Here is a 230,686-nt window from a genome sequence, read left to right as displayed (position 1 = left end):
ATCAGCGTCATCGGGATATTTTACAGCAGGCGCTGGATGTGCCGGTTTTACTCTCTAACGTTTTGATTGCGCGGTTAGCTTCAGAACTGCTTGTCTAATTTTACGTGACAGGCCGAACGTCAGGACTCTATATTGTGTGTTAATTTAATAATGAGACGGGGCCTGATTATGCTACAAAGCAATGAATACTTTTCCGGGAAAGTGAAGTCTATTGGATTTACCAGCAGTAGCACCGGCCGGGCCAGCGTTGGTGTGATGGCGGAAGGGGAGTATACATTTGGCACCGCCGAACCCGAAGAGATGACGGTTGTGAGCGGCGCGTTGAAGGTACTGTTGCCGGGAACTGTCGAATGGAAAGTGTATACAGCCGGTGAGGTGTTTAACGTGCCTGGCCACAGCGAGTTTCATCTCCAGGTTGCTGAGCCCACCTCGTATCTGTGCCGCTATTTATAACGGAGCGGTGAGTCCCCTCTCCGGCGGAGAGGGACCCTCTGGTTAGCGCTGCGCTTCGCCGCCTAATCCTTCCACCAGGCTTTGAATCAGCGCCGCCAGCTCGCCGGTCATCAGGATAAAGTCCGCGTCAAAACGTTGGGCAAAATCTTCCCGGTCGATATCTTCGTTCTGATCGCGCAGCTCATCGCAGAATTTCAGACGCTTAATGGAGCCGTCGTCGCACATGACGAATTGAATACGCTGCTGCCAGTCGAGCGCCAGCTTCGTGACAACTTTACCCGCTTCAATATGAACGGCGATCTCGTCGCTGACCAGATCCTGCTTTTTCGCGCGGATCACGCCGCCATCTTCCAGCATCGCTTTCAATTCGGCTTCGTCCAGCAACTGGAAACCCTGAGCGACCGTACCGGAGCGCACCCACTCTGTGAGCGTCAGCTCAATCGGATTTTCCAGCGCCAGCGGGACGACCGGCAGCGAGCCAAGACTTTTACGCAGTAGCGCCAAAGTATCTTCCGCTTTTTTCGCGCTGGCGCAGTCAACCATAATCAGGCCGTTAACGGTATCAATCCACATCATTGTCTGACTGAAGCGGCTAAACGCGCGCGGCAGCAACGAATGCAACACTTCATCCTTCAGGGAATCTTTTTCCGTCTTCTTCAGCTTGCGTCCCTGATCGGCTTCCAGTTTCTGGATTTTCGCCTCCAGAGCCTGTTTGATCACTGGCGATGGCAGGATTTTCTCTTCTTTGCGCGCGCAAATAATAATTTGGCCATTGGCGGTGTGCGTTAACGCATCGCTGTGAGAGCCCATCGGCGGAACCCAGCCCATTTTGGCCATATCCTGGCTACCGCATGGGGTAAACGTCATTGAGGCGAGCTGTTTCTCCATCTCTTCGGCGCGTAATGTAATATCGCGGCTAAGACGGTAAACCATTAAATTTTTGAACCACAGCATGATAATTTCCACGGCCTTGTCGTTAAATCCAGGCGGTATAGTAACGAATTGTCGGCAGGCTTGCATTGCCAATCAGAACGGTGAATTCTACCCTGTTGATATTCCCAAAAAATGAGGAGCGGTATGTGCGTATTGGTATCGATTTAGGCGGCACAAAAACGGAAGTCATTGCGCTTGATGATGCAGGAGAGCAGCGGTTTCGCCATCGTCTGCCTACGCCGCGGGAGGATTATCAGCAAACGATAGAAACCATCGCTACGCTGGTCGACATGGCGGAACAGGCGACCGGCCAGACCGGTAGCGTTGGCATTGGCATTCCCGGTTCTCTCTCGCCTTACACCGGCGTGGTGAAAAACGCTAACTCTACGTGGCTTAACGGCCAGCCGTTCGATAGCGATGTGAGCCGTCGTCTGAAGCGTGAAGTGCGGTTAGCCAACGATGCCAATTGCCTGGCGGTATCAGAGGCGGTAGATGGCGCGGCGGCGGGGGCGCAAACGGTATTTGCGGTGATTATCGGTACCGGGTGCGGCGCGGGCGTAGCGCTAAATGGCCGGGTGCACATCGGCGGCAACGGTACGGCAGGTGAATGGGGCCACAATCCGTTGCCGTGGATGGATGACGATGAGTTGCGTTACTGCGAAGAAATTCCCTGTTATTGCGGTAAACAAGGCTGTATCGAAACCTTTATTTCCGGTACGGGATTTGCCACGGATTACCAGCGTTTGAGCGGTAACGCGCTAAAAGGCGATGAGATTATTCGTCTGGTCGACGCGCAGGACGCCGTGGCGGAACTGGCGTTAAGCCGTTATGAGCTACGGCTGGCGAAAGCATTATCTCATGTCGTGAATATTCTGGATCCGGATGTCATTGTGCTGGGCGGCGGTATGAGCAATGTTGAGCGCCTGTACAAGACGGTTCCGTCGCTGATGAAATCGTTTGTTTTTGGCGGCGAGTGCGAGACGCCGGTACGTAAGGCGCGGCATGGCGATTCGAGCGGCGTGCGCGGCGCGGCCTGGCTGTGGCCGCTGGCGTAACGTTTTTAGCCGGATGGCGTCATCCGGCAACCGGCGTGACCGATGGCTGCTTGTGTTTTAGACGTCCGTATACCAGCAACGACGACATGGCGGAAAACGAGAGCAGGGCGGCGGGAAGCGCCACGTAGTGGTACGCAAAACCTAGCGTCAGCATCAGCCCGCCGCACCAGGCGCCAATCGCGCTACCGAGATTAAAGGCGATTTGCCCTCCCGCCGCGCCCAGCAGTTCGCCGCCTTTGGCGTTTTGCAGCAGCAGGATTTGCAGCGGCGCAGAGAGCGCAAACAGACCAGCGCAGCAGATAAACGCGAAAGTCAGCGATGCCGTTTTGTATCCGCTGAAGAAAAAGAGCGCCATGAGAGAGAGCACGATAACGAGGTCAGTCACTACCGCGATGCGCAGCGGAGTATATCTGCCGGAGAGTTTGCCGCTTAACAGATTGCCTAACACCATCCCCAGCCCGACCAGCATCATAATAAACGTCATGCTCGTCTCCGAAAAACCGGAGATGTACATCATAAATGGCTTGATATAGCTGAACCAGGCAAAAACGCCCGCATTGCCGAACATCGTGGCGGCGAAAATGAGCCACGGCGCAGGACTACGCAAGAAGTGGAACTGCTCGCGCAGACTGCCTTGGGCTTTGTCACGGATATCCGGCACCCAGAAGAAAATTGCGGTGAGCACAGCGATGTTGAAAACCGCGATCAATAAAAAGGTGTAGCGCCAGCTAAATTCCTGGCTCAGGTAAGTGCCGACCGGAATGCCCACCAGATTCGCCACCGTCATTCCTGAAACCATACCCGCGACGGCGGCGGTGACTTTCCCGGGGCGGATAATCTTTGACAGGACAATGGCGCCGACGCCAAAAAAGGCGCCGTGCGGAAAGCCGGAAACCAGTCTGCCGACGGCGAGCATCAGATATGACGAGGAAAAGGTAAATATGGCATTGCCCATCACGCACAGCGTGACCAGAAACAGCAGTATATGTTTAAGCGAAAAGCGGCTGGAAAAGAGCGCCATAACAGGCGCGCCCAGCACGACGCCGAAGGCGTAAAACGAGATCATATGCCCGGCGGCGGGAATCGTTATCCCGACATCGCGTGCCAGCTCCGTCAGCACGCCCATAATGCCAAACTCGGCCATCCCCAGTCCGAACGTACCCAGCGCCAAAGAAAAAATAACTTTTTTCATACCACCTGCCGAAAATAAAGGCGCATGTTGCGCGCTGTGGCTGTGAATTGTCACAGCCAATCAACGTATAGCTTGCGGATAAGCGCGAGGTAATACCATTCCTTATCCGTCTTTGTGTATTCATTATTATGCTATGTCATGACGGTATGCTGTGCGCAGGATGACACTCGTGTTACTCCACGGCAAACGCTTTGTCCAGTTTGCTATAACCAAGCCCATTGATTTTTTTCACTTTTATCTGCACAGGGATACGTTCTTTCATGGCTTCCACGTGGCTAATCACACCGATGGTCTTCCCGCTGGCATTCAGCGCGTCGAGCGCATCCAGCGCGGCGTCCAGCGTTTCGCTATCAAGCGTGCCGAAGCCTTCGTCGAGGAACAAAGAATCAATGCGCGTTTTATGGCTGACCAAATCTGATAACGCCAGCGCCAGCGCCAGGCTGACCAGGAAACTTTCGCCGCCTGATAACGTTCGCGTATCGCGCACGGCGTCGGCCTGCCAGGTATCGACAACCTCCAGTTCCAGCGCGTCGCTGGCTTTGCGCTGCAATAAATAGCGGCCATGCAGGCGGGTGAGCTGATGATTCGCCAGCCAGACCAGATTATCCAGCGTCAGTCCCTGGGCGAATTTGCGGAACTTATCACCTTCTTTAGAGCCGATCAGCGCATTGAGATAGCCCCAGTCTTCCACTTGCTGAGAGGCTTGTTTCATTTCCGCCATCAGCGCCCGTTGGCGCTGCCGATTATCTGCATCCTGTTTAATTTGCTGGCGGATTTCCCCCTGGCGTGTCGTGTTTTCACGCAGTTGTTGCGCCAACTGCGCCAGCCGCTGCGCGAGCTGCTCCGCCGTACACGTTGGGTCCAGACCGGCGGGCGGCTGTTGCTGATGGTCAGCCAGCGCCTGCGTGGACTGCGCGCTTAACGCCTTCGCTTGTTGTAGCTGACTTTCCAGCGTTTGTTGTTGTTTTTCCAGACGGGTCACGGTCTCTTCATCCAGCAACGCCGCCAGGAACGTTGCCTGGCTGTCAAACGGGCTATTTTTTAACGCCGCATCAAAGTGCGCTATCGCCTCGGCGGCGCGCTGCTGTTCCTGCGTCGTCTGTTCCTGCAGGGTTTGCAACTGGCTTTGTAATGACACGCACTCATCATGCGCCTGCCGCCAGTTATCCAGCGGCACGTCGTCGTCGGAATCCGCGGTATCCGTTTGCGGTAGCGTCTCCAGCAACGGGGCAAGCCTGTCGATCTGCGTTTGCAAATCCGCGAACTCGGTCTGACGCTGTTGCCATATTTTCGCTTCGTCGGCGCGCTCATTCAGCCACGAAGCCTCGTCTTCTGGCGCTGGAAGGGAAAGCGTATACTGCGCCAAATCAGCCGTCAGCGACGCCTGACGCTGCGCAATCTGCGCGGTAAAGCGCGCTACCTGTTCAGTATGCGCCGCGATTTGCGTTTGTAGAGCATGACGCTGGCTGAGCTGATCCAACTGTTGCTCATGCTCTTCCGCGGCGGTCAGCCAGCCCGCGAGGTCTTCTTGCGGCTGGAGCTGAACGCCCAGCGTAGCGCACAGCGTTTGCCATTCCTCAGTAAGCGCTTGCTCCTCCTGCAACAACGACTGCGCCTCGCTTTCATCCCGCTGTAATTGTTGCGTTAAGGCATCTAACTGTCCTCGCAGCGCCGCGCCTTCTTCCGCCAGCGTTTTGACCTCTTTTTCCAGCGCGTCGCGGCGGGTTTGATTCGCGCTCAGTTCCAGCGCCTGATAGGCGGCGATGGCGGGGTGTGTCGTCGAGCCGCAAAGCGGACACGGCTGGCCGGACTGTAAGTGCGCCCGCTGGCTTTCCAGATCTTTGATGCGCGCCTCCTGCTCGCAAATAGTGCGAACGTCCGCAAGCTCCTGCGCTTTAGTCTTATAACTCAGACGCTTATCCGCCAGACGTTGGGTGTATTGCATCTGCTCCTGATGATGACGCGCGATAGCTGCCTGTAGCTGCGCCTGACGCTTTTGTTTCGGGATAATTTGCCCCTGAAGCGCGGCGAGACGATGGCGTAGCGGACGCTGTCGGGTATGCAATGCTCTGGCTTCCGCCAGCGCCTGTGGCGTGAGGTCGAGCGTGAGCGGCGGTAGCGCATCACGCTGACGCGTATCGCTCAGCAACTGCTGTTGCCATTGGCTCAGTTGCGCCCGATCGTGGGATTGTTGTGTTAATAATGCTCGCCACCCCGCCAGTTCGCTGCGCCAGACGCGGATGCCGTCGTGTTCCGCCAGCCATGTCTTCAATCGCTGCCCTGTGGCGTTCAGTTGCGTGAATTGTCGATGCGCGCAGGCGCGGATACGCTGGCGCAGGCGATACGCGCTTTGTAAGCGAGCATTCACTTCATCACTGTGCTGGCGAACACGCTCAACGGCGCGGGTTTGTTCCTGAATGCGCTCCCAATGCGGACGCAACTGGCGAGCAGGTTGCGCCAGAGTCAGCGCCGCGAGCTGCGGCTGCGCTTTTTCTCGCGCCTCTTGCGCCGCGTACAGCGCCTGCTGTCGGGCGTGTAATTCAGTGTGGAGCTCGTTTTTTCGGGTCAGCCAGTGAAGGTGCTGCTGCTGTCCCTGCTGGTCGGCCAGCAGGCGTTTCTCTTCGTCAGTAAGCGCCTGCAAACTAGCTTCCAGTTGCTGTAACTGTTCGTCCGCCAATAGGGCGACGCCGCTGGCCTGCGCTTGTAACTTTTCCAGTTCGAGACGGGCTGATTTATGTTTTTCAAATACCTGTGCGGAGATCTGCCCGTAAATCTCAGTGCCGGTGAGCTCCTCCAGAAGCTCTGCGCGCTCTTTCGCTTTGGCGTTAAGAAAGGCGGCGAACTGCCCCTGTGATAACAACATCGAACGGGTGAAGCGCTCGTAGTCCAGCCCGGTCAACGTGGCGATCATCTCCAGTTTATCCTTTACCTTATCGGCAAAGATCTTTCCGTCTGAACACCGCGCCAGCTCTACGCGTGGGGCCTGGAGATTGCCGTCAGGCTGATTTCGGGCTCGGTTCTGGCTCCAGAACGCGCGCCAGGCTTCGCCTTTTACCTCGAACTCCACTTCGGCCAGACATTCCGCCGTATCGCGCGTCATCAAATCGTTTTGCGACTGCGATACCGTATTCAGGCGCGGCGTTTCGTGGTACAGCGCCAGGCAGATGGCGTCAAGCAAGGTGGTTTTTCCCGCGCCGGTCGGGCCGGTAATGGCGAATAACCCGTTACTGGCAAACGGTTCGGCGGTAAAATCGACCTTCCATTCTCCTTTCAGCGAGTTCAGGTTTTTCAGACGCAAACTGAGAATTTTCATGCCTCATGCTCCTCATTCAACGCGTAGAGCGTGCTGGAAAAGAGCTGATTCAGGCGCTCGCGCTGCGGGGGATCTAACGCTTCCAGCGCCAGACGCCGCGCAAAAACCTCCTCCACGCTAAGCTCGCTTAATGTTTCCCGCCGTTCGTTCGCCAGCGAGCGCTCGCGCTGTTCGCGGCTACGGCGCACCAGTAATACCTCTACGGGTAGCGACTCCGTTAGCGTCTGTATTCTGCGTTGGATATTGTGCAGATAGTCATCGGTGGTGATTTCAATATCCAGCCAGACGGGGGGCGATTGCTCAACGCCGCGCCACTGCTCAAGCTGTTCGGTAATTGATGCCAGGTCGCCTTTTAAAACCGCCAACGGTTGAGTCACGGGGACAGCCAGACTTTCGGTGCTTTGCCATTTCCCCTGGTCGAAGGTCACCAGATGCACGCATTTGCTTTTGCCGCACTCATCAAAGCTGAGGGCGATGGGCGAGCCGCAATAGCGGATATGCTCCGTGCCGCCGACACATTGCGCGCGGTGAATGTGTCCTAATGCGATATAATCCGCTGGGGGGAAATGCTGCGCCGGAAAGGCATCCAGCGTACCGATATAAATGTCGCGAACCGCATCGCTTTTGCTGGCGCCGACGGTGGTTAAATGTCCCGTCGCGATAACCGGCAGCTTTCGTTCGCCGCGTAGCAGGCACGCTTCCTGATACTGCTGTTGATAATAATCGGCAATCGCATGAAGAAGTTGCTGCTGTTTCTCGCTGCCGGATAACCCCGCCTGACTGGTAATAATGTCGCGCGGGCGCAAAAAGGGAATGGGGCACAGTACGGCGCCCGGAGAACCGTCGCGACGATGAAGTAGCCGCGGCGCATAGCCCGCGCTGGCGATCACGGTTGTATTGAGAAACGCCAGTATGTCGCGTGACTCGTTTAGCGTGGCGACGGAATCATGATTACCGGCCAGCACCACCAGATGACAGCCCGTTTGCTGTAAATTAACGACGAAACGGTTATAAAGTTCTCGGGCATAGCTGGGCGGCGAACCGGTATCAAAAATATCGCCAGCGACAATAATGGCATCCACCTGATGGGCCTGCGCGGTCTCCAGCAGCCAGTCCAGAAAAGCCTGATGTTCCGCGGCGCGGCTTTTACTGTAGAAGTTTTGTCCCAGATGCCAGTCAGAGGTGTGGAGGATGCGCATAATTGTTCCATGCAAAAAAAAGCGTGAACGGGATTATACACGTCATCCCCTCCATTTTTGGGCGCAATTTACCGCCGGTACACGGTAATGCACGGTTTCACCGGTGTCATAAATCATCAACATGCTGTCAATGCCGCCTTTTTTTTTCATAAATCTGTCATAAATCTGACGCATAATGGCGCGGCATTGATAACTAACGACTAACAGGGCAAATTATGGCGAGACGTATTCTGGTCGTAGAAGATGAGGCGCCGATCCGTGAAATGGTGTGCTTCGTGCTCGAACAAAATGGCTTTCAGCCCGTAGAAGCCGAAGATTATGACAGTGCGGTGAATAAACTTAATGAACCCTGGCCGGATCTCATCCTTCTTGACTGGATGTTGCCCGGCGGGTCAGGGTTACAGTTTATTAAACATCTCAAACGTGAAGCCCTGACCCGGGATATTCCGGTGGTTATGCTGACCGCGAGAGGTGAGGAAGAAGATCGCGTGCGCGGGCTGGAAACCGGCGCTGACGATTACATTACCAAGCCGTTTTCCCCCAAGGAGTTGGTGGCGCGCATTAAAGCCGTTATGCGGCGCATCTCGCCGATGGCGGTCGAAGAGGTGATCGAGATGCAGGGACTGAGCCTTGATCCTGGCTCTCACCGCGTGATGACCGGCGGCAGCCCGCTGGATATGGGGCCGACCGAATTTAAATTACTCCATTTCTTTATGACGCACCCGGAACGGGTTTACAGCCGCGAACAGCTGCTCAATCATGTCTGGGGCACCAATGTGTACGTTGAAGACCGGACGGTCGACGTGCATATTCGCCGTTTGCGTAAGGCGCTGGAGCACAGCGGCCACGACCGGATGGTGCAAACGGTACGCGGGACAGGGTATCGTTTTTCGACCCGCTTTTAATGCCTTTTCCGCCAGTTGATCACAGGTTTCTGGCGGAGAAGGCTTTCCATTCTTGAGGGAGTATGACGCGTGCTGGAACGGCTGTCATGGAAAAGGCTGGTGCTGGAGCTGGTGCTCTGTTGCATCCCCGCGCTTATCCTTAGCGCTTTTTTTGGTTATCTGCCGTGGTTTTTACTGGCGGCGGTGACGGGACTGCTTGTCTGGCATTTCTGGAATTTATTACGCCTCTCCTGGTGGCTTTGGGTCGACAGAAGTATGACGCCGCCGCCGGGACGGGGAAGTTGGGAACCGCTGTTATACGGTTTACACCAGATGCAGTTGCGAAATAAGAAGCGTCGCCGCGAGCTGGGGAACCTGATTAAACGTTTTCGCAGCGGCGCGGAGTCGCTGCCTGATGCCGTGGTACTGACCACAGAAGAGGGCGGCATTTTTTGGTGTAACGGTTTGGCGCAACAGATACTGGGGCTACGCTGGCCGGATGACAACGGGCAGAATATTCTCAATCTACTGCGTTATCCGGAGTTTACCCAGTATTTAAAAACGCGTGATTTCACCCGTCCGCTTCATTTGGTGCTCAATACCGGGCGGCATCTGGAGATCCGCGTCATGCCTTATACCGATAAACAACTCCTGATGGTGGCGCGCGATGTGACGCAAATGCATCAGCTTGAAGGCGCCAGACGTAACTTTTTCGCCAACGTTAGCCATGAGTTGCGTACGCCATTGACGGTATTGCAAGGCTATCTGGAAATGATGCAGGAACAGGCGCTGGAAGGGGCGACGCGAGAGAAAGCGCTGCATACGATGCGCGAGCAAACGTATCGTATGGAAGGGCTGGTAAAACAACTGCTTACGCTGTCTAAAATTGAGGCGGCCCCGGCGCTGTTATTAAATGAAAAAGTGGATGTACCGATGATGCTGCGGGTCGTGGAGCGTGAAGCGCAGACGCTCAGCCAGCAGAAACATACCTTTACGTTTGAGGTCGACGATAGTCTTAGCGTTCTGGGCAATGAAGAGCAGCTACGTAGCGCGATCTCAAACCTGGTATATAACGCGGTAAACCATACGCCGGCGGGAACGCATATTACGGTGAGCTGGCGACGTGCCGCGCATGGCGCTGAATTTTGCATTCAAGATAACGGTCCGGGGATTGCTGCCGAGCATATTCCTCGTCTGACCGAACGCTTCTACCGTGTCGATAAAGCGCGTTCGCGGCAAACGGGCGGCAGCGGCCTGGGATTGGCGATTGTGAAACATGCGTTGAATCACCATGAAAGCCGCCTTGAAATCGACAGTTCGCCTGGCAAAGGAACGCGATTTAGCTTTGTGCTGCCGGAACGTTTAATTGCCAAAAATAGCGATTAATTGCCTTTCGTAAGTATAACTTTCCATAAGCCAGCGGATGCTGGCTTATTTTCTTTGCAGTTAAGACGGGCTCGTTGAAACATTCAACGTTTGGTGATTTTTTGTTCGCATGATTAGCCATAACTTTTTCATGAGAATGGTGTTTTATTCTGGTTGTAAATTTCATATCGCTATATTCATCTGGTTTTTAGATCCCACCTTGCTTTAAAACGTTATAAGCGTTTAAATTGCGCTTCAGGTGCTGTCATTACGACTGCATTTGCGCGGTAAATCGAAAAACAATTCTTCGCCGCATCGGTCCGGGAGCTTTTCCCGCTGAAATTGATAAAAAACGCCGCTTTATAATCCTCCGGGAAAGGCAAAAATTTTAATGTTTACAACATCACCATCCACAGGCAGTAAGACTTTATGACCCATCAGTTAAAATCGCGCGATATCATCGCCCTGGGCTTTATGACATTTGCGCTGTTCGTTGGCGCAGGCAATATTATCTTTCCTCCTATGGTCGGTTTGCAGGCGGGTGAACACGTCTGGACAGCCGCTATTGGCTTTCTGATTACCGCCGTGGGGCTACCGGTTCTTACTGTTGTGGCGCTGGCGAAAGTCGGCGGCGGGGTAGACAGCCTCAGTACGCCGATTGGTAAAGTGGCGGGACTCCTGCTGGCGACCGTTTGCTATCTGGCCGTCGGGCCGTTATTTGCGACGCCGCGTACCGCGACGGTGTCGTTTGAGGTCGGTATCGCTCCGTTGACCGGCGATTCTGCAATGCCGTTGCTGATTTACAGCGTGGTCTATTTCGCTATTGTTATTCTGGTTTCCCTCTATCCGGGTAAGCTGCTGGATACGGTAGGGAATTTCCTGGCGCCGTTGAAAATTATTGCGCTGGTCATCCTTTCCGTCGCGGCTATCATTTGGCCTGCCGGTCCAATCAGCAACGCCCTGGACGCTTATCAGAATGCGGCCTTTTCTAACGGATTTGTGAACGGCTATCTGACGATGGATACGCTGGGCGCGATGGTGTTTGGTATCGTTATTGTGAACGCGGCGCGTTCTCGCGGCGTGACCGAAGCGCGCCTGTTGACGCGTTACACGGTCTGGGCCGGCCTGATGGCGGGCGTGGGGCTGACGCTGCTTTACCTTGCCTTGTTCCGCTTAGGTTCTGACAGCGCGACGCTGGTCGATCAGTCAGCGAACGGCGCGGCGATTCTTCATGCCTACGTTCAGCATACCTTTGGCGGCGCGGGAAGCTTCCTGCTGGCGGCGCTGATCTTTATCGCGTGTCTGGTGACGGCGGTGGGGCTAACCTGCGCCTGCGCTGAGTTTTTCGCGCAGTATATTCCGCTGTCTTACCGCACGCTGGTCTTTATTCTCGGCGGCTTCTCTATGGTGGTGTCAAACCTCGGACTGAGCCATCTGATTCAAATTTCCATTCCGGTGCTGACGGCTATCTATCCGCCGTGTATCGCACTGGTTGTATTAAGTTTTACCCGCTCATGGTGGCATAATTCCACCCGTATCATCGCGCCGGCCATGTTTATCAGTCTGCTTTTTGGTATCCTTGACGGCATCAAAGCATCTGCCTTTGGCGATATGCTGCCAGCCTGGAGTCAGCGTTTGCCGCTGGCGGAACAGGGACTGGCGTGGTTGATGCCAACGGTGGTGATGGTGATCCTGGCGATTATCTGGGATCGCGCGGCGGGTCGGCAGGTTACCTCCAGCGCTCACTAAAATCGCTGACATATGTGTACACCACGGGGCTTAACGCCCCGTGGTTTTTTATTGTGTTGATAGGTCAGAAATTGATGGAAAGCAATAATAAGCTAAAGCGTGGGCTGAGCACCCGGCACATTCGCTTTATGGCATTAGGTTCGGCAATCGGCACCGGCCTGTTTTACGGCTCGGCGGACGCCATCAAAATGGCGGGGCCGAGCGTGCTGTTGGCCTATATTATTGGCGGGGTCGCGGCATATATCATTATGCGCGCATTGGGGGAAATGTCCGTTCACAACCCTGCCGCCAGCTCATTTTCGCGCTATGCGCAGGAAAACCTCGGCCCGCTTGCGGGCTACATTACCGGCTGGACCTACTGTTTTGAGATCCTGATCGTCGCCATTGCCGACGTGACCGCATTCGGCATTTACATGGGAGTCTGGTTCCCCGCCGTGCCGCACTGGATTTGGGTACTTAGCGTGGTGCTGATCATTTGCGCCATCAACCTGATGAGCGTCAAGGTGTTCGGCGAGCTGGAGTTTTGGTTCTCCTTCTTCAAAGTCGCCACCATTATTATCATGATTGTCGCGGGTATCGGCATCATTGTGTGGGGAATTGGCAACGGCGGGCAGCCGACCGGCATTCATAACCTTTGGAGTAACGGCGGCTTCTTCAGCAATGGCTGGCTGGGAATGATCATGTCGCTGCAAATGGTGATGTTCGCTTACGGCGGGATTGAGATTATCGGTATCACCGCCGGGGAAGCGAAAGACCCGGAGAAATCCATTCCGCGCGCCATTAACTCAGTACCGATGCGTATCCTGGTATTTTATGTCGGCACGCTGTTCGTCATTATGTCTATCTATCCGTGGAATCAGGTCGGCACAAACGGCAGTCCATTTGTACTGACGTTCCAGCATATGGGGATTACCTTTGCCGCCAGCATTCTGAACTTTGTGGTATTGACCGCCTCGCTTTCCGCTATCAACTCTGATGTGTTTGGCGTAGGCCGTATGCTGCATGGTATGGCGGAGCAGGGGAGCGCGCCGAAAGTCTTTGCCAAAACGTCACGCCGTGGTATTCCGTGGGTTACTGTGCTGGTGATGACGATTGCGCTGCTGTTTGCGGTTTACCTGAACTACATCATGCCGGAAAACGTCTTCCTGGTGATTGCTTCGCTGGCGACGTTTGCGACGGTATGGGTATGGATTATGATCCTGCTGTCGCAAATCGCCTTCCGTCGTCGTTTACCGCCGGAAGAGGTAAAAGCGCTGAAGTTTAAGGTGCCGGGCGGTGTCGTAACGACGATAGCGGGGTTGATTTTCCTGGTCTTCATTATTGCGCTTATCGGCTACCATCCGGATACCCGCATCTCACTGTATGTGGGCTTCGCCTGGATAGTTCTGCTGTTGATTGGCTGGATATTTAAACGCCGTCGCGACCGTCAATTGGCGCAGGCGTAGTCGTTTTTCTCTGCCTTATCCGGTCTGCAGGCAACGGTAGACCGGATAAGCGGAGCCGCTTCTCCTCCTGGAGCCTCCTCCCCTAATAAACCCCTGGATGATGAGTTATCCTTTAAATCTCTATGGCAAGGTGGCCCCATTTTCAGTAGAGGGGATACGAGATGTTGAATGCCTGGCACTTACCGGTTGCCCCATTTGTGAAGCAACATAACGATAAATTAACCATTACGCTGTGGCTGAGCGGAGAAAATCCGCCGTCTCGCGTGACGTTGCGCTCAGAATTCGATAATGAAGAAATCTCACTGGCGATGCGCAAACAGCGCCGCCAGCCGCAGCCGGGCGTGACGGCGTGGCGAGCGACGCTCAATATCGCGTTAGGGCAACCCCGTCGCCGTTACAGCTTTAAATTGCTTTGGCACGACCGCCAGCTTTGGTTTACGCCGCAGGGATTTAACCGCTTCCCACCGGCGCGTCTGGAACAATTTGCCGTTGATGTTCCGGACAGCGGCCCGCAGTGGGTCGCCGATCAAATTTTTTATCAGATCTTCCCGGATCGTTTTGCCCGCAGCGCGACGCGTGAAGCCGATCAGGACCGGGTGTATTACCATCATGCCGCAGGTCAGGAGATTGTGCTGCGCGACTGGGACGATCCTTTAACCCCCCTGGCGGGCGGTTCCACCTTTTACGGCGGCTGTCTGAATGGCATTTGTGAGAAGCTGCCGTACCTGAAAAAACTGGGCGTCACAGCGCTATATCTGAATCCGGTATTTACCGCGCCGAGCGTCCATAAGTACGACACGGAAGATTATCGCCATGTCGATCCGCAATTTGGCGGCGATCGGGCGCTGCTACGCCTGCGGCGTGAAACTCAGGCGCAGGGCATGAGGCTGGTGCTTGATGGCGTGTTTAACCATAGCGGCGACTCGCATGCGTGGTTTGACAGGCATAACCGCAGCACTGGCGGCGCGTGTCATCACCCGGACTCGCCGTGGCGCGACTGGTACTCCTTTTCACCACAAGGCGTGGCGCTGGACTGGCTGGGTTATCCGAGCCTGCCGAAACTCGATTATCAATCAGAAACGCTGGTGGATGAGATCTATCGCGGTGAGGACAGTATCGTTCGTCACTGGCTAAAGGCTCCGTGGAATATGGACGGCTGGCGGCTGGATGTCGTACATATGCTGGGCGAGGCGGGCGGGGCGCGCCATAATTTGCAGCACGTCGCCGGTATTACCCGGGCGGCAAAAGAGGCGCAGCCCGAAGCCTATATTGTGGGGGAACATTTCGGCGATGCGCGGCAGTGGCTACAGGCCGATGCGGAAGATGCCGCCATGAATTATCGCGGCTTCACCTTCCCGCTATGGGGATTTCTCGCCAATACTGATATCGCTTACGAACCACAGCATATTGATGCCCGGACCTGTATCGCGTGGATGGATAACTACCGCGCCGGGCTGTCACATCAGCAACAACTACGCATGTTTAATCAACTCGACAGTCATGATACTGCGCGCTTTAAAACCCTGCTGGGTAAAGACGCGGCGCGCCTGCCGCTGGCGGTGGTCTGGCTGTTTACCTGGCCCGGCGTGCCATGTATTTATTACGGCGATGAAGTCGGCGTGGACGGTGCAAATGACCCCATGTGCCGCAAACCGTTCCCGTGGGATGAACGCAAGCAGGACGGCAACTTGCTGGCGCTGTACCAGCGTATGGCGAAACTGCGTCAGCGCAGTCTGGCGCTGCGTCGTGGCGGATGCCAGGCGCTGTATGCCGAAGGTGACGTAGTGGTATTCGTGCGAGTTTATCAGCAGCAGCGGGCGCTGGTGGCGATTAACCGGGGCGAGGCCTGTGAAGTGGCGCTGGAAGCGTTGCCGTTGCTGAACGTGGCCGGATGGCAATGTAAAACGGGAAGCGGTGACATCCGCGAGGGAAGACTTAGTTTACCCGCGATTTCCGCGACCGTATGGATGAATCGTTGAGGCGAGGTGGTTCGTAACACCTTACGCATAAAAAAGGCTCGCATTCGCGAGCCTTTTATCAATGCACTGACTTACAGGCTGGAAATGTTCTCAGCCAGGTATTTAGCCACGCCGTCCGGAGAGGCGTTCATGCCTTCTTTGCCTTTTTCCCACTGCGCCGGGCAGACATCGCCGTGCTCTTCGTGGAACTGCAGCGCGTCGACCATACGCAGCATTTCGTCGATGTTACGACCCAGCGGCAGATCGTTTACGACCTGGTGGCGAACAATACCGTTAGCGTCAATCAGGAAAGAGCCGCGCAGCGCAACGCCTTCGTCCGGATGTTCGATACCGTAAGCTTTCTGAATTTCACGCTTCACGTCAGCAACCATTGCGTATTTCACCGGGCCAATGCCGCCTTTATCGACAGGGGTGTTACGCCATGCGTTGTGGACGAACTCAGAGTCGAAAGAAACGCCAACCACTTCAACGCCGCGCTTCTGGAATTCTTCATAACGTTTATCGAAGGCGATCAGCTCAGACGGGCAAACAAAAGTGAAGTCCATCGGCCAGAAGAACAGAACGGTTGTTTTACCATTGGTGTGCTGTTTGAAGTTGAATTTATCAACAATCTCACCGCTACCCAGTACCGCCGCAGCGGTGAAATCCGGGGCCTGACGAGTAACCAGTACCATAATAATTCTCCTGCAATATTAAGGGTTTTAGAACGCAACGCGGGCAGTATAGGGAGGGCGAAGCGACAAAACAATGCGGTCTTGACAATCAATGAGACAGCTTTTGCCTATCGATCGGGTCATTATAAATCGTAATGATGACCCCTTTATGACAGCGAACCATCTTTCTGCCAACGGCGGATCTGACGCACGCCCTCGCTATCAGGCCGTCACAGCGCTTTGCGGGCGGCCTGTGCCATCATACGCGGATAAAAATGCCAGAAGCGCTCTTCTAACGCGTCGTAGTGCGCGTCCAGATCGTACCAGGAATCACGCAAGGCATCCAGCCGGGGACGGCGATTCGCCATGCCATTCAGCACGTTTTGAATGAAATCCATATCGCGATACCGCTCTAACCATTTTTCTGACCAAAGATAATCATTCAGGTTGACAAAGCGCGGCGGGGAGTCGGGCAGAATCGTCGCGACCTGCGCATGGGCGTAGCCGACAAACGCCTGAAGTGGAAAATCAGGAGAGATTTGCGTCCAGTGACGCGATAAAAAATGATCCCACATGACGTCCAGCGTAATGGACGCCACGCGCCGAGTTTCATGGCGGAACCACTCTCGCGCCTCACGAACTTCCGGCAGGTTGTCGGTCATGACGTCAATACGCCGATGCATATAAATACCCTCTACCACGTCAGGAGGATAATGCGTTGCCGGGTTACCGCGGACAAAATCGGCCAGAAGATTACCGGAAAGCGAGCTGTCGGCAAGGTGCGCCAGATGCAGGTGAGCAAGAAAATTCATTATTGATTCTCTGTCCAAAAAGCGGGTAACGGTTGCAGCGGGAACGCCCCGGCACTAGACTACCCGCCTCTTATTTTAGTCTGAGTCAGAGTCATGCGCGTTACCGATTTTTCCTTTGAACTACCCGAATCCCTGATTGCCCACTACCCACAGCCGGAACGCAGTCGCTGCCGTTTGCTGTCATTAGAGGGGCCGACGGGCGCGCTGACGCACGGTACTTTCACCGATCTGCTCGATAAGCTCAACCCTGGCGATTTGCTGGTTTTCAATAATACCCGCGTGATCCCGGCGCGGCTCTTTGGCCGTAAAGCCAGCGGCGGCAAGATAGAAGTGCTGGTCGAACGTATGCTCGATGATAAACGCATCCTGGCGCATATTCGCGCTTCTAAAGCGCCAAAACCGGGTACGGAACTGCTGCTGGGCGACGACGAAAGTATTCACGCGACCATGACCGCGCGTCACGGCGCTCTGTTTGAAGTTGAGTTTAATGACCCGCGTCCGGTGCTGGATATTCTTAACGCCATCGGCCATATGCCGTTGCCGCCGTATATCGACCGTCCGGACGAGGACGCCGACCGCGAACTGTACCAGACGGTCTACAGTGAAAAACCGGGCGCCGTCGCCGCGCCGACCGCGGGGCTGCACTTTGATGAGCCGCTGCTGGCGGCGCTTCGTGAGAAAGGTGTCGAAATGGCGTTTGTTACGCTACACGTCGGCGCGGGCACTTTCCAGCCAGTGCGTGTCGATACCATTGAAGATCACATCATGCACTCCGAATATGCTGAGGTGCCGCAAGAGGTGGTCGACGCGGTGCTGGCGGCGAAAGCGCGCGGCAACCGCGTGATTGCGGTCGGCACGACCTCGGTACGCTCGCTGGAAAGCGCGGCGCAGGCGGCAAAAAGAGATTTGATAGAGCCGTTCTTCGGCGATACGCAAATCTTTATTTATCCAGGTTATCAATACAAAGTGATTGATGCGCTGATCACCAACTTCCATCTGCCGGAATCGACGTTGATTATGCTGGTTTCCGCATTTGCCGGTTATCAACACACCATGAATGCCTATAAGACTGCGGTAGAACAAAAATATCGCTTTTTTAGCTACGGGGACGCGATGTTTATCACGTACAATCCGCAGGCTATTTCTGAGCGTCCGTAAGAAGGCTATCTCACTTGCCATTTTGACGCCGGGCAGTGCTCGCCATCCTCACGTACTGCGTGTACGCTCCGGTGGTTGTGCGCTGGTCGACCCCAAACTGGCTGCGCCGATGACGCCTTCGGGAATTTATTAGCTATGGAATCATTCCGTAGCGAGTCGTTAAACGTCGGACTGTTTTTCTGACGCAGGAGTGATAATGAAATTTGAGTTAGATACCACCGATGGTCGCGCGCGTCGCGGTCGTCTGGTGTTTGATCGTGGCGTAGTGGAAACGCCTGCTTTTATGCCTGTGGGTACTTACGGTACGGTAAAAGGCATGACGCCGGAAGAAGTGGAAGCGACCGGCGCGCAGATTATTCTCGGCAACACTTTCCACCTGTGGCTGCGCCCGGGTCAGGAGATCATGAAGCTGCATGGCGACCTGCACGATTTTATGCAGTGGAAAGGGCCGATTCTCACCGATTCCGGCGGCTTCCAGGTCTTCAGCCTCGGCGATATTCGTAAGATTACCGAGCAAGGCGTGCACTTCCGTAACCCGATCAACGGCGATCCGATTTTCCTCGATCCGGAAAAGTCGATGGAGATCCAGTACGATCTCGGTTCCGATATCGTGATGATCTTTGATGAATGTACGCCGTATCCGGCAGACTGGGACTATGCTAAACGCTCGATGGAGATGTCGTTGCGTTGGGCGAAGCGTAGCCGCGACCGTTTTGATAGCCTTGGCAATAAGAATGCGCTTTTTGGCATCATTCAGGGCAGCGTTTACGAAGATTTACGCGATATCTCGGTGAAAGGTCTGGTAGAGATTGGCTTTGATGGCTACGCTGTCGGCGGTTTGGCTGTCGGTGAGCCGAAAGCAGATATGCACCGCATTCTGGAGCACGTTTGCCCGCAGATCCCGGCTGACAAACCGCGTTACCTGATGGGCGTGGGTAAACCGGAAGATCTGGTGGAAGGGGTGCGTCGCGGTATTGATATGTTTGACTGTGTCATGCCAACGCGAAATGCCCGTAATGGTCATCTGTTTGTGACCGACGGCGTGGTGAAGATTCGTAATGCAAAGCATAAAAGCGACACCAGCCCGCTTGACGCCGAGTGCGATTGCTACACCTGTCGCAATTATTCACGCGCTTACTTGCATCATCTCGACCGTTGCAACGAAATATTAGGTGCGCGTCTCAATACCATTCATAACTTGCGTTACTACCAGCGTTTGATGGCGGGTTTACGCAAGGCTATTGAAGAGGGTAAATTAGAGAGCTTCGTAACCGAGTTTTACCAACGTCAGGGGCGACCCGTTCCACCTTTGAACGTTGATTAATTTTAATAATGAGGGAATTTGAATGAGCTTTTTTATTTCTGATGCGGTAGCGGCAACAGGTGCTCCGGCGCAGGGCAGCCCGATGTCTCTGATTTTAATGCTGGTGGTGTTTGGTCTGATTTTCTATTTCATGATCCTGCGCCCGCAGCAGAAGCGCACCAAAGAGCACAAAAAGCTGATGGACTCCATTGCGAAAGGTGATGAAGTTCTGACGAATGGCGGTCTGGTCGGTCGAGTGACCAAAGTAGCGGAAGCCGGCTACATTGCCATCGCGCTGAATGACACCACGGAAGTGGTTATCAAACGTGACTTCGTAGCTGCCGTTCTGCCGAAAGGCACCATGAAGGCGCTGTAATATTTCGTTTTCCCAAAGGGAACTGCCGTGTTAAACCGTTATCCTTTGTGGAAGTACATCATGCTGGTCGTCGTAATTATCGTCGGCCTGCTTTACGCACTTCCCAACCTGTATGGTGAGGATCCGGCTGTTCAAATCACTGGCGTGCGCGGCGTCGCCGCCAGTGAGCAAACGCTGATCCAGGTCCAGAAAACGTTACAAGAAGAAAAAATTCCCGCTAAGTCTGTGGCACTGGAAGAGGGCGCTATTCTTGCGCGCTTCGACACCACCGATACCCAGCTACGCGCCCGTGAAGCGCTGATGAGCGTGCTGGGGGATAAATATGTCGTGGCGCTTAACCTTGCGCCGGCTACGCCGCGCTGGTTGGCGGCTATTCACGCCGATCCGATGAAGCTCGGTCTTGATCTGCGCGGCGGCGTTCACTTCCTGATGGAAGTGGATATGGATACCGCGTTAGGTAAACTCCAGGAACAAAATATCGATAGTCTGCGCAGCGATCTGCGTGAAAAAGGCATTCCTTATACCACCGTTCGTAAAGAAAATAATTATGGGCTGAGCATCACGTTCCGTGACAGCAAAGCGCGTGATGAGGCGATCGCCTATCTGACGCCGCGTCATCGTGACCTGGTGATTTCCAGCCAGGGCGGTAATCAACTTCGCGCGGTAATGACCGATGCGCGCCTGAGCGAAGCGCGCGAATACGCCGTTCAGCAGAACATTAATATTCTGCGTAACCGTGTTAACCAACTGGGCGTCGCGGAGCCTGTCGTACAACGCCAGGGCGCAGACCGTATTGTGGTTGAGCTGCCGGGTATCCAGGATACCGCTCGCGCGAAAGAAATTCTCGGCGCGACCGCGACGCTGGAATTCCGTCTGGTGAATACCAACGTTGACCAGGCCGCCGCTGCTGCCGGGCGCGTACCGGGTGATTCCGAAGTGAAACAGACCCGCGAAGGCCAGCCGGTGGTATTGTACAAACGCGTGATCCTCACGGGCGACCATATCACCGACTCGACGTCCAGCCAGGATGAATATAACCAACCGCAGGTTAACATCTCGCTGGATAGCGCAGGCGGCAATATCATGTCTAACTTCACTAAGGACAATATCGGCAAACCGATGGCGACCCTGTTTGTGGAGTATAAAGACAGTGGTAAGAAAGACGCTAACGGTCGCGCCGTACTGGTGAAACAGGAAGAGGTGATTAACATTGCCAACATCCAGTCTCGGCTGGGTAACAGCTTCCGTATTACTGGTATCAGCAACCCGAACGAAGCGCGTCAGCTCTCGTTGCTGCTGCGTGCGGGCGCCCTGATTGCGCCGATTCAGATCGTTGAAGAGCGCACCATTGGCCCGACTCTGGGTATGCAGAACATCAAGCAGGGCCTGGAAGCCTGTCTGGCCGGTCTGGTGGTCTCCATCCTGTTCATGATCTTCTTCTATAAGAAGTTTGGTCTGATTGCGACCAGCGCGTTAGTGGCTAACCTGGTGTTGATTGTCGGTATCATGTCGCTGTTGCCGGGGGCAACGCTCAGTATGCCGGGGATTGCGGGTATCGTGTTAACCCTTGCGGTGGCGGTCGACGCCAACGTTCTGATTAACGAACGTATCAAAGAAGAGTTGAGTAATGGCCGCACGGTACAGCAGGCGATAAACGAAGGCTATGCTGGCGCGTTCAGTTCCATCTTCGATGCGAACATCACGACGCTGATTAAAGTCATCATTCTGTATGCTGTCGGTACCGGGGCAATTAAAGGGTTCGCGATTACGACCGGTATCGGTGTGGCGACGTCGATGTTTACCGCGATTATCGGTACGCGTGCTATCGTAAACCTGCTATATGGCGGCAAGCGCGTCACTAAGCTGTCAATCTGAGGAGTGCGATGTGGCACAGGAATACACTGTTGAACAACTAAACCACGGCCGTAAAGTCTATGACTTTATGCGCTGGGACTTCTGGGCATTCGGCATCTCCGGGCTGTTGCTGATCGCGGCCATTGTCATTATGGGCGTACGCGGGTTTAACTGGGGGCTGGATTTCACCGGTGGCACGGTAATTGAAATCACGCTGGAAAAACCGGCTGAAATGGACGTGATGCGCGAAGCGCTGCAAAAAGCGGGCTATGAAGAGCCGCAGTTGCAGAACTTTGGCAGCAGTCACGACATTATGGTGCGTATGCCGCCAACCGAAGGTGAAACCGGCGGTCAGGTACTGGGTAGCAAAGTGGTGACGATCATTAATGAAGCCACCAACCAGAACGCGGCCGTGAAGCGTATTGAATTCGTGGGGCCAAGCGTGGGCGCCGATCTGGCGCAAACCGGCGCTATGGCGCTGCTGGTGGCGTTGATCTCTATCCTCGTTTATGTCGGTTTCCGCTTTGAGTGGCGACTGGCGGCAGGGGTGGTCATCGCGCTGGCGCACGACGTGATCATTACGCTGGGGATACTGTCGCTTTTCCATATCGAGATTGACCTGACCATTGTGGCATCGTTGATGTCGGTGATCGGTTACTCGCTGAACGACAGTATCGTGGTCTCCGACCGTATTCGTGAAAACTTCCGCAAAATCCGTCGCGGGACGCCTTACGAAATCTTTAACGTGTCGCTGACCCAGACGCTACACCGTACGTTGATTACCTCCGGTACGACGTTAGTGGTAATTCTGATGCTGTACCTCTTCGGCGGTCCGGTACTGGAAGGCTTCTCGCTGACGATGCTGATCGGTGTCTCTATTGGTACGGCATCTTCTATCTATGTCGCATCGGCGCTGGCGCTGAAACTCGGTATGAAGCGCGAGCATATGCTGCAGCAGAAAGTCGAAAAAGAAGGGGCGGATCAGCCGTCCATTCTGCCGTAAGCTGGCGTTAACATGACTGAAAAAAGCCGCAACATCGCAGGGTGCTGCGGCTTTTTATTATCCAGAATAAACTCGATTGCATGAGGAACTATCATGGCTATCATCCCAAAAAACTACGCGCGCCTGGAAAGCGGCTATCGTGAAAAAGCGCTGAAGCTGTTTCCGTGGGTGTGCGGACGTTGTTCCCGTGAGTTTGTGTATTCAAATCTGCGTGAGCTGACGGTGCATCATATCGATCATGACCACACCAATAACCCGGAAGACGGCAGCAACTGGGAGCTATTGTGCCTCTACTGCCACGATCATGAGCATTCCAAATATACCGAAGCCGATCAGTACGGTTCGACGGTCATTGCCGGGGAAGATGCGCAAAAAGATGTCGGCGAGGCGACTTATAACCCGTTTGCCGATCTGAAAGCGATGATGAACAAAAAGAAATAAGCAGACTGCTGACAAAGCTGTTGGTGCTGTTGAATGTTAGGTTACGCTTCGCTCCACCCAACGGAATCCGCAATATAAATGAACTATTGGTTTTCGTAGATCGGATGCAATCCGACATTTTTTCAGCCCCGGAGTTTGTCGTCAGCCCCCAAACGTCCTGTAACGCATACATTGTCACTGGAATCCCGATCGCAAGGTTGGGATTTTTTTGTTTTTAAGTCCTGCCGATACTGGCGAGCAGAGTAGAATCAGCGGTAAGCCGGGGCAACCCGGTGAGGCGCAATGTTGCGGGGGCTTGATCCCCGGTGGCCTTGTCGCTGGAAAGAGAAAACCCCCGCACATTGTTCGGTATTCACCGGCAACATTACGGGGGCTAACTTGACCCTAGACAAGTTGAGGATAGCCGCGAACCGTTGCCATTGCAACAAAGGCGGCAATATGACGCTCACAGAGTTGAGCATTACTATCTGGCACGATCTGGCGGCACCAACGCTGGTCGGGATTGCGACAGGTCTGTTTTTAGGCTGGTGGCATCGCCGGAAGTAATGTGAAGTGGGCGCGACTCGCCGCCGCATGGCAGCATGCGCCCGAAACGGGCCAGAGGGCGACCTCTGGCCTTTTTTGCAGGTTTAGAAGTTATAACCCACGACCAGGTAGCCGCCCCAGCCGGTAGATTTCGCGCTGAAATCGCCGTCGCCCCAGTTCAGTTTTGCGCCATTCTGCCACTGTCCGCCGTTATGGAAGTAACGCGCAACGACCGAGTAGTGCCAGTGATCGTAGTTCAGCGCCAGGATATGGCTGGAAGCGATGGAATTGCTGGTACGGTTCGGATCGTCGCCTAAATCAGATCCCCAGTCAAAGTTGGTAAAGCCGATATAGCTCAGTTTACCGCCCCACAGATCGGTGATGGGGACGAAGTATTTCACTTTGAAACGGTAGCCGTCCCATTCGTTTTCATTGGACGCGCCGTAGTTTTGCCACTGATATTTCGCATACACGTTCAGCGACAGGCCCATCGGCAGGCCGGTGTCGATATCGGTCCCCAGACCCATATACCACGTGCTCTGGCGGCTGGCTTTGTTATCGCCCATATCGTAGATGTAGTTGTTGGCGAAATACCACTCTTTAAACGGGCCGAAGCTCAGGTCTGCGCCGGTCAGCTTATCAATCGAGAAACGCGGTTCGATTTCCATGAACAGCGGAGAACCGTCGGACCAGATACCTTTATCGTTGCCGTTACCCCAATCAAAGGTTTTGGGAATATCGATATAGCCGTAGAAATCAAACCAGTCTTTTTTGGCAAATGCTTCATATTCCAGATAGACGTCGTTGTTCAATTTCGGCGAGAAACGGGTATGGTAGCTGCCTACCACGTTTACGCTCTGGTGCCACCAGTCGGACAAATACTGCGGCTGATCATTTTCTGCTGCGTTAGCAGTAAAAGATGAGGTGAGCGCCAGCGCTGCGCTGACTGCGAGTAAAGTTTTTTTCATATGTATGCCACTGTTTGAAATCCCTTGCGGGAGTGAAAAGAACGCAATTTGCGTTTCTAAATATTTCGTGTTTCTGCGGAGCCTATTATAAAAATCATTGCTCACAAAAATATGTCTTGTTTCACATATCTATCATTTACGTAATCGATTGCGTTCACGTTTGCGCACTTTAGGCGCGGCGACAGTACTATCTTTCATGAATATTACCAATCCATGTCATAAATGACGGAAATGTCAGTAGGGCAACAAAAGTCGCGCGGGGGATGTTGCGGAACGCACAAAACGCTCCGCCAGAACGTTTATTGATTAACAGGCTGAATATCATGGATGCGAATGAAGCCTAACTGCGCCGGTGTGATCCCCTTCAACGGTAACGAAATATTGACATCACTGGGCGCCAGCAAGCTGGCAGGGGCATTTACCAGAAGGCTCTGTGCATTCACCTCCTGATAGTTCTCCGTAGTGCCCTGAAGTTGCCCGTACTCTACGGTAGCGCTGAATGCCGGCAGCGGATCGCGGGACTCGCCCTGAATGCGTAACGTTGCGTGAGCGCCGTCTGCGACAGGCGTAATCTCCAGCAATGTCATACGTAGCGTACCGATCTGACTCTCCAGCCGGGCAGGCGTATTGGCGCCAGGCAACAAATAGACGCCGCGGGTTGACTCCGCATTCAGCTTATTTTGTTGGGTAATTTTTACCGTTTCCTGATTCAGTTGGGTCATCTCTTTATTCAGGGTGCTAATGCTTTGATGCATCTGGCGAACTTCGCTCTGCGGCGCGCAGGCGGTCAGGCTCAAGAGACTTCCCACCAGGAGAATTCTTAGGTAACGTCTTGTCATGTCGATCATTTCCTTCGTGGTTCGATAGCGTAATGGTAGTGCGCTATACGCACAAAGGCACCGATCCTTTATCTCAAAAGCGCTCTGCCTTTGTTGTCGCGCCAGTTCAGGGTAAAATAGTGTTTTCTAAATCATCTGGTCAGGACGCCGTATGCATTGCCCATTTTGTTTCGCCGTAGATACCAAAGTCATTGACTCTCGTCTTGTAGGCGAGGGCTCGTCCGTGCGCCGCCGTCGGCAGTGCCTGGTGTGTAATGAACGCTTTACGACCTTTGAAGTGGCTGAACTGGTCATGCCGCGCGTGATAAAAAGCAACGATGTGCGCGAACCCTTTAATGAGGATAAGCTGCGTAGCGGCATGTTGAGAGCGCTGGAAAAAAGGCCCGTCAGCGCAGATGATGTTGAAATGGCATTGAACCATATTAAGTCACAATTACGTGCCACTGGGGAGCGTGAAGTTCCCAGCAAGATGATTGGCAACCTGGTCATGGAGCAGCTGAAAAAACTCGATAAAGTCGCGTATATTCGCTTTGCCTCCGTCTATCGCAGTTTCGAAGATATCAAAGACTTTGGCGAAGAAATCGCTCGCCTACAGGACTAAGCCATGCAGGATGAGTTTTACATGGCGCGAGCGCTAAAACTGGCGCAGCGTGGACGTTTCACCACTCACCCGAACCCTAATGTCGGCTGTGTCATTGTTAACAATGGCGACATCGTCGGCGAAGGTTATCACCAGCGCGCCGGAGACCCGCACGCCGAGGTTCATGCGCTGCGGATGGCGGGCGCAAAAGCCAAAGGCGCAACCGCCTATGTCACGCTTGAACCCTGTAGCCATCATGGGCGAACGCCGCCATGTTGCGATGCGCTGATTGCGGCCGGCGTCGCGCGCGTGGTCGCCGCGATGCAGGACCCGAACCCACAGGTCGCCGGGCGCGGGCTGTATCGCCTGCAACAGGCGGGTATTGCGGTCAGCCACGGGTTAATGATGAGTGAAGCGGAGGCGCTCAATAAAGGCTTCCTCAAGCGGATGCGTACCGGATTCCCTTATCTTCAGCTTAAACTGGGCACCTCCGTGGATGGACGGACGGCGATGGCCAGCGGCGAAAGCCAGTGGATCACCTCGCCGCAGGCCCGGCGCGACGTTCAGCGCTTGCGTGCGCAAAGTCACGCTATCTTAACCAGTAGCGCGACGGTATTGGCTGACGATCCGGCCTTGACGGTGCGTTGGGCGGAGTTAGATGCCTCTACGCAGGCGTCTTACCCGCAGGAAAATCTGCGCCAGCCGGTGCGAATTGTTATCGACAGCCAAAACCGGGTAACGCCTGCGCATCGTATTGTGCAGCAGCCTGGCGAAACGTGGATTGCGCGTACCCAGGAAGATAGCCGCGCGTGGCCCGATGCGGTTCGTACTATCAGCGTGCCGGCGCACAACGGACATTTGGATCTGGTTGTACTAATGATGCAGTTAGGCAGGCAGCAGATTAATAGCATATGGGTTGAAGCCGGACCGGGACTGGCAGGCGCGTTGTTGCAAGCCGGGCTGGTGGATGAACTGATTGTCTATGTCGCGCCTAAATTGTTGGGAACCCAGGCGCGGGGATTATGCGAATTGCCGGGGCTTGAGAAGCTCGCCGACGCGCCGCAATTTACCTTCAGCGAAATACGTCATGTCGGCCCGGATGTTTGCCTGCATATGGTGAGCGCATGAGTTCTCCCGTCGAAAGGGGAGCAGCGCTCAAATTATTATGATAAAATCCGCCCCCCTGCGGGGCCAAATGAACCCTGGAAGAGAGAATATGAACATTATTAAAGCTAACGTTGCAGCCCCTGACGCTCGTGTCGCCATCACTATTGCGCGTTTCAATCAGTTTATCAACGACAGCCTGCTGGATGGCGCGGTTGATGCCCTGACGCGTATTGGTCAGGTAAAAGATGATAATATTACCGTAGTGTGGGTGCCTGGCGCCTATGAACTGCCGCTGGCGACCGAAGCGCTGGCGAAAAGCGGTAAATACGACGCCGTGGTTGCGCTGGGAACCGTGATTCGCGGGGGGACTGCGCACTTTGAATATGTGGCAGGCGGCGCCAGCAATGGCCTGGCAAGCGTTGCCCAGGACAGCGGCGTGCCGGTAGCCTTTGGTGTTCTGACCACCGAGAGTATTGAACAAGCCATCGAACGTGCTGGTACAAAAGCCGGTAATAAAGGCGCAGAAGCTGCGCTGACCGCGCTTGAAATGATTAATGTATTGAAAGCCATTAAGGCCTGATTTTTTGTAAGGGGAATTCCGTGAAACCTGCTGCTCGTCGCCGCGCCCGTGAGTGTGCCGTCCAGGCGCTTTACTCCTGGCAGTTGTCCCAGAACGACATCGCTGATGTTGAATACCAGTTCCTGGCGGAACAGGACGTAAAAGACGTCGACGTTCTCTATTTCCGTGAACTGCTATCCGGGGTGGCGACTAACAGCGCGTACCTGGATGGTTTAATGAAACCGTATCTGTCCCGCCTGCTTGAAGAGCTGGGACAGGTTGAAAAAGCCGTGCTGCGTATTGCGTTGTTTGAGCTGTCAAAACGCAGCGATGTGCCTTATAAAGTGGCCATCAACGAAGCGATTGAACTGGCGAAAACCTTTGGCGCTGAAGACAGCCACAAATTCGTCAACGGCGTACTGGATAAAGCAGCTCCGGTGATTCGTCCCAACAAAAAGTGATTCACAGGCCGGAAAGATAGCGGGCGATGGATGATACCCGCCGTCTCCGGCCTTTTCTTTTTTTCTGCTGAGGCATAACGTATGGCATGTGGCGAGTTTTCCCTGATTGCCCGTTATTTTGACCGTGTAAGAAGCTCTCGTCTTGATGTTGAAACCGGTATTGGCGACGATTGCGCGCTCCTGAATATTCCTGAAAAGCAGACCCTGGCGATCAGTACCGATACGCTGGTGGCGGGCATCCATTTCTTACCCGATATCGATCCTGCCGATCTGGCGTATAAAGCGCTGGCGGTGAATTTAAGCGATCTGGCGGCGATGGGCGCCGATCCGGCATGGTTAACGCTGGCGCTCACGCTTCCTGACGTCGATGAGGCGTGGCTTGCCGCGTTCAGCGACAGCCTGTTTGAACAACTGGATTACTACGACATGCAGCTCATTGGCGGCGATACCACGCGCGGCCCGCTGTCGATGACGCTCGGTATTCATGGCCTTGTGCCAGTCGGCCGGGCGCTGAAACGTTCTGGCGCAAAACCGGGCGACTGGATTTATGTTACTGGCACGTTGGGCGATAGCGCTGCCGGGCTGGCGATTCTACGGGGCGATTTTCGCGTGGGAAGCTGGGGGGATGCCGACTATCTGGTCAAACGCCATCTGCGCCCGACGCCGCGTATTTTACAAGGACAGGCGCTACGCGATCTCGCCAGTTCGGCGATCGATCTTTCCGACGGTTTGATCTCCGATCTTGGTCACATTCTGCAAGCCAGCAACTGCGGCGCGCGAATCGATTTGGAGGCGCTGCCTGACTCCGAAGAACTGTGGGGACATGCCAATGATCCCGAACAAAAGCTTCGCTGGATGCTATCCGGCGGCGAAGATTATGAACTGTGCTTTACCGTCCCGGAGCTGAACCGTGGCGCGCTGGATGTCGCGCTTGGTCATCTGGGCGTGCCGTTTACCTGTATCGGGCAAATGACGGCGGATATCGAAGGGATCGCCTTTGTGCGTGACGGAGAACCTGTCACTTTTGACTGGAAAGGATATGACCATTTTGCCACGCCATAAAGATGTTGCGAAAAGCCGCCTGAATTTGCGCAATCCGTGGCATCTGCTCGCTACCGGCTTTGGCAGCGGGCTGAGCCCCGTGGTGCCGGGCACGATGGGCTCGCTGGCGGCGATCCCCTTCTGGTATCTGATGACGTTTCTGCCGTGGCAGCTTTATTCGCTGGTCGTGATGTTTGGGATCTGCATTGGCGTTTATCTTTGCCATCAGACGGCGAAAGATATGGGCGTACACGACCACGGCAGTATTGTCTGGGATGAATTTATCGGTATGTGGATAACGCTAATGGCGTTGCCGACGACGGACTGGCAGTGGGTGGCTGCCGGGTTCGTTATTTTCCGCATTCTGGATATGTGGAAACCCTGGCCGATCCGTTGGTTTGATCGCAACGTGCACGGCGGAATGGGGATTATGATCGATGATATCGTCGCCGGCGTGATATCCGCCGGCATACTGTATTTTATCGGTCATCACTGGCCGCTCGGTATTATTTAAAGGGTTTGCCGGATGGCGGCGTAAACGCCTTATCCGGCCTACCCCCGAACAATATATCGATTTCGCAGGCCCGATAAGCGCCGCGCCATCGGGCAATGGCGGATTATTTAAATCCCACCACCGGATGCTGTTTGTACGGTGTTTCGAGTTCGGCAATCTGCTCCGGTTTGAGCGTTAAATCAACGGCATTCAGCAACTCATCTAACTGCTCTTCACGCGAAGCGCCGATAATCGGCGCGGCGACGCCTCGTTTACTGAGTAGCCAGGCCAGCGCGACCTGCGCTCGCGTTGCGCCAAGCGCCTCGCTGACGCCAGCCAGCCGTTCCGCTATTTGCGCATCATTTTTATCGCTTTCAGCGTATAAATTTTTACCCACGTCATCCGAGACCAGCCGGGCCGTGGTTTCTCCCCAGGGGCGAGTTAAGCGCCCGCGCGCCAGCGGACTCCACGGAATCACGGCGACGCCTTCCTGCCAGCACAGCGGTAGCATCTCACGCTCTTCCTCGCGGTAGATCAGGTTATAGTGATCCTGCATGGTGACAAACGGCGCCCAGCCGTGTTGTTTTTGTAGCGCCAGCGCCTGGGCAAATTGTGAGGCGTGCATTGAGGAAGCGCCGATATAGCGGGCTTTACCCGCCTTCACCACGTCGTTTAGCGCTTCCAGAGTTTCTTCTATCGGCGTGGTGTAATCCCAGCGGTGGATTTGCAGGATATCGACATACTCCATTCCCAGACGGTTGAGGCTATCGTCAATAGAGCGCAGGATTTGCGCGCGGGACAATCCTTCCGGCAGATCGCCGACGCGATGGAAGACTTTCGTCGCTACCACCACCTCGTCGCGCCGGGCGAAATCACGCAGCGCGCGACCGACAATCTCTTCGCTGCTGCCGTCGGAGTAGCTGTTGGCGGTATCAAAAAAGTTAATGCCGCCCTCCAGGGCGCGCTTGATGATGGGACGGCTGCTCTCTTCGGGAAGCGTCCAGGCGTGATTGCCGCGACTCGGCTCGCCGAATGTCATGCAGCCCAGACAAAGGCGGGACACCCGAAGATCTGTATTTCCTAACGTGTTGTATTGCATGACTCCGCTCCTGTTATACCCGTCACTCTTCAAGCATAGCAGGAGCAAAGAGGGGATTATGCCTGCCAGGCCTTGATTTTGGCTTCAATGCCTGCGGCGTCGAGCCCCAGTTCCGCGCGGGCTTCTTCCTGCGTTCCTTGCGGGATAAAGAAATCCGGAAGACCGATATTCAGCACAGGTACAGGTTTACGATGGGCCATTAGCACTTCGTTTACGCCGCTGCCAGCGCCGCCCATAATGGCGTTTTCTTCCAGCGTCACCAGCGCGTCATGCTGCGCGGCCATCTCCAGAATTAACGTGTCGTCCAGCGGCTTAACAAAGCGCATGTCGACCAGCGTGGCGTTCAGCGCTTCGGCGACTTTCGCCGCCTCAGGCATTAAGGTGCCAAAGTTCAGAATCGCCAGTTTTTCGCCATGACGCTTCACAAGGCCTTTACCAATAGGCAGTTTTTCCAGCGGGGTTAGCGCCACGCCCTGCGCATTACCGCGTGGATAACGTACTGCCGTCGGGCCGTCGTTATAGTGATACCCGGTAAATAACATCTGGCGACATTCGTTTTCGTCGCTTGGCGTCATGATCACCATATCCGGGATGCAGCGCAGATAGGAGAGATCGAACGCGCCCTGGTGTGTTTGTCCATCCGCGCCAACGATACCGGCGCGATCGATGGCGAACATGACCGGCAGTTTCTGGATAGCGACGTCATGGATGACCTGATCGTAGGCGCGTTGCAGGAAAGTAGAGTAGATCGCCACGACGGGCTTATAGCCGCCAATCGCCAGACCTGCGGCGAAGGTGACGGCATGCTGCTCGGCGATGGCGACGTCAAAATAGCGATCCGGGAATTTACGTGAAAATTCCACCATGCCGGAACCTTCGCGCATTGCCGGGGTGATCGCCATCAGCTTGCTGTCTTTGGCGGCGGTTTCACACAGCCAGTCACCGAAGATTTTTGAATAACCGGGCAGACCGCCGCTGCTTTTCGGCAAACATCCGCTGGAAGGATCAAATTTAGGCACCGCATGGAAAGTGATCGGATCTTTTTCCGCGGGCTCATAGCCGCGGCCTTTCTTGGTCATGATATGCAGGAACTGCGGGCCTTTCAGGTCGCGCATGTTCTTCAATGTGCTGATAAGCCCCATGACATCGTGACCATCGACCGGCCCGATGTAGTTAAAGCCCAGCTCTTCGAACAGTGTTCCCGGCACAACCATGCCTTTAATATGTTCTTCGGTACGCTTGAGCAGTTCTTTAATTGGCGGTACGCCGGAGAAGACCTTTTTTCCGCCTTCGCGCAGAGAAGAGTAAAGCTTACCGGAAAGTAGCTGCGCCAGATGGTTGTTGAGCGCGCCGACGTTTTCCGAAATCGACATTTCATTGTCGTTCAGAATGACCAGCATGTCGGGCCGGATATCGCCTGCGTGATTCATTGCTTCAAACGCCATACCGGCGGTGATGGCGCCGTCGCCAATCACACAGACGGTGCGGCGATCTTTGCCTTCTTTCTCCGCCGCTACGGCAATACCGATACCGGCGCTGATGGAGGTGGAGGAATGCCCAACGCTCAGCACATCGTATTCGCTTTCTCCGCGCCACGGGAACGGGTGCAGACCGCCTTTCTGGCGAATGGTGCCGATTTTGTCGCGACGACCGGTAAGGATTTTATGTGGATAAGCCTGGTGTCCAACATCCCAGATTAGCTGGTCAAACGGGGTGTTGTAGACATAATGCAGCGCCACGGTAAGTTCTACCGTGCCCAGCCCGGAAGCGAAGTGCCCGCTGGAACGGCTTACGCTGTCGAGTAAGTAGCGGCGTAGCTCGTCGCAGAGTTTCGGCAGACTCTCTTTCGGTAACAGTCGTAACTCCTGGGTGGAGTCGACCAATGCCAGGGTAGGGTATTTGGCTATATCAAAACTCATCGCAAGCTCATTGGATATGGGGTTTATTTATCACGCTGGATTATGTAGTTCGCTAGCGCTTCCAGTGCCGAGGTGTCCAGTGATTGCGCGGCCAGCTGATGTAACGACTGACGGGCGTCCTCTATCAGGTCCCGGGCTTTATTCCGGGCTTGCTCAAGACCCAGAAGTGCAGGGTAGGTACTTTTGCCAAGCTGCTGGTCTGCGCCCTGACGTTTACCTAACGTTGCAGTATCGCCCACCACATCCAGAATGTCATCCTGAACCTGGAAGGCAAGGCCGATACTCTCTGCATAGCGGTCAAGTATCGGCAGAGTATTCCGTCCTTTATCGCCCGCGCTCAACGCGCCAAGTCTAACGGCGGCGCGAATGAGCGCGCCGGTCTTATGGCGATGAATGCGTTCCAGCGCGTCCAGAGTGATCCGCTGGCCTTCTGCCGCCAGATCCAATGCCTGACCGCCGCACATACCGGCGATACCGCTGGCGTTTGCCAGTTCGGCGATCATCGCGATACGATCGCGATCGGCGACTTCCGGCATCGGCGCGTCGCTGATAATGGCAAACGCCAGTGTTTGCAACGCGTCTCCCGCCAGGATTGCGTTGGCTTCGCCAAATTTAATATGGCAAGTCGGCAGGCCGCGACGCAAATCGTCATCGTCCATTGCTGGCAGGTCGTCATGGATCAGCGAATAGGCATGAATGCATTCGACCGCCGCAGCTGGCGCATCCAGCGTTGCCGTACTGACGCCAAACATTTGACCGGTGGCGTAAACCAGAAATGGCCGCAGGCGTTTACCGCCTAATAATGCGCCATACTGCATGGCTTCGACCACGGGAGTGTTCTGAAAGGGCAGTGGCGCGATAAAACGGCTCAGCGCCTGATTCGCTTGCGTTACGCAAGCCTGTAGCTGCTGCGTAAAGTCCATTTACTCATTATCCGCGATAAAAGGCTCAGGTGAAGCCTCTTCATTATCAGACAGCAAAATTTGCACGCGCTGTTCCGCCTGCTGCAGTTTTGCCTGCCCCTGACGCGCCAGTTGTACGCCGCGCTCGAATTCATTCAGCGCGTCTTCCAGCGGCAAATCGCCGCTTTCCAGGCGGGTAACAATATGTTCCAGCTCGCTCAGCGCAGTTTCAAAGCTGGCGGGCGCCTCATTTTTCTTCGGCATGATGACTGTTTGACTCTCTGTAATGGCAGCACAAGTCTATGGTAACGGACTCACACTGATAAGCAAATAACGCGCAATGGTAAGGGGAAATGCGCAAGATGTCCGTGATAGTGATATACTTCCGCGCCTGGATGCAGCCGTAGGTATGGGCTGCTGTACTATTTCTCCACGACAAGCCTTAGATTGCTTGCTAAAGAACCATTGCCGCCATGAAGTTTATCATTAAATTGTTCCCGGAAATCACTATCAAAAGCCAATCTGTGCGTTTGCGCTTTATAAAAATTTTAACCGGGAACATCCGTAACGTTTTAAAGCACTACGATGAGACCCTCGCGGTTGTCCGTCACTGGGATAACATTGAAGTTCGCGCCAAAGATGAAAACCAGCGTCTGGCGATTCGCGACGCGCTGACCCGCATTCCGGGGATTCACCATATTCTTGAAGTCGAAGATGTGCCGTTCACCGATATGCACGACATTTTCGAGAAAGCGTTGGCGCAGTATCGCGAGCAGCTTGAAGGTAAAACCTTCTGCGTGCGCGTAAAACGTCGCGGTAAGCATGAGTTTAGTTCCATTGAGGTGGAGCGCTATGTTGGCGGCGGATTAAATCAGCATATTGAATCGGCGCGCGTGAAGCTCACTAACCCGGATGTGACGGTGCATCTGGAAGTGGAAGATGATCGCCTGCTGCTGATCAAAGGGCGTTATGAAGGTATTGGCGGTTTCCCGATTGGCACCCAGGAAGATGTGCTATCGCTGATCTCCGGCGGTTTTGACTCCGGCGTCTCCAGCTATATGCTGATGCGTCGCGGCTGCCGCGTACACTACTGCTTCTTTAACCTTGGCGGCGCGGCGCATGAAATCGGTGTTCGCCAGGTGGCGCATTACCTGTGGAACCGCTTTGGCAGCTCCCATCGCGTGCGTTTTGTGGCGATTAACTTCGAACCGGTGGTCGGCGAGATTCTGGAGAAAGTTGACGACGGCCAGATGGGCGTGGTGCTCAAACGTATGATGGTACGCGCGGCGTCGAAAGTGGCGGAACGTTACGGCGTACAGGCGCTGGTGACCGGCGAAGCGCTGGGCCAGGTGTCCAGCCAGACGCTAACCAATTTGCGCTTGATCGATAACGTGTCTGACACGCTGATCCTGCGCCCGCTGATCTCTTACGATAAAGAGCACATTATCAACCTGGCGCGCCAGATTGGTACGGAAGATTTTGCCCGTACGATGCCGGAATACTGTGGCGTGATTTCAAAAAGTCCGACGGTGAAAGCCATTAAAGCGAAAATTGAAGCCGAAGAAGAAAATTTCGACTTCAGTATTCTCGATAAGGTGGTAGAAGAAGCGAACAACGTCGATATTCGTGAAATCGCCCAGCAGACCCAGCAGGAGGTGGTGGAAGTTGAAACCGTGAGCGGTTTTGGCGCCAACGATGTGATTCTGGATATCCGTTCTGTCGATGAGCAGGATGACAAGCCGCTGAAAGTGGAAGGCGTCGACGTCGTTTCGCTGCCTTTCTACAAGCTGAGCACTAAATTTGGCGACCTCGATCAGAGCAAAACCTGGCTGCTATGGTGCGAACGCGGCGTAATGAGTCGCCTGCAGGCGCTCTATCTGCGCGAGCAGGGGTTTGCCAATGTGAAGGTGTATCGCCCGTAATTCCTTTGCCGGGTGGCGGCTATGTCCTGCCCGGCCTACCGTTTTATTTCTGCCCCAACCGTTTTGCAATGCGCTCCAGCTTCATCATCAGCAGCAGCGTAATGGCCACCAGCACAATGGTCAGCGCCGCGCCGTCGGCGATATTTCCACGGTCGGTCAGGCTAAAGATCGCCACCGGCAGCGTCGTCCAGCCCGGCGGATAAATCATCATCGTCGCGCCCAACTCCCCCATGGAGAGCGATAAACTCAGCGCCAGCGCTGACACCATCCACGGCATCAATAACGGCAACGTCACGTGACGCAGACGATACCAGGGCGATGCCCCCAGACTCGACGCGACGTTTTCAATATCGGCGGAAATTCGCGCCAGTCCGGTCGACACGTTACTGAAGGTAAAGGCGGAAATCAGCACAAAGTGCGCTGTCAGCACAATCCATAGGGTGCCGTTCATTTGCAATGGCCCCTGGCTGAAAGCAACCAGAATGCCCAGGCCCACGGACACTGACGGAATCGCACTCGGCAGATAGAACACCATACTTAACCATTTCTGCGTTTTCACCCCATATTGACGCAGCGCCAGCGCCGCCCAAACGCCGCAAAGCAGCGCAAACAGGCTGGCGCAAAAGCCAATCGTGAGGCTGGCAAGTAGGGCATCCCATGCCGCACCGTGCAGAGCGTTAACAAAGTGGTTCAGCGTGAAGCCACTCGGCAGAATACCGTTCCACTGCTGGCTAAGGCTGGACATCAGAATCACCGCCAGCGGCAGGAAAAAGAACACGATAAACAGTACGCTAGCCACAACGCCCGCCGCTGCGCGTCCTTTAGGTGACCAAATTAGCATGGCTAGCTCCTTACGCCGGTACGCGATGCCGCCAGGCGATAGAGGGAGAACAGCCCCAGCGACAAGACAATGTTAATCAACGCAATCATGCAGGCGACCGTATAGTCGGACTCCAGAATCGCTTTGCTGTAAACCATCATCGGCAGGGTGTTAACCCCTTTCGCGCCAATAAACAGTACGATGCCAAACTCGTTAGTGGTCAACAGCAGGCACAGGCTGCCACCAGCCATCAGCGCCGGTAGCGCCGCCGGGAAAATCACCTGCCCAATCACCCGTAACGGGTGCGCCCCCAGAATGCTGGCTGCTTCTAGCTGGCTTTTATCAATTTGCCGCAGCGCGGCCATCAGTGGCCGCATCACCAGCGGAGTGAACACCGTGATCTCCGCCAGAATGACGCCCTGCATCGAGTAGAGAAAATCCACCGGCGGTAGCTCAAAGGCAAACAGGCTCATCAGCGTACCGTTGAGCAGACCCGCTGACCCATAAATAAAGGTGAACGCCAGCGTAATCAGGAAGGTCGGCAGCGCAATAAAAGTATCGACGACCCGACCAATCAACTCGCTGCCGGGGAAAGGAATAAACACCAGAATCAGCGACATCACGCTGCCCAGCAGCAGGCAACCGGCGGTGGCGAAAAAGGCGATTTGCAACGTGTTCAGTAACGCGCCGACAAAGCGTTTCGAGTCGACCACCTGGCGGAAGGTCTCGAGCCCGATCTCGCCATTGGCACCGCGTAGCGCCTGTTCAACGATGAGCGACAGAGGCCAGAAAAACAGCGTCGCCAGCACCAGCAACGGGAGCAGCAGCCACAGCAGCGGGCGTAGGTTAAGCGCCGGTTTTTCCAGAGGTAAAATGAGTGACATGGTTATACCTCAATCAGGACCGCATCATCCGGTTCGAACCACAGCGCCAGCTTGTCGCCCACGCGCGGCAGCGGATTGACATGCGTCAACACCATCCGCACCGTTTCGCCAGCAACGTCACACAACAGATGGGTTAAATCGCCCTGCCAGTGCACCGATTGCAGTGTGGCGTTGAAGCGGTTGCTGTAGTCCGAACGCGGCGTCAGGCTGAGGTGCTGAGGACGAATGCACAGCAGTTTGTTGTAACCGTGGTGGCTGCCCCGGCTGAACGCGCGAATCACCGCACCGCCGCAGCTGACGTCCACCAGCCCCGGAGCCTCCGTTATCCCCAGCGCGATAGCGGAGAGAATATTGGCGCGACCTAAGAATTCGGCGGCAAAACGATTGGGCGGATGCTGATATAGCGCGCGGGTTTCGCCGTGAGCAATCAGCGAGCCATCCTTCATAATGCCGATTTTATCGGCCAGAGTGAGCGCTTCCGTTTGATCGTGGGTGACGTAGAGAATAGTGAGTTCCGGCAGCTCACGGTGAAGACGGGCGATTTCTTCCACCATATTATGACGAATCTGTGCGTCCAGCGCTGACAGTGGTTCATCCAGCAACAGCACGCGCGGTCGCACGGCAATCGCGCGGGCGATGGCCACGCGTTGCTGCTGGCCGCCGGAAAGTTGATGCGGATAACGGGCGGCGTAATCACTCATGCCAACCGTTTTCAGCGCCTGCGTTACACGCTCATTAATTAGCGCCTTTGGCTGCTTCTGCGCACGCAGGCCAAAAGCGACGTTGTCTTCCACTTTCAGATGCGGGAACAAGGCGTAGTTCTGCACCACCATCGCCAACCCGCGTTTATAGGGTGGCAGATGGGTGACGTCCGTATCGCCAATCAGAATACGACCGCCTGCAGGTTGCACAAAGCCCGCAACCGCACGCAGCACCGTCGTTTTTCCAGATCCTGATGGGCCAATCAGCGCCAGCACTTCGCCAGGTTCAATCGTCAAAGAGAGCGGTTTAAGCACCACGTTGCCGTGATACGCAACGCGCAGCGAGTCGAGGACTATCCCCGATGTCCCCTGCGATGCAGGGGCGTGAACGGCGGTCGTTTTCATCAGCATCAGGCTTACTCGCTTTCGGTCACTTTGTGCCAACGGCTAATATCTGCCGACAGCGAAACGGCTACGTCATCCCAATTTGGCTGCCAGCTCTGCACGCCTTCTAACGCGGCAGTGGCGGCCTTGTAATGTTCGTCGCTCGGCGTCACGTCGCTGCGTACCGGCATTCCCCAGGAGAGTTCGCTGACGCGAGTCTGCGCTTCTTTACTCAGCAGGAAGTTAATCAGCTTTTTACCATTTTCACTCTGCGGTGCCCCCTGGACCAGGCCAATGACATAAGGGATGGCCAGCGCGCTGCGCTCGCCTTTGTCGTTAGCCGGCCAGAAGATTTTCACGTTCGGGTTACGTTCCATCTGCGCGAGGTTCATTTGCAGGTCGCCGTTAGCGACGTAGATTTCACCTTTATTAACCAGCGCGGTTAGCTTGCCGGTAGAGGCAGATGGCCCGACGTTATTGGCCTGCAGCTTGCCGAGATACGCAAAACCGGCATCTTTACTGCCGAAGCTGTGGAAAGCCTGCAGCATCACCGCCGTGCCGTCAGCGGCCTGACCTGGCGTGGAATACTGGAGTTTATTTTTGAATTTACCGTCAAGCAGATCCTGCCAGCTCGCCGGGGCAGTTTTCAGCAGCTTGCTGTTGTAGATAAAGCTCAGATAGTTCTTTACCAGCGGCGAATAAAGGTTGTTGGCATCGGGGATAGCCGATGCGGCGTCGGTGTTAAAGTTCGCCAGCAGCTTTTCGGCGGCGGCGCGCTGAATGAATGGCGGCGCGGTTACCAGCACGTCGGCCTGCGGATTCGTACGCTCTTTTGCCAGACGTTCCACTACCACGCCACCACCGCCTTCAACATAGCGTACGGTAATGCCGGTCGCTTTGGTGAACGCGTCAAACTGCACCTGGTACCAGCTGTTATCGCCATCGTGCAGCCCGTCGATGGAGTACACCGTGACCACCGATTCCGCCCATGACGGGGCGCTGGCGAGAGCGAAGACAGACAGCAGAGCAAGTCGGGAAAGTTTCATCGTAATAGCCTCATAGCGTACGTTGCATTTTCTGGCCTATACCAGGTTTGCTTTTTACGCTAAACGGCTTATATGACAAAACGATGAAAGAGAAATAAATCAGTCCACGCCGGATGATGCTGCGCTTATCCGGATAGCCGTGAGACGATACGATTGGTAGGCCGGATAAGTCCCGCAGCCAACATCCGGCGCATCCGCTAGTGGGTATCTACCTCAATGCGCAGGCTGTCGTGACGCCAGTATTCGATATCCAGATCCAGCACTCGCCCGTGTTGATCGTAGTTCAGACGGCGCAGCAACAGCGCCGGGCGTCCTTCCATAACTCCCAGCGCCTGTGCGGCCTGCGCAGGCATGGCGGTGGGGTAGAACGACAGATGCATGCTGGTATAGACGAGGTTGTAGTGCGACTCGTATACCTCGGTCAGGCTGCCGTTGAGATCGTACTGCAGCAGCTCAGGCACGCGGGCGGGCAAACAATGGTTTTCGCAGTAGCACACGGCGCGGCCATCGGCGTAACGCAGACGGGTCAGCAGATAGATTTGATCAAACGGCTGGAGCTGGAGGGGTTCCATGACCTCGACAGGCACGGTGGTTAACACGCCGCTCAGTAGCGCGGTTTTTGGCTCCCGCCCCTGCTCGCGGCAAAGCTTATGGAAGTTGGTATTCTGGGTCGGATCCAGCCACAGGCGTTCCGGCGTAACGAACCAACCGCGACGATCGGCGCGCCAGATAAGCCCACTGGACTCCAGCTGCGCCAGGCTTTCGCGAATAGTAATGCGCGTGGTGTTGAAGATCGCGCACAGTTCGCGTTCAGACGGCAGTTTATCACCGCTTTTCAACGCACCGCTCTGAATACGCGCCTGAAGCTGCGCCTTGATCAACAGGTACTGCGGGATATCGCCCGGGATAGATTTCATGCTTACTCGTTTCCGTTTTGCCTGCCGCCATTATACAAGCAGAGATGAATTTTTTGTTGCAGCGCGATTTTCTCTTTGACCCGTCGCGGCAAAGATCGTCATGATAAATGCAATCTGGTATAGACCAAAGGTAAATAACATGACTTCGCGTAACTATCTGCTGCTGACTCCTGGCCCGCTCACCACCTCTCGTACCGTGAAAGAAGCGATGTTGTTCGATAGCTGTACCTGGGATGATGATTACAATATCGGCGTGGTGGAACAGATTCGCCAGCAGCTAACCGCACTGGCAACGGCCTCCGAAGGCTACACCTCCGTACTGCTGCAAGGCAGCGGCAGCTATGCTGTGGAAGCCGTACTGGGCAGCGCATTGGGGCCGCAGGATAAGGTGCTGATCGTCAGCAACGGTGCATACGGCGCACGAATGGTCGAGATGTCCGGCCTTATGGGTATCGCCCATCACGCTTACGACTGCGGCGAAGTTGCGCGCCCGGACGTGCAGGCGATCGACGCGATCCTCAACGCCGACCCGACGATCAGCCATATCGCCATGGTGCATAGCGAAACGACCACCGGGATGCTCAACCCCATTGATGAGGTGGGCGCTCTGGCGCATCGCTATGGCAAAACCTACATCGTTGACGCCATGAGCAGCTTCGGCGGCATCCCCATGGATATTGCAACATTACACATCGACTATCTGATCAGCTCCGCCAATAAATGCATTCAGGGCGTGCCGGGTTTTGCCTTCGTGATTGCCCGCGAGCAAAAACTGGCCGCGTGCAAAGGGCGTTCCCGCTCGCTGTCGTTAGATCTCTACGCCCAGTGGCGTTGCATGGAGGATAACCACGGCAAATGGCGTTTTACTTCGCCCACACATACCGTCCTGGCGTTTGCACAGGCGCTGAAAGAGCTGGCGAAAGAAGGTGGCGTGGCGGCACGTCATCAACGCTATCAGCAAAATCAGCGCAGCCTGGTGGCCGGAATGAGGGCGCTGGGCTTTAACACGCTGCTGGATGACGAACTTCACTCGCCCATTATCACCGCCTTTTATTCACCGGAAGACCCGCAGTATCGCTTTAGCGAATTTTATCGCCGCCTCAAAGAGCAGGGCTTTGTTATCTATCCAGGCAAAGTGTCGCAAAGCGACTGCTTCCGCATCGGCAACATTGGCGAAGTATATGCCGCCGATATCACGGCCCTGCTGACCGCCATTCGTACCGCCATGTACTGGATGAAATAAGGAACCATGATGAACCGTATTCACGCTGTTATTCTCGACTGGGCGGGCACCACCGTCGATTTTGGCTCCTTTGCGCCGACGCAAATTTTCGTCGAGGCGTTCCGTCAGGCATTTGATGTGGAGATCACCCTCGCCGAAGCACGCGTGCCAATGGGGCTGGGTAAATGGCAACACATTGAAGCGCTGGGAAAATTACCTGCTGTTGACGCGCGCTGGCAGGCAAAGTTTGGTCGCTCCATGAGCGCAGCAGATATTGATGCCATCTACGCCGCTTTCATGCCGTTACAGATTGCTAAAGTTATCGATTTTTCTTCTCCTATTGCCGGAGTTATCGACACGATCGCGGCGCTACGAGCCGAGGGTATCAAGATAGGCTCCTGCTCCGGTTACCCACGAGCGGTGATGGAGCGCCTGGTTCCCGCCGCCGCTGAGCATGGTTATCGTCCGGATCATTGGGTGGCAACGGACGACCTGGTCGCGGGTGGTCGCCCGGGGCCGTGGATGGCGCTGCAAAACGTGATTGCGCTGGGCATTGATGCGGTCGCGCACTGCGTGAAGGTAGATGATGCCGCGCCGGGCATTAGCGAGGGGCTTAACGCGGGGATGTGGACGGTGGGGCTGGCGGTATCGGGTAACGAATTCGGCGCAACATGGGACGCCTATCAGACAATGTCGAAAGAGGACGTTGCGGTCCGCCGCGAGCACGCGGCCAGCAAGCTGTACGCCGCCGGGGCGCATTACGTGGTGGATTCACTGGCGGATTTACCTGAGGTGATTGCGCATATTAATGCGCGTCTGGCGCAGGGCGAACGCCCGTAAAATAACTGCCGGATGGCGCTGTCGCTTATTCGGCCTACAGACTGTACCGTTTTGTAGGCCGGATAAGGTGTTTACGCCGCCATCCGGCAATCATTCTTATTCGTAGTAGTTATAAATCCCCGCCGCCATCACCAGTTGCGAAGCCACTTCATGCGCTTTTTCACGACCAGCCAACAGGTCGATGATTTTCAAACCAAAATCGATAGCGGTACCCGGTCCCTGGCTGGTTAATAATTTTACCCGCGCATCCCACACCACACGCTTATCCAGCCACTGTTCGGCGGGGATCTTATCTTTCAGCGCCGGAAAACCGGTCATATTGCCGATAGGGAAGATATCGTGCGGCACGAGCACTGTGGCGGCTGCGGCGCAAATGGCTGCGACAATGCGCCCGGAGCGGTGAAACTGTTTTACGGTTTCGACCAGCAGCGGGCTGTCGCGAAAGCACTCGGCGCCTTTAATTCCGCCGGGCAACACGATGATGTCATAATCGCCGTCGGCAACTTCAACCAGCGGCGCATCCGCCAGTAGCTTTACACCGCGCGAGCAGACAATCGTCAGGTTGCCATCGCTGGCGACGCTGGCGGTAGTGACGTGGATTCCGCCGCGAACCAGCAGATCGATAGTGGTGACCGCTTCGGTCTCTTCACTACCAGGGGCGAGGCATACCAGTGCCTGAGCGCTCATACTCACTCTCCTTTCGCTTTACCATTTCAAACAGGCGGCTATTTTCCGGAACGGCGAGACCGTGCACGCGGGCGCGCTTGAGTAAATAACCGGTGATGTAGTCAATTTCGGTATGGCGCATGGCGCGCACGTCCTGCAACATGGATGAGATGTTTTCTGCCGTACTGTCAATCACTTGCTCAACATAATAGCGTAAATCGTCTGCCGATGTGTGGTAGCCTTCACGTTCAATCACGGCGGCGACCTCTTCGCAAATCGCGTTGATTTCATCAGGATGATGGCGCAGCTCGCCGTTCGGGCAGTTCCAAAGCGCGGTGAGCGGGTTGATAACACAGTTGACCGCCAGTTTGCGCCACATCTCTGCGCGGATATTGTTATGCCAGGCGACATCGGGCAGTACCCCCTGCAGGATATCGGCGAGATAACTGTAATCGCCGTCTTGCTCGCGCGCCGGGCCAATATGCGTAGTACCGTTAGCGACATGAATAATGATATTACCGTCGCGGCGCGCAGCATGGGTGATAGTCCCCATCAACATCGGCTGTTGGATATTTTGCAGTTCTTCTATGGTTCCCATTCCATTATGAATGAGCAGGATAGGCGACGTCACCGGTAGGGTTGACGCCAGAGTTCGTACTGCGTCGGAAACCTGCCACGCTTTCAGCGTGACTAATAACAGTTCGCTCTTCGCCAAAAAATCCGGATCGTTTGCCGTCAGTGATTCGTTGAAAAAGGAACCATCGGTATCGATCAGATTTACGCTGCAATAAGGTTGTGGCACCCGTAGCCAGCCCTGTACGTCATGTCCGTGTTTGCACAGTGCCGAAAGCCAAAGTTGTCCTAAGGCTCCGCATCCCAGTACAGTAATTTTCATTGTTCCTCCTCACCTGCAACAGCGCCAGGTGTTATGGCGCTAATTATAGCGTCATCAGCTAAGCTTCTCGTTAAGCCTCGTTGCAGGTATTATGCAACGCAACGAAAATGAAGGGAGAAGAAAAGATGCCATCTTTCGATATTGTTTCTGAAGTTGATCTGCAGGAAGCGCGTAACGGCGTGGATAACGCGGTTCGCGAGGTTGAGTCTCGTTTTGACTTCCGTGGCGTAGAGGCGACTATTGAACTGAACGATGCCAATAAAACCATCAAGGTGCTGAGCGAGTCCGATTTCCAGGTCAATCAGTTGCTCGATATTCTGCGCGCCAAGCTGCTTAAACGCGGTATTGAAGGCGCTTCGCTGGATGTACCGGACGAGTTCGTGCATAGCGGTAAAACCTGGTATGTGGAAGCGAAGCTGAAGCAGGGCATTGAAAGCGCCGTGCAGAAGAAAATCGTCAAGCTGATTAAAGACAGCAAACTGAAGGTGCAGGCGCAAATTCAGGGGGAAGAGATTCGCGTGACGGGCAAATCACGTGACGATCTGCAATCGGTAATGGCGCTGGTTCGCGGCGGCGATTTGGGCCAGCCGTTCCAGTTCAAAAACTTCCGCGATTAAGTTGTTATGCCGGATAGAGCCTTGCCGCCATCCGGCAATACAGCATTCATCCTTTGCTGATAAGCTGTTCAACTTCAAAGCGATTGGTCACTTTGCTGTCGATTTTGACGTAAGCGGAATGCTCTTCCGCCACGATCAGCGCTTCGCTTACGCCTTTCATTGCCAACAGTCGCTGTTTTAGCCTGTCGTCAGCAACAATATCCGCTGGAATTTCCACGCGCAGGCTGCTGACATAGGGCGGCTCTTTCATGGTACTTGCCACCGCCAGCCATACCATCGCCAGTACGGCCCCGGCAAGGAAAACGGTTTGCCCATCAAACGTGCCGTCTATCCAGCCGCCCAGCGAGCCGCCAAGCGCCACGCCAAGAAACTGACTGGTAGAATAGACGCCCATCGCCGTTCCTTTATACCCCGCGGGCGACTCTTTGCTAATAAGCGAAGGCAGCAGCGCCTCCATCAGATTAAAGGCGAGGAAAAAGAGTTGTACGCCAATCACCAGCTCCCAGAAATGCTGGCCCGCTCCCCACAACACGATTTCTGCGACGATAATGAGCCCCACGCAGAACAGGAATACCTGCTTCATCCGCCGTTTGACTTCAGCATAGATAATAAAAGGCACGACGGCGGCAAAGGCGATCACCATGGTTGCCAGATACACCTTCCAGTGTTCGGCGGCAGGAAAACCGGCATCGGCAAGCTGGCCGGGCAGGGCGACAAAGGTGGACATCAATAAAATATGCAGACACATAATGCCGAAATTGAGCTTGAGCAGCCTCGGCTCCGCCAGCACTTTACTGAAGCTGCCTTTGACCATCCCGGATTCGCGATTCAGCACATGGTTGGTACTGTTGGGAACCACCCAGATCGTCAGAAGAATGCCCAGGGTGGCGAGGGCGGCGATCATCCAGAATAACGCGTTCAATCCCAGACTATGGGTAACGATCGGCCCTAATACCATCGCAATCGCGAAGGTGATACCAAAGCTGACGCCGATAAACGCCATCGCTTTGGTGCGGTTTTGTTCTCGGGTTAGGTCAGACAGAAGCGCCATGACGGCGGCGGCAATAGCGCCGGACCCCTGTAGCGCTCGCCCCAGAATAATGCCCCAGATTGAGTGGGAGAGCGCGGCAATGACGCTGCCCGCGACAAATACCGCCAGTCCGCCGACAATCAGCGGTTTGCGGCCAATGCGGTCGGACAGCAGCCCAAAGGGAATTTGAAAGATAGCCTGCGCCAGCCCGTAAATGCCGATCGCAATGCCGATTAATGCTTCGCTGGCGCCCTGTAGCGCCATACCGTATGTGGTCAGTACTGGTAGAACCATAAACATGCCCAGCATACGCAACGAAAAGACGGTCCCTAAACCCCATGTGGCGCGCAGCTCCCCTGGCGTCATTTTATAATCGTTCATTGCCACCTCTGTATAAAAGCTGGGAGTAGTGTAGTGCGGGGAGTGTGTCGGGTAAATAGAGGGTTAATTAGCAAATATTATGTTTTTGAAACAGTTGAGCTAAAAAAGAGATAAATTGTTAACACGATAGGGACGATCGGGAGAGTCAGCATAGCCTTGTGCTCCTTCATATTCCGATCTCCTTGGGCTGATGGGCTGTAAGTGGCTATCTGAGCCATATCAGTATAGTGTAGTGGTCGGCCACGGCCTTTAAGCTGTGTGCGCTGTTGCTCCATGTAGCAATAGCAGAACTCGTCAAGCCAGACTGTCAGCGAACCGCGCTGCCTGAGAGTGGCTGGCCGGTGGGTGACTTTAAACTTTTGCTTTGCCATAGGGACCCGATTCTGAAACGACTGCAATGATCAGATTCGTCCATCTTCTGAAAATTTGATTTATTCAACAACGCCGAGACTGATAGCAAACTTTCTGCGTGATGGCGCGCGTTTATCAGGCAGAAGGTTCGTCAGCAGTCGCATTTATTATATTATTCAAGGAGTGAATTCGTTATGGAAATTAAATATTTATCATTATGTATTTTGGCGGGTATTTTATTTGTTAGCCAGGTAAATGCATCAGAGAACAACGGTAAAGATGATGTAAAATATGCTGCGCTTACCCAGAAGGATCTTGATGCTTTGCCTGTGGAAAAAAGAGCTTCGGTTCTGGATGAACTGGGGTTTATCCATGAATACGGTATTGGTGTGCCGATGAATCGCGAGCGGGCGTTGCAGTATTACAAGCAGGCCTGTGAACTTGGCGGTAACTACGGCTGTTATAATGTGAAGTATGCTTATCAGTATGGCGACGGAGTGGCGAAAGATAGCGCTCAGGCCAATATGTATGCTAAGAAAATGAATCTGGATAATTTATTGATTGAGCAAGAGTATATCGATAAGTTTTCGCAAGAAATTTACGCGGCAAAAGCATTGGCCGATACGGATAAATCGCAGCGGCCAGAATTTATTAATGCACTATTTAATCTTCTAAATAATAGGCCAGAGAGCGATGCGCTTTTTTTTAGTCGTATCGGATTTAATCAGGAAAAAACGTTCCGCCTTGCTACGCTATGGGGGCAGGACGGCGATCCACAAATGGATTATCAACTGGGGTTACTCGCCCTTAATGATTTCTCCGGTCATTATGTGGATGAGCCTTATAAGGCCAGGCCAGCCTCGTTGAAATGGTTTCGCGCCGCCGCGGAAAAAGGCGTCGTTGAGGCCCAATCTCTCTTGGGGGGTATTTATTCGGGGGGAGAGGGCGATGAGTGGGGGATTAAGCCAGACATTCAGGAAGCACAAAAATGGTATGGGCAGGCGGCTGAGCAGGGTGACAGCGATGCACAGATTGCGCTAGGTAAAATCTATTATTCTGGCGCAACAGGGCGCACTGATTACGCTAAAGCGCTGGCATTATTTACGCAGGTTGAAAATGATGGTACTAATTCGCGCTCAACGATGCCGTTGAGTTGGATGTATTATAACGGTTTAGGTACTGCACCTGATTGTGATAAAGCCTGGTCGTATTACAAGAAAGCATCTCGATATGTAGGTAAGAAGGTTGAGGAAAAAATATTTTTAAGTAAATGCGCAGCGGATATTCAGAGTCGAAAAAACAACGCGGATGCTTTACCCAAAGTAACCCTAAAAAAAGAGAGTATTTTCTCTCGCGGGATAACGGCTAAGCCGAAAGAATGCGCACTAATTTTTCAGATTGGCACAGATAAAATCCGTAACATGGCGAATTTGCATATTACGCTTGAGCTGAAAAATGATGATGGAGTGGCAACTGAGGAAACGTTAATGATTCCGCCATTCGGTTTGAATACTCTGGGGATAGATATGCAAAATCATGCTGTTGATCCTCTCGTTACCTCATACGATCTCCCGCTGTATACGCAAGATTTTTGTCACGGGATCGGCGATATCCATTTTACGCTGAAATCCGCTACGGCAACGATTAACGATAAGAATGTCGATTTACTGAAAGCTGACAGTGTGCGCTTTTTAGATAAAGAATAAGGGAATGAAAAATGATAAAACAGAAATGGAATCTTTTGCTTCTGCTTGGGCTTTCTTTCGCATCGGTATGCCAGGCAGGTGATGATATTGACGCGTTGTATAGCCGTATTGCGCAGAAAGATATTCAGGCGCTAAATGAGCTAAAAGCGTTAGCCAAAGATAATAACGCCCAAGCGCTGGCGGAGTTGGGGTTTATTTATGAGTACGGTGTTTCAGTATCTGTGGATATTCCGCAAGCAATAAAGTACTACGAGCAGGCTTGTGATTTGGACGGTGATTATGGTTGCTTTAATGCGGCTTATTTCTATGAATATGGCATCGGTACCCAAAAGGATATTACGCAAGCGAAAATATTAGCAAAACAGCTTAGAGAAAAAACTAATTTATCCAATATCAATCTCGATAAAAAGGTGAGTGAACGTATAATTGGGAGTGTTTATAGTAATAAACTTGAGGCATATAGAGACCTTTCATTTCGTCCTCATTTTATTCAAGGCTTAAGTTTCTATTTTTATGCCCCGCAATCAGATGAGCGAAAACTGCTGAGTCGAATAGGTTTTGACTCATCACATCTTGCGCGGATCGCGATACTCTGGGCGAGAGAGGGTGATCCTGAGGTCGCGTATCAGACGGCAAAACTGGTCTCTACTTTGTATTTTAATAATGAAACGAAAACGATAGATATTGCTGAAGCGCTGAAATGGCTCCGAATTTCGGCCGAGAAGGGGGATGCCGACTCACAGACGCTGTTAGGTTTTCTTTATGAACACGCCGGATTGGGATTACAACCAGATGGAGAGAAAGCCCGGAAATGGTATGAAATGGCGGCGCAGCAAGGTAATGGAGAAGCATTGTATACGTTAGGTCGTATGTACTATTCTGGCGTAATGGTTAACGTTGATTACGATAAAGCGCTGTATTTTTTTAAAAAAGCTTATGAGAAAGAATTACAGGCGGCCGCTGATTATTTAGCACAGATGTATTTTAATGGCCAGAGTGTAGATGTCGATTGCCAACAATCCTGGCACTATTACGATAACAGCTATATAAAAAAGATGACACAACGCGATTATCTTGATTATTGTGAAAAAGATCGAAAGCGCCGTAATGATTTTAGTCAGCAACTTCCTGAGTTAACATTAGAAAAATATGCGGGATTATTTGGCAGGATTGATAATATTCCTCTGTGTCAGATTGGATTTGTTGTCAATACGAATAAGTTAATTCATGTTGCGAACTTACGTGTGGAATTGATATTAAAAAATGATGTTGGAGTTAGCGACGAAAGAATGGTCGCTTTTCCTCCTTTGGGTCTCAATACTCTGGGTGCTGAACAGGGTATGGGGGATTCTTTTAAGTCGATGGGATATATCTTGATGAAAAACGGTGACTTGTGTGATTACCATAAACTTACTTTCACCGTGAAGTCAGCGACGGCAACAATCAATGGTAAAAAAGTTGATTTACTGAAAACGGATAATTTACATATTATTCAGAATTGATAAGTCGTGGGGCGTTACTGCCTGATGAAATGAATAAAAAAACCGCCGTTTGTGACACGGCGGTTTTTTCAATAGCAACGCTTGTTACCAGACGTAAGTCAGCAGATTCTGCGAATTCGGCACCATAAAATCAACGGACATCATGATACTCAGCGCAGTAATCGCAATGATAGAGAAGCCGAACAGCTTGCGCGCCCAGACCTTATCATCTTCCACTTTGTAACCGCGTAGCGCCATGCCGAGCCACCAAACGCTGACCGCCGCGGCGACCACCAGGTATTTGTAACCGGCATAACCGCCCAACGTGAGCATTAGCGTTGCAACGGCAAACGCAATGATGTACAGCGTGATGTGGTTTTTAGCGACTGAGATTCCTTTTACCACCGGCAGAACCGGGATATTGGCCGCCTGATAGTCCTTAAAGCGGAAAATGGCGATGGCGTAAGAGTGCGGCATCTGCCAGAGGCTGAAAATAGCCAACAGAATCGCCGCGCCGCTGTCAAAGTCGCCCGTTACGGCGCAGTAGCCAATCACCGGCGGCGCTGCGCCGGAGAGAGAACCAATCAGCGTGCCGTAAACGGAGTGACGCTTCATGTACAAGCTGTACACGCCAACGTAGACCACGAAGCCCATCACCCCCAGCCAGCAGGCCAGAGGATTGGCGCCAAACCACAACAGCATAAAGCCAGCAATACCCAGCAGGGTGGCGTATACCAGCGAGACGCCAGGAGAAATCAGGCCTTTGACCAGCACCCGATTCTTGGTCCTTTCCATCTTCCTGTCGATATCCCTGTCGATGTAGTTGTTAAATACACAACCCGACGCCACAACCAGTGACACCCCGACCAGCGTATAGATGAACAGGGGATAGTCAATGCTGCCCTTTGAAGCCAGCAGAAATCCCCCGATCACCGAGATCAGGTTGCCAAAGATGATGCCTGGTTTCGTTACTTGCAGGTATTGCTTAAACATCATACTCGCCGCTCTTAGTGCATCATCATGTTGTAGTTGAGGTTCCACATAATCCAGATGGAGCCCACAACCAGGATGGCGATGATCAGCACGGTAAAGATGAAGGCCGTCATGTTCCAGCCTTCATCAGATTTGGTGTTCATGTGCAGGAAACACACCAGATGCACCAAAATCTGCACCACTGCCATTGCCAGGATAGATCCCAGAATAACGGCCGGAGAGGCAGCGCCGGTCATCACCATCCAGAATGGAATAACCGTCAGGATGACCGACAGGATAAAGCCGGTCATGTACGTTTTTACGCTGCCGTGGGATGCGCCGCCGCTCTCGGTAGAATGACTCATTACATCGCCCCCATCAGATAAACAACAGTGAATACGCAAATCCAAATCACATCCAGGAAGTGCCAGAACAGGCTCAGGCACATGATGCGGGTACGGTTAGTGCTGGTCAGACCGCGACGGGCAACTTGCACCATCAGCACCGCCATCCAGATCAAACCGGAAGTGACGTGCAGACCGTGCGTGCCGACCAGCGCGAAGAACGCAGACAGGAAGCCGCTGCGATCCGGGCCCATACCGTTAACAATCAGGTGATGGAATTCATAGAGTTCCATCCCGATAAATCCGGCACCGAACAAGAAGGTCAACGCCAGCCAGGAGATAACCTGGCTCTTGTTGTTCTTGTGCATGGCGATCGCCGCCATGCCGTAGGTAATGGAGCTAAATAACAGCAGGAAGGTTTCAACCAGAACGAACGGCAGTTCAAAAATGTCCTTACCTGTCGGGCCGCCAGCGGTGCCGTTCACCAGAACGGCATAGGTAGCAAACAGAATAGAGAACAGAATGCAGTCGCTCATCAGGTAGACCCAAAATCCGAAGATTTTGTTCTGGCCTGCGTCATGGTGCCCGTGTTCGTGCGCGTGGGCAGTCGCGTGCGTTAAAGTATCAGTTGCCATTTTTCAGCCCTGCCTTAGTAATCTCATCGAAATGCTGGTTTTCCAGTTTTTCGACTTCCGGGACCGGCACGTAGTAATCCACATCTTCATCAAAGCTTTTTACAATCCAGCTGATGATCATGCCTGCGAAACCCACTATCGCCAGCCACCAGATATGCCAGATCATGGCGAAGCCAAATACCGTCGCGAAGGCGGCGATAACAATACCGGCACCGCTATTTTTCGGCATATGAATCTCTTCATACTGTCCAGGCTGTTGGTACGCTTCGCCTTTTTCTTTCATTTCCCAGAAGGCGTCACGTTCGTGAACGTGCGGCACAACGGCAAAGTTATAGAACGGCGGCGGAGACGAGGTTGACCACTCCAGCGTACGGCCACCCCATGGGTCGCCGGTCAGATCGCGGTTCTGATCGCGGTCGCGAATAGAAACGAAGATCTGAATCAGTTGGCACAGGATACCCAGCGCAATCAGCGCGGCGCCGGCGGCGGCAACCATCAGCATCGTATGGAACTGCGGATCAATTTGCTGGCTGAGGCGACGGGTCATGCCCATGAAGCCCAGTACGTACAGCGGCATAAAGGCTACAAAGAAACCGATAATCCAGAACCAGAAGGCGCGTTTACCCCAGGTTTCGTTCAGCTTGAAGCCAAACGCCTTCGGCCACCAGTAGGTCATACCCGCGAAGCAGCCAAACACTACGCCGCCGATGATCACGTTATGGAAGTGCGCAATCAGGAACAGACTGTTGTGTAGGACGAAGTCCGCGCCCGGTACCGCCAGCAGCACGCCGGTCATACCGCCGACCGAGAAGGTCACGATAAAGCCGATGGTCCACATCATTGCGGAATGGAAGACGATACGGCCCTGATACATGGTGAACAACCAGTTGAAGATCTTCACCCCGGTCGGGATGGCGATAATCATGGTGGTGATACCGAAGAAGGCGTTAACGTTCGCGCCTGCGCCCATCGTGAAGAAGTGGTGCAGCCAAACGATAAACGACAGTACGGTAATACAGACGGTCGCCCAAACCAGCGAGGTATAGCCGAACAGACGTTTACGCGAGAAGGTCGCTGCGATTTCGGAGAATACCCCGAAGACCGGCAGAATCAGAATGTACACTTCCGGATGGCCCCAGGCCCAAATCAGGTTGATGTACATCATCATGTTGCCGCCCATATCGTTGGTAAAGAAATGGGTGCCCAGATAGCGATCCAGGGTCAGCAACGCGACGGTAACCGTCAGAATCGGGAAAGAGGCGATGATCAGTACGTTGGCGCACAAAGAGGCCCAGGTAAAGACCGGCATCTTGAACATTGTCATACCCGGCGCACGCATCTTCAGGATCGTCACGAAGAAGTTGATACCGGTTAACGTCGTACCAATACCCGAGAGTTGCAACGCCCATATCCAGTAATCGACCCCGACGCTGGGACTGTACTCTATTCCCGATAGCGGCGGATAAGCCAGCCACCCTGTCTGCGCGAATTCACCCACGCCCAGCGAGAGGTTAACCAGGATAACGCCGACAACGGTGAACCAGAAGCTCAGGTTGTTCAGGAAAGGGAACGCAACGTCGCGCGCGCCGATCTGCAGCGGAACCACCAGGTTCATCAGACCGATAACGAAGGGCATCGCCACGAAGAAGATCATGATTACGCCGTGAGCGGTAAAGATCTGATCGTAGTGGTGCGGCGGTAGAAAACCCGCTTCGCCGGCGGAGGCAAGCGCCTGCTGGCTACGCATCATGATGGCATCGGCGAAACCACGTAACAGCATCACAATCGCGACGATGATATACATGATGCCGAGGCGTTTATGGTCAACCGACGTTAACCACTCTTTCCATAGGTAGGTCCACTTACCGAAGTAAGTAATCGCTGCCAGTATCGCCAGTCCCCCGACGATAATTGCAGCGATCGTTACCATGACGATAGGTTCATGGAACGGTACTGCATCCAGTGATAATTTTCCGAACATCTTATCTTCCTCAACCCTTGGAGTTGGCGGATTCCGCGTGGCTCATGTCCATACCTTCCATTCCTTCATGCGAGCTGTGCTCACCTTCAGGTTGGGTCATGTCCATGCTCTTACCGTGGCCCATGAATTTGTTAATAACGTCCTTGAACAAATCTGGTTTCACGCTGGAGAAATATTCCACCTTGTTGTACTCGCTTGGCATAGCCACTTTCTCGAACGCCGCCATATCATTCATGGTGTTCGGAGACTGCTTCGCTTTTGCGACCCATTGGTCGAATTCTGCGCGGTCTTTGGTGGCGATAGCTTTAAACTTCATACCAGAGAAGCCCGGGCCGCTATAGCTGGCGGAGATGCCATCGTAGGTTCCGGGTTCGTTGGCGATCAGATGCAAACGTGTTTGCATACCAGCCATGGCATAAATCTGGCTACCCAGACGCGGGATAAAGAAGGAGTTCATCACGGAGTTGGAGGTCACTTTGAAATAAACCGGCGTGTTCGCCGGGAAGGCGATCTCGTTGACGGTGGCGATACCCTGCTCCGGATAGATGAAGAACCATTTCCAGTCCATGGAAACCACTTCGATGGTGATCGGTTTTTCGTCATGCGCCAGCGGCTTGCTTGGTTCAAGCGCGTGCGTGGTTTTCCAGGTCAGTACGGCAAGGAAAATGATGATTAAGATAGGCACCGTCCAGACCACGGCTTCCACTTTATTGGAGTGTGACCAGTTCGGGCTATACTTCGCATCCTTATTACTCGCACGATACTTCCAGGCGAAACCAACAGCCATCAAGATGGCGGGAATAACGACGATCAACATCAGGCCAAATGCCGTCAGTATCAGCGAACGTTGCTCCAGTCCAATCTGTCCTTTGGGATCCAGCAGCGCAGAATTACAGCCACTGAGTAATGCAGTGCCTGCAATTAATGACAACCATCCCAAACTTTTATTGTATTTCCTGAGTCTCATTTAACGACCTCAATTCCACGGGACCTGGTGGCGTTTAAAGTGTAGGGGCATTTTACGGTAAGGTTACATTACTGTAAACATGATTGGTTCTGTGTTACCAAGTTCTGCCGCGCATGTCACATATGTTGCCAAGTATGTCGAAATAACTTTAAGACACTGTTGAAACTTTGCGTTATAACGGATGAGGTCTGTAAGTGGGATGTTGAGGGATAATTGGTATAACCAATGTAAAAATAAAACAATTACTTAACAATTTATTATCAATAAAAGGACAATCAACGGCAGAAATTTAAATTTAATCGGCTGAATCGTGTAAAGAAAATAGGTAGCGTAGAAATTACCAATAATTTCCAAAATTCTGTTGCGCACAAAAAGACAAATATATTTTTTATCAATTGATGGTTATTTAGCCGTTATAATTCCGGGTCGTTATTACAACGGCAAATAATGTTTTACAGCAGGCGTGTTTTTCGTAGCGCCAGGTAGTCCAGCAACCCGCCAAAGACAATGCCGCACACGGCAATCGCTACCGCAGTCTCAAGCAATCCGGACAGGAATGAGAAGTTAGTGTAATCCAACGCGTTCATGGTCAGCAGGAGTACCCAGACCGCCAGCAAAGCGACGCCCGCGAGCAGGATTGAAAGCGCGAAATTGTAGGCGCCACGGTATTGCGTGCGGGGAATAAAACGCTCGTTCTGCCAGCTATATTCCAGCGTTTGCCGACAGACCAGCAACAGTAACAGCCCGGGAACGGCGGCAACAACCGAGAAGAGGTAGAATGTCGGCCAGCCGTGCGCTTCAACGAACCAGCCCGCTACAGGACCAACATAAACGCGGCCTACTGCGGAGAGGGCCGACAGTAGGGCAAACTGTGTTGCGGAAAACGACTTATTACATAGCGTCATTAATAAGGCGACAAAGGCGGCAGTACCCATCCCGCCGCACAGGTTTTCGAAAAAGACCGCCGCGCCCATGCTGAACATGTTTTTATCGGTAATGGAGAGCAACCAGTAACCGGCGTTGGACGCGCCTTGCAAAATGCCGAAAATCAGCAGCGCGCGAAACAGCGAAAGACGCTGCATTAATATGCCGCCGTATAACGCGCCGACGATCGTCGCCAGCAGGCCCAGCGTTTTATTGACCACGCCGACTTCGCCGGCGTCAAAGCCGACGCCGCGAATCAAAAAGGTGGTGGTCAGGCTCATGGCGAAGGCGTCACCCAGTTTATAAAGCACAATGAGCAGTAAAATCAGCCAGGCGTTATTACGGCCAAAGAAATCGCGTAGCGGCGCGACGACGGCCTGTTCCAGCGATTTCGGGGACGGGATAGTATCGGTCGGTTCCGGCGCCAGTAAGGTGGCGATAATGCAGGGGATCAGCAATGCCGCCATCAGCCAGTACATGCCCTGCCAGCCGAGCCAGCGATCGGCCAGCCATAGCGCCAGTCCGCCGGAAACCAGCATACCCAACCGGTAGCCAAGCACGCTGATTGCCGCGCCAGCGCCGCGTTCTTCTGCGGGTAAAACATCGGTTTTCCAGGCGTCGAACACGATATCCTGCGAGGCGGAGCAAAAAGCAATCACCACCGCCAGTGCCGCCATCCAGCGTAGTTGCGTGCCGGGTTCAAGAAAGCCCATCGCCGCAATCGCCGCCAGTAACAACAGTTGGGTGGCGAGTAACCAACCGCGACGACGACCTAAAAAAGGCGGCGTGTAGCGGTCCATCAGCGGGGACCAGAGAAACTTAAACACATAGGCCTGACCAACCAGCGAGAAGAAGCCAATCGTTTTAAGATCGATATTCTCGACGGTCATCCACGCCTGTAGCGTACCGGAGGTGAGCGCCAGCGGGAGACCGGAGGCAAAACCCAATATCAGCAGAATGGCTGAACGCGGTTGCTGGAAAATACGTAAATATTGACTTGACATAGGCATCTACAGACCCGGCTTCTGCCGGGTCTTGTTGTTGCTATTAACGGGCGTTTTGCTTGATAAAATCGTGAATACTGGTGTCCTGAGACATATCAGCGATAGTATCGGTCAGAACACTGTTCACCGCGTCGGCAATATTCTGGTTAGAGGCCTGGAACGCCCCTTCAATAGAGTAGTTGGCGCGATAGTTTTTGGTCATCTTGCTGCCATTTGCCGCGGTCGCAATAATCGCGATATCCGCTTTGGTCGCGATGTTGTAGCGCACGCTGCCCTGGGAAACATCAGCATACAGTTGGTTAACAATAATCTGCAGATTAACCGCGCCGTTAGGCCCGATCATATAGCCCCGCGCCGTCATCTGTTTTTCCAGGACTTCTTGTAACAGGAAGCGTAAATCGCGGGAGGCGGTTAACGTTACCAGTTGGTTGTTACGCGTGACTTTCGCTAACGCCTGATCCTGGCGCTGGTCCGCGCCGGTAATGCTAACGGTGACGCCCATCAGGCTCGGGTCCTGCTGTGGCAAGGTGATCTTCGGCGCGACGTCAATGGTCGTCGGCGGTGTGGCGCATCCTGCCAGCATAAACAGAGCGACTAACGGAAAGAGAAGTTTTTTTAACATATTCAGGCTCTCAATGACGCTTAAAACGTGATAGGTAAAAATTCCCGCCATCATAACACCGCTAACGGCGAGGGGAAGTGGTCAACGCAGGTAAATTCGTCGTAATGTCCGATTTGGTATTGATAACGGCGCGAGCGGGGATTTTGAGCGCTAAAAGAATGATTAAGGCAGTAAACTTCATACGTTTGGCTGAAATAATCAGACGAAAGCTAAATTTTTGTTGTCATGCTGTAATGGAAACGGTAAAAGCGGCTAGTATTTAAAGGGATGGGTGACATCACAGCGTTGTCGGAGGAGATTTTCATGATGATACGTGAGCAAATAGAAGAAAAATTAAGGACAGCGTTCGACCCCGTGTTTCTCGAAGTTGTGGATGAAAGCTATCGTCACAATGTTCCTGCAGGATCGGAAAGCCATTTTAAGGTCGTGCTGGTGAGCGATCGCTTTACAGGCGAACGTTTTCTTAATCGTCATCGGATGATTTACGGTACGTTAACGGCGGAACTCTCCACAACCGTACATGCGCTGGCACTGCATACTTATACCCTCAAAGAGTGGGAAGGGTTGCAGGATACTATCTTCGCGTCGCCTCCTTGTCGCGGCGCGGGAAGCATCGCGTAGCAAAACGGATTTGCAACTACCTCCGCTTTTCCAGTATGTTGCTACAGAATTATGTGAAAACGGCCTGCGGGCCGTTTTGTTTTGTCTGAATTTTGAGCGTGTCGTACAGTATTCAGACAAAAATTAGCCGAGAATTGTGAAAACCGCCGCAGCATCGCACAATCACCGTTCTCGACTCACAAAAGTGATGCCGCTATAATGCGCCGTCTTATATATGAACGTCTTCGGGATGATTCTGACGACAGGGAATGTGATTGATTATGAGAACATCCCGGTTCCGCGAAGCAAATAGCACGTGCTTGCGGAGTAGAGTTGACCGAGCACTGTGATTTTTTGAGGTAACAAGATGCAAGTTTCAGTTGAAACCACTCAGGGCCTTGGCCGCCGTGTAACGATTACAATCGCTGCTGACAGCATCGAGACCGCTGTAAAAAGCGAGCTGGTCAACGTAGCGAAAAAAGTACGTATTGACGGCTTCCGTAAAGGCAAAGTACCGATGAATATCGTCGCTCAGCGTTATGGCGCTTCTGTTCGCCAGGACGTGCTGGGCGATCTGATGAGCCGCAACTTCGTTGACGCGATCATCAAAGAAAAAATTAACCCGGCAGGCGCGCCGAACTATGTTCCGGGCGAATACAAAGTGGGTGAAGACTTCACTTACTCCGTCGAGTTTGAAGTCTATCCGGAAGTTGAGCTGACTGGCCTCGAGTCCATCGAAGTTGAAAAGCCGGTTGTTGAAGTCACCGACGCTGACGTTGATGTGATGCTGGACACCCTGCGTAAGCAGCAGGCGACCTGGAAAGAAAAAGACGGCGCTGCGGATGCGGAAGACCGCGTGACCATCGACTTCACCGGCTCTGTAGACGGCGAAGAGTTCGAAGGCGGCAAAGCGACCGATTTCGTTCTGGCGATGGGCCAGGGTCGTATGATTCCGGGCTTTGAAGACGGCGTTAAAGGCCACAAAGCTGGCGAAGAGTTCACTATCGATGTGACCTTCCCGGAAGAGTACCACGCTGAAAACCTGAAAGGTAAAGCGGCTAAGTTCGTTATCAACCTGAAGAAAGTTGAAGAACGCGAACTGCCGGAACTGACCGAAGAATTCATCAAACGTTTCGGCGTTGAAGATGGTTCCGTAGCCGGTCTGCGCGCTGAAGTACGTAAAAACATGGAACGCGAGCTGAAAGGCGCGGTGCGTAACCGCGTTAAGTCTCAGGCGATCGAAGGTCTGGTAAAAGCTAACGACATCGACGTACCGGCTGCGCTGATCGACAGCGAAATCGACGTTCTGCGTCGTCAGGCTGCGCAGCGTTTTGGTGGTAACGAGAAACAGGCTCTGGAGCTGCCGCGCGAACTGTTCGAAGAACAGGCTAAGCGTCGTGTAGTTGTCGGTCTGCTGCTCGGCGAAGTCATTCGTACCAACGAGCTGAAAGCGGACGAAGAACGCGTTAAAGGCCTGATCGAAGAGATGGCGTCTGCTTACGAAGATCCGAAAGAAGTGATTGAGTTCTACAGCAAAAATAAAGAGCTGATGGACAATATGCGTAACGTCGCTCTGGAAGAACAGGCTGTTGAAGCGGTTCTGGCAAAAGCGAAAGTGTCTGAAAAAGCCACTTCCTTCAATGAGCTGATGAACCAGCAGGCGTAATTTTTCGCGTTAAAAGCACGAAATTTGCACAAAAACCCGTCACCTTTCAGTGACGGGTTTTTTTTGTCACGCATTTTGCATGGTAAGGGTGCGAAAACCGCGTTTCAGTGTTAGCGTTAGAGCAAAAGATTGTTATGCTTGAATTATGGCGATGCCGTACCCATTACAGAGGGACTGGCTGATAATCCGTCCATCAGGTTACAATCAGTACAGCAGATTTTTTCAATTTTTATCCAGGAGACGGAAATGTCATACAGCGGAGAACGAGATAATTTGGCCCCTCATATGGCGCTGGTGCCGATGGTCATTGAACAGACCTCACGCGGTGAGCGCTCTTTTGATATCTATTCTCGTCTACTTAAGGAACGCGTCATATTTCTGACCGGCCAGGTCGAAGACCATATGGCTAACCTGATCGTGGCGCAGATGCTGTTCCTGGAAGCGGAAAACCCGGAAAAAGATATCTATCTGTACATTAATTCTCCTGGCGGCGTAATTACTGCGGGGATGTCCATCTATGACACCATGCAGTTTATTAAGCCAGACGTCAGCACCATTTGTATGGGACAGGCGGCCTCTATGGGGGCGTTTCTGCTGACTGCCGGGGCGAAAGGCAAACGTTTCTGCTTGCCGAACTCTCGCGTCATGATCCACCAGCCGCTGGGCGGCTATCAGGGCCAGGCGACGGATATTGAAATTCACGCCCGCGAAATTTTGAAAGTAAAAGGGCGCATGAATGAACTTATGGCGCATCATACGGGGCAATCTCTTGAGCAGATTGAACGTGATACTGAGCGCGATCGCTTCCTCTCCGCGCCTGAAGCGGTAGAGTACGGTTTGGTTGACTCAATTTTGACCCATCGTAATTGATGCCCTGGACGCAAGTGTGCCGCTATACACTTCATCCTTTACGCTACCTCGGTGTTGGCTGCCAGCGCGCCTCCCAGTGACTTACTTATGTAAGCGCCTGCGGAGTCGCTGAGTTGCCGCCTTGATGTAGCTCGAATGATTTTGTGTATATACTAATGAAGGGCGGCACAACGCTGATTAGCGGCTTGCGCCTGAGAATGGCATTTGCGTCGTCGTGTGCGGCACAAAGAACAAAGAAGAGGTTTTGACTCATGACAGATAAACGCAAAGATGGCTCGGGCAAATTGTTGTACTGCTCTTTTTGCGGCAAAAGCCAGCATGAAGTGCGCAAGCTGATTGCCGGTCCATCCGTGTATATCTGCGACGAATGCGTCGATTTATGTAACGACATTATTCGCGAAGAAATTAAAGAAGTTGCTCCGCACCGTGAACGTAGTGCGCTGCCGACGCCGCATGAAATTCGTACTCACCTGGACGATTACGTTATCGGCCAGGAGCAGGCGAAAAAAGTGCTGGCGGTGGCGGTCTATAACCACTACAAGCGTCTGCGTAACGGCGATACCAGCAATGGCGTCGAGTTAGGCAAAAGCAACATTCTGCTGATTGGACCGACCGGTTCCGGTAAAACGCTGCTGGCGGAAACGCTGGCGCGCTTGCTGGATGTGCCGTTCACTATGGCGGATGCAACCACGCTGACCGAAGCGGGTTACGTGGGGGAAGACGTCGAGAATATCATTCAGAAACTGTTGCAGAAATGCGACTACGACGTGCAAAAAGCGCAGCGTGGGATTGTCTACATTGATGAAATCGATAAGATTTCGCGTAAATCAGACAATCCGTCCATTACCCGCGATGTTTCCGGCGAAGGCGTACAGCAGGCGTTGCTGAAACTGATCGAAGGCACTGTCGCCGCGGTTCCACCGCAGGGCGGTCGCAAACATCCGCAGCAGGAGTTCTTACAGGTAGATACCTCTAAGATTCTGTTTATCTGCGGCGGCGCGTTTGCCGGTCTGGATAAAGTGATCGCTAACCGTGTTGAAACCGGCTCCGGCATTGGTTTTGGCGCGACGGTGAAAGCGAAGTCCGACAAAGCCAGCGAAGGCGAGCTGTTGTCGCAGGTTGAACCGGAAGATTTGATCAAATTTGGTCTGATTCCTGAGTTTATCGGTCGTTTGCCAGTGGTAGCGACGCTGAACGAACTCAGCGAAGAAGCGCTGATTCAAATCCTGAAAGAGCCGAAAAATGCGCTGACCAAGCAGTATCAGGCGCTGTTTAACCTGGAAGGCGTCGATCTGGAATTCCGTGACGAAGCGCTGGACGCTATCGCCAGGAAAGCAATGGCGCGTAAAACCGGTGCCCGTGGTCTGCGTTCTATCGTCGAAGCAGCGCTGCTGGATACCATGTACGATTTGCCATCTATGGAAGACGTCGAAAAAGTGGTGATCGACGAGTCCGTTATTGCCGGTCAGAGTAAGCCGTTGCTGATTTACGGCAAACCGGAAGCGCAGGCTTCTGGCGAATAATTAAACATTCATACAATCAGTTAGCCAAAAAAGGGGGGATTTTATCTCCCCTTTCGTTTTTCCTGTAAACACGCCGTTGAATGTGTGGGAAACATCCCCATATACTGACGTACATGTTATAGGTGGTATGGAGCACAGCTATACTATCTGATTACCTGGCGGACACTAAACTAAGAGAGAGCTCTATGAATCCTGAGCGTTCTGAACGCATTGAAATCCCCGTATTGCCCTTGCGCGATGTGGTGGTTTATCCGCACATGGTCATACCCTTATTTGTAGGGCGGGAAAAATCTATCCGTTGTCTGGAAGCGGCTATGGACCATGATAAAAAAATCATGCTGGTCGCCCAGAAGGAAGCATCAACGGATGAGCCGGGTGTAAACGATCTTTTCACCGTCGGGACCGTGGCCTCTATTTTGCAGATGTTGAAACTGCCTGACGGCACCGTAAAAGTGCTGGTCGAGGGGTTACAGCGCGCGCGTATTTCCGCGCTGTCTGACAACGGCGAACATTTCTCCGCGAAGGCGGAGTACCTTGATTCGCCAGCCATTGATGAGCGAGAACAAGAAGTGCTGGTGCGTACCGCTATCAGCCAGTTCGAAGGCTACATCAAGCTGAACAAAAAAATTCCGCCGGAAGTGCTGACGTCACTCAATAGCATTGACGACCCTGCACGTCTGGCTGACACCATCGCCGCGCATATGCCGCTGAAACTGGCGGATAAACAGTCCGTACTGGAGATGTCCGACGTTAACGAACGTCTGGAATATCTGATGGCGATGATGGAATCTGAAATTGATCTGCTGCAGGTTGAGAAACGCATTCGCAACCGCGTGAAAAAGCAGATGGAGAAATCCCAGCGCGAGTACTATCTGAACGAGCAAATGAAAGCGATTCAGAAAGAGCTTGGCGAGATGGACGACGCGCCGGACGAAAACGAAGCGCTGAAGCGTAAGATCGACGCGGCGAAAATGCCGAAAGAGGCGAAAGAGAAAGCGGAAGCGGAACTGCAGAAGCTGAAAATGATGTCTCCGATGTCGGCGGAAGCGACCGTGGTGCGCGGCTACATCGACTGGATGGTGCAGGTGCCGTGGAATGCGCGTAGCAAGGTCAAAAAAGACCTGCGTCAGGCGCAGGAAATCCTCGATACTGACCATTATGGTCTGGAGCGCGTGAAAGACCGCATCCTTGAGTATCTCGCGGTTCAAAGCCGTGTAAATAAAATCAAGGGGCCGATCCTGTGTCTGGTGGGGCCGCCGGGGGTAGGTAAAACCTCGTTGGGCCAGTCCATCGCTAAAGCAACAGGGCGTAAATACATCCGTATGGCGCTGGGCGGCGTGCGTGATGAAGCGGAAATCCGCGGTCATCGCCGGACTTACATTGGCTCTATGCCGGGTAAACTGATCCAAAAAATGGCCAAAGTGGGGGTTAAAAACCCACTGTTCCTGCTCGATGAGATCGACAAAATGTCTTCTGACATGCGCGGCGATCCGGCTTCCGCACTGCTGGAAGTGCTGGATCCAGAGCAGAACGTGGCGTTCAGCGATCATTACCTGGAAGTGGATTACGATCTCAGCGATGTGATGTTTGTCGCCACCTCCAACTCCATGAACATTCCGGCGCCGCTGCTGGATCGTATGGAGGTGATCCGTCTGTCCGGTTATACCGAAGATGAGAAGCTGAATATTGCTAAACGTCACCTGCTGCCGAAGCAGATCGAGCGTAACGCGCTGAAGAAAGGCGAACTGACGGTCGACGATAGCGCGATTATCGGTATTATCCGCTATTACACGCGTGAAGCGGGCGTGCGTAGTCTGGAGCGTGAAATCTCCAAACTGTGCCGCAAAGCGGTTAAACAACTGTTGCTCGATAAGTCGTTAAAACATATCGAAATTAACGGTGATAATCTGCACGACTACCTCGGTGTCCAGCGCTTTGATTATGGCCGCGCGGATAGCGAAAACCGCGTAGGTCAGGTGACGGGGCTGGCGTGGACGGAAGTGGGCGGAGATCTGTTGACCATCGAAACCGCCTGCGTCCCGGGCAAAGGCAAGTTGACCTACACCGGCTCGCTCGGTGAAGTGATGCAGGAATCCATTCAGGCGGCGCTGACCGTGGTGCGTGCGCGCGCGGAAAAACTGGGTATTAATCCGGACTTTTACGAAAAACGCGATATCCACGTTCACGTGCCGGAAGGCGCAACGCCGAAAGACGGTCCAAGCGCCGGTATCGCGATGTGTACCGCGCTGGTTTCCTGCCTGACCGGTAATCCGGTGCGCGCAGATGTGGCAATGACCGGCGAGATCACGCTGCGTGGTCAGGTGTTGCCGATCGGCGGCCTGAAAGAAAAACTGTTGGCGGCGCATCGCGGCGGGATTAAAACGGTCTTAATTCCATTCGAAAATAAACGTGACCTGGAGGAAATTCCGGACAACGTGATTGCCGATCTGGATATTCACCCGGTTAAGCGCATTGAGGAAGTTCTGACGCTTGCTCTGCAAAACGAACCGTCTGGAATGCAGGTTGTAACCGCAAAATAGTGACCTCGCGCAAATAGCGCTAATAAAAACAGGGCTGGCAGGCTATTTCGGACTTGCCAGCCTTTTTTTGTATAGCTAATTTAGATGGTTGATTGGGTCTGCCACCATTAACGGGTGTTGTAAGGGCGTGGCAGGCCTGATATAACTGCTGCGCGGTCGTACTTCGAAGGATTCAGGTGCGATATAAATTATAAAGAGGAAGAGAAGAGTGAATAAATCTCAACTGATCGAAAAAATTGCTGCAGGGGCTGATATCTCTAAGGCTGCGGCTGGACGTGCGTTAGATGCGATTATTGCTTCTGTTACCGAATCTCTGAAAGAAGGGGATGACGTTGCACTGGTAGGCTTTGGTACTTTTGCTGTTAAAGAGCGTGCTGCCCGTACTGGTCGCAACCCGCAAACAGGTAAAGAGATCACCATCGCCGCTGCCAAAGTGCCGAGTTTCCGTGCAGGTAAAGCGCTGAAAGACGCGGTAAACTAAGCGTGATCCCCTCGGGGGATGTGACAAAGTACAAGGGCGCATCAACTGATGTGCCTTTTTTATTGGCGATTCGGGACTTTCTGTGCGTTGCGGGCTGACAATTGCCCTCGTTTCTTGTCACAATAGGCTTTTGTGCGCCGCGTTCAGAAAATGCGATGCGCGTGAAGTCTCTATACGCAAATCATTCAGGTTGCGTCGACGCGGCGACTGAGCGAATCACTCGGTAGCCAGCGGAGAAGCCGCCTGAAAGATAAAGTGTAAAGTCACCTACAGCGGAGTGTGGTTACACCATGATGGACAGCTTACGCACGGCTGCAAACAGTCTCGTGCTCAAGATTATTTTCGTTATCATTATCGTGTCGTTCATTTTGACCGGCGTTAGTGGTTACCTGATTGGCGGAAGCAATAACTACGCCGCAAAAGTGAATGGCCAGGAAATCAGCCGGGCACAGTTTGAGAATGCGTTTAATAACGAACGTAACCGTATGCAGCAGCAGTTGGGCGACAGGTATTCTGAACTGGCGGCCAACGAAGGTTATATGAAAAGCCTGCGCCAGCAGGTGCTGAATCGTCTGATAGATGAAGCGCTGTTGGATCAATATTCCCGCGAACTGAAACTGGGCATCAGCGATGAGCAGGTAAAGCAGGCGATTTTCGCCACTCCCGCTTTTCAGGTGGACGGTAAGTTTGACAACAACCGCTATAACGCGATTGTGAATCAGATGGGAATGACCGCCGATCAGTACGCTCAGGCGCTGCGTAACCAGCTTACCACTCAGCAACTGATCAACGGCGTGGCCGGTACTGATTTTATGCTGAAAGGGGAAACCGACGAACTGGCGGCATTAGTCTCTCAACAGCGCGTGGTGCGTGAAGCCGTTATTGATGTCAACGCGCTGGCGGCGAAGCAGCAGGTGACCGATCAGGAAGTGTCCAGCTACTACGATCAGAATAAAGTCCGCTTTATGACGCCGGAACAGTTCCGCGTAAGCTATATCAAGCTGGATGCCGCGACGATGCAGGCGCCGGTCAGCGATGCGGATATTCAGGCCTATTATGACCAGCATGTAGATCAGTTTACTCAGCCGGAGCGCATTCGTTACAGCATTATTCAGACCAAAACGGAAGATGATGCGAAAGCGGTACTGGATGCGCTGAACAAGGGCGAAGATTTCGCCACGCTGGCGAAAGAGAAATCTACCGATATCATCTCTGCGCGTAATGGCGGCGACATGGGCTGGCTGGAAGAGTCTGCCACGGTGCCGGAACTGAAAAACGCCGGATTAAAAGAAAAAGGTCAGATATCTGGCGTGATTAAGTCGTCTGTCGGTTTTCTGGTGGCGCGTCTGGATGATATTCAGCCTGCCAAAGTGAAACCGTTAAGCGAGGTTCGCGACGACATTGCCGCGAAAGTGAAACAAGAAAAAGCGCTGGATGCTTACTATGCGTTGCAGCAGAAGGTGAGCGATGCGGCAAGCAACGACAATGAGTCGTTAGCAGGCGCTGAACAGGTCGCTGGCGTAAAAGCCGTTGAAACCGGCTGGTTTAGTCATGACACCTTACCGGAAGAGCTGAACTTCAAACCGGTAGCCGATGCTATCTTTAATGGCGGCCTGGTAGGCGAAAACGGTACGCCGGGGCCGAATTCAGACATTATCACCGTAGATGGCGACCGGGCTTTTGTTGTGCGCGTGAGCGAACATAAACCTGAAGCCGTGAAGCCGTTGGCAGAAGTGAAAGAACAGGTCACTGCCCTGGTGAAGCATAACAAAGCGGAACAACAGGCGAAGCTGGATGCGGAAAAACTGCTGGTCGAGCTGAAAGCGGGCAAAGGCGCGGAAGCGATGAAAGCGGCGGGTCTGAGTTTTGGCGAGCCTAAAACGTTAAGTCGTACCAGTCAGGATCCGGTGAGTCAGGCGGCCTTTGCGTTAAGCCTTCCGACGAAAGATAAGCCAGTTTATGGCGTGGCGAACGATATGCAGGGTAACGTCGTTCTGCTGGCGTTTGACGAGGTGAAAGCGGGCGCCATGCCGGAAGCGCAGAAAAAAGCGATGGTGCAGGGCATCACGCAGAACAATGCGCAAATTGTCTTTGAGGCGCTGATGAGCAATCTGCGTAAAGAGGCGAAAATCAAAATCGGCGACGCTCTGGAACAGCAGTAATCGTCGAGGCGCTTCGCAAAAAATTGCAAAACGTTGTATCCCACAAAGGCCGCTTTCGCGGCCTTTTCCATTTCTGAGAATTGCCGTTTGTTCGTTTTTCTCCGCCCCGCTATCGTGGCTGCACTGTTAACAAACAAGGAGAAAACAGTATGAAACACGGAATTAAAGCACTGCTTATTACACTTTCTTTAACCTGCGCGGGCATGGCCCATAGCGCGCTGGCGGCGACGCCTGTCGCAAAAAATGCAGCGGTGGAAACAAAAGCGGATACGCCTTCTTCATCCTCCGCCAAAGCGGCATTACCTGCTAAAGCCAGCGATGATGAAGGTACCAGGGTGAGCATTAATACCGCGTCTGCGGAGGATCTGGCGCGGGTGATGAACGGCGTTGGGCTGAAAAAAGCGCAGGCTATTGTGAGCTATCGGGAGGAGTATGGTCCTTTTAAAACGGTGGATGATTTAAAGCAGGTGCCGGGAATGGGAAGCGCGCTGGTGGAGCGTAATCTGGCAGTTTTAACATTGTAATCACTTGCACAGTGGCCAAAATTTGCCAGACTGTAGAGGTCATACCAGTTATGACCTCTGTACTTGTCGTTTACTTATAACAACAACGTAAGGTTATTGCGCTATGCAAACACAAATCAAAGTTCGTGGATATCATCTTGATGTTTATCAACATGTTAATAATGCCCGCTATCTGGAGTTTCTGGAAGAGGCCCGTTGGGATGGGCTGGAAAACAGCGACAGCTTTAAGTGGATGACGGCCCGCAATATTGCCTTTGTGGTGGTAAACATCAATATAAATTACCGTCGTCCGGCGGTATTGAGCGATCTACTGACCGTGACCAGCCAGGTACAACAGCTTAACGGTAAAAGCGGCGTATTAAGCCAGACGATTACGCTGGAGCCAGAAGGGCAGGTGGTGGCTGATGCGCTCATCACGTTTGTTTGTATTGATTTAAAAACGCAAAAAGCGCTGCCGCTGGAAGGCGAATTGCGTGAAAAGCTGGAACAGATGGTGCAATAACGCTTCGCAGTCTGATGGCGTTGAACTTGTCCGGCCTGGCGATATTGACCATGGTCAATATCGCCAGGCCGGATAAGGTGCATGCGCCGCCATCCGGCAAAACAATCACCTTAACCCGGTTTTTTGCTTCATTGCCGCCATCACCGCCGCTTTATTCGACAGATAATGATTCAGGCCGTTAGCGCGCAGATTACAGGCTGCGCAATGACCACAGCCATCGCCTTTAATGCCGTTATAGCAGGTCAGCGTCTCTTCGCGAACCAAATCCAGTTGGCCCCAATAATCGGCCAGCGCCCAGGTTTCAGCTTTATCAATCCACATTAAGGGCGTTTCGAAACGGATATCTTTCGCCATGCCCAGATTCACCGCGTGATTCAGCGCTTTGACGAACTCATCGCGACAGTCTGGATAGCCGGAAAAATCGGTCTCGCAAACGCCAGTGATCACCGCCTCGGCTTTGACCTGATAAGCGTAAATCGCCGCCAGCGTCAGAAAGAGAATATTGCGTCCCGGTACGAAAGTATTGGGGATACCGTCAGCGTTCGGTTCATAGTCCGGCACCGGAATGCTATCCCGCGTCAGGCTGCTGACCGCCAGTTCGTTCAGCAAAGTGACATCCAGCACTTTATGCGCGCGTGCGCCAAGTTTTAACGCCAGTGCGCGCGCGACATCAATCTCTGCGCGGTGGCGCTGACCATAATCAAACGTGACACAATGCACTTCATCATACTGATGCCGCGCTTGCGCCAGACAAGTGGTGGAGTCCTGACCTCCACTAAATACAACAACGGCGCGTTTCATAGTTATCCTGATCAATGACGAAAGCCAATATGGTAACGCGTACGGATAATCCCGACCAGCTTCTTCACGGCGAAGGCGGCGGAAGCCAGGCTTCGCTAAATTCAAACCAGCCGCGAGGGGTGAGCCGAACGCCGTTAACGCCCGGAGGGGCGCTGATGCGATAGTGATAATTAAACAGCGGCGTAAGTGTGGCATCATCCATCAGGTTGGCAAAAACTTGTTGTAGCGCGGCGCGGCGATCTTTTTCATTGGGCTGAATTTGCAGAGCGTCAAGCGTAGCCTGCAGATGGGAAAACGCAGGCGCGTCCAGGACATGCGGCCAGATCTGATCGCAACGTAGCCACTGCTCCAGCGTATATTCCGGCGCTTCGCCGATCAGCCTGTCGCCCATCATCAGATCCGCTTGCGTCAACGCAGGGCAGTTATCCCAGTTTTTGGCATTATGAAAAATCAACGTTAACTCACAGCCGAGCGTCGCCAGGTAATGTCGAAGCTGTTCCGCCATCGTATGCAGCTCTACAGGAAGGTGATACGCCAGGGTAAGTTTTTTCGGCAATGGGGTTTCATCAACGTCCTGCCATTGCGGGATTGTCCAGCCGGGTAGCAGCCCCTGACTTGGCATAATCAAGTTCTCATCTACCGGTAAGGTTTTCAGCAGCGAAGTATGATGGATAATATGTATCAGACGCCGCGCCTGCTGTACGTTGAGCCGTGAGCCCTTTTTGAGGGTTAAATAACAAAAGCCCAGGCTGATACCACTACTTACCTGACTCAGCGTCGCCAGCTCTTCCGGTTTGCCGATGGCAATCTGCACCGGATGGCGGCAACTGGTGCCCAGATCCTGGGCAAACAGTTGCGGGGTGATCCAGAATTCAATCGCTTTCAGCAGCGGATGGCTGAGGTGATAATGGTCATGACTTTCCAGACGCACCAGTTCCGGCGTGAACAACGCCAGGCGAAAAGGACCGGTGCCGATAAGCGGCAGGTCAGGATGCGCCAGACCGCTACAATAGCTCGCCAGACGATGCGCCAGCCAGTAATCAGGTCGGTGAAGGAGAAAGGTCAGGCACTGAGGATGCGTTACTTCGATCCGTGCGACGCTAATAAACAATTTGCTTAGCGCGGGTAGGGTAAGCAGCCTTTCCAGGCGTTTGTGTAGCTGCGCGGTATCCACCGCATCGCCATTATGCCAGTGCAGCGTGGAGCGAATATAAAAATCCCAGCGTAAACCGTCGGCGGAAACCTCCCAGTGATGCGCCAAATCCCCGCAAGGATATTGACTGTCGCGGTCGAAGCGCGTTAACCCGGAAAAAACTTGCCCTGCGAGATGCTGTTCCGCGCGTCCTGGCAGAAAACCCGGCTGCAGCGGATCAAGCGGACGATAGTAGGGAATACGCAATGTCGGCGTATCGTTTTGCCATTGGCCGCCCATAAAAGGCTGGAGCATCGCCCGTAACTCGCCAGGCGCCAGCTGCGCCAGTTCCAGTACGTTGAGCTGCTGCCCTTTTTCCAGAGCCTGCTCCATCATGGCGGTGCGGAGCGATTCCGGCGTGACCAGAAACTGGAGCTGTCCACGTTTCCCGCGCCCGGACTGCGCCTCCCATCTTAGCCAACCTGCCTGCTGGGCCTGACGCAGCAGCGTTCGCAGATGGCGTTCGCTACAAAAACAGCGCTCGGCCAGTTCGCTAACGGTGACATGTTGCGTTTCCCCGGCGGAAGGCTGCCAGAGGCGTTGATATTGATTAAGCCGATTCAGTAGCCTCATAGAAACCCGGAACACTTCCTTTTATCTGTTCACTATTACTTCCGTATATCTCAGGTAATACTGAACAACAAGTTAACCGCGTCACAGTGTGGAGAAAGAGATGGCCCGTCTGGCAGCATTTGATATGGATGGCACGTTATTAATGCCCGAGCACCATTTGGGTAGAGAAACGATCGCCACGCTGGCGCGTCTGCGCGAACGCGATATCACCCTGACATTCGCTACGGGTCGTCATGTGCTGGAGATGCGGCATATTCTGGGGACGCTTTCACTGGATGCTTATCTTATTACCGGTAACGGGACGCGAATTCACTCGCTGGAAGGCGACGTGCTGCATCGTCAGGATCTCGATCCTCAGGTTGCCGATACGGTGATGCACCATGCCTGGGATACCCGAGCCAGTATGCATGTGTTTAATGACAACGGCTGGTTTACAGGCCAGGAGATCCCCGCGCTACTCCAGGCGCACGTCTACAGCGGCTTTCGTTATCAGGTTATCGATATAAAAAGTATTCCGGCCCATCAGGTGACGAAGATCTGTTTTTGCGGCGATCATGACGATCTGATCCGTTTGCGCATTCAGCTCAATGAGGCGCTGGAAGAACGCGCGCACCTCTGTTTCTCTGCCGTCGACTGCCTGGAAGTGCTACCGCTGGGGTGCAATAAAGGATCGGCGCTGGCGGTATTGAGCAACCATTTAGGGCTTTCACTGGCAGATTGCATGGCGTTTGGCGACGCGATGAACGATCGGGAAATGCTGGGCAGCGTCGGGCGGGGGCTCATTATGGGCAATGCCATGCCGCAGCTTATCGCCGCGCTGCCACACCTTTCGGTTATCGGACATTGTGGTAATCAAGCGGTATCACACTTTTTGACGCATTGGCTGGACAATCCGCATCTACCTTATTCCCCCGAATGAGAGATCTCTTCCAGCAAGCCAGACATTCAGTCTGGCTTTTTTTTGTTTCTAGTCGCCGGTAAGTAATTTTGCGATGGCCGCTGACCACGGCGTCAAATCGCCGATATGGTCGCTAACCCAGGACGGATGGTAATAGGTATCCAGATAGCGATCGCCGCTATCGCACAATAACGTCACGATAGCGCCGGTTTCTCCAGCCTCGCGCATCCGGGCCGCAAGCTGCAGCGCTCCCCACATATTCGTGCCGGTAGAGGCGCCGACTTTACGGCCTAGCTGCGTTTCCAGCCAGTGTGCGGTGGCAACGCTGGCGGCGTCCGGCACGCGCAGCATCTCATCCACGACATCCGGAATAAAAGAAGGCTCTACTCGCGGACGACCAATTCCTTCAATTTTACTGCCCACCGGGCTGCGTAATGAAGCGTCGCGATCCTGCCAGTAAGGTAAAAAGACGGAATTTTCCGGATCCACCACCATGAGCTGAGTATCATAGCCCTGGCAGCGAATATAGCGCCCAATCGTCGCAGAGGTTCCGCCCGTTCCGGCGCTCATGACGATAAATCGCGGTACTGGATGGGGTTCGTTGCGCATCTGGCGGAAAATACTGTCGGCAATATTATTGTTGCCCCGCCAGTCGGTAGCTCGTTCTGCGTAGGTAAACTGGTCCATATAGTGACCGTTCAGTTCATGTGCCAGCCGCTCGGAGGCGGCATAAATTTCGCAGGCGCTCTCCACAAAATGACAGTGGCCGCCGTAAAATTGAATCTGTTCGATTTTACGTTTTGCGGTACAGGCGGGCATGACGGCGATGAACGGCAGTCCCAGTAAACGCGCGAACCAGGCTTCGGAAATCGCTGTTGAGCCTGATGACGCTTCAATAATCGGAGTGCCTTCTTTAATCCAGCCATTGCACAGCCCATAAAGGAACAGCGAGCGCGCCAGGCGATGCTTGAGGCTACCGGTGGGATGCGTGCTTTCATCTTTCAGGTAAAGCTGGATACCTGGAAATGCCGACAGGGGCAAACGAATAAGATGCGTATCCGCCGAGCGCTGGTGGTCAGCGTTAATTTCATTAATGGCATTTTTAACCCAATTGCTACTCATCATTAATATCCATTTATCATTTTGTGCCAAGAGTAGCGAAAAGTACGGAAAAAATTGTTGCTATTTGACCTTTAAATTACAATGTAAGGAGAAAAATATTCTCTATGGAGTGGGTATGTTAGATAAAATTGACCGTAAACTGCTTTGCTTATTGCAGCAGGACTGTACCCTCTCTTTGCAGGCGCTGGCGGATGCCGTTAATCTGACGACAACGCCTTGCTGGAAGCGGCTTAAACGCCTGGAAGATGACGGTATCCTGCTTGGCAGGGTCGCGCTGCTGGACCCGGAAAAACTGGGGCTGGGGTTAACCGCTTTTGTGTTGATAAAAACGCAGCACCACAGCAGTGAATGGTACTGTCGGTTCGTGACCGTCGTCTCTGAGATGCCGGAAGTGCTTGGCTTCTGGCGGATGGCGGGGGAATACGACTATCTGATGCGAGTTCAGGTGGCCGACATGAAGCGGTATGACGACTTCTATAAACGTCTGGTCAATAGCGTCCCAGGACTGTCAGACGTCACCTCCAGTTTTGCGATGGAACAGATTAAGTACACCACCTCTCTGCCCATTGAATAATTCTCCCGGTATTGCCGGAAATCATATCAGGAAATAACGCGTGCGATTATTTGCTCAATTAAGCTGGTACTTTCGCCGGGAATGGCGTCGCTATCTTGGCGCGGTGGCCCTGCTTATGCTTATTGCGATGCTTCAGCTGATCCCGCCCAAAGTGGTGGGGATTGTCGTGGATGGCGTAACCGCACAGCATTTTACTCCAGGCCGAATAGCGATGTGGATTGGCACCATTGCCCTGATCGCCGTAGTGGTCTATTTGTTGCGCTATGTCTGGCGCGTGCTGCTGTTTGGCGCTTCTTATCAATTAGCCGTCGAACTGCGTGAAGATTATTATCGCCAGCTGAGTCGTCAGCATCCCGAATTTTATCAGCGCCATCGGACGGGCGATCTTATCGCGCGTGCGACGAATGATGTGGATCGCGTCGTATTTGCAGCGGGCGAGGGCGTTCTGACGCTGGTTGACTCGCTGGTAATGGGCTGCGCGGTACTGATTGTCATGTCGACGCAAATTAGCTGGCAGCTAACGCTATTAGCGCTGTTGCCGATGCCGATTATGGCGCTGATGATCAAACGTTACGGCGATCGGCTGCATGATTATTTCAAACTGGCGCAGGCCGCCTTCTCCAGCCTGAACGATCGCACGCAGGAGAGTCTGACCAGCATCCGCATGATCAAAGCGTTTGGTCTGGAGGATCGCCAGTCTTCGCTGTTTGCGGCGGATGCCGAAGATACCGGCAAGAAAAATATGCGCGTGGCGCGTATTGACGCGCGTTTTGATCCAACCATTTACATCGCCATTGGCATGGCGAACCTGCTCGCGATTAGCGGCGGAAGCTGGATGGTGGTTAACGGCAGCCTGACGCTGGGCGAACTCACCAGCTTTATGATGTATCTGGGGTTGATGATTTGGCCGATGCTGGCGCTGGCCTGGATGTTTAATATCGTGGAGCGGGGTAGCGCCGCATACAGCCGCATCCGCGCCATGCTGGCGGAAGCGCCGGTAGTTAAGGATGGCGAAGAGCCGGTCCCGGCGGGGCGTGGCGAACTGACGGCGGCCATTCGTGAGTTTTGCTATCCGCAAACGACGCATCCGGCGCTGGAGAATGTGAACTTTCGTCTTAAACCGGGTCAGATGCTGGGGATATGCGGTCCGACCGGCGCGGGGAAAAGCACAATATTGTCGCTTATCCAGCGCCATTTTGATGTGACGCAGGGAGAGATCCGTTTCCATGACGTGCCGTTGACGCATCTGCAGCTGGATAGCTGGCGTAGCCGACTGGCGGTCGTCAGCCAGACGCCGTTTTTGTTCTCGGACTCTATTGCCAATAATATTGCGCTCGGACGCCCGGAGGCGACTCAGGAGGAGATTGAACAGGTGGCGCGTTTAGCCAGCGTACATGAAGATATTCTCCGTTTGCCTCAGGGCTACGACACGCAGGTAGGTGAACGTGGCGTCATGTTATCGGGAGGGCAAAAACAGCGTATCTCGATTGCCAGAGCGCTACTGTTAAATGCGGAAATTCTGCTTCTTGATGATGCGCTTTCTGCAGTAGATGGCCGCACGGAGCATCGGATTTTGCATAATTTGCGCCAGTGGGGCGAAGGGCGTACGGTCATCATCAGCGCGCATCGTTTATCCGCGCTGACCGACGCCAATGAAATTATCGTTATGCAACATGGTCATGTTGTTCAGCGCGGCGATCACGATCAACTGGCGCAGCAGATTGGCTGGTATCGCGATATGTATCGCTATCAGCAACTGGAGGCCGCGCTGGATGACGCGCCGGAACGCGGCGAGGAGGCGGCGAATGCGTAGTTTTGGACAGCTATGGCCGACGCTGAAACGGTTGCTGGCGTATGGCTCGCCATGGCGAAAACCGCTCTCTGTCGCGGTGATTATGCTGTGGATTGCGGCAGCGGCGGAGGTTAGCGGTCCGCTGCTGATCAGCTATTTCATTGATAACATGGTGGCCCGCCACCATTTACCGTTGGGCAAGGTCGCGGGGCTGGCGGCCGCCTATGTGGGGCTACAATTTCTGGCGGCGGGTCTGCATTACGCCCAGTCTTTATTATTTAACCGGGCGGCCGTTGGCGTGGTTCAGTCCTTGCGCACGGACGTCATGGATGCCGCCTTGCGCCAGCCGCTAAGCGCCTTCGACACGCAGCCTGTCGGACAATTAATTTCACGTGTGACCAACGATACGGAAGTCATCCGCGATCTGTACGTCACGGTCGTCGCAACGGTATTACGTAGCGCGGCGTTGATCGGCGCCATGCTGGTCGCTATGTTCAGCCTTGACTGGCGGATGGCGCTGGTGGCGATTTTGATTTTTCCGGCGGTATTGACCGTGATGATCATTTATCAGCGCTACAGCACGCCGATTGTACGCCGCGTGCGGGCATACCTGGCGGATATTAACGACGGCTTTAACGAAATCATCAATGGGATGAGCGTAATCCAGCAGTTTCGCCAGCAGGCGCGCTTCGGCGAGCGCATGGGCGAGGCCAGCCGCTCGCACTACATGGCGCGGATGCAGACGTTACGCTTAGACGGCTTTTTATTGCGTCCGCTGCTTAGCCTCTTTTCTGCGCTCATTTTGTGCGGTCTGTTGATGCTTTTCAGCTTTACGTCTGCCGGCACGATTGAGGTCGGGGTGCTGTATGCGTTCATTAGCTATTTGTCACGTCTGAACGAGCCGCTCATTGAACTGACCACCCAGCAATCCATGCTACAGCAGGCGGTTGTGGCGGGAGAGCGTGTTTTTGAACTGATGGATCGCCCGCGCCAGCGCTATGGCAGCGACGACAGGCCGTTACAAAGCGGGGCGATTGATATTGATCATCTGTCGTTTGCTTACCGCGACGATAATCTTGTTTTACAGGACATTACGCTATCAGTACCGTCCCGTAGCTTTGTGGCGCTGGTGGGGCACACCGGCAGCGGGAAGAGCACGCTCGCCAGCTTATTAATGGGGTATTACCCCCTGACACAAGGCGAAATTCGGCTGGATGGGCGAGAGATCTCCTCTCTTAATCATCGCGTTTTACGCCAGGGCGTGGCGATGGTTCAACAGGACCCGGTAGTGATGGCGGATACCTTTCTGGCTAATGTGACGCTGGGGCGCGATGTCTCCGAGGCGCAGGTGTGGCAGGCGCTGGAAACGGTACAACTGGCAGATCTGGCGCGCGGCCTGAGCGACGGGCTGCATACGCATCTCGGCGAGCAGGGAAATACGCTGTCCGTCGGGCAAAAACAGCTATTGGCGCTGGCGCGCGTGCTGGTTGACGCCCCGCAAATATTAATTCTTGATGAAGCGACGGCCAGCATCGATTCCGGCACTGAGCAGGCGATACAGCAGGCGCTGGCGGCGATTCGCGAGCGCACCACGCTGGTGGTTATTGCCCATCGGCTATCGACAATCGTGGAGGCGGATACCATTCTGGTTCTCCATCGCGGCCAGGCGGTGGAGCGCGGGACGCATCAACAATTGCTGGCGGCGCAAGGGCGCTACTGGCAAATGTATCAATTACAGTTAGTTGGCGAGGAGTTAGCCGCCAGCGTACACGAAGAACCCGGCCCTGCGGCATAAGGTTTGGCACCACAGGGCAAAGCCTCGCCCATCATGCACCGTCGTGGTGCGTTTTTCTTTCCCTGCTTCGATTTTGGGGCGCGTCAATATAAAGACGCGCCGCTAACTGCGCTTTTCCTCGCTCGCCAGCTTCTGGCACATCCTTTGCAATATCCATTCTGAAGAGTCCATGCGCGGCGGCAGCCGTTACCTAATTCTGACTGGAGGGTTCTATGAAGCTGGTTACCGTGATTATCAAACCGTTCAAGCTGGAGGACGTGCGGGAGGCGCTTTCTTCCATTGGCATTCAGGGACTGACCGTCACCGAAGTGAAAGGGTTTGGCCGTCAGAAAGGACACGCCGAACTGTATCGCGGCGCGGAGTACAGCGTGAATTTCCTGCCGAAGGTCAAAATTGATGTGGCTATCGCCGACGACCAACTGGAAGAGGTGATCGATATCATCAGTAAAGCGGCTTACACCGGAAAAATTGGCGACGGCAAAATTTTCGTCGCGGAGCTCATGCGCGTTATTCGGATTCGTACCGGCGAAGCTGACGAAGCAGCGCTGTAAGACCCGCCACACAGCAACAGGAAATGAAAAAATGAAGATAGCGATGATAAAAACCACACTGGCTTCACTGGCGCTGCTGCCTGGGCTAACGATAGCCGCGCCGGCGGTTGCCGATAAAGCGGATAGTGCTTTTATGATGATTTGCACCGCGCTGGTGCTGTTCATGACGATACCGGGTATCGCGCTGTTTTACGGCGGATTAATTCGCGCTAAGAACGTGCTGTCAATGTTAACGCAAGTGACCGTCACCTTTGCGCTGGTCTGTATTTTATGGGTGGTGTACGGCTATTCGCTGGCTTTTGGCGAAGGGAATCATTTTTTCGGTAATGTCGATGGGGCGATGTTGAAGAATATCGCGTTGACGGCGGTAACGGGGACGATTTATCAGTATATTCATGTCGCGTTTCAGGGATCTTTCGCCTGTATTACCGTCGGGCTGATTGTCGGCGCGCTGGCGGAGCGTATTCGTTTTTCGGCGGTACTGATTTTTGTCGTGGTGTGGTTCACGCTCTCTTATATCCCGATTGCGCACATGGTGTGGGGCGGCGGCCTGCTGGCTGCTCACGGCGCGCTGGATTTTGCCGGTGGTACGGTGGTGCATATTAACGCCGCTATCGCCGGGTTGGTGGGGGCTTATTTAATTGGCAAACGCGTCGGCTTTGGGAAAGAAGCATTTAAACCCCATAACCTGCCGATGGTCTTTACCGGTACTGCGATTCTGTATATCGGCTGGTTTGGATTTAACGCGGGTTCTGCGGGTAGCGCAAACGAGATAGCAGCGCTGGCCTTTGTGAACACCGTGGTGGCGACCGCCGCCGCGATTCTGGGGTGGATTATCGGCGAGTGGACGCTACGCGGTAAGCCTTCCCTGCTGGGAGCGTGTTCCGGCGCGATTGCCGGTCTGGTCGGCGTGACGCCAGCCTGTGGCTATGTTGGCGTTGGCGGCGCGTTGGTTATCGGCGTTATTGCGGGGCTGGCGGGATTGTGGGGAGTCACCATGCTTAAACGTCTGTTACGGGTAGATGATCCGTGCGACGTATTTGGCGTTCACGGCGTTTGCGGAATAATCGGCTGTATCCTGACCGGCGTTTTTGCCGCCAGTTCGCTGGGCGGCGTTGGCTTTGTCGACGGCGTTACGATGGGACATCAGGTGATGGTACAGCTGGAAAGTATTGCTATTACGGTCGTCTGGTCCGGCGTTGTCGCGTTTGTTGGTTACAAACTGGCGGATATCCTTGTTGGACTGCGTGTACCGGAAGAGCAGGAGCGCGAGGGGCTGGATGTGAACAGTCACGGCGAGAATGCGTATAACGCGTGATTGCGCAACATGCCTGATGGCGCTGCGCTTATCCAGTTTACCGTAGGCCGGATAAGCGCAGCGTCATCAGGCCATTAACGCCGCATAGCGGCATGTTTTTTAATTGTGATTACGCATTACCCCTTCCTGCACGGTTGAAGCGACCAGCGCGCCATCCTGAGTATAAAACTCGCCGCGAACAAAGCCCCGGGCGCTGGAGGCGGAAGTGCTCTCTACGCTATAAAGTAGCCATTCATTAAAATTGAACGGGCGATGGAACCACATAGAGTGATCGATAGTGGCGATCTGAATGCCCTTTTCCAGAAAACCGATGCCGTGAGGCTGAAGCGCGACGGGAAGGAAATTCAGATCCGAGGCATATCCCAGTAAATATTGATGGACGCGAATGTCATCCGGAACGGTGCCGTTGGCGCGAATCCATACCTGACGCACAGGCGCGGCGACGTGACCTTTCAACGGATTGTGAAATTCGACGGGACGAATTTCCAGCGGGCGATCGCAGAGAAACTTTTCTTTCAGAATCGGCGGCAGTAAATGCGCCAGCGATTGCGCGATTTCCGTTTCTGACGGTAGTCCTTCCGGCCCGACTGCCGTCGGCATGGTTTTTTGATGTTCAAAACCCGGTTCCGGCGCCTGGAATGAGGCGGTCATATAAAAGATGGGTTTCCCGTTCTGAATTGCGGCAACGCGGCGGGCGCTGAAGCTGTTCCCATCGCGCAGCACTTCTACGTCATAGATAATGGGTTTTTGGCTGTCGCCTGGCCGCAGAAAATAACTGTGGAATGAATGCACTAGTCGCGCTTCCGGCACCGTTTCTTTGGCGGCATAGAGCGCCTGGCCCACCACCTGACCGCCAAATACCTGGCGCAGCCCTAAGTCTTCACTTTGGCCCCGAAAGAGTCCTTCTTCAATTTTTTCCAGATTCAATAATGTCAGCAAATTATTCAGTGTCTGACTCATACATACTCTCCAGGTGACAACGATGCCGAAGCGAGGTAGGGCAGAGTATAACGCAATTTTGCAAGTGGTCCGATGGGTACAAAAGTCTGAATAACAGACCAATTCCAGGCAAAAATGAGTGACATGTGCCACACTTAATCACGTTATGTTTCTGTTAACCACTCTTCCGGCGGGGGGAAAGGCCTGCTGGTGCATTGATGATAAGGAGAATTGAATGAAACTCGTGCACATCGTAAGTGGTTTAGCGGTTGCGATATCTCTGGCGGCCTGCGCTGATAAAAGCGCTGATATCCAGACGCCTGCGCCAAACCCTAACATGTCGATTACAGCTAACCAGTCTACTATTCAGCAACCCAATGTTTCCGGTACCGTCTGGATCCGCCAGAAGGTCGCTCTGCCGCCAGATGCGGTGCTGACCGTGACGCTTTCAGATGCTTCGCTGGCTGATGCGCCGTCTAAGGTGCTGTCGCAAAAAGCGGTACGTACCGAAGGTAAACAGGCGCCTTTCAGTTTTGTGTTGCCGTTTAACCCATCAGATATTCAACCTAACGCGCGTATTCTCCTGAGCGCGGCCATCACCGTTGACAATAAGCTGGTATTTATTACCGATAGCGTGAAACCGGTGATTAACAATGGCGGCACTAAAGCGGATCTGACGCTGGTACCGGTACAGCAAACGGCGGTGCCTGTGCAGGCCAGCGGTGGTGCGACGACGACGGTTCCATCGACTTCGCCGACCCAGGTCAATCCGTCTTCTGCCGTTCCTGCGCCTACCCAGTATTAATCCTGCGCCAACCCTCTCCGTTACGGAGAGGGTTAATACACCCAGCGATAGCGTTGTAAATCGATTTGTCCGCTTCCCGACACCACCACGCCTTCCGTCAGTAATGCCTGACGTTGCCGCTGTAGATCCGGCCCGGTAAGTGATATTGCGCCGTGGCGGTTCACCACCCGATGCCATGGTAAAGTGCTGCCTTCCGGCAGACGTTTTAAAACTCCGCCTACCTGACGCGCCGCCCGAGGCGAACCGGCAAGCCGGGCGACATCACCGTAGGTCGTGACAAATCCTTCCGGGATCGAAGCGACGATTTGCCAGACGCGTTGAGGAAATGTGTCCTGAATATCCATAATAGAATCCTGCGTTAATGCTTCAGGATAATCTGGAATAAGGGGGGAGGAAAGCCCGGATGCGCAAGAAACCAGCATCCGATGCCTGATGGGTTGCAATTGCACGATATAGCAGTGATAATGCGCCTGCGCGTTGGTTCACAACGCTCTCAATGGGGGCTCTGTTGGTTCTCCCGCAACGCTACTCTGTTTACCAGGTCAGGTCCGGAAGGAAGCAGCCAAGGCAGATGACGCGTGTGCCGGGATGTAGCTGGCAGGGCCCCCACCCATTTGTGCCTCTCCATACTGTTCTTTTCTGCTGTGCGACGTTATAGCCGCTGTTCCGCCCAAAGAATAAATGCCGTAGCGGGTAGGGGCTTACTGTATAACCAGCCCTGACCATAATGTACGCCATGCTGGCGTAGCCACTGTTCTTGCCTGGTCGTTTCGATGCCTTCTGCGACCATCTTGAGTTTGAGCGTTTTCGCCATTTCAATAATATGCGGCGTGACGTTTTTATATTCCAGCGCATCGACAAAAGATTTATCAATTTTAAGGACATCCACATCCAGATTTTGTAAGTAGCTGAGGCTGGAATAGCCGGTGCCAAAGTCATCAATATAAATTGAATGTCCCGCGTTACGGTATCTGGCGACAATTGGCGCGCTGGTTTTCGGATCGGCGAACTCGCGTTCCGTTAACTCAAGCGCGATTTGCGACGGAGAAATTTGGCTACGGTTCAGCAGCGTGCTTAACAGCGTCGGCAACGTTTCCGACGCCAGATCGGATGCCTCAAGATTGATTGAAATATGTTGTTCGGGATGGGACTTTAACCAACTCCCCATGTCTTCAAAAACGGTTTCGATGATTAGCCGGGTTAGCGGCTCCGTGAGCCCGGTTTGTTCAGCCAGCGCGATAAAAATTTCCGGCGAAAGGAAGGTGCCGTCCGCCTGTTGCCAGCGAGCTAAGGCTTCGGCACCGACAATTTTTCCGCTGCTCAGGGAGACAATAGGCTGATAGTGTACGTTAATTTCGCGATTGTCTATCGCATCCTGGAGACGGTGGCGGGGCGACTGTAGCCGACGCAAAATACGCAGAATAAAGGCCGCGGCCAGCAGACCCGTTACGATGCCCGCCGGTAGCCAGATAAACGCCTGTCGATACCAGCTCCTTTCCAGCGGAGCGGTCGGTGCCCAGCTTACGATAGTGATGCCCATTTCCGGAAAGGGGTGAATAGCATACTGAATGCCTCGGTTTTCCAGCCGCAGGGGCGTCTCATGGTGAATGAGCGGAAGAATAGCGGGGTCAAGGTTACCGCTGCTGGCAACCACAGTATTGCGTTCCCGGCCAATAATAGCGACGTTAATCGGCCATGCGCCAAACGGAATCACATCGATAAAGGATGCCGGGTCGATCATCACGATATAGCTGTCGCTCCCGAGTGCCGCCATATAGCGTTTTATACCCAGATCGTTTTGCGCCGTAAACCAGGCGCGATAACCGTCGCGAGTGATTTTCATGGGCGGAGGGAAAGCGGGAATATGGCTCTCTTTTTCAAGTGAGGAACAAACGGGAATCGAATTTTTAAGATACAGAACTTCCTGGACATACCGAAAGCTATAAGACACGCGGCGCATGGCGAGTAAATGGGCGCTGCTGCAGGGCTCGCCTTTAAAGGAGGCAATATGCGTTAACGCGGCTTTTGCCTGGTCACTGACCCTTTCTGTACGTAGCGCCACCCGGGACGAGAAGATATCCAGCTCTTCGTTAAACCTTTTTTCAACTTGACGGTGCGCCAGCCACAGGCTCAATCCTATCGGGAAAAGGACAGACAGGATAAGCACTCCCGTTACCAGGCTGACCAGATGTCGTGTTGTCACAGTGATGTCCTTATAAACACAGCGTAGAGAAAGTATATCCGATCGTAAATCGCGCCCTCGAATGATAAAGCTATTTTATCGATTTTACAGATACAGGGGCCAGACTAACGCGTTACGCCACGTTGCTTTTGCCGCCAGGAAGAGATCGTGAATGTTTACCGGTTGAAAAAGGAGCGTTGATAGCGTATTTTATTGTTATGTTATAACATAATTGAGAGGGCGCAATGAAACCTGATATTCATCCTGTATACCGCACCGTCGTATTTCACGACACCAGCGCAAATGAATATGTGAAAGTGGGATCAACTATCAAAACTGAACGTGAAATCGAACTGGACGGCGTGACATATCCGTATGTCACTATTGATGTGTCATCAAAATCGCATCCTTTTTATACCGGTAGACAGAAAACGTTTGATAGCGAAAGTAGCGCCGCACGCTTCCAGAAACGTTTTGGTCATTTTATCGGCGCTAAAAGGGGGTAAATGAAATGCAGGTGTTAAACTCACTTCGCAATGCAAAACAACGGCATCCGGATTGCCAGATAGTCAAACGCAAAGGACGCTTATACGTGATTTGTAAAACAAATCCGCGTTTTAAGGCGGTTCAGGGGCGTAAAAAAAGACGTTAAAAAACCAACGGTTCAGGGAAAGCAGTGCGTACCAGGGAGGGTGCGCACTTTTTTATTACCGACTGGCTTCTGCGCGGGCCAGCGTAAAAATATCGTAGAAGGAAAGTTCGCCCTTACGGGCAACCATTTTTTGCAGCTGGACTTTATGTTCATTATCCACCTGTGGAGACTGAAGAATCGTCTCAATGAGCGTGGGGGGAACAAAGCGGGTGTTGTACCATTCGCCGTTGTAACAGACCCGGAGGTCCAGCACATCGATGTCGTTATAGTGATAACGCGGGGCGATGTCGAAAAAGAAGAAGCCATTAAATGCGATAAATAACACCACTAACAGCCACACTGACCCCACCAGCGTTTCTGATTGCAGCATGACCGCCAGCGTCGCAAACCAGGCTGCATACATCGCGATAAATAACCCAGGATGCTTGCGGATAAAACTGATACTAAAACGCGGCCTGTTATCGCGTTTTTCACGGACGTTTAAGTCATCAATAGTTTCGCTAAGCAGGCGCTGTATCTCTGTCATCTTTTGCCTTCATGATTTCTGCGACATAGGGGGTAGTAACAGCCCATTTTAAAGGGAGGTGTAACGTGAAAAAAGTAACAGATTAACCACGAATTAGCATAACAGTTATCATTTTGACTACAATTTTTTAATGATTCGCGCCGGATTTCCGCCTACCACGACGTCTGGCGGTACGTTTTTTGTCACCACAGCGCCTGAAGCGACGACGACGTTATCGCCGATGGTTACGCCAGGATTAACGACGGCTCGTCCGCCTATCCAGACGTTATTTCCGATAGTGACGGGTTTACCTAATTCTCTGCCGCTGTTGCGTTCGACGGCGTCCAGCGGGTGCGTGGCGGTATAGATATGTACCCCTGGCGCGAGCATACAATTATCGCCAATATGAATTGGGCAAACATCAAGCATGACGCAGTCGAAGTTAGCGTAAAAGGAGTGACCAAGAAAAATATTATAGCCGTAGTCGCAACGGAAGGAAGGTTCAATATAGGCGTCTTCGCATCGACCCAACAGGTCGCGTAAAATCGCCTGACGCTTATTTATTTCATCAGGCGTAGTATAATTGTATTGATGGATGAGTTGACGCGCCCGCAGTCGATCCTGGCATAAAGTTTCATCGGTCGGGCAATACAGTGCCCCAGCGATCATTTTTTGTTTTTCGTCACTCATCGCGCGCTCCCCTTGATGGATATTATCGCAATAGAAGCAATAATAGAGTATTAGAGGGAACGTTCCCTGCTATTGGTATGTGATCTATATCACTGTTCTATAATAGCCCGTTGTGTTATTAGCCAGAACGAGGAGGCAGATAACACCTGCGTGTTCTCTAAAAAGTAATGTAGCGTGATTAACGAATGAATTTCCATACTGAAGAGGGGATCTTGTCGTAGAGTTTGTTCATCGTCAATTCTGCAAGACGGTGATCCGCAGCTGAGTAAAATACAGCCAGCTCATTGTCGGACAATTCATATTTATTTTTCTCAATGACGCGCTCCAGAGTGTCAATTGTCTGACAGCGCCGTAAACGCATCAAATAATCAGTTTTAGTTAATGGTTTATCAGACATAAATTCTACCTATGATTGTAATAATTTTTAACAAGACAAACTAACAGGATTAGCCCTGGTGGCGTTGACGAAACAACGGAACAGGCGGTTGCCCGATTTACGCCATTTTTGCAAATCCTGCGTATTAATACCATAGCTGCTGAACAACATAAAGGTGTCGTCCAGGTATTCATCTATCTGCGCAATCAATTTATTGTCTTCATTGTACTTAATTTTATAATTAAGCGCGAAAGTTGCAATATGCTCTATCAGCTCATTGAGCTGCAGGTTGACTGCTGAGGTCGGGTCATTAACCCAGCCATGGTTGCTTTCTTCAAGGTTTGCAAGACAGTCATGATACAGGGTTTCGCAAAGAAATTTAAGCTGTGCTATATCATGTCTTTTGGGTGAGTATTCGTCCATAATGCATCCCCTTTTTAGTGGCTTAAACTAACCGAACACCTTCGGGATGGATACAACTAACTAACCTGGTACTTCCCACGTCACCTTATGATTTAACTATAATCTACTCTAAAAAACTTTTCATCGTCATATTACGAAAAATTACAATTGCGTGAAAGCCGCGTGTTGCCATACTTTTTCGAATTTTAACAGTGATCGTCGGTCGCCTAAAAAGGAACCAGTTTTATTGTTTGTGTAATCATTGGGTTAACGTTTTTTAGCTTTTCAGGCTAAAACAATAGACTCTGACAGGAGAAAATAGCCAGGAATATTCTTAATATTTCTTAATTAATGGCTGAATTAAGAAATGGCCAACTTTCCTAAGAAAAGCCTTTAACGCAGTAAGGATTATACCTTTTATTAATATGGCAAAAAATAATCAATCTAACAATAAGCGTATTTTATGATTTTTGCGTAAAAAAGGCCGCTTGCGCGGCCTTATCAACAGTGAGCAAATCAGCGATGTTCTGTCGAATGACTATGCTCAATATCTTCGCTTTTACGGCTAAAGCGGCGGCGTACCACCACGAAGAAGACCGGTACGAAGAAAATAGCCAGTACGGTTGCCGTTACCATCCCGCCCAGTACGCCAGTACCTACCGCATTCTGCGCGCCGGAACCCGCGCCGGAACTGATAACCAGCGGCATAACCCCCAGCATGAACGCTAACGAGGTCATCAGAATCGGGCGCAAACGCATCCGGACGGCCTCCAGCGTCGCTTCTACCAGACCTTTCCCTTCTTTATCCATTAAGTCTTTGGCGAATTCGACGATAAGTATCGCGTTCTTCGCCGACAACCCAATGGTTGTGAGCAGGCCCACCTGGAAGTAAACGTCGTTAGTCAGTCCGCGGAAGGTCGCAGCCAGCAGCGCGCCGATAACCCCAAGCGGAACAACCAGCATTACGGAGAACGGGATAGACCAGCTCTCATACAATGCCGCCAGACACAGGAAGACGACGATCAGCGAGATAGCATACAGGGCAGGGGCCTGGTTGCCGGACAACCGTTCCTGGTAGGACATCCCGGTCCAGTCATATCCAATGCCTGACGGCAGCTTGCTGGCCAGTTCCTCCATCATCGCCATCGCTTCACCGGTACTCTTGCCTGGCGCCGCCTGACCCAGAATTTCCATCGAAGGCAGACCGTTATAGCGTTCCAGACGTGGCGAACCATATTCCCAGCGGGAAGAGGAGAATGCGGAGAACGGCACCATCTGACCATCGCTACCACGAACGTACCAGTCGTTAATATCATCCGGCAACATGCGGTATTTCGCTTCGGACATCACGTAAACTTTCTTCACACGACCGCGATCGATAAAGTCGTTTACATAGCTGCCGCCCCATGCTGCGCCCAGCGTGGTATTAATGTCGCTAATAGACACGCCCAGCGCCTGAGCTTTTTCCTGGTCGATATCGATTTTAAACTGCGGCGTGTCCTCCAGGCCGTTAGGTCGAACGCCGACCAGCAGATCAGGATATTTCGCCACTTCGCCGAACAACTGGTTACGCGCCTGGGTGAGTTTTTCATGGCCAAGTCCCGCCTGGTCAATCAACTCGAAGTCAAACCCGGTTGCGGTGCCCAGCTCAACGATCGCTGGCAGGTTAAAGGCGAAGACCATCGCATCTTTAATTTGTGAAAACGCTGCGGTTGCCCGCTGGGTAATCGCTTCAACCTTGTTTTTTTCGCCTGGACGATCGGCCCAGTCTTTCAACGACACGAATGCAATACCGGTATTCTGACCGCGCCCTGCAAAACCGAAGCCGTTGACGGCGAATACCGATTCAACGTTGGCTTTCTCTTTGTTCAGATAGTAATCCGTGACCTCATCCAGCACTTTTTGCGTGCGCTCTTGCGTCGCGCCGGCGGGGAGCTGGACCATTGTCAGGAATACGCCCTGGTCTTCATCCGGCAAGAAAGAGCTTGGCAGACGAACGAACAGATAAGCCATACCGACGACGATAATGAGATAGAGCAGCAGATAACGCCCGGTACTGCGCAGAATATTGCCTACGCTATCGGTGTAGTGATGCGTGCTCTTATCAAACAGGCGGTTAAACCAGCCGAAAAAGCCTTTTTTCCCTTCGCCATGATCGCCTTTGGCGACGGGTTTGAGCATCGTCGCGCACAGCGCAGGCGTCAGGATCAGCGCGACCAGCACCGACAGCGCCATCGCCGATACGATGGTGATAGAGAACTGACGATAAATTGCCCCGGTTGAGCCGCCAAAGAAGGCCATCGGAATAAATACCGCCGACAGTACCATCGCGATACCCACCAATGCGCCCTGAATCTGGCCCATGGATTTGCGCGTCGCTTCCTTCGGCGGAAGGCCTTCTTCAGTCATAACACGTTCGACGTTCTCGACCACCACGATGGCGTCATCCACCAGCAAGCCGATGGCGAGCACCATCCCGAACATCGTCAGCGTGTTTATCGAGAAACCGAATGCCGCAAGCACGGCAAAGGTTCCCAACAACACCACCGGAACCGCAATAGTCGGAATCAACGTCGCGCGGAAGTTCTGCAGGAACAGGTACATCACCAGGAACACGAGGATAATCGCTTCGACCAGCGTTTTTACCACTTCATGAATAGAGATCTTCACGAACGGCGTGGTGTCATACGGGTAGACGATTTTCATCCCTGGCGGGAAGAACGGTTCCATTTTTTTCAGTTCGGCGCGAATAGCGGTAGCGGTATCCAGCGCGTTGGCGCCGGTAGCCAGTTTGATGCCAAGACCTGACGCTGGCTGACCGTTAAATTTCGCGATGACGTCGTAGTTTTCGCCGCCAAGCTCAATTTTCGCTACATCCCGCAGACGAACCTGAGAGCCATCCTGATTCACTTTCAGCAGGATTTTGCCAAACTCATCCGTTGAGGTCAGACGCGTTTGGGCAATAATCGATGCGTTAAGCTGCTGGCCTTTTACCGGCGGCGTACCACCGAGCTGACCTGCCGCGACCTGGGCGTTCTGCGCTTTGATCGCGTTAATCACGTCGACCGGCGTCAGTTGGTATTTGGTCAGCTCTGTCGGATTCATCCAGATACGCATCGCATACTGCGAACCAAACAGCTGGACGTCGCCTACCCCAGAGGTACGGCTGATCGGATCTTTCATATTGGCGGCAACGTAATCCGAAATATCCTCCTGGGTCATGGTGCCGTCGGTGTTAATGACGCCCACTACCATCAGGAAGCTACTTGAGGACTTCTCAACGCTCACGCCCTGTTGCTGTACTTCCTGGGGAAGTAACGGCATTGCCAGTTGCAACTTGTTCTGAACCTGAACCTGCGCGATATCCGCATCGGTGCCGGATTCAAAGGTCAGCGTGATCTGCACGGTCCCCGTGGAGTCACTGTTGGAGGACATATACATCAGGTTATCGATACCGTTCATATTCTGTTCGATAACCTGCGTGACGGTATCCTGTACCGTTTTCGCATCAGCGCCAGGGTAGGTTGCGGAGATCGTCACTGCTGGTGGCGCAATCGTCGGATATTGCGCTACCGGCAATTTGAGGATCGCGAGCCCCCCTGCCAACATGATGATGATGGCGATCACCCACGCAAATATAGGGCGATCGATAAAGAAATTAGGCATGTCTTAACGGCTCCTGTTTAAGTTAAGACCTGGGCTGAGCAGGTTGATCACCGCTTGCGGCTTGCTGTTTGTTATCCGCGGTAATTTCCTGCACTTTAACCTGTGCGCCAGGACGTACTTTTTGCAGCCCGCTGACGACTACGCGGTCGCCCGCTTTCAACCCGTCAGTCACCAGCCACTTATCGCCGATCGCCTGGCTTGCGACGATTTGGCGGGTTTCCACTTTGTTATCAGCGCCAACCACCAGCACCGTGGCATCGCCGCGTGGAGTACGGGTAACGCCCTGTTGTGGAACCAGTAATGCCGTCGGTTTTGTCCCTTCCTGCAGACGTGCGCGAACGAACATTCCTGGCAATAAGGTGTGATCCGGGTTAGGGAAGATGGCGCGCAAAGTAATAGATCCGGTGGTTTGGTCAACGGTAACGTCGGAGAATTCAAGCGTACCGGATTGCGGGAATTTGATACCGTCGCTGGTCACCAGATCGACCTTCGCTTTGCCGTTTTCCTGCTTCAGCGAACCATTTGCCAGCTCCTGCTTCAGGCGCAGGAAATCATTGCTGGACTGGGTCACATCGACATAAATAGGGTCCAGCTGCTGCACTGTCGCCAGCGCCGACGCCTGACCGTTCTGTACCAGCGCGCCTTCCGTTACGGACGACTTACCAATACGACCGCTAATCGGCGAGGTGACTTTGGTATACGCCAGGTTGATACGTGCGGTTTCAACGGCGGCTTTTGCTGCGACAACGGCGGCAGTCGCTTGTTGCGCATCAGCCAGCGCCTGATCGTATTCCTGCTTACTGATGTACTGCGTACCCAGCAGCTTTTGATAACGCTTCACCGTCAGTTCAGCGATATTCGCGGCAGCCTGAGCTTTTGCCAGATCGCCCTTAGCGCTGTCGTAAGTCGCCTGGTAGGTCGCAGGATCAATCTGATAGAGAGAGACTCCCGCTTCAATATCACTTCCCTCAACGAAATTACGCTTCAGGATAATGCCGCTTACCTGCGGGCGAACTTCGGCGATACGGTAAGCAACGGTACGACCCGGAAGTTCAGTTGTGATTTGCAGTGGTTCCGTTTTTAGTGTGACAACTCCAACTTCTGGCATCTGCTGGCCGCCTTGCTGGTCCTGTTTGTCGTCACATCCTGTTAGCGCTAAGCTGCCTGAGAGCATCAGAACGACCGCCAGAGGCGTTAACCCTCTGTTTTTGTTCATATGTAAACCTCGAGTGTCCGATTTCAAATTGGTCAATGGTCAAAGGTCCTTAAACCCATTGCTGCGTTTATATTATCGTCGTGCTATGGTACATACATCCATAAATGTATGTAAATCTAACGCCTGTAAATTCACCGACATATGGCACGAAAAACCAAACAACAAGCGCTGGAGACACGACAACACATCCTGGATGTGGCCCTGCGTTTGTTCTCGCAGCAAGGCGTATCAGCAACCTCGCTGGCGGAGATTGCGAACGCTGCTGGCGTGACGCGCGGCGCAATCTATTGGCATTTCAAAAATAAGTCGGATTTATTCAGTGAGATCTGGGAGCTATCAGAATCCAATATTGGTGAGCTTGAGATTGAGTATCAGGCAAAATTCCCCGACGATCCACTATCTGTATTAAGAGAAATTTTAGTTCATATTCTTGAAGCTACTGTAACAGAAGAACGACGCCGCTTATTGATGGAGATTATATTCCATAAATGTGAGTTTGTCGGAGAAATGGTTGTGGTTCAACAGGCGCAACGTAGCCTTTGTCTGGAAAGTTACGATCGGATTGAACAAACGTTAAAACATTGTATTAATGCTAAAATGTTGCCTGAAAATCTGCTGACCCGTCGTGCGGCGATACTGATGCGCAGCTTTATTTCAGGGCTCATGGAAAACTGGTTATTTGCTCCGCAATCGTTTGATTTAAAAAAAGAAGCTCGCGCCTACGTCACGATCCTGCTGGAGATGTATCAATTGTGTCCGACGCTGCGCGCGTCGACGGTCAACGGCTCCCCCTGATAATATTCCAGGAAAACTCCTGGACATTTTCTGTGTCGCTATTCTGTTTGTTACAGGCGTGATATTCTTGCGACTCAATTATTTCCGGTCTGCTTGCCGGTTCAGACACTTCATTCTCATGACTATGTTGCAGCTTTATAAACGTTCACAGCATTTTGTTTTTATTACAATTAGCGTCCTTATTATCCTGCTGTCCTGTCAGTCTCTGGCATTTGCCCGGGGGCAAACGAATGGCGACCTGCCGTCAAAAGCGGATGTGCAAAACCAGCTGGATACGCTGAATAAGCAAAAAGATCTCTCCGCCCAGGATAAGCTCGTCCAGCAGGACCTTATTGATACGTTAGCTACGCTGGATAAAATCGAGCGGGTGAAAGAGGAGACCGTACAGCTACGGCAGAAGGTGGCGCAGGCGCCTGAAAAAATGCGTCAGGCGACGGCTGCGTTGAATGCGCTGAGCGACGTCGATAATGATGATGAAATGCGAAAAACGCTGAGTGCGCTTTCGCTACGTCAGCTTGAGCTGCGCGTGGCACAGGTACTGGATGATTTGCAAAATTCGCAAAACGATCTTGCCGCTTATAACAGCCAGCTTGTTTCGCTACAGACCCAGCCTGAGCGCGTGCAAAACGCCATGTATACCGCCTCACAGCAAATACAGCAAATCCGTAACCGTCTGGACGGCAATAACGTCGGCGAAGCCGCGCTTCGCCCCAGCCAACAGGTGTTATTACAGGCACAACAGGCGCTGCTTAATGCGCAGATCGACCAGCAACGTAAGAGTCTTGAAGGGAATACCGTTTTGCAGGACACCCTGCAAAAACAGCGGGATTACGTGACGGCCAACAGTAATCGCCTTGAACATCAGCTTCAACTTTTACAGGAGGCGGTCAACAGTAAACGACTTACGCTAACGGAAAAAACGGCCCAGGAGGCCATTTCGCCGGACGAAACGGCGCGTATCCAGGCGAACCCGCTGGTAAAACAGGAACTGGATATTAACCATCAACTCAGCCAGCGTCTGATTGTCGCGACCGAAAACGGCAATATGTTGATGCAGCAAAACATTAAAGTAAAAAACTGGCTCGATCGCGCGCTGCAGTCGGAAAGAAATATCAAAGAACAGATTGCCGTCTTAAAAGGCAGCCTGTTGCTGTCGCGTATTCTTTATCAACAGCAGCAAACTCTGCCCTCCGCCGACGAACTCGAAGATATGACCAACCGCATTGCGGATTTGCGTCTGGAGCAGTTTGAAATCAACCAGCAGCGTGATGCCTTATTCCAAAGCGATGCCTTTGTCGACAAGCTGGAGGAGGGGCATACCAGCGAGGTGAATGATGAAGTTCATGATGCGTTGCTTCAGGTGGTGGAGATGCGCCGTGAGCTATTGGATCAGCTAAATAAACAGTTGGGTAACCAGCTGATGATGGCGATTAACCTGCAAGTTAACCAGCAGCAGTTGATGAGCGTCTCGAAAAATCTGAAAGCCATTCTGACGCAGCAGATTTTTTGGGTGAACAGTAACCGCCCTATGGACTGGGACTGGCTTAAAGCGTTCCCCCAAACGTTAAAAGAGCAATTCAGCGCCATGAAAATCACGGTGAACTGGCAAAAAGCCTGGCCCGCGGTATTTATTGCTTTTTTGGCCGGGTTGCCGCTCTTGCTCATCGCCGGTTTAATCCGCTGGCGTCTGAAATGGTTAAAAGCGTATCAACAGAAGCTGGCCGCCGCCGTGGGATCGTTGCGTAACGATAGTCAACTCAATACGCCAAAAGCTATTCTGATCGATCTGATCCGCGCGCTGCCGGTGTGTCTGATTATCCTCGCGCTTGGACTGATCCTGCTGACCATGCAGCTAAATATCAGCGATCTGCTCTGGGCCTTTAGTAAAAAGCTCGCAATGTTCTGGCTGGTCTTTGGGCTGTGCTGGAAGGTGCTGGAAAAAGAGGGCGTGGCGATACGCCATTTTGGTATGCCAGCGCAGTTGACCAGCCACTGGCGTCGCCAGATTGTACGCATTAGCCTCGCATTGCTGCCGCTGCACTTTTGGTCTGTGGTGGCGGAGTTGTCGCCGCTGAATCTGATGGATGACGTGCTGGGGCAGGCGGTTATTTTCCTCAATCTGCTGGTCATAACATTGCTGGTGTGGCCACTGTGCCGGGAAAGCTGGCGCGATAAAGAATCTCACGGCATTCGACTGGTGACCGTGACGATTCTTTCCATTATTCCGGTGGCGTTAATGGTATTAACGGCGACCGGCTATTTCTATACCACCCTGCGCCTGGCGGGACGCTGGATTGAAACCGTCTATCTGGTCATTATCTGGAACCTGCTTTATCAAACGGTGCTGCGCGGGTTAAGCGTAGCGGCGCGCCGGATTGCCTGGCGACGCGCGCTGGCTCGTCGTCAGAACCTGGTAAAAGAGGGAGCGGAAGGCGCGGAGCCACAGGAAGAACCCACCATCGCGCTGGAGCAGATTAACCAGCAAACATTACGTATCACGATGCTGCTAATGCTTGCCCTGTTCGGCGTTATGTTCTGGGCGATTTGGTCCGATTTGATCACCGTATTCAGCTATCTTGATAGCATCACGCTGTGGCACTACAACGGCTCCGAAGCTGGCGCTGCGGTGGTGAAAAGCGTGACGATGGGCAGCTTGCTATTCGCCATTATTGCCGCGATGGTGGCCTGGGCGCTCATCCGCAACTTACCCGGCCTGTTGGAAGTGCTGGTACTTTCACGTCTGAATATGCGCCAGGGGGCTTCGTATGCGATCACCACGATCCTTAACTACGTCATTATCGCTGTTGGCGCGATGACAGTATTCGGATCGCTCGGCGTCTCGTGGGATAAACTCCAGTGGCTGGCGGCGGCGTTGTCGGTGGGTCTCGGTTTTGGGCTACAGGAGATCTTCGGTAACTTTGTCTCGGGTTTAATCATCCTCTTCGAACGTCCGGTACGCATTGGCGATACGGTAACGATCGGCACCTATTCCGGCACGGTCAGTAAGATTCGTATTCGCGCCACCACTATTACCGATTTTGATCGTAAAGAAGTGATCATTCCGAACAAAGCGTTCGTAACGGAGCGGCTGATTAACTGGTCCCTCTCCGATACCACGACCCGTCTGGTTATCCGGCTTGGCGTGGCCTATGGCTCGGATCTGGAAAAAGTGAAAAGAGTCCTGCTACAGGCGGCGATGGAGCATCCGAAGGTGATGCACGATCCGGAACCTGCCGTATTCTTCACCACCTTTGGCGCCAGCACTCTGGATCATGAACTGCGTCTGTATGTGCGTGAATTGCGCGATCGTAGCCATACGGTGGATGAACTGAACCGCGCGATCGATCGACTGTGCCGTGAAAATGATATCAATATCGCCTTTAACCAGCTTGAGGTGCATCTGCATAACGCGAAGGGCGACGAAGTCACTGAAGTGAAGCGCGATCTCAACGGCGGCGATCTGGCGCCTACGGCAAGCTAAAAGGCGGTGGGCCGCGCGCTTTATGAGTGCGCGCGGCGCCGCTAATGCGACAGCGTAGAAAGCTCTTCCGGCGTAATGCCGGTGACGCTGGCGATGAGCCCGGGTTCCAGCCCGTTGGCAAGCATTTTGCGGGCAATAGCGCGCGCTTCGGCCTCACGGCCTTGTGCTAACCCTTGCTCAAGGCCCTTTTGCAACCCTTCCGTTCGGCCTTTTTCTTCCAGCCATTCCGCTATTGTCATCAGTTGTTCCTTATACTGCGGCGCGCCCTGCGCCAGTTGACGAATCAGCGCTCCGGGTTCTGCGGCGTTTCCTGCTTTCAACATATAGTTGATCAGCACACTGAGCTGCGCGTCCGTCAAATAATCCTGCGTTAAAAGCGTGATAAGGGGGTCGAGCAGTTCGCTTAAATCGCGTTGACGAATATGTTTTTGCAGGAGCTCTAACATCGCTATCCGCCGATGCTGCAAAAGCTGATTATCCGGCATTGTCGTCAGGTCGACCAGCGCAAATTCATGACTGTATAAGGCCTTCGCCATATCCGGTTTCACAAACATATTATGCCAGTTAAGGCTATAGGGCCACGGGCTTTCCGGACCGTGATAAAAGAGGATTGGTACCACCAGCGGCAAGGTATCATGACCGGCATCCAGATGACGCTGCATGGCGGCAATGGCGTAACGCATCAGGCGAAAAGCCATCAGCCGGTCTGATTTGCTCTGATGTTCAATGAGCGCGTAAACATACCCGGGGCCGTGTTGGGTATGCAGAGAGTAGAGAATATCTGAGTAGCGGCTGCGTAAATTGTCTTCAACAAAACTCCCTGACTCCAGCTTCAGTGAATCCAGATCGCAGATTGCAAGAAAGTCTTCTGGCATGTGGAGAGCCAGAAAGTCGCGGGCGACCTCTTTTTGCATCAGCATTTGTCGAAATACCGCATCGTGCGGCGTGGTGGGTAGACGTTCCATGACCCATCCCTTGTTGCCTGACTGTAGCGACCACTCTGTCAGCGACAACGAGGACAAACCAGCGGGCAATTACTCTGTTTGCGAGTCGTCTTCCGTACTTTTTAACTTGTTTTCATAATCACGCATAACTATTTCCAGCGCGCGTAGCACCGTTCGTGCCGGTAAGCGATTCTCTTCAAGCAGCACAATTAAATCCACGGCCAGTTTGACTTCATCAGGGGCATTTTCAAGCGACATACTTTCTCCAGTGTTAACGGGTTAAACGCGCCAGTACGTTTTCTATTTTCTCCAGCGCATGTCGGCAGCGCGCCAGCCGTCCTTCATAGATCTCGACTTCCTTTTGCAGCGTTTGTTGTTCGACAAGGCCGGTCGCCTGCGCCAGACGAATTTTGCGCTCCTGTGTCATCGCCAGTAGTCGACGTTCAAACTCCTGATGCTGTATTCGTCTGCGCTGCCAACGGCCAAGCCCTGGCGCGGCGGTGTCCCACTGGCGCAGCGACCAGGCGGCGGTTTCACGCGATATCGCCTCCAGTTGCGAAGCCAGATGTTCCGCCAGCCAGGCGACTTGCGGCAGTTGCTCATGTTTTACCGCCTGACGCAACGCGGCGAGATTGGCGTCAGCCTCTTCCAGATATCCCTGCAACAGAGTACTGCGGGTACGGAAAAGATGTCGGTCAAAGCGCGCGCTTAACGTCGCATGTTGCGCCAGCGGCGCGCAGCGTTGGCGTAGCGTCGCCAGCCTCTCTTCCAGCGTCTGTAACAGCATAGCGGTTTTCAATTCAACACCCCGATGAAAATAAGACAGGCTGTGCTACAGTAGCCTTCTGTTTGATAACGATTCGCATTATGCAACGTACTATTTTAATCATCATTGGCTGGCTGGCGGTAGTATTAGGGACATTGGGCGTGGTTTTGCCCCTGTTGCCGACTACGCCGTTCATTTTACTGGCGGCCTGGTGTTTCGCCCGCTCGTCGCCGCGTTTCCATGCCTGGTTGTTATACCGCTCATGGTTTGGCGGTTATCTGCGCCACTGGCAGCGCTATCGGGCCATGCCGCCGGGAGCGAAACCGCGAGCGATCGCGTTGATATTGCTGACCTTTGGTATATCGCTGTGGCTGGTGAATATGATGTGGGTGCGGGTGCTGCTGTTGGTTATTTTGGCCTGTCTGCTGATTTTTATGTGGCGGATACCGGTGATTGATGAAAAGCAACAAAAGCGCTGAAGCACACGAATCGCTGTTGCAATTGTCGTTCACAGCCAGTAAATTCGACCGTTTTCGAGCACAGGCGCAGGCGGTCAAAGAGTAACCGAGCGTTACCCCTGACCGAAAAGTATTGCGCCGTGAGTAACACCGTACTTAGCAGGCATATATCCATGACCGCGACTGCACAGCAGCTTGAGTTTCTCAAAAACAGCATCAAAAGCATTCAGGATTACCCGAAACCGGGCATTCTTTTCCGTGATGTCACCAGCTTACTGGAAGACCCGAAAGCCTACGCGCTCAGTATTGAACTGTTGGTTGAGCGTTATAAAAATGCGGGTATCACCAAAGTGGTCGGCACCGAAGCGCGTGGCTTCCTGTTTGGCGCGCCGGTTGCGCTTGGGCTGGGCGTTGGTTTTGTTCCGGTACGTAAACCGCGCAAATTACCGCGTGAAACTATTGCCGAGACCTATGAATTAGAGTACGGCACCGATCAGCTGGAAATCCATGTCGACGCGATTAAACCTGGCGACAACGTGCTGGTCGTGGACGATCTGCTGGCGACTGGCGGCACCATTGAGGCGACCGTGAAGCTGATCCGTCGTCTGGGCGGGAAAGTCACCGATGCGGCGTTCATCATTAATTTGTTCGATCTGGGCGGCGAGCAGCGTCTGGAAAAGCAGGGGATTACCTGTTATAGCCTGGTGCCGTTTCCAGGGCATTGATTCAGGCTATTCGCACTGCTATTTTAGCCAGAGAGACAACCTCGCTGTATCGGCGAGGTTGTGTTAGCATTACCCTTCTATGAATCCACCTTCCAGCGTTTCAGAGCCTGCCAATGAGTTATCAGGTCTTAGCCAGAAAATGGCGCCCACAAACCTTTGCTGACGTCGTCGGCCAGGAACATGTGCTGACCGCACTGGCGAACGGCTTGTCGTTAGGGCGCATTCATCACGCATATCTTTTTTCCGGCACGCGCGGCGTCGGTAAAACCTCTATCGCCCGGCTGCTGGCGAAGGGGCTGAACTGCGAAACCGGTATTACCGCGACGCCGTGCGGCGTTTGCGATAACTGTCGGGAAATTGAGCAGGGGCGTTTTGTCGATCTCATTGAGATTGACGCCGCATCGCGTACCAAAGTCGAAGACACCCGCGACCTGCTGGATAACGTCCAGTACGCGCCTGCGCGCGGTCGCTTTAAAGTCTATCTGATCGATGAAGTCCACATGCTGTCGCGCCACAGCTTTAATGCGCTACTTAAAACGCTTGAAGAGCCGCCAGCGCATGTGAAATTTTTACTGGCGACCACCGATCCGCAGAAGCTGCCGGTGACCATTTTGTCGCGCTGCCTACAGTTTCATCTCAAAGCGCTGGATGTTGAACAGATTCGCCATCAGCTTGAGCATATTCTCAATGAGGAACATATCGCTCACGAACCCCGCGCGTTGCAGTTGTTATCACGCGCGGCTGACGGCAGCCTGCGCGATGCATTAAGTCTGACTGACCAGGCGATCGCCAGCGGTGACGGGCAGGTTTCGACGCAGGCGGTAAGCGCCATGCTCGGTACGCTGGACGATGACCAGGCTTTGTCATTAGTCGAGGCAGTGGTTGACGCTAACGGCGAACGCGTCATGTCGCTTATCAACGAGGCGGCGGCGCGCGGTATTGAATGGGAAGCGCTGCTGGTCGAAATGCTTAGCCTGCTGCACCGTATTGCGATGGTGCAACTTTCGCCTGCCGCGTTAGGCAGCGATATGGCGGCTATCGAGCAACGGATGCGCGAACTTGCCCGGACGGTGCCTCCCGGCGATCTTCAGCTCTATTATCAGACGTTGTTGATTGGTCGCAAAGAATTGCCCTGGGCGCCGGACCGGCGGATGGGCGTTGAAATGACGTTACTGCGTGCGCTGGCGTTTCACCCGCGTATGCCCTTGCCGGAGCCTGAAACGCCGCGGCAGTCTTTTGCGCCCGTGGCCCCAACGGCGGTAATGACGCCGCCGCAGGTGCAGCAGCAGTCGGCGCCCGCGCCGCAGACATCGCCAGCGCCGCTGCCGGCATCTACCAGTCAGGTGCTGGCGGCGCGCAATCAGCTACAGCGCTCGCAGGGAGTAACCAAAACAAAAAAGAGTGAACCGGCAGCCGCATCCCGCGCGCGGCCGGTGAATAACTCTGCGCTGGAGCGGCTGGCCTCGGTTTCGGAGCGCGTACAGGCGCGCCCGGCGCCGTCTGCGCTGGAAACGGCGCCAGTAAAGAAAGAGGCTTATCGCTGGAAGGCCACCACACCGGTAGTACAAACCAAAGAAGTGGTGGCTACGCCAAAAGCGCTTAAGAAAGCTCTGGAGCATGAAAAAACGCCGGAGCTGGCGGCTAAACTGGCGGCGGAAGCGATTGAGCGCGATCCGTGGGCGGCGCAGGTAAGCCAGCTTTCTTTGCCTAAGCTGGTGGAGCAGGTGGCGCTTAATGCCTGGAAGGAGCAGAACGGCAACGCGGTTTGTCTGCATCTGCGCTCGACGCAGCGGCACCTCAATTCCAGCGGCGCGCAGCAAAAGCTGGCGCAAGCGCTCAGCGATCTGACGGGAACGACGGTTGAACTGACCATCGTTGAAGATGATAATCCCGCGGTGCGTACGCCGCTGGAATGGCGTCAGGCCATTTATGAAGAGAAACTCGCGCAAGCGCGTGAGTCAATTATTGCGGATAATAACATTCAGACGCTGCGTCGATTCTTCGACGCCGAGCTGGATGAAGAGAGTATCCGCCCCATTTGATCGTAAGCCCGGCTTGCGATTGTGAACCATCAAGAGAGAGAGCTTATGTTTGGAAAAGGCGGTCTGGGCAATCTGATGAAGCAGGCCCAGCAGATGCAGGAAAAAATGCAGAAAATGCAGGAAGAGATTGCGCAGCTGGAAGTGACCGGCGAATCCGGCGCGGGTCTGGTGAAGGTTACCATCAACGGTGCGCATAACTGCCGCCGCGTGGAAATTGACCCAAGCCTGCTGGAAGATGACAAAGAGATGCTGGAAGATCTGGTCGCTGCGGCCTTCAACGATGCGGCGCGCCGCATTGAGGAGACGCAAAAAGAGAAGATGGCTTCCGTCTCTTCCGGTATGCAACTGCCGCCAGGCTTTAAGATGCCATTCTGATGCAAACCAGTCCGCTGTTAACTCAGCTTATGGAAGCGTTGCGCTGCCTTCCGGGCGTCGGCCCTAAGTCGGCGCAGCGGATGGCGTTTACCCTGTTGCAGCGCGATCGCAGCGGCGGAATGCGTCTGGCGCAGGCGCTGACCCGGGCGATGTCGGAAATCGGCCACTGCGCCGACTGCCGCACCTTTACCGAGCAGGATGTTTGTAATATCTGTTCGAACCCGCGGCGTCAGGAAAACGGCCAGATTTGCGTGGTGGAGAGTCCTGCGGATATCTACGCCATTGAGCAGACCGGGCAATTTTCCGGGCGGTATTTCGTGCTGATGGGCCACCTGTCGCCGCTGGACGGCATCGGGCCGGATGATATCGGTCTCGATCGTCTGGAACAGCGGCTGGCGTCAGAAAAAATCAGTGAGCTGATCCTCGCGACCAACCCGACGGTTGAAGGGGAGGCTACCGCGAACTATATTGCCGAGCTGTGCGCGGAGGCCGGCGTCGAAGCCAGTCGTATCGCCCACGGCGTGCCGGTTGGCGGCGAACTGGAGATGGTCGACGGTACGACGCTGTCCCACTCGCTGGCGGGACGTCATAAGATTATTTTCTGAACAAACGGAGGCGGCATTCGCGGCCTCCGCTTGAAATCACACCCGCTTGTCCCCATCTCACCCTCAACGTATTTTTACCATTAAAAATGGCATTGTTGAGGTCTATCCACATGAAAGGACAAGAAACGCGTGGTTTTCAGTCAGAAGTTAAACAGCTTCTGCACCTGATGATCCATTCTCTTTATTCCAATAAAGAAATCTTCCTGCGTGAACTCATCTCTAACGCCTCAGATGCGGCGGACAAGCTGCGTTTCCGCGCTCTGTCAAACCCAGACCTGTATGAAGGAGATGGCGAGCTGCGTGTGCGCGTCTCTTTCGATAAAGATAAGCGTACGTTGACCATTGCCGATAACGGCGTGGGGATGAATCGTGATGAGGTGATTGACCACTTAGGCACCATTGCCAAGTCCGGCACCAAATCTTTCCTCGAATCAATGGGGTCCGATCAGGCGAAAGATAGCCAGCTCATTGGTCAGTTTGGCGTAGGCTTCTACTCCGCGTTTATTGTGGCCGATAAAGTGACCGTACGTACTCGTGCGGCAGGCGACAAGCCGGAAAATGGCGTGTTCTGGGAATCGGCAGGCGAAGGCGAATACACCGTTGCCGATATCACCAAAAATGATCGTGGTACGGAAATCACCTTACACCTGCGTGAAGGCGAAGATGAATTCCTCGATGACTGGCGCGTACGCTCGATTATCAGTAAATATTCCGATCACATCGCATTGCCGGTAGAGATTGAAAAACGGGAAGAAAAAGACGGCGAAACCGTGATTTCCTGGGAGAAAATCAACAAGGCTCAGGCGTTGTGGACCCGTAACAAGTCGGAAATTAAAGACGACGAGTACAACGAGTTTTACAAGCACATCGCGCATGATTTCACCGATCCGCTGACCTGGAGCCACAACCGCGTGGAAGGTAAGCAGGAGTACACCAGCCTGCTGTATATCCCGTCGCAGGCACCGTGGGATCTGTGGAACCGCGATCACAAACATGGTCTGAAGCTGTACGTACAGCGCGTGTTCATTATGGACGATGCCGAGCAGTTCATGCCGAACTATCTGCGTTTCGTGCGCGGCCTGATTGATTCTAATGACCTGCCGTTGAACGTCTCCCGTGAAATCCTGCAGGACAGCACGGTAACGCGTAATCTGCGTAGCGCTCTGACCAAACGCGTCCTGCAAATGCTGGAAAAACTGGCGAAAGACGACGCGGAAAAATACCAAACCTTCTGGAAACAGTTCGGTCTGGTGCTGAAAGAAGGCCCGGCGGAAGATCACGCCAACCAGGAAGCGATCGCTAAACTGTTGCGCTTTGCCTCCACCCATACCGACTCTTCCGCCCAGACCGTGTCGCTGGAAGATTACGTCTCCCGGATGAAAGAAGGGCAGGAAAAAATCTACTACATCACCGCAGACAGCTATGCGGCGGCGAAAAACAGCCCGCACCTGGAGCTGCTGCGTAAGAAAGGCATCGAAGTGCTGCTGCTCTCCGATCGCATCGACGAGTGGATGATGAACTACCTGACCGAGTTTGACGGTAAAGCATTCCAGTCGGTCGCTAAAGCCGATGAGTCCATCGAAAAACTGGCGGATGAAGTCGACGAAAACGCGAAAGAAGCGGAAAAGGCGCTTGAGCCGTTCGTGGAGCGTGTCAAAACCCTGCTGGGCGATCGCGTGAAAGAGGTGCGTCTGACGCATCGTTTAACCGACACGCCGGCGATTGTCACCACCGATGCGGATGAAATGAGCACCCAGATGGCGAAACTGTTCGCCGCGGCCGGTCAGTCCGTGCCGGAAGTGAAATACATCTTTGAGCTCAATCCGGATCATGTGCTGGTTAAACGCACTGCCGATACCGAGGATGAAGCGCAGTTTAAAGAGTGGGTCGAGCTGCTGCTGGATCAGGCGCTGTTCGCTGAACGCGGTACGCTGGAAGATCCGAACCAGTTTATCCGCCGTATGAACCAGTTGCTGGTATCCTGATAACGCTCATCTGATTGCCGGATAGCGACGCGAAGCATCTTATCCGGCCTACGAGCGAGTACTGTTTGTAGGCCGGATAAGCGCCAGCGCCATCCGGCATTTTTTATAATACCTTCTCTTTTCTGGATTTCTCTTCGTTAACCGTTTCAGCATCAGGCGGCTTCCTTGAGCGAAATGCGTGATGGTGGTATCGTTTAGCGCTTTTTAAAAAATATCGACAACCTTTGAGGGGATTTTCGTAATGCGTATTATTCTGCTTGGCGCTCCGGGCGCGGGTAAAGGAACTCAGGCTCAGTTCATCATGGAGAAATATGGTATTCCGCAAATCTCCACTGGCGATATGCTGCGCGCCGCAGTGAAATCAGGCTCCGAGTTGGGCAAACAGGCGAAAGATATCATGGACGCCGGTAAACTGGTGACCGATGAACTGGTGATTGCGCTGGTTAAAGAGCGTATCGCCCAGGAAGACTGCCGTAACGGTTTTCTGCTGGACGGTTTCCCGCGCACGATCCCGCAGGCTGACGCAATGAAAGAAGCGGGTATTGTGGTGGATTACGTGCTGGAATTCGACGTACCGGACGAACTGATCGTTGATCGTATTGTGGGTCGTCGCGTACACGCCGCCTCTGGCCGCGTTTACCACGTAAAGTTTAATCCGCCGAAAGTGGAAGGCAAAGATGACGTCACCGGCGAAGATCTGACCACCCGTAAAGACGATCAGGAAGAGACCGTTCGCAAACGTCTGGTGGAATATCATCAGATGACCGCGCCGCTGATTGGCTACTATCAGAAAGAAGCGGAAGCGGGCAACACCAAATACGCTAAAGTTGACGGTACGCAGGCCGTTGCCGACGTGCGCGCAGCGCTGGAAAAAATCCTCGGTTAATTTTTTCGCGTAGTGAACCGCTTATCAGGCCTGCTGTTATCCCACAGGTCTGATAAGCGTAACGCCATCAGGCAATCGGTGCCGGATGGCGGCCTGAACGCCTTATCCGGCCTACTGGCATCGTTAGCGCCATTCGGCAAATTCTCGTCTTACCTCTCGCAGCAATTAGTTCTTCTTTATCGCTTTTCCGCTACAATTATCAACAATTTGAATAGATAAGAGGCGGCAATGCGTCAGACGAAAACCGGTATCCTGCTGGCTAACCTTGGCACGCCAGATGCCCCAACTCCTGAAGCGGTAAAGCGCTACCTGAAACAATTTTTAAGCGACAGGCGCGTGGTGGATACTCCTCGTCTGCTGTGGTGGCCGCTGCTGCGTGGCGTTATTTTACCGCTGCGTTCGCCGCGCGTCGCGAAACTCTATCAATCTATCTGGATGGATGGCGGTTCGCCGCTCATGGTATATAGCCGCGAACAGCAACAGGCGCTGGCCGCGCGGTTGCCAGACACGCCCGTCGCGCTGGGGATGAGCTACGGCTCGCCCTCGCTGGAAAGCGCTGTCGATGAACTGTTAGCAAGCGACGTCGACCATATCGTCGTGCTGCCGTTGTACCCGCAATACTCTTGCTCAACGGTGGGCGCAGTCTGGGACGAACTGGGGCGGATACTGGCGCGTAAACGCCGTATTCCCGGTATCTCATTTATTCGCGATTACGCGGATGACGGCGCTTATATCGATGCGCTGGCGAAAAGCGCGCGTGAGTCGTTCGCCAGACACGGCGAGCCGGATGTGCTTCTGCTCTCTTATCACGGCATTCCACAACGTTATGCGGATGAAGGCGATGACTACCCGCAGCGCTGTCGCGATACCACGCGCGAACTGGTTTCCGCATTGGGGCTGCCGCCGGAAAAGGTAATGATGACGTTCCAGTCGCGCTTTGGCCGTGAACCGTGGCTGACGCCGTACACCGATGAAACGCTAAAAATGTTGGGTGAAAAGGGGACTGGCCATATTCAGGTCATGTGTCCGGGATTTGCCGCGGATTGTCTGGAGACGCTGGAAGAGATAGCGGAACAGAATCGCGAGATTTTCCTTGAAGCGGGCGGTAAAAAATATGCGTACATTCCGGCGCTGAACGCGACGCCGGAACATATTGATATGATGTTAAAACTCACGGCGCCGTACCGTTAACGCGGCGTCTTCATCCTCGCCATAAAGAAGCGTGCGCCGTCCTGCAAGGCATCGTCGGCGATTGTCATCATTCGCGAATAGTGCAGAAAGGCGTGCAGCGTGCCGGGATACATTTTGTATTCGCAGGGCTGCTGGTGCGCCTGTAATGTCTGGTGCAGCAAGCGGCTGTCATCAATGAGCGGATCAAACTCCGCGCTGGCAATAAAGCAGGGCGGCACATCGCGCGTGAGATCGTTATTAAACAGACAATACCAGGGCGATTCCCGATCGTCTTCGTTACGCAGATAGGCCTTTTCGTACATGTCCAGATCTTCACGCGTCAGGCCGTCCCACGCGCCGCCGAACAGACGGCGGCTTACCGAATCCTGCAACCCATACAGCCCATACCACAACAGAATCGCGATAACGTTACCGCAGCGAATGTGCTTATCACGTAGCCAGAGCGCGCTGGCAAGCGCCAGCATGGCGCCTGCGGAATCTCCGGCGAAACCGATTTTCTCCACGTTGAGCGAGTATTCATCGGCATGTTGAGAGAAGTAGCTGCATACCGCGACGGTTTCTTCAATGGCCTGTGGATAACGCGCTTGCGGCGACAGCGAATAATCAATGCCGATCACGGTGCAGCCGGTATAACGCGCCAGCAGACGCATTATCCGGTCATGCGTATCCAGGTTACCGAGGATAAATCCGCCGCCGTGCAGATAGTATAAGGTGGCCTGGCTGGTCGGCTGCGGCGAGTAGAGCCGGGTTGTTACATCGCCATAAGGCGTAGGGACGGCGCAGGTGCGGGTGGTCATGGACGGCGCGTCGGCATTCCAGAAACGGCGCTCAAGAAGATAATACTGACGCTGGGTCTCAATATCGCCATCGGCAGGCCAGGGGGGAAGGCCTGGTTGCTGGAAGTTTACGACGGCTTTCATTTCGTCTGACAGTCGGGTGAGTACGGGAATTTTATTTTCCGGCTTCATAAAACGCTCCTTGTGAAAGTGAACCATTGTAAAAAACGCGGCTGGAGAAACTGCGATCTCGTCGTCCGATATTGAAACGCCATCGTCCGTCGCGCGCAGCGGGGGGAATGTGCTACCATGCAGCGCTCCGTTATTCATCCGTAAGCACAATCATGAAATTTCCCGGTAAACGTAAATCCAAACACTATTTTCCCGTCAATGCGCGTGACCCGTTGTTGCAACAAATTCAGCCAGAACAGGAAACCAACGCCTCCTGGGTCGTCGGTATCGACCAGACGTTGGTGGATATTGAGGCGAAAGTGGATGACGATTTTATTACACGCTATGGATTAAGCGCCGGGCATTCTCTGGTGATAGAAGACGAGGTGGCGGAGAAGCTGTATCAGGAACTGACGCGGGAAAATCTGATCACCCATCAGTTTGCTGGCGGCACCATAGGCAATACGATGCACAATTACTCGGTACTGGCGGATGACCGTTCGGTGTTACTGGGCGTGATGTGCAGCAACATTGAGATTGGCAGCTACGCTTATCGCTACCTGTGTAATACTTCCAGCCGTACCGACCTGAATTATCTGCAAGCGGTAGATGGCCCGATTGGCCGCTGTTTCACACTGATTGGCGAATCCGGCGAGCGTACCTTCGCTATCAGCCCCGGCCATATGAATCAGCTACGGGCGGAAAGTATTCCGGAAGCGGTGATCGCTGGCGCTTCCGCGCTGGTGTTGACCTCATATCTGGTGCGCTGTAAGCCTGGCGAACCGATGCCTGACGCGACGATGAAAGCGATCGAATACGCGAAAAAGCATAACGTGCCGGTTGTCATGACGCTGGGCACCAAATTTGTGATCGCCGATAATCCGCAGTGGTGGCAGGCGTTTCTCAAAGAGAATGTCTCGATTCTGGCAATGAATGAAGAAGAAGCGGAAGCGCTGACCGGCGAAAACGACCCGCTGCTGGCGGCGGATAAGGCGCTGGACTGGGTCGATCTGGTGTTATGCACCGCCGGGCCGATAGGGTTATATATGGCAGGCTTCACCGAAGAGGAAGCAAAACGTAAAACCCAGCATCCGCTGCTGCCGGGGGCTATTGCTGAATTTAACCAGTATGAATTTAGCCGGGCAATGCGCCATAAAGATTGTATTAATCCGCTGCGCGTTTATTCGCATATTGCGCCCTATATGGGCGGGCCGGAAAAAATCATGAACACCAACGGCGCGGGCGATGGCGCGCTGGCGGCGCTGCTGCACGATATTACGGCGAACAGTTACCATCGTAGCAACGTACCGAACTCCAGTAAGCACAAATTCACCTGGCTGACCTATTCGTCGCTGGCGCAGGTGTGTAAATATGCTAACCGTGTCAGTTATCAGGTACTGAACCAGCATTCTCCGCGTCTGACACGCGGGCTGCCGGAGCGTGAGGACAGCCTGGAAGAGTCGTACTGGGATCGCTAATCTGGCTTGCCCGATAGCGCTGCGCGCATCGGGCCGTCCGGAAAACCCTTAACTGGCGACGACTTCACCTGCGGGCGGCGTTTCAAGCAGTTCCAACATCGCCCGGGCAATTTCTCGCTCGCCCATCACTACCTGATTGGCTCCCCGCTCGGTAATATATTTCACTTCATCATCATAGTGCGCGCGGGCGATTATCTCGATATCAGGGCTTTTTTCCCGCGCTGAGGCGACAATCTCGCCGGCTTCGTAACCGTTGGGGATGGTCAACAACAGCCAGCGGGCGCAGTCCAGATGCGCCAGATTCATGATTTCTTCGTTAGCGGCGTTGCCCAGCACGGCGCGAATCCCGCGTTCGCGCAGTTCATCCACGCGGGTACGGGACGTTTCGATAACCACCAGCGGAATCCCCGCCGCCAGTAGTTTTTCTCCCAGCAGACTGCCTACGCGGCCAAAACCCACCAGCAGGGCATGATTACAGATATCCACCGGAATTTGCTTCTCTTCTTCGATAGCCTCTTCCAGAGTTTGCTCTTCCAGCGTTTCGGTTTTCGCCAGATACTTCTCCAGCAGGGTAAACAGTACGGGATTAAGCATAATCGACAAAATAGCGCCTGCCAGCACCAGGTTCTGTCCCGCTTGCGGCAGCAGATTGAGCGCCATGCCGAGTCCGGCGAGAATAAAGGCGAACTCGCCGATTTGCGCCAGGCTGGCGGCAATGGTCAGCGCGGTTCGCGGCGAGTGGCCGAACATACGCACCAGGAAAAACGCAGCGATCGATTTACCAAAGACGATAATGGCAAGCGTCGCCAACACCGCCAGCGGCTGTTGGATCAAGACTAACGGATCGAACAACATGCCGACGGAAACAAAAAACAGGACGGCAAAGGCGTCGCGCAGCGGCAACGTATCGTGCGCCGCCCGGTGACTCAGTTCTGACTCATTAAGCACCATACCAGCGAAGAACGCGCCCAGCGCAAAAGAGACGTCAAACAGTTCTACCGCGCCAAACGCAATGCCTAACGCCAGCGCCAGTACGGAAAGGGTAAATAATTCGCGCGAGCCGGTGGCGGCGCTGCGAGCCATAATCCACGGCACCAGGCGGCGTCCGACCAGCATCATGATGGCGATAAACGCCACCACTTTACCAATGGTTATCCCCATATCGACTGTCAGCGAGGCTATGCCGACATCGCCTTTTTCCACCATGCCGGCAACGGCGGGCAGCAAGACCAGCGTCAGCACCATCACCAGATCTTCGACAATCAGCCAGCCGATGGCGATTTGTCCGCGTTGGCTATCAAGGAGTTGCCGCTCCTCAAGCGCGCGCAGCAGGACGACGGTACTGGCGGTAGACAGACAAAGCCCAAAAACGATGCCAGTCATTAATGACCATCCCAGCACGGCGGAAAGCGCCATACCCAGCAGCGTCGCCACCGCTATCTGAGCGACAGCGCCGGGAATGGCGATAGACTTTACCGCCATCAAATCCTTCAGCGAAAAATGCAGCCCGACGCCAAACATCAATAGAATCACGCCGAGCTCCGCCAGCTCCGGCGCCAGTTTGGTATCCGCAACAAAACCCGGGGTAAAAGGTCCCGCCAGAACGCCCGCTAACAGATATCCCACCAGTGGAGAAATACGCAATTTGTTGGCAATCATGCCGAGAATAAAAGCGAGCACAAGGCCGCCGACAATGGTGGTGATAAGCGGGGTAGCGTGATGCATTCCGTCTCCTTTGGTTGCTGGACTCCAAAACTCCGGGTAATAGTTTATGACAATTTCAATCAGGATGTTTATAAAAAATGGTTGTGTTTTATAAAAAAATACAATCTGACGGTAAAAAGAGCACGGAACGGAAAAGTGATAAGTATGGGATGGGCAAAGCATGATGGCATCGGGATGTACAGGCGGTTAAAGCGTACCTTTAACCGCCATAAAATCACGCTTTATGTCGATTATCAGGTAAGAATATGGTCAGTATCCCCAGAAGCGGCAGGAAAGCACAGATTTTATAAACTAAATAGATACTGGTATGGTCGGCAATCAGCCCCAGCACCGCTGCGCCCAGGCCTCCCATCCCGAAGGCAAAACCGAAAAACAGGCCGGAAACCATACCGATGCGTCCTGGCAGCAGCTCCTGGGCATACACCAGAATGGCGGAAAACGCCGACGCGAGAATAAAGCCGATAATCACCGTTAAAATCCCCGTCCAGTACAGTGTGGCGTAGGGTAAAACAAGGGTAAACGGCGCGACGCCGAGAATAGAGCCCCAAATCACATATTTCCTGCCGATTTTATCGCCCACCGGCCCGCCGATTACCGTCCCGGCAGCCACCGCAAACAGGAAGGCAAACAGATGGAGCTGCGCGTTTTGTATTGATAATCCGAATTTTTGCATCAGATAAAAGGTGTAATAGCTACTGATGCTCGCCATATAGAAATATTTCGAGAAAATGAGTAGCAATAATACGCTGACCGCCAGCACGACTTTATTGCGCGGCAGCGGGTTAGCGATTATCGCTTTTGGCTTGCCTTTCGCTATCCGGTGCTGGGCTGCATACCAGCGGCTGATCTGCGCCAGCACCACGATCGCCAGCAGCGCGGCCAGCACAAACCAGGCGACATTCCCTTTGCCATAGGGCGCGATAATCACGGCGGCCAGCAGCGGGCCCAATGAACTGCCGAAGTTACCGCCGACCTGGAAGATAGACTGCGCCAGACCATGACGTCCGCCGGAGGCCATGCGCGCCACGCGGGACGATTCCGGGTGAAAAACGGACGAGCCGGTACCCACCAGCGCCGCAGCGAGCAATACGCCGCCAAAACTTCCCGCCATTGCCAGCAGTACCAGCCCGCTCAGGGTAAAACACATGCCGACAGGCAGCGACCACGGCATGGGATATTTATCCGTCCAGTAGCCGACGACCGGTTGCAGTAGCGATGAGGCGAGCTGGAACGTCAGGGTGATCAAACCTATCTGGACGAAGGTCAGCGAGAACTCCGCCTGCAACAGGGGATAAATGGCTAAGATTAGCGATTGGATCATATCGTTCAGCAGATGGGAAAGACTGATCGCGCCCAAAATACCAAACGAAGTACGTGCTTTAGCGGCCGCTGCGGGCGCGCCGGCTAACGGCTGGGTTGGTTCACTCATGGCCATAGAAAGTCACTTAAATTTTATGCGATGTTGGAGATAGTAGGATGTGTAATTATTACTTGCCTAACATACCTGTGAAATGTGTTTGAAGGAAGTCTCAATTCTGAAAACATATTTGTCTATTATTGCAAGGAAAGGTAATTTCTGCGGTTGATATTGAGTCAGGGAGAGAAAGATGAAATTTTTGAAACGGGGTGTGGCGCTGGCGTTACTGGCGGCGTTCGCGCTGACGACTCAGCCTGCACAGGCTTACGAAAAAGATAAAACCTATAAAATTACTATCCTGCATACCAACGATCACCACGGTCACTTCTGGCGCAGCGAATATGGCGAATATGGTCTGGCGGCGCAAAAAACGCTGGTGGACAGTATCCGTAAAGAGGTGGCGCAAGAGGGGGGAAGCGTCCTGTTGTTATCCGGCGGCGACATTAATACCGGGGTGCCGGAATCCGATCTCCAGGATGCGGAGCCCGATTTCCGCGGGATGAATCTGATTGGCTACGACGCTATGGCCGTCGGTAATCATGAATTTGATAATCCGCTCACCGTATTGCGCCAGCAGGAAAAGTGGGCGAAGTTTCCCTTTCTTTCCGCCAATATTTATCAAAAAAGTACCGGCGAGCGTCTGTTTAAGCCGTGGGCTATTTTTACACGCCAGGATATAAAAATCGCGGTAATCGGCTTAACCACCGATGACACGGCGAAAATAGGCAACCCGGAATATTTCACCGATATTGAGTTTCGTAAACCTGCTGAAGAAGCAAAGGTGGTGATTCAGGAACTTAATATGAATGAAAAACCGGACGTGATTATCGCGACCACGCATATGGGACATTATGACAACGGCGATCACGGTTCGAACGCGCCGGGCGACGTTGAGATGGCGCGTAGCCTGCCTGCCGGTTCGTTGGCGATGATTGTGGGCGGTCACTCACAAGACCCGGTATGCATGGCGTCGGAAAATAAAAAACAGGTGAATTACGTACCGGGAACGCCCTGCGCGCCGGATAAGCAAAATGGCATCTGGATCGTGCAGGCGCATGAGTGGGGTAAATATGTGGGCCGCGCGGATTTCGAATTCCGTAACGGCGAGATGAAAATGGTTAACTACCAGCTTATTCCGGTAAATCTCAAGAAAAAAGTGACCTGGGATAACGGGAAAAGCGAGCGTGTACTTTACACGCCGGAAATCGCCGAAAATCCGCAAATGCTCTCGTTATTAACGCCGTTCCAGAATAAAGGTAAAGCGCAACTGGAGGTGAAAATTGGTAGCGTGAATGGCCTTCTTGAAGGCGATCGCAGTAAGGTCAGATTTGTCCAGACCAATATGGGACGGGTGATTCTGGCTGCGCAGATCCCGCGCACCGGCGCCGATTTTGGCGTGATGAGCGGCGGCGGTATTCGCGACTCGATTGAGGCGGGAGATATTACCTATAAAAGCGTGCTCAAGGTACAGCCGTTTGGCAACATTGTGGTGTATGCCGATATGAGCGGCAAAGAGGTGGTTGATTATCTCACCGCCGTAGCGCAGATGAAACCGGACTCCGGCGCCTATCCACAGTTCGCCAATGTGAGCTTTGTCGCCAAAGAGGGCAAGCTCACCGATCTGAAAATCAAAGGCGAGCCTGTTGATCCGGCTAAAACCTATCGCATGGCGACGCTGAGTTTCAACGCCACGGGCGGCGATGGTTATCCGCGCATCGATAACAAACCGGGATACGTGAATACCGGGTTTATTGACGCGGAAGTGCTGAAAGAGTTTATTCAGCAGAATTCACCGCTGGATGCGGCGGCGTTTACGCCAAAAGGCGAGGTGAGCTGGCTGTAGCGGTACGGATAGCCATTTCTGCCTGATGGCGCGCAGCCTTAAGGCCTACGGATTATATATGCTGTAGGCCGGATAAGGCGTTTGCGCCGCTATCCGGCAATGTATTTTACGCAGGCTTAATCCCGACGCGCGATATCAGCGAATTTAGCACCCAGGATGGCGGCCAAATCGTCAGCCGCCAGTTCAATATCCAGCCCGCGTTTACCACCGGAAACATATATAGTGGCAAACGTGCGGGCTGGCGCGTCAATCAGCGTAGGCAGCCGTTTCTTCTGTCCCAGCGGACTGATCCCACCGACCAGATATCCCGTGGTGCGTTGCGCCACCATCGGGTCGGCCATATCGACCTTTTTCGCGCCCAGAGCTTTGGCGACTTTTTTCAAATCCAGCTGTCCGGCTACAGGCGTCACGGCGACGGCCAGTTGCTTCATATCGCCATTCACGGCGACCAAAAGCGTTTTATACACCTGATCGGCGTTTAGCCCGAGCTTACGCACCACTTCATCGCCAAAGTTAGTTTCATTCGGATCGTGATCGTAGGTGTGAATGTTAAACGGAATCTTGTTTTTTTCGAGTAACTTAACTGCGGGTGTCATAACGTTCCTTCTTACTACAGACGTGATTTGCCATCAGCATACGCCCGAAAGCGGACTAAAAAATAGTATAATCTTGTGCATTAGGTCTTGGCAGTTGCGGCAACTTTGAGCGACAATCTGAAGATCCGAAGCGAAAGCGTCGGGATAATAATAACGATGAAATTCCTCTTTGACGGGCCAATAGCGATATTGGCCATTTTTTTATTTCAATATTTGCGGTAGGTTGCCTTCGCCGTACAGATGTAGCGCCCCTACGGCTACCACGTAGCGTCCCGGCGGCAGTGCCAGCAGCGCGTCGCGCCAGGCTTCATTGCGTTTCACCATCAGTACATCATACAGCGGTTGGCTAAACGTTCTGGGAAGCGAAGCGCCGACGCTGGTCGGCGGCTGTTCAAGCCACCAGCCGATCATCACCTGCAAAAGCCGTGCGTTGGTGTGCCAGTGCGTCAGCGTGTCGTCGAGCAGCGCCATCCCGCCATCGGGCAGATCGCAGAGTAGTTCGAGCTGGTGTTTCGCCCCTTCCAGCTCTTGTACCGGCAGCGACATTTCGCGGGCAGCCTGTAATAGCTGATAATCAATGCCATAGTCCGGACGCAATCCCAGCCGTTGCGCCTGCGTGGCCTGTAGCACCATAGCTATCTGCCATAAAGGTTGATTATCAAAATGGATCAGCGGCATACCCAACTCGCTGACCCGTTTTTCCAGTGCGCTTAGCTGCCCGGCGCTGAGACGTTCGACCAACGGCGGGCATTTGGGGAGATTGCTGAATGGCGTTTCGTTACCAGAAATATCCGCTTCAACGACCAGCGCGTCGGCCTGGCGTAGCTTTTTCACCAGCTTTGCTGGAAGAGGAGCCATATCGCGCGTCCCCATATGAATACTGCCAACCAGATGCAGATGACGACCGCCGGGCAGGGAGAGATCGATAGCAGGCCAACTATTTGGGGTACCACGCAGCGCGCGCCATAAACGTTTAAGTTGATTTAATAACTCCATACGCGCTCCCTTTGAAAAAGCTCATGCTAGCGCGTTGGAGAAAAGGGCGCAATGCGCCCTGACGGGACGTCAACGATCGGTCGGGTTATTCGCTGCCGTCGAGATAGGCCGTTCTGGCGATGGTCATTTCAAGCTGGCATTTATAAATACTGATGCGCTTTTCAGCGGGTATGGCCTCGGATTTTGCATCGCTAAGTTTGCCGCACTGCTGCTCTTTTTTGGTCACCCAGACTCGCTGTTCTTGTTTTAATGCCGTTCGGGCAGAAGCGGGTAGCGATTTCCAGACCTGATTAAGCTCGCGATCTCTACTCTCAAATTTCTTTGCTGCGATTTCAATCAGTGAGTTATTTTTTTTCTTTATAATGCTATCACCAGATACCGTCATTCTTGCCATTACATAAATAGACCGCGCCAATTTATCGGTTTTTTGCACAGGGGTGACAACAATATCTTTGTTGTTGTCTGCTAGCTGAATATTGTAGTTAACCTGTTTCCAGGTCACCGTATTGTTTATTACCTGTCCATCCCCTTGTGAAATATAGAATAGAGTGTTTGGTAAGTCTTTCATTAATTTAAATAATGGCTGAGGAATACCCATGGCGACGGTAGCCGAGCAAGTTCGTAAGTTGGCATTTTCTGCTTGAGGGTTCTGCGTGATTACATCACTGAATTGAACAGGAATAGCCCGGAGTTGTTGCTCGTATTGAGTCTGGGGGATATCGAAGAAAAGCGTGGAGGGCTCTTTAATATAGTCTTGCTGTAAACGACCTAATGCTTCATTGTAAATCCATTCTTTTGCCGCCGTGACTGCATTATCGTTGCCACATTTTAACTCTGGAGTGGAATCAAATAACCCTGCATAACTGACGGCGGGAGAAAGCAGGAAAAGAAGCGTAACTGCTTTTCTAAACATAAATAACACATCCTTATGATTCAAAAAAACATTATAAAATGTTGATTTTTATTTTTCTACAGGATGTGCGGTTAAATTTTTATATATTGATACGGTAAATTACTGATGGCTTAATAATATATCAGGCAGCTGATGCTGCCTGATATAGCGTTTTTACGCTTTCGGTTTAAAGCGCAATAGCCGGTTGGCATTGCTTACGACGGTAATGGAAGACAGCGCCATTGCCGCGCCCGCTACTACCGGGTTTAACAAGGTACCGGTAAACGGCCACAGAATACCGGCGGCCACCGGGATACCAATGCTGTTGTAGATAAATGCGCCAAGCAGGTTTTGCTTCATATTGCGCAACGTCGCGCGCGAAATGGCCAGCGCATCCGCCACGCCCATCAGACTATGGCGCATCAGCGTAATCGCCGCGGTTTCAATCGCCACATCGCTGCCGCCGCCCATCGCGATACCGACGTCCGCCTGCGCCAGCGCGGGCGCATCGTTGATACCATCGCCGACCATCGCAACCTGACGACCCTGGCTTTGCAGACGTTTAATCGCATCGGCTTTGCCATCCGGCAGAACGCCCGCAATGACTTCGTCAATACCCGCTTCTTTGGCAATCGCGTTAGCCGTCGTTGGGTTATCCCCGGTGAGCATTACCAGACGGTATCCGGCGTTGTGCAGGCGTTCAAGCGCGGCAATACTATCGCTGCGCAATGGATCGCGTACCGCCAGTAACGCCGCCGCTTTACCGTCAATCGCCAGCAGGACCGGAGTCGAGCCTTGCGAGGCCTGCGCGGTGATTTCCGCCGTCATATCATCCGTGGCGACGTGCTGTTTGTTCAGCAACGCCTGGTTCCCCAGAAGCAGTTGATGGCCTTCCGCTTCACCGCTGACGCCCAGTCCGCGCAGAGTTCTGAAACCGTTCACCTGCGGCAGTTTATCGTCGCCAGCTTTTTCCAGAATCGCATGGGCCAGCGGGTGGCTGGAGCCTTGTTCGAGCGCGGCTGCCAGACGTAATGCCTGAGCTTCATCAACGCCGTTAAAGGTTTTTACCGCCACCACTTGCGGCTTGCCTTCCGTCAGCGTCCCGGTTTTATCAAAAACGAGGGTATCCAACGTACTGGCGCGTTGCAGGGCATCGGCGTCGCGTACCAGCACGCCGAATTCGGCAGCGCGGCCTACGCCGGAAATAATCGACATTGGCGTCGCCAGGCCTAATGCGCAAGGGCAGGCGATAATCAGTACGGTGGTGGCGATGACCAGCGTATAAACAATTTGCGGCGCCGGTCCGAAGAAATACCAGATAGCGGCGCTGAACAGCGCAATGGCCACGACGACGGGAACGAATACCGCGGAGATTTTATCGGCCAGTTGGCCAATTTCCGGTTTACTGCTCTGCGCCTGGCGTACCATGCGAATAATGCGTGACAGCGTGGTATGACTGCCCACCGCGCTGGCGCGGAACAGGACGCTGCCGTCCTGGACGACGGTGCCGGCATGAACGCTGTCGCCTTCGCCTTTTTGCTGCGGAATAGGTTCGCCGGTCAGCATGGCTTCATCAAGCCACGCTTCGCCCTGGGTAATTTCGCCATCCACCGGCACGCGATCGCCGGTAGTGAGCCGCAGCAGCATCCCTGGCTGAACGTCCGCCAGCGGGACGCTTTTTTCGCCGTCTTCTGTCACGACGCGTGCGGTGGGCGGGGTGAGATCGAGTAATTTTTCCAGCGCTTTTGAGGAACGCTGACGGGCGCGCGCTTCCAGCATGTGTCCGAGATTAATCAGACCGATAATCATCGCGCTGGCTTCGTAATAGAGGTGCCGCGCTTCCATCGGGAACCACTGCGGCCACAGGTTGACGCTCATGGAGTAGAGCCAGGCGACCCCGGTGCCGAGCGCCACCAGCGTATCCATCGTCGCCGTACCGTTCAGCAGGCTTTTCCACGCGTTACGGTAAAAGTGACCGCCCGCAAAGACCATCACCGCAAGCGTGATCAGGCCAATAGCCAGCCACAGGCTGCGGTTGTCGCCGGTCACCATCATGTTATCGCCGATCATCCCCCAGACCATGACCGGTATACCGACCGCCAGAGCGACGATGGCCTGCCAGCGAAAACGTTTCATGGTGGCGATGGCGGTTTCCTGCTGGCGCTCGCGGCGTTTGATGTCATCTTCAATCGCCTCTGCGCCGTAGCCGGCTTTTTCCACCGCCTGCACTAAATCAGCGGCGGACGCGCTGCCCATCACCAGCGCAGTGCGTTCCGCCAGGTTTACCCGTGCCTGCGTGACGCCCGGTACGCTTTGTAGCGCATGTTGTACGCGGGTGACACAACTGGCGCAGCTCATGCCGCTTAACAGCAACTGTTGGCTTTCTTCATCGGCCGTCGCTACCGGAAGCTCATGAGGAACCGCTGCCAGTGCTTCCGACGGGATTGATGACTCCGTCAGCGGTTTAGCCTTTGGGTGGCTTAACGTCGCGCCATACCCGGCTTGTTTGATGGTTTCAATTAACGCGTCCGCACTGGCGGTACCGGTAACGTGCGCTTCGGTTACGGTGACGTCCGCCAGCTCAACATCCGGACGTTGTTCAAGACTTTCTTTCACGCGTTTAACGCAATGACCGCAGGACAAACCGTCCAGGGTCAGGTCGATAGTTTGAGACATAGTAAAAACTCCTTTATGATTGGTCATCAATTCATTGACCTTAGTAATCGTAGTGACTCACTGTGATAAAGGTTAAACCTTCCAGCAAGGTTAAGGTCAAGGGGGAAATATGAATATTAGCGATGTGGCGAAAAAAACCGGTTTAACCAGCAAAGCCATTCGGTTTTATGAAGAGAAAGGGCTGGTGACGCCGCCATTACGTAGCGAAAATGGTTATCGCACCTACACGCAGAAGCATTTAAACGAGCTGACGTTGCTGCGACAGGCGAGGCAGGTGGGGTTTAATCTGGAAGAGTGTGGCGAACTGGTCAATCTGTTTAACGATCCGCGACGCCATAGCGCAGATGTGAAAAAGCGGACGCTGGAAAAGGTCGCGGAGATCGAGCGCCATATCAGCGAGCTGCAATCAATGCGCGATCAACTGCTGGCGCTGGCGGAGAGTTGTCCCGGCGATGACAGCGCCGACTGCCCGATTATTGATAATCTTTCCGGCTGCTGTCATCACAAGGCGCAAAAGCCACGTTGATTAAACGGCGCGAATGCGTAGGGTGATGCCTTCCACGGCGATCACTTCGACATGCGTACCTGCGCGCAGGTCTTCGTCAGCGCATACCGGCCACGAGCTGTCGCCGACACGCATATGACCCCGTCCGTTCACTAACGCGGCATCAAGCATAAACCGGCGGCCTACCAGTTGTTGTCCGCGTTGGTTAAGGCGGCTGTCGGTCGGCTTCTGCTCCCGCACGCGACGCGCCAGCCAGCGCCACCAAAGCCAGGCCGCCAGCAACGTTAAGGCCGCAAACAGCACGCCCTGCCATTCCCAGCCGAGCGGTAAGAGCCAGACGGTTAAGCCGGTAATCACTGCCGCCACGCCGCTCCACAGCAAATAGCCGTTACCGCCGAGCATTTCCGCAGCCAACAACAGGCCGCCGAGGCTAAGCCAGAAGATATGCGGATGTACCAGAATCATCGCTATCATGCTTTTTTCCGTTCGCTGGCGCTGTCCTTAACCAGCTCGCTGATCCCGGCGATAGCGCCCATCAGACTGCTGGCATCCAGCGGCATCATGACCACTTTGCTGTTATTCGCCGAGCCGATTTGCTGTAACGCTTCGGTGTATTTCTGCGCCACGAAGTAGTTTATCGCCTGAATATCCCCGGCGGCGATGGCTTCAGATACCATCTGCGTAGCGCGGGCTTCCGCTTCGGCGGAACGTTCGCGCGCTTCCGCCTGCAGGAAAGCGGACTGACGTTCGCCTTCTGCTTTCAGAATCTGCGACTGTTTTTCCCCCTCGGCTTTCAGGATTTCCGCCTGACGTACCCCTTCGGCCTCAAGGATATAGGCGCGTTTGGTACGTTCCGCTTTCATCTGGGCGTTCATAGAGGAGATCAATTCCGCGGGCGGGCGGACATCGCGAATTTCGATACGGGTAACTTTAATTCCCCACGGATTGGTGGCTTCATCGACAATATGCAGCAGCCGCGTGTTGATGCTGTCGCGCTGGGAGAGCATTTCATCCAGCTCCATCGAACCGAGCACCGTACGGATATTGGTCATGGTCAGGTTAATGATCGCCAGTTCCAGGTTACTGACTTCATAAGCGGCGCGCGGCGCATCGATAACCTGAATAAAACAGACCGCATCGATAGTGACGTTGGCGTTATCTTTTGAGATCACCTCCTGCGACGGAATATCCAGCACTTGCTCCATCATATTGATCTTGCGGCCAATTCTGTCCATAAACGGTACAACAAGGCTTAATCCCGGCTGCAGGGTTTTGGTGTAACGTCCAAAGCGCTCCACCGTCCACTGGTATCCCTGCGGAACGATTTTGACGCCCGCGCCGACGATCACCAGCGCGACGAAAATGAGAATAGGGATAAGAATGAGCATAGCTAAACCTCCTGTTGCGTTGTCCATAAACCGATTTTGCTGACGAATTAAGCGAATTATACCTGATTCAGTAAAGCATGTTCCCCCCTTATTAATTACAGGGATACACTATCGCTATAAAAATATGAACAACGGATGCGCAATAAATGACAGAACGTAGCATGTTGCTTGAGTTAAAGCAGGTCGGTTACCGGACTGCGACGACAAAAATAGTGAATAACATCAGTTTTACGCTGCAACGCGGCGAATTTAAGTTAATTACCGGTCCTTCTGGCTGCGGAAAAAGTACGTTGTTGAAAATGGTGGCCTCGTTAATAAGCCCTGATATCGGCGTGATTCTTTTTGAGGGGCAGGATATTACTACTCTGAGTCCGGAAGCCTATCGCCAGCAGGTTTCTTATTGCGCTCAGACGCCAGCGCTATTTGGTGATACGGTTTACGATAACCTGATTTTTCCCTGGCAAATTCGCCATCAGCGCCCGCAGCCGACAGCCTTCGCAGACGATCTGGCGCGTTTTGAACTGCCGGAGACGATTCTGCAAAAACCGATTGCCGCGCTTTCCGGCGGGGAAAAACAGCGTATTGCTCTAATTCGTAATCTACAGTTTCTGCCGAAAATACTGTTACTCGACGAAATAACCAGCGCGCTGGATGAACATAACAAACGGAATGTGAATGATATTATTCATCGCTATGTTCGCGATAAGCAGGTCGCTGTCTTGTGGGTAACGCATGATAAAGATGAAATTCAACACGCGGATAAGGTGATAACGTTAACGCCATCTGCCGGAGAGATGCAGGAGGCGCGTTATGAACGAGCATAATATTACCAATACCTCGCTGGCGTTATCGATGCTGCTGGTGGTGGTCGCGATGCTCATCAGTCACAAGGAAAAGCTGGCGCTGGAAAAAGATATTCTGTGGAGCGTATGCCGGGCGGTGATACAGCTCATTATTGTCGGCTATGTACTGAAATACATCTTTGGCGTTAATCATGCCGCCCTGACGCTGCTGATGGTGCTGTTCATCTGTTTTAACGCCGCCTGGAACGCGCAAAAGCGCAGTAAATATATCGATAAGGCATTTCTCTCCTCGTTTATCGCCATCACCGTCGGCGCCGGACTAACGCTGACGGTACTGGTGCTTACCGGTTCGATTGAATTTGCGCCGATGCAGGTGATTCCCATCGCTGGCATGGTCGCCGGCAATGCGATGGTGGCGGTAGGGCTGTGCTACAACCAACTGGGGCTGCGTTTTCATAGCGAGCAGCAGCAAATCCAGGAAAAATTAAGTTTGGGCGCAACGCCGAAAATGGCCTCCGCCGGGCTTATCCGCGATAGTATCCGCGCATCGCTTATCCCGACGATCGACTCGGCAAAGACCGTTGGGCTGGTGAGCCTGCCGGGGATGATGTCCGGGCTGATTTTTGCCGGGATCGATCCGGTAAAAGCGATTAAATATCAAATTATGGTAACGTTTATGCTGTTGTCGACAGCCAGCCTGTCTACCATCATTGCCTGCTATTTAACCTACCGGAAGTTCTATAATTCGCGTCATCAGTTGGTAGTGATGCCGCTCAAGAAATCATGATAGTGGCCGGATGATGGCGCAAGCGCCTTATCCGGCCTGAGGACGACAGGTAGGCCAGATAAGCGCGCCATCAGGCAAGAGAGGATTAATACAGTAGCGCGTACAACTGGCGGCGGTATTTCGACGCCAGCGCGTCGCCGGTGCCGAGCGCGGCAAGGATCTCCTGGAAGGTTTTGCGCGTCTGTCCCTCGGCGGCGGTAAGATCTTTTCTCAGATGGCTGAACAGCAATTCCAGCGCTTCTTCATTACGTCCGACCTGGTGCAACTGCAACGCCAGTTGCGTTGCCAAAGCCGCATCCTGCGGATTCTCCGCGACTTGCTGCTGAAGTTGCTGAATTTCCGGCGTATCCGCCGCCTGTTTAAGCAGTTCGATCTGCGCAACCAGCCCCTGATAACGGGTATCCTGATCCTGTAGCGGGATAGTTTTTAACACCGCTTCGGCCTCTTCAGAGCGGTTCAGCGCAATTTGCGCTTCCGCCAGTAACAGGCCAATCTCACCGTTCTGCGAAGAGAGCTGCCAGGCGTCTTTGAGCAACGGCAGCGCGTCAATGTAGTTGCCCTCCTGCATTAACTGCATCGCTTGTTGCGCTTTTAGCTCTTCTTCACGCGGCAGTACTTTATCCAGCAGAGCGCGGATCGCCTCTTCCGGCTGCGGCCCCTGGAAACCATCGACCGGTTGGCCATTCTGGAACAGATAGACAGTCGGGATGGCGCGCAGACCAAACTGAGCGGCGATCATCTGTTCGGCGTCGCAGTCCAGCTTTGCCAGAATAAACTGACCGTGGTACTGGGCAGCCAGACTTTCCAGCACTGGCGTTAATTGCAGACAGTGTTGGCTGCGTTCAGACCAGAAATAGAACAGTACCGGCGTGGTCATGGACTGCTCTAAGGTCTGCTGCAGGTTGGATTCATTAATATTGACAATGTTCTGTACGGACATGGCGTCGCTCTCTTTTGTCTGTGTCACGTTTACATGGGGGCTGACTGGCGCGCTTCAACTCAGCTTTGTAAAATTTTATCCAGCATCCGGCCCGGCAATAGGCGTTTCAGCGCCATCACCGCCCAGGTGACCAGCGTAACGGGATAGCGCAGCCTGGGTTTATCGCTTGCAAAAGCATGACGCACTTTCGCTACTACCGCGTCAGGATCGCGGGTGAAACGTGCGGCGATGCCGGGATTTTCTACCGGTTTATCACGCTGCGTCTGGTTAACGTTATCCGTAAAACGGGTACGAATCGGCCCCGGTTCTATCAGGCTCACTTTAATGCCTGTGTGCCGTAGCTCCATACGTAGCGCGTCAGACCAGGCTTCGAGCGCATATTTGCTGGCGGCGTAAGCGCCGCGCCCTGGGGTGGAAATCAGCCCCATCACCGATGAGGTCATCACAATGCGTCCTTCGCCATGCGGCAACATGGCGGGAAGTAAGCGCATGGTAAGCTGATGCGCGCCGAAAAAATTACTGGAAAACTGTTGCTCCATCTGCTCACGGCTGATGGTAGAAAGGGGGCCATACACGCCGTAGCCGGCATTGTTAAAGATCCCATACAGACGATTATCGGTCAGGGCGATCACTTCATCGGCGGCACGATCCACGCTTTCAGGGGAGTCGAGATCGATCAACACGCCGGTAAATCCCATACTGTTCATCCGGGCGACATCATCAGGTTTGCGGCAGCCCGCCAGGATTTGAAAGCCCTGGCGTTTAAGTTCAAGCGCGCTGTCCAGACCGATTCCGCTGGAACATCCTGTTATTAAGACCGATTTTTGCATAACTTTACCTGTCAGGATCTCCGTTGATTTAAGAGTCGTGGTTAACTATATCCGTCATACTTCAAGTTGCCTGTGCGTTCGTTTACTCCAGTCACATAGGTATCTATGCTCCTGGAAATTCTCTTACGTGCCGCCTTCATGCAACTCGAATTATTCAGGAGAGAAAAGGGGTCAACTGCTTCGCCATCCAGTCGGCAATAAACGGCTGGGCGTCGCGGTTGGGATGAATGCCGTCATCCTGCATCCACTGCGGTTTCAGATATACCTCTTCCATAAAAAACGGTAACAGAGGAATATCGAACTCTTTGGCGAGCTTAGGATAAATGGCGCTAAAGGATTCATTATAACGGCGACCGTAGTTAGCGGGCAGATGAATTTGCATCAGTAACGGTTGGGCATCGGCGGCTTTCACCGTCTGAATGATTTTACGTAGCGTCTGTTCGGTTTGCGCAGGCGCAAAACCGCGTAGGCCATCGTTGCCGCCAAGTTCCACCACTACCCAGCGCGGGTGATGCTGTTGCAACAGCGCCGGCAAACGCGCCAGTCCCTGCTGCGAGGTATCACCGCTTATACTGGCATTAACGACCGACGTTTTGTTTTGCCATTTATCATTAAGGAGCGACGGCCATGCCGCGCTGGCGGCCATACGGTAACCGGCGCTGAGACTATCGCCCAGAATTAATAAGGTGTCTGCGGCGGCGGCACGGAAAGTTAACAGGATCAAAAACAGGAAGGGCAAATGCCAGCGGAAAACAGTGTTGAAGTTCATCGTCTCAGGAAGTCCGTCGGTCAGGGTGAGCATGAGCTTTCCATCCTTACCGGAGTTGAACTGGTTGTCAAACGCGGTGAAACCATTGCGCTGATTGGCGAATCAGGATCGGGAAAATCTACGCTGCTGGCGATTCTCGCCGGACTGGATGACGGCAGTAGCGGAGAGGTCAGTCTGGTGGGGAAACCGCTTCATCAGATGGACGAAGAGGCGCGGGCGCAGCTTCGCGCTCAGCATGTCGGTTTTGTTTTTCAATCCTTCATGCTTATTCCTACGCTTAACGCGCTGGAAAACGTTGAGCTACCGGCCCTGCTACGCGGTGAAAACAGCGGTCAGAGTAAGGCGGGGGCGAAAGCGCTGCTCGAACAACTGGGACTGGGAAAACGGCTTGACCACCTTCCGGCACAGCTTTCCGGCGGCGAACAGCAGCGTGTAGCGCTGGCGCGCGCGTTTAACGGGCGTCCTGATGTGCTGTTTGCCGATGAGCCGACGGGCAACCTTGACCGTCAGACCGGAGATAAAATCGCCGACCTGCTATTTTCGCTTAACCGCGAACACGGCACCACGCTGATTCTGGTGACGCACGACCCGGCGCTGGCGGCGCGCTGCGACCGGCGGCTGCGGTTGGTCAACGGTCAGTTACAGGAGGAGGCATGATAGCTCGCTGGTTCTGGCGCGAATGGCGCTCGCCGTCGCTGATTATTGTCTGGCTGGCGTTGAGTCTGGCGGTGGCCTGCGTACTGGCGCTCGGCAGTATCAGCGACCGGATGGAAAAAGGGTTAAGTCAGCAAAGCCGCGAGTTTATGGCAGGCGATCGGACGCTGCAAAGTTCGCGGGAGGTACCGAAAGCCTGGCTTGAAGAGGCGCGTAAACGCGGCCTTAACGTGGGCGAGCAGTTAACCTTTGCGACCATGACGTTTGCCGGCGATACGCCGCAACTGGCCAGCGTGAAGGCGGTAGATAGCGTTTATCCGATGTACGGCGAATTGCAAACCCGTCCAGGCGGAGTGAAACCGCAGCCGGGTAGCGTACTGCTGGCGCCGCGTCTGATGGCGCTGCTTAATTTGAAAACGGGCGATACCATTGATGTCGGCGACGTGACCTTGCGTATTGCCGGTGAAGTGGTGCAGGAGCCGGATTCCGGGTTTAACCCTTTTCAGATGGCGCCGCGTCTGATGATGAATATGGCCGATGTGGCAAAAACCGGTGCGATACAGCCGGGGAGCCGCGTGATGTGGCGGTATAAATTCGGCGGAACGCCGCAACAGCTTGCTGGCTATGAAAGCTGGCTGTTACCGCAGCTTAAACCGGAACATCGCTGGTACGGACTGGAGCAGGATGACGGGGCATTGGGGAAATCGCTCGAACGTTCGCAGCAGTTTTTGCTGCTTTCGGCGTTATTAACGCTACTGCTGGCGGTAGCTGCCGTCGCGGTGGCGATGAGCCATTACTGCCGTAGCCGCTACGATCTGGTGGCGATTTTAAAAACGTTGGGCGCGGGCCGGGCCCAGTTGCGTAAACTTATCATCGGACAGTGGTTGATGGTGCTGGGGCTTTCCGCCGTCACGGGAGGCGCGATTGGGTTACTGTTTGAAAACATATTGTTGGTGCTGCTAAAACCGGTATTGCCCGCCGATTTGCCGCCCGCCAGCCTGTGGCCCTGGCTGTGGGCGCTGGGCGCGATGACGGTCATCTCTCTGCTGGTCGGTTTACGGCCTTATCGATTGTTGCTGGCGACCCAGCCGCTACGGGTGCTGCGCCGCGATGTTGTCGCTCGCGTCTGGCCGTTAAAAATTTATTTGCCTGTCGCCTGCGCCGTCGTGGTGGCGCTGCTCGCCGGATTGATGGGCGGAAGTATGCTGTTGTGGGCGGTTCTGGCGGGCGCCGTGATACTGGCGCTGCTGTGCGGTCTGGTGGGCTGGATGCTGCTTAACGTGCTGCGCGGCATGACGTTGACGTCGCTACCGCTGCGTCTGGCCGTCAGCCGACTTCTGCGTCAGCCGTGGTCAACGTTGAGTCAGCTTTCGGCGTTTTCGCTTTCGTTTATGCTGCTGGCGCTCTTGCTGGTGCTGCGCGGCGACCTCCTTGATCGCTGGCAACAGCAGCTCCCGCCGGAAAGTCCGAACTATTTCCTTATCAATATTGCTTCAGAGCAGGTCGCGCCGCTGAAAGCCTTTTTGGCGGAACATCAGGTGATTCCGCAGACGTTTTATCCGATTGTGCGGGCGCGGTTAACCAGGATAAACGGTAATCCGACGGAAGGTCAGCAGGATGAGTCACTCAACCGTGAACTGAATTTGACCTGGCAGGATACGCGCCCGGCGCATAATCCGCTGGTCGCCGGTCACTGGCCGCCAAAATCGGGCGAAGTCTCTATGGAAGAGGGGCTGGCGAAGCGGCTGAACGTCAAACTCGGCGATAGCGTAACCTTTATGGGCGATACCCAGGCATTTAGCGCTAAAGTCACCAGCCTGCGTCAAGTGGACTGGGAAAGCCTGCGGCCCAACTTTTTCTTCATTTTTCCTTCCGGGGCGCTGGACGGGCAACCACAAAGCTGGTTGACCAGTTTTCGCTGGGAGAATGGCAACGGCATGTTAACGCAGCTTAACCGCGAGTTTCCTACCGTCAGCCTGTTAGATATCGGGGCGATCCTGAAACAGGTGGGACAGGTGCTGGAGCAGGTCAGTCGGGCGCTGGAGGTGATGGTTGTGCTAGTCACCCTCTGCGGCATGTTGCTATTACTGGCCCAGGTACAGGTCGGGATGCGTCAGCGCCATCAGGAGCTGGTGGTGTGGCGCACGTTAGGAGCCGGAAAGAAACTGTTGCGTACCACACTCTGGTGCGAATTCGCCATGCTGGGGTTAGTTGCCGGGTTGGTCGCCGCGATTGGCGCGGAGACGGCGCTGGCGATCTTACAAATTAACGTTTTTGATTTCCCCTGGGAGCCGGACTGGCGTTTATGGGGCGCACTGCCGTTTTGCGGCGCGCTGCTGCTTTCCGTATGCGGCGGCTGGCTTGGCGTTCGTTTGCTGAAAGGCAAAGCGCTATTCCGACAGTTTAACGGATGATTCATGATGTGAATAATTTCGCGCCGGTTTTTAAAACGGCGCGTACTTTTTTAGTCGCACAAATTGCTAACTCCTTGATTTTTAGTAGCACAAATCATTAAAAAATACACAACACGTAAGGTTTTATAACAGTTATTATTTGCCTGCTAAATGATTTGGATTGGCTATCTATCAAGGAAAATATAATGACAATTAAAATAACAGCGTTGGCGGCATCGATCGGCGCGGCAGTGGCTTTCATGCCTTTCGCTACTCAGGCGGAAATCACCGTTTTAAAACAAGATCCCCAGGCGGGTAATCCACTCAGCCGACTCAATTTCACCGTCGGCGGGAGTATTCGTCCGCAGTTCCAGAATATGACCGGCAATGACGGCGCGAACGGTTATAAACGTAATGGTTTTGATGGCGGGACGCGTTTCCGCTTCGCCGCGGATTACTATCTGTTTGATGATATCAGTTGGATTAGCTATTACGAGCTGGGCGTCAATATCCCTGCGGTATTTGACTGGGATAACCATTATGCGAAGGGCGCGACTGATACCACTCGCCGTATGCTGTATACCGGCTTCAAGAGCGCGAAGTGGGGAACGCTGACCTTCGGTCAACAGAACAGCATTTATTACGATGTGGTGGGCGTAAAAACCGATATCTGGGATTACGACATGATAGGTCAGGCGCCGGGCAACGGGATTAACGGCGACTACGATGGTTCTTATCGCACGCGTAAGTCATTGAAGTACAAGAAAAGCATTGGCAATGTCGATCTCTACGCGTCTTATCTGTTCAGCGACGATTATAATGCCAATAACGGCCTGAATTACAAACGTAAAGGCGGCGGTTCTTTAGGCGCGGATTACCATCTCACCGACGATCTGACCTGGGGGACGGCATGGAACTATACCCGTGCGGAGATGCGCGGCAACGGCAATAAAACTTACGATCAAAATATTGTCGGTACCGCATTAAGCTGGACGCCGGAAAACTGGACTATCGCCGCAGGCGGCGGTTGGTATCAGAACTTTATGACGACCAAAAAAGTGTCTGTGAATGATTACTTTGCCGGCGATGCGTGGGGTCTGGAATATTTTGTCGGTTACGCTTTCCCGATTGGTCAGTATGCCGTGAAAGCTATTCAACCGTACTTTATGGGCGACCGCATTGAATATGTGAATGGCCGCGACTATCTGCGCACCGATAACGGCGTGGGGATCACCTTCCAACTGGATTATGGTTTCCGCGTTGATTATGAACATGTTTTCACCTCCAGCACTGACAATCTGGGCGATATGAACCTGGTGCGTCTGCGTTACGATTTCTAAAGCGTTTTCCTGTGCCGGATGTTGGCGTTAAGACCTCTTATCCGGCATTTCCCTCTACGCTATTCCCGCCTGACACATGCCTGAGCGCCTGCCTCGTACATTTAACGACACACCAGGAAACATCATGAAATAATTTCAAGGACAGCAGGCTGTGATCTGTGTCATGTTAAGAAATAGCCTTTTGTTTGGGCCAAAACAGACGATGCCGCATGAACGGCATCCGGCACAGCATCACACTATTTAAAATGGAGAAATTATGGGATTGCGTCAGAGTTTACGCATTGCGGCCAGCACGCTATTACTGGCCTGCGGATTACAGTTTGCCCATGCCGATAGTTCCCCGCAAACGATCGTATTTGGCGTCGCGCCAGGGCCGTATGGCGATATGGTGAAGCAGGCGATTGCGCCGACATTAAAAGAAAAAGGGTATAAGGTTGTGGTGCGCGAGTTTAGCGACTATGTCCAGCCCAATATGGCGTTAGCTAACGGCAGCATTGACGCCAACCTCTTTCAACATACCCTCTATTTTGACAAATTCACCGCTGACAAAGGGCTGAAGCTCAGCAAACTTATTGTGGTACCGACCGCCGGGATGGGCTTCTATTCACGTAAAATCAACAGTCTGGATGCGCTTAAAAAAGGGGACATTATTACTCTCTCCAACGATCCGACTAACCTGGCGCGCGGCCTTCGCTTCCTGCAATCGTTGGGGCTGATCACGATTAAGGACAATATCGATCCGACCAAAGCCTCTGAACGAGATATCGCCAGCAATCCAAAAGGACTGGTTTTCAAACCGCTGGAAGCCGCACAGCTACCGCGCACGCTGGATGGCGTGACCGGCGCGCTGGTTAACGGGAACTTTGCGGTGGCGGCAGGTCTCGATCTCTCCAGCGCGATTAAGCAAGAACACCTGGATGAGAACCTGAAAAATATCATTGCGGTACGCAGTGAAGATGCCGATAAGCCGTTTGCCAAAGATATTGTCGAGGCGGTGAAATCGCCGGCTTATCGCGCGGTTATCGACGATCCAAAGAATATTTATAGCGCCTTCCAGAAACCGGAATGGATGACCGCGACCCCCTGATCGCAGCGGTAGCCATCCCCAATTTCTGAGGTGAATATGATTGAAATAGAAAAAGTCTGCGTCGATTTTACCGCCGGTCGCGGTACCCCCACGCGCGCGGTGGATGATGTGAGCCTGCATATCGCCGCGGGCGAGATTTTTGGCATTGTCGGTACCAGCGGCGCAGGAAAAAGCACTCTGCTGCGTACCCTGAACGCCTTAACGCGTCCCAGCCAGGGGCGCGTCAACGTCAACGGCGTGGAAATTTCTGCGCTGGACGGAAAAGCGTTACGCCAGGCGCGGCAGCGTATTGGTATGATTTTCCAGCATTTTAACTTAATGCATACCCGGACAGTGGCGCAAAACGTTGCGTTTAGCCTGAAAGCGGCTGGCTGGGAACGCAGCAAAATCGCGCCGCGGGTGGCGGAAATTTTAACGCTGGTGGGCCTTGCCGATAAAGCGAACCGTTTCCCGGTACAGCTCAGCGGCGGGCAAAAACAGCGGGTGGGGATAGCCCGCGCCATCGCTAACCATCCGGATGTTTTGCTGTGTGATGAACCGACTTCCGCGCTGGATCTGGAAACTTCCGCCACGATTCTGGCCCTGCTCAGACAGATCAACGCACAGCTCGGGATTACTATTGTACTGATCACCCATGAAATGAACGTGATCAAATCTATTTGCGATCGCGTGGCGGTGATGTCGGGCGGTAAGGTTGTGGAATCGGGCGAGGTGTTTGATGTGTTTGCCCACCCGCAACACGCTTTCACACAGCAACTGGTGTCTCATACCCTTAATTTGACCCTGCCGGAACGTTTACGGGAACACCTGCCCGGGCAGTTGCTGAAAATTTTGTTTATCGGCGATTCGGCGGAGCAGCCGGTACTGTCAGAGGTGGCGATCAAGTTTGGCGTCGCGGTCAATATCCTGCATGGCAAGATTGAATATATCGGCGAACGCGCGTTGGGCATTCTGGTGGTGCAATTAACCGCGCCGCATAATCCAACGGCGGTGGCCGCCGCCGTGGAGCATATCCGTCAACGTACCGCACAGGTGGAGGTGATCCGTGGATGATTTATTGCCGGATTTAACGCTGGCGTTCAATGAAACTTTCCAGATGTTGAGTATTTCAACGGTGCTGGCGATTCTTGGCGGTCTACCGCTCGGTTTTCTGATTTTTGTCACCGATCGTCATCTGTTCTGGCAGAACCGTTTTATTTATCTCGTCGCCTCGGTTCTGGTGAATATTATCCGCTCGGTGCCATTTGTTATTTTACTGGTGCTGTTACTGCCGCTAACGCAGCTTTTGCTGGGCAATACCATTGGCCCGATTGCAGCCTCCGTCCCGCTGTCGGTGGCCGCAATCGCGTTTTATGCACGCCTGGTAGATAGCGCGCTCCGTGAAGTCGATAAAGGGATTATTGAGGCGGCGCTGGCATTCGGCGCTAGTCCGATGCGTATTATCTGTACCGTACTGTTGCCGGAAGCCAGCGCAGGGCTGCTGCGCGGCCTGACGATTACATTGGTAAGCTTAATCGGCTACTCGGCGATGGCCGGGATTGTCGGCGGCGGCGGGGTAGGCGACCTGGCGATTCGCTATGGCTACTACCGTTACGAAACCGAAGTGATGGTTGTTACCGTAGTGGCGCTGATTGTGCTGGTTCAGGTCGTTCAGATGCTGGGCGACTGGCTGGCAAAACGTGCCGACAAGCGCGACAGACACTAAGCCGGCGTCAGCCGGCAATAAAAGTAAGCTATTGCGCTTTTAGCCAGTTGGCAACGTCTTGCCATGGGCCGCGAAAAACGATATTCGCGGCTTTTTTCTCCAGTTGATAGCGATACATCGGGTCGTAATATTCGTTAAGTAGCGGAACCAGCCATGCCATATGGCCGTCGGTGCTGCCGTTGGATAATTGCTCCGCCAGCGCCCTATCCAGCGTGTCCGTCAGTTCGGCAAAGCGTTGCAACCCCAGACGGCGGCGAATAGCGAACAGTCCATGATGAAGATATTCACTATACGCCTGCCAACCAGCTTCATCGCCGTAGGCGTGGGTGAAGTCGTGATGCATACGGATGAAATACTCTTCACGCAGTCGTTCCAGACGAAGCGCAAACGGATCTTCCACTACCGCAATGGGGGCCTGCGCCATTCTTTCGCGTAAACACTCAGGCAGATGGTTGGCGCCGATCGTTCGTCCTTCATCTTCCAGTACCCACCTTTTTAGCGTCTGATGCGCGTTAATTTTCAGCAATTCAACGGCAAGTTTGTTTTCAAAACTGGCCTGGCTGAGCTGGGGGTTCAGCGTGCGGCCAAAAGAGGAGCCGCGATGACGCGCGAGACCTTCCAGATCCACGCCGTTGGGCTGTTGTCGCACCAGTTGCGTTTTGCCGCTGCCCGTACAGCCGCCAATTAAAAGTATCGGTTTTTGCGCCAGTTGCCAGGTCGCCTGAATTGCTGTCTGGCGCAGCGCTTTATAGCCGCCTTCAATAAGCGGGCAGTCAATTCCTGTTTCTTGCAGCCAACGTTGTACGATATGTGACCGCTGACCGCCGCGCGCGCAGCACAGATACCCGTTGGGGAAACGTTGATACGCGGCTTTCCAGGCCTCAAGCCGCTGCTGGCGAATGTCGCCGCAAACCAGCCGATGCCCCAACGCTAACGCCGCATCCGCGCCCTGACGTTTGTAGCAGGTGCCGACGGCGGCCCGCTCGTTATCCATCATCAATGGCAGGTTGATAGCGCCCGGCATGGCACCCTGTTCAAACTCAATCGGCGCGCGTACATCAATTAAAGGCGTATCGGCAAGGAGGAGCGCGCGATAGTCCTGTGCTTTTTGTCTGTCTTGCATAACGTAAAACGTAACCTTAAATCATCCTTTGCGCTATTTTACGCGCCAATTCGCAAAGTGGCTTGATTTTTAACAGCGTACCGTGTTGAAAATGGATAAAAAACCGGCTATTTCGGGTTGCCGTTGGGTAAATAATTTCACAATGTCTTCTACCGCTTTGCCTCCGCCAAATTTATGCCAGGCGAGGCTTAACGGTGAGGGCGGACGCATCGTAGGGATGGTACAGCTCACCAGTTCGTTTTTGTCGATCAGCGTTTGACAAAGCGGCTGCGGGACAAAACCGATACCGACGCCTGCCAGATGAGCGGCGATTTTGGTTTCCATATCAGGCACGATAATTTCCTTCTGCCCCGGAAGGCGCCAGGCTACCCGCTTGGTCAGCGTACGCGCGCTGTCTTCGATATTAATTGCCGGGAAACGGCGCAACTGCGCTTCTGTTAGAGGCCCGCTGACGTGAGCTAAAGGATGATCCGCGGACATCACAAAACGCCATTGTACGGAACCTAAAGGGTCGAGCATAAAGGTATTAGCCAACGGCTCGGTGCCAGTTACGCCAATCGCCAGCGAAAAACCTTCATACAGGAGCGAATCCCAGACGCCCATATAAATTTGCCGGGAAAAGTGAAACTGAGTGAAAGGGTAACGCACATTAAGCCACGATAAGAGACTGGCGACCGCTTGCGGGCTATAGAGCAGGTTATTCACCACAATATTGACCTGACGCTCTACGCCGTCGTTAACCTGGCGTAGCTCGTCAGGCATGCTATCCAGCCACGCAAGCCAGTCTTTTGCCTGAGAGAGAAGGTGAGAGCCCGCCGCCGTCAACGAGACGCTTCGCGTTGTGCGAAAGAACAGCCCTACGCCGGTATTTTCCTCCAACAGTTTGATGCGGTAGCTAATGGTTGCCGTGGTTTTACACAGGCGCTCCGCCGCTTTGGAGAAACTCCCCGTTTCGGCAACGCTGATAAAGGTACGCAGTGTTTCCGGGTCAAACATCGTCAGACGCCTCCTTACGATCCTGATAAAACCAGAATTGTTTTCCTATGATTTTTAAGTAGTTTTACATAATAGCCATGTTTGATTTGTGGTCTAAATCTACTTTTGGAAAAATATTCCAACTTTTATGTTGATGTTAAATCCCGAAGGTTTTAGATTGCATGGTATTGAAACCGGACAGAGTCCAAACCGCGGTTAAACGGAATCGAGCTACAAGGGAAAAATAATGAAACTTGAGGTATTACCGTTAGATCAGAAGACGTTCAGCGCTTATGGCGATGTTATTGAGACGCAGGAACGAGACTTTTTTCATATAAACAACGGGTTAGTTGAGCGATATCACGACCTGGCGAAGGTTGAAGTTCTGGAGCAGGATCGCACGCTGATCAGTATTAACAGGGCGCAACCGGCCGCGATGCCTATTGTGGTACATGAACTGGAACGTCATCCTTTAGGTACGCAGGCGTTTGTGCCGATGAACGGCGAGGCTTTTGTCGTTATTGTCGCGCTCGGCGATGATAAACCCGATCTCTCCACGCTGCGGGCGTTTATTAGCAACGGACGGCAGGGCGTCAATTATCACCGTAATGTATGGCATCACCCGCTGTTTGCGTGGCAGACGGTTACCGATTTTCTGACGGTGGATCGCGGTGGCAGCGATAACTGTGATGTTGAAAGTATCCCGACACATGAACTCTGTTTTGCGTGACGCTATTGGCCTTCTTGCATAAGATGAACATATTGTTCATTGTTTATGCTCATATTTTGGGCCGGAGTTAACGTAAATATGACGGAAGTAAGACGACGCGGCAGGCCAGGACAGGCAGAGCCGACTGCGCAGAAAGGCGCTCAGGCGCTGGAGAGGGGCATAGCGATATTGCAATATCTCGAAAGAAGCGGCGGCAGTTCATCAGTTAGCGATATTTCCGGCAGCCTGGATTTACCGCTTTCTACGACGTTTCGCCTGTTAAAGGTACTGCAAGCGGCTGATTTTGTGTACCAGGATAGCCAGCTTGGCTGGTGGCATATTGGTTTAGGCGTATTTAATGTGGGCTCTGCGTATATTCATAATCGCGATGTCCTCTCGGTGGCCGGACCCTTTATGCACCGACTTATGCTGCTTTCTGGCGAGACGGTCAACGTAGCGATTCGCAACGGTAATGAAGCGGTGTTAATCGGTCAAAAGGAGTGCAAATCGATGGTCAGAATGTGCGCGCCCTTAGGGAGTCGTCTGCCGTTACATGCTTCCGGCGCCGGAAAAGCGCTGCTTTACCCGCTCACCGAAGAAGAGCTGGTGGGGATCGTCGTCAATACCGGTTTGCGGCGGTTTACGCCGACCACTCTGGTGGATTTACCTATCCTGCTTAAAAATCTGGAACAGGCGCGTGAACAGGGCTACACCGTTGACCAGGAAGAACATGTTGTCGGGCTGAATTGTATCGCCTCCGCTATCTATGACGATGCGGGCAGCGTGGTCGCCGCTATCTCAATATCGGGACCGGCTTCCCGGCTGACGGAAGATCGCTTTATCAGCCAGGGTGAACTGGTACGGGATACCGCGAAAGACATCAGTACGGCGCTTGGGCTAAAACCCCCTGTAGCCTGAGCCGCATCCCGCTCGCTGGAGCGGGACTTTTTTAAAATTTTTAAAAGTTGGAAACTTTTTCCAATAAAAAGAGGTAGCAATAAAATGGCAAAAATGAGAGCCGTGGATGCGGCAATGTATGTGCTGGAAAAAGAAGGTATCACCACAGCATTCGGCGTTCCTGGGGCTGCAATCAACCCCTTCTATTCTGCAATGCGTAAGCATGGAGGCATTCGCCATATACTGGCGCGTCATGTGGAAGGCGCTTCGCATATGGCTGAGGGCTACACACGTGCGGCGGCAGGTAATATTGGGGTCTGCCTGGGCACTTCCGGCCCGGCGGGAACCGACATGATCACCGCGCTCTATTCCGCTTCTGCCGACTCTATCCCGATTTTATGCATTACCGGTCAGGCGCCACGAGCGCGTCTGCACAAGGAAGACTTCCAGGCAGTCGATATTGAAGCGATTGCAAAACCAGTCAGCAAGATGGCAGTGACGGTTCGTGAGGCGGCGCTGGTGCCGCGCGTATTACAACAGGCTTTTCATCTGATGCGCTCAGGCCGCCCAGGTCCTGTGCTGGTTGATTTACCGTTTGATGTCCAGGTTGCGGAGATCGAATTCGATCCGGATATGTATGAGCCGTTGCCGGTATATAAGCCAGCCGCCAGCCGCGTACAGATTGAAAAGGCGCTGGAGATGCTGATTCAGTCCGAGCGTCCGGTAATTGTCGCGGGCGGCGGGGTTATTAACGCCGACGCCGCGCCACTGCTGCAGCAGTTTGCCGAACTGACCAGCGTACCGGTGATCCCTACTCTGATGGGCTGGGGCTGTATCCCGGACGATCACCCCTTAATGGCGGGGATGGTCGGCCTGCAAACGGCGCATCGCTACGGCAACGCCACTCTGCTGGCATCCGATATGGTTTTTGGCATCGGTAACCGTTTCGCCAACCGTCATACGGGGTCCGTTGAGAAATATACTCAGGGGCGAAAAATCATCCATATCGATATTGAACCGACGCAAATTGGCCGCGTGTTGTGCCCGGATCTGGGCATCGTTTCTGACGCCAAAGCGGCGCTAACGTTGCTGATCGATGTCGCGCAGGAGATGCAAAAAGCGGGGCGTTTGCCATGCCGGAAAACCTGGGTGGACGAATGCCAGCAGCGTAAACGGACTTTGCTGCGTAAAACCCACTTTGACAACGTGCCAGTGAAGCCGCAGCGCGTCTATGAAGAGATGAACAAAGCCTTTGGTCGCGATGTGTGCTATGTCACCACCATTGGATTGTCGCAAATCGCGGCAGCGCAGATGCTGCATGTGTTTAAAGACAGACACTGGATCAACTGCGGCCAGGCGGGGCCTCTTGGCTGGACAATCCCGGCGGCATTAGGGGTTTGTGCTGCCGATCCGCAACGCAATGTGGTGGCGATTTCCGGCGATTTCGACTTCCAGTTCCTGATTGAAGAGTTAGCCGTCGGCGCGCAGTTTAACATTCCGTATATCCATGTGCTGGTTAACAACGCTTATCTTGGTCTGATTCGCCAGTCGCAACGCGCATTTGACATGGACTACTGCGTGCAGCTCGCCTTTGAAAATATCAACTCCAGCGAAGTGAATGGCTATGGCGTTGACCATGTAAAAGTGGCGGAAGGGTTAGGCTGTAAAGCAATTCGTGTCTTTAAACCGGAAGATATTGCGCCTGCATTTGAACAAGCCAAAGCGCTAATGGCGCAATATCGCGTTCCGGTGGTGGTGGAAGTCATTCTGGAACGCGTAACCAATATTTCCATGGGCAGCGAACTGGATAACGTAACCGAGTTTGAAGAGGTTGCGGATAGTGCGAAAGATGCGCCAACAGAAACCTGTTTTATGAAATATGAGTAAGGGAGGTAATCGATGTTACGTTTCTCTGCCAATCTTTCTATGCTGTTTACGGAATATGATTTCCTGGAACGCTTTGATAAAGCGGCGTTGTCGGGATTTCGCGGCGTGGAATTCATGTTTCCCTACGATAACGACATCGAAGTGTTAAAACGTAAGCTCAGGGATAATAATCTGGAACATACGTTACATAATTTACCGGCTGGCGACTGGGCGGCTGGCGAACGTGGAATTGCCTGTATTCCTGGGCGCGAAGAAGAGTTTCGCGATGGCGTAGCGGCCGCAATCCGCTATGCACGTGTGTTAGGTAATAAGAAAATAAATTGTCTGGTGGGTAAAACGCCGTCAGGATTCTCCGCAACGGAGATCCACGACACGTTGGTCGAAAACCTGCGCTATGCGGCAAATATGCTGGCGAAAGAAGACATTTTATTACTTATCGAACCTATTAATCACTTTGATATGCCGGGATTCCATCTCACCGGCACTCAACAGGCGTTAGCATTAATTAAGGATATCGGCAGCGATAATATCAAAATTCAGTATGATATTTATCACATGCAACGCATGGAAGGGGAATTAACGCAAACCATGACGGCATGGGCCGATAAAATAGGCCATTTACAGATTGCTGATAACCCGCGTCGCGGCGAACCGGGGACTGGGGAAATTAATTATGACTTTATTTTTAATGTCATTAAACAGTCTGGTTATGATGGCTGGGTTGGCTGTGAATATAAACCACTGACTACCACGGAAGCGGGATTATCGTGGATTAATCAGTACCGTTAAAACGCAGAATAATTCGGGCAGCGCTTTTTTTTCCACTGTGTTGGAAGGGGATTGTGTTGCCTGAATCTGGAAACACCGAAAGCAATAAAAGAGGTTGTATATGAAACTGGGATTTATTGGCCTGGGAATTATGGGCTCGCCAATGGCTATCAATTTGGCACGCGCCGGTCATCAATTACACGTTACGACTATTGGTCCGGTCGCGGACGAACTGCTCTCGCTGGGGGCGGTAAATGTTGAGACTGCACGTCAGGTAACTGAATTTGCAGACATCATCTTCATAATGGTGCCGGATACGCCGCAGGTTGAAGAGGTGTTATTTGGCGAACACGGTTGCGCTAAAACATCGCTTCAGGGAAAAACCATCGTCGATATGAGTTCTATTTCTCCTATCGAAACCAAACGTTTTGCCCAGCGCGTTAATGAAATGGGCGCTGATTACCTGGATGCCCCGGTTTCCGGGGGAGAAATCGGGGCGCGTGAAGGCACTCTGTCGATTATGGTCGGCGGCGAGCAGAAAGTCTTTGACCGCGTTAAACCGCTCTTTGACATCCTGGGAAAAAATATCACCCTGGTGGGCGGCAATGGGGATGGGCAAACCTGTAAGGTGGCTAACCAAATTATTGTTGCGCTGAATATTGAAGCGGTTTCTGAAGCCTTAGTGTTTGCTTCAAAAGCAGGCGCCGATCCGGTACGCGTGCGCCAGGCGTTAATGGGCGGGTTCGCCTCTTCACGCATTCTGGAAGTTCACGGCGAGCGGATGATCAACCGGACGTTCGAGCCTGGTTTCAAAATCGCGCTTCATCAGAAAGACCTTAATCTTGCATTGCAAAGCGCAAAAGCGCTGGCGCTGAATTTACCGAATACGGCGACCTGCCAGGAATTATTCAATACCTGTGCGGCAAATGGCGGGAGCCAGCTTGATCATTCGGCAATGGTACAGGCGCTGGAATTAATGGCCAATCATAAATTGTCCTAATTATGTGTATCGCTGCGGCTGCAGCGATACCTGTTCACAAGGAACACTCTGTAAAGGTGAAGAACATGAGTGAAACTAAAAAATCCGGGATTGATTACTGGAAACAAATTGTTGTCGTAATGAGTCTGGGCTGGGTAGCGATTTGGATCTATCGCACCGTGCTTACGCCAATTTATCCAGAAATTCAGGCATCTTTAGACAATGTAAGTAATGCAGAAATAGGCGCCATTGCAAGTTTTTACTTTTTTGCTTACTGCAGTATGCAAATCCCTTGCGGAATATTGGTCGATAAATTCGGTCAAAAAATCATGCTGATGGCCGGATTTACGCTTTTTATTATTGGTACACTCTGTATCGCGAAAGCCAATGGCCTGGCCATGATCTATACAGGGTCGCTAATGGCAGGCGGAGGATGCGCTTCTTTCTTTAGCTCGGCTTATTCACTCTCTTCGGCAAACGTGCCGCAGGCCCGTCGGGCATTAGCCAATGCGATTATCAACAGTGGGTCGGCTATAGGGATGGGGATTGGCTTAATCGGTTCCAGCGTATTAGTAAAAAACATGAGCATGGCCTGGCAGAATGTACTGTATATCGTGGCCGCGATATTAGTAATCATGCTGTGCGTTTTTACGCTGGTCATTCGTGGTAAAGCCAAAAGCGACTCTGCGCAAGCGGAAAAGCAAACCCAAACCGTTACGGAAGATGAGAAACGCGCGCCTTTATTCTCTGGTTTATTGTGTAGCGTTTACTTCCTCTATTTCTGTACCTGCTACGGTTATTATTTGATAGTGACCTGGCTGCCCTCTTATCTACAGACTGAAAGAGGATTTGATGGCGGAGCTATCGGGCTGGCATCAGCGCTGGTGGCGGTAGTTGGCGTACCGGGGGCGTTATTTTTTAGCCATCTGTCAGATAAATTTCGTAACAGTAAAGTTAAGGTTATTCTCGGTCTGGAAATTGTGGCGGCAGCAATGTTGGCGTTTACGGTTTTGTCCCCGAATACCACGATGCTGATGGTCAGCCTGACGCTATACGGCTTGCTGGGGAAAATGGCGGTAGACCCGATCCTGATCTCCTTTGTATCTGAACAGGCTTCGGCAAAAAGTCTGGGAAGAGCTTTCAGCCTTTTTAATTTCTTTGGCATGAGCTCGGCGGTTGTCGCCCCAACGTTGACCGGATTTATTTCGGATGTAACGGGGTCGAAAGAGATCAGTTTTGTGATTTCAGCATGTTTAGTGGTCACCGGAACGCTGATCTTTGCTGTCGTCACTTTATATAAAAAGAAAGCGACGCAACGTATTGCTTCAGCTTAAAAATAATTATATCTACTAATTCTTTATTTTATATTTATTTGTTCCTCATAGCTAAACCCATAACAACGTTATCCGATGCGTGAAAAGAGGGATTTATGGAACATCAAAGAGAGCTATACCAGCAGCGCGGTTATAGCGAAGACTTATTACCTAAAACAGAAACCCAACGAAACTGGAAGGCATTTAACTATTTCACCTTATGGATGGGATCTGTACATAACGTGCCAAATTACGTTATGGTCGGCGGTTTTTTTATACTGGGGCTATCAACATTTAATATCATGTTGGCCATTATTATCAGCGCATTATTTATTGCGGCGGCGATGGTAATGAATGGCGCAGCAGGCAGCAAATATGGCGTTCCTTTTGCTATGATATTGCGAGGTTCTTACGGCGTCCGCGGCGCGCTATTCCCTGGATTATTGCGAGGGGGAATCGCGGCAATTATGTGGTTCGGCTTACAGTGTTACGCGGGATCGCTGGCATTTCTTATTTTGATTGGGAAGATCTGGCCAGGATTTCTGACATTAGGCGGAGATTTCAAGCTGCTGGGTCTTTCACTGCCAGGACTAATTACTTTTCTAATTTTTTGGATTATTAACGTTGGCATCGGTTTTGGCGGTGGTAAAGTATTAAATAAATTTACCGCTATCCTCAATCCATGTATTTACATTGTCTTTGGCGGCATGGCTATTTGGGCAATATCGCTGGTCGGCATTGGCCCGATTCTGGACTATCTGCCTTCAGGCGTGCAAAAAGCAGAGCACAGCGGCTTTCTGTTCCTGGTGGTGATTAACGCCGTAGTCGCCGTCTGGGCAGCGCCAGCGGTGAGCGCGTCCGATTTCACGCAAAACGCGCATTCATTTCGCGCTCAGGCATTGGGACAAACATTGGGGCTTATCGTAGCGTATATATTATTCGCCGTAGCCAGCGTGTGCATTATTGCCGGAGCCAGTATTCATTATGGTATGGATACCTGGAACGTGCTGGATATTGTGCAACGCTGGGACAGTCTGTTTGCTTCATTCTTTGCGGTGCTGGTGATTCTGATGACGACAATTTCAACCAACGCCACCGGTAATATTATACCTGCGGGGTATCAAATTGCGGCGCTTGCCCCGACAAAGCTTAACTATAAAAATGGCGTAATGATTGCCAGTATTATCAGTCTACTGATTTGCCCATGGAAATTAATGGAGAATCAGGACAGTATTTATCTGTTCCTCGATATTATCGGCGGTATGCTTGGCCCGGTAATCGGCGTAATGTTAGCTCATTATTTTGTGGTAATGCGTGGAAAAATTAATCTTGATGAGCTGTACACCGCCAGCGGTGATTACAAATATTATGATAATGGATTTAACCTGACTGCATTTTCAGTCACCCTGGTAGCAGTCATTCTGTCATTAGGCGGCAAGTTTATACCATTTATGGAGCCTTTATCCCGCGTGTCCTGGTTTGTAGGCGTAATAGTTGCGTTCGTTGTTTATGCGCTATTGAAGAAACGCACGCGTTTTGAAAATACAGGAGAGCAAAAACTCGTAGGTTAAATATTGAAAAAGCATTAAGCGTATTTAATGAAGTGTGCGCTATTTAAAAACTATCTGTATCCATACAAGGAGTTTGTTATGTCTTTTGATTTAATTATTAAGAACGGTACTGTCATCTTAGAAAACGAAGCGAGAGTTATCGATATCGCCGTCCAGGGCGGAAAAATCGCCGCGATTGGCGAGAACCTGGGGGAAGCGAAAAATGTGCTGGATGCGACGGGATTGATCGTTTCGCCGGGCATGGTTGACGCGCATACCCACATTTCTGAACCGGGCCGTACCCACTGGGAAGGCTATGAAACCGGTACCCGCGCGGCGGCGAAAGGCGGTATTACCACGATGATTGAGATGCCGCTCAATCAGCTGCCGGCGACGGTCGATCGTGAGACGATTGAACTCAAGTTTGACGCGGCAAAAGGTAAATTGACCATCGACGCCGCGCAGTTGGGCGGTTTGGTTTCTTATAACCTGGATCGGCTGCATGAGCTGGACGAAGTGGGCGTTGTCGGCTTCAAGTGCTTTGTCGCCACCTGCGGCGATCGTGGCATCGATAATGATTTTCGCGACGTTAATGACTGGCAGTTTTACAAAGGCGCGCAAAAACTGGGGGAAATGGACCAGACGGTACTGGTACATTGCGAAAATGCTCTGATTTGCGATGAGCTGGGCGAGGAAGCTAAACGCGAAGGACGCGTAACGGCGCATGATTATGTCGCCTCACGTCCGGTATTTACTGAAGTGGAAGCCATTCGTCGCGTGCTGTATCTGGCGAAAGCGGCAGGTTGCCGTCTGCACGTTTGCCATATCAGCAGCCCGGAGGGGGTAGAGGAAGTAACGCGCGCGCGTCAGGAAGGTCAGGATGTCACCTGTGAATCGTGCCCGCACTATTTTGTCCTCGATACCGATCAGTTCGAAGAGATTGGCACCCTGGCAAAATGTTCTCCGCCAATTCGCGACCAGGAAAACCAGAAAGGGATGTGGGAAAAACTGTTTAACGGCGAAATCGACTGCCTGGTATCCGACCACTCTCCATGCCCTCCGGAAATGAAAGCAGGCAATATCATGCAAGCATGGGGCGGAATTGCCGGACTGCAAAACTGCATGGACGTCATGTTTGATGAAGCGGTGCAAAAACGCGGTATGTCGTTGCCGATGTTTGGCAAATTAATGGCGACCAACGCCGCCGATATTTTTGGTCTGAAACATAAAGGACGTATTGCCCCCGGCAAAGATGCTGACCTGGTCTTTATTCAGCCTGACAGCAGCTATGTTCTGAAAAATGAAGATCTGGAATATCGCCATAAAGTCAGTCCGTATGTTGGCCGTACTATTGGCGCGCGTATTACCAAAACGATTTTGCGCGGCGATGTTATTTATGACATCGAGCATGGCTTCCCTGTGCCGCCAAAAGGTCAGTTTATCCTTAAACATCAGCAGTAATCCGGTGTGATTTAATGCCCGTCGTCACGACGGGCATTCTCTATTTTAAGGTGTGGATATGTTCCCTGTTATTAACCGCGAAAGTGTGTTGTCCGGCTTTCAGTGGTTTTTCTTTATTTTCTGTAACACGGTTGTGGTTCCCCCTACCTTGCTGTCCGCTTTTCATCTTCCCGCTGATAACCTGTTAATGCTCACACAATACGCTTTTTTGACCACCGCGTTGGCCTGCCTGGTTCAGGCATTTTGCGGCCATCGCCGCGCCATTATGGAAGGGCCGACAGGGCTGTGGTGGGGCGCTATTCTTACGATTACGCTTGGCGAGGCGTCTCGCGGCACGCCGCTGAACGATATCGCCTCCAGCCTGTCGGTCGGGATCGCGATCTCCGCGATGGTGACGATATTTATCGGCATTAGCGGCTTAGGACACCGTCTGGCTCGCCTGTTTACGCCGGCGGTAATGGTTTTTTTCATGCTGCTTTTGGGCGCGCAGCTGACCTCAATATTTTTTAAAGGCATGCTGGGGCTGCCTTTTGGCATTGCCGATACCAGCGCCAGAATCAAATTGGCCCCCTTTGGGCTGGCGGTCGCGGTGATGTGTTTTATCCTCGCGATGATTATTTTCCTGCAACAGCGTATCTCCCGTTACGCGTTACTGGTAGGGACCGTGGTCGGGTGGGGGCTATGGCGGTTATGCTTTCCTTCATCACACTTACCGCCGGGTGAATTAAGCTGGCGATGGTTTCCGCTGGGCAGCCACGGCACGCTGATGCCGGGTATTATTGTGACGGCGGTGATGACGGGGTTAGTCAACATCAGCAACACTTACGGCGCCATCCGCGGTACCGATATCTTTTATCCGCATCAAGGGTCGGGCAGTTCTCGTTATCGCCGAAGCTTTATGATTTCCGGACTGATGACGTTAGTGACGGTGCCTTTCGCGGTCGTGCCTTTTTCGCCTTTTGTATCTTCCATTGGTTTATTAACGCAAACCGGCGACAGTTCTCGCAAATCCTTTATCTGCGGTAGCGCGTTGTGTCTGCTGGTTGCCATTATAACGCCGTTAACCCGCTTATTTTGCGCTATTCCACTGGCGATCAGCAGCGCCGTTATGCTGGTCTCTTATTTACCTTTACTTTATTCCGGTTTGGTTTTTAGCCAGCAAATTACGTTTACCGCGCGGAATATTTATCGCCTGGCATTACCGCTTTTTGTCGGCATTTTTTTGATGGGGCTTCCTCCGGTCTATTTACAGGATCTTCCACTGATGATTCGTCCTCTGCTTAGTAACGGATTACTGGTGGGAATCTTACTGGCAGTGCTTATGGAAAATCTTATTCCGTGGGAACGCATTAAATAACGTGAGAAAACAAGGAGACATGATGAAGATTGTAATTGCGCCAGATTCATTTAAAGAGAGCTTAAGCGCTGATAAATGCTGTCAGGCTATTAAAGCGGGATTTTCAACCGTATTTCCTGATGCGCGCTATGTCTGTTTACCGATCGCCGATGGTGGAGAAGGAACCGTGGACGCGATGGTGGCTGCGACCGGCGGGAAACGGGTTTCTGTGGACGTTAGCGGGCCGATGGGGGAAAAAGTAAACGGATTTTATGGCCTGACCGGCGACGGCAAAACGGCGATTATTGAAATGGCGGCGGCGAGCGGATTGATGCTGGTGGCACCCGAGGCGCGTAATCCGCTGCTGGCATCCAGTTTCGGCACCGGCGAATTGATTCGTCACGCCCTGGACGCGGGGATTCGCCATATTATTCTGGGTATCGGCGGCAGCGCCACGGTGGATGGCGGAATGGGAGTAGCGCAGGCGCTCGGTGTGCGTTTTCTGGACGCGCAGGGAACGCCGCTTGGCGCCGGAGGGGGCAATTTATCGCGCCTGGCGAGCATTGACCTGCAGGGGTGCGATCCGCGAATTTCAGAGTGTCGTATTGAGGTCGCCTGTGATGTTGATAACCCGTTGGTGGGGCCACGCGGCGCGGCGGCGGTATTCGGTCCGCAGAAAGGGGCGACGCCTGAAATGGTTGAGACGCTGGAAAATGGATTACGTAATTATGCCCGTGTTTTACATGCCCTGACCGGACGCGACATGTCTCAAATACCGGGCGGTGGAGCGGCCGGAGGAATGGGGATTGCCGCTATCGTCTTCCTGGAAGCGGAAATGAAGCCCGGTATTGAGATTGTTATGCAGGCGGTGAAGCTGGAGGAGGCGGTAAAAGAGGCCTCGCTGGTGATTACCGGAGAAGGGCGAATCGACTCGCAAACGGCGGGAGGAAAAGCGCCGATAGGCGTCGCGTCAGTGGCGAAACGGCATCACGTCCCGGTTATCGGCATTGCCGGCGTACTGGGCGACGGCGTGGAAGTGGTCCATCGCCACGGTATTGATGCCGTATTCAGTATTTTGCCGCGGCTGGCGCCTTTGCCGGAGGTTCTGGCGAACGGTGAACAAAATCTCTACCACAGCGCCTGTAATATTGCCCGCGTCATCAAACTTGGCCAGGATATCGGGACTCGTTAAGCATAAAAAAAGCCACGGTTCTCACCGTGGCAAAATCCAACATAGCTAAATTAAAAATAATCAGGAGGGCTGTCCGCCGTTAAATCATAACGTCGCGGTTACAGTCTTTGGAGTAGATGTAGCTGAATGCTTCGCCACGACCTACACCGTATCCGGCCTGCAGGGAATAAGCGCCCATGAAGATGTAGTCGCCTTTTTTCACCGGCACCCAGTTGTTGTCGAGGTTATAAACTCCCTGGCCGGAAAGGATATAAGCGCCATGTTCCTGGACGTGGGTTTCAATATAGCCGTGGCTGGCGCCCGGTTCGAACGACAGAATATGCATATTCATATCGAAGCCCAGCTCTTTAGGCAGGAAATCCAGCAGAATAACATCTTCCATGCCTTCATAATGAATACGCTCCAGCTGGCTGGCATTGCCGGAAACCAACCACGGGGCATGCCCCTCGACAGGAGTATAGCGGCGTTTATATAAAAATAGCTGGCTGTCTTCCGTTTGAGCGTTGCTAAAGGTCATCATCTCGCCCGGTGGACAATAGAGGTATCCGCCCTGGGTTAAAGAGAATGTTTTTCCTTCTGCTTTAGCTTCAATATTTCCCGCAATGACATAGAGAAAAGTTTCAATCCCCTCGCCGCCAAAGCCCTGCTGGTTGCCGCCATTCTGATGTAAGGTGACCAGATAATCGACGAAAGAAGCACCCAGCTTCGGCGTCGAAAGGATGGTGACGTCACAGTTTTCAAAGCCGGGAATAATATTTTTCACCAGACCGTCCGGCGTTAAGAGCGCATAGTTACCGTGTTTCACAATGGCGCGGTTCGCCAGTAAATCATCGCGGTAACCCGTGACGTTATTCAGATATCCCATTGATGGCTCCTTATTTTTGCCAGGCAAGTTGATGCAGCATTAATGCCAGAGTTTTGACCCCTTCAGCAAGGTCATTAATGTTGGTACGTTCCGCCGGGTTATGGCTGATACCATTAATGCTGGGGACGAAAATCATACAGGTAGGGACGCGCGGCGCGAAAATTTGCGCGTCATGACCTGCGCCGCTATGCATTATGCGATAGTTCAGTTGTTCGGTTTCACACAGCCTGGTGAGGGCCGCGACCAGTTCGGCGTTCATCGGCACCGGCGCTTCGTCCATCCACAAATCGATATCGATGCTGATATCCATTTCATCGCAGATGGCGCGCATATCGTTTTCCAACTGTTCGGTAAATTCGCGAAGTACGGCGGCGTCCGTATGCCGGCAATCGATTGTAAATGTGGTTTTTCCAGGGACAACATTGACCGTATTCGGCTGCGGCTCAACTTTGCCGAACGTTAATACCAGGGGATCGCCATGCTGTTTGGCTTTTTCAATGGACTGACTGCAAATACGACTGAAGGCATGCACCGTATCGCGACGATAGCCCATTGGCGTTGTGCCTGCATGGTTGGACTCGCCGTTGAGCGTCACCGTGTAGCGACGTTGCCCGACGATGGCGTTGACGACGCCAATCGACTGTCCGTTGCTCTCCAGAACGCAGCCTTGCTCAATATGCAATTCAACAAAGGCGCGGATATCGGTTCGCGCGGCGAGCGGCGCGGCGGGAAGGGTAAATCCGCACGCCTGCATAGCGTCGACAAAGCCTGTGCCTTTGGCGTCCTGGATATGGCGTACCTCTTCAGGATTCGCCAGGCCAAAAATGTTCTTGCTGCCCCAAAAAACGTAAGGGAAACGGCTGCCTTCTTCCTCAGCCATTGACACTACCTCGACGGTGCGCAGCGGCGCGCCGTAGGTCGCTTTTAGCCAGTCGAGCGCCAGCCAGGCGGCAAGCGCGCCGAATTGCCCGTCCAGATTGCCGCCGTTGACGACCGTATCAATATGCGAACCGCTTAAAATCACCTGCTCCGGAAATTGTGTGCCGCAAAGGCGGCCATATAAATTTCCGACGTCATCAAAGCGTGTCTCCAGACCGCTTTCTGCCATTCGCTTTTTAAACTGCTGCTGTGTTTCCAGCCACTCAGGCGAATAAAGTAAACGCGTCATTCCACCCGTAGGATCGGCTCCAATGGAGGAGAGCCAGGGCAATGTTTCTTCTATCGCGTGGCGAAAATGCTTTATCATAGGAAATTCCTGTTTCAATAATTATTGGGCAAAGGGATTTTTTGTTTCGTATGACTTGAGATAGAGGGCATCGGAAATCAGATATTGATAAATATCATCAACAATATCGATACCATTCATATCGGCATTTTTCTGTTTAATATCCTGATCCTGTCCAGGATAATAAACCTGTTTAAAACCGGGGGCGGGCTTCACGGAATTGAGTTCCTGCATGGTCTGACTAATATGTTTGCGGAATAATTCACAGGAAGAAAAGAACGCCGGATTAATGACCAGATGAAGTTGTCCTAAATTGCGTCCGGCGTGTAAATCTTCATACATCGAACTGACCTGGCGGCCAAACGGCAGCCCCAGCAGAATACCGGACAGAATATCGATCATCATCATCAGGCCGTAGCCTTTCGGGCCTGCGGCGGGTAATAACGCATTGACGGCAAAAGGATCATGTGTCGGCGCGCCGTTTTTATCAACGGCCCAACTCTCCGGAATGGACTCATTGCGGGACCGTGCATCGAGGACTTTTCCCCAGGCCTGCACGGTGGTGGCCATATCGAAGGTAATGATGTCATCGCCTTCGCCCGGCGCGGCAAAGGCCAGCGGATTAGTGCCATAGTAAATATCCGCCCCGCCAAACGGCACGACCATAGGATCGGACTGACAGATAGACAGACCGATCAGGCCTTCGCGAGCAGCCTGGCGGACGAAATAAGAGATGGCGCCGCTATGGCCCATTCTGCTAATGCCGACAACCGCGATGCCATTTTTTTTGGCTATTTCAATAGCATGCTCCATTCCCATTTTGGCTGCGACCTGTCCGGCAGCATTATCGGCATGCAGTATCGCCGTACAGGGACCGGTATTCTCAATGCGGAACGTCGGCTCCCGGTTGGTGCCGCCTTTTGAAATTCGTTCGGCATAATATTCAACGCGTACGGCGCCATGTGAGTGAATACCTCTGGCATCTGCATAAACCAGTACGTCGGCGACGATGGCGGCGTGCTCACGTTTTAGTCCGGCTTTATAAAGCTTATTTTCGATAAGCTGATGGAGTGTTTCCCGACTGATTTTCATCTGTCTTCCTTTTTAACGACGGTGTGAAGCATGACTGCGATTAACATACCGGGAAAATAAAATGATTATGTGATCCAGACAGGCAAAAAAATATAATTAGAATTTATTTGATAATCAGGCGGGTTTTATCTTTTTGCTTAAATAAAAAGCTTTTTTAGAAAATCATAACTAATCCTTTAGCCGTTGTTTGAATTCTTTTGTTAATAAATTTGATGTGACGTTAATCACTCTATTTACCCTCCCGGATATATACCGTGAAGCGCACATTAACACTGCTCGTGCAATTGCAATGGGTGCAATTATTAAGGAGTTGTTATGATCCACGCCTTTATTAAAAAAGGGTGTTTTCAGGACTCTGTCAGCTTAATGATTATTTCTCGAAAGCTGAGTGAGTCCGAAAATGTTGATGATGTATCGGTAATGATGGGAACGCCTGCGAATAAGTCGCTGCTGGAAACTACCGGTTTCTGGCATGACGATTTTCATGGCGCAACGCCCAATGACATTTGTGTGGCGATTCGTACCGAAGCGGTAGATGACGGCATTACGCAAGTGATTGTGCGACAGCTCGAAGAAGCATTGCAGCAGTTGGCGCAGGGAAGCAGCGGCAGCCAGTCGTTAATCCAGGTCAGACGCTGGGAAAGCGCCTGTCAGAAACTGCCAGAGGCGAATCTGGCGCTGGTATCGGTGGCCGGCGAATATGCGGCGGAACTGGCGGAGCAGGCGCTGGATCGTTCGTTGAACGTGATGATCTTCTCCGATAATGTCACGCTGGACGATGAAATCAGACTAAAACGCCGGGCGCGTGATAAAGGACTGCTGGTCATGGGGCCGGATTGCGGCACCGCTATGATCGCCAATACGCCGCTGGCTTTCGCTAACGTCATGCCAGAGGGCAACATCGGGGTGATTGGCGCTTCCGGCACCGGTATTCAGGAGCTCTGTTCACAGATTGCGCTGGCGGGGGAAGGGATTACCCATGCCATCGGGCTTGGCGGACGCGATTTGAGCGCCGAGGTCGGCGGGATCAGCGCGCTAACGGCACTGGACATACTCAGCGCGGATGAAAAGAGCCAGGTGCTGGCCTTTGTCTCCAAACCGCCTGCCGATGCGGTTCGTCAGCATATTATCGCGGCGATGAAAGCCACCGGGAAACCCGTTGTAGCGCTGTTCTTAGGGTTTTCCTCCCCCGTTGCGCGTGAGGAAAACGTCTGGTTTGCCTCGACGCTGGATGAAGCCGCCCGACTGGCATGTTTATTGTCTCGCGTGACGTCGCAGCGTAAAGAAATGGTTTCAACAGGCGGCGTGATTCGTGGTCTCTATACCGGCGGAACGCTGGCGGCGGAAGCGGCGGGGCTGCTGGCTGGCTATCTGGGCGTCGCGGCGGATACGGAACATCACCATGGCATGATGCTTGACGCTGACGGCCACCAGATTATCGATCTGGGCGATGACTTTTATACCGTTGGGCGACCACATCCGATGATTGACCCGGCGTTACGTAATCAGCTTATCGCCGGGCTTGGCGCACAGCCGCAGGTACGCGTGTTATTAGTGGACGTCGTTATTGGTTTTGGCGCGACTGCCGATCCCGCCGCATCGCTGATTCAGGCCTGGCAGAAGGCATGCGCCGCACGCGCCAGCGACCAGCCGCTGTTCGCCATCGCAACCGTCACCGGAACGGAACGCGATCCTCAGTGCCGCTCGCAACAAATCGCCGCGCTCGAAGATGCCGGCATCACGGTAGTGGATTCTCTTCCCGAAGCCACTCTGTTGGCCGCGGAACTGATTCGACCCACTCTCTCTTCCACTCATCCATCAGCTCCCCGGTTACTGGAAGCGGTAGCGGTGATTAATGCCGGGTTACGTAGCTTCGCGCTGGATTTACAGGCTGCCGGTATGCCCGTGGTGCACTACCAGTGGGCGCCTGTCGCTGGCGGTAATAAAAAACTGGCTCGTCTGTTAGAACGTTTGCAATAAGGGGTTCCCATGTTTACATCAGTGGCGCAAGCCAACGCTGCAGTCATCGAACAAATTCGTCGCGCACGTCCGCACTGGCTGGATGTGAAGCCAGCTTCTTCATTAATTAGCGTGCTCAATCAGGGGAAAACGCTTCTTCATGCCGGCCCGCCGATGCGCTGGCAAGAGATGACCGGCCCGATGAAAGGCGCCTGTATCGGCGCATGCCTGTTTGAAGGATGGGCCAAAGATGAAATGAGCGCGCTCGCGCTGTTAGAGCAGGGAAAGGTCAACTTTATTCCCTGCCATCACGTTAACGCCGTGGGGCCGATGGGCGGTATTACCTCAGCCAGTATGCCGATGCTGGTCGTGGAAAATATCACCGACGGCAATCGCGCGTACTGCAATCTCAACGAAGGGATCGGCAAAGTGATGCGTTTCGGCGCCTATGGCGAGGATGTTCAGCAACGTTTGCGCTGGATGCGTGATGTGCTGATGCCGGTATTAAGCGCGGCGCTGGGACGTCTGGAGCGGGGGCTCGACCTGACCGCAATGATGGCGCAGGGCATTACGATGGGAGATGAATTCCACCAGCGCAATATCGCCTCTTCCGCATTGCTGATGCGCACGTTGGCGCCGCATATCGCCCGTCTGGAACACGATAAGCAGCAGATAGCGGAAGTGATGGATTTTCTGAGCGTCACCGATCAATTCTTCCTTAATCTGGCGATGGCCTACTGTAAAGCCGCCATGGACGCAGGCGCGCAGATTCGCGCCGGCAGTATTGTGACGGCGATGACCCGTAATGGCGATATGTTTGGTATTCGGGTTAGCGGTCTGGGCGACCGTTGGTTCACCGCGCCTGTTAATACGCCACAGGGGCTATTTTTTACCGGTTTTTCGCAGGATCAGGCCAACCCGGACATGGGCGACAGCGCCATTACTGAAACGTTTGGTATTGGCGGCGCTGCAATGATTGCCGCGCCTGGCGTAACGCGTTTTGTCGGTGCCGGGGGAATGGAAGCGGCGAAATCTGTTTCTGAAGAGATGGCTGAAATTTATCTCGAACGCAACATGCAGCTACAAATCCCCGGCTGGGATTTTCAGGGGGCCTGTCTGGGACTGGATATCCGCCGCGTGGTCGAGACCGGAATTACGCCGCTGATTAACACGGGTATCGCGCATAAAGAGGCGGGGATTGGCCAGATTGGCGCGGGAACCGTCCGTGCGCCGCTGGCCTGTTTCGAGCAGGCGCTGGAAGCGCTGGCGGAAAGCATGGGCGTAAGTTAAGAGAGCGTCTCATGAAACGTATCCATCCTCTTATGGCAAGCCGACAATCGGCGGATTATCGGCAACCATGGCAGATGTCAGGGGTATGGCGTCGCTCTATTAATTTTGTGGCGAAAAGCGGTGAGTTATTAACGCTTCACCGTCGGGGGAGCGGCTTCAGTCCGGGAGGGTGGATACTGCGCGGCGGCGATTTTGACGCCTTGCGCGATGTGCTCACCGATGGCGAAAAACCGCAGTCAACCGCTGCCGGTATTCAGATTGGCGAGTTTCTTTTATGCGAGCCGGAGAGGCGCTGTTCGCTGCGGGTTCCGCGCTATCTTGCGTCGCCGCGTCTTAACGCGACGTACATGCAGCGTAGTGAGGAGACGGGACTGTTTGGGCCGTTAACCGTCGCCGCAGCCCAGCCTCTATGTCCGGAACTTCGCCAGTTTTGTCACTGCTTTCAGTCGGCGCTTGCAGGTGCTGCGACTGACTGGCGGCTATGGCTGGGTAAAGGGCCGGGCTTAACGCCCAGTCATGACGACACGCTGACGGGAATGTTGCTGGCGGCCTGGTATTTTGGCGCCATAGATGAACGCGCCGGGCGTAATTTTTTTGCCCAATCCGGCAGCCTTGATCGGGCGACGACGCTCGTGAGCGTTAGCTATTTACGCTATGCGGCTATGGGTTATTTCGCGTCACCTTTACTCCACTTTATTCATGCGCTGCGACGAGATGTTCGCACAGAAACGGCGATTGACGGACTGCTGGCGCTGGGGCACACCTCGGGCGCGGATACGCTGCTGGGGTTCTGGCTTGGACAACAAATAGTAAAAGGATAGGGAATGAAAACGTTGGTAGTTGCTCTTGGCGGCAACGCATTATTGCAGCGCGGAGAAGCGCTAACGGCAGAGAATCAATATCGCAATATTGCCGACGCAGTGCCTGCGCTGGCGCGACTTGCCCGCTCGTATCGGCTGGCGATAGTACATGGCAACGGCCCCCAGGTCGGCCTGTTGGCTTTACAGAACCTTGCCTGGAAAGCCGTTGAGCCTTATCCGCTGGATGTGCTGGTGGCGGAGAGTCAGGGCATGATCGGCTATATGCTGGCGCAGCGTCTGGCGCTTGAACCCGATATGCCGCCGGTGACTACAGTATTAACGCGGATAAAGGTATCGGCGGACGATCCTGCTTTTCTTGAACCGGAAAAGTTTATTGGCCCCGTTTATTCGCCAGAAGAGCAAATGGCGCTGGAAGCGACTTATGGCTGGCATATGAAACGTGATGGAAAATATCTGCGCCGTGTCGTCGCTTCCCCGGCGCCGCGTCAGATTATCGAAAGCGCCGCTATTGAGTTATTGCTAAAAGAGGGCCATGTGGTGATTTGCAGCGGCGGTGGCGGGGTACCTGTTGCCGGCGAGGGCGAAGGGGTCGAGGCGGTGATAGATAAAGACCTGGCGGCGGCATTGCTGGCGGAGCAGATAGCGGCCGATGGTCTGATCATTTTGACGGATGCGGATGCGGTGTATGAACATTGGGGAACGCCACAACAGCGCGCTATTCGTCAGGCTTCGCCCGATGAGCTGGCGCCGTTTGCCAAAGCCGATGGCGCGATGGGACCGAAGGTGACCGCGGTAAGCGGATATGTGAAGCGGTGCGGAAAGCCGGCATGGATTGGCGCATTGTCGCGTATTGACGATACCCTGGCGGGCAGAGCGGGAACCTGCATCTGTCTGTGATCGCGACGGGCGGCGACAGAAAATGCGCCGCCCACGCTGTTTATTTAAGCTTACTTTGCGCCCAGATAATGCCGCTGGCGTATTCGCCCGGCAGGAGCGGAGAAAGCGCTTCCAGGGTGGCGCTAAGACGTGACGTATCGCTGTCGGTCAGATTCAGATGGCCGACTTTTCGCCCCGGACGTACCGCTTTATCATACCAGTGCAGATGTACCAGCGGCAGCTTCAGCCAGTCGTAATTCAGCTCGCTGCCGATCAGGTTGATCATCACCGACGGGGCGTTAATCACCGGCGCGGGCAACGGCAGGCCGGTAATCGCGCGCAAATGCAATTCAAACTGACTGATGCTGGCGCCATTTTGCGTCCAGTGTCCGCTGTTATGTACGCGCGGCGCCAGTTCATTGATTAACAGGCCTTCCGGCGTGATAAAACATTCCATCGCCATTACGCCGACATAGTTCAGCGCCTGCATAATTGCTGACAGCATCGATTCCGCCTGCTCCTGCTGTTCGGCGTTCGCCTGTGGGAACGCGACGCTGGTCCGCAAGATGCCGTCCTGATGCAAATTGTGCGTTAGCGGGTAATACACGGTACTGCCGTCATGAGCGCGAGCGCCGACTAACGACACTTCGCCGGAAAAATGGATACCGCGCTCAACAATACATTCGCCATAGCAGTCATCCGGCAGTTGCCCGGTTTCGTCCGCGCGTAGACGCCACTGCCCGCGACCGTCGTAGCCGCCAACGCGACGCTTAATAATCGCCAGTTCTCCCAGACGGTCAAAGATGCCGGACCACTCGTCGGCGCTGGTCAGCAGCTGCCACGGCGCGGTCGCGAGTCCCAGTTTATCGAAAAGCTGTTTTTGTGTCAGACGGTCGGCGATGATCGGAAATACATCACGATTGACGAAGGCCGGGTGGCGCGCCAGCTCGCGGGTAAGCGCGGTTTCCGGCCAGCGCTCAATCTCTGCGGTAATGACGCTCTGCTGTACCGGCACGGCGGTAGGCTCTGCATCCAGACCAACCGGCCAGACGGCGATACCCAGCGGTTCGCCCGCCTGGCGCAGCATTCGGCCCAGTTGTCCGTTGCCGAGAACACAAACTTGCTTCATAGCGTCCCCCGCGGATCGGGATTTTCCAGAACTTCATCGGTTTGCGCTTTGCGCCAGTCGGCGATGCGCTGATGCAGTTCCGCGTCGTGTTGCGCCAGAATCTGTGCGGCGAGCAGGGCGGCGTTAGCGGCACCGGCTTTACCGATCGCCAGTGTACCCACCGGAATGCCGCGCGGCATCTGCACGATGGAGTAGAGGCTATCCACGCCGCTGAGCGCAGCGCTTTGTACCGGCACGCCGAGTACCGGGACCAGCGTTTTTGCCGCAATCATTCCCGGCAGGTGCGCCGCGCCGCCCGCGCCGGCAATAATCACTTGATATCCGTTCTCTTCCGCCGTTTCGGCGAAGCTGAACAGTTTATCGGGGGTGCGATGGGCGGAAACCACTTCTACATGGTGCGGGACATCCAGAATTTCAAAAATTTCGGCGGCGAATTGCATGGTAGCCCAGTCGCTTTTGGACCCCATCACGATGGCGACACGCGCCGGATTATTGCGGGAAGACATGCGTCTTAAAACTCCTGTGGTGCGGGACACGCTGCTTTTGAGGTGTCAGAGAATAGCATGATAATCAGGCAAGGAAAACGGTTGCGTGTGCGCCGTAACGGACGATTCGACGAACATTTACAGGGGGAAGGCGATTAACTCCACGTTGTCCGGCGTGACTTTTACCATTGAACCTTCATGATGCCATGCGCCTAACACCACGCGGAACGCGGGCTGGTCGTTGACGGAAAGTTCATGTACCGCCGGGCGGTGGGTGTGACCGTGAACCAGCCACTGTACGCGGTGTTTTTCCATTTCGGCGACGACGGTCTGCGCATTGACGTCCATAATATCCAGCGATTTGCTGCTGTTGGCGGCTTTACTGCCGGCGCGCATTCTGGCGGCGATACGGCGGCGGATAAACAGCGGCAGGGTAAGGAACAGTCGTTGCACCCACGGATTATGGACTTTGGCGCGAAACGCCTGATATCCGGCATCATCGGTACAGAGCGTATCGCCGTGCATAATCAACACATTGCGGCCATACAGATCGAGCACTTTTTCCTGCGGCAGTAGAATCATGCCGCTTTCGCGGGCAAAGCGTTTGCCAATCAGGAAGTCGCGATTACCATGAATAAAGAAGCAGGGAACGCCAACATTCACCACCGCTTTGATGGCGGCGGCTATCTCACGATGTAGCGGGTTGGGGTCGTCGTCGCCAATCCAGGCCTCGAAGAGATCGCCAAGAATATACAGCGCGTCGGCCTGACGGGCTTCTACGGCTAAAAAACGCAGAAAACCGGCGACGATCGCCGGTTCTTCCGTTTGCAGATGCAAGTCTGCAATAAACAGTGTCGCCACGATTACTCGCTGACGGTCACGTTTTCAATGATGACGTCTTCTTTTGGTACGTCCTGGTGCATACCGCTACGGCCAGTGGCGACGCCTTTGATTTTATCTACCACGTCCATACCTTCTACGACTTCCGCAAAGACGCAGTAGCCCCAGCCCTGCAGACTTTCGCCGGAGAAGTTCAGGAAGTCGTTGTCTGCCACGTTGATGAAGAATTGCGCGGTAGCCGAGTGTGGTGCCTGAGTACGCGCCATCGCCAGCGTACCACGGGTATTTTTCAGACCATTGTTGGCTTCGTTTTTGATCGCCTCTTTGGTGGCTTTCTGTTTCATGCCCGGCTCAAAGCCGCCGCCCTGAATCATAAAACCGTTAATCACACGGTGGAAAATGGTGTTGTTGTAAAAACCTTCGCGGCAGTAGTCCAGGAAGTTTTTAACTGTTTCAGGCGCTTTATCATCAAAGGTTTTGATTACGATATCGCCGTGATTAGTGTGGAAAGTAACCATTTATGCATCCTGTTCCAAGAGAGTGGTGCTTTAGCCCGCAATGGGGCACATATAGGGGCTTGTTATAGCATAACCGTAAGCTGCGATCACCTTGCAAAGTGTGCTGCTTCGATTACGAATAATATGTATCATACAGAGATTATTACCCACACACGTCTATACGGAATCTTCGATGTTAAAAATTTTTAATACACTGACGCGCCAAAAAGAGGAATTCAAACCCATTCATGCCGGGGAAGTCGGCATGTACGTGTGTGGTATCACCGTTTACGATCTCTGCCACATTGGCCACGGACGCACGTTTGTCGCTTTTGACGTTGTCGCGCGCTATTTGCGTTTTCTCGGTTATAAGCTGAAGTATGTGCGTAACATTACCGATATCGACGATAAAATTATTAAACGCGCCAATGAAAATGGCGAAAGTTTTGTCGCGCTGGTCGATAGAATGATTGCGGAAATGCATCAGGACTTCGACGCGCTGAATATTCTGCGTCCGGACAGCGAGCCGCGTGCGACGCACCATATTCAGGAAATTATCGAGCTCACCCGCACCTTAATCGAGAAAGGGCACGCCTATGTGGCGGATAACGGCGATGTGATGTTCGATGTACCGACCGATCCGACTTATGGGCAGCTTTCCCGTCAGGATCTTGAGCAGCTTCAGGCGGGCGCGCGCGTAGATGTCGTTGACGTGAAGCGTAACCCGATGGACTTCGTGCTGTGGAAAATGTCGAAAGAGGGCGAGCCGAGCTGGCCGTCGCCGTGGGGCGAAGGGCGTCCGGGCTGGCACATTGAATGTTCGGCGATGAACTGCAAGCAGTTGGGCAACCATTTTGATATTCACGGCGGCGGTTCCGATCTGATGTTCCCGCACCATGAAAACGAGATTGCCCAGTCTACCTGCGCGCATGACGGCGAATACGTCAACTACTGGATGCACTCCGGTATGGTGATGGTGGATCGCGAGAAGATGTCCAAATCGCTGGGCAACTTCTTTACCGTGCGCGACGTGCTGAAATACTACGATGCGGAAACCGTGCGCTACTTCCTGATGTCCGGGCATTACCGTAGCCAACTGAACTACAGCGAAGAGAACCTCAAGCAGGCGCGCGCTTCGCTGGAGCGGCTATACACCGCATTGCGTGGAACGGATAAATCAGCGGCCCCGGCGGGCGGCGAGGCGTTTGAAGCGCGTTTCGTGGAGGCGATGAATGACGATTTCAACACGCCGGAAGCCTACTCCGTCCTGTTTGATATGGCGCGTGAAGTCAACCGTCTGAAGGGCGAGGATATGACCGCCGCGAATGCGATGGCGTCTCATCTGCGGAAGATTTCCGGCGTGCTGGGACTGCTGGAGCAGGAGCCGGATGTTTTCCTGCAAAGCGGCGCGCAGGCGGATGACGGTGAAGTTGCGGAAATTGAAGCCTTGATTCAACAGCGTCTGGATGCCCGTAAAGCGAAAGACTGGGCGGCGGCGGACGCGGCGCGCGATCGTCTCGCTGAAATGGGTATTATTCTGGAAGATGGCCCGCAGGGCACCACCTGGCGGCGTAAGTAAGCGCTTTTACAGGCCGCTCTATTTGCATAGAACGGCCTGTTTTTTATTTTTTTGCACCGGGCGAAAGATAAACACACACCGACTCCCCCAGATTCTGATGTTCACACCCGGGTATTGCCCGGCTGTAATGGGCAATAAAGCGGATGACGCTGTCGCCGCTGTTTAGCCCCACATTTCCTTTTCGCAGCAATTCTGCTGGCTGATCGTCGGTGAAAACGTTGGGGGTGAACAGTTTTGCGCCTAATCGTTCAAAAGTGCCAGCACTAACGATAGAGGGTTGATAACCCTGAAGCTGCAACCAGCGGCGGGCATCATTACGTGACCAAACCTGCGCATCGTTTGCTCGCGCAAACACTTCGAGAAGCCAGCCATTCGAATTCTGATAAGGGCCGGAAAAAGGCCACGCAATCAGGTTATAGCGGGGACTGTGGAAGAGATTGAGTTTGGTAGCGCTATGTAAGAGCGTTTGTAATGCCGTCGCGATATCTGAACGCGGGCGCAAAACGGCAATGCTCTGATTCACCAGGTCATCAGCCAGAAACTCATACAGACCTTGTATATAGAGCGCTGATTCAGCGGTTCCGCAAGTATTCAGATTATGGTAAACCCGCCAGTCTCCGTTTGGCTGGCGCATGGCATAGCCAGCATGTGACCAGGTTAAATGTCGGCTCGACATATCTTGCCCCTGGCGAACCAGAATGACGACCGGATCGGGTTGACTGTTAAGCTGCTGTTTGAGCTGTAGCGCCTGATCCATTGTCGCTGCGATGCTCTCCGGCGTGTTTGCTTTTTGGTGACAGTTAGCACTGTCTGCATAAGCGTTGAGCGAGATTGCGCTGAGCCACAGGGCAAACGCGAATCGCTTCATTTGGCCGGTACCGTCTGGTTGCTGGAAAGTCCTGCGTCGTCCTGATTTACCATATGGGCAAGGACTTTGCCCTCTTTTTTCAAATAAGCGCCGGTGCCTTCCTGCGTTTTTTCCAGAGTGACTTTATCACCTGCTTTGAGGTTGCCTTCTTTGACGACATTTAGCGGAACTTGCATTTTAATGTCTTTGTTATCGGGGGACTTAGTGGTTAACAGCGCGGTTTTTTGCTTTTTATTTTCGACAACAGATCCAATGCTCAGGTTGAGCGGCAGCAGTACGGGGGAGAGTATAATTCCGCTAACCAGTGCGGAACTGCCCACGCTGACAACCGCAGACGATGCCGCATACCATCCAGTGGCAGACATTTCTTCGCTATAGCTGGCGTGGGAAAATGAGAAACAGACGACCGCGGCGGCGAATGTCATTTTATTCATATTGATTCCTTTTAATATGCGTTTTAAGTACCCATAGAAATAACACTAAAATACTTCCCGGCAACCACACCCACAGCAATTCTGAGAGAATGACCTGATGTCCATACGGCGTGATGTAGCTTGAAAGCGCAAACGGCGCGACTTTAATCACCTGCCAGGGTGCAAAGAAACGTTCATCCGACCACGGCCACAGCCATCCGACGCCTTTCCCACCCGTGGTTATCGAATCCAGCAGGCTGTGCGACAACAATGAAACGGTTAAAAACAGCCAGCAGCGCACCTGCCCCGCTCGAAACCATCGTCGTCCCGCGAGTACGCACAACAGGGGGAGGACGAATGCGAAAAGTAAAGAATGGGTAAATCCACGATGGCCAAATACGTTGCCGTAGGCGACGCCAAATTTAAAGGCCAGCACGTCGGCATCGGGGAGCATCGCCAGCACAACACCGGCAAACAGCAGGCGAGGAGGGATAACTTTCAGGCCTAAGCCTGCGCCAAAACACAGGGGAACGGCGGCGTGGGTGATAACGGTAGGCATAGCGATGGTTCACAGGGAAATAGCCATGCTAGCAGTTGGAACGCAGAGGATTAAGTGGATGATTATCTGAAAAGAAAGCATAATCAGGCCGGATAAGACGCTTTGCGTCGCTATCCGGCACTCTGTATCAGGCCACGACGTTCACACTTTGGCCTTCAAAGCTAACGGTTTGCCCGGCGACAATTTTGCAGCGTTTACGCGTTTCAACCGCGCCATCAACCTTCACCAGCCCGTCGGCAATGGCGATTTTCGCCTGCGCGCCGCTTTCGCTCCAGCCTTCCAGCTTGAGCAGATCGCACAGCTCGACGTGCGGGTGCTTGCCTAAAGAGAATGTCGCCATGTTATTTTCCTTGTGGATCGTGATATTCAATGCACGCCTGCAGCGTGTTTTCGATAAGCGTGGCGACCGTCATAGGGCCGACGCCGCCCGGTACTGGCGTGATGTATGACGCGCGCGCCGCGGCTTCGTCAAACACGACGTCGCCAACGACCTTGCCATTTTCCAGACGGTTAATACCGACATCAATCACAATTGCGCCTTCTTTAATCCATTCGCCGGGAATAAAGCCCGGTTTACCTACGGCGACAATGAGCAAATCAGCATGCTCGACATGGTGACGCAGATCTTTGGTAAAGCGGTGCGTAACGGTAGTCGTACAGCCAGCCAGCAGCAGCTCCATGCTCATTGGGCGTCCAACGATATTGGACGCGCCAATGACCACCGCATTCAGGCCGTAGGTATCAATATTGTAACGCTCAAGCAGGGTCACAATACCGCGGGGCGTACAGGGACGCAGGCGCGGCGCACGCTGGCACAGACGACCGACGTTATAAGGATGAAAACCGTCTACGTCTTTATCTGGCGCGATACGCTCCAGCACTTTAACGTTGTCGATACCTGCCGGTAAAGGCAACTGCACCAGAATACCGTCGATCGTGTTATCTGCATTCAGAGTATCGATAAGCGCCAGCAGTTCGGCTTCGCTGGTGGTTTCTGGCAGGTCATAGGAGCGGGAGACGAATCCCACTTCGTCGCACGCTTTACGTTTGCTTGCGACATAAATCTGTGAGGCCGGATTGCTGCCGACCAACACCACAGCCAGGCCGGGAGCGCGAAGCCCTGCTGCGACGCGTGCCTGAACTTTTTGAGCAACCTCAGATCGCACCTGCTGCGCAATCGTTTTACCGTCAATAATCTTTGCTGCCATCAGAGAGAAGATTCCATCTGTTACTTCAAGTCAAAGGGGATGACGCTATTTTGTCAGAAGCGGGCCTCGCTGTCAGTTAACGTTTGTGTTTCCGATGCAAACGCGACGTCTCCCCCGTCCGTTGCCGATACTGAGACGTGACCAGTAAGCGCGCCATGATTAACCAAAAAGAAACAATTCATCACCCTGGCTATGGTTACCGTAATCCCTCGTCGTTAATAGCGTCGGGCGGCATAATGCGACATTTTATACAAAATAAGATTAGACCCTTCTTATATCCCAATAAGAATTAGCTTAGGTCATTAAAAGAGTTTGCGGCTATTTTTTATTTAGCGAAATGTTTAATTTATTACCGTGACGAAATGTCATATTCGCAAAGATTAATTACTGCGTCTGATACTCAGGGGAGAAACAGAAAACTAATTAATCTGCGATATCTATCTTTACAGGATGCAGAGATAACTTTTCTGACATGCTATGTCGATAATAATTCAAACGGAGCCGACAGGATGCCGAAACCGGGTGTGTGTAATTCAAGGGAAATCCATGAAACATAAATTAATGACCTCTACTATTGCGAGTCTGATGTTTGTCGCTGGCGCAGCGGTTGCGGCTGATCCTACTCCGGTGAGCGTGAGTGGCGGTACTATTCATTTCGAAGGTAAACTGGTTAATGCAGCCTGTGCCGTTAGCACTAAATCCGCCGATCAAACGGTGACGCTGGGTCAATACCGTACCGCCAGCTTTACGGCGATTGGTAATACGACTGCGCAGGTGCCTTTCTCCATCGTCCTGAATGACTGCGATCCGAAAGTGGCGGCCACCGCTGCCGTGGCTTTCTCTGGTCAGGCAGATAACACAAACCCTAATTTGCTGGCTGTCTCCTCTGCGGACAATAGCACTACCGCAACCGGCGTCGGGATTGAGATTCTTGATAATACCTCTTCACCGTTGAAGCCGGACGGCGCGACCTTCTCGGCGAAGCAGGCGCTGGTTGAAGGCACCAATACGCTGCGTTTTACCGCACGCTATAAGGCAACCGCCGCCGCCACGACGCCAGGCCAGGCTAATGCCGACGCCACCTTTATCATGAAATACGAATAATCCCGTCTGGGAACGCCAGGGAAGGGAGGCGCCTCAACGGAAGAGGCTATCGGGGATAAAAGAGAACACAGCAGATGATAAGGAAAGGCGCGGCGCTAGCGGGGCTTGTTTTGATGTCGCCCGTTATTGCGCAGCCGGTAATGGTGGAGAGCGGGCGTATTCACCTGCGCGGACAACTGGTCAATGGCGGCTGCGCTGTCGCCACAGAAAGCCAGGATTTGCGCGTACTGATGGGACAGTACCGCACGAATGCGTTTACCGGTCCTGGCAGCTTCGCTCCCGTCAGCGTTCCATTTTCGTTACGGTTAATCTCCTGTAGCGCGGAGGTCTGGCGTCATGTCGGCATTGCGTTTGCCGGCGTTACGCCTGCGGAAGATCCCCATGTTTTTCTGGCCAGCGGCGAGGGTATCGGTAATGCCGGAATCGGCCTGGCATTATTTGATGACCAGCAGCGGCAAATCATACCTAACACGTTACCGCTTCATTACACGCCCATTTTAACGTCAGAAATGACTTTGCATTTTACTGCCCGCTATCGGGCAATTTCAGAAAATATGACGCCGGGACGAATTCATTCAGAAGTGTGGTTTACGCTGGTTTACCCATGAATTTTCTTGCCGACGTGACTCAATGCAAAAGGTATTTTTTACCATGCTGAATAGTATAAAATTAGGCTTTATTGTTCTTCTCACGTTATTTACTTCGCTGAACGTACAGGCGGCGGGGGGGATTGCATTAGGCGCCACGCGCGTTATTTATCCCTCGGCGGCGAAACAGACTTCTCTGGCAATCAGTAATAGCGATACTCAAGAACGTTACCTCGTCAATTCATGGATCGAAAATAGCGCCGGGCAGAAAGAAAAAACGTTTATCGTTACGCCGCCTTTATTCGTCAGCGAACCCAAAAGCGAAAACACGCTGCGTATTATCTACGCCGGGCAACCGCTACCCGGGGATCGGGAGTCGTTATTCTGGATGAACGTGAAAGCCATCCCGTCGGTCGATAAAAGTCATATTGAAGGAAAAAACGTTCTGCAACTGGCGATTCTGTCGCGCATCAAACTGTTCGTGCGTCCGGCGAATTTGCCACAGACGCCGGAAGACGCGCCGACCTTGCTGAAATTTTCCCGTGTCGGCAACCATCTCAAGATAACCAACCCATCTGCTTATTACCTCACGCTGGTCAATATCAGCGTGGGCGCGAAAAAGATTGATAACGTGATGATCGCGCCAAAAAGCGACATGCAAATTCCCTTACCGACTGGCGCGCAGGGCAGCGTGACATTTCAGACCGTCAATGATTACGGCGCATTGACGTCGGCGACAACGGCCAGTCTCGGTTAAGCAGAGAGCGTGAAGCCACACGAGAACACGATGAAGAAGACAACCTGGTTTGCAGGGCGATTTCCCGGCTATGTATCACCGTTAAACGGCGTGGCGCTGTCGGTGCTGGCGGCGCTGTGTCCGCTGACGAGCCGCGGCGAAAGTTATTTCAACCCTGCGTTTTTGTCGGCGGATACCGCGTCCGTGGCGGATTTATCTCGCTTTGAAAAAGGTAATCATCAGCCGCCCGGTATTTACCGGGTGGATATCTGGCGTAACGACGAATTCGTAGCGACGCAGGATATTCGTTTTGAGGCGGGCGCCGTGGGTGCCGGCGATAAATCCGGCGGCCTGATGCCTTGTTTTACACCGGAGTGGATTAAACGGCTGGGCGTGAATACCGCGGCGTTCCCTGTCTCAGATAAAGGCGTCGATACCACGTGTATTCACCTTCCTGAGAAAATCCCGGGCGCGGAGGTCGCGTTTGATTTCGCGTCGATGCGCTTAAATATTAGCTTGCCGCAGGCGTCATTGCTCAACAGCGCGCGTGGCTATATCCCGCCGGAAGAGTGGGATGAAGGGATACCCGCCGCACTCATTAATTACAGTTTTACCGGTAGCCGCGGAACAGACAGCGATAGCTATTTTTTGAGTCTGCTGAGCGGGTTGAACTATGGCCCCTGGCGGCTGCGTAATAACGGAGCCTGGAATTATTCGAAAGGGGACGGCTATCATTCGCAACGCTGGAACAACATTGGCACTTGGGTACAGCGCGCCATCATTCCGCTAAAAAGCGAACTGGTCATGGGGGACAGCAATACCGGGAACGATGTTTTCGACAGCGTCGGCTTTCGCGGAGCGCGGCTGTACTCTTCTGACAATATGTATCCCGATAGCCTGCAGGGCTACGCCCCCACGGTCAGAGGGATCGCCCGGACGGCGGCAAAGCTGACGATACGACAGAACGGGTATGTTATCTACCAAAGCTATGTGTCGCCGGGCGCGTTTGCGATTACCGATCTTAATCCTACCTCTTCCAGCGGCGACCTTGAGGTGACGGTAGATGAAAAAGACGGTAGCCAACAACGTTACACGGTGCCTTACTCTACCGTTCCGCTATTGCAGCGTGAGGGCAGGGTGAAGTATGACCTGGTGGCCGGGGATTTTCGCAGCGGCAATAGTCAGCAGTCTTCGCCATTCTTTTTCCAGGGAACGGTGATTGCCGGCCTGCCTGCGGGGCTGACGGCTTACGGCGGTACGCAACTTGCCGATCGTTACCGTGCTGTGGTGGTCGGGGCGGGGCGAAATTTGGGCGACTGGGGAGCCGTGTCGGTCGATGTCACACATGCGCGTAGCCAACTGGCAGATGACAGCACCCATCAGGGGCAATCGTTGCGTTTTCTGTACGCCAAATCGCTGAATAATTACGGGACTAATTTTCAATTGCTGGGCTACCGCTATTCCACGCGCGGATTTTACACCCTGGATGATGTGGCATACCGCAGTATGGAAGGGTACGACTACGAATACGATAGCGACGGACGCCGCCATAAAGTGCCGGTGGCGCAGAGCTACCACAATCTCCGTTACAGCAAAAAAGGCCGCTTTCAGGTCAATATTTCGCAAAACCTGGGGGATTACGGGTCACTGTATCTTTCCGGCAGTCAACAAAATTACTGGAATACGGCGGATACCAATACCTGGTATCAACTGGGATACGCCAGTGGATGGCAAGGCATAAGTTATTCGCTGTCATGGTCGTGGAGCGAGTCGGTGGGGATCTCAGGCGCCGATCGCATTCTGGCATTCAATATGTCCGTTCCGTTTAGCGTTCTGACCGGACGGCGCTATGCGCGCGACACTATTCTTGATCGTACTTATGCCACGTTTAACGCCAACCGCAACCGCGACGGCGACAATAGCTGGCAGACCGGCGTGGGCGGCACGCTTCTGGAAGGACGTAATCTGAGCTACAGCGTGACGCAGGGTCGTAGCAGTACCAATGGTTATAGCGGCAGCGCCAGCGCTAGCTGGCAGGCGACGTATGGCACGCTGGGCGTGGGATATAACTACGATCGCGATCATCATGACTATAACTGGCAACTTTCCGGCGGCGTGGTCGGTCATGCGGATGGTATTACGTTTAGCCAACCGTTGGGCGATACCAATGTCTTGATTAAAGCGCCGGGAGCGAAAGGCGTGCGCATCGAAAACCAGACCGGCGTGAAAACGGACTGGCGGGGTTATGCGGTAATGCCCTACGCCACGGTATATCGCTATAACCGCGTCGCGTTAGATACCAACACGATGGACAACCATACCGATGTCGAAAATAACGTCAGCAGCGTAGTGCCGACAGAGGGCGCGCTGGTGCGGGCTGCTTTTGATACGCGGATAGGCGTAAGGGCAATCATTACCGCGAGGCTTGGCGGACGTCCGTTACCGTTTGGCGCGATAGTACGAGAAACCGCCAGCGGCATTACCAGTATGGTCGGCGATGACGGGCAAATTTATCTGAGCGGCTTGCCGCTAAAAGGTGAACTGTTCATCCAGTGGGGAGAGGGGAAAAACGCGCGTTGTATCGCCCCTTACGCCCTGGCGGAGGACAGCTTAAAGCAGGCGATCACGATAGCCAGCGCGACCTGTATCCGTCCGTCGTCATAAAAGGAAAAATAGAGATGAAAATATACTCAGCGCTATTGCTGGCGGGGACCGCGCTCTTTTTCACCCATCCCGCGCTGGCGACGGTTTGCCGCAATTCAAACGGGACGGTGACCGATATCTTTTACGACCTGTCAGATGTTTTCACCAGCGGCAATAATCAGCCGGGACAGGTGGTGACGCTGCCGGAAAAATCAGGTTGGGTCGGCGTAAACGCGACGTGCCCGGCGGGGACAACGGTAAATTATACCTACCGAAGCTATGTATCAGAATTACCGGTACAAAGCACCGAAGGAAATTTTAAATACCTCAAGCTGAATGACTACCTTCTGGGCGCGATGAGCATCACCGATAGTGTCGCTGGCGTATTTTATCCGCCCCGTAACTATATTCGCATGGGCGTCGACTCTAACGTGTCGCAGCAAATGCCGTTTGGCGTGCAGGACTCAAAGCTGGTTTTTAAATTAAAAGTGATACGGCCTTTTATTAATATGGTGACGATCCCTCGCCAGACAATGTTTACTGTCTATGTGACGACCTCTACCGGCGACGCGTTGAGCACGCCGGTGTATACCATTAGCTACAGCGGCAAAGTGGAAGTACCGCAAAACTGTGAAGTGAATGCCGGACAGGTCGTGGAGTTTGATTTCGGCGATATCGGCGCGTCGTTATTTAGTCAGGCGGGGGCGGGTAATCGTCCGCAAGGCGTCACGCCGCAAACGAAAACTATCGCTATTAAATGTACTAACGTCGCGGCGCAGGCCTATTTATCGATGCGGCTTGAAGCCGAAAAGGCCTCAGGGCAGGCGATGGTGTCCGATAATCCGGATTTAGGCTTTGTAGTTGCTAATAGCAACGGTACGCCGCTCACACCCAATAATTTGTCGAGTAAAATTCCGTTTCATCTTGATGATAACGCCGCCGCTCGCGTAGGTATTCGCGCCTGGCCGATCAGCGTGACGGGGAATAAACCGGCGGAAGGGCCGTTTACTGCGCGCGGCTATCTACGAGTCGATTATGATTAAGGAGGCATAATGATCTTTCGGCGCGTTTTCATCGCTATCGGTTGTGTTTTGTTCAGCCCGCTGAGTCAGGCCAACTCATCTCTGGGCGAAGTGAATATTGAACTGCGCGGTAACGTGGTGGATTTTACCTGCGCCGTGGTTGCGGGCGACAGTAACAAATCGGTTAACCTCGGCACCTGGCCGACAAAACAGCTTCACGCCGCCGGTGACGCCACGCAACCGGTAGCCTTTAGCCTAAAACTTGAAGGCTGCCCGCCGGGGTCGGCGTCTATAACGTTTTCCGGGACGCCAGCGCCCGGCACGGCATTACTGGCGCTTGCTGATACGGCAATGGCGCAAAAACTGGCGATTGAAATTCGCGATGGCGATCAACGTCGATTGCCGCTTGAACAGGCCAGCAAGGCCGTCGATATTGACAACAACGGCAATGCTACCCTGAAATTCTATGCGAACTATATCGCCTTAGCCGATGGCGTGCAGCCCGGACTTGCTAACGCGGATGCGACCTTCCTGATCAATTACAATTAGTGTCCGTTATTGTGGCTCCCGAACGATAATTCGTCGGGAGTACCTTTACAATAATTCGTGTGATTTGGCGTAGTCGATAAGCTCAACGATAGAGTGAAGGCCAAGTTTAGAAAATATATTGGCCTTATGCGCGCTGATAGTCTTGTTACTCAATAAAAGTTGCTCGGCAATTTCTTTGTTAGACATTCCATTGGCCAGATAGCGCAGCACGGTAACTTCGCGGTTAGATAGTGGCATATCATGGTGCCCGCCTTTGGGGGTACGGGTATTACTGATAAAGTTAAGCGTCTCAGATGGAAAAAAAGAATAGCCGGATAAAATCATTTTTACCGCATTATAAATATCATTGAGGTCTTTGCGTTTACTTACAAATCCGTTTGCGCCCGCTCTTATTGCTCTGCCGGCATAAAAAGCCTCTGATTTCGACGATAAAAAAAGTATCCGGGTATGTTCCTGGATAGATTTGATTCGTTTAAGTAAGGTAAAGCCGTCGGTGCCCGGTAATTCAATATCCAGAATGACAAGGTCAACAGGATAAGTGCGCAGATACTCTATCGCTGTTCGGCTATCATCCGTTTTCAGGACAACCTGAATATTGCTATTTTTACCGAGTAAAACTTCGATCGACATTCTTACAATAGGGTGTTCGTCCATAATGATAACAGATGCAGGTTTCATTGTTGTATGCCTCAGACTGTTATGCGTCCTTCGTTTTAGAATAAGCGTCAGACACCTTAAAGATTGTGAAATAGCCAAGTCTACACACCACACAGTGGAGCAATAATAAAGAATGAGACCTCCCTGTTGACTGGCTATTTTGCGTAAGAGTAATAAATATGTGGAATATCCATTTCGCACCAACAAAAAAGAAATTTCTGATTAAGTAAAAACAATATGGATTATACCTGGTCTGATTTCTCGGAAAAGTCTTGCGAAATGCGAATTATGGATAGCGGGTAGGATGTTCTGTGGCGTTATAGAAAATTTGTTCGTGGTGGAGCTATTTTCTTTAGAGTTGACATTGAGTAGTTTAAACTGTTGTTTTTAAGTATAAAAATAATATGAAAGACTAATTGTTTAGTATTTGTTATGTAATAACGGAAAGATGTTTACGCGGGAGACCTCAAAAAACGAGGAGGGACAGGGGACGATGTAAGAAAAAAATTTTTATCGCTTACCAGGACGAGTTGTAAATATTAATTTTATGTGAAATATTTACATTTAATGGAAGTGAAAATAAGTAATTTCTTAAAAAATCTTATTCACCAAAACGTTAGTTCGTTAAAAAATGTCGTGGAAAGTAACGTTTAACTGCTGGATCAGCCGAAGAAAGCTTTGCCTGTGGGGAAGGTTAAGGAGGGTGATAAGTTGTTTAAGCCGGTAAACTACACGATGATAAGGTATGCTTTGCTGACGTGCTATTTCTTTTAAAGAGGCGCCTTGTGCTAAAGTTTCAATCATCAACCAGTCAGTACGGCTAAAGCTTTCCGATAAGCGAGGTTTGGCGGCTGATAACAAGGCTTCGCGTACTGAGGCCAGATTTTGTTGTCGTGACAGAACAAAAAAACGCCCAGCCATACGGATAAACTGTGTTATAGCGGGGGTTTTATCTGATACCAGCAGGTAAATCTGGATATCGCTTTGTTGCCAACTGAGCGCGCGTAGCTGGTTAAGCGCCTCAATACAGGAGACAGGTAGCGCCTCCATATCTACAATCAGTTGTCTGAGCGACCCCTTTTCAATCCACAAAGAAATGTCATCTAATGAGCGGAATGCAGCGGTACGTTTTCCGGAAAATAAGTAGTGACTCAGCGAATAGCCGAGGTAGTTGTCAGTTGTAATTATTGCCTGAGAAATGATACCAACCGGCAAGGCATAATTGAGCTGTTGGTTCAGTAACTCAAGGTGATCAAATATCTGCGGCGTTGGAGAGTGATAACGGCAGGCGCAGTCTTTAGCATTTCTTAAACGGCGGTGTCTTTCCCTGCGTGGTACGCTGCGCATCCTGCTTTTTCCATTGCTCTAATATATATCTGGTAATATGGCTGGCCATAAATAACCTTGTTCCATCGTTGCACCAGCGTAAAAAGCAATGCTTCGTTGCTCTGATGTTTCAATGCCTTCCATCAGCATTAACTGCTGAAAAAAAACTTCGCTATCATGTTCTGACGGAAGTTGCGTCAGGACCTCATAGCTGATTAATTGCGCAGTTGAGAGATTAACGATTGGCTCAGATTTTAACAATTCGCTGTTGAGATATGAATGACGTGTGGGCGAAGACGCCAGGTGTGGGGGATTTATCCTTTCCTTTAATAAAGTACCCTGTGCCACCAAACACTCCTCCAGGCATTTATGATGCAGCCATATATTTTTGACCCCTGAATCTATCAGGATATTATGGGCATCATTGTGGCAGCGTTAAAAAAATGCCTGTAGGTATCGTTACTTAATTATTGGTGAGATATTTCGTAAGCCTTGTAAAAAGTTAAGTGAGTTTACTTACTGAGTAAGAAATGAAGGTTAACTCTAATATACTTTAAAAACTGCTGCTCCGTTTTAACATGTAATTTGCGCATAATGCTCCGGCGGAGTGACTTTGTCTGCTCTTCAGAAAGTGAAAGTAAAGCAGCCGTTTCGCTTAAATGATAACCGCTGGCGATCAGTTTTAACAGGTGACGTTCTGTTACTGAAAAATGACGAGTCGTGCAGTAGTGACAAATGCCAGAAGGGACGCTATGTCGAAGCGCTCGTTTATGTAAGATCAATATCATTTTCCGGGTAATTTCTTCAACATCATCTTCCCGATAAATATGCGGCAGCATATACAGACATGGTCTGAACATGAGCTTTTCTTTATCGCATTTATTACAAATAATCACCCGTAGCTGATGTTGGGTATGCATAGGTATCTGATAACAGCCAGCGCTGAACCAATCATCATCCAGGGCCAGGAAAGCGATATCGGCATTATCTATCTCTTCTGGCGGCAGAAAGTCAATTTTCTGCTGCCATTGATTCGCCAGACGCGTCATGATGATTTTCAAACCATGCTCAAAGTGACTGTTTTGTTCCTTAATAGCGATACTCAGCATAAAAAATATCCTACACGGCAGGTGAATCATGGTGAAATATTAAAGAAACTTATTGATTTTCTAAATACTGGCGGCCTTAATTCCCACTTTATGCGTGCTGAGATGTGTCCAGGCGATTTCCTGGAACCTGGCATTGCGCCAGAAAAGACGATATTCGTACACTTAGTCAGCAACCAGAACAAAAGCCATTGACTCAGGAGTGCCTGACCGTATAATTCTCGCGTTTCGTCTACACGAAGTCTTCACTTCACAAGGCGCCCTTAGCTCAGTTGGATAGAGCAACGGCCTTCTAAGCCGTGGGTCGCAGGTTCGAATCCTGCAGGGCGCGCCACTTATAAATCAACGCGTTACGCTTCTTTATTTCCTCCTTATTTTCCATATGGGACATATTTGGGACATCATCACCAAAAATGTCGTCTATTTCCCTCGCGTGTTCCGTTAAATGATTAGGCGCAAGGTGAGCATATCTGTGAATCACCACGGATAACCTGGACACTTCTGAGTCGTTGATGATATAGGTTTTCATATTCAGCCGGTGGCATCTGCTCGCTCGAACCATGCCGGCGTCTACTGTTATAAAACATTTCTATGTAATCAAAAATATCGCTTCTGGCTTCGTCTCTCGTTCCGTAGATCTTTTCCTTTATCCGTTCACGCTTCAGTAGCTGGAAAAAGCTTTCTGCAACCGCATTGTCATGACAGTTGCCACGACGGCTCATTCTGCTCTCCAGTCCGTGCGGTTTCAGGAGCGACTGCCATTCATAGCGGGTGATTACGTCGCCACACGGCCATCAGAAGCGCATTCAGGACTCTATCTTTTGTCATTCATGGTTGCAGTGACCAATTGAATCTATTGCGGCTTTTTTTTATATGTCCCGCTCGTCAGTAACCCGCTTCAACTCTTTCGGGAGTCGGCGGATTCCGGTCTGATCATCTGACTGCTCTTTATTTCTTTATTGGTGGAGGAGTTCGACCCGTACTTCTTTATCCTGGCGTAAAGACTGTGGGTAGTAATATCGAGATGTGTTGCGGCGCTGGAAATAGAATGGCCACGCTCAACGACCTGTCTTACCGCTTCAATTTTAAACTCTTCGGGATAACGTTTACCGCTCATAGGCACCTCTCTTTAAGTCATCTTAAATGGCTCTGAGGTGTCTGTTAAACCTGTGGCGATTCACATTGACCGCAGATTGTCAGGTTCCTTTACCCGGTAGTGAAACCAGTAGGGGGCAGTTTATCCGCACTAAAAGACGGTGTTCCTGCATCTGTGGTGGAGTTGAACCGGATGGGCTTTGGGCACATGCGTATCCTTGCGTGTATTGGTCAGTTGCCGGAGTCTGGATTAATGCACTATGGCTCCGTTGGGTTCTTTTTTGGGACTGATGGTGCATTGCGACTTCTTGCTAAGAAACCTGATGGGGCATTTGTGACATACGATATGTAGGAATCCCCGCCGCCCGTTACCCATTGGTGGCGGGGAACATTAATTATACATGAATGTTATTTAATTATTTCCGTAATATTCTCATTTGTCCTCGCCCCTGTTCTAACGTCCCATGTCCCAGATGTAATTGATTCTAATTCATTTGAATCTATGCCGTTAATCGCCCGCCCGGAAAGCCATCTTCCGTCTATTTGGAATGTCTTCTTGTCGACATCTGCATTTATAATTTTTCCATCCTTTGTTTTAAAGCTAATGAACATCGCTGTATTCTCATCAAGAGAATCAGCAGGATTTTTATTAAACTCAAATATTACAAAGGTTTTAATGCCCATTTGCTGTTTATATATCCATAATGATTTTATATAAACGTTGTTACATATTTTTGCGTTAATATTAAGAGGCTTGAAATTAAAGGCTCGTGAATAGTCGAAAAATCCTGGAGCAGTTATTTTCAAATCAATCCCGTAGTATCTAGACATTGCTTCACTGTTAAACGTATCAAGACTTGGGCCTGCATGCAGTACCGGTGGAAAGTAATAATCAGGAATTATCGCTTGATCTTGTTTGTTATGTTTCGCCCTGTCTATTATTTCTTCCCTAATCTCCGTTTGTTTGCTTATTGATTTAATTGATGAGTAATAGAGGATGTATGATGGGATGAAATATAAAAAAGCCATTGCATATGTAGTAACAGATAAATAAATGGAAGCCTTGTTAAATTTCGTAAATGCAGAATGAGCAACAAAGGAAATCGAAAGAATCATAAAGCAGAGTGCTCCATTGAGAGCCCTGCTGGGCATTGCAGGAGATGCAAGGAACGCAACATTTGCAGCAATTGCACCCAGCATGAATAAAAAGCTTCCAAACATAAGTTTGCTGCTACTATTCCTTGATAACACTACAGAGATTAGTAGTATTATAAATGCAATATAGACCTGCCAATATGCCCCCATTGCTGATGGCAGCCTTTCTGAAAAGTGCTCAAGAACCCTCCATGCAAGTGGTTGATTGTACCAGTCTTGTATTGTAGACGCACGGGATAGGTTTCCCGGAGCCAGCAGGAGAACCCCCGCGCCTATTGCAGATCCGAATACGCCAATCAGTAAATATTTATTTCTATTCATTATAAAGAAATATGCTACAGAAATTAATACAACTACAAGAGATGTATTTTCATTTGAGCAACCTGCAAATATCGATGATATGGCATATACAAAGAGTATTAAATTGGATTTTTTACCATTGCTTAAATATATAGAAATTAGTATATAAATGGCAATGAACATGTTGGTCCATAAGTAATTTGCTGACCCAACAAGCCAGAAGTTAGTTTGACCGAGGGCTGGATTTGCAACGAAGTATAAGAAAAATAAGAAAATCATCACATATGGGGACGGTGACGACTTTGTTAATGTAGCTGGGATCATTGTCCAGCACAACACCATTAATGTTAGCGCTGCTGAGTTTATTGCATTGTAAATATGCGGGGAGAAAAACTTTAATAGAGATGTGCTGATCGTATCTGACACAACCCTTCCGCTCCATCCCAAATAGTGCATTTTTACGCTAGAAAGCGAAAGCTCTCTTAGGGCATAAGTATAGTCATCAGAGTTCATTGGTGTGATAAATCCTATTGAATACACCAACGAGAAAACTATAAGGATAGCGATTACCATTTTTAATCTATTGTTAACCATTTTTCTTCTCATTCTTAATTATGTACTTAGGCCTTTTTTTTGTTTCTATGTAAATCCTGCCAATATATTCCCCAAGAATACCTATTCCTATCAATTGAACGCCACCCAGAAAAAGTACAGAAACAAGAAGAGACGGGTAGCCAGGAACATTATTTCCAAATATTAATTTATCAATAATCATCCATGCACCGTAAAGGAATGACATACCTGCAATAAACAATCCAATGTAAGTCCATATGCGGAGCGGAAATGTTGAGAAAGAAGTTATTCCTTCCAGCGCCAGATTCCATAATTTCCAGCCATTGAATTTTGAATCGCCGGCAACACGCTCAGCGCGGGCGTATTCAACTACATCAGTCTTGCCGCCCACCCATGACAGAACGCCTTTCATAAACAGATTACGTTCTGGCATCTGTTTAATATTTTCGACAACTTCACGGCTCATTAACCGGAAATCACCGACGTTCTCTTCAATTTTCGGATTGCTGATTTTATTGTGCAGCTTATAAAACCATTCAGCTGTCTTACGCTTCATGCGCCCGTCAGTTGAGCGGTCTGAGCGCTTAGCCAGCACCATATCTGCGCCAGCCTGCCACTTCTCAATGAGATGGGGGATTACTTCTATCGGATCCTGTAAATCGACATCAATAGGAATGACCGCATCCCCGGTTGCGTGGTCGAGCCCCGCGAAAAGAGCAGGTTCTTTACCGAAGTTTCGCGTAAACGAAAGCGGAATAACGAGCGGATCAGATGCAGCTATTTTGTTAATTATTGATTCAGTTGCATCTTTGCTTCCGTCATTAATAAAAACGATCTCCACTTCATATTCTTTTAGTTCATTAAACTCACGTACCGTTTTATAGAAAATCGGTATCGTGTCTTCTTCATTAAAAACTGGAACGACAAGAGAGATTTTCATTTCGCATCCCTAAAGACAATGAACTTTGAATAAATGAATCCGCATATCAGGCTGATAGCTGAAAAGGTGATAAGAGTAAGGAGTGGTGGCAAGGAGCATTTGTCAGCCATCCAGCCAACAACAGCGCTCAGTGTTCCCATAAATCCCACGTACATCATGTAGCGAAGCGTGGTGGTGCTGGCGTTAAAGGTGAAGCGCGCATTGGCATAGAAGCTGAACGATACGGCGATAACAAAACCGGAAAAGTTCGCCAGCGCCTGATGCGTATGCATCCCATACACACAAAAAGCAAATACGCCCCAATGAATAAGCGTGTTAAGAACACCGATCGATGTGTACTTAGCGAATAACTTCAACATTATGAAAATCAGCGGATTCGGAAAGGTCTGGAGTGTAGCACTACAAATTGATTTGATCGATATAAACGATCAATAATGTGATATTTGATAGTTTAAACTTATTGTTATGTTATTAATTGATCGTTGTTACCGATCAATTGAGGCTACTGATTGCTGAGTGGGTTGGGACAAAAACGGTACACACAAAGCTTTGCATCGGCTTGCAAAGCTTTGCATGTTTTTCGAAGATGGGGCGAGTGAGCGCCGTGGTAATGGGATAACTTGTTGTTAGCTCAGGTAGTTCCAGGAACATCTAAGCCGTGGGTCGCAGGTTCGAATCCTGCAGGGCGCGCCATTTAACCTCTCAAAATTATGTTAATCCGTAAGCTTCTGCGGGGGCGACGTTGTGCCATCCGCAGTACGTGACGCTAATATGCAAATAACTAATTGTGTTTAATCTGTTTATGGTGCTCCTCAGCCTGGATCTCATGGGCGAAAGAATGGGCATTATTCATCGATTGATGGATGACCATTGCTTTTTCATAGTCGTCCATTTCAGAAAAGGGTGTCGCATTTTCCACAGGAGTCGGGGCGCTGAGTTTCTGTGTCTGAGCCATTTGCTGGTGCGCGAAGGCGTCACCGTTATTCATCATCTCATGCGCGGTGGCGGATAATTGGCGGGATTCCATTTTCTCTGCGGCTTTTACGCCAGCTGAAATAAAAAAACGACAGCTAAAAGGGATGTAATCTTATTTATCTTATTTCTCCGGTGTGGGTTAATAAGAGAAATAATAAAACAGTCGTTGGGTCTGGCGCGTGACGGGATAATGACGATGATGTCAGAGTATTTTGCTGGCTAGTGATAGCGCCTTTCACTATCGCTACAGTTCAACGGAGGTGTTTGGGTAATGTCAAAATAAAACGAGTAGCGCGCGTATCGGAGGTGACAGAAACTTTTCCCTGATGCGCAATGACGATGGATTTTACAATTGCCAGGCCTATACCGCTGCCTTCCCCTTTACGCTGGCGGTAGGGATCAACCCGATAAAAACGATCGAAAAGGCGCGGCAAATGTTCCGGCGCGATTGGCGTACCGGGGTTTTCAACAATAATATGTATCTGGTCGTCCGCTTCTTTTATCCGAAGAGTAATGGTTTTACCTGGCGGCGTATAGCGCATCGCATTAGAAAGTAAATTACTGATAGCTCTGCGCAGCATGATGGGATCGCCTGTGATCCAGCAGGCGCGGCCTTCAAAGCGCAAGCTCCCAACACCTTTTCGGCAGAAAAACTCGATGAGGCGCTTTACCACGGGGCGGTGCTCCGGGTGCGGTCAAAAACCATGACGGTAGCGGTGATTATCGCCGGTCTGCTGCCTGTTTTATGGGGGACCGGCGCGGGTTCTGAGGTGATGAGCCGTATTGCCGCGCCGATGATTGGCGGCATGATTACCGCGCCGTTGCTGTCGCTGTTCATCATTCCGGCAGCCTACAAGCTGATGTGGCTGCGCAGGCACCGTCGCCTTGCGGCATAACGTGTGTCGCCCGCCTGCGGCGTCAAACTGTAGGCGGGTTCAGCCTACGTTTATCGTCCGAGCGCGCTGACCCGTTTGCGGTACTCGCCTGGTGTACAACCGAATTCACGGACAAACGCTTTGTGAAAAGAAGATTCGCTCGCATAACCTACCGACTCGGCAATCACCATCACCGGCAGCGCTTCACGCGACAGGGTCTGGGCGGCGATTTGCAGGCGCAGCGTTGTTAACACGGCTAAGGGCGTTGTAGCGGACACGTCGCGAAATAGCTGGGCGAAGCTCGCCCGCGACATGTGTACCCGTTGCGCCAGCGTTTCGACCGTCCAGGGATGCGCCGGTGTTTCCAGCATGTGAAGGATCACGCGGCCCAGCCGGGGATGCAGCAATAAATTGAGCACGCTTTTCGCCGTGCCAGCCTGCAATAGCCAGTCGCGAACGGCGAGGGTAAACAGCGTGGCGCACTGCTGACTGTATAAGACATCAGCGCCAGGTAAATGGCGTTCTGACTCCTGCTGTAACAGCAAAATGGCGGCGTTAATCCAGATACTGGCGGGGCTATGCGGCGGCGGGGCAAGACATAACACTTCCGGCAACGCGGTAAGGAAATAACGTGACGTCGTGTGCAGACGTAGACTACCGCACACGATATGTGTCGGTGATTCGCCAGACTGGCGCAAACGGTGGGCGGAGTTTTGCGGCAGAATCACCACCTTTCCCGGCGTAAGCGTCATGGCGTCGCCGGTAGGCATTTCCAGTTGCGCTTCGCCCTGCGTAACGGTATGCCAGCGAATCACCGATAGCTCGCCAGCGGCGTGCGGCAACTGCCAGTCGCCGCCTAACGGGCAATTCTTGTCGATTGAGCCCTGAGGGGCGTTAAGCGTCAATAGCCGACTAAGCGCATCCATATAGACTCCAGAACAGATTCTTTTTCAAAAATAGGGATAACCATTTCTGTCTCTGATCACTATATTTCGGACTCAATGTCATTTCTACTCTTGTTTTTGCTAACCGCCAATTTAGACGATAAGACAAAAAATGACGCGTTGCGGATAACCCTGTTTTTTTTGACGTTATTTATACTTGTCCTGACAAACAGATGGTGATTTGGCGGAGAAAGAAGATGACACAGTATCAGGCGCTCATTATTGGTTTTGGCAAGGCAGGAAAAACGTTGGCGGCAACTCTGGCGAAGACGGGATGGCGCGTGGCGATTATCGAACAGTCCGCCAGTATGTTCGGCGGAACCTGCATCAACATTGGCTGTATTCCAACGAAAACGCTGGTGCATGACGCGGAACGTGAGGGCGATTTTTCTGTCGCCATGCAACGCAAAGCGGCGGTCGTAAATTTTTTACGCGACAAAAATTTTCATAATCTTGCCGACCTGGACAATGTCGATGTGATTGAGGGAAGGGCGGAGTTTATTGATAACCATACCTTACGGGTATTTCAGGCGGACGGCGAGCGGGTGTTACGGGGAGAAAAGATCTTCATTAATACTGGCGCAGAGTCGGTGATCCCGGCTATTACGGGCTTAACAACGACGGCAGGGGTGTTCGATAGCACCGGACTACTCAGCCTGAGCCAGCGTCCGGCGCGCCTGGGGATTTTAGGCGGTGGTTATATTGGCCTTGAATTTGCCTCAATGTTCGCCAACTTCGGTACGAAGGTCACTATCTTTGAAGCAGCGCCGCAATTCCTGCCTCGTGAAGATCGGGATATCGCGCAGGCAATTACCCGTATTTTACAGGAAAAGGGCGTCGAGCTGATTTTAAACGCCAACGTACAGGCCGTATCCTCAAAGGAGGGCGCGGTACAAGTAGAAACGCCGGAAGGCGCGCATCTTGTGGATGCCCTGCTGGTGGCGTCGGGGCGAAAACCGGCGACGGCTGGTTTACAGTTGCAGAACGCCGGCGTGGAGGTGAACGAACGCGGCGGGATCATCGTGGATGATTACCTGCGTACCACGGCGGACAATATCTGGGCGATGGGCGACGTTACCGGTGGGTTGCAGTTTACCTATATTTCACTGGATGATTTTCGTATTGTACGCGACGGGTTATTGGGAGATGGCAAACGCAGTACCCGCGATCGCCAGAATGTTCCGTATTCCGTCTTTATGACGCCGCCGCTCTCTCGTGTCGGGCTGACGGAAGAACAAGCGCGGGCAAGCGGCGCAACGGTGCAGGTGGTGACATTACCGGTGGCGGCGATCCCTCGCGCCCGTGTTATGAACGATACTCGTGGCGTACTAAAAGCGGTAGTGGACGTGAATACGCAGCGTATTGTAGGGGTGTCATTGTTATGCGTCGATTCTCATGAAATGATTAATATCGTTAAAACCGTTATGGATGCAGATTTACCTTATACGGTGTTACGCGACCAGATATTTACCCATCCTACAATGAGTGAGTCTTTAAACGATCTCTTCTCTCTCATTAAGTAAAACATAAATAACGTAGCCCTGTTAATCAGGGCTTTTTTTTGCCTGTCAGGCTATAAAAATACGCCAGGACAAATATGCTGGCGTCTGAAAGAAAAGGCTTTAGTCAGGCATAACGTATTATAACACCATTGAAATAACCCACGACTGGAAATCTCGATGTTAAAAATTACCACGCTTATTGCTTCATTATTGGCTGCGCCGCTGGCGTTTTCCGCCTCCGCCCAGCCGCTAACTGACGTTGAATATATCAGCGTTTCTGCGGTGTCAGCAACGCCGTCAATGCTTGAAGACGCTATTGCCAGACTGGCGCAAAGTAAACAGGCGTCGTCATGGAAAATTACGTCCATGCGTATTGATAATACGGGTTACGCCACTGCGATATTATATAAATAAGGAGAGCCTGAGATGGATAAATATCTTCGTCTGTTAAGCCAGGGGGATCGGCTGGGATTAACATTAATTCGCCTGAGTATCGCCATCGTTTTTATCTGGATTGGACTACTAAAATTTGTGCCCTATGAGGCAGACAGTATTACCCCGTTTGTGGCGAACAGCCCGTTTATGTCTTTTTTCTATGAACATCCTGAAGAATATCGTCAGCATCTGACTCATGAGGGCGAACTAAAACCGGAGGAACGCGCCTGGCAAACGGCCAATAATACGTATGCGTTTTCGGATGGTCTGGGCGTGGTGGAATTGATTATCGCGGCGCTGGTACTGGCTAACCCTGTCAGCCGCTGGTTAGGGCTGGCAGGCGGCGTGCTGGCATTCCTGACGCCATTTGTCACGCTATCGTTTTTAATCACTACGCCGGAGGCCTGGGTTATGCCGCTGGGCGATGCGCATTATGGTTTTCCGTATTTATCGGGCGCCGGACGGCTGGTATTAAAAGATACGTTAATGCTGGCAGGTGCGGTGATGATCATGGCGGACTCCGCCCGTTCGTTACTTTTACAGCGACAGTAGCGACCCTCTTACCCTCTTACCCTCTTACCCTCTTTATGCCGCGATTCGTCGGGTGGCGCTTGCGCCATCCGACAATGTGTTGATGAATGATGGACTACCCTGACAGAAGTTCCTGTTCCACCTGTTGAACCTGCGCCTCCAGCGTATTGCGAATTTCGGTTAGCGCCCGTTCCTGCTCGGAGAAATAGGCTTCCTTATCCGCAACGGAAGAGGCGAGCCGCCAGGCATTTTCCGTTTCCAGTTGCGTTATCTCTTTCAACAGCGCGTCGATTTGCGTGCGGAGCTGGCGTATTTTATGGCGCAGATGTTCCAGGTTATTTAGCCTGTCGCTTGCCATCATCGGTTCCAGACCGCTTTGCAGCTGCGTCAATAACGCGCGAATTGCCGCCAGATCGGCATTCTGCCGCGCCTGATTAAGCTGTACCATCATCTGGTGCGCTTTTTCTTTCAATTCATCGGCGACCACATCCGGGTGACACAGGCGGCTGGCCTGACGCCACAAACGTTTTAATTCACTGCGTTCGTCTGCCGACAAACGTTGATCGCGGGCGTAGCGGAATTGCGCTTCCTGCTGCTGCTCCCGGTACTGGTGATAGTCCTGTTCCGCATTTTCCTGCGCCTGGCGGAATGCGCTGTCGTCCTGATGGGAAAAATCCGCTTCCAGCTCGCGAATTTCCGCCAGCAACGCGGTAATTAATTCCGTCTGCTGCTGGATTCGCTGACGGATGCCCACCGCTTCGCGCGAGGCGGCATTCAATCCTGTCCACTGCTGTTTTAGCGTTGCCAGTTGATCCACGGCCTGGGAAATAAATTGCAGGCAGGATTGATAATCCTTTTCCCGGCGTTTTATTTCGGCCTCTTGCTTACGCTGCATACTCACCGCGAGCTGTTTACGCAACTCCAGAATACGGCTCATCAACGGCCCGAGGCGCAGATGATAGAGGTCGTTGAAATCGTCGAGGATTTGTACCCGCGCATTTCGTTTGTCAATCAGATCGCGAAGTTGGGCTTCAAGCGCTTTCAGCTCCAGTTTACTGGCGGCAATAGAGGGATCTTGCCACGTCGAGAGCGCCCGTTGAGCCTGTAGCCAGGCGGCGATCTCTTGCATGGCGTCACTGAATCGACGAGCTTCAATCGCATGGGCAATCGCGCTGATTACGGCATCCTGCGGCTCATTTTTCAGGTAGATGAGCTGCTGACGGATAATCTCTTCGTCCTCAAGTTCGATGGCGCTTTTGATGATCTCTAAACGTTTGATGATCTTATTCATGACGTTGATGCCTGGCGTGGCTCAAAAACGGATAACAGATACCAGGTCTGATTCACCTTTTTGAAAATACTGAAAAAATACTAAATGTATTCTGTAGGGTGTCGTACTTTTCGTCCAGAGTTATTCACATATTTTATACTCGGCGTCTGTCACCCGTAACGTTCTATATCGGCGCGCACTCTTTTCTTTTTACTGCCCGCGACATCTTTTTTTACACGATAACGTTAACGTCCGGAGTTGAGCCTTGACAAACGATTGCGCCTTGCGGCAGCGAGAGCGAAATGTTAAAAGGTGCCCCTCAATAAAAACGATACAGGGGTAGGACGTGAAAAACGCGTCAACTGCATCCGGCGCCAGCGTGTCGGATGCCGCGTCGAAGAATGAACCGACGCTTCAACGGGGGTTGCAAAACCGCCATATTCAGCTAATCGCCCTGGGCGGCGCCATTGGCACCGGACTGTTTCTGGGCATCGGCCCGGCGATTCAAATGGCGGGGCCGGCTGTTTTGTTGGGCTATGGCGTTGCCGGGATTATCGCTTTTCTCATTATGCGCCAGTTGGGTGAAATGGTCGTGGAAGAGCCGGTTTCCGGATCGTTTGCCCACTTCGCCTGGAAATATTGGGGGCCGTTTGCGGGCTTTTTGTCGGGCTGGAACTATTGGGTCATGTTTGTGCTGGTCGGGATGGCGGAGCTGACCGCGGCGGGCATCTATATGCAGTACTGGCTGCCTGACGTACCAACATGGATTTGGGCGGCGGCGTTTTTTATTATCATTAATGCCGTGAATCTGGTGAACGTTCGTCTGTATGGCGAAACGGAATTCTGGTTCGCGCTGATTAAAGTGCTGGCGATTATCGGCATGATAGGTTTTGGTCTATGGCTGCTGTTCTCCGGCCACGGCGGCGAACATGCCAGCATTGATAACCTCTGGCGTTATAACGGTTTCTTCGCTACCGGTTGGCATGGTTTGCTTCTGTCGCTGGCGGTGATTATGTTTTCTTTTGGCGGACTGGAGCTGATCGGCATTACTGCGGCGGAAGCGCGCGATCCGCAAAAAAGCATCCCGAAAGCGGTGAATCAGGTGGTATACCGTATTTTGCTGTTCTACATTGGTTCGCTGGTGGTGTTGCTGGCGCTCTATCCGTGGGTAGAGGTGAAATCCAATAGCAGCCCTTTTGTGATGATCTTCCATAACCTGGACAGTAATGTGGTGGCTTCGGCGCTGAATTTCGTTATCCTGGTCGCGTCGCTTTCGGTGTATAACAGCGGCGTTTATTCGAATAGCCGAATGCTGTTCGGCCTGTCCGTACAAGGCAACGCGCCGAAATTTTTAACCCGCGTCAGCCATCGCGGCGTACCGGTGAACTCGCTGATACTTTCCGGAGCGATTACCTCGCTGGTGGTGCTGATCAACTATCTGTTGCCGCAAAAAGCGTTTAGCCTGTTGATGGCGCTGGTTGTCGCGACGCTATTGCTAAACTGGATAATGATCTGTCTCGCGCATTTACGTTTTCGCGCGGCGATGCGTCGTAAAGGGCGCGAGACGCAATTTAAGGCGCTGTTCTATCCCGCCGGAAACTATTTGTGCATTGCGTTTCTGGCGCTGATTCTGGTGTTAATGTGTACGATGGACGATATGCGATTGTCGGCGATTTTGCTGCCGGTATGGATTGTGTTCCTGTTTATCGCGTTTACAGTTTTGCGCCGTAAGGCTCATTAACTTTTTTGCCCGATCCCATGCTCATGCGATCGGGCAATCCATTAATGCCGCAATGTCCCTGACAGCGCGCGAATATCGCTGCCGGTCGGCGTCTGATGAATACGCAAGCCGAACTCTTCCACCACGGCAAAAATATGGTCGAAAATATCGGCCTGAATGCTCTCATATTCCAGCCACACGACGGTATTGGTAAAGGCGTAGATCTCTATCGGCAAACCATGATCGTCAGGCGCCAGTTGGCGTACCATCAGCGTCATATCTTTACGGATGCGCGGATGGTGGCGTAAATATTCGTTCAGATAGGCGCGAAATGTCCCGATATTGGTCATTCGGCGGTGATTTAAGGCTGATTCCGGCGCATCCAGCTGTTTATTCCATTCATCGATTTCCTGATGACGGCTGGTAAGGTACGGCTTTAACAGTTGCGCGGTTAACAGCCGCTGTTTTTCATCATCATCCAGAAAATGGATACTGGTCGCGTCAATATTAATGCTGCGTTTAATCCGGCGTCCGCCGGACGCAGACATGCCGCTCCAGTTTTTGAACGAGTCGGAAACCAGCGACCAGGTGGGAATGGTGGTGATGGTATTATCCCAGTTGCGTACTTTTACCGTGGTTAAGCCAATATCAATGACCGCGCCATCTGCGCCATATTTTGGCATCTCCAGCCAGTCGCCCAGTTTGAGCATATCGTTGGCGGAAAGCTGGATACCGGCAACCAGGCCAAGAATCGGGTCTTTAAAGACCAGCATTAATACCGCGGCCATCGCGCCCAGCCCGCTGATTAAAATTGCTGGTGACTGGCCAATCAGCAGTGAGATCATCAGAATGCCGACGATAATAGCGCCGATGAGCTTAATGCCCTGAAATATTCCTTTTAGCGGCAACTGAGAGGCGGCGGGCCATTTTTGCGATAGATTGAAAATCACGTCCAGCAGAGAAAATAACGACAGCAGGGCGTAGGTCATAATCCATAACTGCGCGCAGGTCGTCAGGATATCCGCAGCCTCACTGCCTTTTTGTAGCCAGAGCGCGGCCTGAATATTGACAATGATGCCTTGCAGCGTAAAAGCCAGACGATGGAATAATTTATTCTGGGTAATAATTTGCAGCCACAGGCGGGAACTGGCGTTGGCACGTTTTTCGAAAGCGCGCAGTACTATCCAGTGCAAAATAATATGCACGACAACTGCTGTCAGAAAAATAATACCAAATATCACCACCAGCGACGTGGTGTGATTCATTTCAATTCCCGCTAAATCTTCTACCTGGGATATCAATTCCTGCATAATCTCTCCTTTATAAACAGCAGTCTATGATGACTGCTGAATGGCATTTATGCAAATCAGGACGCCTGCGCTTCAGGCATAATCAGCAACAGACGGGTAAAAGCGCCACTGGGGTTATCCATACGCTATATTTTATCCAGCGCCCTATAAACGTCGTTATTTTACGCGGTTCCCTCTTTTTGAACAGGCGCCAGTCCGTCAACAATGAATGAAAACTTTTTAACCAGAATGTTTAAAACGATTGCAATATCTCTGTCGGATAATGATTAGCACCGTCGTACCTATCAACAATAACATTAAGGAACATCGGATGACCCAAAAGCGTACCCTGCTAAAATACGGCATACTCTCGCTGGCGCTGGCCGCGCCATTATCTGCCTGTGCGTTTGACTCTCTTACGGTAATTGGCGATAGCCTTAGCGATACCGGAAATAACGGTCGCTGGACCTGGGATAGTGGTCAAAATAAGCTCTACGACGAACAGTTGGCCGAACGATATGGGCTGGAATTAAGCCCTTCCAGCAATGGCGGCTCTAATTATGCCGCCGGCGGCGCGACGGCGACCCCGGAATTAAACCCGCAGGATAATACCGCGGATCAGGTACGGCAGTGGATTGCCAAAACGGGGGGAAAAGCCGACCACAACGGTTTGTATATTCACTGGGTCGGCGGAAACGATCTGGCGGCGGCCATCGCGCAACCAACCATGGCACAGCAAATAGCCGGTAATAGCGCCACTAGCGCGGCGGCGCAGGTAGGGCTGTTACTGGATGCCGGCGCCGGGCTGGTCGTGGTGCCAAACGTACCGGATATTAGTGCGACGCCAATGCTTCTGGAGGCGGTAATCACCGCCGGGCTGGGCGCAGCGGCGCCCCCGGCGCTAAAAGCGGCGTTAGATGCGCTGGCGGAGGGAGCTACGCCTGATTTCGCCAGTCGGCAACAGGCGATCCGCAAGGCGTTGCTGGCGGCGGCTGCAACGGTAAGCAGCAATCCGTTTATTCAGCAACTGCTCGTTGAGCAACTGCTGGCGGGCTATGAAACGGCGGCAGGGCAGGCGTCAGCTCTGACCGATTATTATAATCAGATGGAAGAGAAGGGGCTGGAGCAACACGGCGGCAATATAGCCCGTGCCGATATCAACGGCCTCTTTAAGGAAATTCTTGCCAACCCGCAGGCGTTTGGTCTGACAAATACCGTAGGTATGGCCTGCCCGCCTGGCGTATCCGCTTCGGCGTGCTCCTCGGCGATGCCTGGATTTAATGCGTCGCAGGACTATCTGTTTGCCGATCATTTACATCCCGGTCCGCAGGTCCATACCATTATTGCGCAATATATCCAGTCGATCATTGCCGCGCCAGTACAGGCGACATACCTGAACCAAAGCGTTCAGTCGATGGCACAAGGCAGTCGTACCACGCTTGACAGCCGTTATCAGCAGCTTCGCCAGGGGGAAAATCCTGTTGGTTCGCTGGGCATGTTCGGCGGATACAGCGGGGGATATCAACGTTATGATAATAATGAGGCCGACGGGAACGGTAATCATAATAATCTGACGGTTGGCGTCGATTATCAGCTTAACGAGCAGGTACTGCTGGGAGGGCTGATAGCCGGTTCTCTGGATAAGCAACATCCTGACGATAATTATCGTTATGACGCCCGCGGTTTTCAGGCCGCCGTATTCAGCCATTTGCGCGCCGGTCAGGCGTGGCTGGATAGCGATTTACACTACTTGTCCGCTAAATTCAGTAACATTCAGCGCAGTATCACGCTCGGTGCGCTAAGACGGGTGGAAGAGGGCGAAACCAACGGTCGCCTGTGGGGCGCAAGGTTAACCAGCGGTTATGATTTTGTCATGATGCCGTGGTTAACGACCGGACCGATGCTGCAATATGCATGGGATTACAGCCACGTTAATGGCTATAGCGAGAAGCTCAATACCAGTACATCAATGCGTTTTGGCGACCAAAACGCCCATTCGCAGGTGGGTAGCGCTGGTTGGCGTCTGGATCTTCGCCACAGCATCATTCACTCCTGGGCGCAGATTAATTATCGCCGTCAGTTTGGCGATGATACGTATGTGGCGAACGGCGGCCTTAAATCGACCGCGCTGACGTTTAGCCGCGACGGAAAAACGCAGGATAAAAACTGGGTTGATATCGCGATTGGCGCAGATTTTCCGCTGTCGGCAACGGTGTCCGCTTTCGCCGGGCTGTCGCAAACGGCAGGGTTAAGCGATGGCAATCAAACCCGTTATAACGTTGGGTTTAGCGCCCGATTTTGATGACACGCCAGGGAGGGCCAACTCCGTGGTGACAATATCGCCATCGTAGGCGCAAACCGGTGTCACCCGTTTTCTCCTTCATCCAGATAGGGGGTATCCAGATATGGCAAACGGCGTGCCAGTTTTAAATGTTATTTATTTTCAATGGCTTGAAAGAGAAAGTTAACACTAGCGATGTAAAACCTGGCACTTCGCGCCATTGATCATTGGGGAACCTGGCAGAAAGGTGAAAAAAGCCGGACGGGCGTCCGGCTTAGGCAGGGGATTAAACTTCCGTCAGTGTGGTTTCAAGCGGCAGACGTGATTTCGGCAGCCCGGCGTTGAAATCCTCGACGCTATGATGGCCGACCGGCACCACGACCAGACTGGTATAGCCTTTTTCTTTCAGACCAAATTCAGCGTCGAGCACCTCGGCGTCGAAACCTTCAATGGGGACGGCGTCGAGACCCATCGCGGCGACGCCCAGCAGAAAGTTGCCGACGTTCAGATAGACCTGTTTCGCCATCCACTGGTGGTCATCTTTTAGCGAGACGCGGTGCATATCGGCGAAAAAGCGGCGACCTTTATCATTTGCCGCTTTAGCTTCCGGCGTAGCGAAACGGCCATCGGCTTCTTCCTGATCGACGACGCGCTCAAGCCATGCGTCATCCATTGCGGTTTTCGCGCAGAAGACCACCACATGGGAGGCGTCCAGCATTTTGCGTTCGTTGAACGTGTAGTTTCCGGCAGCGGATTTTGCTACGCGCGCTTTGCCTTCTTCCGTACTGGCGACAATAAAGTGCCACGGCTGGGAATTGGTGCTGGAGGGGCTGTACTGTAGTAGTGTTTTTATTTTATCCGCTTCTTCGGCGGTCAGTTTTTTGCTGGGATCGAACGCCTTAGTGGAGTAGCGCTGTAAGGCGACAGAAACGATATCCATAAATGCTCCTGGTTGGTTTAGTACCCTTTTGTATCAGCAGGGTACCGGGTTATCGGTAAAAAGATAAGGGAGGAAAATGCGGAAACGGTTATTGCATCAGCGCGGTCGCAGGCGCAGTTGCTCTCTTTTAGGCAGCCCGTCTACAACCAGATTCCATGAGTCATTTATCAAATCGTTGAGTAGCGAGACGGTGATATCCTCGCCCGCATAGACTGAAATCCAGTGTTTCTTATTCATGTGATAGCCAGGCGCAATGCTGGGGTAAATTTGTTGATTTACCAGGGATTTTTGGGGATCCGACTTCAGGTTCACCACTGGGCGACAGTGATGTTCAGTGAAAAGCATGAATATTTTGCCGCCGACTTTAAACACATCGTACTGTGGGCCGAAAGGCCAGCAGTGTTCGGTAAAAGGCAGTTCCAGCGCAAAGCGTTTTGCACAGGCGTGCAGTGTTTGACCGTCCATTATTGCTCCTCGCGAGTCAGCGCGCGCCACATGGCTTCGAATCCCAGCGCAATATATTCGCCAGCGCGAGCGGGATCGCGCGCGGCGAAATCCATTGTTGTTTCAGCCAGCGCCAGAAAAAGGCCGTCGCCGAAGGCGCGGTACTCATCCGACATAAACACCATCAAAACGGAACGATGACATAAATCGCGCAATTCGGGGAACATATCGTCGGCCCGTTGTTCCGTCTCTTTGGTGAGCTTTTCGCTGACGGCCAGTTGACGGATCGCCCGATGGCGCGCGGGATGGTTCAGACCCCAACTGATGTAACTGTTCCAGATAAAACGGGTCATCATTTTGGCATCGGTAATGGATCGATCCAGCTCCATTATCATTGACTGGCAGAGATCCTGCTTTAAATGCAAATACAACGTGTTAATCAGCTCATCTTTGGTCGCGAAATAGCGAAACAATGTTCCTTCTGCAACACCTGCGTTACGCGCAATCACCGCCGTTGAGGCGGCGATACCGGATTGCGCTATCGCCTGGGTTGCCGCTTCCAGTAATGCTTGTTTTTTGTCTTCACTCTTCGGACGAGCCACTACACGTTACCCTTATGTCTGGAAAAACATGATTGAATCATGCCCGTTGTCGCGTCGCAACGGTGAATGTCAACCTTTGAAAAGTACCTTGACGGCGTATCTTTGCTTTTTATAATGAGTGCTTACTCACTCATAATCAAGAGCTGCCGCATGAAGTGGTAGAAAAGCATATTGCAGGCCATGCGATAAGCCGTCTCACAATTTATGTGGTTATTACTATGCTTATTGCTGTTGCCGTAAATGTGCGGTGCGGGAGCCGCTGACGAGTTTGATAGAGGGGAGAGCACGATGACCATTTCCGCTCAGGTTATCGACACGATTGTCGAGTGGATTGATGATAATTTGAATCAGCCGTTACGTATTGATGATATTGCCCGTCATGCGGGGTATTCCAAGTGGCACCTGCAGCGCCTTTTTATGCAGTACAAAGGGGAGAGTCTGGGGCGCTACGTGCGTGAACGGAAGCTAAAACTGGCGGCGCGCGACCTGCGCGACACCGACCAGAAGGTGTATGATATTTGTCTCAAGTATGGTTTTGATTCGCAGCAAACCTTTACGCGCATTTTTACCCGCACGTTCAACCTGCCGCCAGGCGCTTATCGTAAAGAAAAGCATGGCCGTACGCATTGAAATGTTTAATCGGCCAGCGAAAACCAGCGCCGCCAGATAAAGCGAATAACATAATATTCCAGCGCGCCGAGCAACAGAAACCATAAACAAAACAACAAAGTATAAAGCTGGTTGAGATCCATAAGATGAAAGATCCCGACCAGTTTTTGCGCCAGCGCAAGGCCGAGCGAAGGGGCGGGCAGCAGCAGGCTGGAGAGCAACGCCATCAGCAAAATACCGGCAGCGGTCATCAATGATTCAAGCGGGTGTTTCATGGCTTTGTTAAACGTAAGTTAAAACGCCATTGTCCGGGATATCGCCTGGTAAGGCAAATATGCTGTCTATTGTCCCGTCCAGATTTCACAATGTTTTTGTACCAGACCTATCAGCGATCCGCCGTCGGCAATAAACTCCCGCATATATTGCGCTTCGTTACCACCTTTTTTCACCTGCAGACGTAGCGCGTCAATGGCGCTGTCGGCGCCCAGCTTGCGCGCAGAGGGGGTAACGTTGTCCAGCAGACGCAGCGTATCATCTGCCAGGCGACGGCGGTCGCCGGTATAGACATCGGTTAGCACGCCCTCCAGACCATAGCGGCAAGCCTGAAAACGGTTGAATTTATATAACAGATAGTCTTGTTCCTGCGGTTTAAAGGGACGCTCGGTCAGCAGCCAGTGCGCGGTCGCCTGAATCAACCCTGCCATATTGATGGCATGATCAAGGGTGAGCGGCGTATCCATCACCCGAACTTCTACCGTGCCAAAGGCCGGGCTTGGGCGGATATCCCAGTGCAAATCTTTGATGCTGTCGATCATCGTGGTGTAAGACAGACGGCGAAATAGTCCGGCAAACTCTTGCCAGTTACTGACCCACGGCATGGGACCGTTATCGGGAAAAGCGGAAAAAATATTCAGGCGCGCGCAGGCAAAACGGGTGTCAGATCCTTGCATATAGGGGGACGCGGCGGAGAGCGCAATAAAGTGCGGCACAAAATGCGACAGCCCGTGTAAAAGATAAATCGCATCGTCGCCGTTCGCGCAGCCGACGTGGACATGCTGGCCGAAAACCGTCGCCTGTTGAATTAAGTAGCCGAAATTTTCCAGCGTGCGTTGATAGCGCTCATTATCACAGACCTCCTGACGCTGCCATTTTTGAAAAGGGTGCGTACCGCCGCCGCAAATGCCGAGATGGTGTTCCGACGCCGCCTGTAAAATAACGTGCTGCATGGCAGAAAGTTGGGCCGCCGCCTGGTCAATATCGCGGCAGACGCCCGTGGCCATCTCCAGCATACTTTCGGTGATATCGTGCTTAATTTCTCCCGCAGTAAGTTGGGGCTTAACGGCATCGATCAGCGTAGAAGAGTCCTGACTTAAATCGTAGCCAGGTGGATTGATCACCTGCATCTCCAGCTCAATACCAAGCGTATAAGGTTCAGAAACGTGAAAATCATTCAGCGCCATAGCGATCTCATTTATCGGGGGATTGCGCTAAGTATAGAAGCGGGAGCGCTCCTGTCGTGGGGAAAGCGCGTTATTGCAGAAACAAGAGTAATAACGCTATTGCCACGTTGAAACCATTCTGTACGGACGGTACGTTCAGCCATCGTGGCGGCAAAGGCTGGCAGCAGATGTAACGAGATGTGCGTGGCGGTAAGCGAGGTAACTTTTGCGCTATTGAATCCCGGGAGCGTGACGCGGTCTGAAAAGGCTTTATAAACGCTCTCTTTGGCGGAGAAAGCCAGCGTCAGGGCAAGCGGAAAAGGGAGCGTGCTCGCCTGGAGAATTTGGCGCTCATCGCTATCGATAATGGACGGCGCCAGCTCTGTCGCCGTGTGCTGACTCATGATTTTTTCTATATCAATGCCGATACGTTGTCGGGATATGACGGCCAGCGCCGTTGACGCACAGTGGCTGATGCTGCCAAATAGGCCGTCCGGCCATAGCGGCTGTCGCTTGTCGCCAATACCGGGCACTGTCCTGACGCCCATCTCGCGTAGCGCATGAACGGCGGCGATGCGGCCTGCCAGATGTTCAGCTTTACGCTTGTGTCCGGCAGACCGGAGCCGATCGTGATGAGGCAGCCATAACAGGTCGTGTTCGTGAAAGCTGCTCGCATCAAAGTCGACGATATGCAGCCTGTGTCCGGCAAAGGGAAGGGGAAAATGAGATGTCAGCATCGTTTTTTGCTAATTCCCTCCCCGAATGAGGGAGGGAAGGTTGCCATCAGAAATGGGTATTAATGCTCATATACCACGTACGTCCCGGTTCGTTATAGGTGTACGCGCCAGCGCCCGCCATATAAGCGCCAGTTTGCGTATCCCTGACGGTTTGCGCGTTACCTTCACGCCACAGACGTTTGTCAAAGAGGTTATCCACGCCACCGGTCAGGCTGACATTTTTGGTCACGTCCCAGGTCGCGCTCAGGCCAACAATACTGTATGGGCTGACCGCTTGCTTATCTGTTCCGGTAACGGGGTTACCCTGATAATCATATTTCTTTGGCTCTTGTTTGCCGTACCAGGTGAAGGTCGATTGCAGAGAAACGTCCTGACGTACCTGCCAGCTCAGGGTTGAGTTAAGCGTGTACTGTGGAATAATCGACAGGCGTTCGCCGGTCTCTTTGTTTTTACTCTGCAGCATATACGTAACGTTATTCGTCCAGTTGACGGTGTCGCTAACCGGTACGTTTAACGTGCCTTCCAGACCTTCAACGACCGCTTTCGGCACGTTCTCCCACTGATAAACATCCGTTTTGCCGTTGTTGATACGCTGCAACGGCACCGTACCCGCTTCAATCTTATTGCGGTAATCATTGCGGAACCAGGTGATGCCGGCCAGCCAGCCATCGCGTTTAAATTCCAGACCGATCTCTTTATTGATGCTGGTTTCGGCTTTCAGATCATCGTTACCCATCATATAGCAGCCGATGCCGGTACCCGCGCCAGTCGCGTAGCAACCCTGACCTTTACTGTACAAAATATAGTTTGGGTTAGTCTGGTACAGACTCGGGGCTTTATAAGCGCGGGCGATTCCCATTTTCAGGGTAAAGTCATCCCCCAGACCTTGCGACAGGTTCAGCGATGGGCTCCAGTTATCCCCCACAATACTGTGATGATCGAAACGTAGCCCCGGCGTCAGCATGGTGCTATCGGTCAGTTCCATGTTGTTTTCAGCAAACAGAGAGAAAATTTCCGCTTTTGAATAGGGGCTACGATTGGTACTGCTGTAACCCGGGATATTTCCCCCCATAAAGGTTTGCGAGTTGGAGAGCTCGTCTTTCATACGCTGTTGGGCCCATTCGGTACCCAGCGTCAGGTTTTGATTTACCAGCAGATCGAAAGGAAGGCTCACTTCGCTGTGTAGGGTGACGTCATTCAAATCGGCATCGGCATATTTTTGCGATGCTTTGGGATCGAAAATTCCTTCGGTGCCGCCTGCCAGGCCTTCCGGCATCCGGGAGTTACGGGTATGTTCGTATTGCACCCAGTTACTGGTGGTTACGCCATTATCCCAGCCGCCGTTCCAGGTCAGAGAGTAGTTCTGCCGATAGAGGCGGTTCGTCTCTTTTCCGTAATTATCTTTCACCAGCTGGTTCGTATTGGTGTTCTGAGTATCGCCGGCATAGAGGTTGCCCTGGCGACTGTAACCGGCCTCCAGTTCCAGAGACTGAAGCGGAGCAAAATCCCAACGAACCACGCCGTTGATATCTTTGTTAATGACCCCCTCGCGTCCTGCCGGTAGCGTGTCGGCGTAACTCCCGGTACGTTCAGACTGATGCCCCTGGTTAATATTACGCGCATCCGCCTGCGTTTTGTCGAGGTTGCCATACAGACGGAAGCTGAAATCCCCGCCCAGCGGGCCGTTCAGGCTAAAGTTAGTGCGTTTGGTCGCGCCTTCGTCTTTATGTTCCGGCGCGTTGAAATAGGTATTCCAGGAACCGTGCCACTCGCTACCGCCTTTTTTGGTAATGATATTGACCACGCCACCCGCCGCGCCGTTACCGTAGCGTGCGGCGGCAGGGCCACGCAGCACTTCAATGCGTTCGATCATCTCCGGCGGCACCCACGCGGTATCGCCGCGGGTATCGCGTTCGCCGCGCCAGCCCAGGCGCACCGAGTTACGGCTGGTGACGGGTTTACCGTCTATCAGGATGAGGGTGTTTTCCGGCCCCATGCCGCGAATATCGATTTGGCGGTTATTCCCGCGCTGACCGCTGGTGGAGTTGCCGGTCAGGTTTACGCCTGGCATGGTGCGGATGATTTCTGACACGTCGCGCGCGGGCGGATTTTTGCGGATCTCATCGGCGGTGATGGTGGATACGCCTGGCGCCTGTAGGTTTTGCTGGGCAGCGGTCACCACGATGGTGTCTTCATTGGTGAGCGCAGCGCTATCGGTTTTGTCTTCCGCCATCACGGGCAGAGCGGCCCCGTAAATCCCTAAATTGACCAGTAAGGTCAGGGAATGAATCTTCTTGTTCATTGTATATCCTGCTTTTCTTTAGCCACATAAGCCAAAGCGCCCGTCAAAGGCATTGGCCGGGTGGTGAAATTGTGTTCGCGCGTCCCATAGCGCGACAATACGCTATTGCAAATGCAAATAGTTATCAATAATATTATCAATATATTTCACCTTTTATATACAAAATTCATAATAAACACAGGGTTATAATGAAAGAGGCGCTGGCAACGGGAAGTGAGGCCTGGTGGAGGACGAAAACCGGGCCGGAATGGATACGGGAAAAAGACGGAAATTATCGGGTCACTTTTTGGTGGCGCGACCCGCAGGGAAACGAAACACACTCCCCGATACGGCGTGTCTGGGTCTACATCACTGGCGTAACCGATCATCATCAAAACGCGCAGCCTCAGACGATGGAGCGTATTGCCGGAACGGATGTCTGGCGCTGGAGCACGGCGCTTAGCGCTAACTGGCGCGGCAGCTACTGTTTTATTCCTACCGAACGCGATGACGTTTTTGCCGCTTTTGCGCCGGGCGAAACGCCCGATCGGAACGCACTGCGTGAAGGCTGGCGACAGCTATTACCGCAGGCGATTGCCGACCCGCTTAATTCGCAAAGCTGGCGGGGAGGACGTGGTCATGCGGTTTCAGCGCTGGAAATGCCGGATGCGCCCCTTCAGCCGGGATGGGATCGTCCTGAAATGCCGTACTCGCCGCCTTTGATGATGCAGTGGCATAGCGAACGTCTGGGTAACTCCCGCCGCGTATGGATATTGACGACCGGAGACGAGGCGCCGGAGGAAAGACCGTTGGCTATTCTGCTGGACGGTCAATTCTGGGCGGAAAATATGCCCGTCTGGCCCGCGCTCGCCTCGCTGACTCATCAACGCCTGCTTCCCGGTGCCGTCTATCTGCTGATTGACGCGATTGATACTCGCCACCGCAGCCAGGAGTTGCCCTGCAATACCGACTTCTGGCTGGCGGTGCAGCAGGAACTGTTGCCGCAAGTCAGAGCCGTGACGCCTTTTAGCGATGATGCCGGGCGAACGGTGGTCGCCGGACAGAGTTTTGGCGGCCTGTCGGCGCTGTATGCCGGCCTGAACTGGCCGACGCGTTTTGGCTGTGTACTGAGCCAGTCAGGATCGTTCTGGTGGCCCCATCGCATCACCCCGCCGGAGGGGGAAGTCATTACCCGGCTGAAAACCGGCGCATTGTGCGCGCGCGGACTGCGTATCGTACTGGAAGCCGGCGTGCGTGAGCCGATCGTGTTTCAGGCAAATCAGGCGCTTTATGCCCAACTGAACACCTCGCAGCAGTCCATTTTCTGGCGTCAGGTTGACGGCGGACACGATGCGCTTTGCTGGCGCGGCGGGCTAACGCAAGGGCTGATGCTGCTTTGGCAGCCGCTTATCGACACGCTTTAACCGGGCACATGTCCATGACAGGAGTTGAGTATGGAATTCAGTAATCCCTTCGATAATCCGCAGGGACAGTTTTACATCCTGCAAAATGCGCAGCGTCAATTCAGCCTTTGGCCAGCGGCGTGCGCGCTTCCCGCAGGCTGGGACGTGGTATGCGAACCGCAATCGCAGGACGCGTGCCAGCAGTGGCTTAATACGCGCTGGACAACACTGAATCCGGCGCATTATGCCGATAAGCAGGAGGCGAAATGACGCAGCGTTTACCGTTAGTCGCCGCCCAGCCGGGGATCTGGATGGCAGAAAAACTCTCTGATTTACCCTCCGCCTGGAGCGTGGCGCACTACGTGGAACTGAATGGCGAGCTGGATGCCCCCTTGCTGGCAAAAGCGGTAGCGGTAGGGATGCAACAGGCGGATACGCTACGGATGCGTTTTACCGAAGAGAACGGCGAGGTCTGGCAATGGATAGATCCTGAGCACACCTTCAGCGAGCCCCCGATTGCCGATTTACGCGACCATCCCGATCCGCATCACGCGGCGCTGGCGTTAATGCAGGCGGATTTACGGCAAAACCTGCGCGCAGATAGCGGTAAGCCGCTGGCGTTTCACCAGTTAATCCGCATTGATGATACCCGCTGGTATTGGTATCAGCGCTATCACCATTTGCTGGTGGATGGCTTTAGCTTCCCGGCGATAACCCGCCAGATTGCGGCGATTTATCGCGCCTGGCAGAGCGACGCCCCTACGCCGGAGTCGCCTTTTACCCCCTTTGCGGATGTGGTCGAGGAATATCAGCGCTATCACCAGAGCAAGGCCTGGCAGCGTGACGGCGCCTTCTGGGCGCAGCAGCGCCGCGAGCTGCCGCCGCCGGCGTCAATTTCTGCCGCGCCGTTGCCGGGGCGGTCGGCGAGCGCGGATGTTCTGCGTATGAAATTGAGCGCGCCGGCGGGGGCGTTTCGCCAACTGGCGGCGCACATGCCTGAGATACCGCGAGCGGATCTTGCCCTGGCGCTGGTGACGTTGTGGCTGGGACGATTATGCGGGCGAATGGATTATGCCGCCGGATTTATCTTTATGCGGCGGATGGGCTCAGCGGCGTTAACGGCGACCGGGCCTGTCCTTAACGTGTTGCCGCTGGCGGTTAACCTTTATGCGACGGAAGATCTGCCAACGCTGGCGAAGCGTCTTGCGGCGCAGTTAAAGAAGATGCGCCGCCACCAGCGTTACGACGCCGAACAGATTGTACGCGATAGCGGGCGAGCCGCAGGGGAGACGCCGCTATTTGGCCCGGTGCTTAACATAAAAATGTTTGATTATTATCTGGATCTTCCTGGCATACAGGCGCAAACTCATACCCTGGCGACGGGGCCGGTTAACGATCTTGAACTGGCGCTTTTTCCGGATGAAAACGGCGGTCTGGATATTGAATTGCTGGCGAATGCACAGCGTTACGATGATGCCACGCTCTCCCGCCATGCCTTACGATTGATGGCGCTTATCACGCAGTTTGCGGATAACCCGGCGCTGTGCTGCGGCGATGCGCAAATGCTGCTGGCGGAAGAACAAACGCAATTAACACACCTTAATAATACGGCGGTAACGATTCCCGCCGCCACGCTTAGCGATTTGGTGGCGCAGCAGGCGCAAAAAACGCCAGAGGCTTCCGCGTTGGCAGATGCGCACTATCATTTTACCTACCGTGAAATGCGTGAACAGGTTGTGGCGCTGGCGTACGCGCTGCGGGAACGCGGCGTTCAGCCTGGCGATAGCGTAGCGGTGGCGTTGCCGCGGTCGGTTTTCCTGACCTTAGCGCTGCATGGCATTGTCGAGGCGGGCGCCGCCTGGCTGCCGCTGGATACCGGTTATCCTGACGATCGGCTGCGAATGATGCTGGAAGATGCGCAGCCGAAACTTTTAATTACGACTCAGGCGCAGCTGGCGCGCTTTCACGATATTCCGGGGATGGAATATTTGTGTTATAGCCAACCGCTACCGGTCAGTAACGCCACTCCGCTGGGGCTGTCGTTACCGCATCATACCGCTTACATCATTTTCACCTCTGGCTCGACGGGCAGGCCGAAAGGGGTGATGGTGGGACAAACGGCGATAGTCAACCGACTGCTGTGGATGCAGGATCACTATCCGTTGACGGCGGATGATGTAGTAGCGCAAAAAACGCCGTGCAGTTTTGACGTCTCAGTATGGGAGTTTTTCTGGCCGTTTATCGCCGGGGCGAAACTGGTGATGGCTGAACCGGAAGCGCACCGCGACCCGCTCGCGATGCAACGGTTCTTTGCGCAATACGGCGTCACGACCACTCATTTTGTGCCGTCGATGCTGGCGGCCTTTATTGCCTCGCTCACGCCAGCGTCGGCTGGGAAAAGCTGCGCTTCCTTAAAGCGCGTTTTCTGTAGCGGCGAGGCCCTGCCGACGGCGCTGTGCCGCGAATGGGAGACGTTAACCAATGCGCCGCTACACAATCTATACGGGCCAACGGAGGCCGCGGTGGATGTGAGCTGGTATCCGGCCTGTGGCGATGAGCTGGCGGCTGTTGACGGCAACAGCATCCCGATTGGTTATCCCGTCTGGAATACCGGTTTACGTATTCTCGATGCGCATATGCAGCCGGTGCCGCCGGGCGTGGCTGGCGATCTCTATCTTACCGGTATCCAACTGGCGCAGGGCTATCTGGGGCGTCCGGATCTTACCGCCAGCCGTTTTATCGCCGATCCTTTTGCGCCAGGCGAACGGATGTACCGTACCGGAGATGTGGCGCGCTGGCTGGATTCCGGCGCGGTGGAGTACCTGGGGCGCAGCGACGATCAGCTCAAAATTCGGGGTCAACGTATTGAACTGGGCGAGATTGACCGCGTCATGCAAACGCTGCCGGATGTTGAACAGGCGGTAGCACATGCCTGCGTCTTTAATCAGGCGGCGGCGACGGGCGGGGATGCCCGGCAACTGGTCGGCTATCTGGTGTCGCACTCCGGTTTGCCGCTGGATTTACCGGCGCTGCAGGAAAAATTACGCCAAAAACTTCCCGCGCATATGGTGCCGGTTGTGTTGTTGCAACTTGCCGGTTTGCCGCTTAGCGCTAATGGCAAGCTGGATCGTAAAGCCCTGCCGCTGCCGGACCTGACGCCGCGCGTGAAAGGGCGTGCGCCGCAGTCCGCAACGGAGATTGCTGTCGCCGCGGCGTTTTCCCGCCTGCTGGGCTGTGAGATTAACGACGTTGAAAGTGATTTCTTTGCGCTGGGCGGACATTCGCTGCTGGCGATGAAACTGGCCGCGCAGCTAAGTCAGACGTTTAACCGCCAGGTGACGCCGGGGCAGGTGATGGTGGCGTCTGACGTGGCGCAGTTAAGTAAGCTGCTCGATACTGACGATGACGAACGCTCGCGCAATCTGGGGTTCGGGCCGCTGTTGCCGCTGCGTGAAAGCGATGGTCCAACGTTATTTTGTTTCCATCCGGCGTCGGGGTTCGCCTGGCAATTTAGCGTATTATCACGCTATCTCAGCCCGTCGTGGTCGATTATGGGGATTCAGTCGCCGCGCCCCGCTGGCCCTATGCAAACCGCAACCACTCTTGATGAGGTATGTGAACATCATCTGGCGACATTGCTCGCCCGGCAGCCGCATGGCCCTTATTATTTATTAGGCTATTCGCTGGGCGGGACGCTGGCGCAAGGGATCGCCGCCCGGTTGCGCGCGCGCGGCGAAACGGTGGCGTTTTTGGGGTTACTGGACACCTGGCCGCCGGAAACACAAAACTGGCGGGAAAAAGAGGCGAATGGCCTCAATCCGGACGTATTGGCGGAAATTGAACGTGAACGCGCTGCGTTTGTCGCCGCGCAGCAGGGAAATGCCTCCGAAGCCTTATTTACCGCCATTGAAGGCAATTATGCGGATGCCGTCCGTTTGCTGACGACGGCGCATAGCGTACCGTTTGATGGACATGCTACGCTCTTTGTGGCGGATAAAACGGTGCCGGAAGGCGTATCGCCTGAACAGAGCTGGTCGCCGTGGATAGCGTCTTTGGCTATTTATCGCCAGCCGTGCGCGCATGTAGATATTATTTCTCCCTCCGCTTTTGAAACTATCGGGCCCATCATCAGCGAACTTATTAATAAATAACGGGCGTTGTTTCTGCCTTTAACAAATTAAATCCTGAAACCCATAATAATTACTAATTATTATGGGTTTTTTTATTGCAACTATTAATTCTTTTAACATAAGTGATACATGCTACAGGCAAGTTTAATTCCGAATATTTAGCTTTTCGGGCACTGACGCGTAAAGATTGTTTCGGATAATTCTGACTTGCTGTTAGAATCTCTGACAGGAATGTGTTCTTTCATTGGATAAAGTTTTCAGGTCATACTGCATGCCATCTCTTAATGTAAAACAAGAAAAAAATCAGTCATTTGCAGGTTACTCACTGCCGCCCGCCAACAGTCATGAAATCGATTTGTTTAGCCTTATAGAGGTGTTATGGCAGGCGAAACGTCGTATTCTTGCTACCGTTTTCGCCTTTGCGTGCGTGGGGTTGCTTCTGTCCTTTCTGCTGCCGCAAAAATGGACCAGCCAGGCGATTGTCACACCGGCGGAGTCGGTACAGTGGCAGGGGCTGGAGAGAACGTTGACCGCGCTGCGCGTGTTGGATATGGAGGTAAGCGTTGATCGGGCCAGCGTATTTAATCTGTTTATTAAAAAGTTTAGCTCGCCCTCGCTGCTGGAAGAATATCTTCGTTCTTCTCCGTATGTCATGGATCAATTAAAAGGCGCGCAAATAGAAGAGCAGGATCTTCACCGGGCGATTGTCGTGCTGAGCGAAAAAATGAAAGCGGTGGACAGTAATGTCGGCAAGAAAAATGAAACGTCGTTATTTACGTCGTGGACGCTGAGTTTTACCGCGCCGACGCGGGAAGAAGCGCAAAAAGTGCTGGCTGGCTATATTCAGTACATCTCTGATATCGTCGTGAAAGAGACGCTGGAAAATATTCGTAACCAGCTGGAAATCAAAACCCGCTATGAGCAGGAAAAGCTGGCGATGGATCGGGTGCGTCTCAAAAATCAGCTTGATGCCAATATTCAACGTCTTCATTATTCGCTGGAAATCGCCAACGCCGCCGGTATTAAGAGACCGGTTTACAGCAATGGTCAGGCGGTAAAAGATGATCCGGATTTTTCTATTTCTCTCGGCGCGGATGGTATTTCCCGCAAACTGGAAATTGAAAAAGGGGTAACGGACGTGGCCGAGATCGACGGTGATTTGCGTAACCGTCAATACCATGTTGAACAACTGGCGGCAATGAATGTGAGTGACGTGAAGTTTACCCCGTTTAAATATCAACTGTCGCCGTCTCTGCCAGTGAAAAAAGATGGCCCGGGTAAAGCGGTCATTATTATCCTGGCGGCGTTGATTGGCGGTATGATGGCCTGCGGCGGCGTATTACTGCGTCACGCGATGGTCTCGCGTAAAATGGAAAACGCGCTGGCGATAGATGAACGGTTAGTCTGATTTACCCGAAAAGCCGGATAGCGATATCCGGCTTTGTCATCTGTGTGAACGACTATCGCCGTCCCAGCGGTACCACCAGCGGCGTACCGGCAACCGGATCGTCGATAATCATACAGCGCAGCCCATAGATTTTTTCGATAAGCTCTGCGGTAACAATCTCTTTCGGCGCGCCCTGTGCGACAATATTACCTTCGCGTAATGCAATCAAATGCGTGGCGTATCGGCAGGCCTGATTCAGGTCGTGCAGGACGGCGGCGAGCGTATAACCTTTTTCGCGGTTGAGATCGCTTAACAACTCCAGCAAATCAATTTGATGGCTAATATCCAGCCACGTTGTCGGCTCATCCAGCAGCATGATGGACGTTTCCTGTGCCAGCACCATGGCTATCCACGCCCGCTGACGTTGGCCGCCGGACAGAGTATCTACGCTTTGCGTCGCCAGTGAGGTGATACCTGTTGCACGCATGGCACTGGCGACGGCGTCGGCATCTTCCTTGCGCCAGCGGGTAAATAACGGCTGATGCGGATAACGCCCTCTGGCGACCAGCTCTTGTACGGTGATATCGCCCGGCGTAGTGGCGTTTTGCGCCAGCAATCCGATGCGCCGCGCCACCTCTTTACTGGCGTAACGCTGTATTTGTTCGCCATCCAGCCAGACATGGCCGTCAACAGGCGTCATCAGACGGCTTAGCGTGCGTAGCAACGTTGACTTGCCGCAGCCGTTAGGGCCGATGATGGCGGTAAAATGGCCGTCCGGAATCGAAACATTAAGGTTTTTTGCGACGGTATAGCTGCCATAACCCAGCGTTAACTGGTCGCCGCGCAAACGGGCTACGGATTCGGTCATTTTTTGCGGGACTCCTGAATTAACAAGACGATAAGGTAAATACCGCCGAGGCTGACGGTGACCACGCCCACTGGAAGCTGATAAGGCATAAACAGTTGCTGCGCGCACGCATCGGCGGCCAGTAGTAACAACGCGCCGCACAGCGCCGACTGGGTTAATCCCCAGCGCGCTGTGCCGCTAAGACGGCGGGCGATGTGCGGCGCGACAAGGGCAATAAACGAGATGGGGCCAGCCAGTGCCGTTGCCGCAGCGGTGAGCGACACCGCCACCAGCATCAGCATCAGGCGTGACCGCTCCACGCTAACACCCAGCGCGCAGGCGCTGTCATCGCCCATCTCCAGCAGCCGCATACGACGCACCAGTAGCGCGGCGCCTGTCAGCATCACAATAATCAGCGGCGCCGAAGGCCAGGTTTTTGCCCATGTCAGACCGTTGAGCGACCCGGCGTTCCATAAGCCGGCGGTGAGCGCCGTTTCCAGCGACGCCTGCAACAGAAGCCAGGTATTAAAGGCGACTAACATCGCGCGGATGCCGATACCGATGATAATCAGCCGGAAAGTTTCAATCCCGTTACGCCAGGCGAGCAGCCAGACAATCAATGACGTGACGATACCGCCCGCCATTGCCGCCAGCGCGATCGCGGTAAGATGCTGGCCAAACAGGACCATTGCGACCAGTACGCCGCTCCAGGCGCCGGTATTAAAGCCCATCACATCAGGGCTGCCTAGCGGGTTACGCATCAGCGACTGAAAAATCGCGCCACTGACGCCAAGCGCAGCGCCAATCAGCAACGCCATTAATACGCGCGGTAGTCGCCATTCGGTTACGACAAGGGTGATGTTACGCGGCGCGTCGCCCAGCAGCGCGGCAATAATCTGCCCGGTCTCAAGAGGCACGGCGCCGCTTTGCAGGCTCCATAAGCCAATGGCGAAGCAGCCAGCCGCCAGAAGCAGGCAACTTACGATAAGCCGACGAGAAAGAAACATCACAGGCCGCCTCCGTTCGATTTACGGCGTACCAGAAAGATAAGTACCGGCGCGCCGATAAACGCACTGACAACCGATACGCGGAGTTCGCCCGGCACCAACAGACGACCAATAATATCGGCAAAAAGCAGCAGAGCAGGGGTTGCCAGTAGCGTCACTGGCAGCGACCAGCGGTGGTCTGCGCCCACCAGCCAACGCGCCATATGCGGCATCATCAGACCAATAAAGGCGATAGGGCCGACCAGCGCCGTTGCGCTGCCGCACAAGACGGTAATCGCCAGTAAACCGATAAGTTGGGTGCGCGCCACTTTACTCCCCAGCGCCGTCGCGGTATCGCTGCCGAGGCTCAGGCTGTTCAGCGCACGGCTCAGAAATAGCGCCACGATCCCAGCGATAACCACGGGTGCGAGCGCGACTTTCAACGTTTGCAGGCTGCGAATATCCAGCGATCCCGCCTGCCAGAAGCGAAGCTGGTCATAGACCTCTGGATTTAACAGCGCGATGCCGCTGGTCAGTCCTTCCAGTACCGCGCCAAGCGCCACGCCCGCCAGTGTCAGGCGGACCGGGCTTAACTGGCCGCCGCCCTGACTACCGGTAAAGGCGACAATCAGCGATGCGATAAGCGCGCCGCTAAATGCCATGAAAAGCTGTTCCAGCGGCGTGGAGAAACCAAACAGCGCCGCGCCCAGTACAATGGCGAAGCTGGCGCCGTTGTTAACGCCCAGAATCCCCGGGTCGGCGAGCGGGTTGCGAGTGAGTGTTTGCATGAGCGCCCCGGCGAGACCCAACGCGCCGCCCGCCAGTAATCCGGCCAGCGTACGCGGCAGACGCGCATCCAGGACGATGGTGCAATCGGCGCTTTGGCAAACGCCGGTGAACGCCTCCAGCACGGCGGCGGCGGGCAGCGGTTTCGCGCCAATGACCAGGCTTAAAACCGCGGCGAGACTCAGTAATAACAACAATCCGGGCACGGCAAACGCGCGCGTCACGGAAAACGAGCATGACATAGTAACTTCCCTGATAATGATAGTAATTATCGTTATCTATCTTATTTGGTTATGTTAGCATGTGCAGCCATTGAATGGATATTTAAAAAAACTCGCATTAAGGCGTTGTAATGAATCGACAATCCTGGCTGCTCAATCTCAGCCTGTTGAAGACGCACCCTGCATTTCGCGCAGTATTTCTGGCCCGTTTTATCTCTATTGTCTCGCTGGGGCTGCTTGGCGTGGCGGTTCCGGTACAGATCCAAATGATGACGCACTCCACCTGGCAGGTAGGGCTGTCGGTAACGTTAACCGGCGGCGCCATGTTTATTGGCTTAATGGTGGGTGGCGTACTGGCCGATCGCTACGAACGCAAAAAGGTGATTCTGCTGGCGCGCGGTACTTGCGGTATTGGCTTTATTGGCCTGTGCGTGAATTCGCTGCTGCCGGAACCGTCATTGCTGGCGATATATCTCCTTGGCCTGTGGGACGGCTTTTTCGCGTCTCTGGGCGTGACCGCGTTACTGGCGGCGACGCCAGCGCTGGTCGGAAGAGAAAATCTGATGCAGGCCGGCGCGATTACCATGCTGACGGTACGTCTGGGATCGGTTATTTCCCCGATGTTGGGGGGCATATTGCTTGCCAGCGGCGGCGTAGCCTGGAACTATGGGCTGGCGGCCGCCGGGACGTTTATTACGCTATTGCCGTTACTGACGCTGCCGCGACTGCCTGTCCCTCCGCAGCCGCGGGAAAATCCATTTATCGCGTTACTGGCGGCATTTCGTTTTTTGCTCGCCAGTCCGCTTATCGGCGGTATTGCGCTGCTTGGCGGTCTGGTGACGATGGCAAGCGCGGTACGCGTCCTCTATCCGGCGCTGGCGATGAGCTGGCAGATGTCGGCGGCGCAAATCGGTTTGCTGTATGCGGCAATTCCGCTGGGGGCGGCCATTGGCGCGCTGACCAGCGGACAACTGGCGCATAGCGTTCGTCCGGGGCTCATTATGCTGGTTTCGACAGTCGGTTCTTTTCTGGCGGTGGGGCTGTTCGCCATCATGCCGGTCTGGATCGCAGGTGTTATCTGTCTGGCGCTATTTGGCTGGCTTAGCGCCATCAGTTCGTTATTACAATACACTCTGCTGCAAACCCAGACGCCGGAAAATATGCTGGGGCGAATGAACGGCCTGTGGACCGCGCAAAACGTCACGGGAGACGCTATCGGCGCGGCGCTGTTAGGCGGTCTTGGCGCAATGATGACGCCGGTCGCTTCCGCGAGCGTGAGTGGATTCGGGCTGGTGATTATCGGTTTGTTGCTGCTGTTAGTGCTGGGCGAGCTACGCCGTTTTCGCCAGACGCCGCCGGTTAGCGATGCTGGCTGATGAAGGGGCGTTTATCCGACTGACCAAATCGGTCTGGTCAGTCGGATAAGACTCCGATAAGGCTAAAACAGGGCGGCAAGCCGGTTAAGCAACAATATTGCGCTGTAATAATCCAGACGGAACGTCTCCGTACCCAGGGCATAGACGCGCTTATTTTGCACCGCTGGCAGGTGCGCCAGCAGCGGATTGGCGTAAAGGGCCGCGACATCTTTGTTGTCGCCGGCAAACAGGAAAAGAGATTCGCCGTTTAACCCGGCGGCCAGATTTTCACCGCCAAGCTGAATGATATCGTGGCGCTTACCCTGGCTTTTGCTGGTTTGCAGCCCTCGGGGCAATGTCGCCAGCGTAAAGCCTAACTGCGTCAATAGCTTGCCTTGTGCTGATTCTGGCGTCCACAGATTGGCGCTATGCGCGGCAGGGGTATACACCAGCGCGCTAACCGGCTGCGGCGGCAGGGCGATTCGCTGTTTAACCGTCGTCAGTTGCGCCTCAAATTCCGCTATTCGCGCGGCGGCCTGTTTCTCCTGACCGGTGATCTCGCCAAGCTGCGTGAGCAAACTCTGCCAGCTTTTATCGTCATAATTGATGACGAGCGTCGGCGCGATAGCGGAGAGCTGATCGTAAAGCGCCAGCGCGGAGTCGCCGCCGGTGGCGCTAATCAAAATGAGATCCGGCATTTGCGCGGCGACCGTTTCGGCATTCGGTTCGCCGATGTACAGCCGGGCGACATGGCGAGCCTTTGCTACGTCGCTCCACTGGCGCATAAACCCTTGATCGTCGGCAAAGCGGTTATTCGGCGTAGTGGCTCCGCTGGCGACGACGGGCGCATCAATCGCCAGCAGCGAGCCTGTCAACGTCACGCTGGTAGAGACGATACGCGCGGGTTTGTGGTCCAGAGTATGAACGCCGCGGCTGTCCTGAATTTGCCGGGGCCAACCGGCGTCCTGGGCTAAGGATATTCCTGAAATTGATAAACCAACCACTAAAAGCAGCCAACGATAAAAGGCGGGGAGTCTCACAATAGCGTCCTGTTATTAATAAAGTTAATGCTTCTCATTTTCATGTCAGCGGCAGCGAGATGCAAGCCTTAGTGCCATTTAACTCATGACCAGAGTTGACAGAGCGACGTTTTACTCTTAGGTTAGCGCACTAAAAATAGAAATAATAATCATTATTATACACAAAATCATTCAAGAAGCATCGCAACGGCAAGGGAAGAAATCCCCGCGAGCATAGATAACTGTGTGACCGGGGTTTCTGATCGCAGCCAACAAAGAGGCAGCTTGAAAGATGAAGTGTATATAAGCCTTTATCATTGGAGGATGATATGGATATGTCACTGGCCGAGGACGCTCAGGAGACAATGGCAACGCTTGCTCCCGATCGCTTTTTCTTCATGTCGCCGTATCGCAGTTTTACCACTTCCGGGTGCTTCGCCCGTTATACCGAGCCTGCGGTTGCCGGCGATTCGCCGGATAGCCCTTTCCAGCAGAAATTGCGCCAGCAGTTTGCCGAGGCCAAATCGCAGGGCATCGCCAACCCTATCCTGGTGGGGGCGATCCCCTTTGATACCCGTCAGCCGTCGTCGCTATTTATCCCGATGGCGTGGCAGTCCTTTTCTCGCCAGCAAAAGCAGCGCACGGCGCGTTATTTTACTGACCATCAGCCGCTGACGGTGACGGCGCGAAAGGCGATTCCGGAGCAGGATGCTTTTGAAGCGATGGTCGCACGCGCGGCTATGCTGACCGCCACGCCAGACGTCGATAAAGTGGTGCTTTCCCGGCTAATAGATATCACCACTGATGTGGCGGTGGATAGCGGAGCATTGCTGGAGCGGCTGGTTGCGCAGAATCCAGTTAGTTACAACTTCCATGTGCCGCTGGCGGATGGCGGCGTTCTGCTGGGCGCCAGCCCCGAATTGCTGCTACGCAAAGAGGGCGAGCGGTTTAGTTCGCTGCCGTTAGCAGGCTCGGCACGCCGACAGCCGGATGACGTTCTGGATCGCGAGGCGGGAAACCGACTGCTGGCTTCACAAAAAGATCGGCATGAACATGAGCTGGTGACGCAGGCGATGAAGCAGATCCTGCGCGATCGCAGCACGGAACTGCAATTACCTTCCTCTCCGCAGTTGATCACCACGCCGACGCTATGGCATCTCGGTACGCCGTTTGAGGGCAAGGCCAACGCCGGAGAAAACGCGCTGACGCTGGCCTGTCTGCTGCATCCAACCCCTGCGTTAAGCGGTTTCCCCCATCAGGTCGCGAAAAAGCTGATTGCTGAACTGGAACCGTTCGATCGTGAACTGTTTGGCGGCATTGTCGGCTGGTGCGACGCCGAAGGAAACGGCGAGTGGGTAGTAACGATTCGTTGCGCGAAATTGCACGGTAATCAGGTGCGCCTGTTCGCCGGCGCCGGGATTGTCCCTGCCTCTTCGCCAGTCGGCGAGTGGCGGGAAACTGGCGTCAAACTCTCTACGATGTTGAACGTTTTTGGACTGCATTAAGGAACGATGATGCGTATACCTTTCACCCGTTGGCCGGATGAATTTGCCCGCCGTTATCGTGAAAAAGGCTACTGGCAAGACGTACCTTTGACCGATATTCTGACCCGCCACGCTGACAGCGACAAGACAGCGGTCATTGAAGGCGAGCGCGCATTCAGCTATCGCCAGCTCAACCAGGCCGCAGATAATCTGGCCTGCTATTTACGCCGTCAGGGCATCAAACCTGGCGAAACCGCTCTGGTGCAACTGGGGAATGTACCGGAACTGTATATCACCTTTTTCGCCCTGTTGAAGCTTGGCGTAGCGCCTGTTCTGGCGCTGTTTAGCCATCAACGTACCGAACTTAACGCCTATGCGATGCAGATCGCGCCGACGCTGGTGATTGCCGATCGCCAACATACGCTGTTCGCCGGCGAGGACTTTCTCAACACGTTTGTGGCTGAACACCGCTCTGTGCGGGTGGTGTTATTGCGTAACGACGACGGCGATCACAGCCTGGACGCGGCGATGCGGCAGGCGGCGGAAGATTTCACCGCCACGCCATCACCTGCTGACGAAGTGGCCTACTTTCAGCTTTCCGGCGGTACTACCGGCACGCCAAAGCTTATTCCCCGTACCCATAACGACTATTACTACAGCGTGCGCCGCAGCAATGAGATTTGCGGTTTCAACGAGGAGACGCGTTTTCTGTGCGCGATTCCCGCCGCGCATAACTACGCCATGAGTTCGCCGGGCGCGCTGGGCGTCTTTCTTGCCAAAGGAACGGTAGTGCTGGCGACCGATCCCAGCGCCACGCTCTGTTTCCCGCTGATCGAAAAACACCAGATTAATGCCACGGCGCTGGTGCCGCCCGCGGTCAGTCTATGGCTACAGGCTATCCAGGAGTGGGGCGGCAATGCGCCGCTGGCGTCATTAAGGTTATTGCAGGTCGGCGGCGCGCGGCTTTCTGCGACGCTGGCCGCCCGTATTCCGGCTGAAATTGGCTGTCAGTTGCAGCAGGTCTTCGGCATGGCGGAAGGGTTAGTGAATTATACCCGGCTGGACGATAGTCCGGAACGGATTATCAATACCCAGGGAAGACCCATGTGTCCGGACGACGAAGTGTGGGTGGCGGATGCCGACGGGAATCCACTGCCGCCGGGCGAGATTGGTCGTCTGATGACGCGCGGCCCCTATACTTTTCGCGGCTATTTCAACAGTCCGCAACACAATGCCAGCGCCTTTGACGCCAACGGTTTTTACTGTTCCGGCGATCTGATCTCCATTGATCAAGACGGCTACATCACCGTTCACGGGCGTGAAAAAGATCAGATCAATCGGGGCGGCGAGAAGATAGCCGCCGAAGAGATAGAAAACCTGTTACTGCGCCACCCGGCGGTGATCCATGCGGCGCTGGTCAGCATGGAAGATGAACTGCTGGGGGAAAAAAGTTGCGCATATCTGGTGGTAAAAGAGCCGCTGCGAGCGGTACAGGTACGCCGTTTCCTGCGAGAGCAGGGCGTGGCGGAATTTAAATTACCGGATCGCGTGGAGTGCGTTGCGTCACTGCCACTGACGCCGGTTGGTAAAGTCGATAAAAAACAATTACGCCAGCGGTTGGCGTCACGTTCACCGCTCTGAAGGAGAAAGAGAGATGGCCATTCCGAAACTACAGTCTTACGCGCTGCCCACCGCACTGGATATCCCGACCAACAAAGTGAACTGGGCATTTGAGCCGGAGCGCGCTGCGCTGCTCATCCACGATATGCAGGATTACTTTGTCAGCTTTTGGGGCCGCAACTGCCCAATGATGGACCAGGTAATTGCCAATATCGCCGCTCTGCGCCAGTACTGTAAGGAACATCATATCCCGGTCTATTACACCGCTCAGCCGAAAGAGCAAAGCGATGAAGATCGCGCGTTACTCAATGATATGTGGGGGCCGGGACTGACGCGCTCTCCGGAACAGCAGAAGGTGGTAGAAGCCTTAACGCCGGATGAGGCGGATACGGTGCTGGTGAAGTGGCGCTATAGCGCGTTTCACCGCTCGCCGCTGGAACAGATGTTAAAAGATACCGGACGTAATCAGCTCATCATTACCGGCGTGTATGCGCATATTGGCTGTATGACCACCGCTACCGATGCGTTTATGCGCGACATTAAGCCGTTTATGGTGGCGGATGCGCTGGCGGATTTCAGCCGGGAAGAGCATCTGATGGCGCTGAACTATGTGGCGGGGCGTTCCGGTCGCGTCGTCATGACCGAGTCGCTGCTGCCGACGCCGGTTCCTGCCAGTAAAGCGGCGCTGCGGGCGTTGATTCTGCCGTTGCTGGATGAGACCGACGAGCCGCTGGACGATGAAAACCTGATTGATTATGGCCTGGATTCAGTACTCATGATGGGGCTGGCGGCGCGCTGGCGTAAAGTACACGGCGATATCGACTTCGTGATGCTGGCGAAAAACCCGACCATTGACGCCTGGTGGGCGCTGCTTTCTCGCGGGGTAGAGTAATGCCCTGTATTGATTTTTCAGACAAAACGGTATGGGTGACCGGGGCGGGGAAAGGGATCGGTTACGCGACGGCGCTGGCGTTTGTTGACGCCGGGGCGCGGGTGATCGGCTTCGATCGCGAATTTACGCAAGAGAATTATCCCTTTGCTACCAAAGTCATGGATGTGGCGGATGCCGCACAGGTCGCGCAGGTGTGCCAGCGTGTGTTGCAAAAAACGCCGCGGCTGGATGTGCTGGTCAACGCCGCCGGTATTTTGCGTATGGGAGCGACCGATGCGCTTAGTGTCGACGACTGGCAGCAGACGTTTGCGGTCAATGTGGGCGGGGCATTTAACCTGTTTTCGCAGACGATGGCGCAGTTTCGCCGTCAGCAGGGAGGGGCGATTGTCACCGTAGCCTCAGATGCGGCGCATACGCCGCGTATCGGTATGAGCGCTTACGGCGCCTCTAAAGCGGCGCTGAAAAGCCTGGCGCTAACCGTAGGGCTGGAGCTGGCGGGCTGCGGGGTACGCTGTAATGTGGTGTCGCCGGGCTCGACCGACACCGATATGCAGCGCACGTTATGGGTGAGTGAAGATGCCGAACAGCAGCGCATTCGCGGTTTCGGCGAACAGTTTAAGCTCGGCATACCGCTCGGTAAAATCGCCCGTCCGCAGGAGATAGCCAATACCATTTTGTTTCTTGCCTCCGATCTGGCCAGCCACATTACCTTGCAGGATATCGTGGTGGACGGCGGTTCAACATTGGGAGCCTGACGATGATCTGGAAACGGCACTTAACGCTGGATGAATTGAACGCTACCAGTCAGAACACGCTGGTGGCGCATCTGGGCATTGTTTACACCCGTCTGGGCGATGACGTGCTGGAGGCGGAAATGCCTGTCGATGCCCGCACTCATCAACCGTTTGGTCTGCTACACGGCGGCGCATCGGCAGCGCTGGCGGAGACGTTAGGATCAATGGCGGGTTATCTGATGACCCGCGACGGGCAGTGCGTGGTCGGGACCGAGTTAAACGCCACTCACCACCGCGCCATCTCGCAGGGGAAAGTACGCGGCGTTTGCCTGCCGCTGCATCTGGGGCGGCAGAATCAAAGCTGGGAAATTACGCTCTTTGACGAGCAGGGGAGGCGCTGCTGCACCTGTCGCCTGGGAACGGCGGTAATGGGATAGTTCTGGCAAAGTAAAATGCAATTGCAGCATTAACGAAGAAAGGAAGTGATCTGGTTAACACTGTAATGTAAAAAATGGGTAACGATCCGGTTTTATCATGTTGTTGTGTTGTTAATTACGGTAAAGGTGTTATAGAAACAAAATGTAACATCTCTCTGGAACACCCAAACGGACAACAACTATGAATAAATCAGGGAAATACCTCGTCTGGACAGCGCTCTCAGTATTGGGTGCGTTTGCCCTGGGCTATATTGCGTTAAATCGTGGGGAACAGATCAACGCGCTATGGATCGTGGTGGCGTCGGTCTGTGTCTATCTTATTGCGTATCGTTTTTATGGGCTCTATATCGCCAAAAAAGTGCTGGCGGTTGACCCAACGCGTATGACGCCCGCGGTACGTCATAATGATGGTCTGGATTATGTCCCGACCGATAAAAAAGTGCTGTTCGGTCACCATTTTGCGGCCATTGCTGGCGCAGGTCCGCTGGTCGGGCCGGTACTGGCGGCGCAGATGGGCTATCTGCCGGGGATGATCTGGCTGCTGGCGGGCGTTGTGCTGGCGGGAGCGGTGCAGGACTTTATGGTGCTGTTCGTCTCGACCCGGCGTGATGGGCGTTCGCTTGGCGAGCTGGTTAAAGAGGAGATGGGCGCGACGGCAGGGGTGATCGCGCTGGTGGCCTGCTTTATGATCATGGTGATCATTCTGGCCGTCCTGGCGATGATCGTGGTGAAAGCGCTGACCCATAGCCCGTGGGGAACGTACACTGTCGCGTTCACTATTCCACTGGCGATTTTTATGGGCATCTACCTGCGTTATCTGCGTCCGGGGCGCATCGGCGAGGTGTCGGTCATTGGGCTGGTATTTCTTATTTTCGCTATTATTTCCGGCGGATGGGTGGCGGCAAGCCCAACCTGGGCGCCGTACTTTGATTTTACTGGCGTGCAGCTTACCTGGATGCTGGTGGGTTATGGTTTTGTCGCGGCGGTACTGCCGGTCTGGCTGCTGCTCGCGCCGCGTGATTACCTCTCTACCTTCCTGAAAATTGGTACGATTGTCGGTCTGGCGGTCGGGATTCTGATCATGCGTCCGACGCTGACTATGCCAGCGCTGACCAAATTTGTTGATGGTACCGGGCCGGTCTGGACGGGCGACCTGTTCCCGTTCCTGTTTATTACCATCGCCTGCGGCGCGGTCTCCGGTTTCCATGCGCTCATCTCCTCCGGCACGACGCCGAAGATGTTGGCCAACGAAGGCCAGGCCTGCTTTATCGGCTACGGCGGGATGTTAATGGAATCTTTCGTCGCCATTATGGCGCTGGTCTCGGCCTGTATTATCGATCCGGGCGTTTACTTTGCGATGAATAGCCCGATGGCGGTACTGGCGCCAGCGGGGACAGCGGATGTCGTGGCTTCTGCCGCGCAGGTGGTCAGTAGTTGGGGTTTCGCTATCACGCCGGATACGTTACACCAGATTGCCAATGAAGTCGGCGAACAATCCATTATCTCCCGCGCAGGCGGAGCGCCAACGCTGGCGGTAGGGATGGCCTACATTTTACATGGCGCGTTGGGCGGCATGATGGATGTGGCGTTCTGGTATCACTTCGCCATTCTGTTTGAAGCGCTGTTTATTCTGACGGCGGTGGATGCGGGTACCCGTGCGGCGCGCTTTATGTTGCAGGATTTGTTGGGCGTAGTGTCGCCAGGGCTGAAACGTACCGATTCGCTGCCAGCGAACCTGCTTGCTACGGCATTGTGCGTGCTGGCGTGGGGGTATTTCCTCCATCAGGGCGTGGTCGATCCGTTGGGCGGTATTAACACCCTGTGGCCGCTGTTTGGCATCGCTAACCAGATGCTGGCGGGGATGGCGCTGATGCTTTGCGCCGTGGTACTGTTCAAAATGAAGCGTCAGCGTTATGCGTGGGTCGCGCTGGTGCCAACGGCCTGGCTGCTGATTTGTACGCTGACGGCGGGCTGGCAGAAAGCGTTTAGTCCGGATGCGAAAATCGGCTTCCTGGCCATTGCCAATAAGTTCCAGGCGATGATCGACAGCGGCAATATTCCGCCGCAATACACCGAATCGCAGCTCGCGCAGTTGGTATTCAATAACCGTCTGGATGCCGGGCTAACCATCTTCTTTATGGTGGTGGTCGTGGTGCTGGCGGTCTTCTCTATTAAGACGGCGCTGGCCGCTCTGAAGATTGATAAACCGACGGCGAATGAAACGCCGTATGAGCCGATGCCGGAAAATGTGGATGAGATCGTGACGCAGGCGAAAGGCGCGCACTAATCTTTTTTCATCAATAGCCCTCTCCAGAATAAGGAGAGGGCATTTGAATGACAGGTGACAACGATGTTCGATACGCTTTCGAAAGCCGGAAAATATCTGGGACAGGCCGCAAAAATGATGATTGGCGTGCCAGACTACGACAACTATGTTGAGCATATGCGCATAACGCATCCGGATCAGACGCCGATGACCTATGAAGAATTTTTCCGCGAGCGGCAGGATGCGCGCTATGGTGGAAAAGGCGGCGCGCGTTGCTGCTGATGGTTGCCAGGTCTGATAAGCGCAACGCCACCAGGCTATATTCTGAAAAATTCAACTTTTTCAAACGCCGCACGCAGGGTGTCTGGCGTTAACGTCACCGGTAAATAGTGGATGGATTCGACCGGGCGCAGGGTATGCGCGATTACCCTATCGATCTCGGCGGTGTTATGAATATCCACGTCCAGTTCGCTAAGCCGGGCCGGCAGATGAAATCGCCGGTACGCTGTAATCAATTGCGCCAGCACGTCATCTTGTCCCAGTAGCGCGCTTTGCACCAGAATGCCATAAGCCACTTTCGTTCCGTGCAGGAATTTTTCCGTTTGCGGCAGGACGGTCAGACCGTTGTGTACCGCATGGGCGGCGGCGACACGGGTATAGCGTTCCCCTAGGCCGCCGACCATACCGCCGCCAGCGATAATCGCATCCACCACGTCGCAAAATGCCTGGGTCAGCCGACGCTGCTGTTTATCCGCTAATGCTTGTTCGCTGCTGTCCAGCAGGAGATCGCGAATAGCGCACGCGCTGTTAATGCCCAGTCTTACGGTCAATGGCAACGTTTCAGGCTGCGGCGCAAGCACAACGGCTTCATACCATTTCGCCAGCGTATCGCCAATGCCAGCTAACAGATAGTCATCGGGCGCCTGCAGAATAATGCGCGGTTCGACCAGCACCAGAAAATTGGCATCATCAAAAATTTCGAACTGTAACGCCTGTCCCGCGTCGTTATACCAGACGGAAAGCGGTGTCCAGGCGGCGCAGGTCGCCGCGATGGTCGGGATAGCGACAAACGGCAGCGCCAGACGGCGGGCGAGCGCTTTGGCGGTATCGAGCAGCGCGCCGCCGCCGACGCCTATCACCACCTGACGATCGTCGTTGCAGGCGTGCGCCAGTTGGGCAACATGGCGTTCGCTACAATGGCCGGTAAACTGCAGATGTTTTGCGCCAGCACGTTCAAACGCTTCCGGCAGGTAAGGCCGGGCGGCGGCAATCGCGCGTTCGCCGTACACCCAAACGGCGTGGGAAAGCTGTTCCGGCGTGAAAAAGTCTGTCAGTCTTCCGAGGCTTCCGGCATGGGAAAAATAATTCGCCGGGCCGGTAACGACGCGGATTTCAGTGTGGTTCATGTTGTGTTGTCCTTAGGGGCTTCTCACCGCTGTTATTATATTTAGACATCTAAACGTCTTGATTGCCAAATACTAACACCCTGTGATAGTGTGTCAATAACCACATCACTGGCGGGTATGAAGATAATGAGAAATAACCCACTGATTCCAAAAAGCAAATTGCCCAATCTTGGCACCACGATTTTTACGCAAATGAGCGCGCTGGCGCAGAAACATCAGGCAATAAATTTATCGCAAGGCTTCCCTGATTTTGATGGTCCTCGTTATTTGCACGAGCGGTTGGCTTATCATGTCGCGCAGGGCGCGAATCAATATGCGCCGATGACGGGCGCGCAGGCGCTGCGGGAGGCCATAGCCGATAAAACGGCGGAAATATATGGTTATCGACCCGATGACGTCAGTGATATCACCGTCACGGCGGGCGCGACAGAGGCGCTGTATGCGGCGATTACCGCGCTGGTGCGGGCAGGGGATGAGGTTATCTGTTTCGATCCCAGTTACGACAGCTATGCCCCGGCCGTGGCGCTTTCCGGCGGCGTGTTAAAACGCATAGCGCTTACGCCGCCGCATTTTCGCGTCGACTGGCAGGCGTTTTCGGCGTTGCTTAGCGAGCGCACGCGGCTGGTGATCCTCAATACGCCGCATAATCCCACCGCTACCGTCTGGCGTCAGGAGGATATCGAGGCGCTGTGGCAGGCTATCGGCGAGCGGGAAATTTATGTATTAAGCGATGAAGTGTACGAACATATTTGTTTTGCCGTCGAAGGTCATGCCAGCGTATTGGCGCACCCTCAGTTACGAGAGCGGGCGGTTGCCGTTTCATCGTTTGGTAAAACCTTTCATATGACGGGATGGAAGATTGGTTACTGCGTTGCGCCTGCGGCCATTAGCGCCGAAATACGCAAAGTTCACCAGTACCTGACGTTTTGCGTCAATACGCCGGCGCAACTGGCGCTGGCGGATATGCTGCGCGCCGCGCCGGAACACTATCGCGCGTTACCCGATTTTTACCGGAAAAAACGCGATGTGCTGGTTAACGCGCTGGCGCAAAGCCGATTAAAAGTGCTGCCCTGTGAAGGTACCTATTTTCTGTTAATCGATTACAGCGCAGTGTCGACGCTAAATGACGTTGAGTTTTGTCAGTGGCTAACCGAAGAAGTCGGTGTCGCCGCTATTCCGCTTTCTGTCTTTTGCGCCGCCCCTTTCCCGCATCAGCTTATACGTTTATGTTTCGCTAAACAGGAATCAACGCTGTTGGCCGCCGCAGAGCGCCTGTGTAAACTGTAGTTATTTAACCGTCCACGCTCTGGAGAATCGACGGTCTGCAAAAAGCTCCTGCAGGCCGTTGATCTGTTTCAGGCGCAGGACTTCATCGGCGTCCATACCTAACTCCTGGCCGATTTTGCTCTCGTCCCAGCCTAGCAGAGAAAGTTCGCGCACGATTTCTGACATGGCGTGGATCTGGTGACGCCCGCGCGCGCGGTTATGCCGAATGGTTGCCGCCATGCGTTCGTGACGTTCTCTGTCCAGACACGTTATCGGCAGGTAGCCTTTCAGACGCCTTTTCAGGGCCGCTTTTCCTTTGCCCAGCTCATGACGGTGAAAACCGTCCACAATCTCGTACTCCTCGGCATCGGCCTTTACCACCACGATCGGCTGAGTAAACCCATCTTGTTCAATCGATTTAAGCAGCAGTTTTTTCTCCGGCGGCGCAACGTTATTCGGGTTGTAGTCATTAGGCGAAATATGATCGTTTTTCACCCACAGGACACAATCGACAGGCTCATCGCGAAAAGGACTAACGCTATGTATCGCCATTCTAAATTCATTAATGGCGGCGATCCTCTCCTCTTCAGGCAGTTCAGAGAGAAAGTGAGTTATTTCGGTTGTGAGTCGGTGTTGCATAAGATCCCCCATTCCTGGCGTTTAGCTTTCATACGTTCGTTATAACGCTGGTAATTCTTAGGTTTTGTCGGACTGAATGACAGCGCCCGGCACCAGTAATCATTGTTCAGTAATACTTTGCAGATCCGTCGCCATGACGGAATATCCCGCGATCCGATATCGCCATGCTGCGTCTGTGGAATGGTGTTCATGCCTTTTTTCTTATACCACTGCAAATAAACGGCGATTTTATTACGGTAATGTTCGGCAGTGACTTCAGGCATACTGTGTAGCAGGAGCAGCGCGTACTCTTCCCAGTTAAGGTGATCGGGTTTTAAAATTTTCCGGTGGCCGTAAAAATGGCTGTCTTGTCCGGCGTATATTCCTCCGCTGAGTGCGCCGCTGACTCTGGCGCACATGGCCGCCCAGCGCTCAGGTTCGATAACATGATACAGCCATAACCCCTGTCGTTGTTCCGGGCCGAACGGTTCGCAAATACGCATGTAACGGGGCGGTACTCCAGCCTGATACATCAAATTATACAAAGGGTTACATGGTTTACCTGTTTTGGCGAACCAGGTCCAGATATCTGCGGTTTTCCAGTCATAGATGGGATAGATATACCAGGTGTGCCCCTTAGGGGCTAACGTGGTCCAGGGCTTATCGTCGGCAAAGCGCAGCTTATGCGAGTTAGCGATAGCGGCAAATCGGTTATAGGATTCGTCGGAACGAATACCGACCAGCATAGCGGCAGGACGTTTTTCTGAAAACCAGTCGGCAAAATCGCGAACGAACTGTTCAAAGGTCATGCCTTGTTGATAAAAGGAAAAAAAGGCCGGATCGGTAATCGCATCTTCTGGCGGTTGTCGTACCCAGTCGGTACCCGGCTGCCAACACTGCCACTCCGGCTGGTATTGTGAAAGGGAATTTTGTGTGGTTAAGGGTAATGCGACCCAATAAAAACGCTCAATAACGTCCGCGTAGTATTCACGTAACGATTCAATATAGGCGATGGTACAGGAGAATTGCGCTTCCCAGTCAATGAAGAGAACATGGATCTTTTTATTCATTTTGCGCGCCAACGTTGCCGTCAGGTGCAACATAAGTCCTGAATCTTTACCACCAGAAAATGAGACGCAGACCCGGGGTAAGGTTTCCAGGGTCCACATTATACGCTCTTGAGCCGCTTCCAGAACATTTTGCTCAAGTGGAACTTTATAAACCGACATCTCTGGATAGTCTCCGATGTGTTAACTACAGTATATTCGAAATAATTAACATAAAGGATAAGCGGATTAGATGAACTTGCAATGCTTTATTATATTTGTAAAATAAATATATCCCATAAATATATACATTGAATTTATATTAACACCTGTTATCTGACCTTCTTATTAATGCTTTTTTGTGATGTGCTCAATGAGCTCAGCAAATCCACTATTATTCAGCGAAGCTCTATTATACATAAGATAGAGCTGTATGGGAGCAATGGTAAAAGGTGTAGTGACTTTTTTAAGTTTGATAGAGGAAGAGTAATAGTCAACAAGTGATTCTGGTAAAAAACCAATAAGCTCCGTGGAGCTGATGGCGTTGGCGATGGTCATCAGCGATTTGCTTCTGAAACCAATTATTCTTTCCCCCAGCACATCATCTATAAGTGAATGATACTCTTTTATACCGCTTGCCCGGGCGACGAGTTGCGTAAATGACTCTTGTAGAATTTCGTCGATAGTGGCGGTGTCGCCTAGTCGGGGATGGTTTTCACTGCAAACAAGGATACATTCCATCCTATTAAAGTGAGAACAAACAATAGAACGATTATTCAGTGGGGCCGATGAAACCACAACATCTGCTTTGCGGTAGGCAAGCAGATCTTCAGGCTGTTCGTCAGTGGTCAAAATGTCGTGATGTTCAATTTCAACCTGTGGATCTTTGCGGATATATTTAACTAATTTCATCACATATTGGGTGATCAACAGCTGTGGGCTGTAGATAATAAACTTTTTCTTCAGGCTGGACTGATTCATTATATTAATAGTTTGTTCCAGGCTGTTAAGGTTATTTTCTAAATGATAATGTAAATTAATGCCTGTTACGGTAGGCGTAATTCCTTTACCTGAACGAATAAATAGAGGGTCGTTGAATTGCGTGCGCAGGCGTTGCAATGACTGGCTTACGGCAGAAGGTGTAATATAGAGTGTTTCTGCTGCTTTGCTAATGCTTAAATGTTGATAGATACATTCAAATATAACCAACAAGTTAAGATCAAATTTTTTAAGGTCGTAAAGGTTAGCCATAGTATCTTCCTGGCATAATCATGGTATCTTTCATGATTATGACTTAATCTCAATAATTTACCAGAGTTATGTTTATTAAACTTAATGTAGAGTTTATTTAAACTAAAATACCACAGTTATGAATATTTTAGCGAGTAAATAATCACAGTAAAGGCGGACATAACGTACACTTTTATAATCACGCCGTTAGTCTAAAAAGGCTGTGCCGGATGACATGCTGGTCTGGCGTCTCGTTAATGCCAGGAGGAGGTTGGCCCGACAAACGCAGCGCTATCGGGCGGGGTACGGTTAAGCTTCTGCCTTGCTAATTTCTGCGTTAAGGCTGCCCCATCATGGCGTCCAGTTGCGCTTTTTCCGGTAAACCCACAACCTGTTGCAAAATCTTATCTTTATTCATGTAATAGATTGCTGGCGTCGCGTTAGCGCCAAGATCGTCCATTAACTGCTGATTCTGATTAATGACTTTCATCTGCGCCGGGGGGATGGACGCCGGAACCTCCAGCTTCATCTTTCCTGCGGAGGCTTCATAGTCATACCAGGTTTTCGCCGGGTCTTTCGCGGCTAAAATCGCTGCGGCTGTGGCCGGGCTTTCCGGTTTAATCACCCCGACCAGTAACGTACGTAATTGTACCTTGCCGGATTCGACCCACGGGCGAGCTTGTTGCCAAAACTGCTTACAATAGGGGCAGAAAGGGTCGGCGAAGACATACAGCACCACCGGCGCGTCTTTTTTACCGTCGAGTATCCATGACGCTTTTTCCATTTTCTGCCACATTTCACGTCCGGCCGGTGCATAGATCTCTTTTTCTATCAGGGCGTTGCTAAGATTTTCACCTTTTTCATTATACATATAGCCGGAAATCGCGTGTTTGCCGTCCGGCGTCAGGTAAATCGTGACGCCCATATCCTGATACTTTCCGAGATAGCCCTTCATGCCCCCCGGCGCCTCGAAGGATTTCAGGATAGTTATGCCCTGTTTTTCAATGGCTTTAACCGGCGCAGGCAGTTCTTCCGCGTGGGCGAGAATGGGCAGCATAGCAAGCAGCAATGTACGTTTAATCATATTTTTTCCTTTTAAGATCAAAGCGAAAAGAGTATTAATGATGATGCCTATCACAGACATAGGTAAGAGCTGGCGTGCCGGGATTGCCCTTTCTATGCTGGGGTGATGTAATCCTTTTCGCTGTTACAGCCTTTGTTAAGGTAATGTAGAGCGCAACACTTAGCCAGCATATACGCTATGGATTTCGAGTTGCAGACAATACGTCTGTAATTTGCAAGACGAGTCGTACTGGCTCTGAAGTTACCTACGGGTAGTTCAGGTAATGGGGCCGCCTGTCAGGCGGCCTTTTTACTTTAGATGGCTGACAGGGCGCAGTGTTCACAATGTCGCCCGAATCGGGTTGTTAGTTAACGCTTATTGATTTGATAATGGAAACGCATTAGCCGAATCAGCAAAATTTCGTTAACTTACTCCTCAACGAAAACACGGAGGAAGTATAGATGTCCTTAATTAACACCAAAATCAAACCTTTCAAAAACCAGGCGTTCAAAAACGGTGAATTCATTGAAGTCACCGAGAAAGATACCGAAGGCCGCTGGAGCGTCTTCTTCTTCTACCCGGCCGATTTTACCTTTGTTTGCCCGACTGAACTGGGTGACGTTGCCGACCATTACGAAGAACTGCAGAAGCTGGGCGTAGACGTTTATTCCGTCTCAACCGATACTCACTTCACGCACAAAGCATGGCACAGCAGCTCTGAAACTATCGCAAAAATCAAATATGCGATGATCGGCGACCCGACTGGCGCCCTGACCCGTAACTTCGACAACATGCGTGAAGATGAAGGTCTGGCAGACCGTGCGACCTTTGTTGTTGACCCGCAGGGTATCATCCAGGCAATCGAAGTTACCGCTGAAGGTATCGGCCGTGACGCGTCTGACCTGCTGCGTAAAATTAAAGCAGCACAGTACGTTGCCGCTCACCCAGGCGAAGTATGCCCGGCGAAATGGAAAGAAGGTGAAGCGACTCTGGCTCCATCTTTAGACCTGGTCGGTAAAATCTAAATTTCCGTCGTCTTTCACGCCATAGCTGCGTTGGCGTCGCCTGCACATCCCGGTCACTTACTTCAGTAAGTTTCCGGGGATTCTCAGGCTAGCCGCCTTACTCTGACGTGAAATACTTTGGAAATTGTTTCAGTCATGGGCGCACCCGCGCCCATTTCATTTCAGCACCATGACGCAAGTTGCATTAATGCAGTCCCGCGAAGTCGGCTTGCATGATGATGTTTTCAGAGAGGGAAGAAGAATGCTCGACACAAATATGAAAACCCAGCTCAGGGCTTACCTTGAGAAACTGACCAAACCTGTTGAGCTGATTGCCACGCTGGATGACAGCGCTAAATCGGCGGAAATCAAGGAACTGCTGGCTGAAATCGCCGAGCTGTCCGACAAAGTCACATTTAAAGAAGACAATACTCTGCCGGTGCGCAAGCCGTCTTTCCTGATTACGAATCCAGGTTCTCAGCAGGGGCCGCGCTTTGCCGGTTCTCCGCTGGGCCACGAATTTACCTCGCTGGTTTTGGCGCTGCTGTGGACCGGCGGTCATCCGTCAAAAGAAGCGCAGTCGCTGCTGGAGCAGATTCGCGATATTGACGGCGATTTTGAATTCGAAACTTATTATTCACTCTCCTGCCATAACTGCCCGGACGTAGTGCAGGCGCTGAACCTGATGGCGGTGCTGAACCCGCGTATTAAACATACGGCAATTGATGGCGGCACCTTCCAGAACGAAATCACCGAACGTAACGTGATGGGTGTTCCGGCGGTATTTGTTAACGGTAAAGAGTTCGGCCAGGGACGTATGACTCTGACCGAGATTGTCGCTAAAGTGGATACTGGCGCAGAAAAACGCGCGGCGGAAGCGCTGAACAAACGCGATGCGTATGACGTGCTGATTGTCGGCTCCGGCCCGGCGGGCGCGGCGGCGGCGGTCTACTCGGCGCGCAAAGGCATCCGTACCGGTCTGATGGGCGAGCGCTTCGGCGGTCAGGTGCTGGATACCGTGGATATCGAAAACTATATCTCGGTGCCGAAAACCGAAGGCCAGAAACTGGCGGGCGCGCTGAAAGCGCATGTCAGCGATTACGACGTTGACGTTATCGACAGCCAGAGCGCAAGTAAACTGGTTCCGGCCGCGACAGAAGGCGGCCTGCATCAGATTGAAACGGCGTCCGGCGCAGTATTGAAAGCGCGCAGTATCATCATCGCCACCGGCGCGAAATGGCGCAATATGAATGTGCCGGGCGAGGATCAGTATCGCACCAAAGGCGTCACCTATTGTCCGCACTGCGACGGTCCATTATTTAAAGGGAAGCGTGTGGCGGTCATCGGCGGCGGCAACTCCGGCGTTGAAGCGGCTATCGATCTGGCAGGTATTGTAGAACACGTTACGTTGCTGGAGTTTGCGCCGGAGATGAAGGCGGATCAGGTGCTACAGGACAAAGTGCGTAGCCTGAAAAATGTCGATATCATTTTGAATGCGCAAACGACAGAAGTGAAGGGCGACGGTTCGAAAGTGGTGGGGCTGGAGTATCGTGACCGTGTCAGCGGCGATATTCATAGCGTCGCGCTGGCAGGCATTTTTGTGCAGATTGGTCTGTTGCCGAATACCCACTGGCTGGAAGGCGCGCTTGAGCGTAACCGCATGGGCGAGATCATTATTGACGCCAAATGTGAAACCAGCGTTAAGGGCGTCTTCGCCGCAGGCGATTGCACCACCGTTCCTTACAAACAGATTATCATCGCCACAGGCGAAGGGGCGAAAGCCTCGTTGAGCGCCTTTGATTATCTGATTCGTACCAAAATCGCATAAAAAGAAGTAAGCACACCTGCAAGGTCAGTTAACTGGCCATCGTAAATGGCCCGATAGTGTAAGCTATTCGGGCCTGCGGTGTTTATGCTTGGGGAACGCCGCCGGGTAAAACACGTTCTTCATTATCAATACTCTGAAACCGTCTGTTAATAACAGACGGTTTTTTATTTCAACGGTCTTCTGTTTTTAAACTTTGAAACAATAAAAAAGTCTTCTACGGATTTAACTGGAATTTTTCTGTTTTTTTATCAAAGAAAGATTAAGCGCTTCCGTTAACATGCCCATTCTTTTTTCTTGATTTATATTGCATTTGTATGTGAGGTTATTTATTCATGGATTCAATCTATGAATCACTGGCGGAATTAGAAAAAACAGGGCTTACATTGCGTGATTTTTTTAATTCTCATGATAGTCGTTCACTGAAATCTGCCTACGTGAGATTAAATCCCACTGCTGCGGTAAACCTTACCGATCGGGCGTGGCTGGAGGCGGAGTATGACTTTAATGCGCTATTCGTCGGTCCTGGCAAGCTGCTGGCTGCGCCTTTCGCTTCAGTGTATCTGGAAGAGGATGCGCTGGTGATGGGAAAGGCGACGCTGGAGATACGGGAGTTTATGGCAGCGTTGGGATTATCGGTTAATCAGGAGAGCAATATTCCTGACGATCATATTTCCTGCGTGCTGGAATTGACCACACTATTACTGGCTAATACCCGGCAAACGTCCCAATACCGATCTACTCTCACTCAATATATCAATAACTATTTAACAAAGTGGGTGCCATTATATATCGAAAAAATAAAAACTCATGCACAAACGACCACGTTATATACGGTGGCGGACATCTTATTTTATTGGCTTGATGAATTAAAACGAGAGTATCAATATGAGTAATGAGACAGGACATCTGAACAGACGTTCTTTTTTAAAGGGGATAGTGGCACTGGGCGCCGTTGCGGCTTTACCCGGAGGATTACTGACCTCCCGATGCGCGCTTGCGCAGCCGCCTGTTCCCTTTAACCCTAAAACGTACAAAATTTATCGTAACGCGTGTCCGCGTAACTGCTATGACACCTGTAGCCTCAAGACGTGGGTAAAGGACGGGGTCATTACTTTCGTGGAAGGCGCGCCGGAATCAACATTTACTCACGGTACCCCTTGCGTCAAAGGGCTAAGCTATCCGCGCCGGGTTTATAGCCCCGATCGTATTAAATATCCCATGGCGCAGGACGTTCGCGGTAGCGGCAACTGGCGTCGCATCTCATGGGAAGAGGCGATGCAGCGCATTGCCGCCAAGATGCTGGAGATTAAGAAAAAAGACGGTTCTATGCTCGGTCTGGCGCTGACCAAATATTCCGGTAAGTTTGGCGTGCTGAACTATGCCGTTGAAGGGATGATGTCCTCGCTTGGCTATACCACCCGTTTTGCCGGTACGCCGTGCTGGCCTGCCGGTATCGACGCGCAAAACTACGACATGGGCGACATGTGGTGTAACGACCCGGAAGATATGGTGAAAGCGAAATACATCATTATCTGGGGCGCCAACCCAGCCTGGTGCTCAATGCACAGCATGAAGTACATCTATCAGGCGCGCGAGAAAGGGGCGAAGGTCGTCGTTATCGATCCGCTGCTGTCGCAGACTGCCGCCAAAGCCGATCTCTACCTGCGCGTACGGCCAGGCTCAGACGGCGCGCTGGCGCTGGGGATGGCGCGCCACCTGGTGGATAAGGGGCTGGTCGATCAGGATTTTGTCAACAACGATGCTCACGGCTATCCGGAATTTGAAGCCTATCTGCGCAATAACGTCACCGTGGAATGGGCATCAGAAATCTGCGGCCTGTCTGCGGATGTCATTCGCCAGCTGGCAGAGGAGTTTACGGCGGTTAAGCCGGCCACGGTCTGGATTGGTTACGGGATGCAGCGTCATGTCAACGGCGGCGCCAACGTTCGCGCTATCGATGCCTTTGTCGCTATGTCCGGCAACATCGGTGTCGAAGGCGGCGGCGCGCGTTATGGCCATCTGCATACCTGGGGCTTTAACTATAACGCCATGCTGCAGAAGCCGCCGGTGGGCGCTATTGGCATACCGGGAGCGGCGGGCACCACCAGTGAATTCGGGGCTGCCGCTGGCAGCGACGCCGTGCAGTACTCCGATCGCTCTCTGAATATCAACCAGACGGCGCAGGAGATTCTGGAGGCCAACGATCCGCCGGTTCGTATGCTGTGGGTCGCCTGTAAAAACCCGTTTGCCCAGGATTTCGATCGCAGCAAGATGAAAAAAGCGTTTGAAAAACTGGAAATGGTGGTCTGCGCCGATCAGTTCTTCAACGAAACGGTGCAACACGCTGATATCGTGCTGCCCGTTACCACCGCGTTTGAAGAGTGGAACGTGGATGCTTCTTACTGGCACTACTGGCTTTCCATTAATCAGCCGGCGATTAAGCCGATGTATGAAGCAAAATGCGATCTCGAAATCGCGACCATGCTGTCGCGCACCATTAATAAGATGGCGCCGGGTTCCTGTACCTTCCCGCAAGAGTTCGATCACAAGCGCTGGCTGGATCAGGAGTTCAACGACGGTATGGCGAAAATGTTCGGCATCTCGTCCTGGGACGATCTGCTGGACGGGCCGAAAAAAGCGATTCTGCCAAGTTCAGCCGCCTGGTACGATCGCAAGTTCAAAACGCCGTCAGGCAAGTATGAATTTAAATCTGAACTGGCGGAGAAAAACGGCCACACCGCGCTGCCGGAATACAAACCGGAAGCCGAGAGCAAACTGCCTTTCCATCTGTTTACGCCGCACGTGCAGTTTGGCCTGCACTCGCAGTTTATCAACCTGGACTGGATGCAGGTGTTCTACCCGGAACCGTTCGTTTATATCCATCCTTCTTCCGCACAAAAAAAAGGCATCAGCGAGAACGATCTGGTCAAAGTTTTCAATGGCACCGGTGAAGTTGAGCTGCGGGCAAAAGTCACCACCAACGTGCCGGAAGATTTTCTGGTGATGTATGAAGCGTGGTTCCCGAAACGGCAGTACAACGTGCAAAACGTCGTGGCCGATACGCCTGCTGATATGGGGCTGATGAAAACTGGCGCGCCGGGCGCCGCTATCCACAGTCAGTTTGCTGACGTTGTATTGATCGGTAAAGGGGAATCCGTAGCATGAGACGTGCGTTTTTAGTGAATAGCGATAAGTGCATCGGCTGCCGCGGCTGTGCTATGGCGTGTAAAAGCTTTAACCAACTGGAGCCGGATCGCTTCTGGCGCTACGTTTATCCGTTGGATAAAGACATCTATCCACATGAAGAGCGGGCGTTTTACTCGCTGGCCTGTAACCACTGCGAACATCCGGCCTGCGTCGCCGCCTGTCCGGTCGAAGCCTATACCAAACGTGAAGATGGCGTGGTGGTGCATAACCCTGAGCGCTGCATCGGCTGTAAAAACTGTATTCGTAACTGTCCTTATGGCGCGCCGCGTTTTAATGAAGAGACGCGTAAAGCGGAAAAATGCAGTATGTGCTACGAGCGTCTTGATATCGGTATGAATCCGGCGTGCGTAAACGCCTGTCCGGTGGGCGCCTTGTCGATTATCGATTTGGATGCCGATCCTGTGCCCGATAATGCGGTGCAGTATCCGCCAGGGTTCCCGCATATGCCACAGCTCAATCCAGGAACGCGCTTTATTCTGGCGCGCCAGCCTAAGCAGCCGGAGGACAAGTAATGGAAAAATATGAACTGCCGCTGGTGTTTTTTACGGTATTAAGCCAGATGTCTGTCGGGATGGCTTTGGTACTGACATGGCGTACGCTGCGTGGTGAAGTGGAAGGCCAGCGTTTCTATTGGTTGGCCACCGGGCTGGTGCTGGCATTGGCGTCTATTGCCGCGATTCTGCATCTGGCGCATCCCGATCGCGCTTATAATGCGCTGATTAACCTGCGACATGCCTGGTTAAGTCGGGAAATCCTTGGCGCCACGTTGTTTGGCGCAGCGGTCGGCGTAACGTTCCTGGCAAAGGGACATAAAGCGATGGCTCTTATCGCCTCCGTGTTCGGCGTGTTACTGGTGGCGGTGCAGGGAATGACCTACGCCGCGCCAGCGATGGTGGCTATCGCTAATGGATTTACCATGCTGTTATTTTTTATTACGGTATGGGTCATGGGTTGCGCGGCGATTCCGCTGTTAAAACTCAGGCCTGCCGTTCCTGCGTTACGCCAGGGAATTGTGGTGTGTATCGCGGTACTTATCGCGGCGCCGCTGGTGTGGTTAAGCGGGGGAACGGTAATGCAGATGACGGCGCGTTCATGGCTGGCTTCACCGTTTTATCTGGCAAGCCTGGTCTGCCTTGCGCTCGCTTTTGTCGCCAGCCGTCACGGTGATTCGCGCCCGAAACTCCTGTTCGTCTTGTTATTCGTTGGCGTATTTCTGAGTCGGCTGGTCTTTTTTGGCGACACGGTGAGTACTATTGTGAATATCGGGCATTTGTACTAACGATGATGCAGTAAAAAGCCCTGCCAGGCGTGACCTGGCAGGGCGTGTCAGTTTTTAGCCGCCAGGGTTAACGCACAACCAATACTGGCAGCGTCGCATGGCGCACCACGCTTGAGGCGTTAGACCCCAACAGGTGTGTCGTGATGGACGGATTACGCGAACCGATTACCACGACATCCGCATCCAGTTCTTCGCCCATCTCATTGACGACATCGCGCACGCTACCAAAGCGAACATGCGTTTTAATTCGTGAAGGATCGATACTGAAGTGTCCCACCATCGTTTGCAGACGCGTTTCCGCCTCATGCTGTAAATGTTCTTCAAAGCGACGCACGTCGGCGGCAAAGCGGTGCAGACTCATGCTCGCGGACCCAGGCAGTACATGCAACAGATGAATGACGCCATCCTGTTGCGCCAGAAACTCAGCGTGGCGAATGGCTTTATCGCTAAGTTCCATTTCAAAAACATCAACCGGCATAATGATTGTCTTATACATACCCGTTACTCCCTGTTAATCAATACTGAATTTATTCAAGCATATAATAATGTTTCTTTCTGCTATTTGTCTGGCAATTTTAAATATTACGGCAACCTGACGTTAAAAAAGTCGTGTATTTTCCAGGAAAAATCCTAAAGCCGCCTGTTTTTCCGGCAGTCTCTCCGGGATAGCTACCCTTTTATAGTCGAACGTAACATTCACCGTTACCCCGGAGGCTGCATGAAAGCATTGACGTATCATGGTCCACATCACGTAAAGGTTGAAAACGTACCCGATCCCGGCATTGAGCAGCCTGACGATATCATTTTGCGTGTTACCGCCACCGCGATTTGCGGATCTGATTTGCATCTCTATCGCGGCAAGATCCCACAGGTAAAACATGGTGATATTTTCGGCCATGAATTTATGGGCGAAGTGGTGGAAACCGGACATGATGTAAAGAATATTCAGAAAGGGGATCGGGTCGTTATCCCGTTTGTCATTGCCTGTGGTGACTGTTTTTTCTGTCGGCTACAGCAATATTCAGCGTGTGAAAACACTAACGACGGACACGGCGCGGCGATGAATAAAAAACAGATCCCGCCACCGGCGGCGCTGTTTGGGTATAGCCATCTGTATGGCGGCGTTCCCGGCGGACAGGCCGAATATGTTCGCGTGCCAAAAGGTAATGTTGGTCCATTTAAGGTGCCGCCGCTGTTATCTGACGATAAGGCGCTGTTTCTTTCTGATATTTTGCCTACCGCCTGGCAGGCGGCAAAAAATGCCCAGATTCAGCAAGGTTCCAGCGTGGCGGTTTTTGGCGCAGGGCCGGTAGGATTACTGACTATCGCCTGTGCGCGACTGCTGGGCGCGGAGCAGATCTTCGTCGTTGATCACCACGCCTGGCGCTTGCGTTTCGCCGAAGAACGTTATGGCGCGATACCGATCAACTTCGATGATGAGAACGATCCGGCGGAAAAAATCATCGAGCAGACGGCAGGACACCGCGGCGTGGACGCGGTAATTGATGCCGTAGGCTTTGAAGCGAAAGGCAGCATGACGGAGACGGTGCTGACGAACCTTAAACTGGAAGGCAGCAGCGGCAAAGCGCTGCGACAATGTATCGCGGCGGTCAGACGCGGCGGCGTGGTCAGCGTACCCGGCGTGTATGCCGGTTTTATTCACGGCTTTTTATTCGGCGACGCCTTTGATAAGGGGCTAACTTTTAAAATGGGTCAAACCCATGTTCACGCGTGGCTGGGGGAACTATTACCGCTTATTGAAAAAGGGTTGCTGAAGCCGGAGGAGATTGTCACGCACTATATGCCGTTTGAAGAGGCGGCGCGCGGCTACGAAATTTTCGAAAAACGCGAAGAAGAGTGCCGGAAGGTTATCCTGGTGCCGGGAGCGACGTCGGCACAAGCGGCGCAGAAACAGGCGACGGGAGTAGTCAACCCGATGCCAGGCGGCGTTGTCTGAAGCAGGCAGAAATGAAAGGGCTAACGGAAAGAGGATGCGCAGGCATCCTCTGTGTAAACGCATTAACGCTTATGCAGATGGTTTAACGCAGGAAGTCGCCCGCGGCTTCAGGCTGATATTCGAGTTCCAGCACTTCGAGATGGGTGGAGGCGCCGCCCGGCAGTTCCCAGTGAATGGTGTCGCCGACGCGCAGTCCCAGCAACGCCGCGCCGACGGGCGCCATTACCGAAAGCTGGGTACTGCTGTCCGTCATATTGGCGGGGTACACCAGCGTCCGCACGCGTGTTTCACCATCGCTCAAATTGCGGAATTTAACGCGGCTGTTCATGGTGACGACATCGTTCGGCATCTCTTGTGGCGAGCACATTTGCGCGCGATCCAGTTCGGCGTTGAGCGCGTCGGCAATCGGCAGATCCGCATACGCAGGCTGTTCCAGAAGACGATCAATACGTTCGGCGTCAAGGTCGTTAATGATAATAGTGGGTCTGGACATTTCTTACTCCATGTCATCGATACTGCGAGTAGTGCAGGTAAATGGTCCCAAAAGAAAACCCTCACCGTCTGGCGGCGAGGGTTTAACTCTCATGATGATACTGAGACTTACCCCGTCTTTGAAGTGATTTAGTTCACATTCGGGTAAATCCTCAAACGTCATAGCCCTGAGTGAATTTTAGTCTACATTCGGGCGTGTTCTCAAATGTGGCTACGGTTTTAAACCTCTGCTTCGTCAATAACCGGCTTTATCGATAATAAACTGTTTCCCGCAGTTGCCGGGATGCGGCTGCGGCAGGAATGAGGCAGAGGAGAGCGGCGCGTTAATCATCGACGCCTTTAATGAAAACTGAATCTCTGTTAAATAGGCGGGATTGCCATGGCAGTTTACTTTAACGGCTTTGACATTATCCTGGCCCCACATTTGTGCGACGACGCTATCAAACTCAGCGCGGCTAACGGTTTTGCCGTAATTATCCGCCAGAAACTGCCCCAGCGCGCTGTCTTTTATCGCCTTATCCAGCCGTATCATGGTGCCGAAATAGGCATTGGGATCAAACCCGAAACAGGCGCCATGTTTGGCATATTCGTAGCGCTCCAGACAGGAATTCCCCCCCGCGCCGGGCATCACTTCCTTAAGCGCTGCCGCGATGTCAGGCGAAAGTCCGGGGGCGGGGGCGGAGCATTTCCGGCTGGCCTTGACTTCAGGCAGATTCGGGATTGGCCGCGTCGCACAGCCAAAGCGCTGCCAGCGTCGCTGGTCAACACCGCGTGCGGCGATAGATTTGGGTAATCCAGGCCACAGGCCGTGAACGGTCAGAAAGTCTGCTTTGTTGGCTGGCTCTTTTTGCAGACGGCACTCATCGGGTTCCCGATGGCGGCGTTCATGCTGGCTTTGACAAAAACCGGTTTGCCAGGAAAGCGCCAGCACATAGTCAGTGAAATCACCGTACTGTTGCGCCTGAAGTTCGTCGGCGTTGGCGGCAAAAATTGGGGTTAAGAGGACAGCCAGCAGCGGACTGTAATGCCATATTGTGTTCATGATGAATTCGATAAATTATACACATTATGAATGTTACCCATTTAATCATAAAAAATGCCGCTCAGGTGAACCTGAACGGCATCATTTTTAACCTACGTTGGCGTAATGTTTAATTCCACATTGCCAGAATCGGCCAGCCCACCAGCAACAGCATCGCGATATAGATAACGCCAAAGATTGCGCCAAGCCGCCAGTAGTCTTTGGATTTCACGTAACCGCAGCCGTAGATAATCACACCAGGGCCGGTGGCATACGGCGTCAGACAGCCCATGATACCGATAGACAGCACCAGCAGAATACACAGTTGTTCCATCGGAACGCCCGGAATGCCTTTACCCACCGCCAGAATGACCGGCAGCATGGTCGCGGTGTGAGCGGAAAGGCTGGCGAACAGGTAGTGCGCGAAATAGAACACCAGTACCAGTACAATGACGGTTGCATCCGGCGAGAAACCTTCCAGATGCGTACTCATGGTATTGGCGAACCAGTCAATAAAGCCGGAGCGGGTTAAGCCATTAGCCATGACCACCAGCGTAGCGAGGTTTACCAGGGTGTTCCAGGCGCTGTTGTAGCGCGTAATGTCTTTCCACGGCACAACATGCAGCGCCAGCATCAGCGAGACGGCCAGCAGACCCACGGCAGTGGCGTTGATGATTTTTCCACCAAAAACCCACAATCCTAAGCTAAGCAGCACCAGGCCAATCAGCGTCCACTCTTTGCGGGACAGACGCCCCATGTTTTTTAACTCGCCGCCAGCCCAGGCTGCGACTTCCGCACTGTGGGTCACTTCAGGTTTATAAAGCACATAGGAGAGCCACGGCGCAACGATCAGTAAAATAATCCCTACCGGCAGAAAGCTGAGAAACCACTGCAGCCAGCTAATCTGGACGCCGGCGATCTTGCTGACGAACTCCAGACCTAACACGTTTGGCGCCGCGCCAGTGACAAACATCGAAGAGCTCAGGCTGGTACTGATCACCATCATCCACATCAAATAACCGCCGATGCGGCGTGCGGAAGGATCGTTTGGAAACGATTTAAACAGCGGCGGCAGGTTCTTGATGACCGGGAAGACAGTCCCGCCGGTACGAGCCGTATTGGAGGGAGTAAACGGCGCCAGCAAAATATCGATAATGACAATCGCATAGCCGAGCGTCAGCGTGCGTTTACCCATGAATTTTACCAGAAACAGCGCAATGCGGCGC

Annotated in this window: 213 protein-coding genes, 1 tRNA gene, 1 other RNA gene, 6 pseudogenes and 1 other annotated feature (2 of these 222 cut by a window edge); of the genes and pseudogenes, 116 read left to right on the top strand and 105 right to left on the bottom strand. The window is 53.0% G+C overall.

The features are described from left to right. Both ACH0WD_RS06245 and ppnP read left to right on the top strand, forming a co-directional pair. Positions 1-98, top strand: the final stretch of a protein-coding gene (locus tag ACH0WD_RS06245) for an AroM family protein (protein ID WP_001276437.1). The gene continues 580 nt to the left of window position 1, outside the view; 98 of the gene's 678 nt are visible here — the last part of the coding sequence; the start codon falls outside the window, past its left edge; it ends in the stop codon at positions 96-98. Between the two features lie 70 nt (positions 99-168). Then, positions 169-453, top strand: a complete 285-nt coding sequence (gene ppnP, locus ACH0WD_RS06240) for a pyrimidine/purine nucleoside phosphorylase (protein WP_000941953.1) — start codon at positions 169-171, stop codon at positions 451-453. 42 nt (positions 454-495) lie between these two features. Here ppnP and rdgC read toward each other — a convergent pair whose 3' ends face one another. After that, positions 496-1,407: a recombination-associated protein RdgC gene (rdgC, locus tag ACH0WD_RS06235; protein WP_000964305.1), complete on the bottom strand. Its 912-nt coding sequence runs from the start codon at positions 1,405-1,407 to the stop codon at positions 496-498. A gap of 125 nt (positions 1,408-1,532) precedes the next feature. Here rdgC and mak point away from each other — a divergent pair, with 125 nt between their 5' ends. Further along, on the top strand, positions 1,533-2,441 hold the full coding sequence (gene mak, locus ACH0WD_RS06230) for a fructokinase (RefSeq protein ID WP_001219283.1): 909 nt from the start codon (positions 1,533-1,535) through the stop codon (positions 2,439-2,441). A 19-nt stretch (positions 2,442-2,460) separates the two neighbouring features. On the opposite strand, the gene araJ is transcribed toward mak, so the two are convergent. The 3 genes from araJ to sbcD all read right to left on the bottom strand — a co-directional run bounded on the left by araJ (position 2,461) and on the right by sbcD (position 8,145). Beyond that, the gene (gene araJ / locus ACH0WD_RS06225) at positions 2,461-3,633 is read right to left on the bottom strand and encodes an MFS transporter AraJ (protein ID WP_000755630.1); all 1,173 of its coding nucleotides are present in this window, start codon (positions 3,631-3,633) and stop codon (positions 2,461-2,463) included. A 172-nt stretch (positions 3,634-3,805) separates the two neighbouring features. After that, positions 3,806-6,946 carry an exonuclease subunit SbcC gene (gene sbcC, locus ACH0WD_RS06220; RefSeq protein WP_001747481.1) on the bottom strand — a complete coding sequence of 1,047 codons (3,141 nt, stop codon included), beginning with the start codon at positions 6,944-6,946 and terminating at the stop codon, positions 3,806-3,808. Continuing rightward, positions 6,943-8,145, bottom strand: a complete 1,203-nt coding sequence (sbcD, locus tag ACH0WD_RS06215; RefSeq protein WP_001221257.1) for an exonuclease subunit SbcD — start codon at positions 8,143-8,145, stop codon at positions 6,943-6,945. Before sbcD ends, sbcC begins: the two co-directional genes overlap by 4 nt. Positions 8,146-8,360: 215 nt before the next feature. Between sbcD and phoB the strand changes: the two genes are divergently transcribed. The 5 genes from phoB (at position 8,361) to malZ (ending at position 15,567) form a co-directional block, all read left to right on the top strand. Next, entirely contained in the window at positions 8,361-9,050 is a 690-nt protein-coding gene (gene phoB, locus ACH0WD_RS06210; RefSeq protein ID WP_000113919.1) for a phosphate response regulator transcription factor PhoB, read from the top strand. 69 nt (positions 9,051-9,119) lie between these two features. Beyond that, positions 9,120-10,415, top strand: a complete 1,296-nt coding sequence (phoR, locus tag ACH0WD_RS06205; RefSeq protein ID WP_000893642.1) for a phosphate regulon sensor histidine kinase PhoR — start codon at positions 9,120-9,122, stop codon at positions 10,413-10,415. 408 nt (positions 10,416-10,823) lie between these two features. Further along, complete coding sequence (gene brnQ / locus ACH0WD_RS06200; RefSeq protein WP_000149620.1) at positions 10,824-12,143, top strand: branched-chain amino acid transporter carrier protein BrnQ; 1,320 nt, start codon at positions 10,824-10,826, stop codon at positions 12,141-12,143. Positions 12,144-12,217: 74 nt separating this feature from the next. Further along, positions 12,218-13,588, top strand: a complete 1,371-nt coding sequence (gene proY, locus ACH0WD_RS06195) for a proline-specific permease ProY (protein ID WP_001555879.1) — start codon at positions 12,218-12,220, stop codon at positions 13,586-13,588. A 161-nt stretch (positions 13,589-13,749) separates the two neighbouring features. Then, the gene (gene malZ / locus ACH0WD_RS06190) at positions 13,750-15,567 is read left to right on the top strand and encodes a maltodextrin glucosidase (RefSeq protein WP_000930704.1); all 1,818 of its coding nucleotides are present in this window, start codon (positions 13,750-13,752) and stop codon (positions 15,565-15,567) included. Between the two features lie 71 nt (positions 15,568-15,638). Here malZ and ACH0WD_RS06185 read toward each other — a convergent pair whose 3' ends face one another. Continuing rightward, positions 15,639-16,241 carry a peroxiredoxin gene (locus ACH0WD_RS06185; RefSeq protein WP_000244731.1) on the bottom strand — a complete coding sequence of 201 codons (603 nt, stop codon included), beginning with the start codon at positions 16,239-16,241 and terminating at the stop codon, positions 15,639-15,641. 209 nt (positions 16,242-16,450) lie between these two features. After that, positions 16,451-17,032, bottom strand: coding sequence for an ACP phosphodiesterase (gene acpH / locus ACH0WD_RS06180; protein ID WP_001009860.1), 582 nt, complete (start codon positions 17,030-17,032; stop codon positions 16,451-16,453). Positions 17,033-17,125: 93 nt separating this feature from the next. On the opposite strand from acpH, the gene queA reads away from it, so the two are divergent. The 7 genes from queA to ACH0WD_RS06145 all read left to right on the top strand — a co-directional run bounded on the left by queA (position 17,126) and on the right by ACH0WD_RS06145 (position 23,713). Then, complete coding sequence (queA, locus tag ACH0WD_RS06175; RefSeq protein WP_001266527.1) at positions 17,126-18,190, top strand: tRNA preQ1(34) S-adenosylmethionine ribosyltransferase-isomerase QueA; 1,065 nt, start codon at positions 17,126-17,128, stop codon at positions 18,188-18,190. A 196-nt stretch (positions 18,191-18,386) separates the two neighbouring features. Continuing rightward, on the top strand, positions 18,387-19,514 hold the full coding sequence (gene tgt, locus ACH0WD_RS06170) for a tRNA guanosine(34) transglycosylase Tgt (protein ID WP_000667305.1): 1,128 nt from the start codon (positions 18,387-18,389) through the stop codon (positions 19,512-19,514). A gap of 22 nt (positions 19,515-19,536) precedes the next feature. After that, the gene (gene yajC / locus ACH0WD_RS06165) at positions 19,537-19,869 is read left to right on the top strand and encodes a preprotein translocase subunit YajC (protein WP_000007628.1); all 333 of its coding nucleotides are present in this window, start codon (positions 19,537-19,539) and stop codon (positions 19,867-19,869) included. A 27-nt stretch (positions 19,870-19,896) separates the two neighbouring features. Next, the gene (gene secD / locus ACH0WD_RS06160; protein ID WP_000934808.1) at positions 19,897-21,744 is read left to right on the top strand and encodes a protein translocase subunit SecD; all 1,848 of its coding nucleotides are present in this window, start codon (positions 19,897-19,899) and stop codon (positions 21,742-21,744) included. Between the two features lie 10 nt (positions 21,745-21,754). Beyond that, the gene (gene secF, locus ACH0WD_RS06155; RefSeq protein ID WP_000046629.1) at positions 21,755-22,726 is read left to right on the top strand and encodes a protein translocase subunit SecF; all 972 of its coding nucleotides are present in this window, start codon (positions 21,755-21,757) and stop codon (positions 22,724-22,726) included. A 93-nt stretch (positions 22,727-22,819) separates the two neighbouring features. Then, complete coding sequence (gene yajD / locus ACH0WD_RS06150; protein WP_000974818.1) at positions 22,820-23,167, top strand: HNH nuclease YajD; 348 nt, start codon at positions 22,820-22,822, stop codon at positions 23,165-23,167. Positions 23,168-23,605: 438 nt separating this feature from the next. Beyond that, a complete protein-coding gene (locus ACH0WD_RS06145; protein ID WP_000176312.1) occupies positions 23,606-23,713 on the top strand; it encodes a type I toxin-antitoxin system toxin Ldr family protein in 108 nt (35 codons plus the stop codon). A gap of 83 nt (positions 23,714-23,796) precedes the next feature. On the opposite strand, the gene ACH0WD_RS06140 is transcribed toward ACH0WD_RS06145, so the two are convergent. Then, on the bottom strand, positions 23,797-24,660 hold the full coding sequence (locus tag ACH0WD_RS06140) for a nucleoside-specific channel-forming protein Tsx (protein WP_000752021.1): 864 nt from the start codon (positions 24,658-24,660) through the stop codon (positions 23,797-23,799). Between the two features lie 299 nt (positions 24,661-24,959). Beyond that, entirely contained in the window at positions 24,960-25,499 is a 540-nt protein-coding gene (locus ACH0WD_RS06135; RefSeq protein WP_000198488.1) for a DUF3251 domain-containing protein, read from the bottom strand. A gap of 151 nt (positions 25,500-25,650) precedes the next feature. On the opposite strand from ACH0WD_RS06135, the gene nrdR reads away from it, so the two are divergent. The 6 genes from nrdR to pgpA all read left to right on the top strand — a co-directional run bounded on the left by nrdR (position 25,651) and on the right by pgpA (position 29,761). Beyond that, the gene (gene nrdR / locus ACH0WD_RS06130) at positions 25,651-26,100 is read left to right on the top strand and encodes a transcriptional regulator NrdR (protein ID WP_000543533.1); all 450 of its coding nucleotides are present in this window, start codon (positions 25,651-25,653) and stop codon (positions 26,098-26,100) included. Positions 26,101-26,103: 3 nt separating this feature from the next. Continuing rightward, a complete protein-coding gene (ribD, locus tag ACH0WD_RS06125) occupies positions 26,104-27,207 on the top strand; it encodes a bifunctional diaminohydroxyphosphoribosylaminopyrimidine deaminase/5-amino-6-(5-phosphoribosylamino)uracil reductase RibD (RefSeq protein WP_001150227.1) in 1,104 nt (367 codons plus the stop codon). An 88-nt stretch (positions 27,208-27,295) separates the two neighbouring features. After that, complete coding sequence (gene ribE, locus ACH0WD_RS06120) at positions 27,296-27,766, top strand: 6,7-dimethyl-8-ribityllumazine synthase (protein WP_001021372.1); 471 nt, start codon at positions 27,296-27,298, stop codon at positions 27,764-27,766. Positions 27,767-27,786: 20 nt separating this feature from the next. Further along, positions 27,787-28,206, top strand: a complete 420-nt coding sequence (gene nusB, locus ACH0WD_RS06115) for a transcription antitermination factor NusB (protein WP_000801129.1) — start codon at positions 27,787-27,789, stop codon at positions 28,204-28,206. Positions 28,207-28,287: 81 nt separating this feature from the next. Next, positions 28,288-29,268: a thiamine-phosphate kinase gene (gene thiL / locus ACH0WD_RS06110; protein WP_000752134.1), complete on the top strand. Its 981-nt coding sequence runs from the start codon at positions 28,288-28,290 to the stop codon at positions 29,266-29,268. Then, positions 29,246-29,761, top strand: a complete 516-nt coding sequence (gene pgpA, locus ACH0WD_RS06105) for a phosphatidylglycerophosphatase A (protein WP_000154063.1) — start codon at positions 29,246-29,248, stop codon at positions 29,759-29,761. Before thiL ends, pgpA begins: the two co-directional genes overlap by 23 nt. A 4-nt stretch (positions 29,762-29,765) precedes the next feature. On the opposite strand, the pseudogene ACH0WD_RS06100 reads toward pgpA, so the two are convergent. The 5 genes and pseudogenes from ACH0WD_RS06100 to xseB form a co-directional block, all read right to left on the bottom strand. Continuing rightward, positions 29,766-29,857: pseudogene (locus ACH0WD_RS06100) on the bottom strand (hypothetical protein); the annotation flags it as partial. A gap of 7 nt (positions 29,858-29,864) precedes the next feature. Continuing rightward, complete coding sequence (locus ACH0WD_RS06095; protein ID WP_001199860.1) at positions 29,865-30,839, bottom strand: aldo/keto reductase; 975 nt, start codon at positions 30,837-30,839, stop codon at positions 29,865-29,867. A 56-nt stretch (positions 30,840-30,895) separates the two neighbouring features. Further along, positions 30,896-32,758 (bottom strand): 1-deoxy-D-xylulose-5-phosphate synthase, encoded by a 1,863-nt coding sequence (gene dxs, locus ACH0WD_RS06090; protein WP_000006778.1) that lies wholly within the window; start codon positions 32,756-32,758, stop codon positions 30,896-30,898. A gap of 23 nt (positions 32,759-32,781) precedes the next feature. Next, entirely contained in the window at positions 32,782-33,681 is a 900-nt protein-coding gene (gene ispA, locus ACH0WD_RS06085; protein ID WP_000348074.1) for a (2E,6E)-farnesyl diphosphate synthase, read from the bottom strand. Next, the gene (gene xseB / locus ACH0WD_RS06080; protein WP_001124944.1) at positions 33,682-33,924 is read right to left on the bottom strand and encodes an exodeoxyribonuclease VII small subunit; all 243 of its coding nucleotides are present in this window, start codon (positions 33,922-33,924) and stop codon (positions 33,682-33,684) included. Positions 33,925-34,133: 209 nt separating this feature from the next. Between xseB and thiI the strand changes: the two genes are divergently transcribed. Continuing rightward, positions 34,134-35,582 carry a tRNA uracil 4-sulfurtransferase ThiI gene (gene thiI, locus ACH0WD_RS06075; protein ID WP_000668648.1) on the top strand — a complete coding sequence of 483 codons (1,449 nt, stop codon included), beginning with the start codon at positions 34,134-34,136 and terminating at the stop codon, positions 35,580-35,582. A gap of 43 nt (positions 35,583-35,625) precedes the next feature. Here the strand turns inward: thiI and phnV are convergent, their stop codons facing one another. The 5 genes from phnV to phnR all read right to left on the bottom strand — a co-directional run bounded on the left by phnV (position 35,626) and on the right by phnR (position 40,334). Continuing rightward, positions 35,626-36,423, bottom strand: a complete 798-nt coding sequence (phnV, locus tag ACH0WD_RS06070) for a 2-aminoethylphosphonate ABC transport system, membrane component PhnV (protein WP_000909793.1) — start codon at positions 36,421-36,423, stop codon at positions 35,626-35,628. Positions 36,424-36,425: 2 nt separating this feature from the next. Beyond that, the gene (phnU, locus tag ACH0WD_RS06065; protein ID WP_000052716.1) at positions 36,426-37,286 is read right to left on the bottom strand and encodes a 2-aminoethylphosphonate ABC transporter permease subunit; all 861 of its coding nucleotides are present in this window, start codon (positions 37,284-37,286) and stop codon (positions 36,426-36,428) included. A gap of 2 nt (positions 37,287-37,288) precedes the next feature. Further along, on the bottom strand, positions 37,289-38,398 hold the full coding sequence (gene phnT, locus ACH0WD_RS06060; RefSeq protein WP_000928788.1) for a 2-aminoethylphosphonate ABC transport system ATP-binding subunit PhnT: 1,110 nt from the start codon (positions 38,396-38,398) through the stop codon (positions 37,289-37,291). 5 nt (positions 38,399-38,403) lie between these two features. Beyond that, entirely contained in the window at positions 38,404-39,417 is a 1,014-nt protein-coding gene (phnS, locus tag ACH0WD_RS06055; RefSeq protein ID WP_000778008.1) for a 2-aminoethylphosphonate ABC transporter substrate-binding protein, read from the bottom strand. A 197-nt stretch (positions 39,418-39,614) separates the two neighbouring features. Then, positions 39,615-40,334, bottom strand: coding sequence for a phosphonate utilization transcriptional regulator PhnR (gene phnR, locus ACH0WD_RS06050; protein ID WP_000836268.1), 720 nt, complete (start codon positions 40,332-40,334; stop codon positions 39,615-39,617). A 139-nt stretch (positions 40,335-40,473) separates the two neighbouring features. Here phnR and phnW point away from each other — a divergent pair, with 139 nt between their 5' ends. Continuing rightward, entirely contained in the window at positions 40,474-41,577 is a 1,104-nt protein-coding gene (gene phnW / locus ACH0WD_RS06045; protein ID WP_000203966.1) for a 2-aminoethylphosphonate--pyruvate transaminase, read from the top strand. A gap of 9 nt (positions 41,578-41,586) precedes the next feature. Beyond that, positions 41,587-42,396: a phosphonoacetaldehyde hydrolase gene (gene phnX / locus ACH0WD_RS06040; protein WP_001079739.1), complete on the top strand. Its 810-nt coding sequence runs from the start codon at positions 41,587-41,589 to the stop codon at positions 42,394-42,396. Positions 42,397-42,492: 96 nt separating this feature from the next. Here phnX and yajL read toward each other — a convergent pair whose 3' ends face one another. Continuing rightward, positions 42,493-43,083, bottom strand: coding sequence for a protein deglycase YajL (gene yajL / locus ACH0WD_RS06035; protein ID WP_001275806.1), 591 nt, complete (start codon positions 43,081-43,083; stop codon positions 42,493-42,495). Further along, entirely contained in the window at positions 43,046-43,957 is a 912-nt protein-coding gene (gene panE / locus ACH0WD_RS06030; RefSeq protein ID WP_000705814.1) for a 2-dehydropantoate 2-reductase, read from the bottom strand. The genes yajL and panE overlap by 38 nt, the downstream gene beginning before the upstream one ends. Before the next feature lie 125 nt (positions 43,958-44,082). Between panE and ACH0WD_RS06025 the strand changes: the two genes are divergently transcribed. Beyond that, positions 44,083-44,574, top strand: a complete 492-nt coding sequence (locus ACH0WD_RS06025; RefSeq protein WP_001138913.1) for a YajQ family cyclic di-GMP-binding protein — start codon at positions 44,083-44,085, stop codon at positions 44,572-44,574. A gap of 46 nt (positions 44,575-44,620) precedes the next feature. Here the strand turns inward: ACH0WD_RS06025 and ACH0WD_RS06020 are convergent, their stop codons facing one another. Both ACH0WD_RS06020 and ACH0WD_RS06015 read right to left on the bottom strand, forming a co-directional pair. Next, a complete protein-coding gene (locus tag ACH0WD_RS06020) occupies positions 44,621-45,985 on the bottom strand; it encodes an MFS transporter (protein WP_001000935.1) in 1,365 nt (454 codons plus the stop codon). A gap of 212 nt (positions 45,986-46,197) precedes the next feature. After that, positions 46,198-46,356: pseudogene (locus ACH0WD_RS06015) on the bottom strand (transposase); the annotation flags it as partial. A gap of 174 nt (positions 46,357-46,530) precedes the next feature. On the opposite strand from ACH0WD_RS06015, the gene ACH0WD_RS06010 reads away from it, so the two are divergent. Further along, positions 46,531-48,042, top strand: coding sequence for an SEL1-like repeat protein (locus tag ACH0WD_RS06010; protein WP_000404191.1), 1,512 nt, complete (start codon positions 46,531-46,533; stop codon positions 48,040-48,042). Positions 48,043-48,053: 11 nt separating this feature from the next. Continuing rightward, positions 48,054-49,544, top strand: coding sequence for a tetratricopeptide repeat protein (locus tag ACH0WD_RS06005; protein WP_000595318.1), 1,491 nt, complete (start codon positions 48,054-48,056; stop codon positions 49,542-49,544). Positions 49,545-49,628: 84 nt separating this feature from the next. Here ACH0WD_RS06005 and cyoE read toward each other — a convergent pair whose 3' ends face one another. The 7 genes from cyoE to ACH0WD_RS05970 all read right to left on the bottom strand — a co-directional run bounded on the left by cyoE (position 49,629) and on the right by ACH0WD_RS05970 (position 56,972). Then, positions 49,629-50,519: a heme o synthase gene (cyoE, locus tag ACH0WD_RS06000; RefSeq protein ID WP_000971352.1), complete on the bottom strand. Its 891-nt coding sequence runs from the start codon at positions 50,517-50,519 to the stop codon at positions 49,629-49,631. An 11-nt stretch (positions 50,520-50,530) separates the two neighbouring features. Beyond that, positions 50,531-50,860 (bottom strand): cytochrome o ubiquinol oxidase subunit IV, encoded by a 330-nt coding sequence (locus ACH0WD_RS05995; protein WP_000019878.1) that lies wholly within the window; start codon positions 50,858-50,860, stop codon positions 50,531-50,533. Next, complete coding sequence (locus ACH0WD_RS05990; protein WP_000179833.1) at positions 50,860-51,474, bottom strand: cytochrome o ubiquinol oxidase subunit III; 615 nt, start codon at positions 51,472-51,474, stop codon at positions 50,860-50,862. Before ACH0WD_RS05990 ends, ACH0WD_RS05995 begins: the two co-directional genes overlap by 1 nt. After that, positions 51,464-53,455, bottom strand: a complete 1,992-nt coding sequence (gene cyoB, locus ACH0WD_RS05985; protein ID WP_000467158.1) for a cytochrome o ubiquinol oxidase subunit I — start codon at positions 53,453-53,455, stop codon at positions 51,464-51,466. Before cyoB ends, ACH0WD_RS05990 begins: the two co-directional genes overlap by 11 nt. A 10-nt stretch (positions 53,456-53,465) precedes the next feature. Continuing rightward, complete coding sequence (gene cyoA, locus ACH0WD_RS05980; protein ID WP_001239449.1) at positions 53,466-54,422, bottom strand: cytochrome o ubiquinol oxidase subunit II; 957 nt, start codon at positions 54,420-54,422, stop codon at positions 53,466-53,468. Positions 54,423-54,874: 452 nt separating this feature from the next. Continuing rightward, on the bottom strand, positions 54,875-56,350 hold the full coding sequence (gene ampG, locus ACH0WD_RS05975) for a muropeptide MFS transporter AmpG (protein ID WP_000098472.1): 1,476 nt from the start codon (positions 56,348-56,350) through the stop codon (positions 54,875-54,877). Positions 56,351-56,393: 43 nt separating this feature from the next. Further along, positions 56,394-56,972 carry a lipoprotein gene (locus tag ACH0WD_RS05970; protein ID WP_001537832.1) on the bottom strand — a complete coding sequence of 193 codons (579 nt, stop codon included), beginning with the start codon at positions 56,970-56,972 and terminating at the stop codon, positions 56,394-56,396. Positions 56,973-57,275: 303 nt separating this feature from the next. Here ACH0WD_RS05970 and bolA point away from each other — a divergent pair, with 303 nt between their 5' ends. From bolA to ACH0WD_RS05925, 9 genes are all read left to right on the top strand, one after another. Continuing rightward, the gene (gene bolA, locus ACH0WD_RS05965; RefSeq protein WP_000973433.1) at positions 57,276-57,593 is read left to right on the top strand and encodes a transcriptional regulator BolA; all 318 of its coding nucleotides are present in this window, start codon (positions 57,276-57,278) and stop codon (positions 57,591-57,593) included. A gap of 346 nt (positions 57,594-57,939) precedes the next feature. Next, positions 57,940-59,238 carry a trigger factor gene (tig, locus tag ACH0WD_RS05960; protein WP_001198403.1) on the top strand — a complete coding sequence of 433 codons (1,299 nt, stop codon included), beginning with the start codon at positions 57,940-57,942 and terminating at the stop codon, positions 59,236-59,238. 246 nt (positions 59,239-59,484) lie between these two features. Next, positions 59,485-60,108 (top strand): ATP-dependent Clp endopeptidase proteolytic subunit ClpP, encoded by a 624-nt coding sequence (gene clpP / locus ACH0WD_RS05955; RefSeq protein ID WP_000122257.1) that lies wholly within the window; start codon positions 59,485-59,487, stop codon positions 60,106-60,108. Between the two features lie 251 nt (positions 60,109-60,359). Further along, entirely contained in the window at positions 60,360-61,631 is a 1,272-nt protein-coding gene (gene clpX, locus ACH0WD_RS05950; protein ID WP_000130314.1) for an ATP-dependent protease ATP-binding subunit ClpX, read from the top strand. Positions 61,632-61,816: 185 nt separating this feature from the next. Further along, positions 61,817-64,171 carry an endopeptidase La gene (gene lon, locus ACH0WD_RS05945; protein ID WP_001067723.1) on the top strand — a complete coding sequence of 785 codons (2,355 nt, stop codon included), beginning with the start codon at positions 61,817-61,819 and terminating at the stop codon, positions 64,169-64,171. 190 nt (positions 64,172-64,361) lie between these two features. Next, on the top strand, positions 64,362-64,652 hold the full coding sequence (gene hupB / locus ACH0WD_RS05940) for a nucleoid-associated protein HU-beta (protein ID WP_254888479.1): 291 nt from the start codon (positions 64,362-64,364) through the stop codon (positions 64,650-64,652). A 290-nt stretch (positions 64,653-64,942) separates the two neighbouring features. Next, positions 64,943-66,814 carry a peptidylprolyl isomerase gene (gene ppiD / locus ACH0WD_RS05935; protein ID WP_000969432.1) on the top strand — a complete coding sequence of 624 codons (1,872 nt, stop codon included), beginning with the start codon at positions 64,943-64,945 and terminating at the stop codon, positions 66,812-66,814. Between the two features lie 149 nt (positions 66,815-66,963). Continuing rightward, positions 66,964-67,338, top strand: coding sequence for a helix-hairpin-helix domain-containing protein (locus ACH0WD_RS05930; protein WP_000680322.1), 375 nt, complete (start codon positions 66,964-66,966; stop codon positions 67,336-67,338). Between the two features lie 103 nt (positions 67,339-67,441). Then, a complete protein-coding gene (locus ACH0WD_RS05925; RefSeq protein WP_001194527.1) occupies positions 67,442-67,840 on the top strand; it encodes a YbgC/FadM family acyl-CoA thioesterase in 399 nt (132 codons plus the stop codon). Positions 67,841-67,945: 105 nt separating this feature from the next. Here ACH0WD_RS05925 and queC read toward each other — a convergent pair whose 3' ends face one another. Next, positions 67,946-68,641 (bottom strand): 7-cyano-7-deazaguanine synthase QueC, encoded by a 696-nt coding sequence (queC, locus tag ACH0WD_RS05920; protein WP_000817201.1) that lies wholly within the window; start codon positions 68,639-68,641, stop codon positions 67,946-67,948. Between the two features lie 64 nt (positions 68,642-68,705). Continuing rightward, the gene (locus tag ACH0WD_RS05915) at positions 68,706-70,406 is read right to left on the bottom strand and encodes an SgrR family transcriptional regulator (protein WP_001238156.1); all 1,701 of its coding nucleotides are present in this window, start codon (positions 70,404-70,406) and stop codon (positions 68,706-68,708) included. Between the two features lie 100 nt (positions 70,407-70,506). On the opposite strand from ACH0WD_RS05915, the gene cof reads away from it, so the two are divergent. Then, positions 70,507-71,325 (top strand): HMP-PP phosphatase, encoded by an 819-nt coding sequence (gene cof / locus ACH0WD_RS05910; protein ID WP_000113042.1) that lies wholly within the window; start codon positions 70,507-70,509, stop codon positions 71,323-71,325. A 48-nt stretch (positions 71,326-71,373) separates the two neighbouring features. On the opposite strand, the gene cdsH is transcribed toward cof, so the two are convergent. Beyond that, positions 71,374-72,429 (bottom strand): cysteine desulfhydrase, encoded by a 1,056-nt coding sequence (gene cdsH, locus ACH0WD_RS05905; protein WP_000987850.1) that lies wholly within the window; start codon positions 72,427-72,429, stop codon positions 71,374-71,376. A gap of 112 nt (positions 72,430-72,541) precedes the next feature. Here cdsH and decR point away from each other — a divergent pair, with 112 nt between their 5' ends. The 5 genes from decR (at position 72,542) to amtB (ending at position 78,456) form a co-directional block, all read left to right on the top strand. Beyond that, positions 72,542-73,000: a DNA-binding transcriptional regulator DecR gene (gene decR / locus ACH0WD_RS05900; protein WP_000884593.1), complete on the top strand. Its 459-nt coding sequence runs from the start codon at positions 72,542-72,544 to the stop codon at positions 72,998-73,000. A 40-nt stretch (positions 73,001-73,040) separates the two neighbouring features. Next, positions 73,041-74,813: a SmdA family multidrug ABC transporter permease/ATP-binding protein gene (locus ACH0WD_RS05895; RefSeq protein WP_001235568.1), complete on the top strand. Its 1,773-nt coding sequence runs from the start codon at positions 73,041-73,043 to the stop codon at positions 74,811-74,813. Then, a complete protein-coding gene (locus tag ACH0WD_RS05890; protein WP_001256064.1) occupies positions 74,806-76,587 on the top strand; it encodes a SmdB family multidrug efflux ABC transporter permease/ATP-binding protein in 1,782 nt (593 codons plus the stop codon). The genes ACH0WD_RS05895 and ACH0WD_RS05890 overlap by 8 nt, the downstream gene beginning before the upstream one ends. A 212-nt stretch (positions 76,588-76,799) precedes the next feature. Then, entirely contained in the window at positions 76,800-77,138 is a 339-nt protein-coding gene (gene glnK, locus ACH0WD_RS05885; protein ID WP_000780341.1) for a P-II family nitrogen regulator, read from the top strand. Positions 77,139-77,169: 31 nt separating this feature from the next. Continuing rightward, positions 77,170-78,456, top strand: coding sequence for an ammonium transporter AmtB (gene amtB / locus ACH0WD_RS05880; protein ID WP_000684919.1), 1,287 nt, complete (start codon positions 77,170-77,172; stop codon positions 78,454-78,456). A 99-nt stretch (positions 78,457-78,555) separates the two neighbouring features. Here the strand turns inward: amtB and tesB are convergent, their stop codons facing one another. Then, positions 78,556-79,416: an acyl-CoA thioesterase II gene (tesB, locus tag ACH0WD_RS05875; RefSeq protein ID WP_000084176.1), complete on the bottom strand. Its 861-nt coding sequence runs from the start codon at positions 79,414-79,416 to the stop codon at positions 78,556-78,558. A gap of 214 nt (positions 79,417-79,630) precedes the next feature. Here tesB and ACH0WD_RS05870 point away from each other — a divergent pair, with 214 nt between their 5' ends. Continuing rightward, positions 79,631-80,200 (top strand): YbaY family lipoprotein, encoded by a 570-nt coding sequence (locus ACH0WD_RS05870; protein ID WP_000779802.1) that lies wholly within the window; start codon positions 79,631-79,633, stop codon positions 80,198-80,200. 32 nt (positions 80,201-80,232) lie between these two features. On the opposite strand, the gene ACH0WD_RS05865 is transcribed toward ACH0WD_RS05870, so the two are convergent. Next, positions 80,233-80,622: an MGMT family protein gene (locus tag ACH0WD_RS05865; RefSeq protein WP_000961286.1), complete on the bottom strand. Its 390-nt coding sequence runs from the start codon at positions 80,620-80,622 to the stop codon at positions 80,233-80,235. A gap of 84 nt (positions 80,623-80,706) precedes the next feature. On the opposite strand from ACH0WD_RS05865, the gene ffs reads away from it, so the two are divergent. Further along, an RNA gene (ffs, locus tag ACH0WD_RS05860) (signal recognition particle sRNA small type) lies at positions 80,707-80,803 on the top strand. 49 nt (positions 80,804-80,852) lie between these two features. On the opposite strand, the gene ACH0WD_RS05855 is transcribed toward ffs, so the two are convergent. Continuing rightward, on the bottom strand, positions 80,853-82,403 hold the full coding sequence (locus tag ACH0WD_RS05855; protein ID WP_000213148.1) for an EAL domain-containing protein: 1,551 nt from the start codon (positions 82,401-82,403) through the stop codon (positions 80,853-80,855). A gap of 224 nt (positions 82,404-82,627) precedes the next feature. Between ACH0WD_RS05855 and ACH0WD_RS05850 the strand changes: the two genes are divergently transcribed. Further along, positions 82,628-82,888: a type B 50S ribosomal protein L31 gene (locus ACH0WD_RS05850; RefSeq protein ID WP_000801415.1), complete on the top strand. Its 261-nt coding sequence runs from the start codon at positions 82,628-82,630 to the stop codon at positions 82,886-82,888. Positions 82,889-82,893: 5 nt separating this feature from the next. Continuing rightward, positions 82,894-83,034: a type B 50S ribosomal protein L36 gene (gene ykgO / locus ACH0WD_RS05845; protein WP_001197749.1), complete on the top strand. Its 141-nt coding sequence runs from the start codon at positions 82,894-82,896 to the stop codon at positions 83,032-83,034. A 55-nt stretch (positions 83,035-83,089) separates the two neighbouring features. Here ykgO and ACH0WD_RS05840 read toward each other — a convergent pair whose 3' ends face one another. From ACH0WD_RS05840 to acrA, 6 genes are all read right to left on the bottom strand, one after another. Continuing rightward, positions 83,090-83,560, bottom strand: coding sequence for a YlaC family protein (locus ACH0WD_RS05840; protein WP_000136183.1), 471 nt, complete (start codon positions 83,558-83,560; stop codon positions 83,090-83,092). Between the two features lie 117 nt (positions 83,561-83,677). Further along, positions 83,678-84,229, bottom strand: coding sequence for a maltose O-acetyltransferase (gene maa, locus ACH0WD_RS05835; RefSeq protein ID WP_001278793.1), 552 nt, complete (start codon positions 84,227-84,229; stop codon positions 83,678-83,680). Positions 84,230-84,407: 178 nt separating this feature from the next. Then, positions 84,408-84,626: an HHA domain-containing protein gene (locus ACH0WD_RS05830; RefSeq protein ID WP_001280991.1), complete on the bottom strand. Its 219-nt coding sequence runs from the start codon at positions 84,624-84,626 to the stop codon at positions 84,408-84,410. A gap of 27 nt (positions 84,627-84,653) precedes the next feature. Continuing rightward, a complete protein-coding gene (gene tomB, locus ACH0WD_RS05825; protein WP_000344807.1) occupies positions 84,654-85,028 on the bottom strand; it encodes an Hha toxicity modulator TomB in 375 nt (124 codons plus the stop codon). A gap of 495 nt (positions 85,029-85,523) precedes the next feature. Continuing rightward, positions 85,524-88,673 carry an efflux RND transporter permease AcrB gene (gene acrB, locus ACH0WD_RS05820; RefSeq protein WP_001132508.1) on the bottom strand — a complete coding sequence of 1,050 codons (3,150 nt, stop codon included), beginning with the start codon at positions 88,671-88,673 and terminating at the stop codon, positions 85,524-85,526. Positions 88,674-88,695: 22 nt separating this feature from the next. After that, the gene (gene acrA, locus ACH0WD_RS05815) at positions 88,696-89,889 is read right to left on the bottom strand and encodes a multidrug efflux RND transporter periplasmic adaptor subunit AcrA (RefSeq protein WP_001039202.1); all 1,194 of its coding nucleotides are present in this window, start codon (positions 89,887-89,889) and stop codon (positions 88,696-88,698) included. Between the two features lie 141 nt (positions 89,890-90,030). On the opposite strand from acrA, the gene acrR reads away from it, so the two are divergent. Next, positions 90,031-90,684, top strand: coding sequence for a multidrug efflux transporter transcriptional repressor AcrR (gene acrR / locus ACH0WD_RS05810; RefSeq protein ID WP_000101755.1), 654 nt, complete (start codon positions 90,031-90,033; stop codon positions 90,682-90,684). 118 nt (positions 90,685-90,802) lie between these two features. Beyond that, positions 90,803-94,165 carry a mechanosensitive channel MscK gene (gene mscK, locus ACH0WD_RS05805; protein ID WP_000178234.1) on the top strand — a complete coding sequence of 1,121 codons (3,363 nt, stop codon included), beginning with the start codon at positions 90,803-90,805 and terminating at the stop codon, positions 94,163-94,165. A gap of 41 nt (positions 94,166-94,206) precedes the next feature. On the opposite strand, the gene ACH0WD_RS05800 is transcribed toward mscK, so the two are convergent. From ACH0WD_RS05800 to priC, 3 genes are all read right to left on the bottom strand, one after another. Continuing rightward, positions 94,207-95,130, bottom strand: coding sequence for an Rpn family recombination-promoting nuclease/putative transposase (locus ACH0WD_RS05800; RefSeq protein WP_000440525.1), 924 nt, complete (start codon positions 95,128-95,130; stop codon positions 94,207-94,209). Positions 95,131-95,199: 69 nt separating this feature from the next. Then, complete coding sequence (gene rsmS / locus ACH0WD_RS05795) at positions 95,200-95,367, bottom strand: pleiotropic regulatory protein RsmS (RefSeq protein WP_000051161.1); 168 nt, start codon at positions 95,365-95,367, stop codon at positions 95,200-95,202. Positions 95,368-95,380: 13 nt separating this feature from the next. Then, on the bottom strand, positions 95,381-95,908 hold the full coding sequence (gene priC / locus ACH0WD_RS05790; RefSeq protein ID WP_001519637.1) for a primosomal replication protein N'': 528 nt from the start codon (positions 95,906-95,908) through the stop codon (positions 95,381-95,383). A 68-nt stretch (positions 95,909-95,976) separates the two neighbouring features. Here priC and ACH0WD_RS05785 point away from each other — a divergent pair, with 68 nt between their 5' ends. The 8 genes from ACH0WD_RS05785 to hemH all read left to right on the top strand — a co-directional run bounded on the left by ACH0WD_RS05785 (position 95,977) and on the right by hemH (position 104,142). Next, positions 95,977-96,354, top strand: a complete 378-nt coding sequence (locus ACH0WD_RS05785; RefSeq protein ID WP_001189860.1) for a DUF454 family protein — start codon at positions 95,977-95,979, stop codon at positions 96,352-96,354. Positions 96,355-96,506: 152 nt separating this feature from the next. Beyond that, on the top strand, positions 96,507-97,058 hold the full coding sequence (apt, locus tag ACH0WD_RS05780; RefSeq protein ID WP_000127350.1) for an adenine phosphoribosyltransferase: 552 nt from the start codon (positions 96,507-96,509) through the stop codon (positions 97,056-97,058). Positions 97,059-97,171: 113 nt separating this feature from the next. Further along, a complete protein-coding gene (gene dnaX, locus ACH0WD_RS05775) occupies positions 97,172-99,100 on the top strand; it encodes a DNA polymerase III subunit gamma/tau (RefSeq protein ID WP_000121972.1) in 1,929 nt (642 codons plus the stop codon). Then, positions 98,433-98,497, top strand: a sequence feature (DnaX frameshifting element). Its footprint overlaps the gene before it by 65 nt. 45 nt (positions 99,101-99,145) lie before the next feature. Continuing rightward, on the top strand, positions 99,146-99,475 hold the full coding sequence (locus tag ACH0WD_RS05770; protein ID WP_000467098.1) for a YbaB/EbfC family nucleoid-associated protein: 330 nt from the start codon (positions 99,146-99,148) through the stop codon (positions 99,473-99,475). Further along, positions 99,475-100,080 carry a recombination mediator RecR gene (gene recR / locus ACH0WD_RS05765; RefSeq protein ID WP_001195023.1) on the top strand — a complete coding sequence of 202 codons (606 nt, stop codon included), beginning with the start codon at positions 99,475-99,477 and terminating at the stop codon, positions 100,078-100,080. Before ACH0WD_RS05770 ends, recR begins: the two co-directional genes overlap by 1 nt. Positions 100,081-100,190: 110 nt before the next feature. Next, entirely contained in the window at positions 100,191-102,065 is a 1,875-nt protein-coding gene (htpG, locus tag ACH0WD_RS05760) for a molecular chaperone HtpG (protein WP_001523272.1), read from the top strand. A gap of 241 nt (positions 102,066-102,306) precedes the next feature. Continuing rightward, positions 102,307-102,951, top strand: a complete 645-nt coding sequence (adk, locus tag ACH0WD_RS05755; RefSeq protein ID WP_001220237.1) for an adenylate kinase — start codon at positions 102,307-102,309, stop codon at positions 102,949-102,951. 228 nt (positions 102,952-103,179) lie between these two features. After that, entirely contained in the window at positions 103,180-104,142 is a 963-nt protein-coding gene (gene hemH, locus ACH0WD_RS05750; protein ID WP_001250078.1) for a ferrochelatase, read from the top strand. Here the strand turns inward: hemH and aes are convergent. After that, positions 104,139-105,110, bottom strand: a complete 972-nt coding sequence (gene aes, locus ACH0WD_RS05745) for an acetyl esterase (protein ID WP_000801780.1) — start codon at positions 105,108-105,110, stop codon at positions 104,139-104,141. The genes hemH and aes overlap by 4 nt on opposite strands. Before the next feature lie 152 nt (positions 105,111-105,262). Between aes and gsk the strand changes: the two genes are divergently transcribed. Beyond that, entirely contained in the window at positions 105,263-106,567 is a 1,305-nt protein-coding gene (gsk, locus tag ACH0WD_RS05740; RefSeq protein WP_000671592.1) for an inosine/guanosine kinase, read from the top strand. A 48-nt stretch (positions 106,568-106,615) separates the two neighbouring features. Here the strand turns inward: gsk and ybaL are convergent, their stop codons facing one another. Together ybaL and ACH0WD_RS05730 are read right to left on the bottom strand one after the other, a co-directional pair. After that, positions 106,616-108,292, bottom strand: a complete 1,677-nt coding sequence (gene ybaL, locus ACH0WD_RS05735; RefSeq protein WP_000546209.1) for a YbaL family putative K(+) efflux transporter — start codon at positions 108,290-108,292, stop codon at positions 106,616-106,618. A gap of 214 nt (positions 108,293-108,506) precedes the next feature. Beyond that, on the bottom strand, positions 108,507-109,727 hold the full coding sequence (locus ACH0WD_RS05730; RefSeq protein WP_001251593.1) for an MFS transporter: 1,221 nt from the start codon (positions 109,725-109,727) through the stop codon (positions 108,507-108,509). A 172-nt stretch (positions 109,728-109,899) separates the two neighbouring features. Between ACH0WD_RS05730 and ushA the strand changes: the two genes are divergently transcribed. Beyond that, positions 109,900-111,552: a bifunctional UDP-sugar hydrolase/5'-nucleotidase UshA gene (ushA, locus tag ACH0WD_RS05725; RefSeq protein ID WP_395201884.1), complete on the top strand. Its 1,653-nt coding sequence runs from the start codon at positions 109,900-109,902 to the stop codon at positions 111,550-111,552. Positions 111,553-111,668: 116 nt separating this feature from the next. Here ushA and ybaK read toward each other — a convergent pair whose 3' ends face one another. The 4 genes from ybaK to copA all read right to left on the bottom strand — a co-directional run bounded on the left by ybaK (position 111,669) and on the right by copA (position 116,712). Beyond that, complete coding sequence (ybaK, locus tag ACH0WD_RS05720) at positions 111,669-112,148, bottom strand: Cys-tRNA(Pro)/Cys-tRNA(Cys) deacylase YbaK (RefSeq protein WP_000186618.1); 480 nt, start codon at positions 112,146-112,148, stop codon at positions 111,669-111,671. 201 nt (positions 112,149-112,349) lie between these two features. Further along, positions 112,350-113,144 carry a TraB/GumN family protein gene (locus tag ACH0WD_RS05715; RefSeq protein WP_000421861.1) on the bottom strand — a complete coding sequence of 265 codons (795 nt, stop codon included), beginning with the start codon at positions 113,142-113,144 and terminating at the stop codon, positions 112,350-112,352. A gap of 85 nt (positions 113,145-113,229) precedes the next feature. Further along, positions 113,230-114,057 carry a lysozyme inhibitor LprI family protein gene (locus ACH0WD_RS05710; protein WP_000488545.1) on the bottom strand — a complete coding sequence of 276 codons (828 nt, stop codon included), beginning with the start codon at positions 114,055-114,057 and terminating at the stop codon, positions 113,230-113,232. Between the two features lie 153 nt (positions 114,058-114,210). Continuing rightward, positions 114,211-116,712 carry a copper-exporting P-type ATPase CopA gene (gene copA, locus ACH0WD_RS05705; RefSeq protein ID WP_000083912.1) on the bottom strand — a complete coding sequence of 834 codons (2,502 nt, stop codon included), beginning with the start codon at positions 116,710-116,712 and terminating at the stop codon, positions 114,211-114,213. Between the two features lie 109 nt (positions 116,713-116,821). On the opposite strand from copA, the gene cueR reads away from it, so the two are divergent. After that, the gene (cueR, locus tag ACH0WD_RS05700; RefSeq protein ID WP_001026760.1) at positions 116,822-117,238 is read left to right on the top strand and encodes a Cu(I)-responsive transcriptional regulator; all 417 of its coding nucleotides are present in this window, start codon (positions 116,822-116,824) and stop codon (positions 117,236-117,238) included. Here cueR and ACH0WD_RS05695 read toward each other — a convergent pair whose 3' ends face one another. Both ACH0WD_RS05695 and ACH0WD_RS05690 read right to left on the bottom strand, forming a co-directional pair. Next, on the bottom strand, positions 117,239-117,691 hold the full coding sequence (locus ACH0WD_RS05695) for an NfeD family protein (RefSeq protein ID WP_000561177.1): 453 nt from the start codon (positions 117,689-117,691) through the stop codon (positions 117,239-117,241). Continuing rightward, positions 117,688-118,605, bottom strand: a complete 918-nt coding sequence (locus ACH0WD_RS05690; RefSeq protein ID WP_000906146.1) for an SPFH domain-containing protein — start codon at positions 118,603-118,605, stop codon at positions 117,688-117,690. Before ACH0WD_RS05690 ends, ACH0WD_RS05695 begins: the two co-directional genes overlap by 4 nt. A 146-nt stretch (positions 118,606-118,751) precedes the next feature. On the opposite strand from ACH0WD_RS05690, the gene fetA reads away from it, so the two are divergent. Further along, entirely contained in the window at positions 118,752-119,429 is a 678-nt protein-coding gene (gene fetA / locus ACH0WD_RS05685) for an iron efflux ABC transporter ATP-binding subunit FetA (RefSeq protein ID WP_000140192.1), read from the top strand. Further along, positions 119,416-120,195, top strand: coding sequence for an iron efflux ABC transporter permease subunit FetB (fetB, locus tag ACH0WD_RS05680; RefSeq protein ID WP_001002130.1), 780 nt, complete (start codon positions 119,416-119,418; stop codon positions 120,193-120,195). The genes fetA and fetB overlap by 14 nt, the downstream gene beginning before the upstream one ends. 85 nt (positions 120,196-120,280) lie before the next feature. On the opposite strand, the gene cnoX is transcribed toward fetB, so the two are convergent. The 3 genes from cnoX to tesA all read right to left on the bottom strand — a co-directional run bounded on the left by cnoX (position 120,281) and on the right by tesA (position 122,734). Continuing rightward, on the bottom strand, positions 120,281-121,135 hold the full coding sequence (gene cnoX / locus ACH0WD_RS05675; protein ID WP_000116056.1) for a chaperedoxin: 855 nt from the start codon (positions 121,133-121,135) through the stop codon (positions 120,281-120,283). 59 nt (positions 121,136-121,194) lie between these two features. Then, a complete protein-coding gene (locus ACH0WD_RS05670) occupies positions 121,195-121,965 on the bottom strand; it encodes an SDR family oxidoreductase (protein WP_001172804.1) in 771 nt (256 codons plus the stop codon). 154 nt (positions 121,966-122,119) lie between these two features. Beyond that, complete coding sequence (gene tesA / locus ACH0WD_RS05665; RefSeq protein ID WP_001010574.1) at positions 122,120-122,734, bottom strand: multifunctional acyl-CoA thioesterase I/protease I/lysophospholipase L1; 615 nt, start codon at positions 122,732-122,734, stop codon at positions 122,120-122,122. Between tesA and ybbA the strand changes: the two genes are divergently transcribed. The 6 genes from ybbA (at position 122,705) to ACH0WD_RS05635 (ending at position 129,913) form a co-directional block, all read left to right on the top strand. Beyond that, positions 122,705-123,391, top strand: coding sequence for a putative ABC transporter ATP-binding protein YbbA (gene ybbA, locus ACH0WD_RS05660; RefSeq protein ID WP_001110598.1), 687 nt, complete (start codon positions 122,705-122,707; stop codon positions 123,389-123,391). The two genes, tesA and ybbA, sit on opposite strands and share 30 nt — an antisense overlap. After that, positions 123,388-125,802 carry a putative ABC transporter permease subunit YbbP gene (ybbP, locus tag ACH0WD_RS05655; protein WP_000561786.1) on the top strand — a complete coding sequence of 805 codons (2,415 nt, stop codon included), beginning with the start codon at positions 123,388-123,390 and terminating at the stop codon, positions 125,800-125,802. The genes ybbA and ybbP overlap by 4 nt, the downstream gene beginning before the upstream one ends. Positions 125,803-125,987: 185 nt before the next feature. Beyond that, complete coding sequence (locus tag ACH0WD_RS05650) at positions 125,988-127,121, top strand: porin (RefSeq protein WP_000152865.1); 1,134 nt, start codon at positions 125,988-125,990, stop codon at positions 127,119-127,121. A gap of 256 nt (positions 127,122-127,377) precedes the next feature. Then, positions 127,378-128,208 carry a MetQ/NlpA family ABC transporter substrate-binding protein gene (locus ACH0WD_RS05645; RefSeq protein ID WP_000524317.1) on the top strand — a complete coding sequence of 277 codons (831 nt, stop codon included), beginning with the start codon at positions 127,378-127,380 and terminating at the stop codon, positions 128,206-128,208. A 36-nt stretch (positions 128,209-128,244) separates the two neighbouring features. Next, positions 128,245-129,261 carry a virulence-associated ABC transporter ATP-binding protein SfbB gene (sfbB, locus tag ACH0WD_RS05640; protein WP_000569660.1) on the top strand — a complete coding sequence of 339 codons (1,017 nt, stop codon included), beginning with the start codon at positions 128,245-128,247 and terminating at the stop codon, positions 129,259-129,261. Then, on the top strand, positions 129,254-129,913 hold the full coding sequence (locus tag ACH0WD_RS05635) for a methionine ABC transporter permease (protein WP_000342247.1): 660 nt from the start codon (positions 129,254-129,256) through the stop codon (positions 129,911-129,913). Before sfbB ends, ACH0WD_RS05635 begins: the two co-directional genes overlap by 8 nt. Before the next feature lie 28 nt (positions 129,914-129,941). On the opposite strand, the gene mnmH is transcribed toward ACH0WD_RS05635, so the two are convergent. Further along, positions 129,942-131,036: a tRNA 2-selenouridine(34) synthase MnmH gene (gene mnmH / locus ACH0WD_RS05630; RefSeq protein WP_001154085.1), complete on the bottom strand. Its 1,095-nt coding sequence runs from the start codon at positions 131,034-131,036 to the stop codon at positions 129,942-129,944. 69 nt (positions 131,037-131,105) lie between these two features. Continuing rightward, positions 131,106-132,032: an HTH-type transcriptional activator AllS gene (gene allS, locus ACH0WD_RS05625; protein WP_000460170.1), complete on the bottom strand. Its 927-nt coding sequence runs from the start codon at positions 132,030-132,032 to the stop codon at positions 131,106-131,108. A 226-nt stretch (positions 132,033-132,258) separates the two neighbouring features. On the opposite strand from allS, the gene allA reads away from it, so the two are divergent. The 10 genes from allA (at position 132,259) to glxK (ending at position 144,103) form a co-directional block, all read left to right on the top strand. Further along, entirely contained in the window at positions 132,259-132,741 is a 483-nt protein-coding gene (gene allA, locus ACH0WD_RS05620; protein ID WP_000764659.1) for an ureidoglycolate lyase, read from the top strand. Positions 132,742-132,819: 78 nt separating this feature from the next. Beyond that, positions 132,820-133,638, top strand: coding sequence for an HTH-type transcriptional repressor AllR (gene allR / locus ACH0WD_RS05615; protein WP_000141265.1), 819 nt, complete (start codon positions 132,820-132,822; stop codon positions 133,636-133,638). Between the two features lie 84 nt (positions 133,639-133,722). After that, positions 133,723-135,504: a glyoxylate carboligase gene (gene gcl / locus ACH0WD_RS05610; RefSeq protein ID WP_001096868.1), complete on the top strand. Its 1,782-nt coding sequence runs from the start codon at positions 133,723-133,725 to the stop codon at positions 135,502-135,504. A gap of 12 nt (positions 135,505-135,516) precedes the next feature. Beyond that, the gene (hyi, locus tag ACH0WD_RS05605) at positions 135,517-136,293 is read left to right on the top strand and encodes a hydroxypyruvate isomerase (RefSeq protein WP_000943594.1); all 777 of its coding nucleotides are present in this window, start codon (positions 135,517-135,519) and stop codon (positions 136,291-136,293) included. Between the two features lie 100 nt (positions 136,294-136,393). Then, on the top strand, positions 136,394-137,272 hold the full coding sequence (glxR, locus tag ACH0WD_RS05600) for a 2-hydroxy-3-oxopropionate reductase (RefSeq protein ID WP_000765815.1): 879 nt from the start codon (positions 136,394-136,396) through the stop codon (positions 137,270-137,272). Positions 137,273-137,337: 65 nt separating this feature from the next. Beyond that, positions 137,338-138,585 carry an MFS transporter gene (locus tag ACH0WD_RS05595; protein ID WP_000005063.1) on the top strand — a complete coding sequence of 416 codons (1,248 nt, stop codon included), beginning with the start codon at positions 137,338-137,340 and terminating at the stop codon, positions 138,583-138,585. Positions 138,586-138,680: 95 nt separating this feature from the next. Further along, on the top strand, positions 138,681-140,135 hold the full coding sequence (locus ACH0WD_RS05590; protein ID WP_000401069.1) for a putative allantoin permease: 1,455 nt from the start codon (positions 138,681-138,683) through the stop codon (positions 140,133-140,135). 78 nt (positions 140,136-140,213) lie between these two features. Further along, positions 140,214-141,575, top strand: coding sequence for an allantoinase AllB (gene allB / locus ACH0WD_RS05585; RefSeq protein ID WP_000006865.1), 1,362 nt, complete (start codon positions 140,214-140,216; stop codon positions 141,573-141,575). A gap of 58 nt (positions 141,576-141,633) precedes the next feature. Next, positions 141,634-142,932, top strand: coding sequence for a uracil/xanthine transporter (locus ACH0WD_RS05580; RefSeq protein WP_000484506.1), 1,299 nt, complete (start codon positions 141,634-141,636; stop codon positions 142,930-142,932). A gap of 22 nt (positions 142,933-142,954) precedes the next feature. Beyond that, the gene (glxK, locus tag ACH0WD_RS05575) at positions 142,955-144,103 is read left to right on the top strand and encodes a glycerate 3-kinase (protein WP_000706331.1); all 1,149 of its coding nucleotides are present in this window, start codon (positions 142,955-142,957) and stop codon (positions 144,101-144,103) included. Between the two features lie 79 nt (positions 144,104-144,182). On the opposite strand, the gene allE is transcribed toward glxK, so the two are convergent. Genes allE through allD form a run of 3 tightly spaced genes read right to left on the bottom strand, consistent with a single transcriptional unit; the run spans position 144,183 to position 147,285 of the window. Then, positions 144,183-144,968 (bottom strand): (S)-ureidoglycine aminohydrolase, encoded by a 786-nt coding sequence (allE, locus tag ACH0WD_RS05570; RefSeq protein WP_000540981.1) that lies wholly within the window; start codon positions 144,966-144,968, stop codon positions 144,183-144,185. Between the two features lie 10 nt (positions 144,969-144,978). Continuing rightward, positions 144,979-146,214, bottom strand: a complete 1,236-nt coding sequence (allC, locus tag ACH0WD_RS05565) for an allantoate deiminase (RefSeq protein ID WP_000589769.1) — start codon at positions 146,212-146,214, stop codon at positions 144,979-144,981. Positions 146,215-146,235: 21 nt separating this feature from the next. Next, the gene (gene allD / locus ACH0WD_RS05560) at positions 146,236-147,285 is read right to left on the bottom strand and encodes an ureidoglycolate dehydrogenase (RefSeq protein WP_000703929.1); all 1,050 of its coding nucleotides are present in this window, start codon (positions 147,283-147,285) and stop codon (positions 146,236-146,238) included. Positions 147,286-147,600: 315 nt separating this feature from the next. Here allD and ACH0WD_RS05555 point away from each other — a divergent pair, with 315 nt between their 5' ends. The 4 genes from ACH0WD_RS05555 to ACH0WD_RS05540 are packed head-to-tail and all read left to right on the top strand — an operon-like array spanning position 147,601 to position 152,252. Next, positions 147,601-149,265, top strand: a complete 1,665-nt coding sequence (locus ACH0WD_RS05555) for an acyl-CoA synthetase FdrA (RefSeq protein ID WP_000580922.1) — start codon at positions 147,601-147,603, stop codon at positions 149,263-149,265. Between the two features lie 9 nt (positions 149,266-149,274). Beyond that, the gene (locus ACH0WD_RS05550) at positions 149,275-150,534 is read left to right on the top strand and encodes a DUF1116 domain-containing protein (protein WP_000495330.1); all 1,260 of its coding nucleotides are present in this window, start codon (positions 149,275-149,277) and stop codon (positions 150,532-150,534) included. An 11-nt stretch (positions 150,535-150,545) separates the two neighbouring features. Beyond that, on the top strand, positions 150,546-151,355 hold the full coding sequence (locus ACH0WD_RS05545; protein ID WP_000821192.1) for a DUF2877 domain-containing protein: 810 nt from the start codon (positions 150,546-150,548) through the stop codon (positions 151,353-151,355). 3 nt (positions 151,356-151,358) lie between these two features. Further along, complete coding sequence (locus tag ACH0WD_RS05540) at positions 151,359-152,252, top strand: carbamate kinase (RefSeq protein WP_000855343.1); 894 nt, start codon at positions 151,359-151,361, stop codon at positions 152,250-152,252. Between the two features lie 40 nt (positions 152,253-152,292). On the opposite strand, the gene purK is transcribed toward ACH0WD_RS05540, so the two are convergent. The 4 genes from purK to ppiB form a co-directional block, all read right to left on the bottom strand. Next, positions 152,293-153,360, bottom strand: a complete 1,068-nt coding sequence (purK, locus tag ACH0WD_RS05535) for a 5-(carboxyamino)imidazole ribonucleotide synthase (protein ID WP_000815602.1) — start codon at positions 153,358-153,360, stop codon at positions 152,293-152,295. Next, entirely contained in the window at positions 153,357-153,866 is a 510-nt protein-coding gene (gene purE / locus ACH0WD_RS05530; RefSeq protein ID WP_000098736.1) for a 5-(carboxyamino)imidazole ribonucleotide mutase, read from the bottom strand. The genes purK and purE overlap by 4 nt, the downstream gene beginning before the upstream one ends. Positions 153,867-153,983: 117 nt before the next feature. Further along, positions 153,984-154,706, bottom strand: coding sequence for a UDP-2,3-diacylglucosamine diphosphatase (gene lpxH, locus ACH0WD_RS05525; RefSeq protein ID WP_000212279.1), 723 nt, complete (start codon positions 154,704-154,706; stop codon positions 153,984-153,986). Positions 154,707-154,708: 2 nt separating this feature from the next. Then, positions 154,709-155,203, bottom strand: a complete 495-nt coding sequence (gene ppiB, locus ACH0WD_RS05520; RefSeq protein WP_000255991.1) for a peptidylprolyl isomerase B — start codon at positions 155,201-155,203, stop codon at positions 154,709-154,711. A 172-nt stretch (positions 155,204-155,375) separates the two neighbouring features. Here ppiB and cysS point away from each other — a divergent pair, with 172 nt between their 5' ends. Next, positions 155,376-156,761, top strand: coding sequence for a cysteine--tRNA ligase (gene cysS, locus ACH0WD_RS05515; protein ID WP_000912376.1), 1,386 nt, complete (start codon positions 155,376-155,378; stop codon positions 156,759-156,761). A gap of 43 nt (positions 156,762-156,804) precedes the next feature. Here cysS and ACH0WD_RS05510 read toward each other — a convergent pair whose 3' ends face one another. From ACH0WD_RS05510 to folD, 5 genes are all read right to left on the bottom strand, one after another. After that, positions 156,805-157,629 carry a DUF2145 domain-containing protein gene (locus tag ACH0WD_RS05510; protein WP_000819117.1) on the bottom strand — a complete coding sequence of 275 codons (825 nt, stop codon included), beginning with the start codon at positions 157,627-157,629 and terminating at the stop codon, positions 156,805-156,807. Further along, complete coding sequence (locus ACH0WD_RS05505) at positions 157,626-158,063, bottom strand: STM0539 family protein (RefSeq protein ID WP_001038581.1); 438 nt, start codon at positions 158,061-158,063, stop codon at positions 157,626-157,628. Before ACH0WD_RS05505 ends, ACH0WD_RS05510 begins: the two co-directional genes overlap by 4 nt. Then, positions 158,056-158,601 carry a metal-dependent hydrolase gene (locus tag ACH0WD_RS05500; RefSeq protein ID WP_001143507.1) on the bottom strand — a complete coding sequence of 182 codons (546 nt, stop codon included), beginning with the start codon at positions 158,599-158,601 and terminating at the stop codon, positions 158,056-158,058. The genes ACH0WD_RS05505 and ACH0WD_RS05500 overlap by 8 nt, the downstream gene beginning before the upstream one ends. Before the next feature lie 127 nt (positions 158,602-158,728). Beyond that, positions 158,729-158,941, bottom strand: a complete 213-nt coding sequence (gene ybcJ, locus ACH0WD_RS05495) for a ribosome-associated protein YbcJ (protein ID WP_000190278.1) — start codon at positions 158,939-158,941, stop codon at positions 158,729-158,731. Position 158,942: 1 nt separating this feature from the next. After that, positions 158,943-159,809 carry a bifunctional methylenetetrahydrofolate dehydrogenase/methenyltetrahydrofolate cyclohydrolase FolD gene (gene folD / locus ACH0WD_RS05490; protein WP_000729165.1) on the bottom strand — a complete coding sequence of 289 codons (867 nt, stop codon included), beginning with the start codon at positions 159,807-159,809 and terminating at the stop codon, positions 158,943-158,945. 546 nt (positions 159,810-160,355) lie between these two features. On the opposite strand from folD, the gene fimA reads away from it, so the two are divergent. From fimA to sfmF, 6 genes are all read left to right on the top strand, one after another. Then, positions 160,356-160,913, top strand: a complete 558-nt coding sequence (gene fimA / locus ACH0WD_RS05485; protein WP_000681032.1) for a type 1 fimbrial protein subunit FimA — start codon at positions 160,356-160,358, stop codon at positions 160,911-160,913. Between the two features lie 74 nt (positions 160,914-160,987). Beyond that, on the top strand, positions 160,988-161,521 hold the full coding sequence (gene fimI / locus ACH0WD_RS05480) for a type 1 fimbrial protein subunit FimI (protein ID WP_000619602.1): 534 nt from the start codon (positions 160,988-160,990) through the stop codon (positions 161,519-161,521). A 43-nt stretch (positions 161,522-161,564) separates the two neighbouring features. Then, positions 161,565-162,257: a type 1 fimbria chaperone FimC gene (gene fimC, locus ACH0WD_RS05475; RefSeq protein WP_001519112.1), complete on the top strand. Its 693-nt coding sequence runs from the start codon at positions 161,565-161,567 to the stop codon at positions 162,255-162,257. A 30-nt stretch (positions 162,258-162,287) separates the two neighbouring features. Beyond that, a complete protein-coding gene (locus ACH0WD_RS05470) occupies positions 162,288-164,900 on the top strand; it encodes a fimbrial biogenesis usher protein (RefSeq protein ID WP_000754201.1) in 2,613 nt (870 codons plus the stop codon). A gap of 14 nt (positions 164,901-164,914) precedes the next feature. After that, positions 164,915-165,922 (top strand): type 1 fimbria D-mannose specific adhesin FimH, encoded by a 1,008-nt coding sequence (gene fimH / locus ACH0WD_RS05465; RefSeq protein ID WP_000708669.1) that lies wholly within the window; start codon positions 164,915-164,917, stop codon positions 165,920-165,922. A gap of 9 nt (positions 165,923-165,931) precedes the next feature. Further along, on the top strand, positions 165,932-166,450 hold the full coding sequence (sfmF, locus tag ACH0WD_RS05460) for a fimbria assembly protein (protein WP_000577507.1): 519 nt from the start codon (positions 165,932-165,934) through the stop codon (positions 166,448-166,450). Positions 166,451-166,495: 45 nt separating this feature from the next. Here the strand turns inward: sfmF and fimZ are convergent, their stop codons facing one another. From fimZ to fimW, 4 genes are all read right to left on the bottom strand, one after another. After that, entirely contained in the window at positions 166,496-167,128 is a 633-nt protein-coding gene (fimZ, locus tag ACH0WD_RS05455) for a fimbria biosynthesis transcriptional regulator FimZ (protein ID WP_000801273.1), read from the bottom strand. Positions 167,129-167,731: 603 nt separating this feature from the next. Beyond that, positions 167,732-168,454 (bottom strand): fimbria biosynthesis regulator FimY, encoded by a 723-nt coding sequence (gene fimY / locus ACH0WD_RS05450; RefSeq protein ID WP_001258100.1) that lies wholly within the window; start codon positions 168,452-168,454, stop codon positions 167,732-167,734. A gap of 18 nt (positions 168,455-168,472) precedes the next feature. Further along, the gene (locus ACH0WD_RS05445; protein WP_000226496.1) at positions 168,473-168,784 is read right to left on the bottom strand and encodes a hypothetical protein; all 312 of its coding nucleotides are present in this window, start codon (positions 168,782-168,784) and stop codon (positions 168,473-168,475) included. Between the two features lie 161 nt (positions 168,785-168,945). Next, on the bottom strand, positions 168,946-169,542 hold the full coding sequence (fimW, locus tag ACH0WD_RS05440) for a fimbria biosynthesis transcriptional regulator FimW (protein ID WP_000948629.1): 597 nt from the start codon (positions 169,540-169,542) through the stop codon (positions 168,946-168,948). Between the two features lie 254 nt (positions 169,543-169,796). Between fimW and ACH0WD_RS05435 the strand changes: the two genes are divergently transcribed. Next, positions 169,797-169,873 (top strand) — tRNA-Arg (locus ACH0WD_RS05435). Positions 169,874-169,894: 21 nt separating this feature from the next. Here the strand turns inward: ACH0WD_RS05435 and ACH0WD_RS05430 are convergent. The 8 genes and pseudogenes from ACH0WD_RS05430 to ACH0WD_RS05395 form a co-directional block, all read right to left on the bottom strand. Then, positions 169,895-170,020, bottom strand: a pseudogene (locus ACH0WD_RS05430) (integrase); the annotation flags it as partial. Beyond that, positions 169,989-170,403: pseudogene (locus tag ACH0WD_RS05425) on the bottom strand (IS3 family transposase); the annotation flags it as partial. The pseudogenes ACH0WD_RS05425 and ACH0WD_RS05430, both read right to left, overlap by 32 nt. Positions 170,404-170,437: 34 nt before the next feature. After that, positions 170,438-170,656: an IS3 family transposase gene (locus ACH0WD_RS05420; RefSeq protein ID WP_001747483.1), complete on the bottom strand. Its 219-nt coding sequence runs from the start codon at positions 170,654-170,656 to the stop codon at positions 170,438-170,440. A gap of 386 nt (positions 170,657-171,042) precedes the next feature. Then, positions 171,043-172,695: a DUF6056 family protein gene (locus tag ACH0WD_RS05415; RefSeq protein ID WP_010988978.1), complete on the bottom strand. Its 1,653-nt coding sequence runs from the start codon at positions 172,693-172,695 to the stop codon at positions 171,043-171,045. Beyond that, positions 172,676-173,602, bottom strand: coding sequence for a glycosyltransferase family 2 protein (locus ACH0WD_RS05410; RefSeq protein WP_000703645.1), 927 nt, complete (start codon positions 173,600-173,602; stop codon positions 172,676-172,678). Before ACH0WD_RS05410 ends, ACH0WD_RS05415 begins: the two co-directional genes overlap by 20 nt. Continuing rightward, entirely contained in the window at positions 173,599-173,961 is a 363-nt protein-coding gene (locus tag ACH0WD_RS05405) for a GtrA family protein (protein ID WP_000915520.1), read from the bottom strand. Before ACH0WD_RS05405 ends, ACH0WD_RS05410 begins: the two co-directional genes overlap by 4 nt. Positions 173,962-174,383: 422 nt before the next feature. After that, the gene (locus ACH0WD_RS05400; RefSeq protein ID WP_000445902.1) at positions 174,384-174,629 is read right to left on the bottom strand and encodes a hypothetical protein; all 246 of its coding nucleotides are present in this window, start codon (positions 174,627-174,629) and stop codon (positions 174,384-174,386) included. 199 nt (positions 174,630-174,828) lie between these two features. Beyond that, positions 174,829-175,203, bottom strand: a pseudogene (locus ACH0WD_RS05395) (ATP-binding protein); the annotation flags it as partial. Positions 175,204-175,206: 3 nt separating this feature from the next. Between ACH0WD_RS05395 and ACH0WD_RS05390 the strand changes: the two are divergent. Continuing rightward, positions 175,207-175,473, top strand: a pseudogene (locus ACH0WD_RS05390) (efflux RND transporter permease subunit); the annotation flags it as partial. Positions 175,474-175,523: 50 nt separating this feature from the next. Here ACH0WD_RS05390 and rclR read toward each other — a convergent pair. Next, the gene (rclR, locus tag ACH0WD_RS05385) at positions 175,524-176,378 is read right to left on the bottom strand and encodes a reactive chlorine-specific transcriptional regulator RclR (protein ID WP_000339631.1); all 855 of its coding nucleotides are present in this window, start codon (positions 176,376-176,378) and stop codon (positions 175,524-175,526) included. Between the two features lie 215 nt (positions 176,379-176,593). Here rclR and rclA point away from each other — a divergent pair, with 215 nt between their 5' ends. From rclA to rclC, 3 genes are all read left to right on the top strand, one after another. Next, on the top strand, positions 176,594-177,919 hold the full coding sequence (gene rclA, locus ACH0WD_RS05380; RefSeq protein WP_000195931.1) for a reactive chlorine resistance oxidoreductase RclA: 1,326 nt from the start codon (positions 176,594-176,596) through the stop codon (positions 177,917-177,919). 156 nt (positions 177,920-178,075) lie between these two features. Next, positions 178,076-178,312, top strand: a complete 237-nt coding sequence (rclB, locus tag ACH0WD_RS05375) for a reactive chlorine resistance periplasmic protein RclB (RefSeq protein ID WP_000913122.1) — start codon at positions 178,076-178,078, stop codon at positions 178,310-178,312. A 12-nt stretch (positions 178,313-178,324) separates the two neighbouring features. Next, entirely contained in the window at positions 178,325-178,885 is a 561-nt protein-coding gene (rclC, locus tag ACH0WD_RS05370) for a reactive chlorine resistance membrane protein RclC (protein ID WP_000362177.1), read from the top strand. Positions 178,886-178,979: 94 nt separating this feature from the next. Here rclC and ACH0WD_RS05365 read toward each other — a convergent pair whose 3' ends face one another. Continuing rightward, positions 178,980-180,155, bottom strand: coding sequence for a DnaJ family molecular chaperone (locus tag ACH0WD_RS05365; protein WP_001033450.1), 1,176 nt, complete (start codon positions 180,153-180,155; stop codon positions 178,980-178,982). 325 nt (positions 180,156-180,480) lie between these two features. Here ACH0WD_RS05365 and pheP point away from each other — a divergent pair, with 325 nt between their 5' ends. Next, entirely contained in the window at positions 180,481-181,875 is a 1,395-nt protein-coding gene (pheP, locus tag ACH0WD_RS05360) for a phenylalanine transporter (RefSeq protein ID WP_000786283.1), read from the top strand. Positions 181,876-181,916: 41 nt separating this feature from the next. Here the strand turns inward: pheP and ACH0WD_RS05355 are convergent, their stop codons facing one another. Then, the gene (locus ACH0WD_RS05355) at positions 181,917-183,164 is read right to left on the bottom strand and encodes a mechanosensitive ion channel family protein (protein WP_001156965.1); all 1,248 of its coding nucleotides are present in this window, start codon (positions 183,162-183,164) and stop codon (positions 181,917-181,919) included. 310 nt (positions 183,165-183,474) lie between these two features. On the opposite strand from ACH0WD_RS05355, the gene ACH0WD_RS05350 reads away from it, so the two are divergent. After that, positions 183,475-185,445, top strand: coding sequence for an autotransporter domain-containing esterase (locus ACH0WD_RS05350; protein ID WP_000192435.1), 1,971 nt, complete (start codon positions 183,475-183,477; stop codon positions 185,443-185,445). A 265-nt stretch (positions 185,446-185,710) separates the two neighbouring features. Here the strand turns inward: ACH0WD_RS05350 and nfsB are convergent, their stop codons facing one another. The 3 genes from nfsB to ACH0WD_RS05335 form a co-directional block, all read right to left on the bottom strand. Then, on the bottom strand, positions 185,711-186,364 hold the full coding sequence (nfsB, locus tag ACH0WD_RS05345; protein WP_000355882.1) for an oxygen-insensitive NAD(P)H nitroreductase: 654 nt from the start codon (positions 186,362-186,364) through the stop codon (positions 185,711-185,713). Positions 186,365-186,460: 96 nt separating this feature from the next. Next, positions 186,461-186,829 (bottom strand): MmcQ/YjbR family DNA-binding protein, encoded by a 369-nt coding sequence (locus tag ACH0WD_RS05340; protein WP_000348989.1) that lies wholly within the window; start codon positions 186,827-186,829, stop codon positions 186,461-186,463. Next, positions 186,829-187,410 carry a TetR/AcrR family transcriptional regulator gene (locus ACH0WD_RS05335; RefSeq protein WP_000113609.1) on the bottom strand — a complete coding sequence of 194 codons (582 nt, stop codon included), beginning with the start codon at positions 187,408-187,410 and terminating at the stop codon, positions 186,829-186,831. The genes ACH0WD_RS05340 and ACH0WD_RS05335 overlap by 1 nt, the downstream gene beginning before the upstream one ends. Before the next feature lie 288 nt (positions 187,411-187,698). Here ACH0WD_RS05335 and ACH0WD_RS05330 point away from each other — a divergent pair, with 288 nt between their 5' ends. After that, entirely contained in the window at positions 187,699-188,040 is a 342-nt protein-coding gene (locus ACH0WD_RS05330) for a RamA family antibiotic efflux transcriptional regulator (protein WP_000155633.1), read from the top strand. A gap of 5 nt (positions 188,041-188,045) precedes the next feature. On the opposite strand, the gene ACH0WD_RS05325 is transcribed toward ACH0WD_RS05330, so the two are convergent. The 4 genes from ACH0WD_RS05325 to ACH0WD_RS05310 form a co-directional block, all read right to left on the bottom strand. Beyond that, entirely contained in the window at positions 188,046-188,294 is a 249-nt protein-coding gene (locus ACH0WD_RS05325) for a DUF1158 family protein (RefSeq protein WP_000682497.1), read from the bottom strand. Between the two features lie 66 nt (positions 188,295-188,360). Next, positions 188,361-189,479: a YbdK family carboxylate-amine ligase gene (locus tag ACH0WD_RS05320; RefSeq protein ID WP_001196911.1), complete on the bottom strand. Its 1,119-nt coding sequence runs from the start codon at positions 189,477-189,479 to the stop codon at positions 188,361-188,363. An 11-nt stretch (positions 189,480-189,490) separates the two neighbouring features. Next, the gene (entD, locus tag ACH0WD_RS05315; protein ID WP_000958055.1) at positions 189,491-190,195 is read right to left on the bottom strand and encodes an enterobactin synthase subunit EntD; all 705 of its coding nucleotides are present in this window, start codon (positions 190,193-190,195) and stop codon (positions 189,491-189,493) included. A gap of 46 nt (positions 190,196-190,241) precedes the next feature. Continuing rightward, complete coding sequence (locus ACH0WD_RS05310; protein WP_001034949.1) at positions 190,242-192,497, bottom strand: TonB-dependent siderophore receptor; 2,256 nt, start codon at positions 192,495-192,497, stop codon at positions 190,242-190,244. Positions 192,498-192,685: 188 nt separating this feature from the next. Here ACH0WD_RS05310 and fes point away from each other — a divergent pair, with 188 nt between their 5' ends. From fes to wzz(fepE), 4 genes are all read left to right on the top strand, one after another. Next, positions 192,686-193,900, top strand: coding sequence for an enterochelin esterase (gene fes, locus ACH0WD_RS05305; protein WP_000656605.1), 1,215 nt, complete (start codon positions 192,686-192,688; stop codon positions 193,898-193,900). Positions 193,901-193,930: 30 nt separating this feature from the next. After that, entirely contained in the window at positions 193,931-194,149 is a 219-nt protein-coding gene (locus ACH0WD_RS05300) for an MbtH family protein (protein WP_000396006.1), read from the top strand. Beyond that, on the top strand, positions 194,146-198,030 hold the full coding sequence (gene entF / locus ACH0WD_RS05295) for an enterobactin non-ribosomal peptide synthetase EntF (RefSeq protein WP_000194161.1): 3,885 nt from the start codon (positions 194,146-194,148) through the stop codon (positions 198,028-198,030). The genes ACH0WD_RS05300 and entF overlap by 4 nt, the downstream gene beginning before the upstream one ends. Positions 198,031-198,280: 250 nt before the next feature. Continuing rightward, positions 198,281-199,417, top strand: coding sequence for an LPS O-antigen length regulator Wzz(fepE) (wzz(fepE), locus tag ACH0WD_RS05290; RefSeq protein WP_001139580.1), 1,137 nt, complete (start codon positions 198,281-198,283; stop codon positions 199,415-199,417). 52 nt (positions 199,418-199,469) lie between these two features. On the opposite strand, the gene fepC is transcribed toward wzz(fepE), so the two are convergent. From fepC to fepD, 3 genes are read right to left on the bottom strand one after another with little or no spacing between them, the layout of a single operon-like run. Then, positions 199,470-200,264, bottom strand: coding sequence for an iron-enterobactin ABC transporter ATP-binding protein (fepC, locus tag ACH0WD_RS05285; RefSeq protein ID WP_000140622.1), 795 nt, complete (start codon positions 200,262-200,264; stop codon positions 199,470-199,472). Beyond that, positions 200,261-201,250, bottom strand: coding sequence for an iron-enterobactin ABC transporter permease (gene fepG, locus ACH0WD_RS05280; RefSeq protein WP_000480064.1), 990 nt, complete (start codon positions 201,248-201,250; stop codon positions 200,261-200,263). The genes fepC and fepG overlap by 4 nt, the downstream gene beginning before the upstream one ends. After that, the gene (fepD, locus tag ACH0WD_RS05275) at positions 201,250-202,257 is read right to left on the bottom strand and encodes a Fe(3+)-siderophore ABC transporter permease (RefSeq protein ID WP_001277869.1); all 1,008 of its coding nucleotides are present in this window, start codon (positions 202,255-202,257) and stop codon (positions 201,250-201,252) included. The genes fepG and fepD overlap by 1 nt, the downstream gene beginning before the upstream one ends. A gap of 110 nt (positions 202,258-202,367) precedes the next feature. Between fepD and entS the strand changes: the two genes are divergently transcribed. Continuing rightward, positions 202,368-203,612, top strand: a complete 1,245-nt coding sequence (gene entS / locus ACH0WD_RS05270) for an enterobactin transporter EntS (protein ID WP_001081670.1) — start codon at positions 202,368-202,370, stop codon at positions 203,610-203,612. A 62-nt stretch (positions 203,613-203,674) separates the two neighbouring features. On the opposite strand, the gene fepB is transcribed toward entS, so the two are convergent. Next, on the bottom strand, positions 203,675-204,631 hold the full coding sequence (fepB, locus tag ACH0WD_RS05265) for a Fe2+-enterobactin ABC transporter substrate-binding protein (protein ID WP_001238991.1): 957 nt from the start codon (positions 204,629-204,631) through the stop codon (positions 203,675-203,677). A 308-nt stretch (positions 204,632-204,939) separates the two neighbouring features. Between fepB and entC the strand changes: the two genes are divergently transcribed. The 7 genes from entC (at position 204,940) to ACH0WD_RS05230 (ending at position 212,325) form a co-directional block, all read left to right on the top strand. Next, positions 204,940-206,115 carry an isochorismate synthase EntC gene (entC, locus tag ACH0WD_RS05260; protein ID WP_000367596.1) on the top strand — a complete coding sequence of 392 codons (1,176 nt, stop codon included), beginning with the start codon at positions 204,940-204,942 and terminating at the stop codon, positions 206,113-206,115. A 9-nt stretch (positions 206,116-206,124) separates the two neighbouring features. Further along, positions 206,125-207,735, top strand: a complete 1,611-nt coding sequence (gene entE, locus ACH0WD_RS05255; RefSeq protein ID WP_001222459.1) for a (2,3-dihydroxybenzoyl)adenylate synthase EntE — start codon at positions 206,125-206,127, stop codon at positions 207,733-207,735. Between the two features lie 13 nt (positions 207,736-207,748). Beyond that, positions 207,749-208,606: an isochorismatase gene (locus tag ACH0WD_RS05250; RefSeq protein WP_001007164.1), complete on the top strand. Its 858-nt coding sequence runs from the start codon at positions 207,749-207,751 to the stop codon at positions 208,604-208,606. Then, a complete protein-coding gene (entA, locus tag ACH0WD_RS05245; RefSeq protein ID WP_001112174.1) occupies positions 208,606-209,361 on the top strand; it encodes a 2,3-dihydro-2,3-dihydroxybenzoate dehydrogenase EntA in 756 nt (251 codons plus the stop codon). The genes ACH0WD_RS05250 and entA overlap by 1 nt, the downstream gene beginning before the upstream one ends. Positions 209,362-209,363: 2 nt before the next feature. Next, positions 209,364-209,777: a proofreading thioesterase EntH gene (entH, locus tag ACH0WD_RS05240; protein ID WP_000637965.1), complete on the top strand. Its 414-nt coding sequence runs from the start codon at positions 209,364-209,366 to the stop codon at positions 209,775-209,777. A gap of 181 nt (positions 209,778-209,958) precedes the next feature. After that, on the top strand, positions 209,959-212,064 hold the full coding sequence (gene cstA, locus ACH0WD_RS05235; RefSeq protein ID WP_001043108.1) for a pyruvate/proton symporter CstA: 2,106 nt from the start codon (positions 209,959-209,961) through the stop codon (positions 212,062-212,064). A 63-nt stretch (positions 212,065-212,127) separates the two neighbouring features. Next, positions 212,128-212,325, top strand: coding sequence for a YbdD/YjiX family protein (locus ACH0WD_RS05230; protein WP_000460619.1), 198 nt, complete (start codon positions 212,128-212,130; stop codon positions 212,323-212,325). Between the two features lie 35 nt (positions 212,326-212,360). Here the strand turns inward: ACH0WD_RS05230 and ACH0WD_RS05225 are convergent, their stop codons facing one another. Beyond that, the gene (locus ACH0WD_RS05225; RefSeq protein WP_001016870.1) at positions 212,361-213,449 is read right to left on the bottom strand and encodes an oxidoreductase; all 1,089 of its coding nucleotides are present in this window, start codon (positions 213,447-213,449) and stop codon (positions 212,361-212,363) included. 126 nt (positions 213,450-213,575) lie between these two features. Between ACH0WD_RS05225 and ACH0WD_RS05220 the strand changes: the two genes are divergently transcribed. Further along, positions 213,576-214,736: a pyridoxal phosphate-dependent aminotransferase gene (locus tag ACH0WD_RS05220; RefSeq protein ID WP_001245599.1), complete on the top strand. Its 1,161-nt coding sequence runs from the start codon at positions 213,576-213,578 to the stop codon at positions 214,734-214,736. On the opposite strand, the gene ACH0WD_RS05215 is transcribed toward ACH0WD_RS05220, so the two are convergent. From ACH0WD_RS05215 to dsbG, 4 genes are all read right to left on the bottom strand, one after another. Next, positions 214,737-215,354, bottom strand: coding sequence for a ParB/RepB/Spo0J family partition protein (locus ACH0WD_RS05215; RefSeq protein ID WP_001164755.1), 618 nt, complete (start codon positions 215,352-215,354; stop codon positions 214,737-214,739). Continuing rightward, complete coding sequence (locus ACH0WD_RS05210; RefSeq protein WP_000118142.1) at positions 215,327-216,562, bottom strand: phosphoadenosine phosphosulfate reductase; 1,236 nt, start codon at positions 216,560-216,562, stop codon at positions 215,327-215,329. Before ACH0WD_RS05210 ends, ACH0WD_RS05215 begins: the two co-directional genes overlap by 28 nt. A gap of 165 nt (positions 216,563-216,727) precedes the next feature. After that, positions 216,728-217,630: a LysR family transcriptional regulator gene (locus tag ACH0WD_RS05205; RefSeq protein WP_000002501.1), complete on the bottom strand. Its 903-nt coding sequence runs from the start codon at positions 217,628-217,630 to the stop codon at positions 216,728-216,730. 316 nt (positions 217,631-217,946) lie between these two features. Beyond that, a complete protein-coding gene (gene dsbG / locus ACH0WD_RS05200) occupies positions 217,947-218,693 on the bottom strand; it encodes a thiol:disulfide interchange protein DsbG (protein ID WP_000597128.1) in 747 nt (248 codons plus the stop codon). 440 nt (positions 218,694-219,133) lie between these two features. Here dsbG and ahpC point away from each other — a divergent pair, with 440 nt between their 5' ends. From ahpC to ACH0WD_RS05170, 6 genes are all read left to right on the top strand, one after another. Further along, positions 219,134-219,697: an alkyl hydroperoxide reductase subunit C gene (gene ahpC / locus ACH0WD_RS05195; RefSeq protein WP_000052802.1), complete on the top strand. Its 564-nt coding sequence runs from the start codon at positions 219,134-219,136 to the stop codon at positions 219,695-219,697. 241 nt (positions 219,698-219,938) lie between these two features. After that, on the top strand, positions 219,939-221,504 hold the full coding sequence (gene ahpF / locus ACH0WD_RS05190; RefSeq protein ID WP_000887644.1) for an alkyl hydroperoxide reductase subunit F: 1,566 nt from the start codon (positions 219,939-219,941) through the stop codon (positions 221,502-221,504). 332 nt (positions 221,505-221,836) lie between these two features. After that, positions 221,837-222,397: a molecular chaperone gene (locus tag ACH0WD_RS05185; RefSeq protein WP_000377426.1), complete on the top strand. Its 561-nt coding sequence runs from the start codon at positions 221,837-221,839 to the stop codon at positions 222,395-222,397. Continuing rightward, positions 222,390-224,669, top strand: a complete 2,280-nt coding sequence (locus ACH0WD_RS05180) for a molybdopterin-dependent oxidoreductase (RefSeq protein ID WP_000064321.1) — start codon at positions 222,390-222,392, stop codon at positions 224,667-224,669. Before ACH0WD_RS05185 ends, ACH0WD_RS05180 begins: the two co-directional genes overlap by 8 nt. Beyond that, complete coding sequence (locus ACH0WD_RS05175; RefSeq protein ID WP_001250381.1) at positions 224,666-225,223, top strand: 4Fe-4S dicluster domain-containing protein; 558 nt, start codon at positions 224,666-224,668, stop codon at positions 225,221-225,223. The genes ACH0WD_RS05180 and ACH0WD_RS05175 overlap by 4 nt, the downstream gene beginning before the upstream one ends. Then, the gene (locus tag ACH0WD_RS05170; RefSeq protein ID WP_000417102.1) at positions 225,223-225,990 is read left to right on the top strand and encodes a dimethyl sulfoxide reductase anchor subunit family protein; all 768 of its coding nucleotides are present in this window, start codon (positions 225,223-225,225) and stop codon (positions 225,988-225,990) included. The genes ACH0WD_RS05175 and ACH0WD_RS05170 overlap by 1 nt, the downstream gene beginning before the upstream one ends. A gap of 67 nt (positions 225,991-226,057) precedes the next feature. On the opposite strand, the gene uspG is transcribed toward ACH0WD_RS05170, so the two are convergent. Then, positions 226,058-226,486, bottom strand: a complete 429-nt coding sequence (gene uspG, locus ACH0WD_RS05165) for a universal stress protein UspG (protein ID WP_000278499.1) — start codon at positions 226,484-226,486, stop codon at positions 226,058-226,060. A gap of 222 nt (positions 226,487-226,708) precedes the next feature. Here uspG and ACH0WD_RS05160 point away from each other — a divergent pair, with 222 nt between their 5' ends. After that, entirely contained in the window at positions 226,709-227,947 is a 1,239-nt protein-coding gene (locus ACH0WD_RS05160; protein WP_000646110.1) for a zinc-dependent alcohol dehydrogenase, read from the top strand. 82 nt (positions 227,948-228,029) lie between these two features. On the opposite strand, the gene rnk is transcribed toward ACH0WD_RS05160, so the two are convergent. The 3 genes from rnk to citT form a co-directional block, all read right to left on the bottom strand. After that, positions 228,030-228,440, bottom strand: coding sequence for a nucleoside diphosphate kinase regulator (rnk, locus tag ACH0WD_RS05155; protein WP_000089748.1), 411 nt, complete (start codon positions 228,438-228,440; stop codon positions 228,030-228,032). A gap of 234 nt (positions 228,441-228,674) precedes the next feature. Continuing rightward, the gene (gene rna / locus ACH0WD_RS05150; protein WP_001092585.1) at positions 228,675-229,481 is read right to left on the bottom strand and encodes a ribonuclease I; all 807 of its coding nucleotides are present in this window, start codon (positions 229,479-229,481) and stop codon (positions 228,675-228,677) included. A gap of 109 nt (positions 229,482-229,590) precedes the next feature. Beyond that, positions 229,591-230,686, bottom strand: partial view of a citrate/succinate antiporter CitT gene (citT, locus tag ACH0WD_RS05145; protein WP_000059028.1) — the 3' portion only. Its footprint extends 368 nt past the window's final position; only the last 1,096 of its 1,464 coding nucleotides appear in the window; its start codon lies beyond the right edge, outside the window; its stop codon occupies positions 229,591-229,593.

The organism is Salmonella sp. 2020_1395 (assembly GCF_043848115.1).
GTDB lineage: Bacteria > Pseudomonadota > Gammaproteobacteria > Enterobacterales > Enterobacteriaceae > Salmonella > Salmonella enterica.
The sequence above is the reverse complement of the archived record's forward strand: the minus strand, read 5'-3'. Positions and strand labels throughout refer to the sequence as shown.

Bases quoted from the DNA above. Each gene is read 5' to 3' on its own strand.
- sbcD (WP_001221257.1), bottom strand. From the start codon at position 8,145: ATGCGCATCCTCCACACCTCTGACTGGCATCTGGGACAAAACTTCTAC.
- araJ (WP_000755630.1), bottom strand. From the start codon at position 3,633: ATGAAAAAAGTTATTTTTTCTTTGGCGCTGGGTACGTTCGGACTGGGG.
- pgpA (WP_000154063.1), top strand. From the start codon at position 29,246: ATGACCATTTTGCCACGCCATAAAGATGTTGCGAAAAGCCGCCTGAAT.
- acrR (WP_000101755.1), top strand. From the start codon at position 90,031: ATGGCACGAAAAACCAAACAACAAGCGCTGGAGACACGACAACACATC.
- ACH0WD_RS06145 (WP_000176312.1), top strand. From the start codon at position 23,606: ATGACGCTCACAGAGTTGAGCATTACTATCTGGCACGATCTGGCGGCA.
- phnU (WP_000052716.1), bottom strand. From the start codon at position 37,286: ATGTCACTCATTTTACCTCTGGAAAAACCGGCGCTTAACCTACGCCCG.
- ACH0WD_RS06095 (WP_001199860.1), bottom strand. From the start codon at position 30,839: ATGCAATACAACACGTTAGGAAATACAGATCTTCGGGTGTCCCGCCTT.
- ispA (WP_000348074.1), bottom strand. From the start codon at position 33,681: ATGGACTTTACGCAGCAGCTACAGGCTTGCGTAACGCAAGCGAATCAG.
- ACH0WD_RS06005 (WP_000595318.1), top strand. From the start codon at position 48,054: ATGATAAAACAGAAATGGAATCTTTTGCTTCTGCTTGGGCTTTCTTTC.
- apt (WP_000127350.1), top strand. From the start codon at position 96,507: ATGACCGCGACTGCACAGCAGCTTGAGTTTCTCAAAAACAGCATCAAA.
- ACH0WD_RS05210 (WP_000118142.1), bottom strand. From the start codon at position 216,562: ATGTCGGTTTATAAAGTTCCACTTGAGCAAAATGTTCTGGAAGCGGCT.
- acrB (WP_001132508.1), bottom strand. From the start codon at position 88,673: ATGCCTAATTTCTTTATCGATCGCCCTATATTTGCGTGGGTGATCGCC.
- ACH0WD_RS05325 (WP_000682497.1), bottom strand. From the start codon at position 188,294: ATGAAACACCCGCTTGAATCATTGATGACCGCTGCCGGTATTTTGCTG.
- uspG (WP_000278499.1), bottom strand. From the start codon at position 226,486: ATGTATAAGACAATCATTATGCCGGTTGATGTTTTTGAAATGGAACTT.
- rnk (WP_000089748.1), bottom strand. From the start codon at position 228,440: ATGTCCAGACCCACTATTATCATTAACGACCTTGACGCCGAACGTATT.
- ACH0WD_RS05595 (WP_000005063.1), top strand. From the start codon at position 137,338: ATGAGTGAAACTAAAAAATCCGGGATTGATTACTGGAAACAAATTGTT.
- ACH0WD_RS05405 (WP_000915520.1), bottom strand. From the start codon at position 173,961: ATGTTGAAGTTATTCGCTAAGTACACATCGATCGGTGTTCTTAACACG.
- ACH0WD_RS05185 (WP_000377426.1), top strand. From the start codon at position 221,837: ATGGATTCAATCTATGAATCACTGGCGGAATTAGAAAAAACAGGGCTT.
- phoB (WP_000113919.1), top strand. From the start codon at position 8,361: ATGGCGAGACGTATTCTGGTCGTAGAAGATGAGGCGCCGATCCGTGAA.
- allB (WP_000006865.1), top strand. From the start codon at position 140,214: ATGTCTTTTGATTTAATTATTAAGAACGGTACTGTCATCTTAGAAAAC.
- cyoA (WP_001239449.1), bottom strand. From the start codon at position 54,422: ATGAGACTCAGGAAATACAATAAAAGTTTGGGATGGTTGTCATTAATT.
- ACH0WD_RS06025 (WP_001138913.1), top strand. From the start codon at position 44,083: ATGCCATCTTTCGATATTGTTTCTGAAGTTGATCTGCAGGAAGCGCGT.
- ykgO (WP_001197749.1), top strand. From the start codon at position 82,894: ATGCAGGTGTTAAACTCACTTCGCAATGCAAAACAACGGCATCCGGAT.
- ACH0WD_RS05925 (WP_001194527.1), top strand. From the start codon at position 67,442: ATGCAAACACAAATCAAAGTTCGTGGATATCATCTTGATGTTTATCAA.
- ACH0WD_RS05785 (WP_001189860.1), top strand. From the start codon at position 95,977: ATGCAACGTACTATTTTAATCATCATTGGCTGGCTGGCGGTAGTATTA.
- phnX (WP_001079739.1), top strand. From the start codon at position 41,587: ATGAACCGTATTCACGCTGTTATTCTCGACTGGGCGGGCACCACCGTC.
- allS (WP_000460170.1), bottom strand. From the start codon at position 132,032: ATGTTTGACCCGGAAACACTGCGTACCTTTATCAGCGTTGCCGAAACG.
- ACH0WD_RS05995 (WP_000019878.1), bottom strand. From the start codon at position 50,860: ATGAGTCATTCTACCGAGAGCGGCGGCGCATCCCACGGCAGCGTAAAA.
- fetA (WP_000140192.1), top strand. From the start codon at position 118,752: ATGACAGAACGTAGCATGTTGCTTGAGTTAAAGCAGGTCGGTTACCGG.
- ushA (WP_395201884.1), top strand. From the start codon at position 109,900: ATGAAATTTTTGAAACGGGGTGTGGCGCTGGCGTTACTGGCGGCGTTC.
- ahpC (WP_000052802.1), top strand. From the start codon at position 219,134: ATGTCCTTAATTAACACCAAAATCAAACCTTTCAAAAACCAGGCGTTC.
- sfmF (WP_000577507.1), top strand. From the start codon at position 165,932: ATGATCTTTCGGCGCGTTTTCATCGCTATCGGTTGTGTTTTGTTCAGC.
- allD (WP_000703929.1), bottom strand. From the start codon at position 147,285: ATGAAAATCAGTCGGGAAACACTCCATCAGCTTATCGAAAATAAGCTT.
- ACH0WD_RS05915 (WP_001238156.1), bottom strand. From the start codon at position 70,406: ATGAGGCTACTGAATCGGCTTAATCAATATCAACGCCTCTGGCAGCCT.
- cysS (WP_000912376.1), top strand. From the start codon at position 155,376: ATGTTAAAAATTTTTAATACACTGACGCGCCAAAAAGAGGAATTCAAA.
- panE (WP_000705814.1), bottom strand. From the start codon at position 43,957: ATGAAAATTACTGTACTGGGATGCGGAGCCTTAGGACAACTTTGGCTT.
- entC (WP_000367596.1), top strand. From the start codon at position 204,940: ATGGATATGTCACTGGCCGAGGACGCTCAGGAGACAATGGCAACGCTT.
- ACH0WD_RS05580 (WP_000484506.1), top strand. From the start codon at position 141,634: ATGTTCCCTGTTATTAACCGCGAAAGTGTGTTGTCCGGCTTTCAGTGG.
- ribD (WP_001150227.1), top strand. From the start codon at position 26,104: ATGCAGGATGAGTTTTACATGGCGCGAGCGCTAAAACTGGCGCAGCGT.
- entS (WP_001081670.1), top strand. From the start codon at position 202,368: ATGAATCGACAATCCTGGCTGCTCAATCTCAGCCTGTTGAAGACGCAC.
- cyoB (WP_000467158.1), bottom strand. From the start codon at position 53,455: ATGTTCGGAAAATTATCACTGGATGCAGTACCGTTCCATGAACCTATC.
- ACH0WD_RS05510 (WP_000819117.1), bottom strand. From the start codon at position 157,629: ATGAAGCGATTCGCGTTTGCCCTGTGGCTCAGCGCAATCTCGCTCAAC.
- nfsB (WP_000355882.1), bottom strand. From the start codon at position 186,364: ATGGATATCGTTTCTGTCGCCTTACAGCGCTACTCCACTAAGGCGTTC.
- ACH0WD_RS05180 (WP_000064321.1), top strand. From the start codon at position 222,390: ATGAGTAATGAGACAGGACATCTGAACAGACGTTCTTTTTTAAAGGGG.
- thiI (WP_000668648.1), top strand. From the start codon at position 34,134: ATGAAGTTTATCATTAAATTGTTCCCGGAAATCACTATCAAAAGCCAA.
- ybbP (WP_000561786.1), top strand. From the start codon at position 123,388: ATGATAGCTCGCTGGTTCTGGCGCGAATGGCGCTCGCCGTCGCTGATT.
- fimW (WP_000948629.1), bottom strand. From the start codon at position 169,542: ATGCTGAGTATCGCTATTAAGGAACAAAACAGTCACTTTGAGCATGGT.
- thiL (WP_000752134.1), top strand. From the start codon at position 28,288: ATGGCATGTGGCGAGTTTTCCCTGATTGCCCGTTATTTTGACCGTGTA.
- ACH0WD_RS05840 (WP_000136183.1), bottom strand. From the start codon at position 83,560: ATGACAGAGATACAGCGCCTGCTTAGCGAAACTATTGATGACTTAAAC.
- phnS (WP_000778008.1), bottom strand. From the start codon at position 39,417: ATGAAACTTTCCCGACTTGCTCTGCTGTCTGTCTTCGCTCTCGCCAGC.
- fimC (WP_001519112.1), top strand. From the start codon at position 161,565: ATGCTGAATAGTATAAAATTAGGCTTTATTGTTCTTCTCACGTTATTT.
- queA (WP_001266527.1), top strand. From the start codon at position 17,126: ATGCGCGTTACCGATTTTTCCTTTGAACTACCCGAATCCCTGATTGCC.
- ACH0WD_RS05175 (WP_001250381.1), top strand. From the start codon at position 224,666: ATGAGACGTGCGTTTTTAGTGAATAGCGATAAGTGCATCGGCTGCCGC.
- clpX (WP_000130314.1), top strand. From the start codon at position 60,360: ATGACAGATAAACGCAAAGATGGCTCGGGCAAATTGTTGTACTGCTCT.
- acpH (WP_001009860.1), bottom strand. From the start codon at position 17,032: ATGAATTTTCTTGCTCACCTGCATCTGGCGCACCTTGCCGACAGCTCG.
- allC (WP_000589769.1), bottom strand. From the start codon at position 146,214: ATGATAAAGCATTTTCGCCACGCGATAGAAGAAACATTGCCCTGGCTC.
- lon (WP_001067723.1), top strand. From the start codon at position 61,817: ATGAATCCTGAGCGTTCTGAACGCATTGAAATCCCCGTATTGCCCTTG.
- ACH0WD_RS05590 (WP_000401069.1), top strand. From the start codon at position 138,681: ATGGAACATCAAAGAGAGCTATACCAGCAGCGCGGTTATAGCGAAGAC.
- ACH0WD_RS05320 (WP_001196911.1), bottom strand. From the start codon at position 189,479: ATGGCGCTGAATGATTTTCACGTTTCTGAACCTTATACGCTTGGTATT.
- ACH0WD_RS05730 (WP_001251593.1), bottom strand. From the start codon at position 109,727: ATGGCCATGAGTGAACCAACCCAGCCGTTAGCCGGCGCGCCCGCAGCG.
- tig (WP_001198403.1), top strand. From the start codon at position 57,940: ATGCAAGTTTCAGTTGAAACCACTCAGGGCCTTGGCCGCCGTGTAACG.
- glnK (WP_000780341.1), top strand. From the start codon at position 76,800: ATGAAGCTGGTTACCGTGATTATCAAACCGTTCAAGCTGGAGGACGTG.
- ppiB (WP_000255991.1), bottom strand. From the start codon at position 155,203: ATGGTTACTTTCCACACTAATCACGGCGATATCGTAATCAAAACCTTT.
- fes (WP_000656605.1), top strand. From the start codon at position 192,686: ATGAAAGAGGCGCTGGCAACGGGAAGTGAGGCCTGGTGGAGGACGAAA.
- xseB (WP_001124944.1), bottom strand. From the start codon at position 33,924: ATGCCGAAGAAAAATGAGGCGCCCGCCAGCTTTGAAACTGCGCTGAGC.
- ACH0WD_RS05340 (WP_000348989.1), bottom strand. From the start codon at position 186,829: ATGGACGGTCAAACACTGCACGCCTGTGCAAAACGCTTTGCGCTGGAA.
- htpG (WP_001523272.1), top strand. From the start codon at position 100,191: ATGAAAGGACAAGAAACGCGTGGTTTTCAGTCAGAAGTTAAACAGCTT.
- cnoX (WP_000116056.1), bottom strand. From the start codon at position 121,135: ATGTCCGTACAGAACATTGTCAATATTAATGAATCCAACCTGCAGCAG.
- queC (WP_000817201.1), bottom strand. From the start codon at position 68,641: ATGAAACGCGCCGTTGTTGTATTTAGTGGAGGTCAGGACTCCACCACT.
- ACH0WD_RS06135 (WP_000198488.1), bottom strand. From the start codon at position 25,499: ATGACAAGACGTTACCTAAGAATTCTCCTGGTGGGAAGTCTCTTGAGC.
- fimZ (WP_000801273.1), bottom strand. From the start codon at position 167,128: ATGAAACCTGCATCTGTTATCATTATGGACGAACACCCTATTGTAAGA.
- ACH0WD_RS05830 (WP_001280991.1), bottom strand. From the start codon at position 84,626: ATGTCTGATAAACCATTAACTAAAACTGATTATTTGATGCGTTTACGG.
- gsk (WP_000671592.1), top strand. From the start codon at position 105,263: ATGAAATTTCCCGGTAAACGTAAATCCAAACACTATTTTCCCGTCAAT.
- ACH0WD_RS05330 (WP_000155633.1), top strand. From the start codon at position 187,699: ATGACCATTTCCGCTCAGGTTATCGACACGATTGTCGAGTGGATTGAT.
- fepG (WP_000480064.1), bottom strand. From the start codon at position 201,250: ATGTTTCTTTCTCGTCGGCTTATCGTAAGTTGCCTGCTTCTGGCGGCT.
- ACH0WD_RS05170 (WP_000417102.1), top strand. From the start codon at position 225,223: ATGGAAAAATATGAACTGCCGCTGGTGTTTTTTACGGTATTAAGCCAG.
- ACH0WD_RS05400 (WP_000445902.1), bottom strand. From the start codon at position 174,629: ATGGAATCCCGCCAATTATCCGCCACCGCGCATGAGATGATGAATAAC.
- entF (WP_000194161.1), top strand. From the start codon at position 194,146: ATGACGCAGCGTTTACCGTTAGTCGCCGCCCAGCCGGGGATCTGGATG.
- ACH0WD_RS05650 (WP_000152865.1), top strand. From the start codon at position 125,988: ATGACAATTAAAATAACAGCGTTGGCGGCATCGATCGGCGCGGCAGTG.
- ACH0WD_RS05410 (WP_000703645.1), bottom strand. From the start codon at position 173,602: ATGAAAATCTCTCTTGTCGTTCCAGTTTTTAATGAAGAAGACACGATA.
- dsbG (WP_000597128.1), bottom strand. From the start codon at position 218,693: ATGATTAAACGTACATTGCTGCTTGCTATGCTGCCCATTCTCGCCCAC.
- ACH0WD_RS05205 (WP_000002501.1), bottom strand. From the start codon at position 217,630: ATGGCTAACCTTTACGACCTTAAAAAATTTGATCTTAACTTGTTGGTT.
- glxR (WP_000765815.1), top strand. From the start codon at position 136,394: ATGAAACTGGGATTTATTGGCCTGGGAATTATGGGCTCGCCAATGGCT.
- rclC (WP_000362177.1), top strand. From the start codon at position 178,325: ATGGATAAATATCTTCGTCTGTTAAGCCAGGGGGATCGGCTGGGATTA.
- ACH0WD_RS05550 (WP_000495330.1), top strand. From the start codon at position 149,275: ATGTTTACATCAGTGGCGCAAGCCAACGCTGCAGTCATCGAACAAATT.
- amtB (WP_000684919.1), top strand. From the start codon at position 77,170: ATGAAGATAGCGATGATAAAAACCACACTGGCTTCACTGGCGCTGCTG.
- ACH0WD_RS05690 (WP_000906146.1), bottom strand. From the start codon at position 118,605: ATGCTCATTCTTATCCCTATTCTCATTTTCGTCGCGCTGGTGATCGTC.
- fepD (WP_001277869.1), bottom strand. From the start codon at position 202,257: ATGTCATGCTCGTTTTCCGTGACGCGCGCGTTTGCCGTGCCCGGATTG.
- ybbA (WP_001110598.1), top strand. From the start codon at position 122,705: ATGCCAGCGGAAAACAGTGTTGAAGTTCATCGTCTCAGGAAGTCCGTC.
- ACH0WD_RS05160 (WP_000646110.1), top strand. From the start codon at position 226,709: ATGAAAGCATTGACGTATCATGGTCCACATCACGTAAAGGTTGAAAAC.
- ampG (WP_000098472.1), bottom strand. From the start codon at position 56,350: ATGTCAAGTCAATATTTACGTATTTTCCAGCAACCGCGTTCAGCCATT.
- ACH0WD_RS06140 (WP_000752021.1), bottom strand. From the start codon at position 24,660: ATGAAAAAAACTTTACTCGCAGTCAGCGCAGCGCTGGCGCTCACCTCA.
- ACH0WD_RS05710 (WP_000488545.1), bottom strand. From the start codon at position 114,057: ATGTTTAGAAAAGCAGTTACGCTTCTTTTCCTGCTTTCTCCCGCCGTC.
- ppiD (WP_000969432.1), top strand. From the start codon at position 64,943: ATGATGGACAGCTTACGCACGGCTGCAAACAGTCTCGTGCTCAAGATT.
- mnmH (WP_001154085.1), bottom strand. From the start codon at position 131,036: ATGCAAGACAGACAAAAAGCACAGGACTATCGCGCGCTCCTCCTTGCC.
- folD (WP_000729165.1), bottom strand. From the start codon at position 159,809: ATGGCAGCAAAGATTATTGACGGTAAAACGATTGCGCAGCAGGTGCGA.
- fetB (WP_001002130.1), top strand. From the start codon at position 119,416: ATGAACGAGCATAATATTACCAATACCTCGCTGGCGTTATCGATGCTG.
- fimY (WP_001258100.1), bottom strand. From the start codon at position 168,454: ATGCGCAGCGTACCACGCAGGGAAAGACACCGCCGTTTAAGAAATGCT.
- maa (WP_001278793.1), bottom strand. From the start codon at position 84,229: ATGAGTGACGAAAAACAAAAAATGATCGCTGGGGCACTGTATTGCCCG.
- cstA (WP_001043108.1), top strand. From the start codon at position 209,959: ATGAATAAATCAGGGAAATACCTCGTCTGGACAGCGCTCTCAGTATTG.
- hyi (WP_000943594.1), top strand. From the start codon at position 135,517: ATGTTACGTTTCTCTGCCAATCTTTCTATGCTGTTTACGGAATATGAT.
- nrdR (WP_000543533.1), top strand. From the start codon at position 25,651: ATGCATTGCCCATTTTGTTTCGCCGTAGATACCAAAGTCATTGACTCT.
- ACH0WD_RS05415 (WP_010988978.1), bottom strand. From the start codon at position 172,695: ATGAGAAGAAAAATGGTTAACAATAGATTAAAAATGGTAATCGCTATC.
- ACH0WD_RS05350 (WP_000192435.1), top strand. From the start codon at position 183,475: ATGACCCAAAAGCGTACCCTGCTAAAATACGGCATACTCTCGCTGGCG.
- rclB (WP_000913122.1), top strand. From the start codon at position 178,076: ATGTTAAAAATTACCACGCTTATTGCTTCATTATTGGCTGCGCCGCTG.
- allR (WP_000141265.1), top strand. From the start codon at position 132,820: ATGACGGAAGTAAGACGACGCGGCAGGCCAGGACAGGCAGAGCCGACT.
- ACH0WD_RS05990 (WP_000179833.1), bottom strand. From the start codon at position 51,474: ATGGCAACTGATACTTTAACGCACGCGACTGCCCACGCGCACGAACAC.
- allE (WP_000540981.1), bottom strand. From the start codon at position 144,968: ATGGGATATCTGAATAACGTCACGGGTTACCGCGATGATTTACTGGCG.
- ACH0WD_RS05930 (WP_000680322.1), top strand. From the start codon at position 66,964: ATGAAACACGGAATTAAAGCACTGCTTATTACACTTTCTTTAACCTGC.
- yajD (WP_000974818.1), top strand. From the start codon at position 22,820: ATGGCTATCATCCCAAAAAACTACGCGCGCCTGGAAAGCGGCTATCGT.
- ACH0WD_RS05890 (WP_001256064.1), top strand. From the start codon at position 74,806: ATGCGTAGTTTTGGACAGCTATGGCCGACGCTGAAACGGTTGCTGGCG.
- ACH0WD_RS05645 (WP_000524317.1), top strand. From the start codon at position 127,378: ATGGGATTGCGTCAGAGTTTACGCATTGCGGCCAGCACGCTATTACTG.
- ACH0WD_RS05540 (WP_000855343.1), top strand. From the start codon at position 151,359: ATGAAAACGTTGGTAGTTGCTCTTGGCGGCAACGCATTATTGCAGCGC.
- ACH0WD_RS05850 (WP_000801415.1), top strand. From the start codon at position 82,628: ATGAAACCTGATATTCATCCTGTATACCGCACCGTCGTATTTCACGAC.
- bolA (WP_000973433.1), top strand. From the start codon at position 57,276: ATGATGATACGTGAGCAAATAGAAGAAAAATTAAGGACAGCGTTCGAC.
- proY (WP_001555879.1), top strand. From the start codon at position 12,218: ATGGAAAGCAATAATAAGCTAAAGCGTGGGCTGAGCACCCGGCACATT.
- purK (WP_000815602.1), bottom strand. From the start codon at position 153,360: ATGAAGCAAGTTTGTGTTCTCGGCAACGGACAACTGGGCCGAATGCTG.
- ybaK (WP_000186618.1), bottom strand. From the start codon at position 112,148: ATGACACCCGCAGTTAAGTTACTCGAAAAAAACAAGATTCCGTTTAAC.
- dxs (WP_000006778.1), bottom strand. From the start codon at position 32,758: ATGAGTTTTGATATAGCCAAATACCCTACCCTGGCATTGGTCGACTCC.
- acrA (WP_001039202.1), bottom strand. From the start codon at position 89,889: ATGAACAAAAACAGAGGGTTAACGCCTCTGGCGGTCGTTCTGATGCTC.
- ACH0WD_RS05715 (WP_000421861.1), bottom strand. From the start codon at position 113,144: ATGGAGTTATTAAATCAACTTAAACGTTTATGGCGCGCGCTGCGTGGT.
- ACH0WD_RS05365 (WP_001033450.1), bottom strand. From the start codon at position 180,155: ATGAATAAGATCATCAAACGTTTAGAGATCATCAAAAGCGCCATCGAA.
- ACH0WD_RS05500 (WP_001143507.1), bottom strand. From the start codon at position 158,601: ATGCCTACCGTTATCACCCACGCCGCCGTTCCCCTGTGTTTTGGCGCA.
- sfbB (WP_000569660.1), top strand. From the start codon at position 128,245: ATGATTGAAATAGAAAAAGTCTGCGTCGATTTTACCGCCGGTCGCGGT.
- tesA (WP_001010574.1), bottom strand. From the start codon at position 122,734: ATGAACTTCAACACTGTTTTCCGCTGGCATTTGCCCTTCCTGTTTTTG.
- clpP (WP_000122257.1), top strand. From the start codon at position 59,485: ATGTCATACAGCGGAGAACGAGATAATTTGGCCCCTCATATGGCGCTG.
- phnT (WP_000928788.1), bottom strand. From the start codon at position 38,398: ATGCTGATGAAAACGACCGCCGTTCACGCCCCTGCATCGCAGGGGACA.
- cyoE (WP_000971352.1), bottom strand. From the start codon at position 50,519: ATGATGTTTAAGCAATACCTGCAAGTAACGAAACCAGGCATCATCTTT.
- allA (WP_000764659.1), top strand. From the start codon at position 132,259: ATGAAACTTGAGGTATTACCGTTAGATCAGAAGACGTTCAGCGCTTAT.
- rdgC (WP_000964305.1), bottom strand. From the start codon at position 1,407: ATGCTGTGGTTCAAAAATTTAATGGTTTACCGTCTTAGCCGCGATATT.
- adk (WP_001220237.1), top strand. From the start codon at position 102,307: ATGCGTATTATTCTGCTTGGCGCTCCGGGCGCGGGTAAAGGAACTCAG.
- ACH0WD_RS05230 (WP_000460619.1), top strand. From the start codon at position 212,128: ATGTTCGATACGCTTTCGAAAGCCGGAAAATATCTGGGACAGGCCGCA.
- mscK (WP_000178234.1), top strand. From the start codon at position 90,803: ATGACTATGTTGCAGCTTTATAAACGTTCACAGCATTTTGTTTTTATT.
- ppnP (WP_000941953.1), top strand. From the start codon at position 169: ATGCTACAAAGCAATGAATACTTTTCCGGGAAAGTGAAGTCTATTGGA.
- cof (WP_000113042.1), top strand. From the start codon at position 70,507: ATGGCCCGTCTGGCAGCATTTGATATGGATGGCACGTTATTAATGCCC.
- copA (WP_000083912.1), bottom strand. From the start codon at position 116,712: ATGTCTCAAACTATCGACCTGACCCTGGACGGTTTGTCCTGCGGTCAT.
- ACH0WD_RS05355 (WP_001156965.1), bottom strand. From the start codon at position 183,164: ATGCAGGAATTGATATCCCAGGTAGAAGATTTAGCGGGAATTGAAATG.
- malZ (WP_000930704.1), top strand. From the start codon at position 13,750: ATGTTGAATGCCTGGCACTTACCGGTTGCCCCATTTGTGAAGCAACAT.
- rclR (WP_000339631.1), bottom strand. From the start codon at position 176,378: ATGGATGCGCTTAGTCGGCTATTGACGCTTAACGCCCCTCAGGGCTCA.
- ACH0WD_RS05225 (WP_001016870.1), bottom strand. From the start codon at position 213,449: ATGAACCACACTGAAATCCGCGTCGTTACCGGCCCGGCGAATTATTTT.
- ybaL (WP_000546209.1), bottom strand. From the start codon at position 108,292: ATGCATCACGCTACCCCGCTTATCACCACCATTGTCGGCGGCCTTGTG.
- ACH0WD_RS05695 (WP_000561177.1), bottom strand. From the start codon at position 117,691: ATGATAGCGATGATTCTGGTACATCCGCATATCTTCTGGCTTAGCCTC.
- tomB (WP_000344807.1), bottom strand. From the start codon at position 85,028: ATGGACGAATACTCACCCAAAAGACATGATATAGCACAGCTTAAATTT.
- ACH0WD_RS06020 (WP_001000935.1), bottom strand. From the start codon at position 45,985: ATGAACGATTATAAAATGACGCCAGGGGAGCTGCGCGCCACATGGGGT.
- ACH0WD_RS05220 (WP_001245599.1), top strand. From the start codon at position 213,576: ATGAGAAATAACCCACTGATTCCAAAAAGCAAATTGCCCAATCTTGGC.
- hemH (WP_001250078.1), top strand. From the start codon at position 103,180: ATGCGTCAGACGAAAACCGGTATCCTGCTGGCTAACCTTGGCACGCCA.
- ACH0WD_RS05800 (WP_000440525.1), bottom strand. From the start codon at position 95,130: ATGGAACGTCTACCCACCACGCCGCACGATGCGGTATTTCGACAAATG.
- entE (WP_001222459.1), top strand. From the start codon at position 206,125: ATGCGTATACCTTTCACCCGTTGGCCGGATGAATTTGCCCGCCGTTAT.
- ACH0WD_RS05310 (WP_001034949.1), bottom strand. From the start codon at position 192,497: ATGAACAAGAAGATTCATTCCCTGACCTTACTGGTCAATTTAGGGATT.
- gcl (WP_001096868.1), top strand. From the start codon at position 133,723: ATGGCAAAAATGAGAGCCGTGGATGCGGCAATGTATGTGCTGGAAAAA.
- dnaX (WP_000121972.1), top strand. From the start codon at position 97,172: ATGAGTTATCAGGTCTTAGCCAGAAAATGGCGCCCACAAACCTTTGCT.
- yajC (WP_000007628.1), top strand. From the start codon at position 19,537: ATGAGCTTTTTTATTTCTGATGCGGTAGCGGCAACAGGTGCTCCGGCG.
- fimH (WP_000708669.1), top strand. From the start codon at position 164,915: ATGAAAATATACTCAGCGCTATTGCTGGCGGGGACCGCGCTCTTTTTC.
- tesB (WP_000084176.1), bottom strand. From the start codon at position 79,416: ATGAGTCAGACACTGAATAATTTGCTGACATTATTGAATCTGGAAAAA.
- fepC (WP_000140622.1), bottom strand. From the start codon at position 200,264: ATGACCGAATCCGTAGCCCGTTTGCGCGGCGACCAGTTAACGCTGGGT.
- decR (WP_000884593.1), top strand. From the start codon at position 72,542: ATGTTAGATAAAATTGACCGTAAACTGCTTTGCTTATTGCAGCAGGAC.
- ACH0WD_RS05505 (WP_001038581.1), bottom strand. From the start codon at position 158,063: ATGAATAAAATGACATTCGCCGCCGCGGTCGTCTGTTTCTCATTTTCC.
- ACH0WD_RS05300 (WP_000396006.1), top strand. From the start codon at position 193,931: ATGGAATTCAGTAATCCCTTCGATAATCCGCAGGGACAGTTTTACATC.
- entH (WP_000637965.1), top strand. From the start codon at position 209,364: ATGATCTGGAAACGGCACTTAACGCTGGATGAATTGAACGCTACCAGT.
- ACH0WD_RS05670 (WP_001172804.1), bottom strand. From the start codon at position 121,965: ATGCAAAAATCGGTCTTAATAACAGGATGTTCCAGCGGAATCGGTCTG.
- recR (WP_001195023.1), top strand. From the start codon at position 99,475: ATGCAAACCAGTCCGCTGTTAACTCAGCTTATGGAAGCGTTGCGCTGC.
- cdsH (WP_000987850.1), bottom strand. From the start codon at position 72,429: ATGATGAGTAGCAATTGGGTTAAAAATGCCATTAATGAAATTAACGCT.
- ACH0WD_RS05215 (WP_001164755.1), bottom strand. From the start codon at position 215,354: ATGCAACACCGACTCACAACCGAAATAACTCACTTTCTCTCTGAACTG.
- ribE (WP_001021372.1), top strand. From the start codon at position 27,296: ATGAACATTATTAAAGCTAACGTTGCAGCCCCTGACGCTCGTGTCGCC.
- tgt (WP_000667305.1), top strand. From the start codon at position 18,387: ATGAAATTTGAGTTAGATACCACCGATGGTCGCGCGCGTCGCGGTCGT.
- ACH0WD_RS05870 (WP_000779802.1), top strand. From the start codon at position 79,631: ATGAAACTCGTGCACATCGTAAGTGGTTTAGCGGTTGCGATATCTCTG.
- fimI (WP_000619602.1), top strand. From the start codon at position 160,988: ATGATAAGGAAAGGCGCGGCGCTAGCGGGGCTTGTTTTGATGTCGCCC.
- ACH0WD_RS05970 (WP_001537832.1), bottom strand. From the start codon at position 56,972: ATGTTAAAAAAACTTCTCTTTCCGTTAGTCGCTCTGTTTATGCTGGCA.
- rclA (WP_000195931.1), top strand. From the start codon at position 176,594: ATGACACAGTATCAGGCGCTCATTATTGGTTTTGGCAAGGCAGGAAAA.
- rsmS (WP_000051161.1), bottom strand. From the start codon at position 95,367: ATGTCGCTTGAAAATGCCCCTGATGAAGTCAAACTGGCCGTGGATTTA.
- ACH0WD_RS05555 (WP_000580922.1), top strand. From the start codon at position 147,601: ATGATCCACGCCTTTATTAAAAAAGGGTGTTTTCAGGACTCTGTCAGC.
- phnV (WP_000909793.1), bottom strand. From the start codon at position 36,423: ATGCTAATTTGGTCACCTAAAGGACGCGCAGCGGCGGGCGTTGTGGCT.
- ybcJ (WP_000190278.1), bottom strand. From the start codon at position 158,941: ATGGCGACATTCTCTTTAGGCAAGCACCCGCACGTCGAGCTGTGCGAT.
- aes (WP_000801780.1), bottom strand. From the start codon at position 105,110: ATGAAGCCGGAAAATAAAATTCCCGTACTCACCCGACTGTCAGACGAA.
- ACH0WD_RS05470 (WP_000754201.1), top strand. From the start codon at position 162,288: ATGAAGAAGACAACCTGGTTTGCAGGGCGATTTCCCGGCTATGTATCA.
- rna (WP_001092585.1), bottom strand. From the start codon at position 229,481: ATGAACACAATATGGCATTACAGTCCGCTGCTGGCTGTCCTCTTAACC.
- brnQ (WP_000149620.1), top strand. From the start codon at position 10,824: ATGACCCATCAGTTAAAATCGCGCGATATCATCGCCCTGGGCTTTATG.
- ahpF (WP_000887644.1), top strand. From the start codon at position 219,939: ATGCTCGACACAAATATGAAAACCCAGCTCAGGGCTTACCTTGAGAAA.
- ACH0WD_RS06010 (WP_000404191.1), top strand. From the start codon at position 46,531: ATGGAAATTAAATATTTATCATTATGTATTTTGGCGGGTATTTTATTT.
- ACH0WD_RS05420 (WP_001747483.1), bottom strand. From the start codon at position 170,656: ATGAGCGGTAAACGTTATCCCGAAGAGTTTAAAATTGAAGCGGTAAGA.
- entD (WP_000958055.1), bottom strand. From the start codon at position 190,195: ATGCTGACATCTCATTTTCCCCTTCCCTTTGCCGGACACAGGCTGCAT.
- glxK (WP_000706331.1), top strand. From the start codon at position 142,955: ATGAAGATTGTAATTGCGCCAGATTCATTTAAAGAGAGCTTAAGCGCT.
- ACH0WD_RS05250 (WP_001007164.1), top strand. From the start codon at position 207,749: ATGGCCATTCCGAAACTACAGTCTTACGCGCTGCCCACCGCACTGGAT.
- yajL (WP_001275806.1), bottom strand. From the start codon at position 43,083: ATGAGCGCTCAGGCACTGGTATGCCTCGCCCCTGGTAGTGAAGAGACC.
- ACH0WD_RS05770 (WP_000467098.1), top strand. From the start codon at position 99,146: ATGTTTGGAAAAGGCGGTCTGGGCAATCTGATGAAGCAGGCCCAGCAG.
- phnR (WP_000836268.1), bottom strand. From the start codon at position 40,334: ATGAAATCTATCCCGGGCGATATCCCGCAGTACCTGTTGATCAAGGCG.
- ACH0WD_RS05545 (WP_000821192.1), top strand. From the start codon at position 150,546: ATGAAACGTATCCATCCTCTTATGGCAAGCCGACAATCGGCGGATTAT.
- fimA (WP_000681032.1), top strand. From the start codon at position 160,356: ATGAAACATAAATTAATGACCTCTACTATTGCGAGTCTGATGTTTGTC.
- phnW (WP_000203966.1), top strand. From the start codon at position 40,474: ATGACTTCGCGTAACTATCTGCTGCTGACTCCTGGCCCGCTCACCACC.
- sbcC (WP_001747481.1), bottom strand. From the start codon at position 6,946: ATGAAAATTCTCAGTTTGCGTCTGAAAAACCTGAACTCGCTGAAAGGA.
- purE (WP_000098736.1), bottom strand. From the start codon at position 153,866: ATGTCTTCCCGCAATAATCCGGCGCGTGTCGCCATCGTGATGGGGTCC.
- ACH0WD_RS05865 (WP_000961286.1), bottom strand. From the start codon at position 80,622: ATGCTGGTTTCTTGCGCATCCGGGCTTTCCTCCCCCCTTATTCCAGAT.
- cueR (WP_001026760.1), top strand. From the start codon at position 116,822: ATGAATATTAGCGATGTGGCGAAAAAAACCGGTTTAACCAGCAAAGCC.
- ACH0WD_RS06185 (WP_000244731.1), bottom strand. From the start codon at position 16,241: ATGGTACTGGTTACTCGTCAGGCCCCGGATTTCACCGCTGCGGCGGTA.
- entA (WP_001112174.1), top strand. From the start codon at position 208,606: ATGCCCTGTATTGATTTTTCAGACAAAACGGTATGGGTGACCGGGGCG.